This window comes from Mycobacterium sp. NGS57 (assembly GCF_059812405.1).
In genome coordinates this window covers 112,933-303,406 of record NZ_JCALCP010000009.1, presented here as the reverse complement: position 1 = coordinate 303,406, position 190,474 = coordinate 112,933, and the positions used below count along the sequence as shown (strand labels likewise).

Genomic DNA, 190,474 nt, shown 5'->3' with positions numbered 1-190,474 from the left:
TTCCCGAGTCGCGCCGTCGGTAGATGCACTCTCGCGGGACGTAGCGCCGAGGCCGCCCGCCAAAGCCCCGGCCCACAGCAGCACCGTCAGCACCTCGGCCGCCACGCTGATGGCCGCGTGCGGCGCCGGCTCCCAGCCCCGCTCCGAAAACCCGAGCAGCCCAACGGTCCTGGACAGCACGAACGCGACGAGGGAACCGCCCGTCACCGCGGCGGCGGCCCACCGCAGCCATTCCGGCCCGCCCGCGGCGATCAGCAGGGCCAGCGAGGGCGAGGCGCTGGCCTGGATCAGGAAGGCCGCGCCGATCATCGGATGTGCTGATAGCCATGGATATACAGGAAGGCGTGGCTGGCCGCAGCGGCGGCAAGCGAGGCGGCGAGGGCGAGCCGAAGCAGGAGTTTCATCCCAGCGTGGTCTCTTTCAGCGCCAGGGTAGCCCGGCCCTTGGTGTAGTTGACCTCGCGGATCCCGAGAGCGTCGCGAAGCTTGCCGGGCGGCAGCGTGACCGGCATCGACGCCGCGCCGTCACCGGGATGCGGCAGCGGGTAGGCCGTGGTCGTGCCGCTGTAGAACGTCACGTTGCCTTCGGTCTTGGAAAACAGTTGGTGCACATGGCCGTTGAGGCAGGTGACCGACGAGAAGCGGGCCAGCAGGCTCAGCGCCCGCGCGGCGTCGTCGGTGCCCCAGCCCCAGTCCGGGTACATCGCGAACAGCGGGATGTGGCTGAACACGATGATGGGCGTATCGCTGGACAACCCGGCGACATCCTTGCGGACGAAATCCAACTGGTCGACACCCAGGTGGCCGAGCTTCGTCATGTTCAGGGTGTTCACCAGGACGAGCACGTGCACGCCGGCGATGTCGAAGCTGTACCACCCGTCCCCCTGGGTTCCCGCGCCGAAGGCGCTGCGGTACTTCTGTCCCGCGTCGTCGACCGAATCGTGTTCGCCGGGCACAGTGAACACGTGCCGGGTGTTCAGCCCGCTCAGCATCTGCTTGACCTGGTCGAACTGCCCGGGGCTGGACAGGTGGGTGAGGTCGCCGGTGTGGATGACGAAATCCGGTGTGTAGCCGAGGCCGTTGATCTGGTCGATCGCGTGGCCGAAGGTGGCGGTGACGTCGGGGTTGGGACGCCCGGAGAAGCCGATGTGGCTGTCGCTGACTTGGGCGAAGCGCAACGTGGGCCGGGCGCGGGCTCGCTCGGCCGCCGCCGTGCCGGCGACGTGGGAGATGACCTCGCCGCCGACGACGGCGAACCCGACCGCCGCGCCGAACCACGCCGAATGCCGCAGCAGCTGGCGGCGGGTCATCGTCGCGGGGTCGGGCGTCACGGGGTCACCACCACGGCGCCGTGCATCATCGGGTGGATCGAGCAGACGTAGTCGAACGTTCCCGCCGTGGGAAAGGTGTGCGAGAAGGTGGCTCCCGTTCCCATCCCGGGCGAGTGGAACGACCCGTCGCTCGCGGCCACGGTGTGCGGTTCTTCGTCGCGGTTGGTCCAGGTGACGGTGGCGCCCGCGCGGACGCTCAATGTGGTTGGCGCGAAGGCGAAGCCGTCGATGTCGACCCGGGTGCCGCTCACCGGAGCCGGCGGCGCGGTGACCGACATCGATGCCGTCGGCGCGCTGGTTGCGGTCTCGGCCGCGGGGTTAGCGGCCGAGCAGCCGGCCAGCGCCACGCTGACGGCAAACGCCCCGACCGACCATCTTTTGAACTTCATGCCAAGGAATAGGGCGGCGGGTTACACGGTCTTGACCGGGGCGAACACCTCGATGACGCCGTCGGCCTCGCGAACCATCAGCGCGGGCAACGGTTTTGGCGCGATCGGCAGTTGGTGGGTCAGCACCTGCCCGCTCGGGGAGAACGACGTTGTGTGGCACGGGCAGCGCAGGGTGTCCTGCGGCGCGTCGAACCACAGCCGGCACCCCTGATGGGTGCAGACGCCGGATATGGCTTCGGGTTTTCCGTCGACGCGACGGACGAAGCCGGCGACGGTGCCGAGATCGAACGGGCGCATGACGCCGTCGGGCACGTCCGCGCTGGCTGCGACGCGCTGCCAGCGCCCGTCGTTGGGCGTGAGCCGACCGGCCGCAACGTCGGAAGCGGGGGCTTCCGGGTGCCGGCCCAGCACGGCCCGGTCGACGGAGACCGCGGCGGCCGCGACGGCCGCGGCCGCCGACGTGCCCACGATGACCCGGCGCCGCGTCGTGCCTGGGGCGCTCGACGCTGGCGCGTGGGCGCCGTCCATCTGCTCGGCCAGGCGGCGGTGCAGGTCGGCGAGGAACTGCTCGCGCGGCGCATCGCCGGCGTCGTCTCGGGCGGCCCGCAGTTCGATCGCGGTACGGATCTGCGCCGCCTCGAAGTCCTCGGGCGCAAACGGTTTGGGCCGCCGCCCCCTCAGCAGGTCGTCGACGTAGCGGCGCATGCCTCGCGTATTCATGGCCGGCCTCCATCGTTGACCTGTGCCGCCAGGCGCAGGGCGCGGTGCTGCAGCACCTTGGCATTGGCGACGCTGACCCCAAGTTCGGCGGCAGACTCCTTGATCGAGTTGCCGTGCAGGAAACGCATTTCCAGGATCCGGCGATAGCGGTCGGGCAGGCTGTCGAGCACCCGTGCGACGCGCTGGGGCGCGGTGCTGATCGCCGCCTCGCTCTCGGGCGGTTGTTCGACGTCGTCGATCGAGGTGATCTCGCGGCCCATGGTCTCGCGCCAGTGTGCGGCCAGGACCGTCCTGGCCGTGGCCCGCAGGTAGGCGCGCACCTCGCCGACGCTGGCGGTCAAGCGCAACGGCCGCAGCGCGGCCAGAAAGACCTCGGCGGTGAGGTCCTCGGCGTCGGCCCGGTTGCCGACCCGGGCGAACAGCGTGCGGTAGACCCAGGACGCGTTGTCGGAGTAGACCGCTTCCCAGTCGGGATAGCCGTCGCCGGGGACCGCGCGCAGTAATCGCGGACCGACGGGTTCGTCGTGTGCCGCCACGTGCCTCCTCCACCGATCAATATCGGCTCGGGTTACACGAGGCTTTCCGGACGCGGCGGACGGCTACTGCGTCGGGTCCGACAGGCCCGGGATGTACGGGGGAAATCCCTCCGTCGACCACCCCACCGGCTGGTTGCGCCATTCCTCTGGCACGTCCGGCAGCGTGAAGTCGTTCAAATACGCCGAGCATCCGACGGTGCGACCGATATCGAGGGCCGCGTCGCCCAGCTTGCTCAGGTCGATGCCCGCGCCCATCGGCATGATGTCGACGACGCACTGACCCACGACAGCTCTCACCTGCCCCAGGTAGTGGAGCACGAAGACGTATTCGCCGGGACGTGGGCCGGCAACTTCAAATGCGGGTATAGCCCGTTTCCCGATCGGCCCAACTGCACAGTAGGGAGTTGTCCCAAAACTGCTCGGCGGCTTCCGAGGTCGGTCTGACATTGCTCGGCAGCATGTCGCTGATCTGAAAATAGGGCTCTAACTTCGCCGCAATCAGGTCCCGGCGCGTCGTGTAGCTTCGCGGCGGCTCGGCCACTCGGTCACCACCTTCGGTCACGTTGGGCTCCGTACCCACCCAACGCCGCGAAAGTGCGCCTGGCAACGCCTCGGTCGAGTAGCGGCGTCGGTAGGTGCACTCTCGCGAGAAGTCAGGAGCACCCCGCCTTGCGACGCCCAAAGCCCGTTACTAGGATATGCAAGTAATCGCGCGCAACCGACTCCGAGGACACCATGACCACACAGATCCCGCACTTCATCGATGGGAAGCGCACCGCCGGCCAGGCCGCCCGCACCGCCGACGTCTTCAACCCCAGCACCGGCGAGGTGCAGGCAAAGGTGCATATGGCCGGCAAAGCCGACGTCGACGCGGCGGTGGCGTCGGCCGTCGAAGCCCAAAAGGGCTGGGCGGCAACCAATCCGCAGCGCCGCGCCCGGGTGTTGATGCGGTTCATCGACCTGGTCAATCAGAACGTCGACGAGCTGGCCGAGCTGCTGTCCCTCGAGCACGGCAAGACGCTGGCCGACGCGCGCGGCGACATCCAGCGTGGCATCGAGGTGATCGAGTTCTGCGTCGGGATCCCGCACCTACTCAAGGGCGAGTACAGCGAGGGCGCGGGCCCGGGCATCGACGTCTACTCGCTGCGCCAGCCCCTGGGCGTCGTCGCCGGCATCACGCCCTTCAACTTCCCGGCGATGATCCCGCTATGGAAAGCCGGACCGGCGCTGGCCTGCGGCAACGCGTTCGTGCTCAAGCCCAGCGAGCGCGACCCGTCGGTTCCGGTGCGACTGGCCGAGCTGTTCGGAGAGGCCGGTCTGCCCCCGGGCGTGTTCCAGGTCGTGCACGGCGACAAGGAGGCCGTCGACGCCATCCTGCACCACCCCGACATCATGGCCGTGGGCTTCGTCGGCAGCTCCGACATCGCGCACTACATCTACGCCACGGCCGCGGCCACCGACAAGCGGTCACAGTGCTTCGGCGGCGCCAAGAACCACATGATCGTGATGCCCGACGCCGACCTCGACCAGGCCGTCGACGCGCTGATCGGCGCCGGATACGGCAGCGCCGGCGAGCGGTGCATGGCGATCAGCGTCGCCGTCCCGGTCGGCGAGCAGACGGCGGATCGGTTGCGCGCCAGGCTGATCGAGCGAATCAACAACCTGCGCGTGGGCCACAGCCTGGACCCCAAGGCCGACTACGGCCCGCTGGTCACCGAGGCCGCCGTCGCGCGGGTGCGCGACTATATCGGCCAGGGCGTGGACGCGGGCGCCGAGTTGGTCATCGACGGCCGCGAACGGACCAGCGACGACCTCGCGTACGGCGATGCCAGTCTCGAGGGCGGGTTCTTCATCGGGCCCACCCTCTTCGACCACGTCACCCCCGAGATGTCGATCTACACCGACGAGATCTTCGGGCCCGTGCTGTGCATCGTGCGCGCGCACGATTACGAAGAGGCGCTGCGACTTCCGTCCGAGCACGAGTACGGAAACGGCGTCGCGGTGTTCACCCGCGACGGCGATACCGCCCGCGATTTCGTCTCGCGCGTGCAGGTGGGCATGGTCGGCGTCAACGTGCCGATCCCGGTCCCGGTGGCATACCACACCTTCGGCGGCTGGAAGCGTTCCGGCTTCGGCGACCTCAACCAGCACGGGCCGGCGTCGATCCAGTTCTACACCAAGGTCAAGACCGTCACGTCGCGCTGGCCGTCGGGCATCAAGGACGGCGCCGAATTCGTCATCCCCACAATGAGTTAGCAAGAAGTAGCCTCATGTTTACCCTCAACGACGAAGAACGGGTGATCACCGAGACGGCGGCCGCCTTCGCCGAGAAGCGGATGGCCCCGTACGCGCTGGACTGGGATGCCACCAAGCATTTCCCGACCGACGTGCTGCGCGAAGCGGCCGAGCTCGGCATGGCCGCCATCTACTGCCGCGAGGACGTCGGTGGCAGCGGGCTGCGCCGCCTCGACGGGGTGCGCATCTTCGAGCAGCTGGCCATCGCGGATCCGGTCACCGCCGCGTTCCTGTCCATCCACAACATGTGCGCGTGGATGATCGACAGCTTCGGCACGGCCGAACAACGCAAGGCCTGGGTTCCGCGGCTGGCCTCGATGGACATCATTGCCAGCTACTGCCTCACCGAGCCGGGCGCCGGTTCCGACGCCGGCGCGCTGAGCACCCGCGCGGTGCGGCAGGGCTCGGACTATGTGCTCGACGGCGTCAAGCAGTTCATCTCCGGGGCCGGGGCGTCGGACGTGTACGTGGTGATGGCCCGCACGGGTGGCGACGGGCCGCGCGGCATTTCCGCGTTCGTGATCGAAAAGGACACTCCCGGGCTGAGTTTCGGCGCGCTCGAGGAGAAGATGGGCTGGCACGCCCAACCCACGGCCCAGGTGATCCTGGAGGGAGTGCGGGTGCCCGCCGACGCCATGCTGGGCGGCGCCGACGGCGAGGGCGCCGGGTTCGGCATCGCGATGAACGGCCTGAACGGCGGTCGCCTCAACATCGCGGCGTGCTCACTCGGGGGCGCGCAGGCCGCCTTCGACAAGGCCGGGGCCTACGTGCGCGAGCGGCAGGCGTTCGGCTCGGCCCTGCTCGACGAGCCCACCATCCGGTTCGCCCTGGCCGACATGGCCACCGGCGTTGAGACGTCGCGAATAATGCTGTGGCGGGCCGCAAGTGCGCTGGACACCGACGATGCCGACAAGGTCGAGCTGTGCGCGATGGCCAAGCGCTACGTCACCGACACCTGCTTCGAGGTCGCGGACAAAGCACTGCAACTGCACGGCGGCTACGGATACTTGCGCGAGTATGGTCTGGAAAAGATCGTCCGCGATTTGCGTGTCCATCGCATCCTGGAAGGTACCAACGAAATCATGCGAGTGGTCATCGGCCGGGCCGAGGCCGCGCGGTTCCGGGCTTCGTAAGCAACCCCGAGAAAGAGAGCCATGACGGAGCACCTCACCATCGCCTTCTTGGGACTGGGTCACATGGGTGCGCCGATGTCGGCGAACCTGGTCGCCGCCGGGCACGCCGTGCGCGGGTATGACCCGGCGCCCGCCGCGGCCTCTGCGGCCGCGGAAAAGGGCGCCACGATATTCGACAGCGCCACCGCCGCGGTGAACGATGCCGACGTGGTCGTCACCATGCTGCCCAACGGCGCACTGGTCAAGCGCTGCTACGCCGACGTGCTGCCAGCCGCGCGACCGGGCGCGTTGTTCATCGACAGCTCGACCATCTCGGTCGACGACGCCCGCGAGGTGCACTCGCTGGCCGAGTCGCACGGCATGCCCCAACTGGACGCACCGGTCTCCGGCGGGGTGAAGGGGGCCATCGCCGGGACGCTGGCGTTCATGGTCGGCGGCGACTCAAAAAGCCTGCAGCGGGCCCGGCCGGTGCTGGAACCGATGGCGGGCAAGGTCATTCACTGCGGTGCGGCGGGCGCGGGCCAGGCGGCCAAGATATGCAACAACATGGTGCTGGCGGTGCAGCAGATCGCGATCGGTGAGGCGTTCGTGCTGGCGGAGAGGCTGGGCCTCTCGGCGCAGTCCCTGTTCGACGTCATCACCGGCGCGACGGGCAATTGCTGGGCGGTCCACACCAACTGCCCGGTGCCGGGTCCGGTGCCGACGTCGCCGGCCAACAACGACTTCCGGCCCGGCTTCGCAACCGCGCTGATGAACAAGGACCTGGGCCTGGCGATGGATGCGGTGGGCTCAACCGGTTCGGCGGCGCCGCTGGGCACGCACGCCGCGAAGATCTACGCCGAGTTCGCCGCGGAGCACGCCGACCAGGATTTCAGCGCAGTGATCGAGGCGCTGCGCGGCGGCTTCGTCTGAAAGCCCCGCGTTACTGGACTTTTCGTCCCAGGAATGCGCCCAGTTGATCGGCGGGCGCGCGTCCGGGCGGGCAGGGCTGTTCGTCGCCGAACGGCTTGCCCGGCCCGCGAAACTGCGGCCCCACAAAGTGGTCCGCAGCCCCATGAAGACCCTGACCGGGAAGCTGCCCGAACGGAAGCCTGAACGTGGTGGACAATCCGTCCGGCCTGGCGAACACCTCGCGGGCGGCGCGGTGGGCCCTGGTAGCGAGGGCGCCTCGTCGGCATGACGCAAGTGTGCCACCGCAGGCTTTGGTGATAGACCTACGGCCGCGGCGCCCGGCGGTGTGAGTGACCGCCACGCGGGCGCACAGCCACCTCGCGTTCAAAAGTCCCCTGCGCTGCGTCTCAGCGTCTCGATGGAGGACACCAGCGCTTCCGCCTCCGCGGCGTCCATACCGATCTCGGCGAACACCTGCCCGTTGAGCGTGACGGTGGCGTCCTCGACCGTGGAGCGGCCGAGATCGGTGATCTGCACCAGTGTCGTGCGCCCGTCGGTGGGGTGCGGCACCCGCTGAACCAGCCCGTCGGCCTCCAGCCGCCGGATGGCATGGGTGACGCTGGTGACGTGCACCTGCAGGCGATCGGACGCCTTGGTGATCGGCAGCGCCCCGGTCCGGCTGAACGCCAGCAGTCGCAGCAACTCGAAGCGGGAGAAGCTCAGGTCGTAGGGACGCAGCGCGGTCTCCACGCGGGCCAGCAGGATCTGGTGTGCGCGCATCACCGAGGTCACCGCGACCATGCCCTGCGAAACGTCGCTCCACCCGGCACGCTCCCAGTTGGCCCGTGCGGCGGCGATCGGATCGCGTTTGGAACTCGATGCGGCCACGCCCTTTCTTACCGCATCGGCGGCCCCAGCGTGTCCTTTCCCATCGCCGCCAGCACCGCCAGGGTCGACGCGCGGTTGCCCACGCTGATCCGCGTGCCGCCGTCCGCGTAGTGGCGGACGCGCAGCCCGCTGCCGGCGAACACCTCATGCCACGGCCGGCCCCGCCCGGCCCGCGCAGGCAGGTACATGAAGTTCGCATGCGCGTCGGTGGTGTATATCCCCAGTGCGCTCAGGCGCATGCGGAGGTAGCGACGTTCCGCGTTGATCGCCTGGATCCGTTGCTGCAACTCGCTTTCCGCGTCGTACGACGCCGCGACCGCCAGCAAACCGGTGATCGCCATGCCAAACGGCAGCTGCTGGGCCCACAGCGCCGGCGCCAGATCCTGCGACGCGACGCCGTAACCGATGCGCAGCCCCGCCAAACCGTACGCCTTCGAGAATGTCCGCACCACCACCACGTTGCGGAAGTCGCGAACCAGCGCCGGCACGTCGACCCGGTGCTCGGGCGCAGCGAACTCGATGTACGCCTCGTCGAGCAGCACGATGGTGTCATGCCGGACCCGGCGCAGAAACCGCAGCAGTTCGACCACCGGCTCCAGCGTGCCGGTGGGGTTGTGCGGACGGCACACCACCACCACGCGGGCGTCCGCGGCCGCCTCGGCCAGCGCGTCGAGGTCGTTGTGTCCCCTTTCGTCGAGCGGGACGATCAGCGAGTTCAGCCGCGCCATTTGCGCGACGATCGGATACCCGTCGAAGGTCGGCGACGCCATCGCGATCGTGTCGCCCGGAGCGGTCAGCGCCCGCAGCGCCTGCAATACCACGCCCGTCGCGCCGCCGCCAAGCATCACCCGGTCGGCGGGCACGCCGATGTGGCCGGCGATCAGGCCGCGCAGCCGCTCGGGCAAGAACTCCGGATACCGGTTGGCAGCGTAGGCGGAGCGCGTCAACGCCGACCGCACCGCCGGCAACGGTGGGAACGGATTCTCGTTGAGCGACAACGCAAGCGGATCGACCGCATCAGGAAGCGCATCACCTATCTCGCCGGCCAGCGGGCCGATTACGGATTGCATCAGTCTCGCCCGCCCCACCGGACCGCCGCCGCACCGGCGAAGTCACCGGCGTGGGCGAAGGCGGCCATCAGCACCACGTCGCCGGCCTTCACCTGACCGTCTTGGATGGCGCGATCGAGGTTGACCGGGATGCCGGCACCGAAGAGATTGCCGCACTCGTCGAAGGTGTCTCGATGACGTTCCGGCGGAAGTTCGAGCGCTTCGCGCCAGTTGCGCAGGAACACCCTGTTGGGCTGGTTGGTAACCAGCAGATCGATATCCTTAGGGGGCAAGCCGATTCGGTCACAAACCGCCAGCGCCACTTCGGGTACCTGACGGTTGCCGCGGGCCAGCACCTTGGTGATCTTGCTGTCCGTGAAGCCGATGCTGCCCTCCCCGGGGCCGGGCTGCCACCACTTGCGGGGCGGATCGACGGCCAGCGTCATGTCGCCGGCGTATTCGCCGTAGGTGCGGCAGTCGATGTCCAGGATCGGTGACCGGTCGGACAACGTGACCAGGCCCACCGCCGCGCCGTCGCCGGGTACCGCCGACTGCGCCTTGCGCCGGACTCCCGGCTGATCGAAGACCTGCCCCGCCGCGTTCTGCGCGACCGCGACCAGCGCGGAGCGGGCCTCGCCCGATGTCAGCAGCGTGCGGGCGACGTTGAGCCCCAAGATAAATGCCGCGCATCCACCGTTGTGCAGATCCAGCACCCACGACGGACGCATGCCCAGCCGGTGCGCGATGCCGCCGCCCGCACCGTAGAACGGCATGTCCGGCACCTGGGTGTGGGTGATCAGCACGTCGACGCCTTCGATGACATCGCGGCCATGCCGCTCGATCAGTCCGTGCGCGGCACGCTCGACCATGTCGATCGCGGACTCGTCAGGTCCGACATGGTGGCGGAACCGCGGCGCGCGGAACATCGCGTTGTCGCGTAGTTCGTCGGATTCGGCGTACCGCGCGTAGTAGTCGGCGCCGATCGGCTCGCCCGGCAGATAGGTGGAAACGTCGGCCAAACTGACGTGGCTCATGTCGGCCTCAGCTCATCCACGCCGGCGTGACGGGCAGGTGGTGGCGGTGGCGGTATTCGGCGATCGTCTTGAGGTTGTTGAGCTCCAGCCCGTGACCGGCGCCGAAGATGTCCCAGAAGTCGCCGACCCACCCGGTGCGCCCGGCCGGGACGGTCTCCGGATACGGGTTGTGGTCGTAGAACGGGTGACGGCAATTGGTCCACAGCACAACCGAACCGGGCTTGTTCAGCACCGCCTGCGCGTCGAGAACTCGCATCACATAGATCATCCACAGGTGCCTGCTCTGGTCCCACGCGCAGTGGTAGTCGACGGTGCGCGCCCCGGCGTTGGCCTCCGTTCGGGTGTAGATCTCGGTGTCAGGGAGCAACCGGTCGTAGGCCAGCCACAGACCTGGCTCCTCGGTGGGCGTGAAGTCCCGCAGGGTATAGGTCCACTCCTCGAGGCTTCGAGTGTCGGAAAGGTAGGCGAACAGCTCGTCAGGCGGGCAGTCGACGAAATCGCTGACCGTGCAGTACTGGCCGAACACCTCGTCATGCGGGTACACCGCCCGCATCTTCGCCATGAACATCGGCGCGGTCTCCTCGAGGGGCGCGGTCTCGATTCGCACCACCCCCGGAATTTCGTCAAGCGTTGGCAACGACATCGCTCTCGCTCCCCTCCATGGTCGGGATCTCTCGGATAACGGAATGCTGGGCCGATCCGGCACTGAGAAACGGTGCGAACGGCGGCATTTCGTCGGCCGCGCATTCGACACTCACCACCGACGGGCCGTCGGCGTCGAGGGACGCGCGCAACGCCGCGGCGAACCCGGCGACGTCGGCGACATCGACGGATCGCAGCCCGCGCAGCATCGCACCCAGGCCCGCGCCCAGCCGGCTGGGCGCGAAGCGGTTGTAGCTGTAGAGGCCGTCGTAATACACCTGCTCGCGCGTGACGCACATGGCGTGGGCGTTGTTGTTGAACAACAGGAACGTCACGGGCAGCCGGTACTGCACAGCGGTGTGAACTTCCATGCCGTGCATGAAGAAGGCGCCGTCGCCGGCGATCACCACGACCCGCCGGGCCGGTGACCGATCCCGGGCGCGGCCGAACGCCATCCCGATGCCGGCGCCGAAGCTGTACCCCATGCCGCCCATCCCGAGGGCAACCAGGAACCGGCCACCGCGGCGCACCGGCAGGTGGTGGATCGCCGCCGCGCCGACGTTGCCGGCGTCGACGACGACGTCCACACCGGCGGGCAACAGCTTGTCCAGCGCGATCATGGCATCGCGGTAGCGCACACCCCGCCCGGTGAATTCCGGTGGCCTCAACTCGGTGCGCGTCACCGCGTCGGGCACCCGGATACCGGTGAGACGCCGCCGCCCGGTCAGTGCGCCGGTCAGCATTCGCAGCGACGCGCGAAGGTCGTCGGTCTGCACGTGGGTGCACGGGAGATAGGGCGGCGCCGACCCGAGCGAGATAGTGCGCACCGCCCCCAGCGCATCCTCGAGTCCGGCGCGAGCGGTCACCGACAGTCGGGTGCCCACCACCAGACACAGGGCGCTGCCGGCCACCGCGTCGACGACACTCGGGTGCCCCATCACGCCGGTCACCCCGAGGGCCGACGACGACCCGAAACCCGGTGTGCCGGCGGCGTCCTTGGCATCGGGAACGCATGCCACCCGCGCGCGCAGCACCGCGCGCAGCGCTGCCAGTTCGCCGCGTGCGTCGTCGCGCGCCACTTGTTCGCCGGCGATGATGGTCACCGGCCCGACCGTCCGTTGCAGCGCATGCACGATCGGATGTGGATCGCCGACAACGCGCGAGCACCTGACCGCGTCCTCACCGGTGTGCCTGTTGACGGCCACCTCGGCCTGTTGAATGTCCTTGGGCAGCAGCAGCACCGCGGGCCCGCCCGCGCGCGCCGCCGCCAGCGCCGCGGGCAGCGCCGAGACGATGTCGTCGGGCTTCACCACGCGCCGGCAGAACACCGATACCTCAGAAAACAGTGCCTCGGCGTTCAGGGCGCCGTTGCGACCGCTGGTGTCCTGAAAGCTGCCGCGGCCGTCCATCGTGGTCGCCGGCTGGCCCACCAACGCCAGCACGGGGACCCGGCTGACGAACGATTCCCCCAGGCCCGGAACGAGATTCAGGGCGCCCCCGCCCGAGGTCGCCGCCACCACGCCGAGGCCGGCACCGCTGCGGCTGTAGCCGTCGGCCATCGTGGCGGCGGAAAATTCGTGCTTGGCCAACACAGCCTCGATGTCCGGCCGGAAATGTGCTGCATCGTAAAGGTCTTCGATGTTGGCGCCGTCGACACCGAAGATATGGTTTACCCCGGTTGCCGCGAGGTGCCCGACGATGTGGTCGACCACGCGCTGCTTTCTCGGCATTTCGCTCACCTGAACCTGGGGCTGACTGGTAGTGCTATCGGTGACACGGTTGGCGAGCCGCCCGGGTTCACCCTGCCCTCTACGATGCTCAGCGGGGATGCGGTGTGCACCACCCGCGTCGTGCGGAACCCGGCTTGGCCAAGCAGCTCACGGTATTCGGCCGCGGTGCGTTCGCGGCCGCCCAGGTGGAGCAGCATCTCCAGGTCCGCCCATTTGCCGGGGAAGTCGCGGTCATGTTCGGGAATGACCATTTCGATCAGGAGCACGGTGGCGTGCGGGCCTGCTGACGCGCGAACGTTGCGCAGGATCTGCGCCGCCGTCTCGTCGGGCCAGTCATGGACGATGTTCTTGAGCACGTAGGCGTCCGCACCACGAGGAACGCCGTCGAAGAACGAGCCCTCCACGACGCGTACGCGGTCGACAACGCCGCGCTCCCGCAACAGTTCTGCGGCCCCGGCCACGACGCTCGGCACGTCGTAAAGGACGCCGCACGAGGCCGGCGCCGCCGCCAGAATGGCGGCCAGCAGCGAACCCTGCCCGCCGCCGACATCGACGATGTTGGCGTAGGCGCCGAAGTCGATGCCGGCGACCACCGACGTCGTCGTCAACTCCGAGATGCTCGTCATCGTCCGGTCAAACAGTTCGGCGTGCTCGGGGTTGTCCGCGAAGTAGGCAAAGCCGTGCTTGCCGTGCAATGCGGGGACAACCGGATCCCCGCTTCGGATCGAGTGGACCAGCAGGCTCCAGCGCTCGCGCTGCTCGCGGGATCCGTAGAACCGCGCCGGCCACAACGCCGACGCGGGCGCATCCGAACGTAGCGTTGCGGCAAGGGGATTCAACTCATAGCGGCCGTCACGGCGGTGGCGGAATACGCCGCGGCCGATCAGCGCGCGCAGCAGCCGGGCCAGCGTGTCGGCGTCCGCGCCGACCCGGGCCGCCAATTCGCCGATGGGCAGCGGCCCGTCGGCGAGGGCGTCGGCCACGCCGAGTTGGGCGGCCACCGTGATCGCCTGCGACGTCCAGGCGGCGACGATCATCTCCAGCATCGCCGCCGGCGCGGGCAGCAGCCGTTGATAGAGCCGGTACAGGTGGTGGCGACTCCGTTCGAGGAGGCGGGCCAGCGCGGCGGGCGGCACGGGGGCTGTGCTGGACATCGCATCAGCTCCGCAGCATCTGTGCATCGACCAGGACGGTCCCCACGTCGCGGCGGGCCTCCGCGGACATCCGCCGGTGGCTGACCGAACGCAGGAACGTCGTGAGGATCCAGCTGTGCAGCCGGTCCGGAACGAGCGCCGCCGGCCTCAGCACGGATTCGCTGTGTGAGACCGGACGCGACGCCACCCAGGACACCGCTTCGACCCGGCGTCGCCTGAGGTTCTCGTAGCGGCGCAGCGCGGCGACCGGATCCCGGTTGTCCCACAGCGTCTTTCGTAGCACCATCGCGTCGAGCAACGCCTGATTCGTCCCCTGGGCAAGGGTGGGCGGCATCGTGTGGGCGGCATCGCCCAACAGCGTCACCGCGCCGTGACCCGGCCCGGGAATCGGATGCCGAAAATGCGGAAACGGGGAATCGGCCAGGTCCGCGTCGGCCAACGTTGCGAGCACCCGGTCGACCGAGTCCGACCAGCCGCCGAATGCGGAGCGGATCATGTCGAGCGGGCGTTCCGGCCTGACGAAGTCGCGGGACCAGGGCAGGTCGAACCACCACTGCAGGTTGCGTCCGCCGGCCGGCCACAGCCCGAGGTTTCCGCGCGGGCCGATGATCATCAGGGCGTCATCCCTGTCGCCGAGGTACGGGAGCGCCACGAGCCCCTGCCAGCTGCACCAGCCGGTCGGCTCCGCACGTTGCGCGCCGAGGGCCGCTCGCACCGTCGAGTGCAGGCCATCGGCACCGATCACCAAGTCGCCTTCGGCCGCGCTTCCGTCGCTGAACTCGACCCGGACGCCGTCGCGGGTATCGGCCACCGCGACCGCGCGCGAGCCCCATCGGATGCGGTCGGCCGGAAAACCGTCGAACAGCCGTTCCAGCAGGACCCGACGCGGAATCATCCGCACCGGTGCGCCGAGCCGCACCCCGACCGAGCCCACGTCGAAGGTGGCGATCCTGCGACCCGTGGAGGTCAGGATCCGCACGGTGGAAAGCGGCTGACCGGCCCCCTCCATGTCGACGTCCAGCTGCCGCAAAACCGTTGCGCCGTTGGGCCAGATGGTCACCGCGCCGCCGGCCGCCCGCAGCTGCGGGCGCTGTTCGAAGACGGTCACCTCATGTCCGTCTTTCAGCAGGCCCCGAGCAATGGAAACGCCGCCCACGCCCGCACCCACCACGAGGATCCGAAGCGGGCTCGGATGAGACCCGTGCCCCCTTGACATACCACCCCTCCCACGCCTCCCTCGTCCTGCCACGGTGGAGCGCGGCAAAAGGTTCAATGAACCGCACACCGTCGCGGACCGTGCCATGGGGCAGGACCGTGGATAGGAAACCGTTCTTTTGCTTGGTAATCGCCAGCCAGCGACGCGGGGGGTCGAGCGCGGCGCCCCCGAGGTTGTGGTCGTCGGGGCGGGGCCGTCCGGCCTCGCCGTCGCCCGTGAGCTCGCGCACCGCCACGGGATCACCGCTCTGGTGCTGGACAGCGCTTCGGCGCCCGCGGTTGCGTGGCGCACGCGCTATGACGATTTCCGCCTCAACACCAGCGGATTTCTGTCACACCTTCCCGGACAACGTATTCCACTGAGCACCGGCCGTTGGCCCACCAAGGAAGACATGGTTCGCTACTTCGACAGTTATGTCCGGGCGCAAGACATTCAGCTCCGGCTCGGGTGCGAAGTCAAGCGAATCGACCGTGCGCACGACGGCTGGCTCCTCGAAACGTCGTCCGGCGCAATCCGGGCTCGGGCCGTCGTACTGGCCACCGGCCGATATCGCACCCCGACCGTCCCCGCCTGGCCCGGGCTGGACGAATTCACCGGCGAGCTCGTCCACTCCGGAAACTTCAGCAACGCTTGGCCGTTCCGGTGCCGCGACGTCCTCGTCGTCGGCGCAGGCAACTCGGCCGCCGACATCGCGGTCCAGCTGGCCAACGACGGCGCGCGCACCGTCTGGCTGGCTGTGCGCACGCCCCCGCACCTGGTGCGGCGCGCGATGGGGCCGTTCCCTTCCGACATCTTCCTCGAGTTGTTCGCGCGCGTGCCCGCGCGTGTGGTCGACCCGCTCGTCGGCCGCCTGAATCGCCTACTGTGGGGCGATCTTTCGCCGTATGGCTTCCGTCGACCGCCGCTCGGATTGAAGGCGACGGTGGAACAGCGGGGCCGCATCCCCACCCTGGCCGACGAGCTCGTCGAAGCCGTGCGGGCCGGGCGTATCGAGGTGGTCACCGCGGTAAGCGCGGTCGAATCCGGACGTGTGCTCCTCGCCGACGGCATGTCCGTCGCGCCGGAGGTCATCGTTGCCGCCACTGGCTTTTCCACCGATCTCGACGGTGTAGCCGGCCATCTCGGCATCCTCGACGAAGAGGGCAACCCGCGCGGCGGGTTTGCCTCGCACCTCGGCGACGGGATGTTCGCGATCGGATACGGTATCCCGCCCAATGGCCCGCTGCGAGCGATTCGCCGCCACGCCACTCCCCTGGCCCGGCAGGTCGCCGCTCACCTCTCCACCTAGAAAGGGAGCCTGATGCTGTCACTTCCCGCAGGAAAGGCCCTCTTCCGCGGTGCCGATGGATACGACGCGGCCCGTCGCAGAACGGTGTGGAATGGCCTTGTGCCGGAGCGCTTTCCGGACGTGATCGTGCAGGCGTCCCAGGCTGCGGACGTCGTCGCAGCGCTGCGGTATGCGCGGGCCAACGGATATCGGGTCGGGGTGTGTTCGGGCGGGCGCAGCTGGACGGCCAGCCACCTCCGTGACGGAGGCCTGCTGCTCGACGTCGCCGGCCTCGATCACTGCAGCGTCGACCGGGACCGGATGATTGCGACGGTCGGTCCGGGCAAGGCCGCCAGCTCGTTCGCGCTCGAACTCGACGCGCAGGGGCTGTTCTTCCCCGCCGGCCACTGCGAGGGCATCGGCCTCGGCGGCTATCTGCTCCAGGGTGGATACGGCTGGAACGGCAAGGTCGTCGGCCCGGCATGTGAGAGCGTGCTCGGACTGGAGGTGATCACCGCCGACGGCGAACGAATCTACTGCGACGCCGAGCACCATGCCGATCTGTTCTGGGCCGCTCGCGGCTCTGGACCGGGCTTCTTCGCGGTAGTCATCTCTTTCACCGTGCGGATTCATAAGCGCCCCAACGTCTTGGGGACGTGCTTGTACATGTACCCGATCGGTGTGGCCGACGAGGTGTTCAGCTGGGGACTCTCGATCAGTCGCGAGCTCGACGACCGCGTCGAACTGCAGATGAGCACCACTCTCGGTGTGCCGGCCGCCGGGATCGACGACCCGGTCATCGCCATCGCAGCGCCGGTCTTCGCGGATACTGAACCGGAGGCGGCCAAAGCCCTTGCCGTCCTGGGTAGCTGCCCCGTGGTAGACCGTGCGATCACCGGCCTTCCTTATGCGCCTACGACTTTGGCCAACTGGTATGCCGCGGTGATGGGCAACTATCCCCGGGGCCACCGGTATAGCGCCGACAACATGTTCACTTCGGCCTCGGCCGCTGAGCTGTTGCCCGGGATCCGCGACATCGTCGAGACGATGCCGCCGCATCCGTCGCAATTCCTTGTCACCGGCTGGAAGCCGTCCCCGCACCGCGCGGACAAGGTCTACGGCTTGGAGGACGAGATCTACCTGGCGCTCTATACGGCTTGGCAAGACCCGGCCGACGACGAAAAGTATTGCGACTGGACGCAGTCCAAGATGGCGGCGATGTCACATCTGGCGACCGGAGTCTCGCTCGCCGACGAAAACCTCGGCCGGAGAGCGGAGAAGTTCATTGCCGAGCCGAACATGCAACGCCTCGACAAGGTCCGCTCGGCCTACGACCCCGACGGTCGATTTCACCGCTGGATGAGCTGCGACTGAAGCGGCCCACCGACTACAACGAACGCTGCAGCAGAACCTGACCGCCCTCGGCGGAAACCACTTGCACGGCGGCGATCTGGTCGACCGGCATCGAGATGCTGCCCGCCGGCGTCGCGGTGTGACCCGGTTCGGCCACCCAGGTCGCCAGCCGGGTTTGGCTGCCGTCGCGACCGACCACGACCATGGCCAGCGTGTCATGGTGGGCGGTCAGCGGTGCTAGGCACACACACCTGAGGTTGATCGACGTCCCCCAGTGCTGGCTGCTCAGCTGCACCGTCGAGGTCAGCAGCGTGGTACCGACCTGGGCCATCGGCTGCGAGGCGGTCGCCGCCTGATGTGCCGGTGTCGAGGTGTGGCCCTGTACGCCGACCAGCACGCCGATTCCCAGCACCACGGCCGCGGCGGCCGTCGCCACCCAGGTTGCCACTCGGGTGCGGCGCCGCCGCCAGCGCACCGTTGCCAGCAGCGACGGCAACAACTCCGGCGACATCTCCGGCGTCTTGGAAAAGGGCTCCGTCACACCACGACCCGGCTCGCTCATGGCGGTCACTTCCGCGTGGTCGAGCCGCGACAGCAGGGCGGGCACTCCGCTCAGGTCGGCGACGGCGTCCCGGCACGCCGGGCACTCGGCCAGGTGCGCCTCGAATTCGCGGCGGTCGGAGGCCGACAGCGATCCCAGCACGTATGCGGCGTCCCACCTCGCGTACCGGTGGTTGTCGCCCGTCGTCACACCAAACACCTCGTTATCACCGGGCGGGCCGATGCCTCGTAGCGGTGTCCTCATCTCGTCCATCTCCTGTCACCCGTCAAGTATTCGGAGCCGATGACCGTCCGGATGGGCACCTGTCTGTACCCCCGCGCCGTCATCGGGTGACTCCAAGTTCCTGCAGAGTGAGTCGCAACGCCCGCACGGCATAGTGTAGTCGCGACTTCACCGTTCCCTCGGCGATCTGGAGGTCGGCAGCAATCTGCACGGTCGTCCAGCCGCGGTAGTAGGACCGTTCGATCACGGCCCGGTGTTCGGCGGACAATTGCACCATGGCCTCGGCAATCAGCAGCCGGTCCAGCGCCGCGTTCACCTCGTCCGGCGTCGATCGCTCGGGTGCTCCCGGCTCATCCAGCGAACCAACCACGTTGCGATGCCGCGCGCTGCGCCGGTCGTCGATGATCATGTTGCGGGCGACGGTGAACAGCCACGCCCGCGCCGAGCGCTCGGTGTCGCCGATGACCTCCGGATGCTGCCAGGCTCGCAACAACGTCTCCTGCACGACATCTTCGGCCAGGCTGGCATCGGCCGTCAGCTTCAGCGCATAACGCCACAACACCGCCGCGTGCTCGTCGTAGAGGGCCCTCATCAGGGCGGCTTCAGCAGCCCCGGAGGCGCCCCTAGTCCCGGCAACCCGAGCCACCCGATCACCTCCCGCAAAAAGACACGAGTCGAGTAGGCGTTTAGTTCAGGCGAGCGTCAGGATGCGCGGCCCGGCGTCGGTCACCGCGACGGTGTGCTCCCAGTGTGCCGCACGGGACCCGTCGGCGGTGGTGACGGTCCATTCGTCGTCGAGCACCATCGTTTTGCTGGTGCCCAGCGTCAGCATCGGTTCGATGGCCAGCACCGAGCCCGGGGCGAGCAGCGGGCCCCGCCCGGGCGCACCCTCGTTGGGCAAGAACGGGTCCATGTGCATGTGCCTTCCGATGCCGTGGCCCCCGTAGCCCTCCACGATGCCGAACGCGCGCCCATAGCGGACCTCGGCGCCCCGGGTGCCCGTTTCGATGGCGTGCGCGACGTCGGTCAGCCGGTTACCGGCGACCATCGCCGCGATGCCGGCCTGCAGCGACTCCCTGGTCGCCTCGCACAGCGCGTCGTCGGCGGCGTCCAGCGTCCCGACCCCGAAGGTGACGGCGGCGTCGCCGTGCCAGCCGTCCAGCACCGCACCGCAGTCGATGGAGACCAGGTCCCCGGGCGCCAGGACTTCCGCGGCCGACGGGATGCCGTGCACGACCCTGTCGTTGACCGACGCGCAGATCGACGCCGGGTAGCCGTGGTAGCCCAGAAACGACGGGATCGCCCCGGCTTCGCGGATCACCGACTCGGCGATCTCGTCGAGGCTCAGTGTCGAGGCCCCCGCGACCGCGGCGGCGCGGACCGCTTGCAGGGCGGCGGCCACCACCGCGCCCGCGCCCGCCATCGCGTCGAGTTCACCGGGGCTGCGCTGCGGCACGACCTTGCGACTGCGCAGCCGCGCCAACGCGCTCATGGTTATTTGCCCAGTGCCTGCAGCGCCCGGGCGAACACCTCGTCCACCGTGCCGATCGCGTCGACGGTCTTCAACCCGTCTTTCAGCTGAGCCCCGTAGTACTCCAGCAGCGGCGCGGTCTCGTCGCGGTAGATCTTCATGCGGTTGAGGATGACGTCGTCGGTGTCGTCGGCGCGCCCGCGGCCCTTGAGCCGTTGCAGCAATTCGTCCTGGGTGACCCGGAACTCGACCACCGCGTCGAGGTCGGTGCCCCGGCGCTCGAGCATCTCGTGCAGCGCCTTGGCCTGCTGCAGCGAGCGCGGATAGCCGTCCAGGATGAAGCCGTCGGCCGCGTCCGAATCGTTGAGCCTGTCGTCGACGAGTTGGTTGGTCAGCTCGGAGGGCACCAGGTCGCCGGCGTCCAGGTACCGCTTGGCCTCCAGCCCGAGTTTGGTCCCGTTTTCGATGTTGTTCCGGAACAGTTCCCCGGTGGAGATTTGCGGGATCCCAAGCTTCTCGGCGAGCTTTTGGGCCTGCGTCCCCTTGCCCGCCCCCGGCGGGCCAAGCAAAACGACTCTCACTTGAGGAATCCTTCGTAGTTGCGCTGCATGAGCTGGCTCTCGATTTGTTTGACCGTATCCAAACCGACGCCAATCATGATCAAAACCGCGGTACCCCCGAAGGGCAAGTTCTGCACCGCTCCGCCATTGCCGATCTCCAGGAACAGGTTGGGCAGCACCGAGATCGCGCCCAGATAGATCGAGCCCGGCAGCGTGATCCGGCTCAGCACAAAACGCAGGTAGTCGGCGGTCGGCTTGCCCGGCCGAATACCGGGAATGAATCCGCCGAATTTCTTCATCTCGTCGGCGCGCTCGTCGGGATTGAACGTGATCGAGACGTAGAAGTAGGTGAAGAAGATGATGAGGCCGAAATAGATGCCGATATAGACCGGGTCGCTCGGGTCCGACAAGTAGCTGCCGACGAACTTGTCCCACCAGCTGTTGCCCACGCCGCCGCTGCCGCTGCGCACCAGCTGGGTGACCAGGTGCGGGATGTAGATCAGCGACGACGCGAAGATCACCGGGATAACGCCGGCCTGGTTTACCTTCAGCGGCAGATACGTCGAGGTGCCCCCGTACATCCGCCGGCCCACCATCCGCTTGGCGTATTGCACCGGGATGCGGCGCTGGCCCTGCTCGACGAAGACCACGCCGACGATGATGGCCAGCGCGGCGGCGCAGACGGCGGCGAAGATCATCCCGCCACGGCTGTCCAGGATGGATTTGCCCTCGGCGGGGATGCGCGCCGCGATGCCGACGAAGATCAGCAGCGACATGCCGTTGCCGATGCCGCGTTCGGTGATCAGCTCGCCCATCCACATCACCAGCGCCGCGCCGCTTGTCATCACCAGCACGATGACGACCAGGGTGAAGATGCTTTGGTCGGCGATGATGTCCAGCGAGCAACCCTGCAGCAACCCGCCGTTGGCCGCCAGCGCCACGATGCTGGTGGCCTGCAGCACCGCCAGCGCGATCGCCAGGTAGCGGGTGTACTGCGTCATTTTCGCCTGGCCGGATTGGCCCTCTTTGCGCAACTCCTCGAACCGCGGGATGACCACGGTCAGCAGCTGCACGATGATGCTGGCGGTGATGTAGGGCATCACGCCGACGGCGAACACCGTGAGCTTCAGCAGCGCGCCGCCGGAAAACAGGTTGATCAGCGAATAGATCTGCCCGGCCTCGCCGCCGCTGGCCTCCTTGATGCATTGCTGCACGTTCGGGTAGTTCACCCCCGGAGACGGCAAAGCGGCGCCGACCCGATAGAGGACGACGATGCCAAGCGTGAAGAGGATCTTCCGTCTCAGATCGACTGTCCGCAGCGATGAGATGAAAGCCGAAAGCACTCTTCCTCCTGCGTCCTGCGTCTCGCGCCTACACCCGCAGGCCAGGACGTACGGCGCCGCGCGTCAAACCGTGTACGAGACTAACAGCTGGACCGGACGCCCCCGGTCAAGGCCCATCGAGGCGTAAAGTTCTGGTGGCTCATTGCATTGGCTAAGTAAGTGGGAGCACCATGTCGCGAACCGACCAAGACAGCTGGGATCTGGCCTCGAGCGTCGGCGCCACGGCCACCATGGTCGCCGCCGCCCGGGCGCTGGCCAGCGCGGAGCACGACGCGATCATGAACGACCCGTTCGCCGCGCCCCTGGTGCGCGCGGTCGGCCTGGACTTCTTCATCCGCCTGATCGACGGCCGGGTCGTCCCGTCGGAGTCGGAAACCGGCGAACGCGACCTGCGGCTGGAGACGGATTCGATCGCCGTGCGCACCCGCTTCTTCGACGATTTCTTCCTCAACGCCGCCCGCGACGGCGTCACCCAGTCGGTGATCCTGGCCGCCGGCCTGGACGCCCGCGCCTACCGGTTGGCGTGGCCGCCGGGCAGCGTGGTCTACGAAGTAGACCAGCCCAAGGTCGTCGAGTTCAAGACCGCCGCGATGGCCAACCTGGGCGCCGCGCCGACCGCGGACCGTCGCACCGTTGCCGTCGATCTGCGCGACGATTGGCCGGAGGCGTTGCGCGGCAGCGGGTTTGACCCCACGTTGCCGACGTCGTGGAGCGCCGAGGGCCTGCTGATGTACCTGCCGCCCGACGCGCAGGACCGGCTCTTCGACAACATCACCGAGCTAAGCGCGCCCGGAAGCAAGCTGGCCACCGAATACCACGGCGAGGATCCCGACCGCACGATGGCCGACCGGGCGCGGCAGTTCAACCAGCGGTGGGAGAATCTGGGCTGCGACATCGACCTGTCTGGCCTGTTCTTCGAGGGCGAGCGCAGCAATGTCGTCGACTACCTGGCCGGGCTGGGCTGGGCGGTGACCACGCGGCCGCGGCGGGACTTCTTCGCCGACTACGGCCGCGTGTTCCCCACCGACGAGCAATCCCAGTTGCGCAACATCGTCAGCCTCACCGCCGTGCGTGGCGCACGAGTGTGAACCGCCGGCTGCGGATGTGCGGGTAGGGCGGGATTCGGCCCGACGGCTCGCCGGATCAGACGGGCTTGGCCGCCGGCGCGCGCACGACCATCGGCACCGCCGGGAAGCACCACGCCATCTCCGTGCGGGACTTGCGCAGCGCAGCGGTGCCGTAGCCCTTCTTGCGATGGTCGGGATGAATCCAGATCCGCACGTTGACCTCGCCGTGGTACAGCTCGCCGAACACCATGCCGACCTTCTGCCCCGAGTCGACGGCCACGAACCACGCGGCCTCCTCGTCGTCGAGGCGCGCCAGCGCCGCGCGGATCTCGTCGTCGAGATCGCCGGCGGGCCCGCCGGACCCGTCGCCGGCGGCGCCCACGTCCGAGGTGCGCACGCCGAAGATGTCGCGGTCGTCGTTGGCCGAGAACGGCCGCAACTCCAGCGTCTCCCCCAAGCTCGCCGGGCGCTCCCCGAGCATGAAGCTCAGCTGCTTGTTCAGGTCCTCCAGCTCGGCCTGGATTTTCTTGCGCGAATCCTTGGTGAGCTGATCGAAGGACATGCTCATCACGGCCTCGGCGGCCACGTGGGAGGTGTCGAGCAGACTGACGATCCCCTCGACCGCGGCCGCCCTGTCCTCGGACTCGACCATCAGGTCGAGCACTTCGTGCCGGCGTTCGAGGGCCTTCAGCAGCGCGTCGGCGATCTCCCGCCGGGCGGCTTTGCGGTCGTGGTCGGTCCCGCGGTCGGTCATGGCACCAGCCTAGAACGCGGCCGGGGGGAGCGCTTCGGATCTTTGGTTTCCCAGCTCCAGGAACCGCTGGTAGCGCTCGGCGGTCGCCGCCGCCCAGGCGGGATCGGGTTCGACGACCCGCTCGGTTGACGCCCACCGGGCGGCGTCGGCGATCGAGGTTTCCAGCCCGGCAGCCATGCGGCCTAAAAAGGCCGCGCCCAGCGCCGCGCCCTCGGCCACCGCGGACACCTCCACCGGACGCCCGGTGGCGTCGGCGATGGCCCGCATCCACGGGCCGACCCGGGTGCCGCCGCCGGCGGCCACGATGCGCGCCACCGGCGCCCCGCTCAGCTCGATGAGCTGGCGCACGACGAACGCCGACGCCTCGTAGGCCGCGCGCCGCAACGCCGCGGCGTCGTGGGTGAGGTCCAGTGCGTCCAGCACGGCGCGGCGGTCCGGGTCGTGAAACGGCGTGCGCTCCCCGCGGATGTACGGCGACCACACCGGCACCCGGTGTGGGTCGAGGGCCGCCGGATCACCCTGCGCCACAACGCGATCCACCCACCCGAGGAACAACCCGCCCGCGTTGCTGGCGCCCCCGATCTGGCTCTTGCCGGGCGCGGTGTGCGGGATGGTCCACAGGCCGGGTACCTGCCTGGCTTCGGGCATCGTGGTCCACACGATCAGGGTGGTGCCGCACAGCACCAGCACGTCGCCGTCGCGGTCGGCGCCGGCCACGATCTGCTCGCACAGCGCGTCGATGGCGCCGATCCCCAGCACGGCGCCCGTGCCGGGGATCTGCCCGGCGGCCGTCCCGATGGTCGCCACCCGCGGCATCTTCTCGACGGTGGCGCCGCGCTCGGCGCACGCCGCGGCGTTCCAGCCGGTCCCGTCGAAGAGGGGGAAGGCGGTGGCGGCGGTCGCCACGTCCATCACCGCCTGGCCCGCCAGGGCGTGGTTGGCCACCGCCGGCGCGGGCCAGTACCCCGCCGCGCCGGGCGCCTGCGCGGCCGTCCAGCGCAGGAATTCGGCGGCCTCGCCCAGCGCCGGAAGGGGCTGATCGTCCTGACCAGGCACGCGGCCCCGCGCGTCGCCATACAGCAGGCCCGGGGTCAGCGGCCGCCCGTCGGCGTCCACGGCCGTCAGCGACGGGACCATCGCCGCGACGGCCACCGCCTTGACGCTCGGGCCGGGGTCCAAGCTCTGCAGGGCCGACACCGGGCCGCGCCGCCACGCCTCGTCGGCGTCGTGCTCCAGCCGATCGGGGACCGGGATTCGCAGCTGGTGCGGGATGCGCACCCGTGCCGTCACGCGGCCGTCGGCGTCTGCGGCCACCGCCTTGACGGCCGTGCTGCCGACGTCGATGCCGATTGTGACGTCTTCACGTGACACGGGCGTCACCGTACGCCAGCATTAGCGTTCGTGATGTCAAGACCGCGTGCCTTGGTGACCGCGCCGCTGCGGGGGCCGGGGTTCGACAAGCTCCGGCAATTGGCCGACGTGGTGTACGACCCATGGATCGACCAGTCCCCGCTGCGGATCTACAGCGCCGAGCAGCTGGCCGCGCGGATCGCCGCGGAGGCCGCCGATGTCGTTGTGGTGGAAAGCGACTCGGTGGGGGGGCCGGTGTTGGATGCGGGCCTGCGCGTGATCGCGTCCACCCGGGGCGACCCGAACAACGTCGACATCGACGGGGCCACCGCGGCAGGCATCCCGGTGCTGAATACCCCGGCCCGCAACGCCGACGCGGTCGCCGAGATGGCGGTGGCGCTGCTGCTGGCCGCCACCCGCCACCTGCTGCCCGCCGACGCGGATGTGCGCGGCGGCAACATCTTTCGCGATGGCATCATCCCGTATCAGCGGTTCCGCGGCTGGGAGATCGCCGGGCGCACCGCCGGGCTGGTGGGGCTCGGCGCCGTCGGGCAGGCGCTGCGGTGGCGGCTGTCCGGGTTGGGCATGCGCGTGATCGCCCACGACCCCTACCACGACGAGGCCCGCCACGGCCTCGACGAGCTGCTGGCCGAGGCCGACGTGGTGTCGCTGCACGCGCCGGTCACCGACGACACCGCCGGCATGATCGGCGCGCGGCAGTTCGCGGCCATGCGCGACGGCGTGGTGTTCCTCAACACCGCACGTGCCCAGCTGCACGACACCGACGCGCTCGTCGAAGCGCTGCGCGGCGGCAAGGTGGCCGCCGCCGGATTGGACCACTTCGTGGGCGAATGGCTGCCCACCGATCATCCGCTGGCGGGCATGCCCAATGTCGTGCTGACGCCGCACATCGGCGGGGCGACGTGGAACACTGAGGCCCGGCAGGCGCAGATGGTGGCCGACGACCTGGAAGCGCTGCTGGCGGGAAAAAGACCCGCGCACATCGTCAACCCGGAGGTGCTCGCCTCATGAAATCCGTTGAGAGTGCGGAAACCGCGGTGCTGGATGCGGCCAAGGACATGCTGGGCCGGGGCCTGGTGGAGGGAACGGCCGGCAATATCTCGGCGCGGCGCCCCGACGGCAACATCGTCATCACGCCGTCGTCGGTCGACTATCGCGACATGCAGCTCGACGACCTGGTGCTGGTCGATCCCGAGGGCGCCGTGCTGCACGCGGCCGAGGGGCGGATGCCGTCGACGGAGGCCAAGCTGCACCTGGCGTGCTATCAGGCGTTCGACGACATCGGCAGCGTCATCCACTCCCACCCGGTCTGGGCGACCATGTTCGCCATTGCGCACCAGGCGATTCCGGCCTGCATCGACGAGTTCGCCGTCTACTGCGGCGGCGACGTCCGGTGCACCGACTACGCCGCGTCCGGAACACCCGAGGTCGGCGCCAATGCGGTCAGGGCGCTCGAGGGCCGCGGCGCCGCGTTGATCGCCAACCACGGGCTGGTGGCCGTGGGTCCGCGGCCCGAGAAGGTCCTGCACATCACCGCGCTGGTCGAGCGGACGGCCCAAATCGTCTGGGGCGCAAGGGCGCTGGGCGGTCCGGTCCCCATTCCCGAGGACGTGAATCGCAACTTCGCCGGCGTGTACGGTTACCTGCGCGCGAACTCATGAAGGCACGACTGGGTCGCGCCACCGTGACGCGGGTGCTGGAAACGCGCTTCGGCGTGCCGGCCCAGGCCTTCGCCCACACCCCGGCGTCGGGGTGGAGCGACAACGCCGACCTGCTGGTGCCGGACTTCTTCGACCCCGACACCGATCAGTGGCACGTCGCCATCCAGAGCTGGGTCATCGAGGTCGACGGGCTGACCGTCGTCGTGGACACCGGCGTCGGCAATGACCGTTCGCGCCCGCACCTGCCCGCCCTGGATCACCTCAGCACGGGATTCCTGGCGGCGCTGGGATCTGCGGGCATCGACCCCGCCGCGGTCGACGTGGTGGTCAACACGCACATCCACTCCGACCATGTCGGGTGGAACACCATGCGCGAGAACGGCACCTGGGTGCCGACGTTCCCCAACGCCCGATACCTGGTGGCGGCCGCCGACTTCCGCCACTTCTCACCGGACGGGCCCGGGGGCGGGCAGCCCGGTGAACGGCTGGTGTTCGAAGACAGCGTGGAGCCCGTCGATGCGGCCGGCCAGATCGTCCAGTGGTCCGACGACTGCCAGCTCAGCCCGTCGCTGCGGCTGCGACCCGCCCCCGGGCACACGCCGGGCTCCTCGGTGCTGTGGCTGCACGCGGGCCAGCCGGCGGTGTTCGTAGGCGATCTCACCCACAGCCCGCTGCAACTGCGCCGCCCCGCCGACGCCTGCGCCTTCGACGTGGACGCCGACGCCGCCGCGGTAACCCGCCGGCGGATATTCACCGAGGCCGCCGCCGCGAAGGCAGCGGTCATACCCGCGCACTACCCCGGCCGCGGCGGTGCGACGATCCGCGCGACCGGCGATCAGTTCGACGTCGACCGCTGGCTGGACATCGAATCCCTCTGACGCGTTGCGGGATTCATGGTCGCCGGCTTGCTGGCGCCACGCCACTGGCGCGGTGAGGTGCCGTGCGCCCGGCCGAACAGCCGACTGAAGTAGCCGGGGTCGGAGATCCCGACCCGCCGGGCCACCTCGGCGACGGGTAGGTCCGTCTCCGTCAGCAGTCCGCGGGCGGCCGCCATCCGGCGCTCGACGATCCACTCGCCGACGGTGCGTCCGGTGCGCCGGCGCACGACGGTGGTCAGGTGCGCCGGGGTCAGACCCACGTCGTCGGCCACATCGCGCAGCGACAACGGTCCGGCGTGCCGCCGCTCGATCACCTCGAACACCTCGGCCAGCAGCGGTTCGCCACTGCGGCGCAGCTCGGCCACGACGGGGCCGGCCAGCCGCGCCAGGTCGATCAGCAGTAGCGTCAGGTGCGCCAGGGCCGCCTGCCGATAGCCGTCGTGGCGCGCGAGCAGTTCGGTTTCGATGGAGCGGATCGCGTTGTCCCACACCGGCTGTCGGGTGCCGGGCAGGTCCAGCCGCAGGACACCGCCCGCGTGCGCGTGCAGGAACGGAAAGAGCAGCGGGTGCGCCCGCCAGGCCGGCCACGGTGATCGCGAATCCTCGCCGAGCGCGGCGGGATCGAAAAACACCGCAACCCCGCCGTCCAGGTAGTCCAGCCGCCCCGGGTCGAGAACCTCACCCGCGGCCACCACACACACCACTCCGTCCGCGGGAACGTACAGCAGCGCCGGGAAATCGTGAATGTGCCGACCCCGCTCGTCAGGGCCGTCCGCACCGTCGGGGTCGTGCCGATGCACCGAAATCGGCGGGACGTCCGGCCCGGTCCGGTACTGGTAGACGGGCACACCGTCGCGGTGGCTGATAATCCGGGCTGCCTGCGTCATGTCATATCGCTAAAAATCATTCAACTTTCGATAAGTATGACCCAATTATGCCTCCGCACAAGAGCGCACTATGGGTCCTGTGAACAAACATTATCCACATGATTACCTGCCCGCCGCAGGCCACGACGCCCTGTTGCCCGGCTACGACCTGTTCAGTCGCCTGCTGGGCATGGGGAGCATCTACGAGAATCTGATCGGGCAGGCCGAACTCGCCGACGGCCAACGCGTGCTGGAGATCGGCTGCGGCACCGGCAACGTCGCGATCCGGGCCAAGCGCTCATGCCCCGGCGCGCCGGTGATCGGGTCCGACCCCGACCCGCGGGCTCTCGCCCGGGCGGAGCGAAAGGCACGCCGGCTGAACGGCATCCGCTTCGAACGCGGCTACGCCCAACGACTCCCCTACTCCGACGGCGAGTTCGACCGGGTGCTGTCGTCGATGATGCTGCACCACCTCGACGACGACGCGAAAGCGGCGGCGGCGGCCGAGGTCTTTCGTGTCCTGCGCCCCGGCGGCAGGCTGCACCTGGTCGACATGGGCGGCGACATGACCGCCCGCGACGGGCTGTCGGCGCGGCTCGTGCGGCGCAGCCCGCACGCGGCCGGGAACCTCGGCGACGCGATCCCGCGGCTGCTGCGGGCGGCGGGATTCGACTGCAGGCAGGTTGCCACGCACCGGCAACGGGTGGTGGGGCGGGTCACCTACTATCGCGCGACCCGGCCCGCCTAGCGCACGCCAATGCCCTCCACGAGTGTGAATTTCACGACGCGACACGCGGCGACAGCGTCGTGAGATTCACGCTCGCCGCCGGCTCTAGCGCTGATCGAAGGCCACCTTGACGGCCCCACTCTCGCCCTGGTTGGCGATCGCCAAAAACGCCTCGCGCCACTGGTCGAGCCGGAACATGTGGGTCAGCATGGGGCGCAGGTCAACCCGTCCCGCCGCGGCCAGGTCGAGGTAGTGGCCGATGGCGTGCTTGCGCACGCCCTCGACCTCCTCGACCCCGAACGCATTCGAGCCCACCCAGCTGATCTCCTTGAAATACAAGGGACTCCACTCCCAGCGGCCGGGCGCGTGCACGCCGGCCTTGACCAGCGTCCCGCGCGAGCGCAGCACCCGAACCCCGACCTCGAAGGTATCCGGCTTGCCCACCGTGTCGTAGACGATGTCGACGGCCCCCGGGTAGGCCATCGGCAGGCCCAGCAGGGGCCGGCGCAGCCGGCCGCCGCCCCACGCGACGACTTCCTCGATGACCGCCAGGCGCGGTTCGTGCTCGACCACCAGCGCGGCGCCGAACCGGCGCGCCAGTTCGGCCTGCGCGGCAAACCGCGCCACCACCGCGACGGCCACTTCGGGATAGAGCGCCCGCAGGATCGCGACCGCGCACAGCCCCAGCGACCCCGCGCCGTACACCAGCACCCGCCCCGAGCGCGGCGGCGGGTGGCGGGTGATCGCGTGCAGGGACACCGAAAACGGGTCGGCGAGCACCGCCATCTCGTCGGGCATCGCGTCCGGAACGGCGAACAGCATGCTGTCGTGGGCCGGCATCAGTTCGGCGTAGCCGCCGGTCACGTCCGCCGACACCCCGGTGTGGATGCCGGGCTTGATGTCGCCGTCGGTGAAACTCCAGCACAGGCTGTAGTCGCCGGTTTCGCAAGCGGGACAGGGCGATTCGATGCCGCGCGGGCCGCACGACAGCCACGGGTTGAGCACCACGCGCTGGCCCACCCGCAGTCCCCGGGCCTCGGGCCCGAGTACCACCACGTCGGCGACCACCTCGTGCCCCATCACTTGCGGGAACGAACAGAATGCGGACATGGCGTTGTCGGCGTCGTCGGCGCCGAAGTCCATCAGGATCTGCTTGGAGTCCGACCCGCAGATGCCGGTCAGCCGCGGCCGTGTGATGACCCAATCCCGGTGCGGCAGCCTAGGTTCCGGCACCTGCCGCAGGGCCGTCGGGGTGCGGGTCAGGTTCTGCGTCAGCGCGTTGGCTTCATCGGGTACTTCGAAGGGCTCCGGCAGCACGCCGTAGACGAGTGCCTTCATCGCTGTGCCATCCCCGCCGCGCCCGCGATGAACGCGTCGAGGTCGGCATTTTTCGCATCGACGACCGTCTTCATGTCCGGGAGGTAGTGCTCGAAATTCGCACTGCCCAAGGCTTCGACGATGCCCTCGGCCACCACGTCGGGGTCCACCTTGGGGCCCTGGTAGAGGGGCTCCTCGCTGCCGGGTCGGTCCCAGATCTCGGTGTCGACGGGCCCGGGCTCGATCAGCTTCACCGAGACCCCGGTGCCGTGCAGGTCCACGGCCATCGCCTCGCTCCACCCGCACAACGCGAACTTGCTTGCGCAGTAGGCGGTTTCGTGGATGATTCCGAGGCGGCCGCCCATACTCGACACGTTGACGATTTGGCCGCTTCCGCGCGCCAGCATCCGTGGCAGCAGGGCCAGGGTCAGCCGCATCGGCGCGAAGAAGTTGACGCGCATGACGTCCTCGACCTCGTCCGGCAGCAGGGCCGTCACCGGCCGTCGTTTCGGGATCGCGGCGTTGTTGACCAGCATGTCGATGCCGCCGAGCTCGTCCCACGCCCGCAGCGCCAGCTCATCCAGCGCCGCGGTGTCCGCCAGGTCGGCCGCCCACATCGCCGATCCCGGCGACGCCCGCCGGCAGTCGGCCAGCACCTCGGCCAGGCGATCGCGCCGGCGGGCGACCAGTCCCACCACCGCGTGCCGCCCGGCCAGCTGCCGGGCCAGGGCGGCCCCGATGCCCGAGGAGGCGCCCGTGATCAGCACCCGCTTGCCCGCCGCCTCGTACGCCATCCGTCAAGGTTGCCGCGAATCGCGGGAAGCGTACAGTGGTGGCAGCTTGTTATATCGGCTAAATATTAGATGGACTAGATCCGAACAGGGGCAAACATGACTTCCACCAGGTATGACGGCGACACCTGGGACCCGGCCTCCAGCGTCGGGGTGACCGCGACCATGGTCGCCGCCGCCCGCGCCGTGGCGGGCCGGGCCGACCGGCCGCTGATCAACGACCCCTTCGCCGAGCCGCTGGTCCGGGCCGTCGGCGTGGACCTGCTCACCCGGTTGGCCAGCGGCGATCTGGACCCGGACGAGCTCAATGACGTGCACGACGGGGCCGGCTCCGCCGGGGCTATGTCGCGCATGGCCGACAACATGGCAGTGCGCACCAAGTTCTTCGACGAGTTCTTCCTGGGCGCGACGCGGGCTGGCATCAAGCAGGTGGTGATCCTGGCCTCGGGCCTGGACTCGCGCGCCTACCGGCTGGATTGGCCCGACGGGACCGTGGTCTACGAGGTCGACCAGCCACAGGTCGTCGAGTTCAAGTCGCGCACCCTGGCCGAATTGGGCGCCGCACCCACCGCCGAGCGGCGGGTGGTGGCCATCGACCTGCGCGACGACTGGCCCTCCGCGCTGCGCGCCGCCGGGTTCGACCCGGCCCGACCCGCGGCGTGGAGCGCCGAGGGGTTGCTCGGCTACCTGCCGCCGGAGGCACAGGACCGCCTGCTGGACACCATCACCGAGCTCAGCGCGCCGGGCAGCCGGCTGGCCACCGAAAGCGCGCCCAATCCCGAGCCCGGCGACGAGGAGAAGCTCAAGGAGCGCATGCAGGCGATCTCCGAGCGTTGGCGCGCACACGGTTTCGACCTCGACATGGCGGGCCTGGTGTACTTCGGGGACCGCAACGAGGCGGCCCCCTACCTGGCCGATCACGGCTGGCGGCTGACCAGCGCCACCATTCGGGAACTGTTCGCCACCAACGGACTTGACCCGATCGACAAGGACGACATGCGGATGGGCGAGATGGTCTACACCTGGGGGATCTATGAGTGAGGGACGCACCGACGGCGACACCTGGGGGCCGGCGCACAGCGTGGGCGCGACGGCCACCATGGTGGCGGCGTCCCGCGCCGTGGCCTCGCAGGGGCCCGAGCCGCTGCTCGACGATCCGCTGGCCGATCCCCTGGTCCGCGCCGTCGGACTGGAACCATTCATCCAGATCATTGACGGCGAGCTCGAGTTCGACGACGACCCGCTGTTCAACCGCAAAGCCCGGCGCGAGCAGATCGCGGTGCGCACCAGGTTTTTCGACGACTTCTTCACCGGCGCCACCGCGGACGGCGTCCGGCAGGCGGTGATCCTGGCATCCGGCCTGGACACCCGCGCCTACCGGCTGCGCTGGCCGGCAGGCACGGTGGTCTACGAGATCGACCAGCCGCAGGTCATCGCCTTCAAAACCGAGACGCTGACCGCCATCGGCGCCTCCCCGACCGCCGAACGCCGAACTATCGCCATCGACCTGCGCGACGACTGGCCCGCGGCCTTGCGCGAGGGCGGCTTCGACGTCACGCGGCCGACGGCATGGAGCGCGGAAGGCCTGCTGCCCTACCTGCCGCCCGAGGCCCAGGACCGGCTGTTCGACCACATCACCGCGCTCAGCGCGCCGGGCAGCCGCCTGGCCACCGAACACGTGCCCGACCCGAACACGTTCTCCGACGAGCGCCTGCAGCGCATCTCCGAGCGCTGGCAGCGCCTCGGCCTGGGACTCAATGCGGCCGACCTGTTCTACCGCGGCGAGCGCAACGTCGTCCTCGACTACCTGACCACCCACGGCTGGCAGGTGACGCCGCATCCCGCCAGGGAGCTGTACGCGCGCAACGGGTTTGAGTTCCCCGAGGACGAGATGACCGCCACCTTCGGCGAAATGAGCTACGTCGCCGCCACGCGCACGTAGGCGTTGGCTAGGGTTCTTGCCATGCCACGCTCGCACGACGACAACTGGGATCTGGCGTCCAGCGTGGGCGCGACCGCGACGATGGTCGCGGCCGGGCGCGCGATGGCGACCAGGGATCCCCGCGGTTTGATCAACGATCCGTTCGCCGAACCGCTGGTGCGCGCCGTCGGGGTGGACTTCTTCACCAAGGTGATGGACGGCGAACTCGACATCGACGCGATCGAGGGCGCCTCTGCGGTACGCGTTCAGGCCATGATCGATGGAATGACCGTGCGCACCAAGTACTTTGACGACTATTTCATCGACGCCACCGGCGCCGGGGTGCGCCAGGCGGTGATCCTGGCGTCCGGCCTGGACGCCCGCGCCTACCGGTTGCCGTGGCCGGACGGCACGGTGGTCTACGAGATCGACCAGCCGCAGGTCATCGAGTTCAAGACGGCCACGCTGGCCGGCCTGGGCGCAGAACCCGCCGCCGAACGCCGGACCGTCGCAATAGATCTGCGCGCGGACTGGCCGGCCGCCCTGAAGGCGGCGGGCCTGGACCCGACGGCACCGACCGCGTGGCTGGCAGAAGGCCTGCTGATCTACCTGCCACCGGAGGCCCAGGACCGGCTGTTCGACAACATCACCGGGCTCAGCGCGCCCGGCAGCACCGTCGCCACCGAATTCGTGCCCGGCATCGTCGATTTCGACGCCGATCTGATGCGGGAGAGATCCGGTTCCTTTCGGGACCACGGCGTCGACATCGACATGGCGTCGCTGGTCTATGCCGGCGAACGCAACCACGTCGTCGACTACCTGCGGTCGGCGGGCTGGGACGCCGAGGGCGTAACGCGAACGGAACTGTTCCGGAGCAACGACATCGAGGTGCCGCCAGTCGAACACGACGACCCGCTCGGCGAGATCATCTTCATCAGCGGCCGGCTCGCCGGCTGACACCCCTCAGAGGCGCGAGTTCCCCAGCCACAGCGCGCTGGCACTGCCGAAGGCCTGCTCGACATTGTGTGAAATGTCGTCGAGGATCCCCACGACCGAGCGGCCGACCAACGCGGCCAGCGCATCCGGCAGCGACGCGGCGGCCGGTCGTGACGACGCGCGGGGTCGCACCAGGTCCAGCAGCGACGAACCCGGATAGCTGACGAGGCGGACCTCGGTGTCCTCGTCCAGGCCGGCCAGGACCTTCGCCCGGCGCACCGCGGCCCGCAGCCCGCCGAGCTCGTCGACCAGGCCACGCTCGACGGCGTCGGCGCCGGTCCAAACCCGGCCGCGGGCAACGACATCCACGGCCTCGGTGCTCAGGTTGCGGCCCTCGGCGACCCGCTCCACGAAATCGGTGTAGAGCAGGTCCACCTCGGCCTCCCGATGCGCCCGCTGCTCGGGCGTGAACGGGGTGTCGACCGACCAGGCATCGGCGTTCGCGTTGGTGCGCACGGTATCCGACGCGACCCCGAGGCGACCCTTGAGGTCACGCACCACGAGCTTGCCGCTGATCACCCCGATCGATCCGGTGATCGTGCCGGGGTTGGCCACGATCGCGTCGGCGCCCGCCGCGACGTAGTAGCCGCCGGACGCGGCGACCGAACCCATCGAGGCCACCACCGGCTTGCCGCGCTTGCGGGCCCGTCTCACCTCCCGCCAGATGGTCTCCGACGCGGTGACCGCGCCCCCGGGGCTGTCCACCCGCAGCACGATCGCGGACACCGAATCGTCGGCGGCGGCCTCCCGCAGCGCCGCCGCGATGGTGTCGCCCCCGGCGGTGGGCCGGCCCAGCGGCAGGAACTGGGGGCCGCCGCGCCCGTCGACGATCGCGCCGTCGACGGTGATCACGGCGAACGTGGGCTTGGGCCGGCGGCCCGGCACCGACGGCACCGGCGGGGTCAGCCGCGACCGGGCCGCGCCCGCGTAGCGGGCCAGGTACAGCCGGGGCGGGTGGCCCTCCTCGTCGGAAGCATCGGCCGAATCGATATCAGCCCCAACGAGTTCCGCCATGCGCGCATAGGCCTCGTCGCGGAATCCGATGCGGTCGACCAAGCCCGAGGCCACCGCGTCGTCGCGCAACAGCGGGCCGCGATCGGCCAGCGCGTCGAGCGCATCCGCGTCGACCTTGCGTGACTCCCCGACCGCCTGCCACACCTGTTCCTGCAGGCTCTCCAGCATCCGCGTGACCGCCTCGCGGTGGGCCTCGGTGAAGCGCGCTTGAGTGAAAATGTTTGCCGCCGACTTGTATTCGCCCTTTGCGATGACCTGGGCCTCGATGCCCGCCTTGTCCAGCGCGTCACGCAGGAACATGGCGTTGCTCGCGAACCCGATCAGCCCGACGCTTCCCGACGGCTGCATCCAGACCTCACCGAACGCCGACGCCAGGTAGTACGACAGCGTGCCCGGGTAGGTCTCGGCCCACGCCAGTGTGGGTTTGACGGCGCTGAACGCGGCGATCGCCTCGCGCAGCTCCTGAACGGCCGCCGGGGGCGACGCCGCGAGCTGCACACGGGCGATCAGCCCGGCGACCCGGGGGTCCTTGGCGGCGCGGTGGATCGCGGCGACGGCGTCTCGCAGCGCCATCGCCCGGCCCCCGGTGATGAGCGCGAGCGGATCGAAGCCCGTCGTCTCCGGGGGCGCCGAGCGCAGGTCGAACTCGAGCACGCAGCCGTTGGGCACGCCGTGGTGGCGTGCCGTGTCGACCCGGTCGGCCAGGGCGCGGACCTCGTCGATCCCGGGAAGCGAAGGCAGGAAGGCGAACATACTCGCCCAGGGTACCGATCGGCGGCCGTACCGTGGTCGGGTGAGGCTTTCCATCGCCATCCCCCAGTTCGACTACGACCGCTTCGATGCGGCCGGCCTACGGTCCTTTCTTTCCCGCGCCGAGGAGTTGGGGTTCGAAGGGGGCTGGGTGCTCGAGCAGATCATCGGGCCCGCGCCGCTGCTGGCTCCGCTGGAGCTGCTGGCGTACTGCGCCGCCTGCACCGAGCGACTGCGCCTGGGCGTCGGTGTCCTGGTGACGTCGTTGCACGACCCGCTGCAGCTGGCCTCGGCCGCGACCGCGGTCGACCGGCTCAGCCATGGCCGCTTGGACCTCGGCGTGGGAACCGGGGGCGGGTTCCGCCGATTCGACGCATTCGGGGTCGAAAAGTCCACGTACATCTCGTATTTCACCGAGGGGCTCGAGCTGATGAAGGCCGCCTGGTCGGACGAGCCCCGGGTGACGTTTCAGGGCCGCTTCCGCAACGTCGACGACCTGCCGGTGGCGCCCAAGCCGGTGCAGCGTCCGCATCCGCCGATCTGGTTCGGTGGCCTGGCGCCCAGGGCGCTGGCCCGGGCGGTGCGCCACGGCGACGCGTTTCTGGGTGCGGGCTCGTCGACTACCGAGGCGTTCGCCGGGGCGGTCAAGGTGGTGCGCCGTGAACTCGGCGAACAACGGAAAGACGCCGCGCGCTTCACCATTGGCAAGCGGGTCTATCTGACGGTCGACGACGACGCGGCCCGCGCCCGCCGGCGGGTGCTGGCCGGGCTGCGCCGCATCTACGGCGAAATGCGGGGCATCGACGCGGTTCCGGTGTCGGGCACGCCCGACGACGTGGCCCGCGGGCTGCGCGAGGTGGCCGACGCGGGCGCCGAGATGCTCCTGCTGAACCCCGTCGGCACGGATGTCGCCGAGAACCGCGAGCAGATGGAACACCTTGCCGCGGAGGTGATTCCGCGGCTCGCTTAGCTTGCGCGAGCTGGGGGCGCCCCCGCGAAGCCGGGGGAACGCAAAAGCACCCGACACGCCGTGCGCGCGGGTGCTTTTGCGTCTGCTCGCGGGGCTAAAGTTCGGTGGCCGAGCCGCCCGCTGCGGTGATCTTCTCGCGCGCGCTGCCGCTGAACTTGTGCGCGGTGACGTCGACCTTGACGGACAGCTCGCCGTCGCCGAGCACCTTGACCAAGCAGTTCTTGCGCACCGCGCCCTTGGCGACCAGCTCCGCGACCCCGAGGGAACCGCCCTGCGGGAACAGCTTGTTGATGTCGCCGACGTTGACGATCTCGTACTCGGTACGGAATCGGTTCTTGAATCCCTTGAGCTTGGGTAGCCGCATGTGAATCGGCATCTGGCCGCCCTCGAAGGTGGCCGGGACGTTCTTGCGGGCCTTGGTGCCCTTGGTACCCCGCCCCGCGGACTTGCCCTTGGAGCCCTCGCCGCGACCGACACGGGTACGCGGCGTCTTGGACCCGGGCGCGGGCTTCAGGTCGTGCAGCTTGATGGTCATTTGGCCTCCTCGACCTCGACGAGGTGGCGCACCACCGCGATCAGGCCGCGGGTCTGTGCGTCGTCCTCACGGACCACCGAGTGGCGAATCCGGCGCAACCCCAGGGTGCGCAGGCTCTCGCGCTGCTTCCAGCGCGTCCCGATGGTGCTGCGCACCTGGGTGATCTTGAGCTGACTCATGGCTATGCCGTCCCCTCCCGGACCGCCGCACCCGCGGGCAGACCGGCCACCGCGTCGCTTTCCCGGCGCGCCTTCAGCATCCCGGCCGGGGCGACATCCTCGATCGGCAGACCGCGGCGAGCGGCCACCTCCTCCGGACGCTGCAGCAGCTTGAGCGCGGCCACGGTGGCGTGCACCACGTTGATCGCGTTGTCGCTGCCCAGCGACTTGGCCAGGATGTCATGCACCCCAGCGCATTCCAGCACGGCGCGGGCCGCACCGCCGGCGATCACGCCGGTACCCGGGCTGGCGGGACGCAGCAGCACCACGCCGGCGGCCGCCTCGCCCTGCACGGGGTGCGTGATGGTGCCGCCGATCAGCGGAACCCGGAAGAATCCCTTGCGGGCCTCCTCGACGCCCTTGGCGATCGCGGCCGGCACCTCCTTGGCCTTGCCGTAGCCGACGCCGACCATGCCGTTGCCGTCACCGACGATGACCAACGCGGTGAAGCTGAACCGCCGGCCACCCTTGACCACCTTGGAGACCCGGTTGATGGCGACGACGCGCTCGAGGTAGTTGCTCTTGTCGCCGTCGCGGTCGCGGTCACGGCCGCCGCGGCCGCCTCCGTCGCGCCGGCCACGGCCATCCCCGCGCGAGTCGCGGCCGTCGCGGCTGTCCGGGGCGCCCGGCCCGCCAGTCGACTGTTCCGCCATTATGCGGTCCTTCCAGTTGTCGTCAGGCTGATGTTGTTCATCAGAATCGCAATCCGTTCTCGCGGGCGGCGTCGGCCAGCGCCGCGATCCGCCCGCCGTAGGTGTATCCGCCACGGTCGAAGACCACGGTGTCGATGCCGGCGGCCTTGGCGCGCTCGGCGATCAGCTGACCCACCCGCACGCTGTGGGCTTTCTTGTCGCCGTCCAGGCCGCGCACATCGGACTCGATCGAGGAGGCGGCGGCCAGCGTGGTGCCGTTTTCGTCGTTGACCAATTGCACGTGGATGTGGCGCGCCGAGCGGTGCACGACCAGCCGCGGGACCTGCGGGGTACCCACGATCTTCTTGCGCAGCCGCGCGTGCCTGCGCAGCCGGGAGACCCGCCGGGTGGCGGATACGCTCTGCCCCACCGGCTTTCGCGCGGCGGTGTCAGCCTGTTTTTGCGCCATGACTACTTACCTGTCTTTCCGACCTTGCGGCGGATCTGCTCACCCTCGTAGCGCACGCCCTTGCCCTTGTACGGGTCGGGACGGCGCAGGCGGCGGATGTTCGCCGAGATCTGGCCGACCTTTTGCTTGTCGATCCCGGTGACCGTGAACTTCGTGGGCGACTGCACCGCGAACGTGATGCCCTCGGGGGCCTCGATCACCACGGGATGGCTGTAGCCCAGCGCGAACTCGAGATTGGAGCCCTTGAGCTGCACCCGGTAGCCGACCCCGAAGATCTCCATCTTGGTGGTGTATCCCTCGGTCACGCCCGTGACCAGGTTGGACACCAGGGTGCGCGACAGCCCGTGCAACGAGCGGTTGCGCCGCTCGTCGTTGGGACGGGTGACCACGATCGCCCCGTCGTCGTTGCGGGCCACCGCGATCGGCTCGGCCACCGTCAGGTTCAGGCTGCCCTTGGGCCCCTTCACCGAGACGTTCTGGCCCTCGATCGTGACGTCGACCCCGCTGGGGATCGCAATGGGTTGCTTACCGATACGCGACATAGCTTTTCTCTATCCTCCCCGGCCTTACCACACGTACGCGAGGACTTCGCCGCCCACGCCCTGTCTGGCTGCCTGACGGTCGGTGAGCAGACCCGACGACGTCGAGATGATCGCCACGCCCAGCCCGCCGAGCACGCGCGGCAGGCTGGTGGACTTCGCGTAGACCCGCAACCCCGGCTTGGACACGCGGCGCAGGCCGGCGATGCTGCGCTCCCGGCTCGGCCCGTACTTCAGCTGCACGACCAGCGACTTGCCCACCCGGGCGTCTTCGGTGCGGAAGTCGGTGATGTAGCCCTCGTTCTTGAGGATCTGGGCGATGTTGGCCTTGATCTTCGAGTGCGGCAACGTCACCTCGTCGTGGTACGCCGAGTTGGCGTTGCGCAGCCGCGTCAAGAAGTCCGCGATCGGGTCAGTCATCGTCATGGTTTAGTCCCCGTGTCCCGTCACCAGCTGCTCTTCTGCACGCCAGGCAGCTCGCCCGCGTGCGCCATCTCGCGCAGGCAAATCCTGCACAGCCCAAACTTGCGGAACACCGCGCGCGGGCGGCCGCACTTGCTGCAGCGGGTGTAGCCGCGCACCGCGAACTTCGGCTTGCGTGCGGCCTTGTTGACCAGTGCCTTCTTTGCCATGCTCAGTTCTCCTTGAACGGAAAGCCGAGGGCCCGCAACAGCGCTCGTCCTTCGTCGTCGGTCGTCGCCGAGGTGACGACGTTGATGTCCATGCCGCGGACCCGGTCGATCTTGTCCACGTCGATCTCGTGGAACACCGACTGCTCGGCCAGACCGAAGGTGTAGTTGCCGACCCCGTCGAACTGCTTGGGCGACAACCCGCGAAAGTCACGGATACGCGGCAGCGCGATCGAGGTGAGGCGGTCGAGGAACTCCCACATCCGGTCCCCGCGCAACGTCACCCGCGCGCCGATCGGCATGCCCTCGCGCAACTTGAACTGCGCGATTGACTTGCGCGCCTTACGGATCTCGGGCTTCTGGCCGGTGATCAGCGCCAGGTCGTTGACCGCACCGTTGATGAGCTTGGCGTCGCGGGCGGCATCGCCGACCCCCATGTTGACGACGACCTTGGTCACCGTCGGGATCTGCATGACGTTGCCGTAGCCGAACTGCTTGTGCAACGAATCCCGAATCTCGTTGCGGTAGCGCTCCTTCAGGCGCGGCTGGGTCTTCTCGGTGGTCGTCATGCCTGAATGTCCTTGCCGTTGCGCTTGGAGATACGGACTCTCTTGCCGGTCTCCTCGTCCTGCCGGTAACCGATCCGGGTGGGCTTGCCGTCGGAGTCGACCACCATCACGTTGGAGACGTGGATCGGCGCTTCCTGGGTGACGATGCCGCCCGAGCGGGCCCCGCGCTGGTTGGTCGAAACCGCGGTGTGCTTCTTGATCCGGTTGACGCCCTCGACGAGCACCCGGTTGCGGTCCGGGTACGCCTGCAGGACCTTGCCCTTGGCGCCTTTGTCCTTACCCGCGATGACGAGGACGGTGTCGCCCTTGTGGACCTTCATCTACAGCACCTCCGGGGCCAGCGAGATGATCTTCATGAATCGCTTCTCGCGCAGTTCGCGGCCGACGGGCCCGAAGATGCGCGTTCCGCGCGGGTCGTTGTCCGGCTTGATGATCACCGCGGCGTTCTCGTCGAACTTGATGTAGCTGCCGTCGGGGCGGCGGCGCTCCTTGACCGTGCGCACCACGACGGCCTTGACGACGTCGCCGCGCTTGACGTTGCCGCCGGGGATGGCGTCCTTCACGGTGGCGACGATGACGTCACCGATGCCGGCATAGCGTCGCGACGAACCGCCGAGCACCCGGATGCACAAGATCTCCTTGGCGCCGGTGTTGTCGGCGACCTTCAGCCGCGATTCCTGCTGAATCACTCGGATCTCCTGACCTGGTTCACGTGTGCACGGCAGGAGCTAGCCTCTGGCGTGCGCGGTCTTACAAAGCGGTTTGTCACCGAAAGGCACGCGGGGCCGATACACACCGGCCGAGGTCTGCCCAAGGCAACCCCTAGAGTCTAGGGGACGACCTGCTCAGAGCCAAATTCACCGATTCTCCGGATATCGGCGAGGTGGTGGACACCTTCGTGCATCGCCTGGCGTACGAGCCATCGCGCGGTGCGTCGCTCACCCGGCAAGCGGGTCGCGGTGCGGTCCCAGTCCCGTTCTCCCGTACGCGCGACCTCGTCGCAGAATCCGGCCACCGCGGCCGCCAGCTCACCGAGCGTGGCATCGATGTCGCACTCGTTGTAGCGGAAGCGGCGGGCCCGCAGGCCGTTGAGCATCGGCTCCAGGGCGGGCTCTAGCTCGGTGCGGACGCGGTGCAACCGGATGGTGAAGCTGACGTAGACGTCGCGAAGGTGGCAGAGGTACTCGGCCACCGACCATACGGCGGGACTGGACCGCAGCCGTCGCCGCTCGGGCGCGATCGCGCCGACCGCCTCCCGCACCGCCCCCGGCAGGGCGGCAATGACCCCGACCGCGTCGTCGATCCAAGTCTCCGCATAAGCGACCGAACAGCTGTCGCAGACGTGATCCTCGGCGGCGAGCGGCGGCAGCAACGGGGGCATGCGTGAATCCTCCCCCGGAACGGCTGCGGGGCACTCGCCAAGGATCTTTCGAGGGTCCCGCCGCATCCTGCACTGTCGGCCACCACGGGCCGATCTCGGCGCGTGGTGGGTGCGCATGGGTGCTCGAGGCGGCATAACTCGCGTGTTAGGCGTTTTCCGTCTATCGGTTCGCCAACCGCTCGGCAACCCAAAAGCTCGGTCCAGCCCCGAACGCCGAGCAGGAGCCGGCCGAGAAGCGCACGAAAGCAACGCGTCGGCACTGTGGGCATGTGCAGACGGTGCCGGGCGGCCAAGGGACATTCTCGTGCGGGCGGTGTCACGCGCAGCTGAACCGCCGCGCGGTGCCCGGCTGACTAAACGAGTTGATTATCCGTCGGTACTAGGGGCCGCCGTTGCCGCCCTTGCCGCCGGTGCCGGTGGCGCCGACACCGATGCCGTTGCCGCTGCCACCGCCCCCACCGCCACCACCATCCGCACCCGCGATTCCGCCCTGGGCGCCGGCTGCGGCCCCGCCATTCTGGGTGAACGAGCCGCCGGCGGTGCCGGCGTTACCGGCGGTGCCGCCACTGCCGCCGCCGCCGACGACGCCGCCGTTCCCGCCGGCACCCGCGATGCCGCCGGCAATACCACCGCCGCCACCGCCACCACCACCCCCGGAAGCGAATACTCCAGTGGCAGTGCCCACGGCGCTGCCGCCGACGCCGCCCAGGCCGCCGCCGGTGCCGACCCCGGCGACGCCAGATTTGGCAGTGACGGTGGTGCTACCGACGATCGCGGCGGTGCCGCCGCCCCCGCCGCCGCCCGGCCCCCCGATGGCACCGGCGGCGCCGCCGCCGGCCCCGCCGCCGCCGCCGTGCAGGTCGTCGAAGCCTCCCGTGCCGCTGCCGTTGCCGTTGGCGAAGACCCCTACCGTGCCGCCGCTACCACCGGTGCCGCCGGTGCCGCCGTGGCCGCCGCCGGTGCTGTCGCCGCCCAGGCCGCCGCCACCTCCGCCACCGCTCCCGGCGGCGGCTGAGGTGGTGGCGGTGATGTTGGCGTCGCCGCCGTTGCCGCCGGTGCCGCCGTTGCCGCCGTTGGTGCCGGCGCCTCCGGTGCCGCCGCTGCCGCCGGAGCCGGCGTGGCCGCTGATGGCGCCGCTGCCGGTGAAGGTGACGTCACCGCCCTTGCCTCCGCTACCGCCGGCGCCCCCGTCGCCGTCGGCACCGGCATGACCGCCGAAGTATCCCGACAACCCCTCGGCCTGGCCGCCGGGTCCGCCGTTGCCGCCGCCGCCGCCGTTGCCGCCCTTGGTGCCGGAGCCGCCGGTGGTGACGGAGCCGCCGGCCCCGCCGGCGCCACCCACGCCGCCGACGCCGCCGTCGCCGCCGTTGCCGAAGATCATCCCGCCATTGCCGCCGGGCCCGCCGTTGCCGGCGAGGCCGCCGACGCCGCCCGTGGTACCGGCGGCCGCGTTGCCCGCGCTGCCGGTGGCGCCGACGCCGCCGGCCCCGCCCCGGCCGCCGTTGCCGAAGAACCAGGCGTTACCGCCCCTGCCGCCGGGCTGCCCGGGCGCCCCGGACCCGCCGTCGCCGCCGTCGCCCCACAACAGGCCGCCGGGCCCGCCGTTTTGGCCGGTTCCCGGCGCACCGTTGGCGCCCTTGCCGATCAACGGGGTCCCCAACAACATGTTGGTGGGCGCGTTGATCACGGCCCGCACTTCTTCCCAGACGGTGTCCAGCGGCGAGGCGTTGGCGGCCTCGGCCAGCGAATAGGCGCCCGCCGCGCCGCTCAGGGCCTGCACGAACTTGGCCTGAAACGCGGCCGCCTCGGCGCCGAGCGCCTGAAAGGCCTGCCCGTGGCTGGAAAACAGACCCGCTATCGCGGCCGACACCTCGTCGGCGGCCGCGGCCAGCACCTGCGTCGTCGAGGTCGCCGCCGCCGCGTGGGCTGCGCCGAGGCTCGACTCGATACCGGCCAAATCCGAAGCCACCGTCGCGATCAGCTCCGGTGCCGCGCTCACAAACGACATGTTTGCCACCTACTAGCTCGTCGGGCCCTGAGGCAAGTCAGCAGACATTGCGCGATCAGCCTCCCCCACCCCGACGGGAGGCGTTAGCGTAGTCCACTACTTAATCGGGCCGCGAAGGGCGGCAAGGACTTCCGTCTGCCCACCCGGCCTAGCCGGACGCCGGATCCGCCACGCAGCGAAATCCGATGTGGGTCGTCGCGGTGTCCTGTGACTGCGGTGAGCGCGCGGCCGGGCGGTAGCGGTGGCAGTACTCCGGGGCGCACAGATGCGAACCGCCCTTCAGCGTCTGGCTGACGCTCGGATCGGCCGGGCCCGTCGGCGCGCAACACGCCTTGGGTGGCTGATCGAGCCGGTGGTGGGCGGAGAACTCGGTGGCGGTCCACTCCCAGACGTTCCCGATCATGTCGAGCAGGCCGAACCCGTTGGCCGGAAAGGCCCCCACCGGCGACGTGCCCACCCAGCCCAGCGCCCCGTCGTTGCGGTACGGGAACCTCCCCTGCCACGTGTTGGCCATCAGCCGGCCGTCGGGGGTGGGCTCGTCGCCCCAGGAGTAGGTGGCATCGGTCCCGCCGCGCGCCGCGTACTCCCATTCGGCCTCGCTCGGCAGCCGCCGGCCGGCCCAGCGCGCGTATGCCGCGGTGTCGGGGTAGGCCACCTGCAGCACCGGGTGATCGTCGCGGCCCGCGATATCGCTGCCGGACCCGAACGGATTGCGCCAGCTGGCGCCCGGTACCCAGTCCCACCACTGCCGCCAGTCACGCAGGTCGACCGGGCCGCTGGTGGGCCGGAAGACCATGGCGCCCGGGCACAGGTCCTTGGGATCCGCACCCGGATACAGCGCCGGGTCTATCGGTTGCTCCGCGACGGTCACATAGCCTGTGGCGGAGACGAATTCGGCGAACTGCGCATTGGTCACCGGGTGGCGCTCCACCGCAAAGGCCGCCACGGTCACGGTGTGGATCGGCGCCTCTTCGGGATAGAAGCTCGTCGAGCCCATGCGGAACGACCCGCCCGGCAGGTCGACCAACTCGGTGAGCACTCCTTCAGGGTAGTGACGCGACGCGTGCTACTCCGATTGCCGGTACCACGTGACCATGTACAGGACCATCGCGCCGACCAGCGCCAGCAGCACCCAGATGACAAGGGCCTGATCGATCCACGCACCCGGCGGCGGCGATCCGGGCAGGAAATTGCGTATGGGGATCACCGCGAACAGCATGGCGGCGAACCAGGTCACGAAGGGCGGCACGAACTTCCTTTTGCCCAAGGCGATTTGGATGGCCACGGTGAAAGCCAAGGCGGGCAGCGCAAAGAGGACCAGGCAGATTCCCGCGTCGAAGATCAGCGCGCCCTTGGCCCGGTGCAACGTGATGATCACGCTGTCGCCGCGCTCCGAGTCCTGGCTGGCCTCGCCGACGCGCCGCAGGCCGACCTCCCAGCCGTCCAACTGCCCCGCTACTTCCACGCGGGCCGGTATGATTGGCGGGCATCGCCCTGACCCACGAGCACTTCCGCCGAGAGGGTGTCGGTGCTGTAGGAGTCGAACGGCCAGTTGTTCGGGTTGCCATGAGCCTCGATCGTGGTGGCGACCTGCGCAGGTGACTTTCCTGCCGGATAGACCAAGTCGCCCAGGTCATTCGGGGGGTCCATGCGCACGGCGGTATCGGTGGTCAACACGTCGAGCCGCTTGTCGAACATTTTGTCCTGGGGAATGACGAGCACCTTTACCGTCAGGCGGTTGGCGACGGTATCCAGCTTCTCCAGGCGCACCAGCACCACGGTGTCGTCGTTGGCATTCAGGTCCGGTGCCTTGATGGGTCCCGCCGCATTGAACAGCAGATGGACGCCGAAGAGCGACAGACCGTAGACGACCAAGAAGGCCACCAGGATGCCGAGACCGATCAGCTTGCCCCGCCCCCCGCGTCTGACGTGCGCTTCGGGGGGCGCCGCGGGCGGTGGCTCCGGCGGCGTGACGGGGGGCGGTGGTGCGGGCGGGGCCTGATGGGTCATCGGTCAACCCTCCGTCGGGGTGCGCGGAGCGCGGCGCGCGAGCACACGAGGATTAGATCGTAGCGAACCGAAGCCGTCGGCGCGCGGTCAGCGAAATCCCCGTCCTAAAGAGGCAATTTCCCCCAGCTTGTCACCCGTCCGCTCGCCCCTCAGCGAAACAATGCTCAGGGCCTCCCAGGCTGCCTTCGTTCCCGTTGTCGCCACCAGCCGACGAGGAACAGCGCCATGGCAACGACCAGTCCGATCAGCACCCAGAGCACGACGGCCTGGTCGATCCACGAACCGTACGGCGGGCTGCCCGGCAGGATGCTGCGCAGGGGGACGATGGCGAACAGCATCGCGCCGTACCACGTCGTCATCGGCGGCAAGAACGAGGTCCTGCCCAGCGCCACGGGAATGGCCACCCACAACGCCAACACAGGCAGGGCGATGAGCACCAGGCAGATACCGAGGTCGAAGATCAGCGGGCCCCTGGCCCGGTGCAACGTGATGGTCACGTTGTCCAGGGCATCGGGGTTGGTGTCCTCGGGATCGTGGACGCGGGTGACGGTGGCGTCCCAGCCGTCCAACTTTCCGGTGGCTTCGACGCGGGCGGGCGACTTCTCACGGCTTGGCCCGGACCCGGTGAACACGTCGGCCGCGATCACCTGCGTTTTGTACGTGTCGAAGGGCCAGTTACCGGGGTCGCCCTGCGCCTGGATGGTGGTGCTGACCTGCGCGGGTGCCTTGCCCACCGGGTACTGCAAGTCACCTAGGTCGTTTTCCGGGTAGAGGCGCACGGCCGCGTCGGTGGTCAGCACGCCGAAGTTCTTGTCGTACAGCGAATCCTTCGGGTACACAAGCACATTCACCGTAAGGCGGTTGGCGACGGTGTCCAGCTTCTCCAGGCGCACCTGCACCACGCTGTCCTCGGCCTCGACCTTGCTCAAATCCACGGAGGGCAGCGGGGGCGCCGACTTGGCCAACAGGTGCACCGCGATCAGGGACAGCACGTAGATGACGATGACGGCCACGACGATGCCGAACGCGATCGCAACCCGCGGTTCCCGCGGTGGCGCCGGCGGCGGTGGTGCTTCGGTGGTCATCGGGACATCACGGGGCCAGATGTTACCGCCCGGCGGCGCTGAAACCGGGAAATTTCAGGGGATGACGACCGCAAATTGCTGCATCGCTGTGGATTTCGTCGCGTCGAAGCCCGGCGCACCCGCGGGTCCCTCCACATGGACGGCGACCAGGAACGCCTTGGTGTTGGTCCAGATGTGGGTGATGCGGTCGGCGAAATCGACCGACCCCGCCCCCGAACCGGTGCCGCTGAGCACTTGGCTGCTGTACCCGCAGAACTGCGCGGGCTCAACGGTCACCTTGGCGCCGGGATTGCCGGCGCGCAGGTCGGCGGCGTAGCGCAGAAAGGCACCGCCGGATCGAGGTCCGTCGGCGTGATGGTGACCCGCCCCGACATACCCGCGGGTCCCGTGGAGGTCAGCGCGACGTCGCCGGTGCCCGGGGCCGAATTCCAGCCGTCCGGCAGCGGGATCGTGAGCGCGGGAGCCACCGGATCCGGGACCGAGGCCTTGACCATGCTGCCGCTCGCGGGGGGCGGGGGAAGGCACACCACGGCGGCCGGTGGAATGTGGTCGGGCAGGGTGACTTCCACGCCGGGCACGGGCGCGGCCGGGTCGGACGACGTCGGTGCGACGCGGCTCGTCGACGCGGACGGTCCACCGGTACGGACGGCCGAGCCGCCGGTGGTCTTGTCGCAACCCACGACCACGGCCGCCCCCAGGCAAAGCACGCCGGCCAGCAGTTCAATCGCGCGAAAACGCAAGCGCAAGCTCCCTTTCCACGTCCTCGTACGGCCGACCCGAGAAGTCGACGGTGACCTGGGCGATGCTGCCGCCGGTGAACGCGAACGGCGCCTTGAAGCGGCTGGACACACCGGAACCCCCGTTGCGCCCGACGGTGATGCCCGCCCCCGCCAGGCCGAACGTTCCGGGATGGGTGATCACGCCCGCCAGCGTGCCGACCACCTCGTCGTCGACGAACAGCGTGAGGTCTCCCAGCGGTGTGTGACTGTTCTCCACCGTTCCCGTCCGCGTGTAGCGCACGCCGAACACGTGGCGGCCCAACGGAACCGGGCCGGACGAGGAAACCAGCTGCTGGCGCTCGCCGAGGAAGTTGTACACGTAGCACAGCCGCCCGTCCTGGATGAACAGGACATGGCCCCCGTGGCCGCCGCCCTGCTTGAACAGCACGCCCTCGGCCCCGGCGGTGTCGACCGTCACGTCGGCCAGCACGACAAACGAGCGGCCGCGGATCTCGGCGGCCGCGCCGATGCCGACGTCCGCGCAGTCGGGGTAATAGCTATAGCTGGTCCGCTCCCCCGCCAGGGAGGGCCGGAAACGGGTCAGGGTTTCCATCAGGTTCAGGTCGGCGATCGGCAGGCCGTTGTACTTGGCGGCTTCGGAAAACCACAGGGCCTTGAGCTCTTCCAGCTTTTCGGGCTGTTCGGCGGCCAGGTCGTGGCACTGGCTGCGGTCGGCCTCGATGTGGTAAAGCTCCCAGCGGTCGGCGTCGAAGTGCGACCAACCGGCCGGGGTGGCCGCGTGCACGGTGTTGGCGAACCAGCCGTCGTGCCAGACGCCGCGGGTACCCAGCATGGTGTAGAACTGCGTCCGCTTGCCGGTGTCGGCGCCCGGGTCATCAAGGGCCGCTTTGAAACTCACCCCGTCCAGCGGCTTCTGCGCGATGCCCTTGACGGTCTCCGGCGGCGCCAGGCCCAGCAGGTCGTAGATGGTCGGGGTGATATCGCAGACGTTGACGTAGTTGTCGCGGACCTCGCCGTGCGCCGCAATTCCGTTGGGCCAGGACACGATTGCCGTGTCGGCGATGCCGCCTTCGTGGGAGGCGTAGCGCTTGTAAAGCTTGTAGGGCGTGTTGAACGCCATCGCCCACCCGATCGGGTAGTGGTTGTAGGTTTCGGGGGCGCCCAGGTGGTCGAAGAGCTTCATGCTCTCTTCGACGGTGTCGATGTAGCCGTTGAAGAACTTGCCCTCGTTCACCGACCCATTGGGGCCGCCCTCGCCGCTGGCGCCGTTGTCGGAGATCACCACGATGATGGTGTCGTCGAGTTGACCGGATTCCTCGAGATAGTCCAGGAGGCGCCCGATTTGGGCGTCGGTGTAGCTGAGGAAGCCGGCGAACACCTCGGCCATGCGGCAGAACAGCTTCTTCTCTTCGTCGTTGAGCGAGTCCCAGGGCCGCACCGTGTCCTGCAGCGGCCACGGCTCCCCCTGCGGCCCCTTGACGTCCAAATACGGGTTGACCGGCGACAGTTCGGTGTCCGGCGGCACGATTCCCATCGACTTCTGCTTGTCCAGCACGATCTCGCGGTACCGCTCGTAGCCCATGTCGAACCGGCCCGCATACTTGTCGGCCCACTCCTTGAAGACGTGGTGGGGCGCGTGCCCGGCGCCGGGGCACACATAGCTGAACCACGGCTTGTCCGGCGCGATCACCTTGGCGTCGCGGATGAATTCGATGGTCTTGTCGGCGATGTCCTTGGACAGGTGATAGCCGTCCTCCGGTGTGCCCGGCGGGTTGACCGGGTGGTTGTCGTACACCAGATCGGGGTACCACTGGTCGGTTTCGCCGCCCATGAACCCGTAGAACCGCTCGAAGCCGCGCGAGGTGGGCCAGTGCCGTTTGGTCGCCGCCAGATTGGACTCTTCGAGCGGCGTCAGGTGCCACTTGCCGACGCAGTACGTGTTGTAACCCCGTTCGGCGAGCGCCTCGGAGATCAGCGCCGTGTCGGCCGGAATCCGTCCGTTGCAGTTCGGGAAGCCGTCGGTGAATTCCTCGATGGTGGCCATGCCGACCGTGGTCGCGTTGCGCCCGGTCAGCAGCGACGCCCTGGTCGGCGAGCACAGCGCGGTCGTGTGAAACTGCGACAACCGAACGCCACGCTCGGCGATCCGCGTCATGGCGGGCATCTCGACGAGGCCGCCGAAGCAGTCCCAGGTCGCGATGCCGGTGTCGTCCCAGACCAGATAGAGGATGTTCGGCGAGTTCTCCGGCGCCGCCGGCGCCGCGTAGGGCCCCCAATCCGGCTCCGAATCGCGAATATCCAGCTCGATCTTGCCCTGAAATTCAGTCGACATGCGCCGAGCGTAACGCCACGGCGAATATTCCGACCTTTTTTCGCCGTGGCGTTACGGTCGGCAAAGCAAAACGCGAGGGGCTACTTGGCCTTCTCTAAAATCTCCACGAGCCGCCAGCGCTTGGTCGCCGACAACGGACGCGTCTCCATCAGCGAGACGCGGTCGCCGATACCGGCGGTGCTGTTCTCGTCGTGGGCCTTGACCTTCTTGGTGGTCCGGATGATCTTGCCGTACAACGGGTGCCGCATGCGGTCTTCGAGCTCGACCACGATGGTCTTCTGCATCTTGTCGCTCACCACGTAGCCGATGCGCACCTTGCGCCGGCCACGCGACTTGGGATTGCTCGGAGTGTGCTTGGGGCCCTTCTCTTTCGGCGCGGCAGCCTTCGGAGCGGCCTTCTTGGGAGCGGCCTTGGCGGTCTTCTTAGCTTCTGCCATCACGAATCCTTATTTTCCGTCCGAGCCGTCGGGTCCGCTGGCCAGGCCCAGTTCGCGTTCCCGCAGCACGGTGTAAACGCGCGCGATCTCCTGGCGCACGGTGCGGAGCCGGCGGTTGTTGCTGAGCTGTCCGGTCGCCATCTGGAAGCGCAGGTTGAACAGCTCCTCCTTGGATTCGCGCAGACGCTCGGTGAGCTCCTCATCGGTGAGCTCGCGCAGTTCGCCAGGCGAAATTCCCACTGCCATCAGAACTGATCCTCTCGGGTCACGATGCGTGCCTTGATCGGCAGCTTGTGGATCGCGCGGGTGAGTGCCGCGCGGGCCACCGCCTCATTCGGGTAACTCAGCTCGAACAGCACCCGGCCCGGCTTCACGTTGACGACCCACCATTCCGGGGAGCCCTTACCCGAACCCATCCGGGTTTCGGCGGGCTTCTTGGTCAGCGGGCGGTCGGGGAAGACGTTGATCCACACCTTGCCGCCACGCTTGATGTGCCGGTTGATCGCGATACGAGCCGACTCGATCTGCCGGTTGGTGACGTAGGCGTGCTCGAGCGCCTGGATGCCGTAGTCACCGAAGTGCACCGCCGTGCCGCCGCTGGCGATGCCGCGCTGGCGGGGGTGGTGCTGCTTGCGGTGCTTGACTTTGCGGGGAATCAACATGATTCAGCTCTCCGTGCTCTGCGGTTCGGGGGCGGGTGCCCCTTCGGCGACGGGCGCGGCGGACGCGGGGGCTGCAGTGCCCTCTTCGGCGCCGGCGGCCCGGCCGGCCTCCGTGCTGGTCGCCGTGGTGCCCGACGCGCCACTGCGGCGCGGACGCGTGCCCGACGGCCGCTCGCGGCGCGGGCGGTCGGCGCCCGCCGGAGCGGCGGCGGCCAATTCGCGCTTGCCGCCGACGATGTCGCCCTTGTAGATCCACACCTTCACGCCGATCCGGCCGAAGGTGGTCTTGGCCTCGTACAGGCCGTAGTCGATGTCGGCGCGCAGGGTGTGCAACGGCACCCGGCCCTCGCGGTAGAACTCCGAGCGGCTCATCTCCGCACCGCCGAGACGGCCGGAGCACTGCACCCGGATGCCCTTGACGTTGGGCTGGCGCATCGCCGACTGGATGGCCTTGCGCATCGCACGGCGGAACGCCACGCGGTTGCTCAGCTGCTCGGCGACGCCCTGGGCCACCAATTGCGCTTGCGACTCCGGGTTTTTCACCTCGAGGATGTTGAGCTGGACCTGCTTGCCGGTCAGCTTCTCCAGGTCCGCCCGGATCCGGTCGGCCTCGGTGCCGCGACGCCCGATGACGATGCCGGGGCGCGCGGTGTGGATGTCAACGCGAACCCTGTCCCGGGTCCTTTCTATCTCCACGTCGGCGATGCCGGCGCGCTCCAGGCCGGTGGACAGCAGCCGGCGGATCGCCACGTCTTCCTTGACGTACTCGGCGTACTGCTTGTCGGCGTACCAGCGCGACTTCCAGTCCGTGGTGATGCCCAGCCGGAAGCCGTGCGGATTGATCTTCTGGCCCACTAGTCTGAGCCTCCCTTCGCCTCAGAAGTCTCAGTCTTGGCCTCAGATTGGGCCGTCTTGGCCTCGGCCTTCTTGGCGGGCGCTTTCTTGGCCGCCTTGGCACCGGGTTCAGCCTTGTTGGCCGGCGCCTTCTTGGCGGGCGCTTTCTTCGCCGGCGCCGTCGCGGCCGCCTTGCTGGCCTCGGCGCGGCGCGCCCTCGTCGACTTCGCCGACCGCTGGTCCTTGGCCGGGCGGCTTTCCACCACGACCGTGATGTGGCTGGTGCGCTTGCGGATCCGGAAGGCGCGGCCCTGGGCGCGCGGACGGATGCGCTTGGCGGTCGGGCCCTCGTCGGCATAGACCGTGGCAACCACCAGGGTCGCCGGGTCCAGGCCGTTGTTGTTCTGCGCGTTGGCCGCCGCGCTGGCGATCACCTTGGCCACCGGCTCGCTGGCGGCCTGCGGCGCCCAGCGCAGGATGTCCAGCGCGTCGGCCACCGAGCGACCGCGCACCAGGTCGATCACCCGGCGCGCCTTGCGCGGCGACACCCGCACGAACCGCGCCTGGGCCGTCGCCGACGGAAACTCAGTTGTGGTCATCGCCGCTTGGCCTTCCGATCATCCTTGATGTGCCCCTTGAAGGTGCGCGTCGGGGCGAACTCGCCTAACTTGTGACCGACCATCGACTCGGTGACGAACACCGGGACGTGCTTGCGCCCGTCGTGCACCGCAAAGGTGTGGCCGATGAAGTCAGGGATGATCGTCGAACGACGCGACCAGGTCTTGATGACCTGCTTGGTGTTCTTCTCGTTCTGGACGTCCACCTTCTTGAGCAGGTGGTCGTCGACGAACGGGCCCTTCTTCAGGCTGCGTGGCATGTTTCGCTACTCCTCAAGTTCCTAGCGCGAGTGCTTCTTGCCGGTGCGCCGGCGCCGGACGATGAGCTTGTTGCTGGCCTTGTTCGGGTGGCGGGTGCGGCCTTCCGGCTTGCCCCACGGGCTGACCGGGTGGCGACCGCCGGAGGTCTTGCCCTCACCACCGCCGTGCGGGTGATCCACCGGGTTCATGACCACACCGCGGACCGACGGGCGCTTGCCCTTCCACCGCATGCGGCCGGCCTTGCCCCAGTTGATGTTTGCCTGCTCGGCGTTGCCCACCTCGCCGACGGTGGCGCGGCAGCGCACGTCGACGCGGCGAATCTCACCGCTGGGCATCCGCAGCGACGCATAGCTGCCCTCCTTGCCGAGCAGCTGGATGCTCGACCCGGCCGACCGCGCGAGCTTGGCGCCGCCCCCGGGCCGCAGCTCCACCGCGTGGACCAGGGTACCGGCCGGGATGTTGCGCAACGGCAGGTTGTTGCCCGGCTTGATGTCGGCGTTGGGACCCGACTCCACCACGTCGCCCTGCGAGAGGCCCTGCGGCGCAATGATGTAGCGCTTCTCCCCGTCCAGGTAGTGCAGCAGCGCGATCCGCGCGGTGCGGTTGGGGTCGTACTCGATGTGCGCGACCTTGGCGTCGACGCCGTCCTTGTCGTTGCGGCGGAAGTCGATCACCCGGTAGGCGCGCTTGTGCCCACCGCCCTTGTGGCGAGTGGTGATCCGGCCGTGCGCATTGCGGCCGCCGTGACCGTGCAGCGGGCGCACCAACGACTTCTCCGGCGTCGACCGGGTGATCTCGGCGAAGTCGGACACGCTCGCGCCGCGGCGGCCCGGGGTGGTCGGCTTGTACTTACGAATTGCCATGTCTCATCAAGTCTTTCTGTCGCGCTCAGCTCGGTGCGCCGAAGAGGTCGATCGGCTTGCTGCCCGGCGCCAAGGTGACGATGGCCCGTTTGGTGCTCTTGCGCTTGCCGTATCCCGTCCGGGTCCGCTTGCGCTTGCCCTGCCGGTTCGCGGTGTTCACCGACGCGACCTTGACGGAGAAGATCTTCTCGATGGCGATCTTGATCTGCGTCTTGTTCGAATCGGGGTGCACCACGAACGTGTAGACGTTGTCATCGAGGAGCCCGTAGGACTTCTCGGAGATGACCGGCGCCAGGATGATGTCGCGGGGGTCAGCGATGGTCGCCATCAGGCCGAAACCTCCTCGGCTGTCTGGTTGTTGGCGGCGATGTAGGCGTTGAGCGCCTCGACGCTGAACACCACGTCATCCGAGCGCAGCACGTCATAGGTGTTGAGCTGGTCGGGTGACAGGACATGCACACCGGGCAGGTTGCGCACGCTTTTCACGCCGGTCTCGTCGGAGCGGCCGATGACCACCAGCAGCTGCTTGCGGTCGGTCAGCGTGCCCAGAAAAGCCTTGGCGCTCTTGGTCGAAGGAGTCTGGCCCGCGACCAACTCGGTGACGGCGTGGATGCGTCCGTTGCGGGCGCGGTCGGACAGCGCCCCGCGCAACGCCGCGGCGATCATCTTCTTGGGCGTGCGCTGGCTGTAGTCGCGCGGCTTGGGTCCGTGCACGACGCCACCGCCGGCGAACTGCGGCGCCCGCGTCGAACCCTGCCGGGCGCGACCCGTGCCCTTCTGCCGGTAGGGCTTGCGGCCACCGCCGCTGACCTCGCCGCGCGTCTTGGTCGAGTGCGTGCCCTGGCGGGCGGCCGCGCGCTGCGCGGTGACCACCTGGTGCATCAGCGCGACATTGGCCTCGACGTCGAACAACTCGGCCGGCAGCTCGACGGATCCGTCGACCTTGCCGTCGGGCGTCTTGACATCGATCTTCAGCGCGTTTTTGGCTGCCATCACTTCTCACCTCGTTTGACCGCACTGCGGACCATCACGAGCCCACCGGTGCGGCCGGGGACCGCGCCCTTGATCAGCAGCACGCCGTTCTCGGCATCCACCTTGTGTACCAACAGGTTCTGGACGGTCACCCGGTCGTTACCCATCCGGCCGGCCATCCGGGTGCCCTTGAAGACGCGCGCCGGGGTGGCGCAGCCGCCGATCGAACCCGGCCGGCGGTGCACCGCCTGCGCGCCGTGGCTGGCGCCCTGACCGCGGAAGCCGTGCCGCTTCATGGTTCCCGCGAACCCCTTGCCCTTGGAGGTGCCGGTCACGTCGACGTAGCTGCCGTCGGCGAAGATCTCGGCCGTCAACTCCTGGCCGACCTCGTACTCGCCGGCGGCGTCGGAGGTGTCCAGGCGCAACTCCGCCAGGTACCGGCGCGGGTTGACGCCCGCCGCCGCGTACTGACCGGTCACCGGCTTGTTGACCTTGCGCGGGCTGATCTCGCCGTACGCCAACTGCACCGCGCTGTAGCCGTCGCGCTCGGGTGTCCGGATCCGGGTCACCACGTTCGGCCCGGCCTTGACCACCGTCACCGGAACAACCCGGTTGTTCTCGTCGAACACCTGCGTCATGCCAAGCTTGGTGCCCAGAATGCCCTTTCTCGCCATTGCTCGCAGATCTCCTACTGGATGTTCACGTCGACGCTGGCCGGGAGGTCGATGCGCATGAGCGCGTCAACCGTCTTCGGCGTGGGATCGAGGATGTCGATCAACCGCTTGTGGGTGCGCATCTCGAAGTGCTCCCGCGAGTCCTTGTACTTATGCGGAGAGCGGATGACGCAATACACGTTCTTTTCGGTCGGCAGCGGCACCGGACCTACGACGCTGGCACCCGTGCGGACGACGGTCTCGACGATCTTGCGCGCCGATGCGTCGATGGCCTCATGGTCGTAGGCCTTAAGCCTGATGCGGATCTTCTGTCCCGCCACGCTTCTCCTACCCTCACTCCTCGAAAAAGGCCCGTGTCCGAGCCTGGGGCCGCCCAGCGCGCCAGTCGGCCGGCCCACCGGGGGCCGATCGAGCGTCGCGCCGGATACTGCGCCGCTGTTTACCTGTCGTGGTCCACCGGTCCCCGCGGTCGGGTGTGTCACCCTTACGCAGCCTCGCTCGCGGCCGAATTAGTCGCGTTCCGAGGATGGGACCGGACGCGCCCGTTGTGGGCGCTGGTCGTATGCCCGGCCAGGCGCAGAACCTGGCGAAAGGCAACCCGAACAGTATGCCTCAGATCATTGCCCGGTCAAAATTCGGTGCCGGCCGAGACGGCCTCACGCACCTGCCGATTCGATAGTCGCCGCGCTGGCCCGGTGCTGCGCACGCTGAACGTGCAGGAAGCCGTCGACGGCCGCGCGCGCACATTCGCGGTAATCGAAGTCGGGCAGGGTCGACAGGCGGCCCAGCACCAGCGGGCCGATCAGCAGCGCGATCGCGCGCGACCGGTCGACCTCACCCAGCTCGGCGGCGGCCTCCGGGCTGTCGAATATCGCGTCGAACGGCGCCGCGTACTGCTGGGCGATGCGTTCGCGCAGCGTGGTGATCGAGGCGGAATCGGCCGCCGGCCGGGATTCCGGCAACTCTTCCAGGTCGCGCCCCAGGGCCAGCCACGACATCGCCGTCAGGGCCACGGGCGCATGCGCCACGACGTCGGCCTGGGCCAGCACCAACGCGACCAGCCGGTCCCGCAGGGAGCCATCGGGCGGCGGCATCGGCGGCGGCGGTATCAGGCTGTTGAATGCCGCCGCCAGCAGATCGTTTCCGCTCGGGAAGTGGCGATACAGGGTCGCCCTGGCCACGTTGGCGCTGCGGGTGACCGCGTCGACGGTCACCGCGCTGGGGCCCCCGGAGCGCAGCAGCGCGGAGGCGGCCTCGAGCAAACGGGCCCGGGACCGCGCGGGCCGGGGATCGGTACTCCCGCCGGTGATGGTGTGCCCCCTCCCCTGCTGAGAAACGAGACTATTCGTCTCGAAACGTGGTGCGGCGTGATCAGCGTACTGATCCGACGAGCGTCGGCGGTAGTCCCCGACCCGCCCGGAATCGTCCGAAAACGCCTCGGCCGCCCAGCCGTGGGCGATACCATCCCGCTTGAGCACCGTCCGTCACGGGGAGGCGGACGATGGCCAGGCTAGCCGGGGGAGCGGAATGTCCTATGTGATCGCAACGCCCGCGTACGTGGCGGACGCGGCGATGGACCTGACCAATATCGGGTCCTCGATCAGTGACGCCACCTCCGCGGCGCTGGGTCCCGTGTCGAGCGTGGCGCCCGCGGGCGCCGACGAGGTATCGGCGGGCATCGCGAGCCTGTTCGACGCGCACGCCCAGGCGTATCAGGCGATCAGCGCCGCCGCGCAGGCCTTCCACGCCCAGTTCGTCCAGTTCATGAGTTCCGGCGCGGAGCAGTACGCGCTCGCCGAGGCCGCCAACCTGCAATCCCTAGGCCAGGGCGTGCTGGGCGGCGGCGCGAACGGAAGCGGCGTCCAGACTCAGGCCCTGAGCGCCGCCTCGACCGCGCAGCCGCTCGTCGGCGGTGCGGCCTCGGCGGGATCCGCCGCGGCGGCCGCGGTGCCCGCGGCGGCGGGGTCTGCCGGAGGCGCGGCGCCGGCGGTCACGGCGACACCGGTCACGGCGGCGGTCGCGCCGGCGGCACCGGTCGCGCTGGCCCCTACCGGCGCGCCACTCGCGGCCGCGCCCCTCGCGGCCCCGGCGGCCGCGCCGCTTGCCGCGATGCAGTCGGCGACGCCGGCCTACGCTCCGGTGGCCGCGGCGGCGGTTGCACCGGCACCGGCGACCGTGCCGGTGGCGGCCGCGCCGGTGGAAGCGCCCGCATTCGCCCCGGTGACGGCGGCGCAGGCGATGCCGATCGGCACGCCGCTGACGGCCGCGCCCGCGGCGACCCCGAACTATTCGCCGGCGACGCCGGCCTATTCCCCGGCCGCGGCACCGGCGGCCGGCCGGGAGCAACCGGTGGCGATCGCCGAGCCGGTCGAAATGCAGCCCTACTCAGCCTGATTCACGAAGGCTTCACCGGACGAACTCGGCCGCCCGGTGCGCGAGCATCACGATGGTCGCGTGGGGCCCGCGGCTGGTGATCGCGGGCAGAATGGAACCGTCGATGACCCAGAGGTTTTCGATTCCATAGACCCGGCAGTGCGGGTCCACGACGGCGCGCGGATCACCATCGGTCCCCATCGGCGTTGTCCCGCAGAGGTGTTGGGACGTCGACCACACCGGCGACCCGACAGATGTTGCCGCGCCGGCCATTTCGCGGGCCAGTTCGCTGCCCTGGCGCAGCGCCGCTACGTCGGCGGGCTCGCCGTCGTAGCGATGCTCGATGCGCAGCGGCACGGCCGGGTCCGGTGAGGCCAGCGTGATGCGCCCGCGCGCCCGCGGCCGCATCAGCGCCACCCCGAGGTGCGGCCAATCGGGGTGTCCCGCGGTGCCGTCACCGGTCATCGCCACGAACCCACCCGTATACGGCCTGATCTCGAGTCCGTCGGCGGTGCTGAGCACCACCTCGAGCACAGGCCGGCCGGGGGCCACCGCCCAATTCGTCGGCAGCACCCATTCCGGGTGGTCGGTGAACGAAGTACCCACCGGCAGGGGCGCAAGTACCGCTACGCCGGCCGCCCGCAGCATGGCTTCGTCGCCGACGCCGGACACCATCAGCAGCTGTGCGGACTGAATCGCCCCGGCGCACAAGACGATTCGGCCCGCGGAAAGCGTTATGGGGCCTTGCGGCCCGATCGCGTCGACCCCTACCGCCGTCGCTCCGGAAAAGCGCAGGCGCGCCGCCCGGGTCCGCTCGCGCAGCGTCAGGTTGGGCCGCGCGAGCGCGGGCAGCAGGTAGGCCGATCCGGGGCCGATGCGCTCCCCATCGACGATGTTCAGCGGAACCGCGCCCAGCCCCGAAACCTGTCCCGGGCCGCAGTCATTGAGGTCGTCGATCCAGGGAAACCCGGCGCGCTCCGCGGCCGCAATGAAAGCCTCGGTGGTGCCGGTCATGTCGTGGGTCCGGCGCACCCGGATCGGGCCGGCCGTGCCGTGGGCGGGACCGTCGAAGTCGAGGTCGGTCTCGATGGCGCGGTAGTGCTCGAGCACGTCGCGCCATGCCCAGCCGGGCAGCGGGACGTGGTCGAAGTCGCGCGGCAGTGCGCGGCAGAAGTAGCCGCCGTTGACCGCGCCCGATCCGCCCACCGTCGATCCGCGCACGATCGGAAGTTTGAGGGCGTGCCGGTCGGTGAGCTGGGTCAGGTAGCGCTGGGTCAGCGGGCTGCCCGCCCCGATCGGCAGCTGCAGCCCATTGGTGGTCAGAGCCAGCAACTGCGGATCGGCCAGTCCGGGACCCGCCTCCAGGACGGTCACCGCGCGGTTGGGGTCGGCGGAAAGGCGTTCGGCGACAACCGATCCGGCGCTGCCGGCACCGACGATCAGCACATCGCTGTGCGGGACGGCTTCAATCAAGGCGGCGTCTGGACCACTACGTGCGGATCTGCGGTTTGAGCGCGCGCACGTTGCGTTCGCGCGCCACACCCCACCACAGCCCCAGGCCGTAGGCCAGGTCGTCGACGCGCTTGAGCACGAGGTAGGTCAGCAGCCCGATCGGCTCGGCCTCATCGCCGGTGCCATCGCGGCGGCGCAGCCAGTCCACCACGCCGTCCATGACGGCGGCGACCAGCACCACGCGTCGGCAGTGCCGCGAGGCGATGGCCGCGAGCAACGCCAGCGGCCAGTAGTGCCGGCACAGCGCCGACGCCAGCTGCAGGGCCGCCGACCACAGACCGCGGGTCGCGATCGCGACGACGTCCAGCAACGAAGTCTCGGCGCCGCGCATCGCCTTGGCGATGCGCCCACCGGTCAACAGGGCGACGGCGATCGACGCGAGTTGGGTGAGGCTCGTCCCCAGCGCCATCAGTATCCAAGCCGTCAACGCCCACCCGGAAATCACCACCGGGGCCGTCTTGTCCGGATGGCGCACCGACAGCGGGGCGGCCGAGCCACCGTAGAAAGCCTTGCGCGCCAGCCAATCCCGCAACTCGGTGCGGTGATCGTGGGCGACCTGCGCGATCGGCTCATACCGGAGCCGGGCACCGGCCTCGATCAACCGCCAGCACAAATCGACGTCCTCGCCGGACTGCATGGTCTCGTCGAACCCCCCGACGTCGCGGATCGCCGAGCGGCGGCAGATGATGGCGGCGCTGGGAACGTAGGACACCGTGCTGTGCGGCAGCACCGGGGCTTCGCGCTCCCCGAGGTCCAAAGACGAGCGGACGGCCTCGTAGCGCGCCACCACGTTCTCCTTGTGCGACAAGCCGACGATGCGGGGCGCGACCAGGGCGACGGTGGGATCGCAGAAGTGACCGAGCAGGGCTTCCAGCCAGCCCCGGCGCGGTGTCACATCGGAGTCCAGGAACGCGACGAAGTCGGTCGTGCAGGCGGCCAGCCCCGTGTTGCGCGCCGCCGCCGGGCCCTTGTTATAGGAGTGGCGCAGCACTTCGACGTCGCAGTGCGCACCGAGGAAGTCTTCGGCGTCGACCGGCGGGAACGAACCGTCGTCGACCACGATGACGCGCAGTCCACGCAGCGCGCTGACCAAGCGCCGGGCACCGGAAACGTTGTCCCGCACCGGGATCACCACCGTCACGTCGCGATGCGACGGGCCTCCCGCGGGCCGGGGATGGGCCACCGTGGCGTCCAGCAGGGTGCGGGCCAATTGCGCGCTGAGGTCGTCGCGAACCTTCAGCCGCCCGTCGGACAGCATGCTCTGGGCGGCCGGAGCCAACTTCAGCAGGCGCGTCGGCGACCCGCCCAGCAGGGCCGAGCCGTCGCCGAGCACCCGGACGCGGCGGTCGACCTGGACGGCGAATCCGTCCGGCAGCCGGGTGGCCGTCACGTCAGCATCCCGTGGGGCCCTGGCGACCACCGGGTGATTCGACGGACACACTCGTCGACCATTTCGGCGAAGATGCGTTTTCCGTCGGCGGCGGTCGCGGTGGTCGGGTCCCCCAGCACCCCGACCCGGCTGACCGCGGCGACTCCCCCGACGCGCATCGAGGGCAGCAATTCGGGCAACGGCGCCCGGTTACCGGTGAGCCACCGGTCGGTCAGCACGTCGGTCGGCGAGATATGCAGCAACACCGATGTTTCGGTATGCCCGGCGTGGGCGTCGCCGCCGGGGGCGGCACAGGGGCACCATCCGACGTCGCGGCCTTCGGCGCGTAGCAGGCCCACCGCGTCGTTCAGCGCGCCGACGTTGCCCCCGTGGCCGTTGACGAACACCAGTCGTCCCGACCAGCAGGTGGCTGACCTGCCGTACTCCACCAACAGCATCGTCAGCGCCGCGGCGCCGATGGAGATCGTCCCGGCGAAATCCTGGTGCTCGCCGCTGGCGCCGTAGGCGATGGCCGGCGCCACCAACCATGGTTGTTCGAGGCGTGCCCGGGCCCCCCGGGCGACGGCGGCCGCAATGCGGGTGTCGGTGTCCAACGGCAGGTGCGGGCCGTGTTGTTCGGTCGACCCCAGCGGGACCATTATCGACGCCGGGGTGCTTGATAGCTGGCTCGACGTCGTCGTTCCTAATTCGCCGAGTACGGGCACTCGCCGATGGTAGGACGAATTCACCTGGCGTGCACCAATTGTTGTCCCTTGAAAATTATTTTTTTCCCGGTTTGTACACCCGGCGGTCGAATTCCCGGCTCGTTCGTCACGGTCGCCCCGCGAGCACCACAATTCTCGCTACCGCCGATTGCGGAAAGACGCTGAATAGAACCGCAGGTAAAAGGGCCAACATGGCTGGGTTTATGCCGGCGGAACCCCGAGGGCCCGGACGAAGCCGTCGGGCACCAGGATGTCGTCCGGGCTCAGGTCGTGGACGCTGGCGTGCCCCAGGCCCATCAGTGCCGAGTCGATCCCGCCCCGCAATACGTCGAGGACGTTTTCGACGCCGCCCTGGCCGGCCGCGGCGAGGCCCCACAGGTACGCCCGGCCGATCATCACCGCGCGCGCACCCAGCGCCACCGCCTTGACGACGTCACTCCCGCGCCGGATGCCTCCGTCGAGCAGCACCTCGACCTGGTCGCCGACCGCCGCGGCCACCGCGGGCAGCGCGCGGATCGATGCCGGGGTGCCGTCCAGGTTGTTGCCACCGTGATTCGACACCGAAATCGCCGAAACACCCGCGTCCACAGCTCTTTTGGCGTCGTCGACGCGCATCACGCCCTTGAGCATGAACGGTCCGCCCCACAGCTCGCGCAGCCAGGCGATGTCTTCCCAGGTGGGTGGCGGCGTGCCCATCCACTCGCCGTAGGCGGCGAAGAAGGGCGGCCCGGGCTCGCCGCGGCGAGCCTGATTCGGCACCCGCAGGTCCGGGGGCCGCAGCGTCTTGCCGAACTTCCACAGCCAGCGGGGCTTGAAGACCGCCTCCGGAGACAGTCGCAGGATGGTCCGCAGGTTCATCTGCTCGGGGATCTGCGGGCTGCCCCAGTCGCGCCCGTGCGAGAACGACCAGTCGGTGGTGACGATCAATCCGACCGCGCCGGCCTGGCGCGCCCGTTCCACCCGCTCGGCGATCGCGTCGCGCCCGCCCAGCCAGTACACCTGGAAGAACAGCTTGGGGTTGGCGGCGATCACTTCTTCGATCGGCTTACTGGCGAAGGAAGACAGCCCCATCGCAGTTCCCCGCGCCGCGGCGGCCCGCGCGACCGCGACCTCGCCGTCCGGATCGACCGCCTGGACGCCCGTCGGCGAAATCATGACGGGCATCGAAATCTCTTGCCCCATAACGGTAGTCGACAGGTCACGCTTTTCCGGCGCGCCGACGACATGGGGCGCGAATCCGAGCTCACCGAACGCGTCGACGTTGTCGGAGACGGTGATCCCCTTTTCGCTGGCCGCAACCAGCGCAGCATAAACGGATTTCGGCAGCCGCCGTTTGGCGCGTTGCTGCGCGATGGCGACCGTTTCGAACCATTCGCTGGCCATTGTTATAGCGGGCTTTCGTTGCACAGGCGCGTGGGCGGGGTCGCCGGCGGCCGCACCGACAGCGTCAGCGGTACCGGCTGGCGGACCGGCCTGCCGCGCGAGTGGTCGGCCCGGGGCCGAGGAGTGTCGCGCTCACGGGCCAGCGCCGGCTCGCCGTGCCCCTGCACGCACTCGGGGTCGGGACCGTCCAGCGGCAGGCCGGTGAAGAACTTCGCCGCCATGCACCCGCCCCGGCAGCTGTCGTAGTGCGCGCAGCTCCCACAGGCACCCGCCGACTGCGGTTCCCGCAGCTCGCGAAACAACGGCGCGTTCTTCCACACGTTGTCGAATCCCCCGTCCGACACAACGTTTCCGGCCAGGAAGCGGTCGTGGATGGCGAACGGGCAGGCGTACACGTCGCCGACCGGGTCGATCAGGCACACCACCCGGCCCGCCCCGCACATGTTCAGGCCGGCCAGCGCGCCGGGTTCACCCAGGCCGGACAGATGGAAGAAGGAGTCGCCGGTGAGCACGCGCTCCCCCTTGGCGACCAACCAGTCGTAGAGCTGAACCTGCTGGGCGGCGGTGGGGTGCAGGTCTTCCCAGACGTCGGCGCCCCGGCCCGAGGGCCGCAGCCGGGTGATCCGCAGGGTGGCGCCGTAGCGGCTGGCCAGCGCGGCGAACTCGTCGAGCTGGTCGACGTTGTGGCGGGTGACGACGACGGAGATCTTGGCGTCCTTGAAGCCGGCGTCGGCGAGGTTCTCCAACGCCCGCGTCGCCATGGCGAAGGAGCCGGCGCCGCGGACGGCATCGTTGACCTCGGCGGTGGCGCCGTCGAGCGAGATCTGGACGTCGACGTAGTCACTGGCGGCCAGCCGCGCCGCGACTTCCGGGGTGATCCGCACCCCGTTGGTGGAGAACTTCACGCCGACGTGGTGCGCGGTCGCGTAGTCGACCAGCTCCCAAAAGTCCGGGCGCACTGTGGGTTCCCCGCCCCCGATGTTGACGTAGAACACCTGCATGCGTTCCAGCTCGTCGATGATATCCATGCACTGGCGGGTAGACAGCTCCCGTGGATCGCGCTTGCCCGACGACGAGAGGCAGTGCACGCACGCCAGGTTGCACGCGTACGTCAGCTCCCACGTCAGGCAGATGGGCGCGTCCAGCCCGCGCTCGAACTGCTCGATGAGCCGCGGCACTGCGGTGGTTGCGGCGGTCATCCAACGTCCTCCTGAGGTACCAACATCTTCGAATCGGCCAGCACGCCCAGCGCGTGCAGGTAGGGGCCGTGCGCGGAATCGTCGACGCCCGCGGCGCGGCAGGCGGAGCGCACATCGCGATGGTCGCCGAGCGACCGGACCACCGTGAGGATGGTGCGGTTCTTCAGGAAGGACAGCTTGCGGGTCCCGAAGTGGTAGAGCAGCGCGCCGAACGACTCCGGCCGCACCGCCACCTGCGGGTGCAGCCGCCAGCCGCGGTCGGGGTCGAACACGCGGGTCAGTAGACCCCGCACATGCCGTCGATGGATACCTCTTCGACGAGGGTCTCGGTGACGAGCTCGGTTCCGGTCTCGGTTTCGTGGTCCATCTGGATTACCTTTCGCCATGGGACTCGACAACGGGTCACGATCGCCGCCAGAATATGGCATCGAGTGCCGAAACGGAAGGGCGGGTCGGAGATGCCGCAGTCGCGGGTGGGCCGGCGCCGCTCGACGACGCCCCACCACATCACCGACGTCGCCCTGGAGTTGTTCGCCGCCCGCGGCTTCGCCGACGTGAGCGTCGACGACGTCGCGCAGGCCGCCGGCATCTCGCGGCGCACCCTGTTCCGCTACTACGCGTCCAAAAACGCTATCCCCTGGGGGGATTTCGACACGCACCTCGCGCAGCTGCGGGAACTGCTCGACAACGTCGACGCGCGGGTGCCGCTGGGCGAGGCGCTGCGCTCGGCGCTGTTGGCGTTCAACACCTTTGACGGCTCCGAGACCGTGCGGCACCGTCAGCGCATGCGGGTGATCCTGCAAACCGCTGAGCTGCAGGCGTATTCGATGACGATGTATGCCGGGTGGCGGGAGGTGATCGCGGCCTTCGTGGCCCACCGGACGGACTGCAAGACGACCGACCTGTTGCCGCAGACCGTCGCCTGGACGATGCTCGCCGTGGCGCTGAGCGCCTACGAGCACTGGCTGGGCGACGAGTCGGTCACCCTGCCCGCCGCGCTCGGTAACGCGTTCGACGCCGTCGGCGCCGGGCTGGGCCGGTGAGCGCCGGGACCGACCACCTGGTGCACACCCTGCGATCCCAGGGCAGGTTTTGCGCCGCTTCCGGCTCCCCCATGTATGGGGAACTGTTCGACCTGGTGGCTGCCGACGTGGCGGCCGGCGGTGTCTTCGCGACCATCCTGTCCGGCCACGAGGACGCCCCGGCCCGGCACGCGGTGCCGCTGCGGCTGCTGGGCGGGCTGCACCGGCTGGTGCTCGACGGCCGGGCTGCGGAGCTGCGGCGCTGGTATCCCAGCGCCGGCGGCAACTGGGACGCGCCGGCCGCCTGGCCCGAGATCCTGCGCACCGCGGCCCGGCACGACGAGCCGCTGCGCGCGGCGCTCGGGCAGCCACCGCAGACCAACGAGGTGGGCCGATCCGCCGCCCTGATCGGCGGGCTGTTGCGGCTGAATCACGGATCCGGTTTGCCGGTAAGGCTTTTCGAGATCGGGTCGAGCGCGGGGCTGAACATGCGCGCCGACCGCTATCAGTATCGCTATGACGGCGGCCGGTGGGGACCGGCCGACTCGCCGGTGACCATCGACGACGCGTGGCGGGGCGCGCTGCCGCCCGACGGACCCGTCCGGATCGTCGAGCGCGGCGGCTACGACATCGCGCCCATCGACGTCACCGGCGCCGACGGGGAACTGACGGTGTTGAGCTACGTCTGGCCCGACCAAGGCGCGCGGCTGGAGCGCCTGCGCGGGGCCATCGCGGTCGCCCGCGACGTGCCGGCCCTACTCGAGCGCCGGACGGCGACCGAGGCCGTGGCCGGCCTGACCCTCGCCGAGGACGCGTTGACCGTGCTGTGGCATTCGATCACCTGGCAGTACCTGTCCGACGCCGAGCGCACCGCGGTTCGCGACGGGATCGAGGCGCTCGGCGCGCAAGCCGGCGCGCGCTCGCCCTTCGTCCACCTCACCCTGGAGCCGTCGCGGGACGGGCCCGGCGCGCCGATCAGGTTCTTGGTGCGCGCCCGCCGCTGGCCGGGCGGCGAGCTCGCGGTCCTCGGCGAATGCCACCCGCACGGCCCGCCCGTGAACTGGCAGTAAAAATTTTTCGCTCCACCCCGTCGGAATCCGCGCCGCCGCCGCGACGATAGGGGTGTGAGCGCCGAAACGGACGACCAGCCCGACGCTCGACGCGCGCTGCTCGCGCTCTACGACGAGGCATTGCCCGTGGTGTACGGGTATTTCGTCCGGCGCTGCGGCGATCGCGCCACGGCGGAGGACCTGACGTCGGAGACGTTTCTGGCGGCCATGGACGCCGCGCGCAGGCGCGAGCCGCCGCCGGTATCGATCCCGTGGCTGCTGGGCGTGGCCCGGCACAAGCTGGCCGACCACTATCGGCGCGGCCCGCAGCGGCTGGCGGTGCCCGTCGCCGAGCCGCCGGAGCCGGCCTTCGAAGCGAGGACGGTCACCGACGACTGGGACGCCGAGCTGGACCGCATAGTCGCCGAGGCTGTGCTGGCCCGGCTGGCCGAGCCGCACCGCACGGTCCTGGTGCTGCGGTACATGGACGATTGCTCCGTCGGCGAATGCGCCGAGCTGATCGGCCGCACCGTGCACGCCACCGAGGCGCTCTTGGTCCGCGCCCGCCGGGCCTTCAAACGACAGTATCCGGAAGGAGGCGCGTCATGAGCCCGCAAGACCCGCTCGGCGTGCTGCGCGCCGAAGACGTTCCGGTGCAACCCGATCCGGCCTTCGCCGAGCGCCTGCGCCGGCGACTGCAATCCGCGCTGTCCCTACCGGAAGGAGTTGTCATGAGCGGCACCGCCGAGGCGATCGTCGAACTCACCGACCCAATCACCGTCCACGAGGCGCCACGTCCCGCGGCGCTGCCCTACCTGAACGTCGCCGATGCGCGCGCGGCGATCGCCTGGTACGCGGACGCGCTCGGCGCCATCGTTGTCGGCGAGCCGATCGTGATGGCCGATGGGAGAATCGGGCACGCCGAGCTCGCGATCGGCGACGGCGTGCTGTACCTCGCCGATGAACATCCCGAGATCGGGCTGAAAGCCCCTGCGCCCGGCGGGGTTTCGGTGAGCCTCATGCTGCCCGTCGCCGACACCGATACCGCCTTGCGCAGGACAGCCGGACACGGCGCCACCGTCGAGCGCGAGCCCTACGAGAATTACGGCAGCCGCACTGCGACGATCGTCGATCCGTTCGGCCACCGGTGGATGCTGTCGGGGCCCGTCGCGGCGTCTGTCGACCGAATCCGGCACGGCGACATCGGATACGTATCCGTGCGTGCCCCCGACGCCGCGCGCGCGGCCGCCTTCTACGGCCACGTGCTGGGCTGGGCATACGACCCGGCTGCGCATCGGGTCACCAACACCGATCTGCCGACCGGCATCGCTGCCAGCCCCGGACCGCCCACCCTGTTCTGCTGCTACGCCGTGGACGACGTGCGGGCCGCCCGCGCGGCGATCGCGGAGGCCGGCGGCGTCCCGGACGAGACCCGCGACACCGAGTACGGCGTACTGCTCGAGGCCACCGATCCACAGGGCTCTCCGTTCGCGGTGTACGAGTCGCCGCCCGGACGAAAGCGCCCGGAGCTCAACGGATCCGGGCCCGGGGAGCTGTCGTACGTCACCTACGAGGTGGCCGATTCCGCGGCATTCCGCGATTTCTACGGCCGGGTGCTGGGCTGGGCCTTCGAGCCGGGCCGGGTGGTCGACGGGTGGCAGGTGCAGGGCACGCACCCGATGGCGGGCGCCGCCGGCGGCAGCGCGCACCCCACCACCGTGCCGATGTGGACCGTGTCGGACATCGATGCGGCCGTGGCGCGGGTCCGCGAGGCCGGCGGCACCGTGCTGGCCGAGCCGGCCCGCCAGCCCTACGGCCTGAGCGCCGAATGCGCCGACGATCAGGGCGGCCGTTTCTACCTCGGCGAGTTTTAGGCTCCCGGGTTGGCGATCCGGATGGGCGTCCCGTCCAGCCAGGCCGCCACGGCCTCGATGGTGTCTTCATAGAAGGCGCCGAGCATTTCGCGGGTGACGTACCCCAGGTGCGGCGACAGCGTCACGTTGGGCAGGGACCGCAACGGGTGGTCGGGCGGCGGCGGTTCGGTGTCGTAGACGTCCAGCCCGGCCCCGGCGATGCGCCCGGAGGTGAGCGCGTCGATCAACGCGGCCTCGTCGACGATCGGTCCGCGGGAGGTGTTGATCAGGTAGGCGCCGGGCTTCATCAGCGCCAACTCCGGTTCGCCGGCCAGGCCCCGGGTGCGCTCGGAGAGCACCAAATGCACGGAAACCACGTCGGATTCGGCGAACAGTGTCGCCTTGTCGACGCGGCGGGCGCCGACCGCGGTGGCGGTCTCCTCGGTGAGGTTCTGGCTCCACGCGAGGACGTGCATGCCGAACGCCTTCGCGTATTCGGCCATGCGTTTACCGGTCCGGCCCAGGCCAAGCAGCCCAAGGGTCTTGCCGGACAACGTCATACCGGCGGTGGCCTGCCATCCGCCCTCGCGCATCCGCCGATGCTCGTCGGCCAGGTTGCGCACCGTCGCGATCAGCAACCCCCACGCCAGTTCCGGCGTCGCGTCGCGTACGGCCCGAAACCGTGGATGGGTGAAGTCCGAGTGGGCGACCAGTATGCCGCGTTCGGTGGCCGCGGCCAGGTCCAGGTTGGGCAGGCTGCTACCGACGATGGTGATCAGCTTGAGGTTCGGCAGCCGCTCGATGAGCGTGCGCGGAAGCGCCATACGCTCGCGCATGGTGCAGAGCACGTCGAACGGCCGCAGCACCTCCACGGCCTCCGCCTCCGACAGGTGGCGCTCGAAAACCGTTATCTCCGAGCGGGTTTGCACCGGCGACCAGTCGGCGAGGTCGAGAGCCAGGCCGGCGTAGTCGTCGAGTACCGCCACCTTGGGCATACGGACGTCAGCCCAGCACCTCGGCGATGGGCACGGCGGCGGCGATCTTGGCGCGGATCTTCATCACCTTGCCGGGCATCCCGCCGCCGACCACGCCGACCAGCACCCCGTCGCGCTCGTAGTAGGCCAAAAACTTACGGCCGTCGTCCTCGACGAGGTGGACGGTGTCGGTGGCTTCGGGCTCGCCGAGGCACTGGATCTTGACGTCGTACTGGTCGCTCCAGAAATACGGCACGACCGCGGCCGACGGCACGTCCCGGCCGAGCATCGCGGGCACCACCACGCGGGCCTGGTCGGCGACATTGCTCCAATGTTCCACGCGCGCTTGGTGTCCCGTCGCGTCGCGCCAGGAGGCGACGTCGCCCAGTGCCCACACGTTGGGTGCGCTGGTGCGACCGGCCTCGTCGCACACGACACCGTTATCGACGTCGACGCCGCTGCCCTCGAGCCATTCGGTCGCCGGGCGCGACCCGATGCCGATCACCACCAGGTCGGCGGGCAACTCCGTGCCGTCGGACAGCACCACGGTGTCGACGTGGCCCTGGCCGCGCACCTCGGCCACGCCGATGCCGAGCCGGACGTCGACGCCCTCGTCGCGGTGCAGCCGCGCCACCAGCCCGCCGATCCGCTCGCCGAGCACCGCGGCCAGCGGCGTCGGCTGCGGCTCGACCAGCACCACGTCCACCCCGAGGCTGCGCAGGCTGGCGGCCACCTCGCAGCCGATGAAACCGGCGCCGATGACGACGGCGCGCTGCGCGGCCGCCGCCCGCTCGCGCAGCGCCAAGCACTCGTCGAACGAGCGCAGGACCCGGATGCCGTCGAGGTCCGGCAACGCCGGGATGCGCCGCGGCACCAGCCCGGTTGCGATGACGAGTTCGTCGTAGCCGAGCGCGGTTCCGTCGTCGAGGGTCACCGTCTGCCTGGCCGTGTCGAGAGCGGTTGCGGCCGAGCCCAGCCGCAGGGTGATGTCCTTCTCGTCGTACCACTCGCGCGGTTTGAGGGCCACGTCGTCGACCTCTTTGCGCAGCACCTCCTTCGACAGCGGCGGGCGGTCGTAGGGCAGGTGCGCCTCGTCACCGACGATCGTGATGCGGCCGGCGTATTCCGAGCGGCGCAGTTGCTCGGCGGTCCGGGCGGCGCCCAGCCCGCCGCCCACGATCACGATGTGCTTGACGCCTGCGCTACCCGTCACGTGGTGTTCATACCACGATGGCCGGTCAGTACTTCAATGCGCCCTTGTCGACGGGGACCTGGGTCCCCGACAGCGTGCCCGAGCCGTCGCCGGCCAACCAGACGACGACGTCGGAAACCTCTTCGGCCGACATGAACCCCTTGTACTGCATCGGCATTGGCGGGAAGCTGTGCACGAATCGGGGATGCTTGGCAAAGATCTCCATCATCGCTTCGGGTTCGATCATGGGGGTTTCGACCGAATACGGGTGGATGGAGTTCACGCGGATGCCGTATTCGCCGAGCTCGATGGCCAGCGTGCTGGTCAGCGCGGTCAGCCCGTGCTTGCTGGCCGAATAGTGGCCGTTGCCCGGTGTCGCCTTCAGGCCGGCCGAGGAGCTGACGACGATGATGGAACCGCCGTTGCCCGCCTCGATCATCGCCGGAATCGCGGCGCGCAGGGTGCGCCATGTGCCCGTCAGGTTGGTCCCGATGACGGCGTCCCACTGCTCGTCGGTGAGCTCCCACACCCGGCCCCAGCCCAGTACCCCGGCGTTGGCCACCAGGACGTCGAGCCGGCCGAATTGTTCGACGCCGTCTGCCACCAGTTGCCCCAGGGCGGCGTCGTCCCGGATGTCCGCCGCACGGGCCAGCACCTTGCGGCCCTCGGCCTCGACCAGGCGGACCGTCTCGGCGAGATCCTCGGGCGTGGCCGGGGTGTAGGTCACCGTGTCGGACACCGGGGCGCAGATGTCGAGCGCGATGATGTCGGCGCCCTCGCGCGCGAGGCGCACCGCGTGCGAGCGCCCCTGCGCGCGGGCGGCCCCGGTGACGAATGCCACCCGTCCCTGCAGCGATCCAACCTGTGCGGTCACGAAGACAGGCTAGCAGCGGAACTGAAACGTGTTCTAACGCGCCCGGAGACTTACCGGGCTCAGATTTCGGAGATGATCTGGGCCCGCCGGCTGTTGTACTCCTGCTCGCTGAGCGCGCCGCTGGAACGCAGGGTCTCCAGCTCCTGGAGCCGCTGCGCGATCGACGGTTGCGGTGGCGTGACCACCGGCGCCGAGCCTCCAGCGGCCGCGGGCTGGGCCGCCGGCGCCTGCTGCTCGGCCGCGCGCCGCACCACGGCCTGGATCTGCTGGCGCAGCCCCGGATTGGACCGGATGTCGACCATCCGATCGAGCGGAACGCCATTGGCCTTGAGGATCTGCAGAATCTCCATCAGCGGGCCGGCCTGCCCGCTCAGGTCGTAGGTCTTGTTGTCCTCGGCCACGGTGAACTGCGCCGGCATCAGCCCGTTGACCAACGCGCTTCGCTCCCAGTCGATTCGGTATTCCTGGGTGGTCGGGTTGACCAGGACCACGACCTTGCGGGCGTTGAAGTTGCCCTGCCGGGTGACGCTGGCGATCACCCGGTCTTCGCTGTCGAACGGCAAGAACCCCGGCCCGGCGATGTGCAGGTGCAGCTTGACGACCTGTTGGTTGTTGACCCACGTCCCGGTCTCGCTGATCCCCGTGACCTGGGCCAGGGCCAGCACGCCGCTGCGCTCGAGCTCGACGTTCTTGGCCGACGACTTGGCCCCGTAGTTGGCCAGCGCGAGCGCTATCACCACGTCCGCAACGGTGATCAACAGGCCGACGTAGAGCATCCATCCCAGCAGGTCCCCGAGCCCAAGGGTGAAGTAGACGATCAGAAAGATCGGACCGACGAGGCCGCCGCACAGCAAAACGACCAATTGTGCCTTCAGGTAGCGCGCAATCACGTGGGTGCTCCTCACTATGGCCCCCGACTGGTGATGTCAGATTAGCGCCGGGACCGTAGCTACCGATCCCAAAATCGTGCAGCTAACTGTCACTCCTCGGCAGGCTGGCCCGTCGCGGCCGCCGCCGTAGAGTAGGCCGGCGTCGCGGGCCGTATCGCCGCCGTGGAGGCGGCGGGAGCCGCCGCCGGCACCGCAGAAAGCGGCGTCATCACGGGTTCGGGTTCGGCGGCCACCGGTGCGCCGCCGAGTCCGCCGATGCTGAGCTCTTCCGCGGTTGCCGCGGCCCCGCCGGTCCCGCCGGACGCGACCAGGCTGCCGGCGTATCCGGCCCCGCCGGGACCGAACGCCGCCCCGGCCCCGCCGCCGGTGGCCGCGGCCGCCGGACCCGCGCCGACGCTGTTGACCAGTTGGCCGGACGCGCCGGCGCCGCCGGGACCCAGCGAGCCCGGCGCGGCGCCGGTGTTGCCCGCCAGCACCCCCGTTGCGCCGGCGCCGCCCGCTGCTGGCGCGGCCGCCAGGGCCTGCAGCGGCATCGTGACCCCGCTGGCCACCCCTTGCCCGGCGGTTTGCAGTAGCGGCGTGGCGTTAGCGGCCTCGGTGAGGGCGTACTGGGCGGAGCCACCGCTCATGAGCTGCACGAACTGCTGGTGGAATAACTCCGCCTGGGCGCTGAGCGCCTGGTAGGCCTGCGCGTGCGCCCCGAACAGCGCCGCGACCGTGGCCGATACCTCGTCGGCGCCGGCCGCGAGCACACCCGACGTCGGCCCCAGCGCCGCGGCGTTGGCGGAGCCGAGCGCCGAGCCGAGTTGGGCCAAGTCGGACGCCGCCGCCGCCAGATAATCCGGCGTCGCGAACACGAACGACATCCACACCTCCCGACACGATCACGGCACCACGCTTCACCCGGTTCATTAGACACGGATTCAACAAGCGGAGACCGATCGTATCGTGGCGGGCGCGCCGCGCCAACAGATGTGCCGATTCGTGATGCGTCTCAGGTGGTGCCGCTGGCTCCAGCCGTGCCGCCATACAGTCCGGCGGCGCCGCCCTTGCCGGGGGTATTGCCGTTGCCGCCCGGGCCGCCATTGCCGTACCACTGGGCGTTACCGCCGTTGCCGCCGGTGCTTTGGGGGCCCGTCGTCGCGGACCCGCCTGCGCCGCCATTGCCGATTAATCCGGCGTTGCCGCCTTTACCGCCGTGTCCGTTGACTCCGGCCGCCCCTCCGGCGCCGCCATCGCCGTTGAACGTGCCGCCGGCCCCGCCATTGCCGCCGGTCCCGCCGGGCGAGGTGGACGCGGCACCGCCGGCGCCGCCGGTGCCGAACCACCCGGCGGCACCGCCGTTCCCACCGGTGGCAGTGATTCCGGTCGCGGCCCCACCGGCGCCGCCGGCGCCGCCGAATTGCCCGCCGGCGCCGCCCTGGCCGCCGTGACTGAAGTTGCCGGTCGCCGCGCCGCCGGCGCCGCCGGCGCCGTACAGGCCGGCGCTGCCGCCGGTGCCACCAACCCCGTTGCTCGAGGCAGTGGCGGCTCCGCCCGCCCCGCCGGCGCCGTTCAGGAACCCGCCGCCGCCGCCGGTGCCGGACACACCGGCCGTGAAGCCCGACCCGCCGCCGGGGAGCGCGCCGCCGATCCCGCCGGCCCCGCCGACGCCGAGCAGCCCGGCGTTGCCGCCGTTGCCGGCGGCGCCGCCGTTGGCGACGCCGAACGCGTTGGTCGCGCCGCCGTTTCCGCCATCCCCGCCCGCGCCGTAGAACCACCCGCCGCGGCCGCCGGCCGCACCGGCGCCCCCGACGCCGCCAGTGCCATTGGGGCTTTGCCCCCCGGGGGTGCCGGTGTTACCGAAACCGCCGTCCGCGCCGGACCCGCCGAGCCCACCCGTGCCGAGCAGTGCGGCCGCACCGCCGGCGCCGCCGGCCCCGCCGTTGCCGCCGTTCGCGGCCGTGGCCCCCTGGAAGGCGTTGCCGCCCGCGCCGCCGTTCGCGCCGGCACCGGCGGTGCCGCCGAACAGACCCGCGCCCCCGCCGGCACCGCCGTTGCCGCCATTGCCGCCGCTGTCATTCGAGAGCAGGCCGTTGGCACCGGCGCCGCCGGGGGCGCCGGCGCCCCCGCTGCCGTACAGCCAGCCGCCCTGGCCGCCCGCGCCGCCGTTCGTGCCGGCGACGGCGCCGGATGCGGTGCCGGGGCTGAAGCCGGCGCCGCCGGCCCCGCCGTTGCCGACCAGCCCGGCCGAGCCGCCGTTGCCGCCGGCCACCCCGGCCGTCGTGCTGGCGCCGCCGGCGCCGCCGTTGCCGACCAGCCAGCCGCCGGCCCCGCCGGCCTGTCCCGGGCCGCCGTTGGCGCCGTCGCCGATCAGGGGTCGCCCGGTGAACGTCTGAAACGGCGCGTTGATCGCGCCCAGCGCCTCCTGCTCGAGGGTCTGCAGCGGCGAGGCGTTGGCCGCCTCGGCGAGGGCGTACTGCGTAGCACCGCCACCCATGAGCTGCACGAACTGCTGATGGAACAACGCCGCCTGGGCGCTGAGCGCCTGATAGGCCTGCGCGTGCGCCCCGAACAGCGCCGCCACGCTCGCCGAGACCTCGTCGGCGCCGGCGGCCAGCACCGCGGAGGTCGGCGCGAAGACCGCCGAATTGGCGGAGCTGATCGTCGAGCCGAGGTTCGCCAGGTCTGCCGCCGCGGCTTGGACATACTCAGGTGTAGCGAATACGAATGACATCGCGCCCTCCGGCACAGTCTGGCAGCCGACCTATGCGCGGCACCCCGAAATTCGACCCAATACTGGGCAGATCGTATCCATGACTACGACGCAGCCGGGCGGTTTCAGGGCGCGTCAAACCAGCTGAAAACGCACAAACCCGGGTCGCCGAATCGGCCACCCGGGTTGTGCGTCGTAGCGACTACTTGATGATCTTGACGACCCGGCCGGCGCCGACGGTGCGGCCACCCTCGCGGATCGCGAACCGCAGGCCGTCGTCCATGGCGACGGGCTGGATCAGCTTCACCGTGATGTTGGTGTTGTCGCCGGGCATCACCATCTCGGTGCCCTCCGGCAGCGTCACCACACCGGTCACGTCGGTGGTACGGAAGTAGAACTGCGGACGGTAGTTGTTGAAGAACGGCGTGTGCCGGCCACCCTCGTCCTTGGACAGGATGTAGACCTGGCCCTCGAACTCGGTGTGCGGCGTGGTGGTGCCGGGCTTGGTCACTACCTGCCCGCGCTCGACGTCCTCGCGCTTGATTCCACGCAGCAACAGCCCGACGTTGTCACCCGCCTGGCCCTGGTCCAGCAGCTTGCGGAACATCTCCACACCGGTGACCGTGGTCTTGGTGGTCTCCGGCCGGATGCCGACGATCTCGACTTCCTCGTTGACGTTGATGACGCCGCGCTCCACACGACCGGTGACCACGGTGCCGCGGCCGGTAATCGTGAACACGTCCTCGACGGGCATCAGGAACGGCTTGTCGGTCTCGCGGACCGGGTCCGGGATCGACTCGTCGACCGCCGCCATCAGCTCCTCGACGGACTCGACCCACTTCGCGTCGCCCTCGAGCGCCTTGAGCGCCGAGACCCGGATCACCGGGGCCTCCTCGTCGAACTCCTGGGCGGCCAGCAGTTCGCGGACCTCCATCTCGACGAGCTCGAGCAGCTCCTCGTCATCCACGGCATCGGCCTTGTTGAGCGCGACCAGGATGTAGGGCACGCCGACCTGGCGGGCCAGCAGCACGTGCTCACGCGTCTGCGGCATCGGACCGTCGGTGGCCGCGACCACCAGGATCGCACCGTCCATCTGGGCCGCGCCGGTGATCATGTTTTTGATGTAGTCCGCGTGGCCGGGCGCGTCGACGTGGGCGTAGTGCCGCTTGTCGGTCTGGTACTCGACGTGCGCGATGTTGATCGTGATACCGCGCTGACGCTCCTCGGGAGCGTTGTCGATCTGGTCGAACGCCTTCGACTCGTTCAGGTCCGGAAACTTGTCATGCAGGACCTTGGTGATAGCCGCGGTCAGTGTGGTCTTGCCGTGGTCAACGTGACCGATGGTCCCGATGTTGACGTGGGGCTTGGTCCGCTGGAACTTCGCCTTCGCCACTGTTGTGTCCTCCGACTTGTTGGTGCTTTGTTAAGCAGTGTTGTTTTTTCCAGTTGTGCCGCGGTGTTAACCGGGCCAGCTTACTCGTGCAGATGAACCTACTGGCCCGTCGCCTTCGCGATGATCTCCTTCGACACGTTCGCCGGCACTTCGGAGTACGAGTCGAACACCATGGAGTAGTTCGCCCGGCCTTGTGTCTTGGACCGCAGGTCGCCAACGTAGCCGAACATCTCCGACAGCGGCACGTGCGCCTTGACGACGCGCGCACCCGCCCGTTCTTCCATGGCCTGGATTTGGCCACGGCGGGAGTTCAGGTCGCCGATCACATCGCCCATGTAGTCCTCGGGCGTGGTGACCTCGACGGCCATGATCGGTTCCAGGATCACCGGCTGTGCTTGCGCCGCAGCCTTTTTCAGCACCTGCGAGCCGGCGATCTTGAACGCCATCTCCGACGAGTCCACCTCGTGGTACGCGCCGTCGAGCAGCGTGACCTTCAGGTTGACCAGCGGGTAGCCGGCCAGCACGCCGTACTGCATGGCGTCCTGGGCGCCGGCGTCCACCGACGGGATGTACTCACGGGGAACGCGGCCGCCGGTGACCTTGCTCTCGAACTCGTAGGTGGCGCCGTCCTCACTGACGAACGGCTCGAGCTTGATGAGCACCTTGGCGAACTGGCCCGAGCCGCCCGTCTGCTTCTTGTGGGTGTACTCGACGCTGTCCACCACCCGGCGGATGGTCTCCTTGTACGCCACCTGCGGCTTGCCGACGTTGGCCTCGACCTTGAACTCGCGGCGCATGCGGTCCACCAGGATGTCCAGGTGCAGCTCGCCCATGCCGCCGATCACGGTCTGGCCGGTCTCCTGGTCCAGGTGGACCTTGAACGTCGGGTCCTCCTCGGCCAGCTTCTGGATCGACAGGCTCAGCTTTTCCTGGTCGCTCTTGGTCTTCGGCTCGATGGCCACCTCGATCACCGGGTCGGGGAACGTCATCGACTCGAGCACGATCTGGTGGTTGGGGTCGCTCAGGGTGTCACCGGTGGTGGTGTCCTTGAGGCCGATCACGGCGTAGATGTGACCCGCCGACGCGGTCTCCACCGGGTTCTCCTTGTTGGAGTGCATCTGGAACAGCTTGCCCAGCCGCTCCTTTTTGCCCTTGGTGGCGTTGATGACCTGTGACCCGGAATCGACCTTGCCCGAGTACACACGCACATAGGTGAGCTTGCCGAAGAACGGGTGCGTGGCGACCTTGAACGCCAGCGCGGAGAACGGCTCGTCGGTCGAGGGCTTGCGGGAAACCTCCTCGTCCTCCTTGCCGGGGGCGTGGCCCACGGCAGGCGGCACGTCCAGCGGGGACGGCAGGTAGTCGATCACGGCGTCGAGCATGGGCTGCACGCCCTTGTTCTTGAACGCGCTGCCGCACAGCACCAGGTACGCCTCGGAGTTGATGGTGAGCTTGCGCAGCGCACCCTTGATCTCCTCGACCGACAGTTCCTCGCCGCCGAGGTACTTCTCCAGCAGCGCCTCGTCGGTCTCGGCGACCGCTTCGAGCAGCTTGGTGCGGTACTCGTCGGCCTGGTCTGCGAGCTCGGCCGGGATCTCGATGGTGTCGTAGGTTTCGCCCAGCTTGGTCTCGCCGCGCCACACCTTGGCGTTCATCTCGACCAGGTCGACGATGCCCTCGAAGTCGCCCTCGGAGCCGACGGGCAGCTGGATCGGGATGACGTTCGCGCCCAGCCGCTCCTCCATGGTCCGCACGGAGAAGTAGAAGTCGGCCCCGATCTTGTCCATCTTGTTGACGAAGCAGATGCGCGGGACGTCGTACTTGTCGGCCTGCCGCCAGACCTGCTCGGACTGCGGCTCGACACCCTCCTTGCCGTCGAAGACGGCGACGGCGCCATCGAGAACACGAAGCGAGCGCTCGACCTCCACGGTGAAGTCAACGTGACCCGGGGTGTCGATGATGTTGATCTGGTTGTCTTTCCAGAAGCACGTGGTTGCCGCGGAGGTGATGGTGATCCCCCGCTCCTGCTCCTGCTCCATCCAGTCCATGGTGGCGGCGCCGTCGTGGACCTCACCGATCTTGTAGCTGATACCGGTGTAGTAGAGGATGCGCTCGGTCGTCGTCGTCTTGCCGGCGTCGATGTGCGCCATGATGCCGATGTTGCGGACCTTCGTGAGGTCGGTCAGCACGTCCTTCTGTGCCACAGAAGTCTTCCCACTCTTTCGGTTGCTTGTGTCGCTGTCTTGTTCGCGCCCGGCCACTCTGCCAGTTGGCGCTGGGGGCGCCGCTACCAGCGGTAATGTGCAAAGGCGCGGTTTGCCTCGGCCATCTTGTGGGTGTCCTCGCGTCGCTTGACGGAGGCCCCGAGGCCGTTGCTGGCATCCAGGATCTCGTTTGCCAGCCGCTCGATCATGGTCTTCTCCCGGCGCTGCCGCGAGAAGCTGACCAGCCAGCGCAGCGCCAGCGTGGTGGACCGGTCCGGCCGCACCTCCACGGGCACCTGATAGGTGGCACCACCGACGCGGCGGCTGCGCACCTCCAGCGCGGGCTTGACGTTGTCGAGTGCTCGCTTGAGCGTGATCACCGGGTCGGTACCGGTCTTTTCCCGGGCGTTCTCGAGCGCCCCATAAACAATGCGCTCGGCGAGCGATTTCTTCCCTTTGAGCAGAACTTTGTTCACCAACTGGGTGACCAGCTGCGACCCGTAAACGGGGTCGTTGACCAGCGGACGCTTGGGTGCGGGCCCCTTGCGCGGCATCAGCTCTTCTCCTTCTTGGCGCCGTAACGGCTGCGAGCCTGCTTGCGGTTCTTGACACCCTGGGTGTCGAGCGAACCGCGGATGATCTTGTACCGGACACCCGGCAGGTCCTTCACCCGGCCACCGCGCACCAGCACCATCGAGTGCTCCTGCAGGTTGTGGCCCTCGCCGGGGATGTAGGCGGTGACCTCGACCTGGCTCGTCAGCTTCACGCGCGCGACCTTGCGAAGCGCCGAGTTCGGCTTCTTCGGGGTGGTGGTGTACACGCGGGTGCACACGCCACGGCGCTGCGGGCTGCCCTTCAGAGCCGCGGTCTTGACCTTCGCGATCTTGTCCCGACGGCCCTTGCGGACCAGCTGCTGGATGGTTGGCATCTACCGGCTTTCTGTTGGTTCGTGTTCTGGCTCAAGCTGTTCAAGTCTCTGTACTGCAGTTTTGCTCCACCGCAGGACGAGCTTCGTACCCCGCAGCCGGGCGTGTCGCAAGCGCTCGGCCCGGAAACTATCCGGTGCGTCGGGGACATGCGAATTAGCCCGGCATCCGCTCACTTACGTCAGGCGCCGTAAGCCGCCAGGCACGAGCTACCACAATACCCGGCGCCGGTCTGGCAGGTCAAAGCGGCGATAGGACGCCCCCGTCGGAGGCTATCGCGAGGCGGCTCCCTCGTGGGCGGTGCGCCGTTCCAGCCCCTCCAAACCGCGCGCCAGGCGCAACACCATGTCGGAGAAGAGCGCGTCGGTGTCGATGTCGTCCATCACGCCGGTCATCTCCAGCAGCACGAAGCCGTGCAGCGCGGACCAGAATTCCAGGGCGGCGTGAAAGGCCTCCTCGCCGTCGAGGCCGTAGGAGGACAGCACGGCGATGACCGGCGCGGCCGCGCCCCGGGTGGCGGCGGCGTACTCGGGATCGTCACCGCCCAGCGGCATCCGGGTGAACGCCGAGTACCGGCCGGGGTGGTGGTGGGCGTAGCTGCGGTAGGCGCCGGCCATGACGAGCACCGCGTCGTCACGGGCGCGACCCTCGCCGACCCTGTTGAGCATCGTGATGATGTCGTCGATGACGCGGATACGCACCGCGCGGCGCAGGTCCTCCAGGCTGTCGACGTGGTTGTACAGCGACGGCCCCTTGGTGCCCAGCTGCGTGGCCAGCGCGTTGATCGTCAGCGAGTCCCAGCCCTCCCGGTCGAGAAATGTCAGGGCTCCGTCGACGATGCCGTCGCGGCTGAGCTTGGCCGGGCGCGATGCCGACCTCCCGGCGCGCGGGCGCCCAGCCGCCGACGGCGATTCCAGAGCTGCCATGGCGATCGCCCTTCGATTGATACCGGGTCGGTTAACTAATGACTCTAGTTGACGGTCGTCCTCAAACCGCCGAGCCATGACGAGGTGTGGGGCGCGCGGCGAAATGCAAAATAGCCCTGCCATCCGGCGGGCAAATGCACGTAATCTCATTCCAGGCTCGTTCGAAGTGATCGACCCGTCTCTCGACCCGTGCAAAGGGGGCCCCCGCAGTGAACTGGACCGCCATCGCGGGGCCGCTGGTGACCTGCGCGATCGTCGCCGCCGCCGCCCCATCGCCGGTTGCACAGGCCAAGAACGGCGACACCCACATCAGCGGGGAGGGCGTCGAGCAGACCATCGACTGCAACGACGCCACGCTGTTCGTCAACGGGACGCGCAATGTCGTCAACGCCAAGGGCAATTGCTGGGCGGTGACGGTCATGGGGTCCAGCAACACCGTCGTGGCGGACTCGGTCACCCACGACATCACCGTGTACGGCTACGACCAGGCCGTGTTCTACCACGGCGGCGCGCCGGTCCTCTGGGATCGCGGGCGCGAGCTGGGCATGACCAACCGGCTCCAGCAGGTGCCGGGCTGAGGGAATCGAGGATCAATGGGTGACCACACCACCGACCGCTCGTCCAGGCTGGCCGCGCTCGCCCTCGTGCCGGGCGCCGCGGCGCTAGTGCTGGCGGGCTGCAGTTCGACGGCCAACCCGCCCGGCGGTTCCACCACGACGACGACGAAAAGCACGGCCACGACCACGAGCGGCGCGGCGTCGCCGACCAGCTCCAGCGGGGCGAGCACCACCGCGTCGGTGGAGATCGGGAACTCGCTGAACTACGGGTCGATGGGCACCACGACCACGCTCGACTGCGCCGACGGCAAGTCGCTTAACGTCGCCGGTTCGGACAACACGCTGACCGTCACCGGCACCTGCTCCTCGGTGAGCATCGGCGGCACCAACAACAAGATCACCATCGACAAGGTCGACACCCGCATCACCGTGCTGGGGCTCAACAACACCATCACCTACAAAGACGGTGCGCCCAAGGTCGACAATCTCGGCTCTAGCAACACGATCAACAAGGGCTGAGCCGCAGCGTCTTTCGCGCCCGCGACCGCCGGTTTAGTTTGCCGGCGTGCCGTGCCGGCCGGCACCCGCGGCGAACCGACCCGCCCCTTCGAGCGCCTCCGCGGCGACCCGGGAGATGCTGGCGAACTCGAAATCTACGGCATCGGATTCCGTTGTACCCCACTGGCTTAGCGCCGAGAGCCGATCCGATCGCAGGCACTGCTGCGGCAGCGCCGCGAGCTGGCCCGCCAGCTCTTCGGCCGCCGGCCTGGCCTGCCCCTTGGGCACGACGCGGTTGGCCAGGCCCATCGTCAGCGCCTCGTCGGCCTTGACCCCGCGGCCGGTCAGGATCATGTCCATGGCGCGGCTCTGCCCGATCAGGCGGGGCAGCCGCACGGTGCCACCGTCGATGAGCGGCACTCCCCAGCGCCGGCAGAACACCCCGAAGACGGCGTCCTCCTCGGCCACCCGCAGGTCGCACCAGATCGCCAGCTCCAGACCACCGGCGACGGCGTGGCCGCTGACCGCGGCGATCACCGGTTTGGACAGCACCATCCGCGTCGGTCCCATCGGGCCGGGACCGCTGCGGTGCACCGCGTTGGCATCCGGCGTGCCGAACGCCTTCAAATCGGCTCCGGCGCAGAAGGTTCCGTTGTCGCCCCACAGCACCGCCACCGACGCGGAGTCGTCGCGGTCGAATTCCTCGAACGCCGCATACAGCGCGGCGGCCGTCGGGCCGTTGACGGCGTTGCGTGCCTCCGGCCGGTCGAGGATCACCGTGGTCACAGGGCCGTTGCGTTCGATGCGCACCGGATCGCTCATCTCGCCTCCACTAGATCGCGCCGCTTGTCGAGTTCGGCGGCAAAGTCGTTATAGGCGGTGCGCAGGGGGTTGCCCGGCCAATCGTCGGGCAGCAGTTCGGCGGGCAGCACCGGATCGGTCAACAAGTGGCGCACGATCGCCGCGGCCGCCACGAACCGGCCGGGAATGCCTGCGGCCGTGTTTATCTCGTCGAGAAGCCGGTGGCCGGTCTGCGCCCAGCCGGGCAGGTCCCACAGCTCACCGGCGAGCTGGACGGGCGCGTCATCCTGCGCTGTCAGCATCCGCACCCGTGCCGCGACGTCCGGGTCCAGGTCCGGGTCGAGGTTGTCGGGCCGCATCCACACGCCTTCGCGAAGTTCGCCGAAGCGCTTGTCATGCATGGTCGCTCGCAGCGCCGCGCGGGTGCGGGCGTCGCCACCGACGCTGGTCACGATCAGCATGATCCAGTCCCCCCGCCACCGCCGGGTTCGGGGGCGCATGGCGTCGTCCTGCCGGCGCTGGCGGGCCAGCAATCGATCGGAGAGCCGGTATCCGTCGGCGGACCGGATCAGGTCGCCCGCGCCGACCATGCGGGTCAGCGCCACCCGCAGCGTCGCCTCCTTGATGCCGAAACCTGCTGTGAGTCCGATCAATTCGCTGGCGCTGGCGCACGCCGGGTGGGCGCCGAGCAGCACGCTGAGCACCACCGACCGGGCCGTCATGTCCGGCATGGGCTAGACCCCTGAGGTGGTGCGGCCGTGGTCGCCGAACGGCTCGTCGCGGTGGCGCACCGCCTCCCGGAAGCCGTGCTCGACCGCGTCGGCCACGAAGGCGTGCCCCTCGGGGGTGTGCCGGGCGACCCCGTCGAACACGGTGCTGACCATCCTGCTGGTGGCCACACCCTGTTGCAGCAGAGCCGAATTGAGCGCGAGCTTGACCATCACCAGCTGATTGATCGGTACCGCGGCGATCCGCGCGACGAGCCGCTCGGTGCGCTCGTCGAGATCTTCGGGGTCCGGCGCCTCGACCGCCAGCCCCCACTCGGCGGCCTGCGCGCCGGTGATGCAATCGCCGGTCAGCAGCAGCCGTTTGGCGCGTTGATCGCCGAGCCGGTGGGCCCACAGCCCCGCCGCCGGAACGCCCCACACCCGCGTCGGCGGGTAGCCGATCTTGGCGTCGGCGGCGGCGATCACCTGGTCGGCGTGCAGCGCGATGTCGGTGCCCCCGGCCACGCAGTAGCCGTGGATCTTGACCACCGTCGGCTTGTCGGCATGCATCAGGCTGGAGAACCCGCGCACGAACCGGCTCATCATCTGGTAGTCGAGCACCGGGTCCCACGGCTGGTTCGGCAGATGGTTGACCGCCTGGGTCTTGCCGTCCAGCACGGTGCCCTGGTAGGCGCCTTTAAGGCTCCCGTCGCCGGCCGAACCGGTGCGGTCGGCGTAGGCGGACAGGTCGAAGCCCGCGCAGAAGCCCGCGCCGCGCCCCGACACCAGGATGACGTGCACGTCGGGATCGAGGTCGGCGCGCTCGACGAGCGCCGAGAGCTCCAGCGGGGTATCCGCGACGATCGCGTTGCCCTTGTCCGGCCGGTTGAAGGTGATGCGGGCAACCCGGTCGGTGACCTCGTAGGTCATGGTTTTCAGGTTGTCGAAGTCGATCGGCCTGATCGCGTGGGTCATTGGCGGCTCAGCCCTTTACCAGGCAGCGCTCCAGGATGGGGGCCAGGTCCAGCCCGTCCGGCATGGTGCCGAACGCGCCGCCCCACCGGCCGTCGAGCCGGGTGGCCAGAAACGCCTCGGCGACGGCGGGATGGCCGTGGCGCACCAGCAGCGAGCCCTGCAGCGCCAGGCAGATGTCCTCGGCCACCTTGCGGGCGCGGTAGGCGATGCTGTCCAGGTCGGCCAGTTCCCGGCGCAGGCGCTCGACGTGGCCGCGCAGGCGCGGGTCCTGACCGGTGCTTTCGGCCACCTCCGCGAACAGCACCTCGACACACTGGGGCCGAGTCGCCATGGCGCGCAGCGTGTCCAGCGCGCTGACGTTGCCCGAGCCCTCCCAGATGCCCATCAGGGGTGCCTCGCGGAATATTCGCGGCATCCCGGAATCCTCGACATAGCCGTTGCCGCCCAGACATTCCAGAGCCTCGGCGGCGTGCGGGGTGGCGCGCTTGCACACCCAGTACTTGCTGGCGGCCAGGCCGATCCGGCGCAGCAGCGCTTCGGTTTCGTCGCCCCGCACCGCCTTGTCGGTGGCGCCGGCCATGCGCATCGCGACGATCGTGGCGGCCTCGGCCTCCACGGCCAGGTCGGCCAGCACGTTGCGCATCAGCGGCTGGTCGATCAGGTAGGCGCCGAACGCCTTTCGGTGCTGGGCGTGGTGGACGGCGCGGGTCAGGCCGGTGCGCATGCTGGTGGCGCTGCCCAGCGTGCAGTCCAGCCGGGTCAGGTTGACCATCTCGATGATGGTCGGGACGCCGCGGCCCTCCTCGCCCACCAGCCACGCGGTGGCGCCGTCGTACTCGACCTCGCTGGAGGCGTTGGCGTGGTTGCCGAGCTTGTCCTTGAGGCGCTGCAACAGCATTCGGTTGCGGGTGCCGTCGGGCAGCACGCGTGGCAGCAGGAAACACGACAGCCCGCCCGGGGCTTGGGCCAGCACCAGGAATATGTCGCACATCGGCGCCGAGGTGAACCACTTGTGTCCGGTCAGGCGGTAGGTGCCGTCCCCGTTGGGGGTCGCCTGGGTGGTGCCGGCGCGGACGTCGGAGCCGCCCTGCTTTTCCGTCATCGACATGCCCGCGGTGATCCCGGGCTTCGTGGTGGCCAGCTTGAGTTCGGGGTCGTACTCGCGACTGGTCAGCAGCGGCTCGTACACCGCCGCCAGGTCGGGGTTGTGGCGCAGCGCGGGCACGACGGCGTACGTCATCGAGACCGGGCAGGTGTGTCCGGGCTCGACGTTCCAGACCGACATCTTGGCCGCACGCACCACGTGCGCACCCGGCCGCCCGTCGGCCCATGGCGCGGCGTGGATGCCGTGGCCGATCGCCGCGCGCATCAGCTCGTGATAGGCGGGGTCGTACTCCACCTCGTCGACCCGCTGGCCGCACGGGTCGTGAGTGTGCAGGATGGGCCGGTTGCGGTCGGCGAGCTCGCCCCACCGGATGGCCTGGCTTGATCCCGCCAGCGCCCCGAACTCATTCAGCTCGTCCAGGCCCCACTGCCCGCCCTCGCGGATCAGGGCCTCGACGAGCACGGCGGACGTCGCGGGGTTGTGGTTCTCCAGGGGCGGGACCTGGTTGGTCACGGCATGGGTGTCTGGCATACCTCCCATGTTACAGATTTTCGACAATCGCACAAGAGATGTAATGATCAGCGGGGGTGCGCGGCGAAGAACTCCCACAGCTCCCGCGTCGCGAACTCCGGCCAGTCGTGGCCACCCTGGTCGATCGTGACGAGCACGACCCCGCGGTTGTCGGCGCATCCCGCGGTCGACGTGGCGATCGGGCCGTCGACGGTGGCGGACGGGGCGGCGCACTGATCGACGTTGCGCCAGAACGCGTTCACCTCGGGCACCGAGGGGCCGTTGATGACGCTGTAGCCTTGTCCGCCGCCGTAGGGCACCAACCGGTCCGCGGTGCCGTGAATGTGCATGACCGACATCGGATGCGGCGCGCGGCACCCGTTGAGCTGGGTGCCCGCGACCGGGCCGATCGCCACGAAGATTTCGGTGGTGCACGCCAGCGTGTAGGACATGATGCCGCCGTTGCTCATGCCGGTGGCGTAGACCCTGGCGGCGTCGATGCCGACGTTCTTGGCGATGTCGGCGACGGCGGCGCGGATGAAGCCGACGTCGTCGACGCCCTCGCGTCCCGACCGACCGCAGCAGGTTTGCCCGTCGACGTTCCACGCCTGGTTCAGGCCGTCGGGATAGGCGACGACGAACTTGGCGGTGTCGGCCAATCCGTCCCAGTGGTAATCCCTTTCGGCCTCCCTGGCGCTGCCCGAGACGCCGTGCATCATGACCACCAGCGGGGCCGAGGCCGGCACCCCGGCCGGCCTGTACAGCCGATAGCTGCGATCCAGGGCGCCGACTTTGATGTGGTGGAGGCTGGTGCCGGTGACGAATCCCGGTGGTGGGTCGGGCTGCCACGCCGCGCACCCTGCGATCAGCAGCAGGCCGACGAACGCGGCGGCCGTCGCGCGCATCGCCGGGGTACGCCTCAGCCGCTTGTCTTTTCGCGCAGGAACGCGATGTCGTCCTTGCGTCCCTCGTCGGCGGTCTCGCAGATGACGGGCGCGTCGGCGGCGGTGACCACCGCGGCGAGTAGCTCGGGGTCTATCTTGCCGGTGCCGAAGTTGGCGTGCCGGTCGGCACCCGAGCCCGCGGCGTCCCGCGAGTCGTTGCAGTGCACCAGGTCGATGCGGCCGGTCAGCGCCTTGATCCGGTCGACGGCGTCGATCAGCTCCTCACCGGCGGCCCAGGCGTGGCAGGTGTCCAGGCAGAACCCAATTCCCTTGTCGCCGATGTGATCCCACAGCCGGCCGATGGTGTCGAAGTGGCGGGCCATAGCGTGGTCGCCGCCCGCGGTGTTCTCCAGGTAGACCGACACGTCGGTTTCGAGGTAGTCCAGCGCCTTGACCCAGCGCTCGAAGCCGGCCTCCATGTCGTTGTCGTCGGCGTGGCCGCCGTGCACGATCACCGCCGTCGCGTTGATGGCCGCGGCCGCATCGCAGGTGTCCTGCAGGATCTTGCGCGACGGGATGCGGATGCGGTTGTTGGCCGAGGCCACGTTGATCAGATACGGCGCGTGCACGTACAGCGGAATGGGCGATGCCTTCAGCGCCTCGGCGTCGTCGCGGGGCTTGGGCTTCTTCCAGCTCTGCGGGTTGCCGAGGAAGAATTGCACCACGTCGGCGCCGTCGGCCTGCGCGGCGGCCAGGGGGTCGTCTTGGTGGACGTGCGAACCGATGAGCACGCTGGCCAGTGTAGTGAGGGGTCCCGTCGCGAGGCGAGTGTGCGGCTGGCCGCACACTCGACGTCGAACGTGCGGCTGGCCGCGCACTCGATGCAGAGAAAAAGCCCCGGGCAGAAGCCCGGGGCTTTTTCGCACCAATAATTCACCGGTAGTCGCTGTACCCGTAGTCGTCCAGCGGCACCGCGGCTCCGGTGGCCTGGCCGAAGTCCGGGCTGTAGTAGTGATCCTCGTAGGACGGGATCGTGTACGCCGCGGCGCGGGCCTCCTCGGTGGGCTGCACCTGGATGTTGCGGTAGCGGTTGATTCCGGTGCCGGCCGGGATCAGCTTTCCGATGATCACGTTCTCCTTCAGACCGTTGAGCTTGTCGCTGCGGCAATTGATCGCCGCATCGGTCAGCACTCGCGTGGTCTCCTGGAACGACGCCGCGGAAAGCCACGAGTCGGTGGCCAGGCTCGCCTTCGTGATGCCCATCAGCACCGGACGGCCCGCGGCAGGCTCGCCGCCCTCGGCCACCACCCGGCGGTTCTCCGCCTCGAACTCCGCGCGGTCGATCAGCGAGCCGGGCAGGAACTCCGTCGAGCCCGAGTCGATGATGGTGACCCGGCGCAGCATCTGGCGAACGATCACCTCGATGTGCTTGTCGTGAATCGACACACCCTGCGCCCGGTAGACCTCCTGGACCTCGCGGACCAGGTGGATCTGCACCTCGCGCGGGCCCTGCACGCGCAGCACCTCGTGCGGGTCGGCCGAGCCCTCCATCAACTGCTGGCCCACCTCGACGTGGTCGCCGTCGGAGAGCACGCCCTCGGAGCCGTCCTCGTGCTTGAACACCCGAAGCCGTTGGCGCTTGGAGAGCTTGTCGTACACGACCTCCTCGCCCCCGTCGTCGGGAACGATGGTGATCTTGTAGAACCGCTCGCCGTCCTCGAGACGGATCCGGCCGGTGACGTCGGCGATCGGCGCCTTGCCGCGCGGAACCCGCGCCTCGAACAGCTCCTGCACTCGGGGCAGACCGCCGGTGATGTCCTCACCGACACCACCCTGGTGGAAGGTCCGCATGGTCAGCTGCGTGCCCGGCTCACCGATGGACTGCGCGGCGACGATGCCGACGGCCTCGCCGATGTCGACCAGCTTGCCGGTGGCCATCGAGCGTCCGTAGCAGGTCGCGCAGACACCCGTGCCGGTGGCGCAGGTCAGCACCGAGCGCACCTTGACCGAGGTGATGCCCGCGGCCAGCAGCGCGTCGATCTCCGGGTCACCCAGGTCCTCGCCGCGTGCGACGACGACGTTGCCGGCCTCGTCGACCGCGTCGGTGCCCAAAGTCCGTGCGTACGCCGAGGTTTCGATGTACGGGTCACGGATCAGGGTGCCGTCGGGCTGACGCTCGGCCAACTCGACGACGATGCCGCGCTCGGTCTCGCAGTCGTGCTCGCGGACGATGACGTCCTGGCTCACGTCCACCAGACGACGGGTCAGGTACCCGGAGTCGGCGGTGCGCAACGCGGTGTCCGCCAAGCCCTTTCGCGCGCCGTGGGTGTTGATGAAGTACTCCAGCACGGTCAGGCCCTCGCGGAAGGACGACTTGACCGGACGCGGGATGAACTCACCCTTGGGGTTGGTCACCAGACCCTTCATGCCGGCCAGCGTTCGGGTCTGGGTGAAGTTACCCGTGGCACCCGAGTCGACGATGGTGATGATCGGGTTGTCGCTGGGGTAGTGCTCCCGCAGCGCCTGACCCACCTCGTCGGTGGCTTCCTTCCAGATCTCGACCAGCGCCTCGTTGCGCTCCTCGTGGTTCAAAGCGCCACGCTGGAACTGCTTTTCGACCTTGTCGGCCCGCTCCTCGTATTGGTCGAGGATCTCCTTCTTGCGCGGTGGCACCAACACGTCGGCCATCGAGACCGTCACGCCGCTGCGGGTCGCCCAGTAGAAGCCGGCGTCCTTGAGCTTGTCGACGGTCTGCGCGACGACGATCATCGGGTAGCGCTCGGCCAGGTCGTTGATGATCGCGGCCTGCACCTTCTTGTGCATCTGCTTGTTCACGAACGGGTAGCCCACCGGCAGCAGCTCGTTGAACATCACCCGGCCCAGCGTGGTCTCGGCCATCCACGCGTCGCCCGGCTGCCAGCCGTTGACGCCGAACAGCTCCGCCTCGATCTCGGCCGGCGGACGCAGCTGGGTCAGCCGCACCTTGATCTTGGCCCGCACCGACAGCAGGCCGCGGTCGGAGGCCATGATCGCCTCGGCCGGCGAGGAGTACACGCCGACCTCCGGGCTGTCCTTCGCCGCAGCGACGTATTCGCCCTTGTCGCCCTCGACCTCGGTGGTCAGGAAGTACAACCCGGTCACCATGTCGAGTCGCGGCATGGCCAGCGGGCGGCCGGACGCCGGCGACAGGATGTTGTTCGACGACAGCATCAGGATGCGGGCCTCGGCCTGCGCCTCCGCCGACAACGGCAGGTGCACGGCCATCTGGTCGCCGTCGAAGTCGGCGTTGAAGGCCTCACACACCAGTGGGTGCAGCTGAATCGCCTTGCCCTCCACCAGCATCGGTTCGAAGGCCTGGATGCCCAACCGGTGCAGGGTGGGCGCGCGGTTCAGCAGCACCGGGTGCTCGGCGATGACCTCTTCGAGCACGTCCCACACCTGGGGACGCTGGCGCTCGACCATGCGCTTGGCGCTCTTGATGTTCTGCGCGTGGTTGAGGTCGACCAGCCGCTTCATCACGAACGGCTTGAACAGCTCCAGCGCCATCAGCTTGGGCAGGCCGCACTGGTGCAGCTTGAGCTGCGGGCCGACCACGATGACGCTGCGGCCCGAGTAGTCGACGCGCTTTCCGAGCAGGTTCTGGCGGAACCGGCCCTGCTTGCCCTTGAGCAGATCGGAGAGCGACTTCAGCGGACGGTTGCCGGGCCCGGTGACGGGCCGGCCGCGACGACCGTTGTCGAACAGCGCGTCGACGGACTCCTGCAGCATCCGCTTCTCGTTGTTGACGATGATCTCGGGGGCGCCGAGGTCGATGAGCCTCTTCAGCCGGTTGTTGCGGTTGATCACCCGGCGGTACAGGTCGTTGAGGTCGGACGTGGCGAACCGGCCGCCGTCGAGCTGGACCATCGGGCGCAGCTCCGGCGGGATCACCGGCACCGCGTCGAGCACCATGCCCATCGGCGAGTTGCCCGACTGCTGGAAGGCGGCCACCACCTTGAGCCGCTTCAGCGCGCGAAGCTTCTTCTGCCCCTTGCCACTTCGGATGGTCTCACGCAACGAGTCGGCCTCGGCGTCGATGTCGAAGTTCTCGATCAGCTTCTGGATCGACTCCGCGCCCATGGCGCCGGTGAAGTACTCGCCGTAGCGGTCGACGAGCTCGCGGTAGAGGTTCTCGTCGACGATCAGCTGCTTGGGAGCCAGCTTGGTGAACGTGCTCCAGATGTCCTCCAGCCGGTCCAGCTCGCGCTGGGCCCGGTCGCGCAGTTGGCGCATCTCCCGCTCGCCGCCGTCGCGAACCTTGCGCCGCGCATCGGCTTTGGCTCCCTCGGCCTCCAGCTCGGCCAGGTCGGCCTCGAGCTTCTGGGCGCGGGCCTCCAGCTCGGCGTCGCGCTGGTCCTCGACGGCCTTGCGCTCGACCACCATCTCGGCCTCGAGCGTGGACAGCTCGTTGTGCCGCATCTCGCCGTCGACGGACGTGATCACGTACGCCGCGAAATAGATGATCTTCTCGAGGTCCTTGGGCGCCAGGTCGAGCAGGTAGCCCAGCCGTGACGGCACGCCCTTGAAGTACCAGATGTGCGTGACCGGCGCGGCCAGCTCGATGTGGCCCATCCGCTCACGGCGCACCTTGGCGCGGGTCACCTCGACGCCACAGCGCTCACAGATGATGCCCTTGAAGCGCACCCGCTTGTACTTGCCGCAGTAGCACTCCCAGTCGCGAGTCGGTCCGAAGATCTTCTCGCAGAACAGGCCGTCCTTCTCGGGCTTGAGCGTGCGGTAGTTGATGGTCTCCGGCTTCTTGACCTCGCCGTAGGACCATTGCCGGATGTCCTCAGCAGTCGCCAGGCCGATCCGGAGTTCATCGAAGAAGTTGACGTCGAGCACGTAACTCCCTTTCCCCTTGCGGGATTAGTGACTGATAACTAAGCGAGGTCTTCCACCGACGCGGATTCGTTGCGGGACAAGTTGATTCCCAGGTTGGCCGCGGCCCGCTCCAGGTCCTCGTCCTCGCCCTCGCGCAGCTCGATGGCCGCGCCGTCGGACGACAGCACCTCGACGTTGAGGCACAGCGACTGCAGCTCCTTGAGCAGCACCTTGAACGACTCGGGGATGCCCGGCTCGGGGATGTTCTCGCCCTTGACGATCGCCTCGTACACCTTGACCCGGCCGACGGTGTCGTCGGACTTGATGGTCAACAGTTCCTGCAGCGTGTACGCCGCGCCGTAGGCCTGCATGGCCCAGCACTCCATCTCACCGAACCGCTGGCCACCGAACTGCGCCTTACCGCCCAGCGGCTGCTGGGTGATCATCGAGTACGGACCGGTCGAGCGGGCGTGGATCTTGTCGTCCACCAGGTGGTGCAGCTTCATGATGTACATGAAGCCGACGGTCACCGGATACGGGAACGGCTCGCCGCTGCGGCCGTCGAACAGCACCGCCTTGCCGTCGCCGTTCACCAGCACCTCGCCGTCGCGGTTGGGCAGCGTGGCCGACAGCAGGCCCTGCAGCTCGGCCTCCTGGGCACCGTCGAACACGGGCGTCGAGACGATGGCGTTCGGCTCGGCGTGCAGCAGCGACTCGGGCAGGTTGCCCGCCCAGTCCGGAACGCCCTTGCCGGTGTCGACCTTCCAGCCGCTGTGCGCGCACCAGCCGAGGTGGGTTTCCAGGATCTGGCCGATGTTCATCCGTCGCGGCACCCCGTGGGTGTTCAGGATGATGTCCACCGGGGTGCCATCCGGCAGGAACGGCATGTCCTCGACCGGCAGGATCTTGCCGATCACGCCCTTGTTGCCGTGCCGGCCGGCCAGCTTGTCGCCGTCGGAGATCTTGCGCTTCTGGGCCACGTAGACGCGGACCAGCTCGTTGACCCCGGCAGGCAGCTCGTCGTCGTCCTCGCGGGAGAACACCCGGATGCCGATGACCTTGCCGGACTCGCCGTGCGGCACCTTCAGCGAGGTGTCGCGGACCTCGCGGGCCTTCTCGCCGAAGATCGCCCGCAGCAGCCGCTCCTCGGGCGTCAGCTCGGTCTCCCCCTTCGGGGTGACCTTGCCGACCAGGATGTCGCCGTCGCGAACCTCGGCCCCGATCCGCACGATGCCGCGCTCGTCGAGGTCGGCCAGCACCTCGTCGGAGACGTTCGGGATGTCCCGGGTGATCTCCTCGGCGCCCAGCTTGGTGTCGCGGGCGTCGATCTCGTGCTCCTCGATGTGGATCGAGGTGAGCACGTCCTCTTCGACCAGGCGGTTGGAGAGGATGATCGCGTCCTCGTAGTTGTGGCCCTCCCACGGCATGATCGCCACGAGCAGGTTCTTGCCCAGCGCCATCTCACCGTTTTGGGTGCACGGACCGTCGGCGATGACCTGGCCGGCCTCGACGCGGTCGCCCGCGTCGACGATCGGCGACTGGTTGGCGCAGGTGCCGTGGTTGGAGCGGGCGAACTTGCGCATCCGGTAGGTGTGCCGGGTGCCGTCGTCGGCCATCACGGTGATGTAGTCGGCGGAGACCTCCTCGATCACCCCGGACTTGTCGGCCACGACAACGTCGCCGGCGTCGATCGCCGCGCGCAACTCCATGCCGGTGCCCACCAGCGGCGCCTCGCTGCGCACCAGCGGAACCGCCTGGCGCTGCATGTTGGCGCCCATCAGGGCCCGGTTGGCGTCGTCGTGCTCGAGGAACGGAATCATGGCCGTGGCCACCGACACCATCTGGCGCGGCGACACGTCCATGTAGTCCACCTCGGACGACGGCACGTACTCGACCTCGCCCGCCTTACGACGAACCAGAACACGTCCCTCGACGAACCGGCCGTCCGCATCGATCGGCGAGTTGGCCTGCGCCACCACGTGGCGGTCCTCCTCGTCGGCGGTCAGGTAGACGATCTCGTCGGTGACGACCCCGTCCACGACCTTCCGATAGGGCGTCTCGATGAACCCGAACGGGTTGACCCGCGCGTACACCGACAGCGAACCGATCAGGCCGATGTTCGGGCCCTCCGGGGTCTCGATCGGGCACATGCGGCCGTAGTGACTCGGGTGCACGTCCCGGACCTCCAGCCCGGCGCGCTCCCGCGACAGACCACCGGGGCCCAGTGCCGACAGGCGGCGCTTGTGGGTCAGCCCCGACAGCGGGTTGTTCTGGTCCATGAACTGGGAGAGCTGGCTGGTGCCGAAGAACTCCTTGATCGCGGCGACCACCGGCCGGATGTTGATCAGCGTCTGCGGCGTGATGGCCTCGACGTCCTGGGTGGTCATCCGCTCGCGGACGACGCGCTCCATCCGGGACATGCCGACGCGGATCTGGTTCTGGATCAGCTCACCGACGGTGCGCAGCCGGCGGTTGCCGAAGTGGTCGATGTCGTCGGTCTCCACCGGCACCTCGACGCCGCCCGGCACCGTCATAACCGGGGGTTGGCCATCCTGAGAGACGTGATGCAGGCGCACCAGGTACTCGATTGTGGCGACGACGTCCTCTTCGGTCAGCGTGGTCGCCGTGATCGGGTGCTCGGTGTTGAGGCCGAGCTTCTTGTTGACCTTGTACCGGCCCACCCGGGCCAGGTCGTAACGCTTCTCCTTGAAGAACAGGTTCTCCAGCAGGGTCTGCGCGGACTCCTTGGTGGGCGGTTCACCCGGGCGCAGCTTGCGGTAGATGTCCAGCAGCGCCTCGTCGGTGCCGGCGGTGTTGTCCTTCTCCAGCGTCGACATCATGATCTCGGAGAAACCGAACCGCTCGGTGATGCGCTCATTGGACCAGCCGAGCGCCTTGAGCAGCACGGTGACCGGCTGGCGCCGCTTGCGGTCGATGCGGACGCCGACGGTGTCGCGCTTGTCGACGTCGAACTCCAGCCAGGCGCCGCGGCTCGGGATCACCTTGACGCTGTGCAACAGCTTCTCGGTCGACTTGTCGATCGACTCGTCGAAATACACGCCGGGCGAGCGGACCAGCTGGCTGACCACCACACGCTCGGTGCCGTTGATGATGAAGGTGCCCTTCTCGGTCATCATCGGGAAGTCACCCATGAACACCGTCTGGCTCTTGATCTCGCCGGTGTTGTTGTTGATGAACTCGGCCGTGACGAACAGCGGGGCCGCGTACGTCATGTCCTTGTCTTTGCACTCGTCGACCGGCGCCTTGACCTCGTCAAAGCGGGGGTCGGAGAACGACAGCGACATCGAGCCGGAGAAGTCCTCGATCGGCGAGAGCTCGTCGAGCACCTCTTCCAGGCCGCCCTTGGGCTCCGCGTCTCCGCGCTTGGCCGCCGACTCGCGCCAGCGCGGCGAGCCGATCAGCCACTCGAACGAGTCGGTCTGCACGTCAAGAAGCCCCGGAACCTCAAGCGGTTCGCGGAGCTTGGCGAAGGAAACTCGGTTGGGCGCTCCGGGCACGGAGTTGTAGGAGGAAGTTTGGGGGGTTTTCTTGCTCTGGCGGGAACCTGCCAAGATGCGTCCTTCCAGCACCGCGTGCGACTCACGGGAACCGGGAACACCGGCCAATTCGCCGCATCAACTTTGTCGGTTAGGCCGGCGAACGATCTGACCAGATCTCACGCGCGCAACTAAGTAGCTAAGCCGCAGAGGGGGCTCAGGCTAAGACCACGGTGTCTTTAGCGGCCAAGTGGCGAGTGTGAGGTGGGCAGGAAGTAGCCAGCGCAACGTCCAACAATAGCGCAGGACCGCGCATTCCTCAACTACCCACGACAATCAGCCAAGGGACATCGGCGCTGGCTGGCGATCTCGACTCTCCCCTGGACACATGCTGCCCAACAGACTGACCCGTTTAGCCCCTTCCGTCAAGGGTCGGGACGGCAAGTTGCGCGGAGTTAACGCAAAATTGTCGGGTCATGGATAGGGCTCCGGGGCTGGCGCGCTACTCGCCGCCGAACTCGTTCGACCGGAACTTGTGGGTGCCCTCGAGGTCGTCGAGGATCGCCGCCTGAGCGTTCTTGGGCAGCGTGTGCAGGATCTCGCGAACCCGGGCCTGGCGCCGCGCGACGGCCTTGCGCTCCGGCATGCCCGGCGTCGCCGTGATCTGCGGCGGCACCCCCTCGATCTCCTCGACACCGCCGGCGTGGTGACCCGCGTCGAGCAGCGCCTGCTCTTCGGCCATGGTCGCCTCGTCCTTCTCCTCGGACATGCCGATCGGGCCGATGCGGCGGCCGTTGAGGAATTGGCGCACCACTGGCTCGTCGCTGGTCAGCAGCACCTCGCGGGGGCCGAACATGACCAGCTTGCGCCGGAACAACATGCCCATGTTGTCGGGCACGGTGCGGGCGATGTTGATGTTGTGCGTCACGATCAGGACGGTCGCGTCGATCTGCGCGTTGATGTCGAGGATCAGCTGGCTCAGGTAGGCCGTGCGGACCGGGTCCAGACCCGAGTCCGGCTCGTCGCAGAGGATGATCTGCGGGTCCATCACCAGCGCCCGGGCCAGGCTGGCGCGCTTGCGCATACCGCCGGAGATCTCGCCGGGGAACTTCTTCTCGTCGCCGCCGAGACCGACGAGGGTCAGCTTCTCCATGACGATGTCACGGATCTCGCTTTCCTTCTTCTTGGTGTGCTCGCGCAGCGGGAACGCGGCGTTGTCGAAGAGGTTCATCGAACCGAACAGCGCGCCGTCCTGGAACATGACACCGAACAACGTGCGGATCTCGTAGAGCTCTTTGGCCGAGCACTCGAGGATGTCCGTGCCGTCGATCATGATCGAACCGCGCTCCGGGCGCAGCAGACCGATGAGGGACTTCAGGAACACCGATTTGCCGGTACCCGACGGCCCCAGCAAGACGCTGACCTCCCCGGCGGGGACATCCAACGTCACGTCTTCCCAAATCCTCGAGGGACCGAAGGACTTGGTCAGTCCCCTCACCTCGATAGCGACGCCCATGGGGAATCCTTCCGTCGACGCTCGTGCCCGCCACCTGCCCTTTTCTGTGGCATGAGTCACTGTAGCGCACGGCGCCTCCCCCGCATCAGGCTTGCCTGGGACCGCAGGCAAAAATTGGCCGTCCCGAGACCGGGCCGCACAACGCTATTTGACGTGCGTGTTAGCCGGCGGTCGGAGCCGGCGCCCAGTTCCCGTGGAAGCCCATCGGAACCCGCTGCGGCAGATGCACGGTGGCCATCGGCTCGAGGGTCTGCGCGTCCAGCAAAAGCAGCTGCCCCTCGTCGTGGCCGCGGTGGTAGCCGTAGCCCATCAGGATGCCGTCGTCCTCGGTGGCACCGCCCGGGTTCGGGACGAACGACATCTCACCGATCGAAAGGTCGCGGTCGAGCGCGGCCGCCGTCGCCGATCCGGTCGCGTAGTCATGCTTGTACAGCGCCGTAGACATCTCGGTCGCCCCGTTCGCGAGATAACCGCCGTCGGTGCCTACGGTGTAGCCGAACCGGTGCCGCCCGCCGAGCAGCGTCTCGTTGATGCGGGGAAACTCCTGCGGCCGGTCGTCGCGGCGCTCGCTCGTCACCGCGCCGGTCGCCAGATTGATGGTCCAGCGGTCGAGGGTGGGGCGGCTGTCCCCCGGGCCGCGCAGGTCGCGGTCGAACATTTTGGCGTAGCGGACCACGTCGAGCACCAGCACCTCGGCGCCGTCCCGCATCTCGGAGTAGGCGTTGAGCGGGTGGTAGACGTAGCAGGGTTCGATGTCGAACCAGCGGACGGCATCCTTGCCCGCGTTGCTCCCGCGGCCGTCGCGGGGCATCACCCCGATGCGCGCCGGGTAGTGGGCGTCCCAGCGATAGGGCATCCGATTGATCGGTGCGCGGTTGCGGTTCATCATCGCCGTCATCGGGCCGGGCATCCGCACGCGGCCGATCAGCGACTGCATCACCAGCCGGGCCGGCAGGCTCAGCCAGCGCGGCACGTTGGTCGGCATTACCTGGACGGGGTCGAACGTGACGGGCAGGTCATAGATCACCACGTATTTGTCGGTCAGCGAGAAGTCGTGCATCATCGGCGACCCGCTCACGGCGATGTCGACGGTGCGCCGGGCGCGGCCCTGGGTGTCGATCACCGAGTACTGCACGCTTCGTCCGCGGGTGAAGGAATAGGAAACGGCGTGCAGTTCGCCGGTGCGCGGATCGGTGTGCGGGTGGGCGGTGTAGCCGCCGGACAACGTTCCGTCGAAGTCGCAGGGCCCCTCGGTGTCCAGGTCGTCGGTGAGCCGGTAGTTCGCGCCGCCGCCCTCGACGAGGGCCAGCGTCTGCCCGGCGTGGCTGAGCACATTGGTGTTGGGTCCGACGGAGAGCATGCCGGCGCGCGGGTTCAGCCCGGTGGGAGCAGGCTCGCCCCGCGCGGCGCACACGTGTGCGGTGCGCACCCAGCGGTTCCGGTACCAGCGCGCCTGCCCGCCGCCCAGCGCCACGCCGTGCACCATCGCATCGCCGGTGAACCAGTGGTAGGTGGCCGGGTCGACCTCGGCCACCGGGTTGGGACCGTTGCGCAGGTACCGCCCGTCGAGGTGCTCCGGGATGTGCCCGGTGACCTTCAGGTCGGTCGCGGTGACTTCGGCGGCCACCGGCGCCAGGAAGCCCTCGAGGTACGGATTCCGGGATGGGGCGGTTTGGGTGGACGTCACGGCCAAGCTCCTATAACATTGTTATTTCAGCGTTATAGGAACGGTACGCCGGTGATGACAAGATGGCAAGGATGACTTCGCAGACGGAGAGCGGCGCCCGCGCGGTCCGCAGTGTTCGTAGGGAGATGCTGCACGCGGCGGTGGGCCTGCTCGACGAACAGGGCCCCGACGCGCTGCAGACCCGCAAGGTGGCGCGCGCCGCGGGGACCTCGACGATGGCCCTGTACACGCACTTCGGGGGGATGCGGGGGCTGATCGCCGCGGTCGCCGAGGAGGGTCTGCGCCAGTTCGACGCCGCGCTGACGGTGCCCCCGACCGACGACCCGGTCACCGACCTGTTCGCGATCGGCAGTGCCTACCGGCACTACGCCATCGAGCGCCCCCACATGTATCGGCTGATGTTCGGCAGCACCAGCGCGCACGGCATCAACGCGCCGGCGCACAACGTGCTGACGCTGACGGTCGCCGAGATCGAGGCGAGCTATCCCAGCTTCGCGCACGTGGTGCGCGGGGTGCACCGCTGCATGCTGGCCGGCCGCCTGGGGGACGGGGACGCGTCAAAGGCCGGTGTCGACGACGCCACGGTGGTGGCCACCGCGGCCCAGTTCTGGGCGTTGATCCACGGGTTCGTGATGCTCGAACTGGCCGGCTACTACGGCGACGACGGCGCGGCCGTGGAGCCGGTGCTGGCGTCGATGACCTCGAAACTGCTTGTCGCCCTGGGAGATTCACCCGATCGGGTGGGCCGGTCACTGCGCTCGGCGGTGTCCGGCTCCTGAGCGCACGAAACCCCCGGAACCCGCGTTGCGCGCCGTTCCGGGGGTTTTCGCGACGGGGCTACTTGACGGTGACGGTGGCGCCGGCGGCCTCGAGCTTGGTCTTGGCCTCGTCGGCGGCCTCCTTGGCGACCTTCTCCAGCAGCGGCTTGGGGGCGCCGTCGACCAGGTCCTTGGCCTCCTTGAGGCCCAGGCCGGAAACGATCTCGCGGACGACCTTGATCACGCCGATCTTCTTGTCGCCGGCGGCCTCGAGGATGACGTCGAACTCCGACTGCTCCTCGGCGGCTTCGGCGGGCGCGCCACCGGCGGCCGGCCCACCGGCAGCGGCGACGGCGACCGGGGCGGCCGCGGTCACCTCGAAGGTCTCCTCGAACTTCTTGACGAAGTCGGAGAGCTCCAACAGGGTCATTTCCTTGAACGCGTCGAGCAGGTCGTCGGCAGTCATCTTTGCCATTGGTGTGGGTCCTTCCTTGTTTTCCTAAGTGGCGGGTCGGTTGTTATTCGGCTTCTGCCGGGGCTTCGGCTGGTGCTTCCGCAGCGGGCTCGGCCGCCTCGGCGGCGGGGGCTTCGGCGGCCGCAGGGGCTGCGGGGGTCTCTGTGGCCTTCTTCTCCTGAAGCGCGGCCGCGAGGCGGGCCATCTGCGAGGCCGGGGCGGCGAACAGGCCGGCCGCCTTGGCGAGGTTCCCCTTCATCGCGCCGGCCAGCTTGGCCAGCAGCACCTCGCGGGACTCCAGGTCCGCGATGCGCTCGACCTCCGAGACCGTCAGCGGGTGGCCGTCCATGTAGCCGCCCTTGATGACCAGAGCCTTGTTGTCCTTGGCGAAGGTCTTGATGGCCTTGGCGGCGTCGACCGGCTCCCCCCGGACGAACGCGATCGCCGTCGGGCCGGCGAACAGCTCGTCGAGGCCCTCGATCCCGGCGTCCGCGGCCGCCCGCTTGATCAGCGTGTTCTTGGCCACGGTGTAGGTGGCCGAGCCCGCCAGCGACCGGCGCAGCTCGGCCAAATTGGCCACCGTCAAGCCGCGGTACTCGGTGATCAAGGTGGCCGTCGCGTCCTTGAACTGCTCGGCGATGTCCGCGACGGCGGTGGCCTTGTCAGCCCTGGCCATGCCTACCTCCTGGGTCGAAGTCCATCTGACTTGTCGTCTGCGACCACCGGGGAATGACGAACGCCCCGGCGCAGGAAGCGGCCGGGGCGTACACATGCCGGGCGCGCCGGCCTCAGGTGTGCTGAGCCTCGTCCTCCTGCGTGGGCCGCCGGGATGTTCCCGGACCTTCAACCGATTGCTCGGTGACCGACGGTCTTCGGTGGATCGCCACCACAATAGCCTGACCTCCGCGGTCAGCCAAAACGCGCTAGCCGAGCCGGGCCAGGCGGGCCGCGCCGACCAGGCCGGCCTCGCCTCCGAGGGCGGCGGGGACCACCCGCAGCCCGGCCAGGAACTTCAGCCCCGCGTAACCGGCCAGCGCGGCGCGCAACGGGTCGAAGAGCAGGGCCCCGGACTTGGCGACCCCGCCGCCGACGACGACGAGGTCGAGGTCGCAGCTCGCCGCGACCGAGGAGATCATCGCCGCGAGCGCGGTGGCGCCCCTGCCGAAGGCCCGCTGCGCCACCGGATCCCCCGCCGCCGCCGCGTCGGCCAGCTCCCGGGCGTCGGCGCCCGGTGGCGCGGACCAACCGTTGGCCAGGGCCCAGCGCACCAGCGACGGGCCGGAGGCGACGGTCTCGACGCAGCCGCGTCCCCCGCACGGGCACGGCCGACCGTCCTGCTCGACCACCACGTGACCGACGTGGCCGGCGTTGCCGGTGCGCCCGGTGTAGGGGACGCCGTCGAGCACCAATCCCCCACCCACGCCGGTGGAGACCACCATCCCGAGCAGGAATTGCGCGCCGCGGCCCGCCCCGATCCAGTGCTCGCCCAGCGCCATGCACACGCCGTCCCCGCCCAGCCGCACCGGCACGCCCGGAATCAGCGCAGCGACCCGGTCGCGCAGCGGGAAGCCGCGCCAGGACGGGATGTTGATCGGGTTGACGGCGCCGCCGGGCAGGTCGATCGGGCCGGCCGAGGCGATACCCGCCGCGGTGACACCGCCGCCGGCGACGCGCAGCTCGTCGGCGATGGCCCCGGCGACCGCCGCCCAGACCTCCTCGGCCGCGGCGCCGGCCGGGGTGGGCCGGATCGCGGTGTGCACCAGCGCGCCGCCGGGATCGGCCAGGCCGGCGGCGATCTTGGTGCCGCCGATGTCGAGGCAGAGCGTCAGCGCGACCATCAGTGGCGGTGGGTGTTGTCGGGCTGGCGCGGATCGCCGGGGTGTTCGTAGCCGGGCGCCAGCACGACCATCTCGGCGCGGCGCGCGTCCAGCCACACCCGGAACGCGCGGCGGCGCGCGGCGCCGCGCAGATGGTCGACGATCGCCGGGCGCACCTGCGCCAGCGGCGGCCCGGCGTGCGGCGGGGTCCGCCAGCCGCGCGCCCCAGGCTGCGGCGCGGCGAAGCGCAGCGGGTTGCGGGCGTGGTAGGCGGCGACGTCGTCGTCGCTGACGTCGATGGCTCCGGTGACGGCGGCGAACAGCGCCCGCGCCCGCGGGTCCGCCAGCACCGCGGCGGCCACGCTGCCGATCTCCAGCCGCGCCGTGGCGTCGGGCAGCACCTCGGCCTCGGGCGGCGCATCGCGGGCGGTCAGGCCGCGGGCGGCGGCCTCGGCGGCGAGCACGCGTTCGGTCACGATCAGTTGGGTGAGCCAGCGCCGCAGCTGCCGGCCCTCGCCGGTCCCGCTCGCCGGCAGCGTGGCCGCCGCCGGCCCGTGGCGCAGCCGTGCCTCGGCCGCGTCGATGTCGTCGACGCGAACCGGCTCGCCGGCGACGGTCGCCACCCGCGCGACACTCATGTCACGGTCACCGCCACCGCCGGCGAATAGAGCAGCCGGCCGGCGCAGCCCACCCGGACCAGCGCCCACCACTGGCCGGGGTCCAGCCACGCCGGCGGGGCCGCGTCGAAGCCGAGCTCGACGGTGCCGCGGGCGGGCAAGACGGCCCCGAGCGCGGCGGGACCCATCCACTCCCAGGTGCCCCAGGGGCTGATGAGGTGCGCCTCGAGCGCCAGGTCGGCGTGCGCCCGGCTGCCGACCGTCACGGTCAGCCGGGCCGCCTGTCCGACCGCGAGCTCGACGGCGGCCGGCCCGGCTACGAGGTGGATCAGCTCCTCGGAGACATCGGAGGGCGCGCCGACCTCGACGACGCAGATGTCCTCGACCACTTGCCGCCACGCCGCGGGAAGGCTGTTTCCGGCCAGGCGCAGCTGCGCGCGCACCGGGTAGCGGCCGGGTTGTACGCGCGCCGGGATCGACACCGCCACGTCGGCCTCCCGGTGATCGCCGGGGCGCAACGTGAAGGGCAGCTCGGCGGGCGCGGCCGACCAGCCGTCGGGGCTGAGCACCGTCACCGCGCCGCCCAGCGCGGCGTCGCTGCAATCGCTGGCGGCGGTGAGCCGCAGCATCACCTCGCCGCCCGGCGTGCCCGTCACCCGCTGCGGGTGCAGGTGCGCGACGGCGGGCAGTCCGCCGAGCGGCGCCGGCCCGCGGTTGTGCAGCCAATAGCGCGCGTACAGCGGCTGGGCGGCCTCGGCGTCCGGCCCCAGCGCGGTCTCGAATCCCTTTGCGGTACCAGGCATTTCGAGGCGGGCCAGGACCGTGGCCACCTGATAGCCGTGCAGCCCGACCGGCCCGGCGCGGACCCCCGGCGCGACCAGCGGCTTTTCCAGCAGGTCGGCGTGCCGGAGCCGGCGCACCTTGCCCAGCTCGGAGCCGATGGACACGTGGGCGCCCCGCCCCGTCGTCTCCACCAGCCGCAGGGCGACCTCGCGCGGGTCGACGGGGCGGCCGCTGCCCGCCGCCAGCGGGTTGCCGGCGGCCTTGAGGGCCGCCAGTTGCACCGCGCCGGCGGGCTCGAGGCGCAGCAGTGATCCGGATGGCGGCAGCTCGCCGCGCCGCCGGCCCGACGCGGCCGCGAGCAGCGGGTGGGCGAACTCCGCACTGCGCGCCGGGATCCCGGCTTGCCGCCAATCGCCGTCCCCGCTTGCCAGGGCGTAGTCGAAGTGGTGCGTCCAGTGCTGCAGCTGGAAACCGGACCCGTCGGGCGCGGTGCGGCGCGGATCATCGATCCAGATGCCCGACGGCCATCCGGTGCAGGACCGCATCAGCGCGGTGTGCAGGGTCCCGTCGGTGTCGACGGCGAAGCTGGGCACGCCGCGGTTGAGCAGCGCGACGGTGCGGTCTTCGAAAGGCCCCATGCCCGACGGCGCCCGCTGGGTGACGGGGATTTCCGCTCCGGCGAGGTCGTCGACCACCGACGCGATCGCGACGGCCAGGCCGTCCTGGCGGTCTCCGGGGTCGGCGTCGATCACCAGTACCGGCAGCGCCCGCGGCACGCGCAGGTCGGCGCCGGGCATCCAGACGGCCGCCAGCGGCGCCTCGGCCGGCACCCACACGCGCGCCCGGCCCGTTTCGGCGAGTTGGCGCTCGAGTTCGGCGGTGTATTGCGGATCACCTTGCGCCAGAACGGCTTTGGTGAACGAATTGCTTGCGGGCCCGCCCAGCGCGATCCGGACGTCGGGCAGGTTGGAGTCGACGTCGAGGCAGCCGTAGCGCGGCTTGTCGGCGCCGCTGCAGGTGGCCGTGACGCCGGCGCGGGCCAGCGCGACCATCAGCTCGCGGGCCAGCTGCCCGGACACCGCCTCGGCCGGCGTCACCACCTCGGCGACCGACAGGGCCCGCCGGTCGTCGCCGGCGCAAACCCGCGCCGCCGAGGACAGGCCGAACCAGCCGTAGGCCGGGTTGTCCAGCGTCCACAGGTGTTGGGCGGCGTCCACCGAGCGGGCGCCACCGGGCGCCTCGTGCAGCAACGCGAAACCCCGCCCGACGACGGCGTCGCCGACCTCGCTGACCGGCATGGCGCCGGGCACCGGGCACGGCCAGCGCAGGCGCAGCAGTTGGTCCTCGCCGCTGAATTCGTCGACGGTGGTGCGGCAATCCAGCCGCGCCACCCCGTCCCACAGGGTGAGCGTCTGGGTGTAGCGCAGCTGCCCGCCGATACGGCCACGCACGACCAGCCGCTGACCGAGGGGACAGCGATAGGCCTGAACCCGCGCCGGCGATGCCGACGAGCAGACCACCGGCCCCTTCGGCAGCAGGTGCCAGGGGCCCTCCCCCTGCGTCGGGTGCGAGGGATATTCCTCGTAGAGGGCGAGCTCGTTGCCCACCCGGCCGTCGGCGATCAGCTCCCGGCCGTCCTGAATCAGCGAGGCGACCGCCCCGCCGCGCGCCGGGTCGGCCTCGATTCGATAGTGCTCGTTGGCGATCACCGGACCCGGCACCGGCTCCCAGCCCGTCGCGTGCTCCCCGGGCACCAACCGGTAGGCCCGCCAGCCCAGCGACGGCACGTCGCGCGCCAGCCAGGTGACCGACCGCCCGTCGTGCTCGACGATCGCGGGCAGCTCGGCGCCATCGGCGTCGAGCACGCGCACCGCCGCGCCCAACGGCGGATCCAGCCGGGCGGTGACGACGTCGGTGCGCCGGTGCGCCAACGGATTCCACACGGTCACATCGCCTTCAGAGCCGTCAGAAGCCGTCGCCATTCCGGACAGCAGCGCCAGGGAGTTGTCGCGGACCGTACGGCCCAGCTCCCACGCGTCGCGCCAGCCGGTCAGCAGGTCGAGGTAGACCTGGTCGGATTCCGAGCCGGTGATGGCGTCGTGGTGCGCGCCGTAGGCCAGCTGCACCCACGCCTTGGCCAGGGCGGCCTGCGGGTATTCGCCGCCGGCCAGCAGCCCGGCGAACACGGCGAAGCGCTCGGCCTGCAGCACCCCGTTCTCGGCGGCCCGGTTGGCCTGTTTGGTGTCGATGTAGGACACGTCCTTGCCGGTGTAGATCGGGTTCATATCCCGGGTTTGCGGCGATGGTTCTCGAGGCGCGCCGCGCCCATGCGCGAGCTCGGCGCGCACCGCCGCGAAAAACTCCCTGGGCAGCGCGCACACGAATCGCGGCCAGGTGTAGCGGGCGGCCCAGTCGCGGTGAATCGCCGTGACCCACTTGTTCGGCGGGGTGTAGTCGGTCCCGACCGGCAGCAACACGTTGCGCGTCAGGGCGACCGTCTTGAGCTGATCGAACAGCGCATGGGTGGCGTCCTCGGCCTCGGCCAGGGTGGTCGACTCGTCCATCCACCAGCCCGCCGCGTAGTGCGCGGGCATGTAGTGGGTAAGCAGGCCGCGGCCCGACGGCGCGATCCACTCGAACTCGCTGCAGAACTGCATGCCGCCCACGCCGCCGTCGCTATGGGTCGGGCCCCATTGGTGGTGCGGCCCGCGGGCCCACGAGCTCGATGTCAGCCCGGCGTCGGCGGCCAGCCCGGGGAATTGCGGGTCGTGGCCGAACGCGTCGAGCTGCCATGCGGTGGCCGGGTGGGCGCCCAGGACGTCCCGCTGAAAACCCATGCCGTGCACCAGGTTTCGGATGGTGATTTCCGCGCCGGTGAGGTTGGTGTTGGGTTCGTTGTAGGTGCCGCCCATCACCTCGACACGGCCCTGCCCGATGAACCTGCGCAGGTCGTCGCGGTCCTCGGGGCGGGTGTCCCAGTACGGCTTGAGGTAATCCACCTCGGCCAGCACGAACTTGTATTCGGGCTCGCGGCGGGCCATTTCCAGATGGGCCTGGACCAACTCGAAGCCGTTGGTCTGCCGAGCGCGGCCAGGCGGGTCTTCGGTCCACTCGCTGGTATAGGCGCCCTGCGTGTTCCACCAGACCGGGTCGTAGTGAAAGTGGCTGACCATGAACATCGTCCAGCCGGGCTCGGCGACGGTGAAATCGAACGGCATGTCGGCGTCACCGGCGCGGGCCCGCGCGGCCCGGCGCTGGCCGACGACCGGCCGGTCCACGGCGATCGGAACCTCGACGACGCCGGACCCGACGGCTGCGATCGCCTTTCCGCTCAGGCCGTCGCCGTCGACGCAAATCGGCGTCGGCTCGGTGCAGCCGGAGACGGTGACGCGCGCCAGTTGCAGCGGCGCGTCCGGCGGGCCGGTGAAGAGTCCGGTCGAGACCGCCGAAATCACCTGCATCCCCGCACCTTACGGCCCAACCGGCCGTGAAGACGCCAACCCGACTTAAGATTTGGCCATGCCCGCCCTCGCCCCGCCCGTCGCCGACGAACGCAGCGCCCTGAGCCAATTCATGGCGTTCCACCAAAGCGCTTATTTCGCGGTCTCTTACGGCCTCACCGACGATCAGGCGCGGTCGACCCCGTCGGTCAGCGCGCTGTCGGTCGGCGGGCTGATCAAGCACGCCACCGCGATGCAGCGAACCTGGATGGCGCGCGTGGCCGCCGCGCCCGGCGCGCCACCCAAGGACCCGCGGCCGTTCGACGAGATCGCCGCCGGATTTGCCGATCAGCATGTGATGCGCCCCGACGAGACGCTGGCCGGGCTGCTCGAGGCCTTCGAGGCACAGAACGCGGAATCGCTGCGGCTGGTGGAAACCGCAGACCTCGACGCCGCGGTGCCCGTCCCGCAGGACATCCCGTGGTTCCCCAAGAACCAGCCGGCCTGGTCGGTGCGGTGGGTGATCCTGCACGTGATCAACGAGCTGGCCCGCCACGCCGGGCACGCCGACATCATTCGCGAAACCATCGACGGCGCCACCATGTACGAGTTGATCGCCGGGCTGGAGCGCTGGGAGATCGAGGGCTGGGTGACGCCTTGGGCCAAGTCCTGACCCTCCAGACCCGCAGCGGCGTCGCGCGCCGGGATACGACACACGGCACCGTCGAGCTCTACTACGAGGACCTCGGCGATCCGGCCGCCCCAGCCGTGCTGCTCATCATGGGCCTGGGCGCGCAGCTGCCCATGTGGCCCGACGGATTCTGCGCGCGACTCGTCGGCGCCGGATACCGTGTCGTCCGCTTCGATCACCGCGACATCGGGCTGTCGGGCAAGCTGCACGGGCTGCGGGCGCGGGGTTCGGTCTACCGGCGGGTCGGCCGCTATGTGCTGGGCAGGCCCAGCCGCGTGCCCTACAACCTGGTCGACATGACCGGGGACGTGGCGGCGTTGCTCGACCATCTGGGCATCGCGCGCGCCCACGTGGTGGGCGCCTCGATGGGCGGCATGATCGCGCAGATCCTGGCCGCCACCGAGTCGCACCGGGTGGCCTCGCTGGGACTCATCATGTCCAGCACCGGCAAGCCGCTGTCCGCGCTTCCGGCCTGGCGCGTCATCAAGTTGCGGTTCGACGCCCCTCGCAAGGACGCGCCCGACGAGGACAAGGTGGCCTACGAGGCGCGCAACATCGCGGTGTTCAACGGCCCCAACTTCCTGCCGCCCGACGCCGAGCTGCGCGATCGGGTCCGGCAACTGGCGGACCGCTGCAGCTACCCGGCGGGCAGGATGCGCCAGGTGGACGCCATGCTGGGCACCGGCAGCCTGCTCGGATACAGCAAGGCCGTCACCGCCCCGACCGTGGTGCTGCACGGATCGGCTGACCCGATGGTCCGGCCACGCAACGGGCGCGCGCTCGCGGCGGCCATCCCCGGCGCCCGCTTCGTCATGATCGAGGGGATGGGCCACGACCTTCCGGAACCGGTCTGGCGGCCCGTCATCGAGGCCCTCACGGAGAACTTCGCGCTCGGCTTATAACGCGCGGCGTCGGGTGTGAGCTCGCTCCGCGGCCGTCGTTGCCCGGTGAGCGCGCTCACAGGAATTGGGACTTGACACTCAGGATTTGGCAGACTGCTGAGATGACTTCTACCAAACACCGCGAGGTGGCCAAGCTCGACCGGGTGCCCCTACCCATCGAAGCGGCCCGGGTAGCAGCCACCGGTTGGCAGGTCACCCGCGCCGCCGCCCGCGTCGTCACCAAGCTGCCGGCCCGCGGGCCCTGGCAGCACAAAGTGATCAAGCAGCTCCCCGGCACCTTCGCCGACCTGGGGCCCACGTACGTGAAGTTCGGGCAGATCATCGCGTCCAGCCCCGGCGCATTCGGCGAATCGCTGTCGCGCGAATTCCGCGGGCTGCTGGACCGGGTGCCGCCGGCCGACGCGGGCGAGGTGCACAAGCTCTTCGTCGAGGACCTGGGCAAAGACCCCGCGGAGCTGTTCGCCAAGTGGGACGAAACGCCGTTCGCGTCGGCCTCGATCGCGCAGGTGCACTACGCCACCCTGCACAGCGGCGAGGAGGTCGTCGTCAAGATCCAGCGCCCGGGCATCCGGCGCCGCGTCGCGGCCGACCTGCAGATCCTGAAGCGCTTCGCCCAGGCCGTCGAGCTGGCCAAGCTGGGCCGCCGCCTGTCGGCCCAGGACGTCGTCGCCGACTTCTCCGCCAACCTGGCCGAGGAGCTGGACTTCCGCCTCGAGGCGCAGTCGATGGAGGCGTGGGTCTCCCACCTGCACGCGTCGCCGCTGGGCAAGAACATCCGGGTGCCGGACGTGCACTGGGACTTCACCACCGAGCGGGTGCTGACGATGGAGCGGGTGCACGGGGTCCGCATCGACAACGTCGCCGAGATCCGCAAGGCCGGGTTCGACGGCACGGAGCTGGTCAAAGCGCTGCTGTTCTCGGTGTTCGAGGGCGGGCTGCGGCACGGACTGTTCCACGGCGACCTGCACGCCGGCAACCTGTACGTCGACGACCAGGGCCGCATCGTGTTCTTCGACTTCGGCATCATGGGCCGCATCGATCCCCGCACCCGCTGGCTGCTGCGCGAGTTGGTGTACGCGCTGCTGGTGAAAAAGGACCACGCGGCCGCCGGCAAGATCGTCGTGCTGATGGGCGCGGTCGGCACCATGAAGCCCGAAGCCGAGGCCGCCAAGGACCTGGAGAAGTTCGCCACCCCACTGACGATGCAGACGCTGGGTGACATGTCCTATGCCGACATCGGGCGCCAGCTGTCGACGCTGGCCGAGGCCTATGACGTCAAGCTGCCGCGGGAGCTGGTACTCATCGGCAAGCAGTTCCTCTACGTCGAGCGGTACATGAAGCTGTTGGCGCCGAAGTGGCAGATGATGTCCGACCCGCAGCTGACGGGTTACTTCGCGAACTTCATGGTCGAGGTCAGCCGCGAGCACCAGTCCGACGTCGAGGTCTAACGGCGTTGATGGAAATCCGCACCGGCGAGGCGATTTCGGGCGACGTCAAGCTCTACTACGAGGACATGGGCGACGCCGACGCCCCGCCCGTCCTGCTTATCATGGGCCTGGGCGCGCAGCTGCTGCTGTGGCGCACCGCGTTCTGCGAGAAGCTGGTCGAGCAGGGCCTGCGCGTCATCCGATACGACAACCGCGACGTCGGTCTGTCCACCAAGACGCCGCCGGGGGGCGGCGCCGGCCCCCTGGTCCCGCGGCTGGTGCGGTTTTGGTTCGGGCGGCGCGGCGAGGCGGCCTACGCGCTGGAAGACCTGGCCGACGACGCCGCCGCCGTGCTGGATCATCTGGGCATCGAGCGCGCCCACATCGTCGGGGCCTCGATGGGAGGCATGATCGCGCAGGTCTTCGCGGGCCGGTTCGCCGAGCGGACCAAGAGCCTGGCCGTCATCTTCTCCAGCAACAATCGCCCGTTTCTGCCGCCGCCCGCCCCGCGCGCCCTGCTGGCGGTCCTCAAGGGCCCGGCGCCGGGTTCGCCCCGCGACGTGATCGTCGACAACGTCGTGCGCGTCACCAAGATCACCGGCAGCCCGGCCTACCGCGCACCCGAGGAAGAGGTCCGCGCCGAGGCCATCGAAGGCTACGAACGCAGCTATCACCCGTGGGGCGTCGCCCGCCACTTCAGCGCGATCATGGCCAGCGGCAGCCTGCTCGGCTACAACCGGAGGACGCTCGCACCGACCGTGGTCCTGCACGGGCGGGCCGACAAGCTGATGCGGCCGTCGGGCGGGCGCGCCGTGGCGCGCGCCATCGACGGCGCTCGACTGGTGCTGTTCGACGGCATGGGCCACGACCTGCCACGGCAACTGTGGGATCGGCTGATCAGCGAGTTGACGGCCACCTTCGCGGCCGCGAGCGACACCACGCGGCGCTAGCTACTCGCGACCGCCCAATTGGCCGCGCAGGTACTGCGCGCGACAGGCCCGGCGGGCAAGCTTTCCGCTCGTGGTCCGCGGGATCGTGCCCGCCGCCACCAGCCGCATGTCCGACAGCGGCAGCCCATGGCAGCGCGACAACGCCCTCCGGATCGCCTCGACCACCGGTTGGGGCTCGGTGCGGCCCTCGCGCGGTGCGCGCTCGGCAACGACGACCAACACCTCACCGACATGCTCGGCGGCTCCCCCCGGCATTTCATTCGCGGGCACCGAGAAGGCCGCGATGTAGCCGGCCCGCACCGCCGGCGACGCGGCGGCGACCGTGGCCTCGATGTCCTGGGGGTAGTGGTTACGTCCGTCCAGGATGATCAGGTCCTTGATCCGGCCGGTGATGTAAAGCTCGCCGTGCAGGTAGACGCCCAGGTCCCCGGTCCGCAGCCAGGTGCCCTCGGTCGGCGCCCCCTCGGCGTGGCTGCCGGTCGGCTGCCGCGACTGCAGCTTGTTGCCGAACACCAACGCGCTTTCCTCGGGGCGCGCCCAGTAGCCGCGGCCGATGTTCTCGCCGTGCAACCAGATCTCGCCGACGCCGCCGTCGGGCAGTTCCGACTCGGTTTCGGGGTCGACGATCACCGCCCATTGGCTGCGAGCCACCTGACCGCACGAAACATGCGCGACGGCGTTGGGGTGGTCCGGCTCCACGCGAACCGCGCGACCCGCGCCCAACTGTTGGCGGTCGAAGTGTACGGCGGTGGGCTCGGCGCTCGGGGCGATGCTCGAGACGAAGAGGGTCGCCTCGGCCATGCCGTAAGACGGTTTGATCCCTGCCTTCGGCAACCCGTACGGCGCGAACGCCTCGAAGAACTTGTTGATCGAGTCGATGCTGACCGGCTCGGATCCATTGATCAGCGTGACATGGCTCAAGTCGACGTCCTCGACGTCGGGCGGGATGCCACGCTGCGCGAGCAACTCGAAAGCGAAGTTCGGCGCTGCGGAGACCACGCGGCTGTCACGCGACTCGGCGGCCAGCGCCCGGATCCACCGGTGGGGCCTGCGGATGAACGCCATCGGCGACATCAGGGTGAGATGCCCGCCGTACAGGGCCGGAAAGCCGATCATCAGCAGACCCATGTCGTGGTACAGCGGCAGCCAGCTCACGCCGTGGATGTCGACGCCCGTGTCAAGGCCGATCGACACGATCATCTGCAGCAGATTGGTGCCGGCGGCGCGGTGGCTGATCTCCACCCCGGTCGGGGTTCGCGTCGAACCCGACGTGTACTGCAGGTAGGCGATGTCGTCCGAGCGCACGTGGACGGGATCGTAGGTGGCGCCCACCGAGTCCGGTACGTGGTCGACGGCGACGACTCGCGGCCTGCGGCCACGCGGAAGCGTCCGCACGTGGGCCCGCACGCTTTCGCTCGCGGCGGCGGTGGTGAGGACCACGGTGGGCCCCGAATCGACGAGCACCGCGTTGAGACGTTCGGCATGGCCGGGCAGCTCCGGTGCGAACAACGGCACGGCGATGGTCCCCGCCTTGATCGCGGCGAAGAACCCGGCCACGTAGTCGATGCCCTGGGGCGCCAGTATGGCTACCCGGTCGCCGCGGGAGGTTACCTGTTGTAGGCGCCCGGCGATGGCTTCCAGCCTGGTCCCCAATTCGCCCCAGGTCTGTTCGACGGCCTTCCCGTCGGCGTGCTGTGTGTAGTCCAGGTAGCGATAGGCGAGGGAGTCGCCGAAATTGGCGATCGTGCCGTCCAAAAGCGAGATGATGTTGATGCTCTCCGGAAGGACGATGCGACCGTGCGCATCCACGTAGTCCTCGGTTTTCAGACGGGTCGCCGGACCGTCCGTGGCACGTACATAAGCACGTCTCATAGGTTTGCAGTGTAAGAGAATCGGTCGGGCCAGTGGCGTTGACCCGCGGCGAGTTCGGCTATTGGCCGACGCCCGACCCGGGCCGTCCGCGCTGGCCGCAACGACGGCCACGTGGCGCGATCCAGGACCCCGAAGGGGCGCGCCCGGCGATAAAAGCCGCGGTCGGCGGGCCTGCGCAACGGCGCGCACCGACTTCACTACTATCGGTGCATAACACCGTGGCCCCGCTCGAGGGGCACAACGCTTTGTCGAAGTACCGTCTTGTACGGTGCTCGGGGTCGAAACGAACCAGGCTTGGGAGCTGTTGCAAATGAGCAAATTGAAACCGTTCTACGAGGAGTCGCAGTCGGCCTACGACATCTCGGACGATTTTTTTGCGTTGTTCCTGGATCCCACCATGACCTACACCTGCGCGTACTTCGAGCGCGACGACATGACCCTCGAGGAAGCGCAGCTCGCCAAATTGGATTTGGCGTTGGGCAAGCTGAACCTGGAGCCGGGCATGACGTTGCTCGACGTGGGCTGCGGGTGGGGCTCGGCGCTGGTCCGTGCGGTCGAGAAGTACGACGTCAACGTCGTCGGCATCACTCTCAGCAAAAACCACCATCAGCTCAGTGCGGCCCGGCTCGCCAAGCTGCCGACCACGCGCCGGGCCGAGGCGCGGCTGCAAGGGTGGGAAGAGTTCGACGAGAAGGTTGATCGGATCATCACCCTCGAGGCTTTCGACGCCTTCAAGAAGGAGCGCTACGCCGCGTTCTTCGAGCGGGCGTACGACATCCTCCCCGCCGACGGCCGGGTAATGCTGCACAGCCTCTTCACCTACACGCAGAAATACATGCACGCCCACGGCATCACCCTGACGATGAGAGACCTGCGGTTTATTCACTTCCTGCGGACAGAGATCTTCCCCGGCGGTGAGATGCCGGGCAAGGACGACATCGTCGACTACTCCCAGGCCGCCGGGTTCTCCATCGAGGAAACACAATTCCTCGAGCCGCATTACATCCGGACGTTGGACACCTGGGCCGCCAACCTGGAGGCCCATCGCGATGCCGCCATCGCCATGCAGTCCGAAGAGGTGTACGACCGCTACATGCACTACCTGACCGGATGCGCGGACCTCTTCCGCAAGGGCATCAGCCACGTCGGGCAATTCACCCTGGTGAAGTAGGCTGGCGCGGCGCGGCACCACGCGCCCGCACCCCAATCCGTTACCATGCACAGGGCTACAGGGAGGCAGCCCGGTGTGGGTGAAGTGCTGAAATGCCTCTGACGCCGGAAAGGCCTTATCGTCCATGTCCAACCCGTTGACGCCGCATTTCGAAGACGTCCAGTCCCACTACGACCTGTCCGACGACTTCTTCCGCCTCTTCCTCGATCCCAGCCAGACCTACAGCTGCGCGTATTTCGAGCGCGAGGACATGACGCTGGCAGAAGCGCAGGTCGCCAAAATCGACCTGGCGCTGGGCAAGCTCGGCCTGCAGCCCGGCATGACGCTGCTGGACATCGGCTGCGGGTGGGGCGCCGTGATGCGCCGGGCGATCGAGAAGTACGACGTCAACGTCGTCGGTCTGACGCTATCGAAAAACCAGGCCGCGCACGTCCAGAAGACATTCGACGAGATGGACAACCCCCGCTCGAAGCGAGTGCTGCTGAAGGGGTGGGAGCAGTTCGACGAGCCCGTCGACCGGATCGTGTCGATCGGCGCGTTCGAGCACTTCGGTCCCGAACGCTACTCACGTTTCTTCAAAATGGCCTACGGCGTGCTGCCCGAGGACGGCGTGATGCTGCTGCACAGCATCGTCCGCCCCACCTTCCAGGAGCGCAAGGAGCGCGGCCTGCTGCTGACGGCCGACGTCATCCATTTCACCCAGTTCATCCTGGCCGAGATCTTCCCCGGCGGCTGGCTGCCCGTGATCACCGGCGTCCAGGAGGACGCGGCACGGGCCGGCTTCACCACGACCAGGGTCCACCGGCTGCAGCTGCACTACGCGCGGACGCTGGACACCTGGGCGGCCACGCTGCAGTCCAAGCGGGACGAGGCCATCGCGATCCAGTCGGAAGAGGTGTACGACCGGTACATGAAGTACCTGACCGGCTGCGCGGACCTGTTCCGCGCCGGGTACACCGACGTCACGCAGTTCACGCTCGAGAAATAGCCTCGAGAAATAGCGACCGCTTCGCCGGGCCTAGTCGGACTAGGCCTCGGCGAAGTTGCGCGTAACCGAGGGGTCCACCGGGATGCCGGGGCCCGTCGTCGTCGACACGGTGATCTTCTTCAGGTAGCGACCCTTCGACGACGACGGCTTGAGCCGCAGCACCTCATCGATCGCGGCGCCGTAGTTCTCCGCCAGGTTCTTCTCGTCGAACGAGGCCTTGCCGATGACGAAGTGCAGGTTGGCCTGCTTGTCGATGCGGAAGTTGATCTTGCCGCCCTTGATGTCGGACACGGCCTTGGCGACGTCGGGGGTGACGGTGCCGGTCTTGGGGTTGGGCATCAGGCCGCGCGGGCCCAGGATGCGGGCGATGCGGCCGACCTTGGCCATCTGGTCAGGGGTGGCGATCGCGGCGTCGAAGTCCAGGAACCCGCCCTGGATCTTCTCGATCAGGTCGTCGCTGCCGACGATATCGGCGCCGGCGGCCTGCGCCTGCTCGGCCTTGTCGCCCACGGCGAACACCGCGACCCGGGCCGTCTTACCGGTGCCGTGCGGCAGGTTGACGGTGCCGCGGACCATCTGGTCGGCCTTGCGCGGGTCGACACCCAGGCGGATCGCCACCTCGACCGTCGCGTCCTGCTTGGTCGACGACGTCTCCTTGGCGAGCTTGGCCGCCTGCAGCGGGGTGTACAGGTTGGCGCGGTCGACCTTCTCGGCGGCAGCGCGGAATGCCTTGCTGTTCTTGCTCATTGATTCATCCAATCTGGTGTTGGGTCGTGGTTGACGGGCCGAAGCTGGCCCTCCCACGGTCTTGCGTCTATTCGACGGTGATGCCCATCGACCGGGCGGTGCCGGCGATGATCTTGGCGGCGGCGTCGATGTCGTTGGCGTTGAGGTCGGACTTCTTGGTCTCGGCGATCTCCTTGACCTGATCCCAGCTGACCTTGGCGACCTTGGTCTTGTGCGGCTCGGCCGAACCCTTGCCCACCCCGGCGGCCTTGAGCAGCAGCTTGGCGGCGGGCGGGGTCTTGAGGGTGAAGGTGAAGCTGCGGTCCTCGTAGACCGTGATCTCCACCGGGATAACATTGCCGCGCTGGTTTTCTGTCGCGGCGTTGTACGCCTTGCAGAACTCCATGATGTTGACGCCGTGCTGGCCGAGCGCGGGCCCGACCGGCGGCGCCGGGTTGGCCTGCCCGGCCTGGATCTGGAGCTTGATCAGCCCAACGACTTTCTTCTTCGGGGCCATGAGATGTTGCGGTTCCTTCTCTCGGGGTTAAAGGGCTAAATCTTGGAGACTTGGCTGAAGGTCAGCTCGACGGGGGTTTCGCGGCCGAAGATCGACACCAGCACCTTGAGCTTCTGCTGTTCGGCGTTGACCTCGTTGATCGTGGCGGGCAGCGTGGCGAACGGTCCGTCCATCACGGTCACCGATTCGCCGACCTCGTAGTCGACCTCGACGACCGGGCGTTCCAGGCCGCCGGCCTCGGCCACCGCCGCGGTGCTGGCCGCGCCCTTGGCCGCCTTCTTCGCCGCGCCGCGAGGCAACAGGAACTTCACCACGTCGTCCAGCGTCAGGGCCGACGGGCGCGAGGTCGCACCCACGAATCCGGTGACGCCCGGGGTGTTGCGCACGGCGGCCCACGAGTCGTCGGTCAGGTCCATGCGCACCAGAATGTAGCCGGGCAGTACCTTGCGGTTGACCTGCTTGCGCTGGCCGTTCTTGATCTCGGTGACCTCTTCGGTGGGCACCTCCACCTGGAAGATGTAGTCGCCGACGTCCAGGTTCTGCACGCGGGTTTCCAGGTTGGCTTTCACCTTGTTCTCGTATCCGGCATACGAATGGATGACGTACCAGTCGCCGGGCTTGCTGCGCAGTTCCGCCTTCAGCGCCGCGGCCGGGTCGACCTCCTCGGCCGGCTCCGCCTGCTCGGGAGTCTCCGGAGTCTGTGCGGTCTCCGGGGCCTCCGGGCTGTCCGGGCTGTCCGTGCCCTCCGGGGCCGCCGACGCCTCCGGGGCCTCCTGCACGTCGACCGCTGCTTCACCCGCGGACGTGTCACCGTCGAAGCTAGTCACGGTTCTCGGTCCTTCCTGTCACTCTCAAACCTCAGCCGAACACCAGCAGCACGAGCTTGGTCAGACCGAAATCCGCCAGGCCGACCAACGCCACCATGAAGGCCAGAAACGCCAGCACCACCGAGGTGTAGGTGAGCATCTGCTTGCGGTTCGGCCAGATCACCTTCCGCATTTCGGCAACGACCTGCTTGAGGTAGTTGTAGACGAACACGAATGGATTGGCCGAACGATCGCCGGGCTTCCGGGCCTTCTTGGGGGCCTTGGCCGCCTTGGCTTTGGCTGCCTTCTTGTCTTTTTTGGAACCCGAGTCCCGCTCGGAGGCCTCGGCCTCGTCCGTCGACTCCGCGTCGACGTCCTCGCCGACGTCGGCCGCCCGCTGCCTGGTCCGTTTGCCGGTGGGGCGCTGCGGCCGGGTCACCACCGCCGTCCGGCCGCCACTTTCGCGGCCGTCCTCGGTGTCGTCGCCGTCGCGTGCGGCGTCGTTGGCAGCACCGATGTCGGGGCCCTCGTCGCTCACCGCGTGCTCCTTCGTTTGCTGGTATCCCGCGAGCCGTCCCATCGTGATGGGGCACTATCTTCCAGTGTCCACCATGGCACGGCACCCTATAGTCCATCTTCAGCAGGGGCGACAGGACTTGAACCTGCAACCTGCGGTTTTGGAGACCGCTGCTCTGCCAGTTGAGCTACGCCCCTTCGCGGTTGGCAGGCCAACCTGTGCTTACCTACCGGGGCTTACATGACACGCGCGCTCCCCGATTGTTCGAATCCCGGAAAGCGCGCTGATGCTGGGAAAACCCCGAGGTCCGAGTGTACTCGATCCCCCTAAGGCGCAGGAAATCCGATACAGATCACGAGGTTCTCATGATCTGCCCGGACTGTTTGTCCCATTTGAGTTTGGCGGAGCCATCGCCCTGCTGGCCCATCAATGTGGTGTATGCCTCCAGCATCAGCTCACCCTCGTCGTTGTGGCAGCTGTTCTTCGTGACGACGATGTCGGCGCCGAATCGCTCGTCCACCGAATGGATCTCCATCCTGGCCCACAACTTGTCGCCGGCCTGGATCGGCTTGTAGAAGACGAACCGCTGGTCGACTTGCACGATCTGCATCGTCTCCATGCCGACGTCGACATTCCGGAAAAAGTCCGTCTGGACGAGTTTCGCAATGATCGACACGAACGTCATGGGCGCAACGAGGTTGTCATAGCCGAGTTCGGCGGCCGCGTCCTCGTCGTAGCAGGCCAGATCGTCGCACTTGATCGATCGTGCAAAGTCGCGAATTTGCTCGCGGCCCACGATGAAATAGTCCGGGTATCTCCAGATCATTCCGCGGATGTCGGTCTTGAGCGCCATGGATACGCCGCCTACGCCAGCTTCGCCGACGCGATGGCCCGCCCGAAGATCTTCTTGCCACCGTTGGTGGCGGTCAGGGCGATCGTCACCGACTTGCTTTCCGGGTCGACCGACTTGACCCGACCGCTGAAGACCAGCTCGGTGCCCTTGCCGTCGTTGGGCACCGGCACCACGGCGGTGAACCGCACGTTGTACTCGGTGACCGCACCGGGGTCGCCCACCCACGAGGTGACGTACCCGCCGCCCAGTCCCATGGTCAGCATGCCGTGGGCGATCGCGGTGCCGAGGCCCACGACCTTGGCTATCTCGTCGTCCCAGTGGATCGGGTTCAGGTCACCGGAGACGCCCGCGTAATTCACCAGGTCTTGACGGCTCAGCGGGTAGGTCCTCTCCGGAAGCTTGTCGCCCACCTTGACCGAGCTGAACTCACGCAGTGGCATCTGAAAATCCCTTTTCTCCGTCTTCGCCGGCACGGCCCGCAAGGGTCGTGTAGGTCTCCTGCACGATCTCACCGGATTGGTCGGTGATGAGGTTCTTGGTCACGACGATCTGGGCGCCGTGCGTCTCGCGCACCGAATCCACGTACACGTCGCAGTAGAGCTTGTCGCCGGCCACGATCGGCTTCTTGAATTTCAGCACCTGGTCGATCTGGACGATCTGCGCGTCTTCGACCGCGATGCTCGCGTGCTCGAAGAACGCCGACTGGGCCTGGTAGCCGAATACGGAGATGAAAGTCAGCGGGGCGAGCAGAGCCTTGTAGCCGAGTTCGGCGGCCGAGTCCTCATCGAAGAACGAACTGTCGTCGTTTTGCACGGCCACCGCGTACTCACGGATCTTCTCGCGCTCCACCTCGTAATGGTCGGGATAGCGGTAATGCATCCCGACGATGTCTGTGGTCAAGGGCACGGCTGTAGAACCTACCTAGTCGATCCCGATAAGTGCTTTTCGAAAGCTACCGTGTTTCGCGATGCGGCTGGTGCTTGCCGCAGTTGGGGCAGAACTTCTTCAGCTCCATCCGGTCGGGGTCGTTGCGGCGGTTCTTCTTGGTGATGTAGTTACGGTGCTTGCACACCTCGCATGCCAAGGTGATCTTCGGCCGCACGTCGGTACTGGAAGCCATGTCCGTTCTCTCTGCTCTGTTGCTGTGTTGAGTTGTAGCGATGGCCGGACTCGAACCGGCGACCTAACGATTATGAGTCGTTCGCTCTAACCGACTGAGCTACATCGCCTCTGGGCCACCCCAATGCCTGGGTAGGGGGCCGCCCGCCTGCTCGGCGTCCGCCGAGCCCCCTAACGGAATCGAACCGTTGACCTTTTCCTTACCATGGAAACGCTCTACCGACTGAGCTAAGGGGGCCGTTCACCCAAGCGGCAGTGCTGCCGCGGGGCCTAAAAGAGGGTACAGCCTGGCCCGCAACGTCACCAAACCACCGACGCGGCCCGAGTTGACTCCTCACCGCCCGTCGCCGCCGGAACGAGGCTGCCAGGCGTTGAGGTCGCTGAATTCGTCGTACTCGCTGTCTTGGTCGTCGTCCGCACCGGACTCGCCGATCAGGGTCCGCAGCGCGAGATGGACTGCCTCGCGCGTGTCAGCCAGGTGGAACCGACGTATCGCCTCTTGGACCAGATCGTCGTCGATTTCGATCTCGACCCTCTTCCTCATGCGCCCACAATACCCACTGAGCACAGCCCGAACCCATTGCCGACGGCCCGTTCGCGGCAAACACCGCCCGCCTGTCAAGCCCCGAGCGCCGCGTGTCGCCGAAGACCGCCGTAGCCCTAGTCTGGTCGGGTGGCAGACGACCGGTTGTACTTCCGTCAATTGCTCTCGGGTCGCGATTTCGCCCCCGGCGACATGTTCGCAACGCAGATGCGCAACTTCGCCTACCTGATCGGAGACCGTCAAACCGGGGACTGCCTCGTGGTCGATCCCGCGTACGCCGCGGGCGATCTGCTCGACGCGCTCGAGGCCGACGGCATGCACCTGTCCGGGGTCCTGGTGACCCATCACCACCCCGACCATGTGGGCGGGAAGATGATGGGCTTCGAACTGAAGGGCCTGGCCGAGCTGCTGGAGCGGGCACCCGTGCCGGTGCACGTGAACACCCATGAGGCCCTTTGGGTTTCGCGGGTCACGGGCATCGGCATGGCAGACCTCACCACCCATGAAGGCCACGACAAAGTCAGCGTCGGGGACATCGAAATCGAGCTGCTGCACACTCCCGGCCACACGCCGGGCAGCCAGTGCTTCCTGCTCGAGGACCGCCTGGTCGCCGGTGACACGCTGTTCCTCGACGGTTGCGGGCGCACCGACTTTCCCGGCGGCGACTCCGACGAGATGTACCGCAGTCTGCAGCGGCTCGCCACGCTGCCCGGGGATCCGACAGTGTTTCCCGGGCATTGGTATTCGGCGGAGCCGAGCGCATCGCTGTCGGAGGTCAAACGCTCCAATTACGTGTACCGGGCCGCTGATCTTGATCAGTGGCGAATGCTGATGGGTGGTTAAGCGGCCCGCGAATTCGGGCGATATCGAACCGGTTTGTTTGGGGGTCAACAATGCGCGTCGGGCCGCTCTAGTATCGGGCCAGCGAAACTTCCGGCCGACGACCACTGTGATATAAGCGGAAGGGTGGATCTCATGGGGTGGATCCAGAACGCCTGGCACGGGGTCACCAATATTTCGTCGGGCACCTGGTTGGCGTGGGCGGCCTGGGCGGCAATTTTGCTGAGCCTCGTCGCACTGCTGCTGGTGAACCGGCAGCTCAGACTCAACCGGCGGCTGGCCGCGGAGCAGACGCGCCCCCAAGTCGCGATGTTCATGGAACCGCATCCGGCGGATTGGCATGTGATCGAACTCGTGGTCCGAAATTTCGGGAAGACCGCCGCCTACGACATCCGGTTCTCGTTTCCGACACCACCCACGGTGGCCGAATACGAAAACGCCGCCGACGGCTATGCCGACGTCGTCGAACTGCAGCTGCCGCGCGAATTGCCGGTGCTCGCGCCGGGCCAGGAATGGCGGATGGTCTGGGATTCGGCGCTCGACCGCGCCGAGATCGGAAGCGGCATCGAGTCCCGCTTCGCCGGGTCGGTCACTTATCACGACCGCCCCGAGAAGCCGCGCGGTTGGCGGTTCTGGCAGGGCGAGCGGCCCGTGCTGCAGACCGATGTAGTCCTGGACTGGGACGCGCTGCCGCCGGTTCAGCGCATCGAGTTGATGACGACCCACGACCTGGCGAAGCGCGAAAAGCAGAAGCTGGAGCTGCTGCGCGGCCTGCTGACCTACTTCCACTACGCGAGCAAGGAAACCCGCGCCGACGTGTTCCGCAGCGAGATCGAGCGGATCAACGGCGCCGTGCAGGAGACCCAGGACAGGTGGCGCACCCGCCAGCTCGACGCGCCCACCGATGTCAGCCTGCGCTGGGGCAACGGCGAGAAGAATCTCGCCAAGCACCGCAGCCAGCACGTCTGACTGATCGAAGGAGCAACCCATGAGCGGCCCGGTCCATTACAGCCTCAAGGATTCCATCGCCGTCATCCGGATGGACGATGGCAAGGTCAACGCGCTGGGCCCCACCATGCAACAGGCTCTCAACGAGGCGATCGACCGGGCCGATGGCGACAACGCCGGGGCGCTGGTGATCACCGGCAACGAGCGGGTGTTCAGCGGCGGGTTCGACCTGAAGATCCTCACCTCCGGCCAGGCCCAACCCGCGATCGACATGTTGCGCGGCGGCTTCGAACTGGCCTATCGGCTGTTGTCCTCCCCCAAGCCGGTGGTGATGGCCTGCACCGGTCACGCCATCGCGATGGGCGCGTTCCTGTTGACGTCCGGCGACCACCGGGTCGCCGCCCACGCCTACAACATCCAGGCCAACGAGGTGGCGATCGGCATGGTCATCCCCTACGCGGCCCTGGAGATCATCAAGCTGCGGCTTACGCCCGCCGCTTACCAGCAGGCCGCCGGGCTGGCCAAGACGTTCTTCGGTGAAACCGCCCTGGCCGCGGGTTTTGTCGACGAGATCGTGTTGCCCGAGATGGTCGTCGACCGCGCCGAGGAGGCCGCGCGCGAATTCGCCGGCCTGCATCAGCACGCCCACGCCGCAACCAAGTTGCGCGTCCGCGCCGACGCGCTCAAGGCTATCCGCGCCGGGATCGACGGGATCGAGGCCGAATTCGGCCTCTGACGCCCGGGCCCGGGCCCGCCCGTGCGGGTTTCGTGCGGGGGCGCCCGGGTACTTCTCCCGGCGTGACGTCAGACCGCATCGCCGACCCCTGGGGAATCCGGACGCCGTATGCACCGGGCACCGAGTGGCCGGAACGGGTCGACACCTATCTCGCCGACGGGATCGCGGCCGAATCGGTGGACCGCTGGGTGCAGTCGGCGGCGGTGTTGCACTCCAACGGCGACGGCCTGGACATCGCCGTCAAGGACGGGCGAATCGTGGGGGTGCGCGGACGCGCCGTCGACCGGGTCAACCGCGGCCGACTCGACCCGAAGGACTTGTTCGGCTGGCAGGCCAACGCTTCCCCGGATCGGCTCACCACCCCGCTGATCCGGGTGGGCGGCGAACTGCAGCCCTGCGACTGGGACACCGCGATGGAGCGGATCGTCAAGCGCAGCAAGCAATTACTCGACGACTTCGGGCCCAGTTCGATCGGCTTCTACACGTCCGGGCAGCTGTTCCTCGAGGCGTATTACACCCAGGGGGCCATCGCGCACGGAGCAATCGGCACCAACCACGTCGACGGCAACACCCGGCTGTGCACGGCGACCGCGGCCGAGGCGCTGAAGGAATCGTTCGGCTGCGACGGACAGCCCGGTTCCTACACCGATGTCGACCACGCCGACGTCATCGCGCTGTTCGGCCACAACGTCGCCGAGACTCAGACGGTGCTGTGGGCGCGGATGCTGGACCGGCTGGCCGGCGATTCGCCGCCGGCGATCGTGTGCGTCGATCCGCGGCTCACGCCGGTGGCCAGGCGCGCGACCGTTCACCTGGCGCCGCTGCCGGGCACCAACGTGGCGCTGATGAACGGGCTGCTGCACGAGATCATCGCCAACGGCTGGATCGACCGGGACTACATCGACGCGCACACAGTCGGTTTCGACGAACTGCGCAAACGGGTCGACGAATTCCCACCCGAGCGGGCCGCCGAGATCTGCGGCGTGGCGGCAGACGACATCCGCAGCGCCGCGCGGCTGTTGGGCACCGCGCAGCGGTTGCTGTCCACCGTCCTGCAGGGCTTCTACCAGTCGCACCAGGCCACTGCGGCGGCCGTGCAGGTCAACAACATTCACCTGGTGCGTGGCATGCTGGGTAAGCCCGGCTGCGGCATCCTGCAGATGAACGGTCAGCCCACCGCGGAGAACACCCGCGAGTGCGGCGCGAACGGGGACCTGGCCGGCTTCCGCAACTGGTCCAACGACGCCCACATCCAAGACCTGGCGAAGCTGTGGAACCTTGAGCCGCTTCAGATTCCGCACTACGCACCCCCGACCCACGCGATGCAGATGTTCCGGTTCGCCGAAGAGGGGACCCTGCGGATGTTGTGGGTCAGCGCCACCAATCCCGCGGTTTCGCTGCCCGAGCTGGCGCGCGTCCGCGCCATCCTGTCCCAGGATCGACTTTTCCTCGTCGTGCAGGACATCTTCATGACCGAGACGGCCGCGCTGGCCGACGTGGTGCTGCCCGCCGCGGCGTGGGGCGAGAAGACCGGCACCTTCACCAACGCCGACCGCACCGTGCACCTGTCCGAAAAGGCCGTGGAGCCACCGGGTTCCGCGCGTTCGGACCTCGACATCTTCCTGGATTACGCGCGCCGGATGGACTTCCGCGACAAGGACGGCCACGCGTTTCCCCCCTGGACCGATCCGGAGTCGGCCTTCGAGGCCTGGAAGAAGTGCAGCGCGGGCCGGCCGTGCGACTACACGGGCCTGACGTATGAGAAGCTGCGCGGCGGCAGCGGGATCCAATGGCCTTGCAACGCCGAGCATCCCGACGGCACCGAACGGCTGTACTCCGACAGCGAGTTCTGGTCGCATCCGGACTACTGCGAGGCCTTCGGCAAGGACCTGATCACCGGCGCCCCGCTGCAACCCGACGAATACCGCTCGATGAACGCCTACGCCAAGGCGATCATCAAGGCGGCCGAGTACGTGCCTCCACACGAACGGCCCGGCCCCGACTACCCGTTCGCGTTGATCACCGGCCGCACTGTCTATCACTTCCACACCCGCACCAAAACCGCCCGGGCGCCGCAGCTTCAGGCCGCCGCGCCCGAGGTGTGGGTCGAGGTCTCGCAGGCCGACGCGCGCCGCCTGGGCATCGAGGAGGGCGACGCCGTCGAGGTGCGCACGCCTCGGGGCTGCATCAGGTGCGCGGTCCGGATCTGCGGCATTCGCGAGGGGGTACTGTTCGTGCCGTTCCATTACGGCTACTGGGACACCGACGGAGGCGGTCATCACCGGGCGGGCAACGAACTCACGCTGACGGACTGGGACCCGGTGTCCAAGCAGCCGATCTTCAAGACGGCGGCCGCCCGGCTGCAGAAATGCCGGACGAGCCGCGCGCGGCGAGCCGGCGGAAACGGTGCGGCGTCCGCGCATGCCACGGCGGTTGCCGGAGCCCTGCCGGCGGGAGGCTAGCCGTGAAGCTCAAATTGGCCATCCGCGAGCTTCATCGCTCCGAACGCAAAATCGCCCACGAACTCAACGTGGTGGCGGCCCGGCACCACAGCGACCAGGACGTCTGCCACCTGGCGCAGGACATGGCCGGCTGGTCGCGGCACCACCTCAGCGAGCTGGCCGAGCATGGTCGCCGCTATGGCCTGCGGCTGTCGGCCGAGCCGCGCACCGGCGCGATCACCGGCCTTTTGCAGTCGCGGATCGGCGGCATGCTGCGGCGCCGGCCCGAACCCGCACTGGTGCTCCTGGCCGACCTCCGGCGGATCCACCGGCTGGCCGCCGGGGTGTCGCTGGACTGGGAACTGCTGGCGCAGGGCGCGCAGGCCGCCAAGGATTCCGAGCTGCTGAGCCTGACGTCGCGCTGCCATCCCGAGACGCTGCGCCAGATGCGCTGGGCCAACGCCATGCTCAAAGAGCTCTCGCCTCAGGTCTTGATGAGCTGACAGCAGCGAACGCGGTGGCCGGGAAACACCTGGCCACCGCGTTGCTCGCCTCCTCGCGGCCCAGTCTGACACGCGCACAGGGTGCCGTCACTTCACCCGTTTGCCGGCGTGACGGTTCACCGGAACTGGCCGAGGTATTCCCGCCAATCCCACGTGGAAAGAAACGCCTGCGCCGCCGCGTAACCGTTCTCGTAGAGCCTTTCGAGGCGGCCTCTGGGGATATCGAAGTCGAGGACGCCGACATCGGTCGATTCGACTGCGATTGCGCGAGCGGCGACCCACGGCTGGCTGAGGTGGGTCTCGTCGTGACCCGCCAACATGGTGGTGAGGAGGCTTTCCAGCAACGCCGTCTGTTCGAAGAGACGCAGTGGTTTCAGCGCGGGCATCACCGCACCGATCCCCTCGGTGGGCCGCGGTAACACCGTGATCCCAAACGTGGGCCAGCGCGGCGGTTTGCGGTCAGGCCGATCGAAGGTATCGATCGGAAAGTTCGACAGGACACCGCCGTCAACGAGGGTAGATGTTGCCCCGCCGGCGCCGGTGAGCTTGACCGGGCGGTAGAAGAACGGAATCGCCATCGAAGCCCGCACGGCGTCGGCGACGGGCTGCTCGTCGGGGTCGAGACCATACAGCCGTGAGTAGTCCCATGGGAATCGCACCAGCTGTGCCGCGGTTACGTCAGCGACGGTGACCACCAGCTTGTAGTGCCGTCCCCCCGGCAGGTGCTCGTCATCGAGGACCAAATCGCCGAAGGTGGTGACACCGAGATTCTTCAACTCACTCCGAATCCACTCATGTGCGACGTCGCCCCGATACATGCTCGTTTCCCGTAGTAGCCCCCACGCGGCACCGACAAAAGGAACGGGTCCGGCGTCGCGCCACTTGCGCAGCGGCACCGAAAAAGCCAGTTCCTTGACTTCCTCGCCGGTCAGCTGGCCATCGTTCGACGCGGCCGCCAGGACAGCCGCGACCACCGAGCCCGCCGAAACACCCGACACCCGCTTGATCGAATATCCGGCATCCATCAGCGCGACGATCGCGCCCACCAGGCCGATGAATTTGACGCCGCCGCCGGAGAGCACAAGATCCACGAGTTTCGGCTGGCCTCCCTTGGCGGCCATCTACTTATCCGCCGAAACCCATTCGTAGGGAAGGAATTTCCCGTCGAAGGTCACCACGACCCGGTCGCCGGACGGGTGCGGCATCTTTTGCAGGTCGACGCTGAAATTGATCGCGCTCATGATGCCGTCCCCGAACTGCTCGTGGATCACTTCCTTGATGGCGCCCCCGTAGACCTGAAGGACTTCGTAGAAGCGGTAGATGGTCGGGTCGGTCGGCACGGCCCTGGGCAGGCCGCCGCGCATCGGCGGCGCCGCCAGCACGGGCACCGCGGATTCGTCGAGGCCGAGCATCCCGATCAGGACCTTGCCGAGCTCGGCGGGTATCGGATGCTGGCCCAGCAACGCCGATGTCGTCCACAGCACCGGCCTGCCGACCGCATCGGCCAACTCCTGCCACGTCAGCCCCCTCGCCAGCCGCGCGACGACGATCTGTTCGGTGAGTTCGTTTCTCGTCATGGGTCCCAGCATGCACGCCGGGATGAGGTTTGGCGACGGCCGACGCCTCGCAGAGACCGGACCATCACTCCGGCTTCGTCGCGGTGACCAACCGCGTGGAAAACCAGGGGCCGCCGTACCACATGCGCCATCCGAGGTTGCGGCGCTTGACATTTCGCCAGCCCAGTTCCCGCAGATGCTCGGCGTGCTGACGGGTCTCCCACAGATCGGCGATGGCCACCCGGCCACCCGGCCGCAACACCCGAACGGCTTCGTCCAGCGCCTGTCGCCGGCCGGCGCGGGTCGGAATGTTGTGGATCGCCAAACTGCTGACGACGACGTCCACGCTTTCGTCGGCCAACGGCAGGGCGGTCATGTCGGCGGTGCGGACCTCGACGCGTTCGGCGACGTCTTCCACCGAGGCGTTTGCCAGCGTTGCATCCTGCGAGTTCTCGGTCTGGTCGGCCTGCCACAGGTCGACACCGATCGCGCGGCCCCGCGGCAGCCGCTTGGCCGCGGCGAGCAGCACGGCGCCGCGCCCGCACCCGAGGTCGAGCACCGTTTCGTCGCCACGCAGCCGCAGCCCGTCGAGCACCCGGGCCCACACCACGAACTTGCCCGAGCGCGTCGCGTAGATGTACCAGGCCGCCGTCCCGATGATCTGCAGCGCCGACACCCCCGCGAGCGCCGCCGCCAGCCGCCTGCCACGCGCGGCGCAAAGGCCCGCCGCGCCGAGCAGGGCCGCGGATCCGGCTCCCACGGTTGCCAATTGGGTTCCGGCCGAGACGGTGTGGAAGGACCCGTCGTATCCGTAGTCGCCCCGGTGCTCGGGCATCGCCTCACCACCGCCCGTGATGAACGACCTCGGAAAACGGTCGGCGATTCGGCCGGCGGATCGGGGCAAGCGGCCGGTCGGCGGGATAGCCGATGCCGAGCAGGAAAGCCACCTGGTGGTCGTCGGGCACGCCGAGGATGGCGCGTGCCTTGTCCTGGTCGCCCACCGACGAATGACCCGTCCCGATACCCAGGTCGGTGGCCGCGATCATCATCGCCATCGTGGCCTGACCGATGTCGTAGGTGTCGGTGACCAGCCGGCGCTCGCTCGGCGGTACCGGGACCACCAGCGCGATCGCGGCCGGCGCGGCAGCGATGTGGCCCGCGCCTTGCCAGACCGTCGACAACTCCTGCAGCTGGTCCCGGTCGGTGACGATCACAAAGTCCCACGGCTGCCGGTTCTTCGCCGACGGCGCCCGCCAGCCCGCCTCGGCGATCCGGTCCAAGTCCTGCGCCGAGACCTGCTCCGACTTGTACTGCCGCACGTTGCGCCGCGCACGGATCGCGTCCCAAGCTTCCATGTGGTTCTCCCTCTCGTCCCCGCCCATGCTGCCACCACCGCCGAACGGCATGTCGGCACCGAACCCTCCCCGGCTGTCGGTGCGGCGTTCTATGGTGGCAGCGCAATGGGCCTCCATCTCCACCGTGCCGAACGCACCGACCTACTCGCCGATGGTCTCGGCGCCCTGCTGGCCAACCCGCTGCCCGACCCGTTCGCCGAGGAGCTCGTGCTGGTGCCGGCGCGCGGCGTCGAGCGCTGGCTGAGCCAGCGGCTTTCGCACGTCCTGGGGTGCAGGCCCGGCGCCGGCGACGGGGTGTGCGCGGGGGTGGTGTTCCGCAGCCCGGCGTCGCTGGTCGCGGAGCTCACCGGCATCGTCGAGGACGATCCCTGGTCGCCCGATGCCCTCGCGTGGCCGCTGCTCGAGGTGATCGACGCGAGCCTCGACGAGCCATGGTGCGCAACCCTGGCAAAGCACTTGGGCCACTTCGACACTGACGCCGCCGAGGCCGAGGCGCGCAGGGGCCGCCGTTACGCCGTGGCGCGGCGGCTGGCCGGGCTGTTCGCCTCCTACGCCCGGCAGCGTCCGCAGCTGCTCGTCGACTGGCTGGACGGCAACGCGGCCGGCCTCGACGAGGACCTGCGCTGGCAGCCGGACCTCTGGCGGGCGCTGGTCGAGCGCGTCGAGGCCGATCCCCCGCACGTCCGCCACCAGAACGCCGTCGCGCGCCTGCGCGAAGGCCCCACCGACCTGCCGCAGCGGCTGTCGCTGTTCGGGCACACCCGCCTGGCGTGCACCGACGTCGAGTTGCTCGACGCGCTGGCCACCCATCACGAGCTGCACCTGTGGCTGCCACACCCCAGCGACGAGCTGTGGTGGGCGCTGGCCGGCACCCACGGCGCGGTACCGCGGCGCGCCGACACCAGCCGGACCGCCGCCTCCCATCCGCTGCTCGAGACGCTGGGCCGCGATCTGCGCGAACTGCAGCGCGCACTGCCCTCCGACGCGGCGAGCGACGAATTCATCGGCGGCACACCGAGACCCGACACGCTGCTGGGCTGGCTGCAGGCCGACATCGCCGCCAACGCTCTTCGGCCCGCCAGTCGGACGCTGGCCGCGGCGGACCGCTCGGTGCAGGTGCACAGCTGCCACGGCCCCACGCGGCAGATCGACGTGCTGCGTGAGGTGTTGCTGGGCCTGTTGGCGGACGATCCGACGCTGCAGCCCCGCGACATCGTGGTGATGTGCACCGATATCGAGAAGTACGCGCCGCTCATCATCGCCGGCTTCGGACTCGGCCAGGTCACGGGCTCAGGGTTTGGGAGCCATCCCGCGCACCAACTGCGGGTGCGGCTCGCCGACCGCTCGCTGACGCAGACGAATCGACTGCTGGGTGTGGCGGCCGAACTGCTTGCCATCGCGGACAGCCGGGCCACCGCCAGCCAGCTGTTGAACCTTGCCCAGGCCGATCCGGTGCGGGCCCGGTTCGGGATCACCGACGACGACCTCGACGCCATCACCGAATGGGTCCGCTCGGCAAACATCCGTTGGGGCTTCGACCCCGACTATCGCCGGCCCTACGGCCTGGACAAGATCGTGCACAACACCTGGCGGTTCGGCCTCGACCGCATCCTGACCGGGGTGGCGATGTCCGACGACTCGCAGGCCTGGTTGGGCACGGCACTCCCCCTCGACGATGTCGGCAGCAATCGGGTGGAGCTGGCCGGGCGGCTCGCCGAGTTTATCGATCGTCTCCAACGCGCCATCGAAACCCTCAGCGGCACACAATCATTGGCCGACTGGCTGGACGCGCTGACCGTGGGCATCGACGCGCTCACCCGCTCGGACGACGCCTGGGAAAGCGCGCAGTTGCAACGCGAATTCGCCGAGGTCGCCGCGCAGGCCCGCGCCCGGGCGTCGGCGCCGCTGCGGCTGCCCGACGTGCGCGCGCTGCTGTCCACGCGGTTGGCGGGCCGGCCCACCCGGGCCAACTTCCGCACCGGCACCCTGACCGCGTGCACCATGGTCCCCATGCGCTCGGTGCCGCACCGGGTGGTTTGCCTGGTCGGACTCGACGACGGCGTCTTTCCGCGACTGGATGTCCCCGACGGCGACGACGCGCTGGCCCGCGAGCCGATGACCGGAGAGCGCGACATCCGTTCCGAGGACCGGCAATTGCTGCTCGACGCGGTGTGCGCGGCGGGCGAGACGCTGGTGATCACCTACACCGGCAACGACGAGCACACCGGTCACCCGCGCCCGCCCGCGGTTCCCCTCGCCGAGGTGCTCGACACGCTGGACCGGACGACCGAGACCCCGGTCCGCGAGCACGTCCTGATCCAACACCCCTTGCAGCCGTTCGACAGCAAGAACGTCACCGTCGGTGAACTGGTGCCCGGGCAGACCTTCACGTTCGACCCGGCGGCGTTGGCGGCGGCGCAGGCGGCTACTGGAAAGCGGCGCGCGCCGACGGCTTTCATCACCGCCGCACTGCCGGCCGCACCTCTCGACGACGTGCCACTGGCCGATCTGCTCGACTTTTACAAGGATCCGGTCAAGGGTTTCTTCCGCGCGCTGGACTGCACGCTGCCGTGGGATGTCGACGGGGTCGAGGACGAAATGCCGGTCGACATCGACCCGCTGGAATCCTGGGTCGTCGGCGACCGGATGCTGCACGACATGTTGCGGGGCATGGACCGCAAGGTGGCGATGAACGCCGAGTGGCGCCGCGGCACGCTGCCGCCCCAGCGCCTGGGTTGGCGCAAGGCCGAAGCGATCAGCCAGACGGCCGCTCGACTGGCCGACGCCGCCCGAAGCCATCAGCGGGTGCAGGCGCGGGCATACGACGTCGCCGTCGATCTGGGCGCCCGACGGCGCGTCACCGGCACCGTCAATCGGGTGTTCGAGAGCCGCATCGTCGCGGTGAGCTACTCCCGGCTGGCCGCCAAACACAAACTCCAGGCGTGGATCTCGCTGGTAGCCCTTGCCGCCGGACACCCGGGCGGTGCCTGGACCGCGATCTGCGTCGGGCGCGGCAGCAAAGACACGATCGAGGTGTGTGCACTGGACGCACCATCCGATCCCGTGACCGTATTACGGGATCTGGTCGGGATTTTCGACGCGGGACGCCGGGAGCCATTGCCGTTGCCACTCAAGACGTCCTACGCGTGGGCCGAGCGCCGCGCACGCGGACGGGATCCGGTGAAATACGCCGTCGGCAAATGGGAGTCCAACAACTTCCACGACGGCGAGGACAGCGAGCCGGCGCACGTGCGGGTGTGGGGATTCAAGGCCCCGTTCGACGTATTGCTCGGGCCGCCCGAACCGGATCTGGCGATGCCGGGCGAGGACACCCGGCTCGGGGCGCTGGCCGCGCGCCTGTGGCTGCCGCTGCTGGGGTCCGAAAGGAGGCCCGGCTGATGGATCCGTTCAATCTGCTGGGCCCGCTGCCGGCGGCGGGCTCCACCACCGTGCTGGAGGCCAGCGCGGGCACCGGCAAGACCTTCGCGTTGGCGGGGCTGGTCACCCGCTATCTCGCCGAGACCGATGCGGCGCTCGAGGAGATGCTGCTGATCACGTTCAACCGTGCCGCCAGCCGGGAGCTGCGCGAACGCGTACGCGATCAGATCTCTCAGGCCCTCGCCGCCTTGGAGGGCCGGGCGGAGGCGGCCAACGACCTCGTCGAGCACCTGACGCAGGGCAGCGACGCCGAGCGCACCCTACGACGGACACGGCTGCGCGACGCGCTGGCGAACTTCGACGCCGCCACCATCGCCACCACGCACGAGTTCTGCGCCCGGGTGCTGAAATCTCTTGGCGTGGCCGGTGATACGGCCGAGGGCGTCACGCTTGTCGAAAGCCTGGATGACCTGGTCACCGAAATCGTCGACGACCTCTACCTGGCCCGGTTCGGTGGTAGCGAAAGCGAGCCGCCACTGGCCTATCAGCAGGCGCTGACCCTGGCGCGCGACATCGTCGACGACCCGTGTGCCCAGCTGCGCCCGCTCGATCCCGAGCCGGACAGCACGGCCGCCGCGCGGGTGCGCTTCGCCAACGACGTGCTCACCGAGTTCGAACATCGCAAGCGCCGCCGGGCCGTCGCCGGCTTCAACGACCTGTTGACGGGCCTCGCGAAAGCCCTTGAGGCAGAGGACTCACCGGCCCGCAACCGGATGCGCGGACGGTGGCGGATCGTGCTGGTCGACGAATTTCAGGACACCGACCCGATCCAATGGCGGGTGCTCGAGTGCGCGTTCGCCGGCCACTCCACGCTGATCCTGATCGGCGATCCGAAGCAGGCCATCTACGGATTCCGCGGCGGCGACATCCACACGTATCTCAAAGCGGCCCGCACCGCCGGAGCCCGCTACACACTGGACGTCAACTGGCGCAGCGATCGCGCGCTGGTGGACAGCCTGCAGGCCGTGCTGCGTGGTGCGGCGCTGGGCCACCCCGACATCGTCGTGCACGAAATCCGCGCCCAGCACGGCGGACACCGGCTGGCCGGTGCGCCCCGCAACGCGCCATTCCGGCTGCGTGTCGTCAAACGGGCCGCGCTCGGCTACGACGAGACCGACAACATCCCGATCGGCGCGCTGCGCGGGCACATTCCCGCCGATCTGGCCGGCGACATCGGCGCGTTGCTGGCCTCCGGCGCCACCTACGACGGCAGGCCCGTCGCGGCCGGTGATATCGCGGTGATCGTCGAGCAGCACCGCGACGCGCGGGCCTGTCGGGACGCACTCGCCGCGGCCGGCATCCCGGCGATCTACACCGGCGACACCGACGTCTTCGAGTCGCAGGCCGCCAAGGACTGGCTGTGCCTGCTGGAGGCGTTCGACGCACCGCACCGCAGCGGGCTGGTCCGCGCCGCGGCGTGCACGATGTTCTTCGGCGAGTCCGCGGAAACCCTTGCCGCCGAGGGCGATGCGCTGACCGACCGGGTGTCCACCACGATGCGGGACTGGGCCGCCCGGGCGCGCCAGCGCGGGATCGCCGCGGTCTTCGAGGCCGCGCAGCTGCGCGGCATGGGCCGTCGCGTGCTGGGGCAATGGGGCGGCGAGCGGCACCTGACCGACCTGGCGCACATCGCGCAACTGCTGCACGAGACCGCGCATCGGGAGCGCTATGGCCTTCCGGCGCTGCGGGATTGGCTGCGTCGCCAATGCACCGACCGCACCGGCGAGTCCGAGCGCAACCGCCGGCTGGACAGCGACGCCGCCGCGGTGCAGATCATGACCGTATTCGTGGCCAAGGGTTTGCAGTTCCCCATCGTGTATCTGCCGTTCGCCTTCAACCGCAACATCCGCAAGGGCGACATCCGGCTCTATCACGACGAGGACGACGTCCGCTGTCTGCACGTCGGCGGCGCGGACAGCCCCGATCGTCCCCGCGTCGAGGAGCTCTACCGAATGGAGGAGGCGCGCAACAACATCCGGGTGACCTATGTCGCTCTGACCCGGGCCCAGTCGCAGGTGGTGGCGTGGTGGGCGCCTTCGGCGGACGAGCGCAACGGCGGGCTCTCGCGGCTGTTGCGGGGCCGTGGCGGAGGCGAGGCGGTAGTGCCGGACAGGTGCGACGCGGCAATCACCGACGAGGACGCCGCGGCGTTGTTCGCGCGGTGGCAGGGTGCCGGCGGGCCGTCGGTGGAGGAGTCCGCGGTCGTGGCGCCGGCGGCCAGGCCCGCCGCGCCGCCCGTCCCCCCATTGGAGGTGCGGCATTTCCATCGCACGATCGACACCGGGTGGCGACGTACCTCGTATTCGGCGCTGGTTCGCGGTAGTGATTCCACCACTTCGATCGGCGCGGGCAGCGAGCCCGAGGTCGGGGTGCGCGACGACGAGGCGGAGGGCGTCGTGGTCACCGCGCCCGGAGTCGGCCAGGACATCGAGTCGCCGCTGACCGGGATGCCCGCCGGTGCGGCATTCGGGTCACTGGTGCACGCGGTGCTCGAGACCGCCGACCCCGCCGCGCCCGACCTTGTTGACGAACTGGAAGCACAGGTTCGGCGGCACTTGCCCTGGTGGCCGGTCGACGCCGACCCGGTCGCACTTGCCGCCGCCCTGGTGCCGATGAACGACACAGCGTTGGGACCGTTGGCCGACAGCTTGACGTTGCGCCAGATCGGCTTGCGGGATCGCCTGCGGGAGCTGGACTTCGAAATCCCGCTGGCCGGCGGCGACGTGCGTGTCACCGCGCCCGACGTGCCGTTGTCCGATGTGGGCGGGCTGCTGCGCATCCACCTGCCCCCCGATGATCCGCTCGCGCCGTACGCCCAACGCTTGACGTCGGCCGAGCTGGGCGGTCAATCGCTGCGCGGCTACCTGGCCGGTTCGATCGACGCGGTGCTCCGGCTGCCCGAGCAGCGCTACCTGGTGGTGGATTACAAGACCAACCACCTCGGCGACACCGCCGCCGATTACAGCCCGGACCGGTTGGCCGAGGCGATGCTGCACTCGGACTATCCACTGCAGGCGCTGTTGTATACCGTTGTGCTGCATCGGTTTCTGCGCTGGCGGCAGCCCGGCTACGACGCGGCGCGGCATATCGGCGGGGTGCTGTATCTGTTCGTGCGGGGCATGTGTGGCGCCGGCACGCCGGTGGTCGACGGGCATCCGTGCGGGGTGTTCAGCTGGCGGCCGCCGGCCGGGCTGGTGGCGGCCCTGTCGGATTTGTTGGACGAGGGGAGGCGCGCCGCGTGACGGCCGATGTCGAGATCGCGGTCGGCGCCGAAGGCCTGCTGCGCGCCTTCAGCGAGGCCGGGGTGCTCGACTTTGCGGATGTGCATGTGGCGCAACGGCTCTGCGCGCTGGCCGTGGAGGACGACGAGCGGGTGGCGCTGGCCGCGGCGCTGGTGGTGCGCGCGCTGCGGGGCGGATCGGTGTGCGTCGAACTGGCGGCAATCGCGGGGACCGTGGGGTTAGACGACGCGCCGTGGCCGGATCCGGCCGAATGGCTGGCCGCGGTGCGCGCCAGCCCGCTGCTGGGCGAACCGCCGGTGCTGCATCTCTATGACGGTCGGCTGCTCTACCTCGACCGGTATTGGCGCGAAGAAAAGCAGGTGTGTGACGACCTGATCGCGCTGCTGGCGTGCACGCCGCGCGCCGAAGTGCGCGCCTCCGAACGACTCTTCCCGTCCGACTACCACGAGCAACGGGAAGCGGCGGAAATCGCGCTGTCGCAGGCGGTCACGGTGCTCACCGGTGGACCCGGCACCGGCAAGACGACCACGGTCGCGCGACTGCTCGCGGAGGTGGCCGAGCAGGCGGAGCTCACCGGCTCGGCACGGCCGCGGATCGCGCTGGCGGCCCCGACGGGCAAGGCGGCCGCCCGGCTGGCCGAGGCGGTGCAGCTGCAATTGGCCCGGCTGGATGCGCCCGACCGCGCGCGGCTGGACGGGCTGGAGGCGATGACGCTGCATCGGCTGCTGGGCCGGCGGCCGGACTCGTCGTCGCGGTTCCGCCACGATCGCGGAAACCGGTTGCCGCACGACGTGATTGTGGTCGACGAGACCTCGATGGTGTCGCTGACCCTGATGGCGCGGCTGCTGGAAGCGGTGCGCCCGGACGCCCGGCTGATTCTGGTCGGCGACCCCGACCAGCTGGCGTCGGTGGAGGCCGGCGCGGTGCTCGCCGACCTGGTGGACGGGTTGTCCGGCCGCGACGACGTGCGGGTGGCGGCGTTGCGGACGTCGCACCGGTTCGGCCAGTCCATCGGGTTTCTCGCCGACGCGATCCGGACCGGGGACGCGGACGCTGCGCTGGCGTTGCTGCGGTCGGGCGACGAGCACATCGAGTTCATCGAATTCGGCGAGGGCGACTCGTCGGAGCGCTTGCGGCCGATCCTGCTGCCGCACGCGCTTCGGTTGCGTGAGGCGGGCTTGTTGGGGGCCGCCGATGTTGCCCTGGGGACCCTGGATGAGCATCGGCTGCTGTGCGCGCACCGGCAGGGGCCGTCCGGGGTGCGGCGCTGGAATCGGCAAGTGGAGAACTGGCTTTCGGAGGAGACCGGCCTGCCGCCGTGGTCGGAGTGGTACGCCGGGCGCCCGCTCTTGGTGAGCGCGAACGACTACGCTCTGCGCATCTACAACGGCGACACCGGTGTGGCGGTGTCCGGCCCCGACGGCTTGCGGGTCGTCATCGCCGCCGCGACCGGTCCGCTGTATTTCGCGACCAGCCGCCTCAGCGACGTCGAGACCATGCACGCGATGACGATCCACAAATCGCAGGGCAGCCAGGCCGACGAGGTGACGGTGCTGCTGCCGGGCGAGGAGTCGCGGTTGCTGACGCGGGAGTTGTTCTATACCGCGGTGACCCGCGCGAAGCAAAAGGTGCGCATCGTCGGGTCAGAGGAATCCGCGCGGGCCGCGATCGGGCGGCGTGCGGTGCGGGCCAGCGGGTTGGCGGCCCGGTTGCGCGCGCTCTGAGGGTTAGTCGGAACGCCGCCGTCACTCGTCCTGTAACGAGCGCACGTCTTCCGACGTCACGACCGTCCCGACGCTTACCAGAGGCAGTCCGGTGGCCGGATCTCTGGAGATCACAGCGCTGCCACCTGTCCTGAGGCCGCGTCGGACGAGATCCGAGACGGTTTCGCTCAACGTGCGGCCGGTGTCTCGCGCAATCGCCAGCGCCTGTGCGTAGAGATCCTGAGGAAGATCGATTGTGGCGCGCATATCACAGTCTAGCGTTCATGCCGATTCGGCACGGTCGGTCGGCGTCCTCGCGTCTGGGCACGGCGAGGAATAGGGTGGTTCCTCGTGGCGGAAGCGTTTGACCTGGTACAGACCGTTGCGGCAATCCTGACCGAACACGGCCCGCTGAACTCGGACGACTTCACGCGACGATTGCGTGACAGCGGCACGGCCGGACCCGACGCCAAGATCGACGAAATCAACTGGCCAGTAGCGCAATTGGCCGATGAGCGCTGGGTATGGCTGCCGGCGGTGCTGGCCGGGCGGGTGTTCACGCACCGGATCAGCGCGGTCGAGCTGGCCCACGACATGCTGGAGGTGACCCCGGACCTGAGCCCGCTCACCCCGCTGTGTGAGCACGGGTATGCGCGGTTCGCCGACGGGTCGCCGGCGACGGTGGCGATGCCGGACTACGACGACGATCTGCTCGAGCAGCGCGGAATTTCCGACGAGCTGGCCGACCCGGTCGGGGCGCTGCTCCTGGCGCCCGGCACGCTGGCCGCGTTGGGCGTGGCGGAGGGCGACCTGGTCGGGGTGCGGATCAGCGAACGGGGGCTGGCGGTCGAACGGGTGACGGCGCTCGCGGATGGTGCTGCGGGCGAACAGCTGGCGGCGGCGGCAACTGTCGACGAGCCGACGGACGTCGCCGGCGTCGTGTGGACCGCCTGCGTCGCGGACCCCGCGTTGTTCACCGAATCGCTGCCGCCCATCGGCGAGATCATTGATGAGATCGATCTGGCGTATGACGGGATCCACCTGGCATCCCCCGGATTCGACTTCGCCAGTTGGCATTTCGATCTGGGGTGCACCGCACTGGCCGCGCGACACGAGCTCGACCGCGAGGAGGCGGTACCGCTCTACACGCTGGTCAAGCTGTACGAGCAGGTCTCGGCGATTACGGAGGCTCTCGTCGAGGCGGACGACGGATTGGAGGACGTTTCGACCGAAGGGACCAGGGACGCCCCGGAGCTCGAAGACGAGGAGTTCGCCGGCCTGGTCGCCGCGGCGGGCGCCGCGCTCGCCGACCCACTGGTGGCCGAGCTGCTGCTGGCCGAAACCATCGACATCGACCCCCGCGGGGCGGCCGCGCTGGGCCTGTTCGCCGAGATCCTCGAGCCGAAGGTGCCGCGTTCGGCGCGAGTCGCGTGTCACTGGCTGCGTTCGGTGGCGCTGGAGCGGATCGGCGACATCGAGGCGGCCGAACACGAGCTGCTGGCGGCCGAGTCGATGGATCCGGGCTGGCCGCTGACCTTGGTGGCCTTGGCGCGGTTCGCCTCCGACCGCGGTGACGCCGAGCACGGGTTGGCGTTGCTGCGCCGCGCTGAGGCCGATCCGGATAGCCCGCTCGTGGAGTTGTTGGAGCAACATCGGGCGGCGCCGCGCACCGACCTCGGCCGAAATGAGCCGTGCTGGTGCGGATCTGGCCGCAAGTACAAGAAGTGCCACCTCGGCAGCGAGCAGCTACCGTTGGCTGCGCGGGCGGGCTGGTTGTACGCGAAAGCCTGCCAGCACGCGCTGCTGAACGGGTGGGACGGGTTGGTGGAAGACGTCGCGTGGGAGCGCTGCCGTCACGCCATCGCCGACGATCCCGACGTGCTGGACGAGGCGCTGGCCGATCCGCTGGTGCTGGACGCGGTGCTGTTCGAAGGTGGCGCGTTTGCGGAGTTCCTGAAGGTCCGCGGGTCGCTGCTGCCTGACGACGAGCGCCAGCTGGCCGAGCGGTGGGCGTCCACGGATCGGTCGGTGTTCGAGGTCGAGGAAGTCGAGCGCGGGCAGGGCGTCACCGTGCGCGACGCGCGCACCGGCGACACGCACGAGGTGCGTGACCGAACCGCGAGCCAACAGGTGCAGCCAGGACAGCTGGTGTGCACGCGCGTGGCGCCCGCTGGGGACACCATGCAATTTTTCGGCGGGGTGGAACCGGTCGCCCCCCACGAGCGCGACGCGCTGGTCAACCTGCTCAACACGGAACCCGATCCGATGGAGTTGGTGGCGCTGCTGAGCCGTCGGTCCGCGTGGCCGAGCGGATGAAACGGGGACGAATCGCGGTCACCATGGCCGACACCGACGGTTCCGCACCGACGTCCCGACGACGCCACATCGCGCGGCTCGCCGTGTTCGCGGGATTCCTGTTGGCGCTGTACGTTCTGGTCGCCGTCACGCATGTGGTCGATGTCGAGGTGGTGCGGCGCATGGTGTCAGCGACCGGTCCCGCGGCGCCACTGACCTATGTCGTGGTATCGGCCGTGCTGGGAGCGCTGTTCGTACCCGGCTCGATTCTGGCCGCGGGCAGCGGGGTTCTGTTCGGTCCCGCGGTTGGCATCGTGGTGACGCTGGGCGCGGCGGTGGGTACCGCGATCGTCGCCAGTCTCGTCGGGCGCCGGGCAGGCCGGGAGAGCGCACGAGCGCTGCTGGGGGCCCAGCGCGCCGACCGCATCGACGCGCTCATCGAACGGCGCGGGCTGTGGGCCGTCGTTGGTCAGCGCTTTGTCCCTGGCATATCCGACGCGCTGGCCTCCTACACCTTCGGCGCATTCGGAGTCCCGTTGTGGCAGATGGCTGTTGGGTCGTCCATCGGTTCGGTTCCGCGCGCGTTCGCCTACACCGCGCTGGGCGCCTCGATCGCGAATCCGTCGTCGCCGCTGGCCTACGCGGCGATAGCGGTGTGGTGCGTGAGCGCCATTGTCGGCGCGTTCGCCGCGCGGCATGGATACCGAACCTGGCGGGCGCACGCTCGCGGCGGTGACGGCGCCGATTGACCGATGTGGCCGGTTGTCGCGCGTAGGTGGACAATCCGTTGACCGCTCCCGCACCGGGCCACTGTGTCGGATGTGATTGGCGCGCCTCGTGATGCGCGCGCCAGTCACATCCGCCACACCTGACTCCCGCCGGAAGGACTGCTCTTTCTGCCCGCCTCTCAGCGACAAAAATGAAACTTCTGCTACGCTCGTAGCATGTCTGCTACGATCCCTGCGCGGGACCTTCGCAACCGCACCGCCGAGGTGTTGCGCCGCGTCGCGGCCGGCGAGGAAATCGAAGTGCTCAAGGACAACCGCCCCGTCGCGAGGATCGTTCCGTTGGCCCGGCGCCGCCAATGGTTGCCCGCCGCCGAAGTGATCAACGAGCTCGTGCGGCTGGGACCCGATACCACCGGGCTCGGCGAGGAACTGCGGGACGCCCTGTCGCAGACCACGGACGACGTGACGTGGTAACGGTCCGCCGAGCCCTGGCCGACACGTCGGTCTTTATCGGGATTGAGGCGGCACGATTCGACGCCAGCCAGTTCGCCGGCTACGAGTGGGGCGTTTCTGCGATCACGCTTGGCGAGTTACGACTCGGGGTGTTGCAGGCCTCCGGCCCAGAGGCCGCTGCGCGCCGACTCTCGACTTATCAACTGGCACAACGGTTCGAACCCCTTAATATCGACGAGCGCGTTTCCGACGCGTGGGCATTGCTGGTCTCGCGGCTACGCGCTGCCAATCAGCGAGTGCCGATCAATGACAGTTGGATCGCGGCGACGGCGATCGCCCACAGCATTCCGATCGTGACCCAAGACGATGACTACTCCGCGATGCCCGGTCTCGAGGTCATAGCGATCTGACGGTTCGGACGGCACCAGCCCGGCCGCAGACCGCGGGAATTGCACCTCGGCATGGCCGTCTACGAAACAAACCAGAATTTTGCGGAGTAGCCGAAGCTCCCGATGACTGCCAGTCCCGGCGCAGGGGAATCCCCTGGCGCCTGACTTGTCGGTAGGCCCTCGCATCATTGATCCGTGACCGATGAATGGGCGAGCCGGCACGACGGCCCAACCGACGATACGACTACAGCCGACGACGATCTCCGGTTCGCCGAAATAGCCCATACCGCCGACGACTTGGCACGGCTCATCCGCGACCGACCCGCCTACTGGGAGTGGGCGGCGTTCGGCTCAGTGCTCGTTCAGCGCAAAGCCGCACTGCGCCAGGAGCTTCACCATCACCGCATCGGCCACGCGCCGCCGTCCGGGGACCGCATCACCACAGTCGACGAGTTGACCGCGCTGGTGCGCGACACCGTCACCGACATCGAGCTCCGCGTCAACGGCATTGACAGCTATTTACGGTCACCGGCTTTGAGATCGGTGTTCGGCACCGGGGGATGCGACTCCGGCGCCGACGGCATCGTCGGTGCGGCCGACACGATCATGGAGTTCTACGCCGCCCACCTGCACCTGGCCCGGCGCGTCCGGGGCGTCTCGGCTCCCGACAAGTTTCCCGCGTCATCGAGAACACCGCCCACCTTGTGGACCGATCACTGGACGGCGTCGATCGGTTCCTCACCGAGCTGATCGGCACCATCGACTTGCTACCGACCATGTCGCTCGCCTCCGGGGGCGATCCGCTTTTCCACGAAATTCCGTTCAATCTGCACATGGACAATGCCCTGTTGGCCAGCATCGTCGCGCGGCTCAACCGGCTCAACGGCCACTACATCGGTGCGTTGCGGTGTGGTGTGATTGGGCGTGTCGCCAGAAGGCCCCTCGGGCAAAGACTCGGGGCTTGGCTACTTGACTGAAGTTGCCCCGATCGCAGGATCCAGACACGCCGACAACGTTGCCTACAGGCGATGCGTCAACGTCACGGCCTCTCCTCGACTTCCGACCGCACGCTCGTCCCCGATCACGCCTAGCTTCCAGGCGCCCGCCCACCCACTCCTTGGACAAAAATTGAACAACGCGCAAAATATGTCGGCCGCCACCAGTATGGTCGCCTGCGTGGCAGTACCAGCTTCCTCGCGGGAGGTGTCATGGATACATGCGGTGTCCCTAACGGCGTCCTGAACCACTACGAGTCCTTCGTGGGGCGCTTCCTCGATCTCCAGAACGACCAGAACCTGTCGAAGATCGAAGGCGAGCCCGAGGGTGGCCGCCCGCGACCGGACCCCTGGTCCGCCCAAAACCCTGCGTTCGAACCGGGCCAAACAGTCGCGACCTGGCCGAACGGGACGTACTGCACCCCATAGGCGCACCGTGACGATACCTTCGAAGCCGCTGCCCCCGGCCATCGAGGCGGCCCATCGAATCCTTGCCGAACGCGGACCACTATCCGCGGCCGATCTGAAAGAGTCGCTGCGGTCGCAGGGTTTCGCCAAATCGATCGAGAGCCTCGCCCAACTGCCGGATCGCTTTCCGCACCGCTTCCACCTGACCGCCGACGGCCTACTGTCCATTGCGTCCGACGCCCCCGACATGACGATCGCCGAGCCGGGAGATGCACACGACGACGGCGACTGGTACCGGCCCACCAATGTTCACCGCGCCCCAGTTGATCGTGTCGCCGTCCTCGACATCGAGACCACGGGGCTCGACCCCACCACGGACTTCGTCTCCGAGCTTGGGCTGGTGCGGTTGGACGGCACACCGCTTGCGAGCATCATGGTCCAACTCCCAGACGGTGTCGCCCGACCAACTGAGAGCATCAGTGCGGAATTTCCCCTCGATGACGCACTGCGATTGCTCGAAGCCCACCTGGCGGAGACCGACCTCGTTGTCGGCCACAATCTGCTCGCCTTCGACCGGCCGTTCCTCGACAAGGCGGCCGACCGAGCCGACGTCGATCCCCCCCGTTTTCCGTTGTGCATCGACAGCCTTTATCTCGCAACCCTTTTCGACGTCGCAATGCCCAACCGCTCACTGGCGGACCTGACGCAGCGATTCGAGATCGTTCACCATGACACCCATCGCGCCCTGTCGGACGCGACCGCCACCGCGTCGGTTGTTCGCGCGCTGCTGGACGCGATCGATCCGGATGACCCCAGCTGGCAACTTGCGATCGGTGTCCTCGAGACGTTCGATCATCCGCTCGTGTCGTTGCTGCCGCCACTGGCGTCAAAGCCGGAACTGTCGACGTTGACTCGCCGGCCCGATCCCCTGCTCGTCCCGTCGAATTCCCCCGCGGCCGACGCATGGTCGGCCACCCGCGACGCCTTCGCAGTCTTGCAGTCCCGGCGCGAGCTCCGCCCCCGTGCCGCGCAGCAGGAGATGGCACGTGCCGTGGGCGAGGTGTTCGATCGTGGCGGGCGCCTCGCGGTGGAGGCCCCGACCGGGACCGGCAAATCGCTGGCCTATCTGTTGCCCGCGATTGGGCGCGCCTCGCGACCAGGACAACCGGTTGTCCTCGCGACCGCCACCAAGGCCCTGCAGAGTCAGTTGCGCGACGAGGCAACACGTCTGCAAGACGAAGGGCTACTGGCCGCCCCCTTCCGGCAGATCCAAGGTGTCGGCAACTACGTCTGTACCCGCGAGCTCGAAGATGCACTGTCCGACCGCGAATCTTCCGCGCTCGCGCTCGCGATCGCGCTGCGCGCCATCGCCGTATCTCCGACGGGCACCTGGGACGACGTCACCGACGACATCGTCCGGCGTCGGGACACCCGCTATGCGCGCACCCGGGCGCGGCTGCGGACAAACGCCGGCGGCTGCGACCGAACGAATTGTAGTTGGGCACAGGTATGTCCGCTGACCCAGCAGCTCAACGGCCTGGACAAGACACCCGGCGTGGTGTCGGCAAATCACGCGCTCATCGCCAGCTGGGTGAAGACCGATCATGCCCCGGGCGACGTCCTCGCCGAGTCCCGCGCAGATCTGGTATTCGACGAGGCGCACGGCCTCGAGGATTCTTTGACGGCCGCGTGGACCGAACGGGTCGACGCCCTCGAAGTCGACATACTCGTCAACAGCCTGTCACCCCGTTCAAAACTGATGCGAGGCATCCGCTCACGCGCCGGCGCCGGCCCGTCGTTCACCGCGGCGAGTCAGGCCATCGCAACCAGCACCGCGCAAGTGCGTTCATCGGGTGCGGAATTCGCCCAGGCAATCGAAACCTACCTGCACGAGTACGCCGGCAAGTCAGACGCCGTGGTGCTGCGCTCCGGTGTCGTCAACGGCCGACCCGAATTCCGGACGCTGCGCCAAACCGCCACCGGGGTGCGCTATTGGCTGATTCAACTCGCCAAAGCGGTTGCAGCGCTCAAGGAGTCCCTGGTCGGTGTCAATGGCACCGGATCGGCGCGACGACGGCTGCGCGGCTACTCCGAACGGCTCGACACGGCAATCGAGCTGCTCGACACCATGCGTGAGCTACCAGATAGCCATTTGTGGGTGTACCGCCTCGCCGCCGAAGAGGAGGATTCCGCGGCCTGGACGTATGAGCGCATCCCCGTCCATGTGTTCCCGGAGTTTCAGCAGGAGGTCGTCGACAAGACGCATTCGACCGTCCTCTGCTCGGCCACATTGACGGTCCAACACCGCTTCGACTACATCGCGTCGCGGCTCGGCATCGACATCCATCCCGAGCCGGACGAACGAACCTTCCGAGCGCTGCGACTCGCATCGCCATTCGACCACTCGAAGCAATCGTTGATGATTTTGACCAACCACCTTCCGGTTCCCATCCCCGTCAACGAACGCGAATTCTGCGAAGAGATGGCCGCGGACCAGACTGGGTTTCTTTCGCTTTCGGGTGGTAAGACGCTCACCCTCTTCGCGGCGCGAACCCGCATGGAGGCCGTTGCCGCCGGCGTCCGGACCCGCGCCGCCGAACTGGCGCAGCGGGGAGTGGAACTGCTCGTCCAAGGTGAACTGGGCCGCTCGCAAATTCAGCGCCGCTTCCGCAACGAACACGGAACCGTCCTGTACGGGTTGCGTTCGTACTGGGAGGGTTTCGACGCCCCCGGAGAGACCCTCTCGTATTTGTTCATCGAGAAGCCGCCTTACCCTCACCCCGACGATCCCCTGATCTCCGCGCGGCAGCGCGCCATCGCCGATCGCGGCGGTGACCCGTTCTTGGACTACGTACTGCCGATGACCGCCATGCAATTCACCCAAGGTTTCGGGCGGCTGGTGCGCAACGAGACCGACCGGGGTGCGGCACTGCTGTGTGATCGGCGGATGCACGCCCCGACGCAGGCGCGGCGAGTCATTCTCGAATCACTGCCGAGCCCCGCCATCCATGAAGCACTCGACCGTGACGACGCCTGGACCCGTGCGATCGAGTTCGTCACCGGCACGGCGCCCGACCTGTCCACCGCGATCACCTTCGGACGCGATGACGTCACGCAGCTGCTGGAAAGTTTGCGCCTGGTGGCCGGTGAAGATCCGACGACGAAACTTGTCGAAGCCGCTGAAAAGCTGTTCGGGATAACCGAACTGCACCCCAAGCAACTAGAGGTGATGCGGGCATTCATCGAAGGCAAAGATTTCCTCGCGGTGCTTCCGACCGGCTTCGGCAAATCGCTGTGCTTCCAGCTCCCCGCGTTGCTCGCGCCCGACGCACGAGCCACCGTCGTCGTCTCACCGCTGGTCGCACTCATCAAGGATCAGGTCAACGACCTGCGTGGGCGTCGCGGCATTCGCCCCGTCCAGGGGATCACCGGCACCACATCGAGGGTGGTTCAGACCGAGATCCTCCGCGACACCGCCGACGGAAAGGTACGACTGCTGTACGTCTCGCCGGAACGGCTGGCGCGCGACCCCGTGCTGCGCGGAGCGCTGGGCCGCCAAGAGCTCAACCGGGTTGTGGTCGACGAGGCGCACTGTATCTCGGTGTGGGGACATGATTTCCGGCCCGAATTCCGTCAGGTGCCGGCCTCGGTTGCCACGTTCAGCACCCGGCCGCCGCGGGCCGGCCTGACGGCGACCGCCACGCCCGAAGTCGAGACGGACATCACCGCCTCCATGGCGATGCGCGAACCCACGACGGTGCGCGAACCCAGCGACCGGCCGAATCTACGATTCCGGGTCATTCGGTGCGCCAACGACAGAGAGCGGGTCCGTGAACTCCTGCGGTTCGTGACCTGGTCGGGAAGCGATCCCGGCATCGTGTACGTGACCCGTAGGGCGCTCGCTGAAGAGATCGCCTCACTGCTGCGGCGTGCCGGTCACGCCGCACGGCCCTATCACGCCGGGATGGTCCCGGAGCAGCGCGACGCAGTCCAAGAGGACTTCGACTCGGACATCACCCGCATCATCGTCGCGACAAAGGCGTTCGGCATGGGAATCAACAAGCCGAACATCGGCTGGGTGGTGCACTACGACCTGCCCGACTCGCTCGACGGCTATGCGCAAGAAGCGGGCCGGGCCGCGCGACAGCGAGATCTCACCGGCGAGTGCCTGCTGCTGTACACCAACGGTGATCTCGCCCGGCGCCGTCGACTCGTCCATGCCCACGACGCGAAAACCGATGCAGCGTTGGCCCAACGGCTGCTCAATGAGCTGTGGAAGTGCCCCGAGCGGGGGAAGAGCAGGGTCTTCGACGTCGACGAGATGGCCGACTCCCTCGGAATCGACGACGACGAGCTCAATGTTCAACTGGCCCAGCTCGAGCGAGTGGGCGTGCTGGAGCAGGGCCTCGACTGCTCGGCACGCGCGACGGTCGACGTCGGCTTTCGAGAGCCGGAGCGCGAAGAGGAACGCCGCTTCTTCCGCGAACTTTTCTACCAACACCACCGAGCCCGCCCAAATGTCCGGATACAGCTGGACTTTCAGCAGCTCAAAGAGCAACGCGGTTACGACCCCGACGAGCTGGAGCAGCGACTCATCGAGTGGTCGCTGGACCGCCTCGTCACCTTCTCCAGCTCTCGCCGGCTTCGCCGCGTTCAGCTGTTCAAGCGGGATGCTCCCGCAGACGCGCTTGCCAATGAGTCGAAGCGCTGGAAGTCGTGGCAGCAACGTCGCCTCCAAGCCATGATCGACTACGCCACAAACGAGTCGGACTGTCGCCGAGTGATCGTCGGCCGGCATTTCGGTGACGACGTGGCCGACTGCGCGGGCCGCGCCATCGTGGCCTGCGACATCTGCAGCGGACAGCCAGCACCGTGGTCGTCATTGCCCGATCACCAAGTCGCCGATCCTGAACTGCTGATCAATGCCGAGCTCACGGTACTGCAAGCGGTGGCGTGGGCGTCGGCATTCCGCCGCGGCTCCTATGGGGAGGCGAGCCTACGCGCTGCAGTCCTTGGCAAGGAATCCCTCGGCGAGGGACGACCACTCGGCCAGGGCGTGCTCAGTTGTCCTCAATTCGGTGCGCTGCGGCATGTCCGCAATAGCGAGAAACGCTGGGACGAAGCCCTCGCCCGGCTTCTGGAGAAAGGCCTCATCGATCGACGCGCTGTCGAACGCGACGGCTCTCGTACGTCCTACCAAACACTGGTGCTGACTCCCGTCGGCGCCCAAACACTCGGAGTTTCGTTAAAACGAGATGATTGAGAAACGAATCACTCAGCCGTTCCTCGAGGTAGGTGCGCTCGTGCTTACGCCGCGCGAACGCACCGAACTGGCTTTGCCTGAACACAGCACGACGATCGACATCGAGCTCGAAGGCGAAACGTTCGGCGCCCAGTGGAGCGGGCGCAGCCGACAACTCACCGGGGACAAGCTCACCGAGCGGCTCCAGGATTATGGCCAAGTAGGCGGGCTGCTGCGCCTTCGCCAGGTCGACCAGACCTACCGGCTGCTCTTGTTGCCCCCCGGCTCCGAGATGCAAATCACCCGCCCGGTCGCACCGCCCACGACGCCGTCAAAGGTTCCCGCGGGATCAAAAGCGGCGCGCCGACGAGCAACCGTCGATCGCCAATTCCATTCCGACGACAAGTACGACTGGGGATCCGGGCCCACCCGAACCATGGGCTTTTTGACGGAAGCCCGCGAACTTCTCAGCGAGCAACTCAAGGCAGCAGGCTTCGACCCGCTGGAACTGGTCGAGTTACGGCTGCAGGGCGAAGAATTGGCGACCCTCGACGACTTCGAAGAGTTGCTCGCTGTCGACGTCGCCAACGTCGACCGCATGCCGCACCAAGCGGCCGTCGCACGTCATGCGCTGTCCCGATTGCGCGGGCGCGCCATCTTGGCCGACGAGGTCGGCCTCGGCAAGACCATCGAGGCCGGCCTCGCCGTCAAGGAGTTGACGCTGCGCGGTCTGGCGAAGCGCGTGCTCGTGATATGCCCTGCGCCACTTCGCGACCAGTGGCGGGAGGAAATGAACCAGAAGTTCGACCTCCCGTTCGCCGTGGCCTACCACGGACCGGATATCGGCAACCAAGACAAGCTCATCGTCAGCCTGGCCCTGGGCACTCGCCATGTTGAGAAGCTGACCAAACAGCCCTGGGACATCGTCATTGTGGATGAGGCGCACCGCGCGGCCGGGGCGGGCGCGCGCAAGCGACGCGAACTGATCACCGCGTTGACCACTGCCTGCCGTTACGCATTTTTCCTGACCGCCACGCCGGTTCAGAACGATCTGCTGGAGTTGTACCGGCTGGTCGAATTGCTACGGCCCGGTACCTTCACGTCGGTCAGCGCCTTCAAGCGCGAGTTCATGCGAGGCTACGACCTGCGGCAGCCAAGCGACCCCGCTGCGTTGCGCCGCCTCATCAGCAGCGCCATGATCCGCACGACACGCGCCCAGGCCGGGGTCGATCGCGTCATCCGACGAGCGGTTGACGTGCCGATCGAACTCGGCGCGCGGGAACGCGAACTCTACGCTTTGAGTACTGATCTGCTTCGCAATGTCATGGTGAGCTCCGGCGACACAATGCGAAGACGCAGCCTTGCACTGCGTCTCACGGCGAGCCCGTTCTCGATGGGAACGACGGCGCTCCGCATGGCCGAGCGGCACCCGGACGACCGCGTCCGCGCGGTGCTGGCCGAGGTCGGTCATCTTGCCATGGACATATCGGGTTCCGCCCGGGAGAACAAAGCTCTAGACATCACCCACAATTGGATACGGGAGCACGGGCGAGTACTTATCTTCACCCAGCACACCGACACCGTCACCGGGCTGCTGCGCCGCATGGATGCCGAGGGCCTCACCGCACGCGCGTTCCATGGATCGATGTCGGCGAGCGAGCGTGCGGCCACCATCGCGGCGTTCAGGTCCGGTGAAGCGCCGGTCATGATCTCGACCGACGCCGGCGCCGAGGGCCAAAACCTGCAGTTCTGCAACTGCGTCCTGAACTATGACCTGCCGTGGAACCCCATGCGCATCGAGCAACGCATCGGACGTGTCGACCGGCTGACGCAACCCCGAGACGAGGTGTTCGTCGCCAACCTCTACGCCCGCGGAACAATCGACCAAAGCGTCTACCAACTGCTCGCTGAGAAGCTACGAATGTTCGAGCTCTTGTTCGGGCAAGTCACGACGATCCTGGGCGAGCTCGACGATTCCAAATCCGCATCGTTCGAAACACGGGTCCTGGACGCGCTTTTCGCAGAAAATGACTCCAAAATGGAGCGGCTGCTCGCCCAACTGGGTACCGAACTCGTCGACGCCCGCGAACGAGCCGGAACGCTCATCGCCGCCGACACCGGCCTGAGCAACTGGATGGCGTCCGCATTCGAGCATCGCAAGGAACTCACCAAAGCGGGCAGTGCCGAACTCATGCCCGAGGTCAGCGAACGCGCGCGACGACGCCAGCGAGGAGTGCAAACCTGGGTCAGAAAGGTACTGGCCGCGCTTGGAACACAGATACTCCACGACACTGGTGACGGTGAGGGCGCCTTCCTGACCGTGCAGTTTCATGAAGAGTTCGAGGAAGAACTCGGGGGCCGGGCCCTGATGCATCTCGCCTTCGATCGATTCGGCCTGGAACACCATCCCGATGCCGAACTCTGCGCGGTGGGCTCGCCGGTATTCGATGAGCTTCTCGGGCTGCTGCGGACGCGCGGCGACATGCACGCCACCGTCCCGGTGATCCCAGCTGACCCCGGCCCGAGCCCGTTCCGGCACGCGTCGAGCACCAGGCTCATGCGGCGCCGGCTCGTTCCGGCGGGTACGTGGAATGGGCACGCCACATTTCGTGCGACGGTTGGCGAAGCGGAGACGACCGAGCACATCATCACCGCAGAGATCAGCGGAGACAACGAGGTACGGTTACCGCGTCGTCCACTCAACGACGGCGAGACCCTGCCATCAGCCTTCAACATGCCATCCGACGTCGTGGCCGCGTTCGAACAAAAGGCCGCCGGCCAGCTCGAGGTGCTCCGATGCGACCGAGCCGAACAGGTCTTGCGGGAGCAGCGCATCGAACTTGATCGGATACGTAGCGGCTACCAGGCGCAGATCGCGGAAGCGCCACGCGAAGACAAGGTCCGGTTGCGACGAGCACTGGATTCCGAGGAGCGCCGACTCAGCCGACAACCCGACGTCCGAGCACGCGCCAAACTGCTGGCAGTCATCCTCGATGAGGACGACTGGATGGTCGAAGAGACCTGGGGCGCAGAAGGAGACGTAGAGGCGACCCTGACGTACGAGTGGGGTTTCTCCGAACCGCCGGAAGTCGAGAGCGATGCTTCGCAGCAACCCATCGAGGTATTGGCGCTTTGCTCTCAGGCCCACTTCGTTGACGAGTCTGAGGTCACTCGTTGCGGCTCGTGCGACGCCGCCTTGTGCGTCGCGTGTGGCGATGACGCGGTATTCGCGGAGTGCCCTGTCTGCGCCGTTTCGAGCTGCGGTGCATGCCGTGCGGAGACCGGCGGACTGTGTCGCCGATGCGCATCACCCGAGCGAGCACCAGAACTTGACCGGGACTTCGCCATCGGGTGGCGGCTCAATCAAGGTGTAGCGCTTCTTGTCGGTCAACGTGCTGCCGAGCTGATGTGGCCGGATCAATCGGACTCCGCGTTGGTGGTACCCGATGAGGACATTGAGGACCCCAACCGCATCCGGACCCGGTCCTACGCCGTGCGTAACGGCTTGCCGGCCGACAGCGGGCTGGTCCTACACGACCACAGCGGCCGTCCACCGTACGTCGATCCGAACCGCCTGCAGCTGCGCACTTCTGAGACGGCGGAGGTTGAATTTTCAGTCGCCGAAGGCTGCGGATCTTCGATCGAGGACTCTGCGATCAGCGATCTACCCGAATATGACGAGCCGTCGGTCGTCGGCGAAAAGGTGGCGAAGCTCGCGCCGCTTTTGGAGAAGCTCCGTAGCGAGGTTCCGCCTCCGGCTCCGCCTGCCGTCCTGGTTACCCGTCGATCCAGGTTTACTGATGCTTACCTCGAAGAGAAACGCCTCGTCGAGCAGGTCTCGCTGGTCGCCGATGACGACAGCCTGGAAACAATTGGCGAGTGCTCCACACTATTGCGGTGGCAAGCGGCATCTCTCGGGGACCCGGCGCTCGCAGAGGCCGAGCTTGACGCGATACGAGTCTCTTTGGCGGGCAGGAACGAAGCTGTTCTGGTCAACGCCGATATCGATGGAGAAGCTGCCCAATGGATCGCGGTCCCGGAGGGAACCTCCGCCGCGGAACAGCTCGCCTGGTTCGGCATCCTGCAGTCGCTGAGCACGCCCGGTGGGCGAATAGGCCGGCGAGCCAACGAGGCGTCTGCCATGGCCGGTCCGTTCCCCTCTCCCAGCGAATGTGAGCTTGTCGACCGCGTTATCCGGCCAGTTGCCGAGCTTGCGGAAGTCGACGCAGAAACGCAGCTGGTACCGGCAGACCACGCCTCGCTGGCGGCCCTTGGCGTGCAGAGCGATTCGGCGCAACTACCCGCGGCGCTGCCAGTCGTCCTGAATCGCGCCATACTCGAACACGCACAGCGATCCTTTACGCGCGTTGTGCGCAACGGGTTCGAAATCCATGAGACGTGGCGCGGACACGGCACCGCAACGCACGACTACCGAGCGTTCGACGGGAAGCCGGTTGGCCCGGTCCCCGATGCGGATTTTGGCGTCTGCCGGGACGGCCACTTCTACCGGGCCGGCACGGCTGCGTTGTGTGCGTCCTGCGGCACCTGGTCATGCGTGGAATGTGATGAGGTCGATCACCGGGCGACGATCGCATGCCCGGGCTGCTCGGCATCCGTATGCCCACGCTGTCTTTCCGTGGACCACGCGGCACCAGGCGCGCTATGCGTAATGTGCAGTGACCGAGCGTGTTCGGACTGCGGCCGTGATCCCGAGGTGCAGGCTTGTCCGATCTGCGATCGGGAGATGTGTTCGTCGTGTCGAACCGGTGAATTGTGCCCAGCATGTGCTCGGCTCGCGCCCGGGGCTGAAGAGCAGGTGCGGATGCTGCCTGCGGAGCTTGCTGCCGCGGGCGCCACCATTCTCTGCGGCTACGACGAGAACGCGACAACGATTCTGATCAACCGAGGCGGCATAGTCGAGCAGGCGGTCATTCGCAATGGCTCCATCGAGAGATGGGTTGTGTTCCGTCGACGCACGATTGACGATGCTTACAAGTTACGCCTGTCCGCGAGCCAGGCGCTACAAAGACAAGTTGTTCCCGTTGCGGAACCGATCGATCACGAGCCTGGCGCCGAAGCACCCCATATTGTTCTGCAATCAGGGCGCCTCTTCTACGCCGTATGGTCTATAACTGATCTCGAGTTGTCTGGTCGAAGCACAACGCCCTTCGTCAATACCGACGGTGATCTCTCGCGATTGGTTGGTCGTGATTTTCCCGAGGTGACACAACTGCCACGCACCGCCGGCATAATGCCGCCTCAAGTCGAGCGCGCCATCGCGGCGGTGCCTCTACCACATTCGGTCAAACTCATAATGCGATGGCATCGCGTTGGCCACGATGCTCTCCTTGTAGATTCCGGGATAATCGTGCGCAAGCACGAAGGAAATGAGCTGCAGCAGAGGGTAACCCACTGGGGCGGCGGCGTCGCGACGCCGTCCTGGATCGCGGAAGCATGGGAGCCGGTGCCTACGGTTCACAAGTATGCGGCGGCAGAGGCAATAGAAGTCGCCGTCGTCGGCATGGCCTCGTTCCTTGCTCTTGGCGTCCGAGTGGATGGTCGCGCGGAGTGGTACGCCGTCTCGGGCTCGCAGCAAGCTACCGCCGCGACGGCACTGGCCCGCTGGCTTGGCATTGGTGACGCGGACGAAGTCAGTGTTTTCACCGACCCGAACAAGATCGTCTTCTCGTCGGTGTCAAATGCAACGCACGTCGCGCGCAAGGTGCGCGCAATGGGATCCATCGTACCGATCTCGCGACAAGAGTATCCACGTACAACCCAGGACGCACTGAGGGCCTGGTTGCCCGGAGCGCAGGTTGTCATGCCCGAGGTTGGCATGCTGCCTAACAACTTTGGCTCGCAGCTTAGGAAGCAGCTGAAGCTAGCGGAATCGCGAACTTCGGTCGTTATCGGTGCCCACATCGAGGAAATGGTCACCATCGACGACGGTTACATGTGGCGCCACGAGGCGGACGTCGCGCCGGGTGAGATCGACGCGCAACGATACGACAGCGCCACACGGGTTCCACTAGCCGAGGGTGTCATCGACCGGGAGGGTCATTTCGGTCCGGACAGAATGCGATGCGATTACTGCGGCGAAAGAACCTGCACAGTTTGTGTTGACGGCATGGTTCGGTGCGATTGCTGCGGAACGTCCATCTGCAGGAGATGTGTTCGTATACCGCACGCAAATCTCTGGCTGTGTGTTGCGTGCGCCACGATGCGCCGACCAACTCGACGCGAGGCTCGGCAACATGGGCGTTTCCTGTTGACGCGAGGCATGCTCATCGGGGCCGATCCCGTACACACCGTGGTTGTCGAACAAGACAAGCACCAGTGGATGCGACGAGCCGACGACGGTGAACATCACATCATCGCCGGTCCCGCGGTAGTCGGATTCCTAACTGAGCGCTTGGGTCTCGTCGCAGATTAATTCGAAATTAGTTCTCGAACGGTGGTGGCGCAGTGCGGTTTCTCAACTGGAATATCGGCCACGGCGGTGGATCGCGGATCGTTGCGATCTGCCGCCACATCGAAGCGACAGATCCCGACATGTTGGTACTCACCGAGTTCCGGAGTCGCAACGAGCCAGTTCTCAGAGCCCATCTCGAGCACCTCGGGTACTCGTTCATCACGACATCCAATCCCGAGGGCAATCAAAACGGCCTTCTCGTCGCGAGCAAATGGCAGCTCGAGCATGCCGCCGACCGATACACACCCGACATTGACCCTGAACGCTGGCTTACCGTGCGTCTCAACGAGTTCGACCTCGACGTGCTCGCCGTGCACATCCCGGGCACTCCCGACCATAAGTTCACGGACGCTCACGCCATCTCCGGGGCTAAGCGCAAGGAACTGCTTTGGAAACACACCGTCAAGTACGCCCTTGATCACAAGGACGACCGGACGATCATTATGGGTGACCTCAACACCGGGTTTCGGATTGATACTGAAGGCGAGATGTTCGTGATGTCGCGCTACATGACGAGTCTCGTCGAGCTTGGGTTTGTCGACGCTTGGCGGCGAGTTCACAACGATGCCCGAGATTACACCTGGTATTCCAAGCGGAAGGAAAAAGAGACAGGAAAGTCACGCGACCTCAACGGTTTTCGTTTGGATTACATCTTTGTCTCGCCAGCACTGCAGCATGCGATCACGGACGTCGCGATACTGCATGAGCCCAGAAGGTCCGGGACTTCGGACCACGCCAGCGTCGTCGCGGACATCGCGCTACGAAAAAACGGTGACGTTGGAATTCTCGTCCGCCACCGGGCTCCCACCAACACGGTGTCTGACGCCGGACCTGGTGACGCCCAGATAGGTGTACCCGTCGAGCTTGGTGGCCAGAAGATACGTACAACAGCTTCACTGAATGGAACACACCGTACGCACTTCGATCTCCCACTTGGGACCCTCGCCGACATGACGTGTGGCTACAACGGCCAAAACCTGGTGCAGCAGTTCCGTCCCACACACTTCACTGCCGAGTGGGCTGGAGGCATGCTCAAAGAAGTTCGCATTTGGGGACCGCGGTTGCTGCAGGACGGCTCACTGGGCAAGCGTTTACTCGACCATCAGTGGAAGCGATCCGCCACGAATGGCGGCGTCAACCTCGACAACCTTCCGCCTTCGGTTGCTGTGCGACTCCGGTCGTACATCGCTGGAAGCGGTCAACCCGTCCAGTAAAGCCCCTCTGACAGCAAAGACCAAGGCAAACAACGGAGTTGTCGCTCAGAGGCGGGCAATCAGAGCACCGCTGTCAAGCCGAGACTCGCGTGGCTGGCGTGACGAAACCGGGCCAACGCCAAGGACTCACCCCGCCGTCCCCAGCATCGACTTCCACCCCTCGTCGCCGATATTCCGGGAATTCTCAACGGAATACACCACGCCGTCGGGTCCCACCACCTTGCCGCTCTGCACGTCGTAGATCGACGTGGCGGCGCTCGGGACGTAGACGCATGGGTTGGGCTGCTGGCCGTTGCACCGCACGCTGCCGGAACCCGGCCGTTGCAGCGGGTCGCTGACCGGCGGCGGGGTGCCCGGCAGCCGGTCGGCCGGCAACGGGTTGAGGCCGTTGTTGACCGACGGCGCCGGGATCACCAGGCCCGGCTTCACCGGCTGATCACACCGCGCGCCCGGTGCCGGGCAGGTGAGGATCTGGTTGGGGTCGCCGTACCACGGGTTGGTGCCCGCCGGCACATAGGGCTCGTTGCTGCGGCACTCCCGCGGGGTGGCCGCCCGCCTTCCGGGCACGTCCACGCACGGGTAGTTGCGCGCACCGCGGACCACGGTCGTCGCGTCCAGGGGGATCTTGCAGTAGGTGCCCGCCGGCAGCGGCGCGGTGCTGGTGTCCGCCGGTGACCGCCACTCCGACGCCGGTAGGAAGCCGGTCAGGCACGGCGGTGGTTGGTTGAGGGCCGTGGCACCGATGCCGAGCGCCGCCATCCCGGGCGCTGCCGAGGTCACCGACTGCGCGATCGCACCGCCTTGCGGCAAGAACACCAACGCCTGCTCGACGCCGTTGTGGTAGCGCTTGAGCATGTCGATCACGACCTCGAGGTTGGCCAGCGTCTGCGGCAGCGACTCCCGCACGTCGGTGAACGCGGCATTGACCTGTTCGGCGGTCGGCGCCGCATTGGCCAAAATGCTGCGCAGTGCCGAATCCTGCTGCGCGAGCTGCGCGGTCAAGGTGTTCAGGTTGGCGGCCCAATGACCAATCGTGTCAGCGGAATTGACCTGGCTGTCGATGATGGGTGCGGCGCGCGTGATGATGTCGTCGATGTCGTCGAGGCTGCCCCGGAAGTCATGGGCGATCGCCTGGGTGGAGTCGACCAAACGCTGCAGGGCGGGTCCCAGTCCGCCAACGGCCTGCGACGTCTCGTAAAGCAATGACGCAACTTTGCCTTTGGGCAGCACCGCCAATCCGCGGTTGGCTGCGTCGAGCGCCGGGCCGATCTGGCTTGGGATGGTGCTCTTGGTGATCGTGTGCCCGTCACGCAGATATGGACCGTGCTTGCTCGTCGAGACCAGGTCGATGTACTGCTCGCCGACCGCCGATACCGAGTGGACGTTGGCCGAGGCATCGGTCGGGATCCGATAACCGTCGTCGATGCTCATCGTGGCCCGCGCGCCCCGCTGGGTCGGTTCGACCTTGGTGACCTTCCCGATGGTGATGCCCCGGTAGGTGACGTTGGCCGTTCGGTACAGGCCCCCGGACTGAGGCAACTCGGCATACAGCGTGTAGCGGCCGATGCCGACCAGGCTTGGTATCTGCAGGTAGTACCAGACCAGCCCCACCACCGCGGCCGCCGCCACCGCCGCCAGCAGCGCCAGCTGGGTTTTGATGAGGCGCGTCAACATCTTTCACTCGCCCCGTTCCACCAGCGGACCACCCGGGGCGTCGTTCGGGTTCGGCGTATACCGGACATCCGGGAGCATGGTGCTCGGGTCCCGCCCCCACGACTGCTCGAGCGCCCGCAGTGCCCCCGAGAACCCCGTCCCGCTCAGCATCGTGTTGTCGATGGTGGAAAGCGTCAGGTCCAGAGCCCCCGACACGTTGACGTAGTCGCCGCGGATCACCTTGGCCACGTAGTCGATGTTGAACGGCGCGGTGAGGCCCAGTTTCAGCGCGCCGACCACATACGGGGCGCCCCGGTCGAGTTCGCGCAGCGGTCGCTGCAAGGACTGCAGGCTCTGGTGCAGGCTCGGCCGGGTATCCGCCAGCGCCCGGTTGGCGGCATCGCTGAACCGCCCGAGGGACTCGGTGGCGTCGGCAAACAGGTTGCGGGTGTCGGCGAAGTGCTGAATCAGCGGCGGAATGTCGGTGAGCACCTTTTCCAGCGTGTCGTTGCGGTTCGCGAAGATGGTCAGGAGCTGGTTGCTCGAGTCGATGGCACGGGTCAGATCACCGCGCTGGCGGTTCAGTTCGGCAACGAAAGTGTCCAGCTGCCTGAGGAATTCGCGGACCTGGTCGACGTGGCCGTCGAGGATGTTGATGACCTCGGTTTGGATCAGGTCGAGGTTCGGGATGCCGCCGCCGTTGAGGATCACCGCCACGCTGGCCAACGTCCGTTCGACGCTCGGGTAGGCCGAAGAGTTCTGCAGCGGGATGGTGTCACCGCTTTTCAGCGGCCGAGGCGACGGGTTGGGCGGCGCGGCCAGCTCGACGTGCTGGGTCCCCAGCAGGCTGGTCTGGCCGATCTTGGCGGTCGCGTTGGCCGGCAACCGCACGGTCGGGTCGAGGTCCAGCGTCAGGGTCGCGGTCCAGTCGTTGAGGGTGATGGCGCGCACCGTGCCCACCCACACGTCGGCCACCCGCACCCGGCTGTTGGTGTTCAGCGCCAACGTATCTTCGATCTGCACGTAGATTCTCAGGTGGTCGGAACCCGCGCCCCGGCCGATCGGCAACGGCACGTTGGCGATGCCGCGCCAGGTGCACGACGTCAGCACCAGCGCCGTCAAGATGAACACCAGTGCGCGCCGGCCCGCCCCGGCGATCACCCGCTTCACTGGCCCGGCCCCGGTTGCGGATACCACGGCGGCGGAAGCGGATTGCGCTCGTCGTAGGCGTTCGGCGGCCCGGGGAGGTTGGTCCCCGCCGGCGGGGGCTCGATATCGGGTCCGCCCATGAGTTCGGCCAGCGATTCCGGCGTCAGCATGTTGGCCGTGAAGGGCTGCACCTGCTCACCCTGCATCCCGGGCGCGACGATCCAGCCCGGCTCGGAGTTGCGGTGCGAAAACGGGGTGTCCCGCGCGAAGATCCCCGGCACCGTGGTGTCCTTGTAGCCCGGTGGCGGGCGCAGCCGATCCTCGGAGTAGGCCACGTCCTTGGGCAGGGTGGCCGCCGAACTGAACAAGTTGATCCCGGCCGGCGGGAAGTTGAACTTGATGGCGTCCATGACCGGCGCGAGATACTGCGCGCACAGCTCGGCCGAGTCCTGATAGCCGAGCCGGCTGCCGGCCTGGATCGCACTGCAGATGAACTGCATCGGATTGGCGAAGTTGGGAAAGGCGAACAACCCCGACAGCGAACCCTGCAGTGGGTGGTAGAGGTTGTTGAAGTTGCTCGCGTACGTGGGCAGCACGTGCAACGCGGTTTCCAGACCGTCGCGCGGGTCGGGCTGCAGGATCGTGGTGGTGACGTCGGCGAGGTTGTTCACGTCGTGGGCCAGCACGGACCTGTTGTCGCCCAAGAACTTTCGTGCGGTGGCAACGACCTCGTCGACGCGCTGGACCGTGTCGGCCACGTCATGGTCGGATTTGGTGAACCAATCGGTGAACTCGGCCAGGTCGCCGTTGAGTGCGACGAACTGCCGATCGTTCTGGTACAGCGCGGTGACGAACTGGGCGAGGCTTCGCGTGATGGCGACGAAGTCCCCGCGGCCCTCGTTCAGCGCGGTCAGCGCCTGGGACAAGGTGTTCAGGGTTTCGTTGAGCCGCTTGCCCTTGCCGGCGAAGTTGTCCGCGGCCGACTCGAGGATGTCGCCGAACGGCCCCTTCGGCTGCTGCGCAGTCGGCCCGAGCTGCCGCAGGATCCCGTTGATGGAGTCGCGCAACTGATCCCACTCCACCGGCACCTGGGTGCGCTCGATCGGGATCACCGCGCCGTCCTGGAGCACCGGGCCGCCGGCATAGGGCGGCGAGAGCTGGATGGTGCGCGAGGCCACCAGGCTGGGATTCAGGATCGACGCGGTCGCGTTGGTCGGCACCTTGTATTTGTTGTTGTAGTGCAACGTGACTCGCATCTGGTCGCCGGCCGGCTCGATTTTGTCGATCGAACCGACGCGCACACCCATGATTTGAACCTTGTCGCCGGGATACAGCGCCAGCGTCTCAGAGAAATACGCGACCACGGTGGTGGTGGTCAGTTTGCGGTAGAGCTGCGCACCGACGACCCCCGCGAGGACGGCCAGGACAGCGACCAGCGCGCCCACGACGATCACCTTGCCGGACACCTTCGGCAGCCGGAGGTTGTGAATGTCGAAGATGGTGCTCACTGGCTGCTACCCCCCGTCCCGCCGGGCGTGACGAAGGGAGCCGGCAGCTGCGGGCCCGGTCCCGGCGGCGCCTGGCCCGCCGGCGGTCGCGGCGGCGCGGGGCCGCCGGTGGCCGGCCCCGTCGGTTCCGTGCGGGCGCCGGGAGGCGCGTGCGCCGGCAGCGGCGCGGGCGTGCCGGGAGCGCCGGGCGGCGCGTGACCGGGTCGGCCCGCGCTCGGCACGCCGGGCGCGGGCGGCGGCCCGCCGGGATTCGGCGGCGACGCCTGGACGTCCAGCGGCGCCGGGAACCCGCCGAGGACCGCGCCGAACGGGCCTTGGTCGGAAAGCGCGCACGGCAACGGATTTCCAGGCCGTGGTGGGCTGTCGCCGGCCGGCGTGTACGAGCACGGCGATCCGGGCGGGACGGCCGGGCCCGGGTGCTCGGGCGTGCCCTCGAGCACCGGCGGCGCCGGCGGCGGCGCGCCGTTGGGGAACCGGGTGCCGTTGGGGTCGGGCCAGCGGAATTCGGGCAGCCCGGCGCCGCGCCAGAAGTTCTCCGGATCGATGCCGCGCTTCTTGAACGCCGCGTCCACAAACGGCTGAAGGACTTGGTAGGGCACCAGATTGGCCACGATCGCCTTGAAGTACGGCCCGGAACCGACGGCCTCCGCCAGGGCGGCGGTGTACCTGCTGAGCAGCACCAGCACCTCGGAGAGTTCCTTTTTGCGCTTGACCAGCTCGTCGCTGACCGTGCTCAACTGCTGCAGCACATGGTTGAAGTTGGGGTTTTCGCGGATCAGGGCGGACACGTTGGTCGATACCGCCGACACGTTGCTCAGCAGGATGCTCAACGCCTGGCTGCGCTCCCGGAACGCGCCCAGCAGCGTCTTGGCGTTGACCAGCAGCCCGTTGAACTGTTGGCTGCGATCGCCCAGCACGCGCGAGATCTTGCCGGCGTTCGCGAGCAGTTGCTTGATCTGCTCGTCGCGTTTACCGACGGTGTCCGAGAACTTCGCGACGCCGTCGAGGGCCGCACTCAGATGCGGCGCCGTCTGATCGAAGGTCTCCGACAAGACGCTCAGCGAGCGTTTGACGACATCGATGTTCCAGTCCGTCGCCGCCTTCGTGACATCGACGAACGCGTCGTAGATTTGGTACGGCGTCGTGTTCTGCCCGGCGGGGAGAACACCGTTGGGCTGCAACGGCTCCGAACCCCGCGGTTCGATCGCCATGTTCTTGCGGCCCAGGATGGTGTCGGTCCGGATGGCCGCGCGGCTGCGTACCCCGATCGTCCGGCCGGCCAACGTGAAGCCGACCAGGACCGTGTCGCCTCGGATCTCCAGCGAGCGCACCAGGCCGACGTTCACCCCGGCGATTTCCACTTTGTCGCCCGGGCTGATGCCGCCCGTGTCGGCGAATTGCGCATAGTAGGTGGGCGTGGCGAACAGCATCGGCACGCTGGTGAAGCTTTGGCCGACTCCGACGACGAGCGCGGTGACCACCGCGCCCATCAGCCCGACGCGGCCGCGGTTGAATTCCGTCAGGCTTCTCACTGCGGCGTGCACCTCCCGGTGGGCTGCTGGAAGAGCCTGATGGTGCGTACCGGACCGCCCGGCTGTAATCCGTTGACTTTCACCGAGAGATCGCAGAGGTAGAAGTTGAAGAAGTCACCGTAGGTGCCGCCGGCGCGGCCGATGATGCGGTAGGACTCCGGCAGCTTGGCCAGCACGGCGTCCAGTCCCGGCAGCTCCTCGATGAGCGGCCGTTGGATGCCCTCGAGGTGCCCCACGGTGCCGTGCAGCAGCGGACGATCCTCGGCCAGCAGGTCGGCGAGGGTTCCCGCGGCGTTGCTCAGGTGTGCCACCGCCGCGGCCAGGGGATCGGCCCGGTTTTTCAGCCCGGTGATCAGCAATTCCAGGTTGCCGATCGTTCGGTCGAATTCCTTTTGATGCTTGACCGCGGTGGCCAGCACCGTGTTCAAGTTGGTGATGACCTCGCCGATCGCCTGGTCCCGGCCGGCCAATGTCGAAGTGAGAGAGGCGGTTTGGTCGAGGATGTCGTTGATGGTGGTGCCCTGCCCCTGGAACACGGTGATGATCGACTGGGCGATGCGGTTGACCTTGTTCGGGTCCAGCGCCTTGAAGAGCGGGCGGAAGCCGCCGAGCAGTGCGTCGAGGTCCAGCGCCGGCTGGGTGTGCTCGATCGGGATCGTGCCGCCCGCGGGCAGTCGCCGGCCGCTGTTGCCGCGCTTGAGCTCGAGGTAGCGGTCACCGATCAGGTTCAGGTAGCGGATGGACGCCGTCGTCGCCTGATCCAGTGACAGCGAGCGGTCCACGCTGAAATCCACCATCACCCGCCGGTCCCCATCGATCAGCGTCACCTTGGCGACTTTGCCGACCTCCACCCCCGCCGCCCGCACGAACTGTCCGGCCCGCAGCCCGCTCACATCGGCGAACATGGCGGAATACCCGGTGGTGCGGTCGAAACGCACCTGGCCGAAGACCACGACGATCATCACCGTGAACAGCAGCAGCACCGACCAGAAGATGCCGAGTTTGACTGCCGTGCCCGTGGTTTTCATGGGTTCCTCGTCATGGGTTGATCGTGTTCTCCCCGTATTGGCGTCCCCAGACGTACTCGGTGAACATCGGCTGGCCGAGCTCCAGGTGGTTGTATGGAGCGAGGCTGGCACCGGTGTCCATCACCAGATACGGCGCCGGCCACAGTTCACGGGTGATGGTCTGCCAGCAACCGGGCCGACCGCCCGGCCCACCGTGAGCGTTCACCCGCGGCAGATTGTCCGGATAGACATACGGGTTGGGCGATCCCGCGACGGTTCCGAATCCCGCGAGCGAATAGCCGTTGCCGCCAACGGCGTTCGCGACTTTGGGTGCGGCTTCGTGGAAGTTGCGGATCATGCAGAACAGTTCGGGGCTGTAGGTGTCGAGCAGCTCGGCGGTGGGCACCAGATCGGCGGCCCCGCGCGCCAGGAAGGGCCCGGCCCGGGTGAAGAGGTCTTCGCCGGTGCGGCCCACGCCCACCGCCGCCAACAGCGCGGCGTCCAGATCGCCCTGTTGTCTGGTCAAGGTGCGCGCGGTGGTCAGGACGTTGCGCAGGAAGTCCCACAGATCCGGCGATGCCTTGCTGTAGACATCGGCCAGGTCCGCCAATCGCCGTACGTCATACCGGATCTGGGGCATCCGCGGGTTCAGGCGCGCAAGGATCTCATTCCCGTTGACGATCGACGCCCCGAACTTGGTGCCCAGCCCGTCCAGCGCCTGCGCCACCGCGGACAACGTCGCGTTCAGCTCGACCGGATCCACCTTTTCGGACAGCGACGTGATCGTCTCGAACAGCGTGTTGAATTCGGTGGTCACCGAGCGCACGTCAATCACGTCATGCGGCGAGATCCGCTGCGGCGCCGGGTTTTCCGGTGCGGTCAGCGACACGTACTTGTTGCCGAACAGGGTGGCCGCCTCGATGTTGGCCACCACATTGGCCGGAATCAGCCCCACGTAGCGCGGGTTCACGTCCAACGTCAGCTTCGCTGCCGGCCTGCCGTCGCGCTCCATCTCCGAAATGGCGGCCACCCGGCCGATCTCCACCCCGTTGTAGGTGACCTTCGAACCCGTCTCCATCACTAGGCCCGCCCGCGAAGCCACCATCGTCAGCTCGGTCTTGGGCGTGAAGTCGCCCCGAAACTGCCGGTACACCAACACCAGCACCAGCCCGCAGACCAGCAACAGGACCACGCCCTCGACGTAGATCCACGCGCGCCGGTCCTTCCGCGTCACGGGCATGGACATCGTGGTCATGGCCGCTACACCGTGAGGTTGAAGTTCGGGTCGACACCGTAGAGCGCCAACTGGGCCAGCAGGACCACCACCACCACCGAGACCAACGAGAAACGCATCGATCGGCCGACGGCCTGGCCGACGCCGACCGGGCCGCCGCTGGCGGTGTAGCCGTAATAGCAGTGCGTGATCATCACCACCACTGCGATGATGACGACCTCCACCACCGACCAGCCCACGTCCTCGGGTCGCAAGAAGGTGCGGAAATAGTGCTCGTAGGTGCCGTTCGACTGGCCATAGAACACGGTCGTGACGACCTGGCCCGAGGTGAATGCCATGTCGAGCGCCAGCGCGTATAGCGGCACGATCACCGCCAGCCCGCCCAGGATGCGAGTGGAGACCAGAAACGAGATCGACTTGATGCCCATGACTTCCAGCGCGTCGATCTCCTCGCTGATGCGCATCGCGCCCAGCTGGGCGGTCGCACCGGCGCCGACGGTCGCGGCCAGCGTGACTCCGGCGACGATGGGGGCGGCGACGCGGGTGTTGGCCAGTGCGGCAAAGAATCCGGTGAACGCCTCGACGCCGATGTTGCCCAGCGACGCGAAGCCCTGGATGGCGATCAGCGAACCACCGGACAGCGTCACGAACCCGATGATCGCGACGGTGCCACCGACGACGGCCATCGCCCCGGTGCCCATACCGATCTCGGCGATGAGCCGCAGGGTCTCCCTGCGGTAGCGGCGCAGCGCCCACCCGATCTCCCCGATGCTGACCCGGGTGAACCTGGCGAAAAGCCCGACCTCCCATAGCCTGCGGGCCGCACCGCCGCCGTAGCGGTTGAGGCTGGCGGCCGTGCGCGGGTAGCGGGCGCGCAGTACGGGTGTCGTTGCGGCGCTGGCCACGTCAGCGCCCCGTCCCGAATCGCACGCCGATCGTAGTCAGCACCACATTGACCGCGAACAGCGCGATCACGCACAACACCAGCGTTTCGTTGACCGCGATGCCGACGCCCTTGGGCCCGCCCTTGGTGGTCAGGCCGCGATAACAGCCGACGAGGCCGGCGATCGTTCCGAACGAGGCCGACTTGACCACCGAGATGACCACTTCGGGCAGCCCGGTGACCAACGTGAGCGTGCCGACGTAGGCGCCGGCCGAAATGTGTTGGATGAAAACGCCGAACACGAACCCGCCGACCAGGCCGATGGTGATCACCGCGCCGTTGAGCAGGGTGGCGACGACGGTCGCGGCGACGACGCGGGGCACCACCAGTCGGTGGATGGGGTCGATGCCGAGCACTTCCAGCGCGTCGATCTCCTCGCGGATGGTGCGAGCGCCCAGGTCGGCGCAGATCGCGGTGGATCCGGCGCCGGCGATCACCAGCACGGTGGTCAGCGGCCCCAGCTGCGTGACCGCGCCCAATGCCGCGCCGGCGCCGGAGATGTCGGCGGCGCCGAACTCCGCGAGCAGGATGTTGAGCGTGAAGATGATGAGCACGGTCAGCGGGATCGCGACCGCGAGGGTCGGCAGCAGCGAGACGCTCGTGATGAACCAGCCCTGCTCGATCGTCTCCCGCCAGTGGAAGGGCCGCCGAAACAGCGCCTTCCCGGTCAGCACGCAGGTGCGAAAGAAGCCGCCGACCGCGTCGACTCCGGGCTGGATCTGGCCGCGCAGGTAGGTGGTGATCACCGCGGGGGCGCTCATCGCGCCTTCTTTCGCCGGTCGAGTGCGGCCAGCAGCGCCGTGTTGGCGAGTTCCAGGACGTGGTGGGCGGCTTGCCTGGCTGCGGCGAGGTCGCCGGCGCAGATCGCGGCGGCCAACTTTCGGTATCCATCCGGACGCCTGGCCTCGGCGGTCATCGCCGCGGCCAGGGCACCCAGCGCGGGCTCGTACGCGGCGCGAAAAGCGTTGTACATCAACCGGAATACGATCGATCCGGTGCCGTCAACCACGTGATCCCAGAACTCGAGCGTGTCGCGATGCCATTCGAGGTGGTCCTCGTCGGCCTCGAGGACACGCAGCGAATCCTCGAGCAATTCGGCCAACTCGGGTCCGTGGTCTTCGGCCGCCATCTCCGCGACCTTCGGCCCGATGCGCAGCCGGGTCTCGAGGATGCTGCGGAAGACGGCGGGGTCGAGCTCGCCGTCGCGAAACAGCAACCGCGGCAGCAGGTCCAGGCCGGCGCTGCGCCGGAAGTCGCGCACGGTGGTGGCGCCGCCGTGGCGCACCTCGACCAGGCTGGCCGCCGAGAGCCGCTTGATCCCCTCGCGGACCGCGGGGCGCGACGCCCCGAACACCTGCGCCAACCGACGCTCGCTGGGCAACGCCTCACCGGGCCGCATCTGCCCACTGAGGACGTCGGTGGCGATCTGCTCGAAGACCTTCTCGGGCACCGATCGACGTACCGGCTGCACCGCCATGGGGCCAGTGTGACTGCTGTGGCATGAGTCAAGTGGTCAGACCAGCGGCGTGTCGCGAAAACTTCGCCGGAACAAGTGTTCGCGGACCAGCGATATTAATTTTTGGCATGGTTCAGGCATGGTTCGCGACACCCAGCTCCGGCCGCTACGCGATGCCCTCGATGCCGGGGAACGCAGCGGCGCCCCAACTCCGTTCGACTTCGACGCCTTCCTCGACCGCAAACGGACCGAGGCCGTGCACGACCGTTGCGCCCAGTCAGAGGATTAAGTGAGTCCATTCGCCGACTGTGGGTGATATGTACGAAGAGTCAAGATCCCTACGTAGCCCCCACACTCGACGCGCATAGGACGCCGAGTGGGCCGTCCTCTGGCGCCGGTGAATTAATGACTCAGGACGCTACGTCCGCTGGGCCGCCACGAACAGGTTGCCCGGGATCTGGTCCTCGACCTCGCGCGGCGCCTGGCGGCCGTAGCCGGCCATCAGCTCGTCGGTCGGCGTCACGGTCACGTCCCAGCCGCGCCGGCGGAACCACTCGCCGACGTCTTCGCGTTCCTCGAAGTACCACAGCTCGTCGGTCCGGGGAATCTCCCGGGCAGGGTCGATCTTGGCCATCAGGGCGCGAACCCGGTCCATGCGTTCGCGGCGCCTGGCGCGCGCCTCGGGGTCATGGAATTTCGGTCCCAGCGCCTCCACCGCGACCCGGCTGCCGGCCGCGCTGAGCTCCTGCACGCGGGCGAACAGCAACTCCTGGGCCGCCGCGGGCAGATACGGCATCAGCCCCTCGGCCGACCAGGCGCTGGGCGCGTCGACGTCAAAACCCGCCTGCCGCAACGACTCCGGCCAGTCCAGGCGCAGGTCCACCGGAACGGCGACCCGGCGGCAGGCGGGCTCGGCACCGTGCTCGTCCAGCGCCGACAACTTGAATTCCAAGACCCTCGGCTGGTCGAGCTCGTAGACCGTGACGCCGTCGGGCCACGGTAGCCGCCACGAACGCGCGTCCAGGCCCGCCGCCAGGATCACCGCCTGGCGAATCCCGGCGCGGGTCGCCTCGAGGAAGAACTCATCGAAAAACGCTGTCCGCGAAGCCATGTAGCCGACCATCGACTGCATCTGCAGCGGCAAATTGGGCTCGGCCTCGACGAGCTCGGGGGGCAGCGGAGCCGCCGAATGCCAGTTCCACACGCCCTCGCCCGCGGCATCGAGGAAAACCTGCGCGTACGGATCCTCGATCAAGGGGTTCTCGCTGCGGGTCTCGGCCGCGCGGGCCGAGGCCACGCCCAACGCCGTCGCCCCCACGCTCTCGGTGATCTCCCACGTGTCGTTGTCGGTGCGCGCCATGGTCACCGCTTCTTCCCGGCCACGAAAAGCGTTGTCGGGGCAGCGTCTTCGACGCCCTCGGGAGGCCGGCGGCCGCAGCCGGCCATCAGCTCCACCGCCGGCGTCACCGTCACGTCCCAGCCGTGCCGGCGCAGCCAGTCACCGACGTCCTCGCGCTCTTCGAGGTACCAGAGGTCCTGGACGTCGGGGATGTCGCGGTCCGGCTGCAGCCTGGCCATCAGGTCGCGGATGCGGTGCATGTTCTCGCGCCGCTTCGCGACGGCGGCCTCGTCCAGGAAGTCGGGGCCGGGCGCTTCCACCGCGATGTGGCTGCCGGCGGCGCCGAGCGCGTCGACCCTGTCGAACAGCAACTCGTGGGCGACCGCCGGCAGAAACGGCAGCAGTCCCTCGACCGACCAGGCGCTGGGCGCCGAGGCGTCAAAACCCGCCTGCCGCAACGCCGCCGGCCAGTCGTGGCGCAGGTCGACCGGGACCGTCACCAGGTGGCACGTCGGCTGCGCGCCGTGCTCCCGCAGCGTCGAGGACTTGAAGTCCAACACTCTGGGCTGGTCGAGTTCGTACACCGTCGTGCGATCGGGCCAGGGCAGCCGCCATGCCCGCGAGTCCAGGCCGGCCGCCAAAATCACCGCCTGGGGCACGCCGGCGCCGGCCGCGTCTACGAAGAACCGGTCGAAGAACGACGTCCGCGCGGCCATGTAGTCGACCATTCCCCGCATCCGGGGCTGCAGATCGGGTTCGGCCTCGACGATTTCGGCGGGCAGGGCGGGACCCGCGAACCAGTTCCACATGCCATCCCCCGCGGCGTCGAGGAACACCCGCGCGAACGGGTCGCTGATCAACGGGTTCTCGCTCTCGGTTTCCGCGGCGCGCGCCGCCGCCACGCCCAGCGCCGTGGCGCCCACGCTCTCGGTGATCTCCCAGGTGTCGTTATCGGTCCTGGCCACGCCCATGTCCTCCGATTCGGCTAGCCCGACTATGTATCACTCCAGTCGACCGTACGCGCCCCGGCCCGCAGTATCCGGTTATGTTGTCGGCGGACAGGGATGCGGACGGTCAGCAAGGGATGTTCAGCCATGCGAGTCGATGGGCGCGACGTCAGCGTTTCGGGCGACTTGCTGCAGCCGTTGACCCGGCGGACCAACGACATCCTGCGGCTCGCGGCGTCCGCGGTGTTCTTCGCGATCGTGATCACCGGTTCGCTGATCACCCGCCCGCAGTGGGTCGCGCTGGAGCGATCGATATCGGAGATCGTCGGGGTGCTGACCCCCACGCAGTCCGACCTCGTGTACCTGGTGTACGGCATCGCGATCCTGGCGCTGCCGTTCGCGATCCTCATCGGGCTGATCGCCGCCCGGCAGTGGAAGATGCTCGGCGCCTACGCGGCCGCGGGCGCCCTCGCGGTCCTGTCGCTCTCGATCGGCGGCAACGGCATCTCGGCGCCGCGCTGGCATTTCGACCTGACGGACCGGCCGCAAACGGTGCTGGCCCAGATCCTCGACGACCCGCGCTGGATCGCCTTGCTCGCCGCCGTCCTGACCGTGTCGGGGCCGTGGCTGCCGGCGCGTTGGCGGCGCTGGTGGTGGGCGCTGCTGCTGGCCTTCGTCCCGATTCACCTGTTCGTCAGCGCCATCGTCCCGGCGCGCTCGTTGCTGGGCCTGGCGGTCGGATGGTCGGTCGGGTCGCTCGTGGTCCTGGTCGTCGGCACACCGGCCCTCGAGGTGCCGCTGGACGGGACGGTGCGCGCGCTGGCCAAGCGCGGATGCGTGGTCTCCGGGCTCCGCGTGGTGCGGCCCGCCGGCCGCGGGCCGCTCGTCCTCGCGGCCGCGTGCGGCGGTTCGGATCCCGACCCCGAATCGGCCCTCATCGAGTTGTACGGCCCGCACCAGCGCAGCGGCGGCGCGCTGCTTCAACTGTGGCGCAAGCTTCGGCTGCGGGCCAGGGAGACCGCGCCGCTGGTGGCGTCGATGAGCCGTGCCGTCGAGCATCGGGCGCTGATGGCGATCGCCATCGGCGACGTCGGCCTGGCCAACACGTCGACGGTCGCCGTCGCCAGCCTCGACCGCGGGTGGATGTTGTACGCGCACAGGCCCGTTCGCGGGACCGCGATCGACGAATGCGCGACGACCACTCCGGTCGACCGCGCGTGGGAATCGCTGCGGACCCTCAACGAGCACCAGATCTCTCACGGCGACCTGCGCGCGAGCGAGATCACCGTCGACTGCGGCACGGTGAAGTTCGGCGGGTTCGGCAACGCCGAGTACGGGGCCACCGAGGCTCAACTCCAATCCGACATCGCCCAACTCCTGGTCACCACGTCGGCGCTGTACGACGCGCCGTCCGCGGTGCGCGCGGCGATCGACGCATTCGGCAGAGACACCGTCCTCAGCGCTTCGCGTCGGTTGACGAAAACCGCTGTGCCGAAGCAGGTTCGGCGATCGATCGACAATGCCGGCGCCGTGATCTCCGGGGTGCGCGCGGAGGTCAAGCGGCAAACCGGTGCGGACCAGATCAAAACCGAAACGATCACCCGGTTCACCCGCAGGCAGGTCATCCAGCTGGTGCTGCTCGTCGCGCTGGTCTATGTCGCCTATCCGTTCATCAGCACCGTGCCGACGTTCTTCGCCCAGTTGCGGACCGCGAACTGGTGGTGGGCGCTGCTGGGCCTCGCGGTGTCCGCGCTGACCTATGTCGGGGCGGCGGCGGCGTTGTGGGCGTGCGCCGACCGATCGGTGAACTTCTGGAAATTGTCGATCGCCCAGGTGGCCAATACCTTTGCGGCCACCACGACGCCCGCCGGTGTCGGCGGCCTCGCGCTGAGCACCCGGTATCTGCAGAAGGCGGGCATGCCGGCACTGCGCGCCACCGCGGCCGTGGCGATCCAGCAGTCGGTGCAGGTGATCGCCCACCTCGCGTTGCTGATCCTGTTCAGCACGGTGGCGGGCGCGTCGATGGACCTCTCGCACTATGTCCCGAACGCGACGGTGCTGTACCTGATCGCGGGTGTCGCGCTGGGCGTCGTCGGCACGTTCCTGTTCGTGCCGCAACTGCGGCGCTGGCTGGCCACCGACGTGCGCCCGCGGCTCAAGGAGGTGGCCGGCGACCTCGTCGAATTGGCCCGCGAACCGAGGCGATTGGGTTTGATCGTACTAGGTTGTGCCGGAACGACTCTCGGTGCCGCGCTGGCGCTGTGGGCCAGCGTCGAGGCCTTCGGTGGCGGCGCGACGTTCGTCACCTGCACCGTGGTGACGATGGTCGGCGGCACCCTGGCCTCGGCTGCCCCGACGCCGGGGGGCATCGGCGCCGTCGAGGCGGCGCTGATCGGTGGGCTGGCGGCGTTCGGCATACCCGCGGCCACGGGCGTGCCGTCGGTGCTGCTGTATCGCGTGCTCACCTGCTGGCTGCCCGTATTCGCCGGCTGGCCGGTGATGCGGTGGCTGACCGCGAACGAGATGATCTGACGGGGTCAGGGTTATTCGGGCGCGCGCTGGACGTTGACGAAAACGATTGACTTCCTGGTGCTTCCGCCGGCCGCGGTGGTGAGGAATACCACGTAGTACCGCTCGGGCACCGGCTGCGCCACTGTGATCGCGACGTCGACGGTGGCCGATCCGTCGGCGCCGAACTGTCCGGACGCGGGTGCCGCGTTGATCCCGCGGTCGGTGGACGTGCCGGTGATGCTGTAGCCGCCGGCGCCGTCGACCATCCGCTGCGCCTGCAGTTTCACGGTGCCGGCGTGCCCCGGCGCGATGGTGACGACCGGCCGGGTGAGGTTGACGGTCAGCGCCGAACTTCCCGCGCCGAACGATGGTGGCGCGGAGGACTCGGCGGTGCCCCAGGTCTTGTCGGGGTAGGCGGCGAGCGAAAACCGGAGGTCGCCGCCGGTGCGGATGATCGATTCCGGAAGCCAGGTGTGATCGGTGCCCTGGCCGTCGACGCTGAGGCCGCTGATGTACTTCAGGTGGTGCGGTCCCGAGGCGCCGGCCGCGGAGATCCGGATGAATTTCCCTTGGGGAAGGGCGATCGCGACGCGATCGAACAGCGGCGTATTCACCGAGAGGATCGGCGTTCCCGGGATGCTCGGGTAGAGGCCCAGGGCGGCCCACACATACCAGCTGGACAGCGCGCCCAGGTCGTCGTTGCCCGGCTCGCCGTCGGGCGCCGGACCGAACAACCCGCGCACCCGGTCGACGGTGAGCTGGGTCTTCCACGGCTGACCGATGTAGTTGTACAGCCAGGGAACCCCGAAGCCCGGCTCGTTGCCGGCCCACAGATAGGGCTCGTTGGGGCCGGCGTTGAGCTTTTGGGTGAACCGGTCGAGCCGGTCGGCCACGGCGGCGCGGCCGCCGAGCGCGGTCACCAACCCGGCGACGTTGTGCGGCACCCACCACACGTACTGCTCGGCGTTGCCCTCCTCGTATCCGTCCTGGCCGAAAGTCACAGGGTTGTCGAAGAATCCGGGTCCGTCGCGGAAGAAGCCCATCGTCCCCCGGGGCGAGATGTACCGGGTGCTGGGGTTGAACAGGTTCTGCCAATACTGCGCCCGGCCCTGGAATTCGGCGGCGGTCGCCGCGTCGCCGAGCGATGCGGCGAATCGGGATATCGCGAAGTCGTCGACCGACCACTCGAGCGTGATCGACGCGTCGGCCATCCAGCCGCCGTTGCCGAATTCCAAAGTGTGCGGCGCGTAGCCCAGCGCCAGATACGTCGCGATGCCCGGCCGTTCCACGTAGCCACCGAGGCCGGCGCCGCCGTTGGTCGCCGCGTTGACCATGTAGCCCAGCGCCTTGCGGGTGTCGAAGTCCTCGGCCCCGTAGGCGTAGAGATTCGCGATGAGCGGGACCACGTTGTCCCCGCTCATTTCGCCGGTCGCCGAATTCGCCAGCGCCCAACGGGGAAACGATCCGCTCTGCTCGGCGTCGTTGACCAGCGATTGGGCCATGTCGCCGGCTTGCTGCGGGAACAGCAGCCCCTGCAGGGCCGCCACCCCGCGATAGGTGTCCCAGTCGGAGAAGTTGGTGTACTGGGTGCGGCCGGATTCCACCGTGTGGATCGAGCCGTCGAATCCGATGTAGCGCCCGTCGGCGTCGTTGAAGGTGTTGGGGTTCAGCAGTGTTCGGTACAGCGAGGTGTAGAAGGTGTCGATGTCGCCGACATTTTTGCCGGCCACCGCGATACAGGACAGCGCGGCGTTCCACTCGGACACCGCCGCGGCGCGCACGGTGTCGAAGCTGCCGCCGCCCTCGGCCGCCAGATTCGCGCGCGCCCCATCGATACCGACGTAGGAGATCGCTGTCCGCACCTCGAGCACCGAGCCGGCCGGGAATTCCACGTATCCCCCGCTGTAGGGTGACGCCGCCCCCCGCGCGCCGGGGTAGACGGCGTAGCCGTTCCAGGTGCCGTACGAGGTGAACGGCTGGCTGAACTTCATGGCGAAATACACCGTGTAGGTGTTCCGCTTTCCGCAGAAACCGCCGCTGGTCGCCCATCCGGTGATCGTGGTGTTGTCCTCGCCGATCTGTATGGTCGCGCGGGAGTTTCCCGCCAGCGACGCGCCGGAGCGCACGTAAAGCCGGGCGGGACGCCGGTCGCGCGGATACCGGAACCGGCCGACCCCGGTGCGGGTGGTGGCGGTGAGCTCCGCGGCCACGCCGGTTTGGGGGAACCGCACCCGGTAGTAGCCCGGCATGCCCTGCTCGGTGTCGTCGTGGGCGATGCGTTCCCAGGCGTTCCACGGCTGCGCACCGATTCCGGTAGTGGTCGGCAGCATCGAGATGTCGCCGAACGCGGCGCACCCCACCGAGGCATGGGTCATGCTGAACCCGGTCGAGTGCGGGTTGTCGTAGTTGTAGCCCGCGTAGTTGCCGGCGGTGTCAGGCGAGTACTGCACCATGCCGAAAGGCACGGAGGCACCGGGAAAGTTGTTGATCTCGCCCACAGTTTCCCCGCCGGTGCCGGTGCCGGTGAGCGTGTCGACGTGGTTAACGGGATCGGCGACGAACTGCGGCTCGCCGTCGTAGGCGAACCGTGGCGCCGCCGCGACGAACGCCATGACGACGGCCGACGCAGCGATCACCGCGATGAGGGCCCGCCTTGACCGCATAGCTGTCTTTACTGCATGAGTCCCCCTTCGCGGGGCATTTCGACTTGCGTTTCGGCGAGCCGCAAGTTGGCCAGGCGCTCCAGCAACCTTTTGTGCCGACTTCGACTAGTCTCATTCCACGCGGCTGGCGCTGGTACCAGCCCAATTTTCGGGAGCCATGATCGATGAAACACTTGACTGCAGCAACCATTACCGTGGCGCTGAGTCTGGCGCTTGTGGCGTGCGGCTCGGACAACAAGTCGTCGCCATCCACCTCGACATCGACATCGAAGTCGGGCTCGACGTCGAAGACGTCAGCGGCCACCAGCTCGACACCGGCCGCGCAGGTTGGCCCCACGATCGCCGACTACGTCCATGACAACCACATCTCGGAGACTCCGATCCACCATGGCGATGCCGCACCCAACGTCGATCTGCCCGTGCCGTCCGGCTGGCGGATCAACCAGGACGCCGGCACCTCTTACGGCGGCATCGTTTTGGCGCAGCCTGCGACTCCCGCCGACCCGCCCACCGTCTCGGCGCTCTACTCGAGGCTGACCGGAGACGTCGACCCGGACAAGATCATTCAGTACGCGCCTAACGAACTGTTGGGACTGCCCGGCTATCAAGGCACCGGCACCGGCGGCGCGTCCACGCTCAACGGGTTCGCGGCCTGGCAGCTCAAGGGCACCTACCGCAAGGACGGCAAGACGCGGACCGTCGCGCAGAAGACGGTCGTGATTCCCAGCCAGGGCGCCGTGTTCGTGCTCCAGCTCAACGCCGATTCGCTGCAAAGCGATGAGGGCCCGTTACTGGAGGCCACCAACATCATCGACGACCAGACGACCATCACCCCCTGACCCGCATGGCAGAGCACGCGATTGACGTCGGTCATCCGCCATCGGCCTTACTGCGCCTGGTCAACCCGGTGCTGGGATTCCTGCTGCGCACTCCGCTCGCCGGGCCCGCGCGCAAGCAGTTGATGGTGTTGAGCTTCACCGGCCGAAAGTCCGGGAAGCCGTACTCGATTCCGGTGAGCGCCCACATGATCGACGGGCAGCTGTACGCGCTGACCGGTGCGCCGTGGAAGCAGAACTTCCGCGGCGGCGCCCCGGCCCGGGTCGTCTACGACGGCAAGGCGACGGCGATGCGCGGCGAGCTCATCCGCGACCGCGCCGTGGTATCCGGCCTGTTCCACCGCTGCGCGGAGTCCTACGGGGTGCAGCGCGCACAGCGGATGATCGGGTTGAAGTTTCGCGATCCACGCGTCCCGACGCTCGAGGAGTTCGGCGAGGCGGTGGACCGGATGCGCTTGGGCGCCGTCCGGTTGAGTCCGGAGGAGTAGCCGCGGGTTGTCGCGGTCACCTTTGCCGGCGATTGCGTTCGACCACGACGCGAAAGGCTCGGTCGAGATCTTCGGGAGGCGTTTGTGCACCGGCGATGGCTTGTTCGGCGGCACGCCCGGGGTCGATGACCGCCGCCGACCCGCGTCGATAGATCTCCTTGAGCCCTCGCATGGTTGCCCTTGGCACCGCAGCGATTTGGGCGGCCAGTTCCAGAGCGCGGGGCAGCAAGTCGGCGTGGGCGACGACCTCGGTGACCAACCCGATACGTTCGGCGCGACGGGCATCGACGATCTCGCCCGTCATCGACATGCGGCGCGCGACCGCGGCGCCCACGAGTTGGGGCAGCCGAGCGGTCATGCCGCCGCCGGGCAGGATGCCCACGTGCGCGTGGGTGTCGGCGAAGATGGCCCGCTCGGACGCGACGAGAAAGTCGCAGCCGAGCGCGATTTCGAGGCCGCCGGTAAACGCCGGGCCGTTGACGGCGCCGATAACGGGTGTGCGCATCTCGCCGACGCGGGTGATGCAGTTGTGTGACTCGTAGACCGCGAAGTAGTCAGCGCCCAGGCGCGCGGCTTCCTTCAGATCGAGTCCGGCGCAGAAGGCGGGGTCGGTTCCGGTCAGCGCCACAACGGACACGCCGTCGTCATCGTCGGCGGCACACAGCGCGTCGAACAGCGACTCGACGAGGCTCCGGCTCAACGCGTTACGCGCCTCGGGCCGATTGAGGGTCAGCACCCGAATACCGTCGTGGTCGGCCGAGGCAAGGGGCTGCGTGCTCACTGCAGGGCCCCCGCGCCCGCGGCCGCGCGGGCCCGGATGATCATCGGTCGCGGATGGCCCGCATCGGGCACCGTGCGCCGCAGCGTGTCCGCGACGGCGTCCACCCGGCTGTCCGGCACCAGCGCGATCACGCAGCCGCCGAAGCCGCCGCCGGTCATCCGGGCGCCGAAGGCTCCCGCGCGCACCGCGGTATCGGCGATCAGATCGATATGTTCGGTGGTGATGTTGAAGTCGTCCCGCATGGAGACATGTGACGAGGTGAAGATGCGCCCGGCTTCGACGAAGTCCGAATCACCCAATGCCGCAACGAAATCCAGTACCCTGCCGTTCTCGGTGAGGACGTGGCGTGCGCGGCGGGCATCGATCGTGCTGCGGACGACGTCCAAGTCCGCGCGTCCGCGGTCCCAGACGTCCCGCAGCGACGAGGCCCCCAGATCGGCAGCCGCCCGCTCGCACGACGCGCGCCGGGCCGCGTAGTCGCCGCCAGCGTGGCGATGGGGCGCCCGGGAGTCGATCAGCAGCAGCGTCACCCCGCTCGCCTCGGGATCGAAGGCCACCGGTGTCACGGTGAGGTCGCGAAAGTCGATCAGCAGCGCGGTCGACGGCTCTCCGTGCAGCGAGGCCAGCTGGTCGAGCAAACCCGTTGGGGCGCCGACATAGTCGTTTTCGGCGCGCTGGGCGAGCCGCGCCCGCTCGATCAGGTCGGCGGGCGCGCCGTCGCCGGCCGCCGCGATCGCGCCCAGCACGGCACACTCCAGCGCCGCCGAGGACGACAGGCCCGACCCCATCGGCACGTCGCTGGTGATCGACATGGCGCCGGCGGGCACCGGGTGCCCGGCCCCGCGCAGCGCCCAGATCACCCCGGCCACGTAGGCCGCCCAGCCGTCTACACCGCCGGGCGCGGTGTCGAGCGGGATCCGCACCGCGCCGTCGGCGCGGTCGCTGCGCACGGTGATAGCGTTGCCGCCGTCGGGGGCGAAGGTCGCCGTGGTGCGCTGCGGTAGCGCGATCGGCAGGGCGAACCCGAGGTTGTAGTCGGTGTGCTCGCCGATCAGGTTGACCCGCCCGGGGGCGGCATACCGGATCACCGGAGCTCCCGCAGCCGCTGCGCCACGGCTTCTGGGGTGACGTCGCCGATGAACGCATCCATCGCCGATTCGGAGGCGGCCAGGTACTTGAGCTTGGTCGCGCTGCGCCGTATCGACATCAGCTCGATGTGGAAGTAGCCGTCGGCCTGCGCCTCGGTGCCGGCGAACTGATGCAGCGCCGAAATGTAGGGCAGAGGGGCCGAATACATCCGGTCGAAGCGCCCCAGCACGTCGAGGTAGATCCGCGCCAAGTCGTCGAGTTCGTCCTCGCCGAGCTCGACGAGATTGTGCACGAACCGATTCGGGTAGATGTGCACCTCGACCGGCCAGCGCGCGGCGAACGGCACGAAGGCCGTGAACAGTTCGGTACGCGCGACGATCCGGACGCCGTCCGCGACCTCACACGCCAGCAGGTCGGCAAAGAGGTTGCCGCCGTGGCGGATTCGGTGCTCGCGGGCCTGTCCCAGCATGGCGGCCGTGCGCGGCGTCAGGTAGGGGTAGCCGTAGATCTGGCCGTGCGGATGGGTCAGCGTCACCCCGATTTCCTCGCCGCGGTTTTCGAAGCAGAACACCTGCTCGATGCCCGGCGTCGCGATCAGGTCGGCGGTGCGGTGCCGCCACGCGTCGACGACCAGGCGGGCGTGCGCGGGCGACAGCCCGGCGAAGGACCCGGTGTGGTCGGCCGAAAAGCAGATCACCTCGCAGCGCCCGCGAGCCGGGGCGGACACGAAACCGGCGCCGGCGGGCACGGGCGCTACCTCACCCACCCCGGACAGGCTCGGGAACCGGTTCTCGAAGACGACGACGTCGTAGTCGGGGGCCGGCACCTCGCTGGTCAAGCCTGTCGGGCCCGGGCACAGCGGGCACTCGTCGGCCGGCGGCTTGTAGGTGCGGTCCTGGCGGCGGGCCGCGATGATCACCCACTGCCCGGTCGACCGGTCGAACCGCAGTTGCGATTCGTCGGGATCGCGGGGCGGCAGCGGCCTGCGGTCTTCGGCCGGCGCCGGACGGTGCCCGGGCAGCGCGAAGAACAGCAGGTCGCGGCCATCGGCCAGTTTCGCCCGCGTCGGCGCCGTCACGATGTCGAAGACTAGCTTGGGGGTGCTGTGCCGAGCAGGCGAGAGGGGGTCAAGAGATAACCGCCGCCTACGAACGCGCCCGCAATTGGTGGGCCGGGTCCGATCCCGGCCTGCTGCGGTTGCGTATGGCCACGCGGACGACCGCCGCGCTCGGCTGTTCGCTGCTGATCATGTACCTGCTGACGCGGGCATTCGGGCAGCCGCTCACGGTCGCGCTGCTGGGGGTCGTCATCACGATGGTCGCGTCGCGATCCGTCAACGAACCCGATCCCCGCCGCCAGCGGATCACGATGGCGCTGCTGCCCGCTCCGGCCGCGCTGTCGATCACGGCCGCCGCGCTGCTCGCGCCGCATCCGGTCGCCAGCGACGCCGTGTTCGTGGCGATCGTCTTCGCCGCGGTGTACATCCGCCGCTTCGGGCCGCGCGGCCGGGCGCTGGGCATGGTCGCGTTCATGTCCTATTTCTTCACTTTGTATCTGCGGGCGCGCATTTCGGAGTTGCCCTGGCTGATCGGGGCGGTCCTGGTGGGAACGCTGTGCACCTTTGTCATGAGCGCATACGTCCTGCCCGACCGGCCGGAGCGCGTGCTGCGCTCCACCATGCGGGCGCTGCGTGCGCGGATGGCCATCGTGGTCGACACCACCGCCGAGGCGGTGCGCACCGGCCGACTCGACGAGCGGCGCCGGCGCCGCATGCGCGCCCGCACCATCCGGCTCAACGAGACCGCCCTGATGGTGCAGGACCAGATCGAGGACAAGGCGCGCCCCGCCGAGCTGTGGCCCGGGGTGACCGGCGAGCAATTGGCGCCCTGGCTGTTCGACGCCGAACTGTCCATCGAATGGGTGGCCACCGCCGGGCGTCGCGCGGCGGTCACCGCCGACATACCCGCCGCCATCCGCGCCGAATTGGTCGGGACGCTGGCCCAGCTCGCGCGCGCGATCCGCACGCCGGCGGCCGGGGACCTCAGTCGTGCCGCGGAGCGCGCGCAGCGGATCCTCGACGACGAGCGCTGCGACGTCGCCGTGCGCCGCCTGGCCCTGGCAATCATCAACGCCGCCAACGCAACTGCCGAAGCCCGGGCCATAGTCGAAGGAACCGCCCCGCAGATAGTCGAGCGCGGCGGCGCGGACGTCGGGGAGCCCGTCGGCGCGCACTCGGAAAGCGGTCTGCGGCCGACCACCCGGCAGGCCATCCAGGTGTCCGTCGCCGCGTCGCTGGCCATCGTCACCGGCGAATTGGTGTCGCCGGCCCGCTGGTACTGGGCGGTGATCGCGGCGTTCGTGATCTTCGCCGGAACGAACTCCTGGGGCGAGACCCTGACCAAGGGCTGGCAACGGCTGCTCGGCACCATGCTCGGCGTGCCCAGCGGTGTGCTGGTGGCCACGCTGGCCTCGGGGAACACGACCGCGTCGCTCGTCGCGATCTTCGTATGCCTGTTCTGCGCCTTCTATTTCATGACGGTGACCTACAGCTTGATGACGTTCTGGATCACCACGATGCTGGCCTTGCTGTACGGCCTGCTCGGCCAGTTCTCGTTCGGCGTGCTGATGTTGCGCATCGAGGAAACGGCGATCGGCGCGGTCATCGGGGTGGCGGTGGCGATCCTGGTGCTACCCACCAACACCCGGACGACCATCCGCAACGACACCCGCACCTTCCTGACCGCGCTGTCCACGCTGATCGAGATCTCCACGGCGACGATGTTCGGCGAGGACACCGCGAGTCCGACCGAGCAGGCGCGCCAACTCGACCGGGCGCTGCAGCAGTTCCGGGTGAGTGCCAAGCCGCTGGTGGCGGGCGTGGCCGGCCTCGCCGGCCGGCGCAGCATCCGGCGTGGCTTGCGGATATTCGCCGCATGCGATCGTTACGGGCGCAGCTTGGCGCGCAGTGCCGAGCAGTACCGGGATCCCGTCGGGTCGCAAGATGCGGCAACGCAATTCATGGCGGCCGCGGCGCGAACCCGCGCCAACGTGGACGCGCTGGTCGCGGTCATCGACGGCGCCGACGGCGTGACGGTCGACTCCGCGACGGACGAACTGGATGCCGCCGAGACGGCCGCCCACCAGCAGGACGGCGAGGGCGAGCTGCGGCCCGATACGCGCCGGTTCCTCACCGCGGTGCACGCGCTTCGCCAGATCGAGCGGGCGATCGTCACCGCGGCCGCCATCCTCGGCGTTCGCGACAGCCTCAACGTGCGCGCCCCGGCGGCGCGCTGAGACTCACACGTCGTCGACGTCGCTCAAGGCCTGACGGGCTGATTCTTCGGCGCGCCCGGCGTTGTCCAGCAGCCGCTCCAGCGCCCGCGGCCACCAAAGGATTTCGACAGCGAAGAAGACGACGATCAGCCAGGAAACGGCGGCGACCCGGGCCGTCGCGTAGAAGCTGTCGATCACCGCAAGGACCAGAACCGCCGCGCCACCCAGCCACACCATCCACTGTCCACGGCCCGCTTTCGCGCCCGCTTCGCGCAAGGCGCCGGCATACTCGATGGCCGCCGGCGCCAGTCGCGCCTCGGCGACGTGCTGACCGCGGCGCACCGCGGAAATGACCGCGACGCGTTCGTCGGGACGAAGGTCGGTTCCCGCCGGCCACGCCCGGCCCATTTGTCGAGCCACGGTGACGCCGCTGAACACGCTGATCACCAGGAACGCGATCAGGGCGCCCGGCATCACCCCGGATTCGGCGAATACCAAGGCGGCCAGGACCACACCGACCGGAACGCCCGCGAATACCGCTCGGTACACGGGACCACCGCGCCAGACCCACCCCGGCATCAAGAGCATGAGGCGATTGTCCCCCACGTCGGCGGGGCTACCATCTCCCTAGCGCCCGGAAGCCAAGCTGAGGAGAAATCCCATGGCCGCCCCGAACCTCCCGCCCGGCTTCGACTTCACCGATCCCGACATCTACGCCCACGGGCTTCCGGTGCACGAGCTGGCCGAGTTGCGCGCAACGGCACCGGTCTGGTGGAACGAGCAGCCGCCCGGCCAGGGCGGGTTCGGTGACGGCGGCTACTGGGCGGTGACCAAGCACCGCGACATCCGCGACGTCTCGCTGCGCAGCGATGTCTTCTCGTCGGCGGCGAAGTCGATCGTCCCGCGCTACCGGGAAGACGTGGCGACCGGCCAGATCGAGGCCGGGCGGGCCTCGATGATCATGATGGACGATCCCGAGCACAGCCGGCTGCGCAAGATCGTCTCGCGGGCCTTCACGCCGCGCGCCGTCGAGCAGTTGCGCGCCGATCTTTCCGAGCGCGCGCGGCGCATAGTGACCGAGGCCGCGGCGTCCGGCTCGGGTGACTTCGTCCGCCAGGTGGCCTGCGAATTGCCGCTACAGGCCATCGCCGGCCTGCTCGGCGTGCCACAGGAGGACTACCTCAAGCTGTTCGACTGGACCAACAACATGATCGGCACCGACGACCCGGAGTTCGCCGGCAACGACTCGCTGACCTCGGCCGGCGAATTGATGTGGTACGCCATGCAATTGGCGGCCCGCAAGCGGGAGGACCCCGGTCCCGACATCGTCACGACGCTGGTGCAGGCCGACGCCGAGGGTCAGTGCCTGTCGGAGGCCGAGTTCGGCATGTTCGTGGTGACGCTGGCCGTCGCCGGCAACGAGACCACCCGCAACTCGATCACACAGGGCATGATGGCCTTCACCGAATACCCGGCACAGTGGGAGTTGTTCCGGTCGCGCCGGCCCAAGACCGCCGCCGACGAGATCATTCGCTGGGCCACGCCGATCACCGCTTTCCAGCGCACCGCGCTGCAGGACACAGAGCTCGGCGGCGTGCGAATCAGCAAGGGCCAGCGGGTGGTTCTGTTCTACCGGTCGGCCAACTTCGACGAAGAGGTCTTCGACGATCCGTACACCTTCGACGTCCTGCGCAGCCCGAACCCGCACCTCGGATTCGGTGGCACGGGCGCGCATTACTGCATCGGCGCCAACCTCGCGCGGATGACGGTCGACCTGATGTTCAACGCCATCGCCGATGGCCTCCCCGACCTGACGTCGGTGGGCGATCCCGAGCGGCTGCGGTCGTCGTTCATCAACGGCATCAAGCACTGGCGGGTCGACTACGGGGCGCGAACCCCGTGACGCGCTAGCGCAATGCGGATCGCGATCAGCGGTGCCGGCGTCGCCGGAGCGGCGCTGGCCCACTGGCTGCACCGCACCGGCCACACCCCGACGCTGATCGAGAAGGCGCCGAGCTTCCGCACCGGCGGCTACATGATCGACTTCTGGGGCGTCGGCTACCAGGTGGCCAAGCGCATGGGCATCGAAGACGCGGTCCGCGCCGCCGGATACGAGATCCAGCGGCTGCACTCCGTCGGCTCCCGCGGCGAGGTCAAGGCGGACGTGGACGTCAAGGTCTTTCGCCGCATACTCGGCCACGACTTCACCAGCCTGCCCCGCGGCGATCTGGCCGCCGCGATCTACGCCACGATCGAGGACAAGGTCGAAACGATCTTCGGTGACAGCATCGCCGGCATCGCTGAGCACCACGACGGTGTTCGGCTCGGCTTCGAACGCGGCACGCCACGCGATTTCGACCTGCTCGTCGGCGCCGACGGACTGCACTCCGCCGTGCGTCGCCTGGCCTTCGGGCCCGAACGCGACTACGAGCACTATCTGGGCTGCAAGGTCGCGGCCTGCGTCGTCGACGGCTACCGGCCCCGCGACGAGCTGGTCTACGTCACCTACGCCACGCCGGGCCATCAGCTGTCGCGCTGCGCGCTGCGCGACGACCGCACCATGTTTCTGTTCATCTTTCGCGGGGACCATGGCGACGTAGGCCTGTCACCAAAAGACCAGTTGCGCAGCGAGTTCCGCGACGTCGGCTGGGAAAGCCGCGAGATCCTGGCGACGCTCGACGACCTCCCTTCCGCCGACGGCCTGTACTTCGACGTCGTCAGCCAGATCCGCATGGACCGCTGGTCGCACGGCCGGGTGCTGCTGATCGGCGATGCAGCCGGCTGCATTTCGCTGCTCGGCGGCGAGGGCACCGGCCTGGCGATCACCGAGGCCTACGTGCTGGCCGGTGAACTGGCCCGGGCCGGCGACGATCACCGCCGGGCCTTCGAGGCCTACGAGCGGCGCCTGCGTCCCTTCATCCAGAGCAAGCAATCCGGTGCCGAGAAAAACATTCCGTTCTTCGCCACCAGGACCGCCCTCGGGCTGCGGTTTCGCATCCTGGCGATGCGCACCATGAACTTTGAGCCGCTGGCACGGCTTTTCGCCGGCACCGTGCTCGACGACTTCGAATTACCCGATTACGGCATATAACGGCATATAGATTGGCAGACATGACCGAACCAGGTGCGGCGCGCGTGGCCGTCTACCTCGACTTCGACAACATCGTGATCTCGCGGTACGACCAGGTGAACGGGCGCAACTCGTTTCAGCGCGACAAGTCCAACGGGCTCGAGCAGCACCCCGAGCGGCTGGCGCGGGCCACGGTCGACGTCGGCGCGATCATCGACTTCGCGTCGTCGTTCGGGACGCTGGTGCTCACCCGCGCGTACGCGGACTGGTCGGCGGACGTCAACGCCGGGTATCGCGGGCAACTGGTGGCCCGCGCGGTCGATCTGGTGCAACTGTTTCCGGCGGCGGCCTACGGCAAGAACGGCGCCGACATCCGGCTGGCGGTCGACGCGGTCGAGGACATGTTCCGGCTGCCGGACCTGACCCACGTGGTGGTCGTGGCGGGCGACTCCGACTACATCGCGCTGGCGCAGCGCTGCAAGAGGCTCGGCCGGTACGTGGTGGGCATCGGGGTGGCCGGCTCGTCGAGCCGCGCGCTGGCCGCGGCCTGCGACGACTTCGTCATTTACGACGCGCTGCCGGGGGTTCCGGTGTTCGTCCCCGAATCCGACGGCGAGACAGCCCAGCCGAACAAGCGGACCGGGCGCTCGAAGGCCAAGCGCGAGGAGCCGGAGGAGACGCCCGACCCACAGGCCACCGCCACCGCGCTGCTGACCCGCGCGCTGCAGATCGGCCTGGAGAAGGACGACATCGACTGGCTGCACAACTCCGCGGTCAAGGCGCAGATGAAGCGGATGGACCCGTCGTTCAGCGAAAAGTCCTTGGGATTCAAGTCGTTCAGCGATTTCCTGCGTTCGCGCTCCGACGTCGTCGAGCTGGACGAGAGTTCGACGACCCGGATGGTGCGGCTGCGCGCCACCGAGTGAACCAGGCCATACGTTTCCATGTCGTTGACACGCGTGCACCCTGGCCATACATTGAGCGAAAGTCGTCGCGAGCTGAGGGCTCGCGCTGCACCAGGCAGGGGTCCGTCATGACCGTCAGTGCCACTCCCACAAGCGTTTTCGATGCCGAGATACCGACGCTCGCATACGACGCCGAGGAATCTCCCGCGGAGGTCTACCCCCGCCTGCAGGCGGCCCAGCGGCAGGCTCCCGTCGCGATGGGCCCGTTCGGCCCCGAGGTGCTCTCCTACCACCTGGTGCGTTCCGTGCTGCGCGATCCCCGGTTCCAGATCCCGCCCGGGCTGAACATGCTCACCCAGGGCATCGATTCGGGGCCGCTGTGGGACAAGGTGGTCAACAGCCTCCTGTGCATGGAGGGCGAAGCCCACCATCGGGTGCGCAGCCTGGCGTCCAAGGCATTCACGCCCCGGGCCACGATGCGCCTGCACGACACCATGGCCGCCGTGATGAACGAGCTGGTGGATCGGGTGGCCGACGCGGGGCGCTGCGACGTCGTCACCGATCTCGCCCGCCCCTACCCGGTCCCGATCATCTGCGCGCTGCTCGGTGCGCCCCGCGAGGATTGGGAGCGGTTTTCCTTATGGGCCGATGACGTCTTCAAGGCGTTCAGCTTCACGGTTGACCTGCGCGAGGTCGAGCCGGTCGTCATGCGTGCCTGGCGCGAACTCGACGACTACGTCGACGACATGGTCGCCCGGCGCCGGCACAGCCTCACCGACGACCTGCTGTCGGACCTCATCCGGGCCGAGGAGGACGGCGACCGGCTCAGCGCCGCCGAGCTGCGCATGATGGCGGGCGGGCTGCTGCTGGCGGGCACGGACACCACCCGCAACCAGGTAGCCGCCTCGGTGCACGTCCTGTGCGAGCACCCGGAGCAGTGGGCATTACTCAAGGCGCGACCCGAGCTGGCGATGCGCGCGGTCGAGGAGACCATGCGCCACTCGCCGATCGCGTGCGGCACACTGCGCCTGGTCGCCGAGGACGCCGAGCTCGATGGATACTTCTTTCCCGCCGGCACCTCGGTGCTGGTGAATACCGCTGCGGCCAACCGCGATCCGGCCGTCTACGACGACCCGGACCGCGTCGACATCACCCGCGAGGGCGCGCCGCCGATCCTGACGTTCGGCGGCGGCGTGCACTACTGCCTGGGCGCCAACCTGGCCCGGCGCGAGTTGGCCGAAGCGCTGAACGTCATCGCGAGCCGGCTGCTGAACCCGCGCACCGCGGGCCCGGTTCCGTGGAAGCCGATGGTGAGCCTCAGCGGCCCGATGAGCCTGCCCATCGAGTTCGACACCTAGTCAGGTGCGCTCCTTACCACCGCGAGCAGACAGAGAATCGCACTGCCGCAGGCGGATCCGTGCGATTCTCTGTCTGCTCGCCACGGGTGGCGAGCCGCGATGATCCTCGCCGTCGACCTCGGCAAGACGTCCTGCCGGGCCGCGGCGGGCGGGCAGCGGGCGCAGGGGCCGGGCGCACCGGGGCTCGCGGCGCCGGGCGGGGTGCGCGCCGCCGAGGCGGCGATCGTGGCCGTGGCGCGCGGGCTCGGCCCGGCAGACGAGGTGATCGTGGGTGCCGCCGGGGCGCTGGCCGCACCGAAAGCCGCCCGCGCAGTGGGCGAGGCGCTGCTGGCCTCCCTGCACGCCACGCGCGTAACCGTCACCGGCGACGCCGTGCTCGCGCACGCGGGCGCATTCGATGGCGGGCCGGGCGTCGTGCTGATCGCGGGCACCGGCGTGGTGGCGCTCGCGATCGACGCCGACGGTGCGCTGCGCGCCGCCGACGGCTGGGGCCCGTGCCTGGGCGACGAGGGCGGCGGCGCGTGGATCGGGGCCGCCGGGCTGCGCGCGGCGCTGCGGGCCCACGACGGCCGCGGGCCGGCCACCGCGCTGCTCGACGCGGCCCGGGCCCGCTTCGGCCCGCCGCGAACCTGGCCCGCGCAGCTCACCAGCGCCGCGGCGCTGGCGTCCTTCGCGCCCGATGTGCTTGCCGCGCAAGGTGACACCGAGGCGTCGGCGATTGTCCGCGCCGCCGCCGAGGCGCTTGCCGCGACGGTTCGCGCGGCGGGTGGTGGGCCGGTGGCCATGGTCGGCGGCCTCGCGGGCATCGACGCGCTACGCGGTCACCTCGACCTCGTCCCGGCCGCCGGTGACGCGCTCGACGGCGCGCTGCGCCTGGGGGCGGTCCACGAACCACACCTGATCCGCGTGCGGGCCGCTGCCGCCCCGCACCGGCTCGACGCGCTCGCCACCGAAGCGTCCCGGCCGGACTTGGACGACCTCGACACCCGGCCCATCGCCGAGCTCGTTGCGCTGCTGGTCGCGGCCGAGGGCGAGGCGCACGGCGCGGTGGTGGCCGCGGTGCCCGGGATCGCGGCGGCGGCCGAGGCGATCGCCGCGCGGCTCGAGCGCGGCGGCCGCCTGATCTACGCCGGCGCCGGCACCCCCGGACGCCTGGGCGTGCTCGATGCGGCCGAGTGCGCTCCGACGTTCGGCACCGACCTGGTGCGCGGCGTGATCGCCGGCGGGCCAACGGCGCTGACCGCGGCGATCGAGGGCGCGGAGGACGGGTTCGATCCCGCCGATCTCGCCGGCCTGACCGCCGCCGACGCGCTCGTCGGGATCAGCGCGTCGGGTCGCACGCCGTACGTGCTCGGGGCGCTCGCGCACGCGCGCGCGGCCGGCGCGCTGACCGTCGCGATCGTCAACAACCGGGCCGGTGAGGCGTCGGCCGACGTCGTGATCGAGCTGCTGACCGGCCCAGAGGTGCTCGCCGGCTCCACGCGCCTGACCGCCGGGACGGCCCAGAAGGTCGCGCTCAACGCGCTGTCGACGAGTGTGATGATCGCGCTCGGCAAGGCCTTTGGACCACTCATGGTCGACGTGTGCGCGACCAATGCGAAGCTGCGCCGCCGCGCGGTGCGGATCGTCCGCGATGCGGCCGGCGTCGACGAGGAGACCGCGACGGCCGCGCTCGCGGCGGCGGGCGGGCATGCCAAGACCGCGATCGTCGCGCTGCTCGCGGGCGTCGATGCGGCCGAGGCCGCCGCCCGGCTCGAGCGGGCGCGCGGACACGTGCGGGCGGCCCTGCGCGGGACGTGAGAGCGCTCAGCGGATCGGCGGGTGGTGCGACGCCCAGGGGTGGGCCGATTCCAGTTGCGCCGCAACGCGAATCAGCACGTCCTCGCGCCCGTAGGCGGCGGCCAGCTGGACACCGATCGGAAGGCCCTCGGCATTGCGGTGCAGGGGCAGGCTGATCGCCGGCTGGCCGCTCATGTTGAACGGCGGCGTGAACACCGCGAACCGGCCGGCGCGCCGCATGGGCGCGGTCGGCTGCTCGGGATCGTTCTCGAATTCGGTCAGCGGCAGCGGCGGTTCGGCCAGCGTCGGCGTCAGCAACAGGTCCCAGCCGTCGGCCCACCACTGCTGCAGCGCCCGCCGGAAGGCCCAGCCCGCCGCCTGGGCCGTCGCGTAGTCCACCGCGGTCAACCGCTGCGCCTGCTGGACGAGGACCCAGTTCACCGGCTCGATGTCGTCGGCGGTCATGTCGCGTCCGAGGGTCTCGCCGAATCCCCGTGCCGCCATTGCCATCTGCGTCGCCCACAGCGCCATGAACTTCTGGACCAACGACGTGTCGGCGAGGCAGGCCGGCCACGCCGGTTCGACGATGTGGCCGAGGCCCTCCAGCATCGACGCCGCGGCGCGCACCGCGGCGACGCAGTCGTCGTGCAGGAATTCGCCGCGAGGGTGCACGTCGAGCAGCCCGATCCGCAACCGGCCCGGGTCGGCGCCGAGCTCGGCGGTGTAAGGCCGCTGCGGCGCCGGCGCGATGACGGAGTCGCCGACCCCGGGACCGCGAACCGCGTCGAGCAGGCCCGCGGTGTCGCGCACGGTGCGGCTGACGCACAGCTCGACGCCCAGCCCGGTCTCGGCGCGCACGGGGCCGACCGTGATCCTGCCCTGGCTGGGCTTGAGGCCCACCAGCCCGCAGCACGACGCGGGGATCCGGATGCTGCCGCCGCCGTCGGAGGCGTTTGCGAACGGCACCATCCCGGCGGCCACGGCGGCCGCGGCGCCGCCGCTGGAACCGCCGGGCGTGCGATCCAGCGCCCACGGGTTGCGCGTCGGCCCCCAGGCCAGGGGCTGCGTGGTCGGCAGGCTGCCCATCTCGGGGCTGTTGGTCCGCCCGGCGATTACCAGCCCGGCGGCCTTGAACCGGGCCACCAAAGTGGTGTCGGCGGTGTCGATCTTGGCCGCCTCTTTCAGCGCGACGTTGCCGTTCGACAGCGTTTGACCGGCGAAGCTCGTGTAGAGGTCTTTGAGCAGGAACGGCACGCCGCGAAACGGGCCGGCGGGCAGGCCGGGGTCGGCGGCCACCGATCGGGCGTGGTCGAACCATTCGATGACGATCGCGTTGAGGGCCGGGTTCGAGCGCTCGATCCGTTCGATCGCCGCCTCGAGCAGTTCGCCCGGCGTGACCTCGCCCTTGGCCACCAGCGCCGCCTGGTCCGTGGCGTCCATCCAGCGGGTCTCTTCGGCCAGACTGCTCATGGCTATCGGTCTACCACGGGTGGGTCAGATATGACGCGCCGCCTCTTGGGCGAGCTGCACCCGGGACGTCAAGCCCAGCTTGGCGTAGACGTGGCTCAAGTGGCTTTCCACCGTCCGCAGCGAGATGAAAAGCCTTGCGGCAATGGCCTTGTTGGCCAAGCCCTCACTCACCAGACCGACGACGGCGCGCTCCGTCGGGGTGAGCGACTCCCATCCGCTGGCCGGTCGCCGCCGTTCGCCGCGGCCCCGCTGCGCGAACGCGATCGCCTCCTCGGCGGACAACGCCGCACCCTCGGCCCAGGCGGCCTCGAACTCGTTGTCGCCGAGCGCTTCACGGAGCCGCGCGACAGGGTTGTCGAAATCGGCCTGATGCACTTTGAACCGGACTGAACCTATGCGTCCCCGCAGCGCGTCGGCCGCGCCCAACAGTCGGGCCGCATCGCGGTGGCGCTCGACATCAGCCGCCAGGATCGCCAAGAGCTCCATGATGCCGGGAACGCCTAGGAGCGCACTCAAACCGGTGGTCAATGCCAGCGCATCGTGGGCGTCGCGTTCCGCCCGTTCGGTGTCGCCCTGCGCGATCGCCACCCGGGCGCGGGTCGTCAAGGACAGCACCCGATGCCAGCCCAGACTCGTAGCGGCCGCCTCGTCGGCCCAGCGCCGCCCTTCGGCCACATCGCCGCTCGCCAGCGCCGCCTCGGCCCGCAGATAGATATGCATCTGCAGGTGTAATGGGTTGTCACTCAAGCATTCCCACGCGGCGGCGCTGGCCTTCGCAGCTTCAGAGAAGTCTCCTGCCGCCAGCGCGGCGACGGCGCGAACACCGTGCGCGTTCCCCAGCCAGAGGTCGCCGAGTTCGGCGAGGATCTCCATGGGCGCGTCCAAGATGTCCGGCACCGCATCGGTATCGCCCTGATAGGACACCATCATTCCGCGGAAGGTCCGACTGACGGTCCACCAAACCGCGTCATGTCCGGTCTCCGCGTCACGCTCCACGGCTCGTAGCGACGCGACGCTGCCCGCCGGATCCCCGGTGACCGCTTGTGCCCAGCCGAGCCAGTTGCCGCACTGGCGCGCGGTAAAGCGGTCGTTCACCGCGGTCGCCAACCGGCGTCCTTCCTCCCCCGCCTCGCGAGTCGCTAACGGATCACCGGTCATGAAGGCCAAATTCGTCTGCCAGCCCAAGATCTGGGTCATCGTCCACTTGTCACCCAGCGGACGGGCCAATTCCATGGCCTCGTCGAAATAGTGTGGTTGCGCATCTCCGCGGTAGGCGGTCATCACCCCGCACGCGGTGAGCGCTCGTGCCAGCAGAGCGGGATCGCCGATCTCGCGCGCCAGGGCGAGGGCCTGTTCGGCCCAGTCCGCACTGTCGGCGCCGATCCCCCAGGTGTTGAGCAGCGCCCGGTCGGCCAGCGCGCGCGCCTCGACCGCCGGCGGCGCCCGGTGGTCACTCTTGCCGAGCGCGGCGTCGAACCAACCCACGAGCGCTTCATGGATGCGACCCCGCATCAACCAGAACGGAAGCAGCAGCGAGGCCAGGCGCAGTGCGCTTTCGGTGTCGCCCCGATCGAGGCTCCAGCCGAACGCGGCCCGCAGATTGTCGATCTCGGCTTCCACCCGTTCGATCTGCTGGTCATCGCTCGCCTCGGCCGGATTCTCCAGCACACCCGCCACCGCCAGGTAGTGATCGCGGTGCCGGGCCCGCACATCGTCGCCCTCGCCCGATTCGCCGAGCTTTTCCAGCGCATACTGACGTACGGTCTCCAGCATTCTGTATCGCGTTGCGCTACTTGTGTTTTCGGCCACGATCAGTGACTTGTCCACGAGCAGCGTGATCTGATCGAGCACCTGATAGCTCTCGATGTTGCCGCCGCCTGCCACCGATCGCGCGGAGTCCAGATCGAAGCCACCGACGAACACCGCCAACCGACGAAGCAGCACCCGCTCCGGTTCGGTCAACAACGCGTGTGACCATTCCACCGACGCGTGCAACGTCTGTTGCCTTCGCACGGCGATTCGATTGCTGCCGGTAAGGAGGCGGAAGCGATCCTGCAGGCCGTCGCGGATCTCGCCGAGCGATAGCGCCCGCACGCGCGCCGCCGCGAGTTCGATAGCCAATGGCATTCCGTCGAGTCGACGGCAAATCTCGGCTACCGCATCGGGCGCGTCGGCGGCGTCGAAATCGGGCCGGGCGAGGCGGGCGCGATCGACGAACAATTCGACCGCCTCGTCGGCCAGCGACAGCGAGGGCACCCGCCACGTGACCTCGCCGGCCACCCCGATGGGCTCGCGGCTGGTCACCATCAGTCGCAAACCGCCGCAGGCGCTCAGCAGCGCCTCGGCCAGCGCCGCCGTGGCGTCCAGGAGATGTTCGCAGTTGTCCGCGACCACCAGCATCCGACGCTCGCCGATGAATCCCAACAGCGTCTCCAGGGTGGACCGTCCCGGCTGGTCGGGCAGGCCCAACGCGCGCGCGACAGCGATCGCGACGAGGTCGGGTTCGGCGATGGGTGCCAGGTCGACGAACCACACCCCACCGTCGAGCTCACCGGCCACCGCGCCCGCGACCTCTACCGCCAACCGCGTTTTCCCGACGCCGCCGGCGCCCGTCAGGGTCACCAACCGGTTCGTGGCGAGGGTCTGGCGCACCTCGGCCAGCTGTTCGACGCGGCCGATGAAGCTCGTTAGGTGAACCGGAGCATTGTGCGTGGCAACAGCTTCCGGTGTACACAGCGGCGGAAATTCGTTATTGAGATCCGCATGGCACAGCTGCACCACTCGCTCCGGGCGAGGCAGATCACGGAGCTGATATGCCCCCAGATCGGTCAGCCAGGCGCCCGGCGGCAGGCTGTCGACGACGATCGCCTCGGTGATGCCCGAGAGCACCGTCTGGCCCCCGTGGGCCAGGTCGCGCAGCCGGCCGGTCCGGTTGATCGCGGGTCCGATGTAGTTGCCCTCGTCGCGGAGCTGAACGTCGCCGGTATGCAGGCCGATGCGTAGCCGGATCGGAAGCAGCGGAGCGAGCTGCAGGTCCAGGGCGCAGGCCACCGCATCGCCGGCGCGATTGAAGGCGATCACGAAGCTGTCGCCTTCTCCTTGTTCGACCGGCCGGACGCCGTGATGGCGGGCGACGAGGTCGGTCAACGTGCGATCCAGGCGGGTGACGGCCCCGGCCATCTCCTCGGGCACGGCCTCCCAGAGTCGTGTCGAGCCTTCGATGTCGGCGAGCAGCAGCGTCACCGTGCCGGTCGGCAGCTCATTCACGCCCAGGTCACTCCAGGTCAGCGGTGTCGCGTCCACGCAGGGGTCCGTCGGGCTCATGCTAGCCAGCATGGGGCGGCCCGCAGCATCAAACATCAGTGGAAACTCGGAGAAGACGACCACAATCGCCTCGGGTCGCGCTCGCCGCGGACCCGCCTTACGCTCGTTGGTTGCACGAACTTAACGGGGGTTTCACGTGTCCACACCCAGGCTCGCCCTGATCGCGGGGGTCGCTCTCGTCGTCGCGTCCTGTTCGGAGACCGTGGGGCCGCCCCCGGCCACGCCGACAACCTCCATCGCCAAGACCACCACCGCCACCACCTCGGCGCCCCCACCTCCTCCGATGACCGGGCCGCTGCAGAAGGACTGGAAAACCTTTGGCGGAACGGCGTACTTCGGGTGCCCGGCGAAATTCGCCCAGGGCGCCTCGGCGCTCGAGGACATCCGGCCGAAGGTATTCGACACCAAAACCGGGCAATACGTGGCGCCGGGCGTTCCCATGCCGCCGGCCGGCGAGCGGACAATCGGTGCCATGTGCGCATTGGCGGGCGCGGTCGACGACATGCGCGTCGTCTACGTCCTGACCACCGAGAAAGCGACCACCGCATACGCTTTCGACCTCAAGACGAGCCAGCCGCTGGCAACCAAAGAGCTGCAACCGCCGACCCCCGACCTGAAGCCGACCGCACCGACCAGATGGCAGCTCGCCTCGACCGCGTCCGGCGTGGCGTGGATCGACGCCTTCACCGACGGACACGGCGAGGCGTCGCCGCCACGGACCGTAATCCTTTCCGGCAGCGACCTTTCGTCGACGT

Annotated in this window: 171 protein-coding genes, 3 tRNA genes and 7 pseudogenes (1 of these 181 cut by a window edge); 57 read left to right on the top strand and 124 right to left on the bottom strand. The window is 68.6% G+C overall.

What is annotated here, in order from left to right; all coding sequences use genetic code 11:
- The 6 genes and pseudogenes from AC5Y43_RS19150 to AC5Y43_RS19125 form a co-directional block, all read right to left on the bottom strand.
- Positions 1–404 (bottom strand): annotated as a pseudogene (locus AC5Y43_RS19150) (hypothetical protein); the annotation flags it as partial.
- Positions 401–1,309: a metallophosphoesterase family protein gene (locus AC5Y43_RS19145; protein WP_499975001.1), complete on the bottom strand. Its 909-nt coding sequence runs from the start codon at positions 1,307–1,309 to the stop codon at positions 401–403. The pseudogene AC5Y43_RS19150 and the gene AC5Y43_RS19145, both read right to left, overlap by 4 nt.
- Before the next feature lie 17 nt (positions 1,310–1,326).
- Positions 1,327–1,719: a cupredoxin domain-containing protein gene (locus AC5Y43_RS19140; RefSeq protein WP_499974968.1), complete on the bottom strand. Its 393-nt coding sequence runs from the start codon at positions 1,717–1,719 to the stop codon at positions 1,327–1,329.
- A 21-nt stretch (positions 1,720–1,740) separates the two neighbouring features.
- Positions 1,741–2,439, bottom strand: coding sequence for a Rieske (2Fe-2S) protein (locus AC5Y43_RS19135; protein ID WP_499974967.1), 699 nt, complete (start codon positions 2,437–2,439; stop codon positions 1,741–1,743).
- Entirely contained in the window at positions 2,436–2,975 is a 540-nt protein-coding gene (locus AC5Y43_RS19130; RefSeq protein WP_499974966.1) for an RNA polymerase sigma factor, read from the bottom strand. The genes AC5Y43_RS19135 and AC5Y43_RS19130 overlap by 4 nt, the downstream gene beginning before the upstream one ends.
- Before the next feature lie 63 nt (positions 2,976–3,038).
- Positions 3,039–3,477, bottom strand: a pseudogene (locus tag AC5Y43_RS19125) (DUF7956 family protein).
- A gap of 233 nt (positions 3,478–3,710) precedes the next feature.
- Between AC5Y43_RS19125 and AC5Y43_RS19120 the strand changes: the two are divergent.
- The 3 genes from AC5Y43_RS19120 to mmsB are packed head-to-tail and all read left to right on the top strand — an operon-like array spanning position 3,711 to position 7,315.
- The gene (locus tag AC5Y43_RS19120) at positions 3,711–5,231 is read left to right on the top strand and encodes a CoA-acylating methylmalonate-semialdehyde dehydrogenase (protein WP_499974964.1); all 1,521 of its coding nucleotides are present in this window, start codon (positions 3,711–3,713) and stop codon (positions 5,229–5,231) included.
- Between the two features lie 14 nt (positions 5,232–5,245).
- Positions 5,246–6,403, top strand: a complete 1,158-nt coding sequence (locus AC5Y43_RS19115; RefSeq protein ID WP_499974963.1) for an isobutyryl-CoA dehydrogenase — start codon at positions 5,246–5,248, stop codon at positions 6,401–6,403.
- A 21-nt stretch (positions 6,404–6,424) separates the two neighbouring features.
- The gene (gene mmsB, locus AC5Y43_RS19110; protein ID WP_499974961.1) at positions 6,425–7,315 is read left to right on the top strand and encodes a 3-hydroxyisobutyrate dehydrogenase; all 891 of its coding nucleotides are present in this window, start codon (positions 6,425–6,427) and stop codon (positions 7,313–7,315) included.
- A 10-nt stretch (positions 7,316–7,325) separates the two neighbouring features.
- On the opposite strand, the pseudogene AC5Y43_RS19105 reads toward mmsB, so the two are convergent.
- The 8 genes and pseudogenes from AC5Y43_RS19105 to AC5Y43_RS19070 form a co-directional block, all read right to left on the bottom strand.
- Positions 7,326–7,553, bottom strand: a pseudogene (locus tag AC5Y43_RS19105) (DinB family protein); the annotation flags it as partial.
- A 125-nt stretch (positions 7,554–7,678) separates the two neighbouring features.
- Positions 7,679–8,182 carry a MarR family winged helix-turn-helix transcriptional regulator gene (locus tag AC5Y43_RS19100; RefSeq protein WP_499974960.1) on the bottom strand — a complete coding sequence of 168 codons (504 nt, stop codon included), beginning with the start codon at positions 8,180–8,182 and terminating at the stop codon, positions 7,679–7,681.
- An 8-nt stretch (positions 8,183–8,190) separates the two neighbouring features.
- Positions 8,191–9,252 (bottom strand): pyridoxal phosphate-dependent aminotransferase, encoded by a 1,062-nt coding sequence (locus tag AC5Y43_RS19095; protein ID WP_499974958.1) that lies wholly within the window; start codon positions 9,250–9,252, stop codon positions 8,191–8,193.
- Positions 9,252–10,265: a 3-oxoacyl-ACP synthase III family protein gene (locus AC5Y43_RS19090; protein ID WP_499974957.1), complete on the bottom strand. Its 1,014-nt coding sequence runs from the start codon at positions 10,263–10,265 to the stop codon at positions 9,252–9,254. Before AC5Y43_RS19090 ends, AC5Y43_RS19095 begins: the two co-directional genes overlap by 1 nt.
- 7 nt (positions 10,266–10,272) lie before the next feature.
- On the bottom strand, positions 10,273–10,908 hold the full coding sequence (locus AC5Y43_RS19085; protein ID WP_499974955.1) for an SRPBCC family protein: 636 nt from the start codon (positions 10,906–10,908) through the stop codon (positions 10,273–10,275).
- Complete coding sequence (locus AC5Y43_RS19080) at positions 10,889–12,637, bottom strand: thiamine pyrophosphate-binding protein (protein ID WP_499974954.1); 1,749 nt, start codon at positions 12,635–12,637, stop codon at positions 10,889–10,891. The genes AC5Y43_RS19085 and AC5Y43_RS19080 overlap by 20 nt, the downstream gene beginning before the upstream one ends.
- A 5-nt stretch (positions 12,638–12,642) precedes the next feature.
- Positions 12,643–13,791 carry a methyltransferase gene (locus tag AC5Y43_RS19075; protein ID WP_499974953.1) on the bottom strand — a complete coding sequence of 383 codons (1,149 nt, stop codon included), beginning with the start codon at positions 13,789–13,791 and terminating at the stop codon, positions 12,643–12,645.
- A 4-nt stretch (positions 13,792–13,795) separates the two neighbouring features.
- Positions 13,796–15,007: an FAD-dependent oxidoreductase gene (locus tag AC5Y43_RS19070; RefSeq protein ID WP_499974951.1), complete on the bottom strand. Its 1,212-nt coding sequence runs from the start codon at positions 15,005–15,007 to the stop codon at positions 13,796–13,798.
- A 175-nt stretch (positions 15,008–15,182) separates the two neighbouring features.
- Between AC5Y43_RS19070 and AC5Y43_RS19065 the strand changes: the two genes are divergently transcribed.
- Together AC5Y43_RS19065 and AC5Y43_RS19060 are read left to right on the top strand one after the other, a co-directional pair.
- Entirely contained in the window at positions 15,183–16,295 is a 1,113-nt protein-coding gene (locus AC5Y43_RS19065; RefSeq protein ID WP_499974949.1) for a flavin-containing monooxygenase, read from the top strand.
- Positions 16,296–16,307: 12 nt separating this feature from the next.
- The gene (locus AC5Y43_RS19060) at positions 16,308–17,648 is read left to right on the top strand and encodes an FAD-binding oxidoreductase (RefSeq protein WP_499974947.1); all 1,341 of its coding nucleotides are present in this window, start codon (positions 16,308–16,310) and stop codon (positions 17,646–17,648) included.
- A 13-nt stretch (positions 17,649–17,661) separates the two neighbouring features.
- Here the strand turns inward: AC5Y43_RS19060 and AC5Y43_RS19055 are convergent, their stop codons facing one another.
- The 5 genes from AC5Y43_RS19055 to secY all read right to left on the bottom strand — a co-directional run bounded on the left by AC5Y43_RS19055 (position 17,662) and on the right by secY (position 21,785).
- Complete coding sequence (locus AC5Y43_RS19055; RefSeq protein WP_499974945.1) at positions 17,662–18,441, bottom strand: anti-sigma factor family protein; 780 nt, start codon at positions 18,439–18,441, stop codon at positions 17,662–17,664.
- A gap of 70 nt (positions 18,442–18,511) precedes the next feature.
- Entirely contained in the window at positions 18,512–19,057 is a 546-nt protein-coding gene (locus tag AC5Y43_RS19050) for a sigma-70 family RNA polymerase sigma factor (protein WP_499974943.1), read from the bottom strand.
- Positions 19,058–19,102: 45 nt separating this feature from the next.
- Positions 19,103–19,903 (bottom strand): type I methionyl aminopeptidase, encoded by an 801-nt coding sequence (map, locus tag AC5Y43_RS19045; protein WP_499974942.1) that lies wholly within the window; start codon positions 19,901–19,903, stop codon positions 19,103–19,105.
- A gap of 2 nt (positions 19,904–19,905) precedes the next feature.
- The gene (locus AC5Y43_RS19040) at positions 19,906–20,463 is read right to left on the bottom strand and encodes an adenylate kinase (protein ID WP_499974941.1); all 558 of its coding nucleotides are present in this window, start codon (positions 20,461–20,463) and stop codon (positions 19,906–19,908) included.
- Positions 20,460–21,785 (bottom strand): preprotein translocase subunit SecY, encoded by a 1,326-nt coding sequence (secY, locus tag AC5Y43_RS19035; RefSeq protein ID WP_499974939.1) that lies wholly within the window; start codon positions 21,783–21,785, stop codon positions 20,460–20,462. Before secY ends, AC5Y43_RS19040 begins: the two co-directional genes overlap by 4 nt.
- Positions 21,786–21,955: 170 nt before the next feature.
- Between secY and AC5Y43_RS19030 the strand changes: the two genes are divergently transcribed.
- Positions 21,956–22,873, top strand: a complete 918-nt coding sequence (locus AC5Y43_RS19030) for an SAM-dependent methyltransferase (protein ID WP_499974937.1) — start codon at positions 21,956–21,958, stop codon at positions 22,871–22,873.
- Positions 22,874–22,928: 55 nt separating this feature from the next.
- Here AC5Y43_RS19030 and AC5Y43_RS19025 read toward each other — a convergent pair whose 3' ends face one another.
- Entirely contained in the window at positions 22,929–23,606 is a 678-nt protein-coding gene (locus AC5Y43_RS19025) for a GNAT family N-acetyltransferase (protein WP_499974935.1), read from the bottom strand.
- Positions 23,607–23,615: 9 nt separating this feature from the next.
- Positions 23,616–24,977, bottom strand: a complete 1,362-nt coding sequence (locus tag AC5Y43_RS19020; RefSeq protein ID WP_499974934.1) for a xylulokinase — start codon at positions 24,975–24,977, stop codon at positions 23,616–23,618.
- 30 nt (positions 24,978–25,007) lie between these two features.
- Here AC5Y43_RS19020 and AC5Y43_RS19015 point away from each other — a divergent pair, with 30 nt between their 5' ends.
- The 3 genes from AC5Y43_RS19015 to AC5Y43_RS19005 are packed head-to-tail and all read left to right on the top strand — an operon-like array spanning position 25,008 to position 27,516.
- A complete protein-coding gene (locus AC5Y43_RS19015; RefSeq protein ID WP_499974933.1) occupies positions 25,008–25,988 on the top strand; it encodes an NAD(P)-dependent oxidoreductase in 981 nt (326 codons plus the stop codon).
- On the top strand, positions 25,985–26,638 hold the full coding sequence (locus tag AC5Y43_RS19010; RefSeq protein ID WP_499974932.1) for an L-fuculose-phosphate aldolase: 654 nt from the start codon (positions 25,985–25,987) through the stop codon (positions 26,636–26,638). Before AC5Y43_RS19015 ends, AC5Y43_RS19010 begins: the two co-directional genes overlap by 4 nt.
- A complete protein-coding gene (locus AC5Y43_RS19005) occupies positions 26,635–27,516 on the top strand; it encodes an MBL fold metallo-hydrolase (protein WP_499974931.1) in 882 nt (293 codons plus the stop codon). Before AC5Y43_RS19010 ends, AC5Y43_RS19005 begins: the two co-directional genes overlap by 4 nt.
- Here AC5Y43_RS19005 and AC5Y43_RS19000 read toward each other — a convergent pair.
- Entirely contained in the window at positions 27,474–28,403 is a 930-nt protein-coding gene (locus tag AC5Y43_RS19000; protein ID WP_499974929.1) for a helix-turn-helix transcriptional regulator, read from the bottom strand. The genes AC5Y43_RS19005 and AC5Y43_RS19000 overlap by 43 nt on opposite strands.
- Before the next feature lie 79 nt (positions 28,404–28,482).
- Here AC5Y43_RS19000 and AC5Y43_RS18995 point away from each other — a divergent pair, with 79 nt between their 5' ends.
- Positions 28,483–29,130 (top strand): class I SAM-dependent methyltransferase, encoded by a 648-nt coding sequence (locus AC5Y43_RS18995; protein ID WP_499974927.1) that lies wholly within the window; start codon positions 28,483–28,485, stop codon positions 29,128–29,130.
- 84 nt (positions 29,131–29,214) lie between these two features.
- Here the strand turns inward: AC5Y43_RS18995 and AC5Y43_RS18990 are convergent, their stop codons facing one another.
- Positions 29,215–30,447, bottom strand: coding sequence for a zinc-dependent alcohol dehydrogenase (locus tag AC5Y43_RS18990; protein ID WP_499974926.1), 1,233 nt, complete (start codon positions 30,445–30,447; stop codon positions 29,215–29,217).
- Positions 30,444–31,220 carry an SDR family NAD(P)-dependent oxidoreductase gene (locus AC5Y43_RS18985; RefSeq protein WP_499974925.1) on the bottom strand — a complete coding sequence of 259 codons (777 nt, stop codon included), beginning with the start codon at positions 31,218–31,220 and terminating at the stop codon, positions 30,444–30,446. The genes AC5Y43_RS18990 and AC5Y43_RS18985 overlap by 4 nt, the downstream gene beginning before the upstream one ends.
- Positions 31,221–31,316: 96 nt before the next feature.
- Here AC5Y43_RS18985 and AC5Y43_RS18980 point away from each other — a divergent pair, with 96 nt between their 5' ends.
- The 3 genes from AC5Y43_RS18980 to AC5Y43_RS18970 are packed head-to-tail and all read left to right on the top strand — an operon-like array spanning position 31,317 to position 34,095.
- Complete coding sequence (locus AC5Y43_RS18980) at positions 31,317–32,258, top strand: class I SAM-dependent methyltransferase (RefSeq protein WP_499974923.1); 942 nt, start codon at positions 31,317–31,319, stop codon at positions 32,256–32,258.
- The gene (locus AC5Y43_RS18975) at positions 32,251–33,159 is read left to right on the top strand and encodes a class I SAM-dependent methyltransferase (protein WP_499974922.1); all 909 of its coding nucleotides are present in this window, start codon (positions 32,251–32,253) and stop codon (positions 33,157–33,159) included. Before AC5Y43_RS18980 ends, AC5Y43_RS18975 begins: the two co-directional genes overlap by 8 nt.
- Before the next feature lie 21 nt (positions 33,160–33,180).
- Positions 33,181–34,095: a class I SAM-dependent methyltransferase gene (locus AC5Y43_RS18970; protein ID WP_499974921.1), complete on the top strand. Its 915-nt coding sequence runs from the start codon at positions 33,181–33,183 to the stop codon at positions 34,093–34,095.
- Between the two features lie 6 nt (positions 34,096–34,101).
- Here AC5Y43_RS18970 and sppA read toward each other — a convergent pair whose 3' ends face one another.
- A complete protein-coding gene (sppA, locus tag AC5Y43_RS18965; RefSeq protein ID WP_499974919.1) occupies positions 34,102–35,901 on the bottom strand; it encodes a signal peptide peptidase SppA in 1,800 nt (599 codons plus the stop codon).
- Positions 35,902–35,941: 40 nt separating this feature from the next.
- On the opposite strand from sppA, the gene AC5Y43_RS18960 reads away from it, so the two are divergent.
- Entirely contained in the window at positions 35,942–36,868 is a 927-nt protein-coding gene (locus AC5Y43_RS18960) for an LLM class flavin-dependent oxidoreductase (protein ID WP_499974918.1), read from the top strand.
- A gap of 94 nt (positions 36,869–36,962) precedes the next feature.
- Here AC5Y43_RS18960 and rplO read toward each other — a convergent pair whose 3' ends face one another.
- The 30 genes and pseudogenes from rplO to AC5Y43_RS18810 form a co-directional block, all read right to left on the bottom strand.
- Positions 36,963–37,403 carry a 50S ribosomal protein L15 gene (rplO, locus tag AC5Y43_RS18955; protein WP_499974917.1) on the bottom strand — a complete coding sequence of 147 codons (441 nt, stop codon included), beginning with the start codon at positions 37,401–37,403 and terminating at the stop codon, positions 36,963–36,965.
- A complete protein-coding gene (gene rpmD / locus AC5Y43_RS18950; protein ID WP_499974915.1) occupies positions 37,400–37,582 on the bottom strand; it encodes a 50S ribosomal protein L30 in 183 nt (60 codons plus the stop codon). The genes rplO and rpmD overlap by 4 nt, the downstream gene beginning before the upstream one ends.
- A 2-nt stretch (positions 37,583–37,584) precedes the next feature.
- Positions 37,585–38,274 carry a 30S ribosomal protein S5 gene (gene rpsE, locus AC5Y43_RS18945; protein ID WP_499974914.1) on the bottom strand — a complete coding sequence of 230 codons (690 nt, stop codon included), beginning with the start codon at positions 38,272–38,274 and terminating at the stop codon, positions 37,585–37,587.
- Positions 38,275–38,314: 40 nt separating this feature from the next.
- Positions 38,315–38,683 carry a 50S ribosomal protein L18 gene (gene rplR, locus AC5Y43_RS18940; RefSeq protein ID WP_499975000.1) on the bottom strand — a complete coding sequence of 123 codons (369 nt, stop codon included), beginning with the start codon at positions 38,681–38,683 and terminating at the stop codon, positions 38,315–38,317.
- Between the two features lie 41 nt (positions 38,684–38,724).
- Positions 38,725–39,264: a 50S ribosomal protein L6 gene (gene rplF, locus AC5Y43_RS18935; protein WP_499974912.1), complete on the bottom strand. Its 540-nt coding sequence runs from the start codon at positions 39,262–39,264 to the stop codon at positions 38,725–38,727.
- 24 nt (positions 39,265–39,288) lie between these two features.
- Positions 39,289–39,687 carry a 30S ribosomal protein S8 gene (gene rpsH / locus AC5Y43_RS18930; protein WP_499974911.1) on the bottom strand — a complete coding sequence of 133 codons (399 nt, stop codon included), beginning with the start codon at positions 39,685–39,687 and terminating at the stop codon, positions 39,289–39,291.
- A gap of 20 nt (positions 39,688–39,707) precedes the next feature.
- Positions 39,708–39,893 carry a type Z 30S ribosomal protein S14 gene (locus AC5Y43_RS18925; protein ID WP_011739072.1) on the bottom strand — a complete coding sequence of 62 codons (186 nt, stop codon included), beginning with the start codon at positions 39,891–39,893 and terminating at the stop codon, positions 39,708–39,710.
- Between the two features lie 2 nt (positions 39,894–39,895).
- Positions 39,896–40,459: a 50S ribosomal protein L5 gene (gene rplE, locus AC5Y43_RS18920; RefSeq protein ID WP_499974910.1), complete on the bottom strand. Its 564-nt coding sequence runs from the start codon at positions 40,457–40,459 to the stop codon at positions 39,896–39,898.
- Entirely contained in the window at positions 40,456–40,779 is a 324-nt protein-coding gene (gene rplX, locus AC5Y43_RS18915) for a 50S ribosomal protein L24 (RefSeq protein WP_499974908.1), read from the bottom strand. The genes rplE and rplX overlap by 4 nt, the downstream gene beginning before the upstream one ends.
- On the bottom strand, positions 40,780–41,148 hold the full coding sequence (rplN, locus tag AC5Y43_RS18910; protein ID WP_003403649.1) for a 50S ribosomal protein L14: 369 nt from the start codon (positions 41,146–41,148) through the stop codon (positions 40,780–40,782). It abuts the gene before it with no gap.
- A gap of 140 nt (positions 41,149–41,288) precedes the next feature.
- Positions 41,289–41,840 carry a DinB family protein gene (locus tag AC5Y43_RS18905; protein ID WP_499974907.1) on the bottom strand — a complete coding sequence of 184 codons (552 nt, stop codon included), beginning with the start codon at positions 41,838–41,840 and terminating at the stop codon, positions 41,289–41,291.
- A 379-nt stretch (positions 41,841–42,219) separates the two neighbouring features.
- Positions 42,220–43,848 carry a PE family protein gene (locus AC5Y43_RS18900; RefSeq protein ID WP_499974905.1) on the bottom strand — a complete coding sequence of 543 codons (1,629 nt, stop codon included), beginning with the start codon at positions 43,846–43,848 and terminating at the stop codon, positions 42,220–42,222.
- A gap of 148 nt (positions 43,849–43,996) precedes the next feature.
- Positions 43,997–44,887, bottom strand: a complete 891-nt coding sequence (locus AC5Y43_RS18895; RefSeq protein ID WP_499974904.1) for a formylglycine-generating enzyme family protein — start codon at positions 44,885–44,887, stop codon at positions 43,997–43,999.
- A gap of 27 nt (positions 44,888–44,914) precedes the next feature.
- Positions 44,915–45,858 (bottom strand): annotated as a pseudogene (locus AC5Y43_RS18890) (DUF4436 domain-containing protein).
- Positions 45,859–46,022: 164 nt separating this feature from the next.
- Entirely contained in the window at positions 46,023–46,943 is a 921-nt protein-coding gene (locus tag AC5Y43_RS18885) for a DUF4436 domain-containing protein (RefSeq protein ID WP_499974902.1), read from the bottom strand.
- 54 nt (positions 46,944–46,997) lie between these two features.
- Positions 46,998–47,219 carry a hypothetical protein gene (locus AC5Y43_RS18880; protein ID WP_499974900.1) on the bottom strand — a complete coding sequence of 74 codons (222 nt, stop codon included), beginning with the start codon at positions 47,217–47,219 and terminating at the stop codon, positions 46,998–47,000.
- Positions 47,216–47,683 (bottom strand): hypothetical protein, encoded by a 468-nt coding sequence (locus tag AC5Y43_RS18875; RefSeq protein WP_499974899.1) that lies wholly within the window; start codon positions 47,681–47,683, stop codon positions 47,216–47,218. Before AC5Y43_RS18875 ends, AC5Y43_RS18880 begins: the two co-directional genes overlap by 4 nt.
- Positions 47,664–50,015 carry an arylsulfatase gene (locus AC5Y43_RS18870; protein ID WP_499974897.1) on the bottom strand — a complete coding sequence of 784 codons (2,352 nt, stop codon included), beginning with the start codon at positions 50,013–50,015 and terminating at the stop codon, positions 47,664–47,666. The genes AC5Y43_RS18875 and AC5Y43_RS18870 overlap by 20 nt, the downstream gene beginning before the upstream one ends.
- Before the next feature lie 80 nt (positions 50,016–50,095).
- On the bottom strand, positions 50,096–50,455 hold the full coding sequence (rpsQ, locus tag AC5Y43_RS18865; protein ID WP_499974895.1) for a 30S ribosomal protein S17: 360 nt from the start codon (positions 50,453–50,455) through the stop codon (positions 50,096–50,098).
- A 6-nt stretch (positions 50,456–50,461) separates the two neighbouring features.
- The gene (gene rpmC, locus AC5Y43_RS18860) at positions 50,462–50,698 is read right to left on the bottom strand and encodes a 50S ribosomal protein L29 (RefSeq protein ID WP_499974893.1); all 237 of its coding nucleotides are present in this window, start codon (positions 50,696–50,698) and stop codon (positions 50,462–50,464) included.
- The gene (rplP, locus tag AC5Y43_RS18855) at positions 50,698–51,114 is read right to left on the bottom strand and encodes a 50S ribosomal protein L16 (protein WP_067324153.1); all 417 of its coding nucleotides are present in this window, start codon (positions 51,112–51,114) and stop codon (positions 50,698–50,700) included. The genes rpmC and rplP overlap by 1 nt, the downstream gene beginning before the upstream one ends.
- Positions 51,115–51,117: 3 nt before the next feature.
- A complete protein-coding gene (gene rpsC, locus AC5Y43_RS18850; protein WP_499974892.1) occupies positions 51,118–51,969 on the bottom strand; it encodes a 30S ribosomal protein S3 in 852 nt (283 codons plus the stop codon).
- Positions 51,969–52,547 carry a 50S ribosomal protein L22 gene (gene rplV, locus AC5Y43_RS18845; protein ID WP_499974891.1) on the bottom strand — a complete coding sequence of 193 codons (579 nt, stop codon included), beginning with the start codon at positions 52,545–52,547 and terminating at the stop codon, positions 51,969–51,971. The genes rpsC and rplV overlap by 1 nt, the downstream gene beginning before the upstream one ends.
- Complete coding sequence (gene rpsS, locus AC5Y43_RS18840; RefSeq protein WP_006245110.1) at positions 52,544–52,825, bottom strand: 30S ribosomal protein S19; 282 nt, start codon at positions 52,823–52,825, stop codon at positions 52,544–52,546. Before rpsS ends, rplV begins: the two co-directional genes overlap by 4 nt.
- A 21-nt stretch (positions 52,826–52,846) precedes the next feature.
- Entirely contained in the window at positions 52,847–53,689 is an 843-nt protein-coding gene (gene rplB, locus AC5Y43_RS18835; RefSeq protein ID WP_499974889.1) for a 50S ribosomal protein L2, read from the bottom strand.
- Between the two features lie 25 nt (positions 53,690–53,714).
- Positions 53,715–54,017: a 50S ribosomal protein L23 gene (gene rplW, locus AC5Y43_RS18830; RefSeq protein ID WP_066934863.1), complete on the bottom strand. Its 303-nt coding sequence runs from the start codon at positions 54,015–54,017 to the stop codon at positions 53,715–53,717.
- Complete coding sequence (gene rplD, locus AC5Y43_RS18825; protein WP_499974888.1) at positions 54,017–54,682, bottom strand: 50S ribosomal protein L4; 666 nt, start codon at positions 54,680–54,682, stop codon at positions 54,017–54,019. Before rplD ends, rplW begins: the two co-directional genes overlap by 1 nt.
- Positions 54,682–55,335 carry a 50S ribosomal protein L3 gene (gene rplC / locus AC5Y43_RS18820; protein WP_499974886.1) on the bottom strand — a complete coding sequence of 218 codons (654 nt, stop codon included), beginning with the start codon at positions 55,333–55,335 and terminating at the stop codon, positions 54,682–54,684. The genes rplD and rplC overlap by 1 nt, the downstream gene beginning before the upstream one ends.
- A gap of 14 nt (positions 55,336–55,349) precedes the next feature.
- Complete coding sequence (gene rpsJ / locus AC5Y43_RS18815) at positions 55,350–55,655, bottom strand: 30S ribosomal protein S10 (RefSeq protein ID WP_003873519.1); 306 nt, start codon at positions 55,653–55,655, stop codon at positions 55,350–55,352.
- 336 nt (positions 55,656–55,991) lie between these two features.
- Positions 55,992–56,597 (bottom strand): TetR/AcrR family transcriptional regulator, encoded by a 606-nt coding sequence (locus AC5Y43_RS18810; RefSeq protein WP_499974885.1) that lies wholly within the window; start codon positions 56,595–56,597, stop codon positions 55,992–55,994.
- A 265-nt stretch (positions 56,598–56,862) separates the two neighbouring features.
- Here AC5Y43_RS18810 and AC5Y43_RS18805 point away from each other — a divergent pair, with 265 nt between their 5' ends.
- On the top strand, positions 56,863–57,729 hold the full coding sequence (locus tag AC5Y43_RS18805; protein WP_499974883.1) for a PE family protein: 867 nt from the start codon (positions 56,863–56,865) through the stop codon (positions 57,727–57,729).
- A 12-nt stretch (positions 57,730–57,741) separates the two neighbouring features.
- Here the strand turns inward: AC5Y43_RS18805 and mftG are convergent, their stop codons facing one another.
- The 7 genes from mftG to mftA all read right to left on the bottom strand — a co-directional run bounded on the left by mftG (position 57,742) and on the right by mftA (position 64,263).
- Positions 57,742–59,181: a mycofactocin dehydrogenase MftG gene (gene mftG, locus AC5Y43_RS18800; protein WP_499974882.1), complete on the bottom strand. Its 1,440-nt coding sequence runs from the start codon at positions 59,179–59,181 to the stop codon at positions 57,742–57,744.
- Between the two features lie 16 nt (positions 59,182–59,197).
- Complete coding sequence (gene mftF, locus AC5Y43_RS18795; protein ID WP_499974880.1) at positions 59,198–60,610, bottom strand: mycofactocin biosynthesis glycosyltransferase MftF; 1,413 nt, start codon at positions 60,608–60,610, stop codon at positions 59,198–59,200.
- Positions 60,607–61,338 carry a mycofactocin biosynthesis peptidyl-dipeptidase MftE gene (gene mftE / locus AC5Y43_RS18790; RefSeq protein WP_499974879.1) on the bottom strand — a complete coding sequence of 244 codons (732 nt, stop codon included), beginning with the start codon at positions 61,336–61,338 and terminating at the stop codon, positions 60,607–60,609. The genes mftF and mftE overlap by 4 nt, the downstream gene beginning before the upstream one ends.
- 177 nt (positions 61,339–61,515) lie before the next feature.
- Entirely contained in the window at positions 61,516–62,697 is a 1,182-nt protein-coding gene (gene mftD, locus AC5Y43_RS18785) for a pre-mycofactocin synthase MftD (protein ID WP_499974877.1), read from the bottom strand.
- A gap of 2 nt (positions 62,698–62,699) precedes the next feature.
- Complete coding sequence (gene mftC / locus AC5Y43_RS18780) at positions 62,700–63,896, bottom strand: mycofactocin radical SAM maturase (RefSeq protein WP_499974876.1); 1,197 nt, start codon at positions 63,894–63,896, stop codon at positions 62,700–62,702.
- Positions 63,893–64,168: a mycofactocin biosynthesis chaperone MftB gene (gene mftB / locus AC5Y43_RS18775; RefSeq protein WP_499974874.1), complete on the bottom strand. Its 276-nt coding sequence runs from the start codon at positions 64,166–64,168 to the stop codon at positions 63,893–63,895. Before mftB ends, mftC begins: the two co-directional genes overlap by 4 nt.
- 5 nt (positions 64,169–64,173) lie before the next feature.
- Entirely contained in the window at positions 64,174–64,263 is a 90-nt protein-coding gene (gene mftA, locus AC5Y43_RS18770; RefSeq protein WP_499974872.1) for a mycofactocin precursor MftA, read from the bottom strand.
- A 91-nt stretch (positions 64,264–64,354) separates the two neighbouring features.
- Between mftA and mftR the strand changes: the two genes are divergently transcribed.
- The 4 genes from mftR to AC5Y43_RS18750 are packed head-to-tail and all read left to right on the top strand — an operon-like array spanning position 64,355 to position 67,841.
- Positions 64,355–64,939 (top strand): mycofactocin system transcriptional regulator MftR, encoded by a 585-nt coding sequence (gene mftR, locus AC5Y43_RS18765; protein ID WP_499974999.1) that lies wholly within the window; start codon positions 64,355–64,357, stop codon positions 64,937–64,939.
- Positions 64,936–65,988 (top strand): DUF2332 domain-containing protein, encoded by a 1,053-nt coding sequence (locus tag AC5Y43_RS18760; protein ID WP_499974870.1) that lies wholly within the window; start codon positions 64,936–64,938, stop codon positions 65,986–65,988. The genes mftR and AC5Y43_RS18760 overlap by 4 nt, the downstream gene beginning before the upstream one ends.
- A 54-nt stretch (positions 65,989–66,042) precedes the next feature.
- A complete protein-coding gene (locus AC5Y43_RS18755) occupies positions 66,043–66,576 on the top strand; it encodes an RNA polymerase sigma factor (protein ID WP_499974869.1) in 534 nt (177 codons plus the stop codon).
- Positions 66,573–67,841 (top strand): VOC family protein, encoded by a 1,269-nt coding sequence (locus AC5Y43_RS18750; RefSeq protein WP_499974867.1) that lies wholly within the window; start codon positions 66,573–66,575, stop codon positions 67,839–67,841. Before AC5Y43_RS18755 ends, AC5Y43_RS18750 begins: the two co-directional genes overlap by 4 nt.
- Here the strand turns inward: AC5Y43_RS18750 and AC5Y43_RS18745 are convergent.
- The 11 genes from AC5Y43_RS18745 to AC5Y43_RS18695 all read right to left on the bottom strand — a co-directional run bounded on the left by AC5Y43_RS18745 (position 67,838) and on the right by AC5Y43_RS18695 (position 79,894).
- Entirely contained in the window at positions 67,838–68,815 is a 978-nt protein-coding gene (locus AC5Y43_RS18745; RefSeq protein ID WP_499974865.1) for a D-2-hydroxyacid dehydrogenase family protein, read from the bottom strand. The genes AC5Y43_RS18750 and AC5Y43_RS18745 overlap by 4 nt on opposite strands.
- 7 nt (positions 68,816–68,822) lie before the next feature.
- Positions 68,823–70,007: an NAD(P)/FAD-dependent oxidoreductase gene (locus AC5Y43_RS18740; protein WP_499974863.1), complete on the bottom strand. Its 1,185-nt coding sequence runs from the start codon at positions 70,005–70,007 to the stop codon at positions 68,823–68,825.
- Positions 70,008–70,032: 25 nt separating this feature from the next.
- Positions 70,033–70,860: a mycofactocin-coupled SDR family oxidoreductase gene (locus AC5Y43_RS18735; RefSeq protein ID WP_499974860.1), complete on the bottom strand. Its 828-nt coding sequence runs from the start codon at positions 70,858–70,860 to the stop codon at positions 70,033–70,035.
- 59 nt (positions 70,861–70,919) lie between these two features.
- Entirely contained in the window at positions 70,920–71,750 is an 831-nt protein-coding gene (locus tag AC5Y43_RS18730; protein WP_499974859.1) for an SHOCT domain-containing protein, read from the bottom strand.
- A gap of 89 nt (positions 71,751–71,839) precedes the next feature.
- Positions 71,840–72,616, bottom strand: a complete 777-nt coding sequence (locus tag AC5Y43_RS18725; RefSeq protein ID WP_499974857.1) for a PE family protein — start codon at positions 72,614–72,616, stop codon at positions 71,840–71,842.
- Between the two features lie 128 nt (positions 72,617–72,744).
- Complete coding sequence (locus tag AC5Y43_RS18720) at positions 72,745–74,466, bottom strand: PE family protein (protein WP_499974856.1); 1,722 nt, start codon at positions 74,464–74,466, stop codon at positions 72,745–72,747.
- Positions 74,467–74,647: 181 nt separating this feature from the next.
- Entirely contained in the window at positions 74,648–75,838 is a 1,191-nt protein-coding gene (tuf, locus tag AC5Y43_RS18715; RefSeq protein WP_499974855.1) for an elongation factor Tu, read from the bottom strand.
- Between the two features lie 98 nt (positions 75,839–75,936).
- Positions 75,937–78,042, bottom strand: coding sequence for an elongation factor G (gene fusA, locus AC5Y43_RS18710; RefSeq protein WP_499974853.1), 2,106 nt, complete (start codon positions 78,040–78,042; stop codon positions 75,937–75,939).
- Positions 78,043–78,125: 83 nt separating this feature from the next.
- Positions 78,126–78,596: a 30S ribosomal protein S7 gene (rpsG, locus tag AC5Y43_RS18705; RefSeq protein WP_066907284.1), complete on the bottom strand. Its 471-nt coding sequence runs from the start codon at positions 78,594–78,596 to the stop codon at positions 78,126–78,128.
- Positions 78,596–78,970, bottom strand: coding sequence for a 30S ribosomal protein S12 (gene rpsL / locus AC5Y43_RS18700; RefSeq protein WP_007167812.1), 375 nt, complete (start codon positions 78,968–78,970; stop codon positions 78,596–78,598). The genes rpsG and rpsL overlap by 1 nt, the downstream gene beginning before the upstream one ends.
- A 270-nt stretch (positions 78,971–79,240) precedes the next feature.
- A complete protein-coding gene (locus tag AC5Y43_RS18695; protein ID WP_499974852.1) occupies positions 79,241–79,894 on the bottom strand; it encodes a TetR/AcrR family transcriptional regulator in 654 nt (217 codons plus the stop codon).
- 209 nt (positions 79,895–80,103) lie between these two features.
- On the opposite strand from AC5Y43_RS18695, the gene AC5Y43_RS18690 reads away from it, so the two are divergent.
- Together AC5Y43_RS18690 and AC5Y43_RS18685 are read left to right on the top strand one after the other, a co-directional pair.
- Entirely contained in the window at positions 80,104–80,472 is a 369-nt protein-coding gene (locus AC5Y43_RS18690) for a DUF3060 domain-containing protein (RefSeq protein WP_499974851.1), read from the top strand.
- Positions 80,473–80,487: 15 nt separating this feature from the next.
- Positions 80,488–80,970: a DUF3060 domain-containing protein gene (locus tag AC5Y43_RS18685; RefSeq protein ID WP_499974849.1), complete on the top strand. Its 483-nt coding sequence runs from the start codon at positions 80,488–80,490 to the stop codon at positions 80,968–80,970.
- Between the two features lie 33 nt (positions 80,971–81,003).
- Here the strand turns inward: AC5Y43_RS18685 and AC5Y43_RS18680 are convergent, their stop codons facing one another.
- The 10 genes from AC5Y43_RS18680 to AC5Y43_RS18635 all read right to left on the bottom strand — a co-directional run bounded on the left by AC5Y43_RS18680 (position 81,004) and on the right by AC5Y43_RS18635 (position 97,494).
- Positions 81,004–81,771 (bottom strand): crotonase/enoyl-CoA hydratase family protein, encoded by a 768-nt coding sequence (locus AC5Y43_RS18680; RefSeq protein WP_499974848.1) that lies wholly within the window; start codon positions 81,769–81,771, stop codon positions 81,004–81,006.
- The gene (locus tag AC5Y43_RS18675) at positions 81,768–82,481 is read right to left on the bottom strand and encodes a PaaX family transcriptional regulator C-terminal domain-containing protein (protein ID WP_499974847.1); all 714 of its coding nucleotides are present in this window, start codon (positions 82,479–82,481) and stop codon (positions 81,768–81,770) included. The genes AC5Y43_RS18680 and AC5Y43_RS18675 overlap by 4 nt, the downstream gene beginning before the upstream one ends.
- A 3-nt stretch (positions 82,482–82,484) precedes the next feature.
- A complete protein-coding gene (locus AC5Y43_RS18670) occupies positions 82,485–83,432 on the bottom strand; it encodes a crotonase/enoyl-CoA hydratase family protein (RefSeq protein ID WP_499974846.1) in 948 nt (315 codons plus the stop codon).
- Positions 83,433–83,439: 7 nt separating this feature from the next.
- The gene (locus AC5Y43_RS18665) at positions 83,440–85,068 is read right to left on the bottom strand and encodes an acyl-CoA dehydrogenase family protein (protein WP_499974844.1); all 1,629 of its coding nucleotides are present in this window, start codon (positions 85,066–85,068) and stop codon (positions 83,440–83,442) included.
- A 47-nt stretch (positions 85,069–85,115) separates the two neighbouring features.
- Positions 85,116–85,952, bottom strand: a complete 837-nt coding sequence (locus AC5Y43_RS18660; protein WP_499974843.1) for a CE1 family esterase — start codon at positions 85,950–85,952, stop codon at positions 85,116–85,118.
- Between the two features lie 14 nt (positions 85,953–85,966).
- Entirely contained in the window at positions 85,967–86,722 is a 756-nt protein-coding gene (locus AC5Y43_RS18655; protein ID WP_499974840.1) for a deoxyribonuclease IV, read from the bottom strand.
- A 142-nt stretch (positions 86,723–86,864) separates the two neighbouring features.
- Positions 86,865–90,815, bottom strand: a complete 3,951-nt coding sequence (locus AC5Y43_RS18650; protein WP_499974839.1) for a DNA-directed RNA polymerase subunit beta' — start codon at positions 90,813–90,815, stop codon at positions 86,865–86,867.
- A 38-nt stretch (positions 90,816–90,853) separates the two neighbouring features.
- A complete protein-coding gene (rpoB, locus tag AC5Y43_RS18645; RefSeq protein ID WP_499974837.1) occupies positions 90,854–94,366 on the bottom strand; it encodes a DNA-directed RNA polymerase subunit beta in 3,513 nt (1,170 codons plus the stop codon).
- 427 nt (positions 94,367–94,793) lie between these two features.
- Positions 94,794–95,807, bottom strand: a complete 1,014-nt coding sequence (locus AC5Y43_RS18640) for an ABC transporter ATP-binding protein (protein ID WP_499974835.1) — start codon at positions 95,805–95,807, stop codon at positions 94,794–94,796.
- A 160-nt stretch (positions 95,808–95,967) separates the two neighbouring features.
- Positions 95,968–97,494: a carotenoid oxygenase family protein gene (locus AC5Y43_RS18635; RefSeq protein WP_499974833.1), complete on the bottom strand. Its 1,527-nt coding sequence runs from the start codon at positions 97,492–97,494 to the stop codon at positions 95,968–95,970.
- Positions 97,495–97,565: 71 nt separating this feature from the next.
- Between AC5Y43_RS18635 and AC5Y43_RS18630 the strand changes: the two genes are divergently transcribed.
- On the top strand, positions 97,566–98,273 hold the full coding sequence (locus tag AC5Y43_RS18630) for a TetR/AcrR family transcriptional regulator (RefSeq protein ID WP_499974831.1): 708 nt from the start codon (positions 97,566–97,568) through the stop codon (positions 98,271–98,273).
- A 58-nt stretch (positions 98,274–98,331) separates the two neighbouring features.
- On the opposite strand, the gene rplL is transcribed toward AC5Y43_RS18630, so the two are convergent.
- From rplL to AC5Y43_RS18605, 5 genes are all read right to left on the bottom strand, one after another.
- A complete protein-coding gene (gene rplL / locus AC5Y43_RS18625; RefSeq protein ID WP_499974829.1) occupies positions 98,332–98,727 on the bottom strand; it encodes a 50S ribosomal protein L7/L12 in 396 nt (131 codons plus the stop codon).
- 43 nt (positions 98,728–98,770) lie between these two features.
- On the bottom strand, positions 98,771–99,382 hold the full coding sequence (gene rplJ, locus AC5Y43_RS18620) for a 50S ribosomal protein L10 (protein ID WP_499974826.1): 612 nt from the start codon (positions 99,380–99,382) through the stop codon (positions 98,771–98,773).
- 247 nt (positions 99,383–99,629) lie between these two features.
- Positions 99,630–100,544 carry an ROK family protein gene (locus AC5Y43_RS18615; protein WP_499974824.1) on the bottom strand — a complete coding sequence of 305 codons (915 nt, stop codon included), beginning with the start codon at positions 100,542–100,544 and terminating at the stop codon, positions 99,630–99,632.
- Positions 100,544–101,161, bottom strand: a complete 618-nt coding sequence (locus tag AC5Y43_RS18610) for a DUF7158 domain-containing protein (RefSeq protein ID WP_499974823.1) — start codon at positions 101,159–101,161, stop codon at positions 100,544–100,546. Before AC5Y43_RS18610 ends, AC5Y43_RS18615 begins: the two co-directional genes overlap by 1 nt.
- Positions 101,158–105,384 carry a glycoside hydrolase family 38 N-terminal domain-containing protein gene (locus AC5Y43_RS18605; protein WP_499974822.1) on the bottom strand — a complete coding sequence of 1,409 codons (4,227 nt, stop codon included), beginning with the start codon at positions 105,382–105,384 and terminating at the stop codon, positions 101,158–101,160. Before AC5Y43_RS18605 ends, AC5Y43_RS18610 begins: the two co-directional genes overlap by 4 nt.
- A gap of 58 nt (positions 105,385–105,442) precedes the next feature.
- Between AC5Y43_RS18605 and AC5Y43_RS18600 the strand changes: the two genes are divergently transcribed.
- From AC5Y43_RS18600 to AC5Y43_RS18585, 4 genes are all read left to right on the top strand, one after another.
- Positions 105,443–106,036 carry a DinB family protein gene (locus AC5Y43_RS18600; RefSeq protein WP_499974821.1) on the top strand — a complete coding sequence of 198 codons (594 nt, stop codon included), beginning with the start codon at positions 105,443–105,445 and terminating at the stop codon, positions 106,034–106,036.
- On the top strand, positions 106,021–106,956 hold the full coding sequence (locus tag AC5Y43_RS18595) for an alpha/beta fold hydrolase (protein WP_499974819.1): 936 nt from the start codon (positions 106,021–106,023) through the stop codon (positions 106,954–106,956). Before AC5Y43_RS18600 ends, AC5Y43_RS18595 begins: the two co-directional genes overlap by 16 nt.
- A 101-nt stretch (positions 106,957–107,057) precedes the next feature.
- Positions 107,058–108,404, top strand: a complete 1,347-nt coding sequence (locus AC5Y43_RS18590) for an ABC1 kinase family protein (RefSeq protein ID WP_499974818.1) — start codon at positions 107,058–107,060, stop codon at positions 108,402–108,404.
- 8 nt (positions 108,405–108,412) lie between these two features.
- Positions 108,413–109,333 (top strand): alpha/beta fold hydrolase, encoded by a 921-nt coding sequence (locus AC5Y43_RS18585; protein ID WP_499974817.1) that lies wholly within the window; start codon positions 108,413–108,415, stop codon positions 109,331–109,333.
- Here AC5Y43_RS18585 and AC5Y43_RS18580 read toward each other — a convergent pair whose 3' ends face one another.
- Positions 109,334–111,205, bottom strand: a complete 1,872-nt coding sequence (locus AC5Y43_RS18580) for a fatty acyl-AMP ligase (protein ID WP_499974815.1) — start codon at positions 111,203–111,205, stop codon at positions 109,334–109,336.
- Between the two features lie 310 nt (positions 111,206–111,515).
- Here AC5Y43_RS18580 and AC5Y43_RS18575 point away from each other — a divergent pair, with 310 nt between their 5' ends.
- Together AC5Y43_RS18575 and AC5Y43_RS18570 are read left to right on the top strand one after the other, a co-directional pair.
- Complete coding sequence (locus AC5Y43_RS18575; RefSeq protein ID WP_499974814.1) at positions 111,516–112,376, top strand: cyclopropane mycolic acid synthase family methyltransferase; 861 nt, start codon at positions 111,516–111,518, stop codon at positions 112,374–112,376.
- Positions 112,377–112,500: 124 nt separating this feature from the next.
- A complete protein-coding gene (locus tag AC5Y43_RS18570; RefSeq protein WP_499974813.1) occupies positions 112,501–113,364 on the top strand; it encodes a cyclopropane mycolic acid synthase family methyltransferase in 864 nt (287 codons plus the stop codon).
- Between the two features lie 39 nt (positions 113,365–113,403).
- Here AC5Y43_RS18570 and rplA read toward each other — a convergent pair whose 3' ends face one another.
- From rplA to AC5Y43_RS18510, 12 genes are all read right to left on the bottom strand, one after another.
- Complete coding sequence (rplA, locus tag AC5Y43_RS18565; RefSeq protein WP_499974811.1) at positions 113,404–114,111, bottom strand: 50S ribosomal protein L1; 708 nt, start codon at positions 114,109–114,111, stop codon at positions 113,404–113,406.
- Between the two features lie 67 nt (positions 114,112–114,178).
- Positions 114,179–114,607: a 50S ribosomal protein L11 gene (gene rplK / locus AC5Y43_RS18560; RefSeq protein WP_067324269.1), complete on the bottom strand. Its 429-nt coding sequence runs from the start codon at positions 114,605–114,607 to the stop codon at positions 114,179–114,181.
- Positions 114,608–114,642: 35 nt separating this feature from the next.
- On the bottom strand, positions 114,643–115,434 hold the full coding sequence (nusG, locus tag AC5Y43_RS18555; protein ID WP_499974809.1) for a transcription termination/antitermination protein NusG: 792 nt from the start codon (positions 115,432–115,434) through the stop codon (positions 114,643–114,645).
- A gap of 31 nt (positions 115,435–115,465) precedes the next feature.
- Positions 115,466–115,951: a preprotein translocase subunit SecE gene (secE, locus tag AC5Y43_RS18550; protein ID WP_499974807.1), complete on the bottom strand. Its 486-nt coding sequence runs from the start codon at positions 115,949–115,951 to the stop codon at positions 115,466–115,468.
- A 103-nt stretch (positions 115,952–116,054) separates the two neighbouring features.
- Positions 116,055–116,127: transfer RNA gene (locus tag AC5Y43_RS18545), tRNA-Trp, on the bottom strand.
- A gap of 155 nt (positions 116,128–116,282) precedes the next feature.
- On the bottom strand, positions 116,283–116,783 hold the full coding sequence (gene hadC, locus AC5Y43_RS18540) for a (3R)-hydroxyacyl-ACP dehydratase subunit HadC (protein ID WP_499974805.1): 501 nt from the start codon (positions 116,781–116,783) through the stop codon (positions 116,283–116,285).
- Between the two features lie 11 nt (positions 116,784–116,794).
- The gene (gene hadB, locus AC5Y43_RS18535) at positions 116,795–117,223 is read right to left on the bottom strand and encodes a (3R)-hydroxyacyl-ACP dehydratase subunit HadB (protein ID WP_499974803.1); all 429 of its coding nucleotides are present in this window, start codon (positions 117,221–117,223) and stop codon (positions 116,795–116,797) included.
- Positions 117,210–117,689 carry a (3R)-hydroxyacyl-ACP dehydratase subunit HadA gene (gene hadA, locus AC5Y43_RS18530; protein WP_499974801.1) on the bottom strand — a complete coding sequence of 160 codons (480 nt, stop codon included), beginning with the start codon at positions 117,687–117,689 and terminating at the stop codon, positions 117,210–117,212. Before hadA ends, hadB begins: the two co-directional genes overlap by 14 nt.
- 46 nt (positions 117,690–117,735) lie before the next feature.
- Positions 117,736–117,903 carry a 50S ribosomal protein L33 gene (gene rpmG / locus AC5Y43_RS18525; RefSeq protein WP_066907182.1) on the bottom strand — a complete coding sequence of 56 codons (168 nt, stop codon included), beginning with the start codon at positions 117,901–117,903 and terminating at the stop codon, positions 117,736–117,738.
- Positions 117,904–117,938: 35 nt separating this feature from the next.
- Positions 117,939–118,012, bottom strand: a tRNA-Met gene (locus tag AC5Y43_RS18520).
- A 55-nt stretch (positions 118,013–118,067) separates the two neighbouring features.
- A tRNA-Thr gene (locus AC5Y43_RS18515) sits at positions 118,068–118,140 on the bottom strand.
- Positions 118,141–118,236: 96 nt separating this feature from the next.
- Positions 118,237–118,446 carry a type II toxin-antitoxin system VapB family antitoxin gene (locus AC5Y43_RS18510; protein ID WP_499974800.1) on the bottom strand — a complete coding sequence of 70 codons (210 nt, stop codon included), beginning with the start codon at positions 118,444–118,446 and terminating at the stop codon, positions 118,237–118,239.
- A gap of 129 nt (positions 118,447–118,575) precedes the next feature.
- Between AC5Y43_RS18510 and AC5Y43_RS18505 the strand changes: the two genes are divergently transcribed.
- From AC5Y43_RS18505 to AC5Y43_RS18485, 5 genes are all read left to right on the top strand, one after another.
- Entirely contained in the window at positions 118,576–119,289 is a 714-nt protein-coding gene (locus AC5Y43_RS18505) for an MBL fold metallo-hydrolase (RefSeq protein ID WP_499974799.1), read from the top strand.
- Positions 119,290–119,421: 132 nt separating this feature from the next.
- The gene (locus tag AC5Y43_RS18500) at positions 119,422–120,255 is read left to right on the top strand and encodes a DUF8453 domain-containing protein (protein WP_499974798.1); all 834 of its coding nucleotides are present in this window, start codon (positions 119,422–119,424) and stop codon (positions 120,253–120,255) included.
- Positions 120,256–120,274: 19 nt separating this feature from the next.
- Complete coding sequence (locus tag AC5Y43_RS18495) at positions 120,275–120,970, top strand: crotonase/enoyl-CoA hydratase family protein (protein ID WP_499974796.1); 696 nt, start codon at positions 120,275–120,277, stop codon at positions 120,968–120,970.
- Positions 120,971–121,032: 62 nt separating this feature from the next.
- On the top strand, positions 121,033–123,432 hold the full coding sequence (locus tag AC5Y43_RS18490; RefSeq protein WP_499974795.1) for a molybdopterin oxidoreductase family protein: 2,400 nt from the start codon (positions 121,033–121,035) through the stop codon (positions 123,430–123,432).
- 2 nt (positions 123,433–123,434) lie between these two features.
- Complete coding sequence (locus AC5Y43_RS18485) at positions 123,435–123,914, top strand: hypothetical protein (protein ID WP_499974794.1); 480 nt, start codon at positions 123,435–123,437, stop codon at positions 123,912–123,914.
- A 116-nt stretch (positions 123,915–124,030) separates the two neighbouring features.
- On the opposite strand, the gene AC5Y43_RS18480 is transcribed toward AC5Y43_RS18485, so the two are convergent.
- The 4 genes from AC5Y43_RS18480 to AC5Y43_RS18465 form a co-directional block, all read right to left on the bottom strand.
- Positions 124,031–125,035 (bottom strand): patatin-like phospholipase family protein, encoded by a 1,005-nt coding sequence (locus AC5Y43_RS18480; protein ID WP_499974792.1) that lies wholly within the window; start codon positions 125,033–125,035, stop codon positions 124,031–124,033.
- Positions 125,036–125,491 (bottom strand): cyanase, encoded by a 456-nt coding sequence (cynS, locus tag AC5Y43_RS18475; protein ID WP_499974791.1) that lies wholly within the window; start codon positions 125,489–125,491, stop codon positions 125,036–125,038. It lies immediately after the preceding gene.
- Between the two features lie 64 nt (positions 125,492–125,555).
- Positions 125,556–126,305, bottom strand: a complete 750-nt coding sequence (locus tag AC5Y43_RS18470; protein WP_499974790.1) for a class I SAM-dependent methyltransferase — start codon at positions 126,303–126,305, stop codon at positions 125,556–125,558.
- Positions 126,306–126,309: 4 nt separating this feature from the next.
- Complete coding sequence (locus tag AC5Y43_RS18465; protein WP_499974997.1) at positions 126,310–126,825, bottom strand: nitroreductase family protein; 516 nt, start codon at positions 126,823–126,825, stop codon at positions 126,310–126,312.
- A gap of 105 nt (positions 126,826–126,930) precedes the next feature.
- Here AC5Y43_RS18465 and recC point away from each other — a divergent pair, with 105 nt between their 5' ends.
- From recC to recD, 3 genes are read left to right on the top strand one after another with little or no spacing between them, the layout of a single operon-like run.
- Positions 126,931–130,224 carry an exodeoxyribonuclease V subunit gamma gene (recC, locus tag AC5Y43_RS18460; protein WP_499974788.1) on the top strand — a complete coding sequence of 1,098 codons (3,294 nt, stop codon included), beginning with the start codon at positions 126,931–126,933 and terminating at the stop codon, positions 130,222–130,224.
- Positions 130,224–133,505 carry an exodeoxyribonuclease V subunit beta gene (gene recB, locus AC5Y43_RS18455; protein ID WP_499974787.1) on the top strand — a complete coding sequence of 1,094 codons (3,282 nt, stop codon included), beginning with the start codon at positions 130,224–130,226 and terminating at the stop codon, positions 133,503–133,505. The genes recC and recB overlap by 1 nt, the downstream gene beginning before the upstream one ends.
- Entirely contained in the window at positions 133,502–135,229 is a 1,728-nt protein-coding gene (recD, locus tag AC5Y43_RS18450; protein ID WP_499974785.1) for an exodeoxyribonuclease V subunit alpha, read from the top strand. The genes recB and recD overlap by 4 nt, the downstream gene beginning before the upstream one ends.
- Before the next feature lie 21 nt (positions 135,230–135,250).
- Here recD and AC5Y43_RS18445 read toward each other — a convergent pair whose 3' ends face one another.
- Entirely contained in the window at positions 135,251–135,475 is a 225-nt protein-coding gene (locus AC5Y43_RS18445; RefSeq protein WP_499974784.1) for an antitoxin, read from the bottom strand.
- Between the two features lie 84 nt (positions 135,476–135,559).
- Here AC5Y43_RS18445 and AC5Y43_RS18440 point away from each other — a divergent pair.
- The 9 genes and pseudogenes from AC5Y43_RS18440 to AC5Y43_RS18400 all read left to right on the top strand — a co-directional run.
- Positions 135,560–137,518: pseudogene (locus AC5Y43_RS18440) on the top strand (SEC-C metal-binding domain-containing protein); the annotation flags it as partial.
- A gap of 29 nt (positions 137,519–137,547) precedes the next feature.
- Positions 137,548–138,252 carry a TVP38/TMEM64 family protein gene (locus AC5Y43_RS18435; RefSeq protein ID WP_499974996.1) on the top strand — a complete coding sequence of 235 codons (705 nt, stop codon included), beginning with the start codon at positions 137,548–137,550 and terminating at the stop codon, positions 138,250–138,252.
- Between the two features lie 195 nt (positions 138,253–138,447).
- On the top strand, positions 138,448–138,705 hold the full coding sequence (locus AC5Y43_RS18430) for a type II toxin-antitoxin system Phd/YefM family antitoxin (RefSeq protein ID WP_499974783.1): 258 nt from the start codon (positions 138,448–138,450) through the stop codon (positions 138,703–138,705).
- Complete coding sequence (locus AC5Y43_RS18425; RefSeq protein WP_499974781.1) at positions 138,699–139,094, top strand: type II toxin-antitoxin system VapC family toxin; 396 nt, start codon at positions 138,699–138,701, stop codon at positions 139,092–139,094. Before AC5Y43_RS18430 ends, AC5Y43_RS18425 begins: the two co-directional genes overlap by 7 nt.
- A gap of 174 nt (positions 139,095–139,268) precedes the next feature.
- Positions 139,269–139,823 carry a hypothetical protein gene (locus AC5Y43_RS18420; protein ID WP_499974780.1) on the top strand — a complete coding sequence of 185 codons (555 nt, stop codon included), beginning with the start codon at positions 139,269–139,271 and terminating at the stop codon, positions 139,821–139,823.
- On the top strand, positions 139,778–140,050 hold the full coding sequence (locus AC5Y43_RS18415) for a hypothetical protein (protein ID WP_499974779.1): 273 nt from the start codon (positions 139,778–139,780) through the stop codon (positions 140,048–140,050). Before AC5Y43_RS18420 ends, AC5Y43_RS18415 begins: the two co-directional genes overlap by 46 nt.
- A 454-nt stretch (positions 140,051–140,504) precedes the next feature.
- Positions 140,505–145,739, top strand: coding sequence for a RecQ family ATP-dependent DNA helicase (locus tag AC5Y43_RS18410; RefSeq protein ID WP_499974777.1), 5,235 nt, complete (start codon positions 140,505–140,507; stop codon positions 145,737–145,739).
- Positions 145,732–152,151 (top strand): DEAD/DEAH box helicase, encoded by a 6,420-nt coding sequence (locus tag AC5Y43_RS18405; RefSeq protein ID WP_499974776.1) that lies wholly within the window; start codon positions 145,732–145,734, stop codon positions 152,149–152,151. Before AC5Y43_RS18410 ends, AC5Y43_RS18405 begins: the two co-directional genes overlap by 8 nt.
- A gap of 32 nt (positions 152,152–152,183) precedes the next feature.
- Positions 152,184–153,404 carry an endonuclease/exonuclease/phosphatase family protein gene (locus tag AC5Y43_RS18400; protein WP_499974774.1) on the top strand — a complete coding sequence of 407 codons (1,221 nt, stop codon included), beginning with the start codon at positions 152,184–152,186 and terminating at the stop codon, positions 153,402–153,404.
- 126 nt (positions 153,405–153,530) lie between these two features.
- Here the strand turns inward: AC5Y43_RS18400 and AC5Y43_RS18395 are convergent, their stop codons facing one another.
- Genes AC5Y43_RS18395 through AC5Y43_RS18355 form a run of 9 tightly spaced genes read right to left on the bottom strand, consistent with a single transcriptional unit; the run spans position 153,531 to position 163,907 of the window.
- A complete protein-coding gene (locus AC5Y43_RS18395) occupies positions 153,531–155,078 on the bottom strand; it encodes an MCE family protein (RefSeq protein ID WP_499974772.1) in 1,548 nt (515 codons plus the stop codon).
- Positions 155,079–155,081: 3 nt separating this feature from the next.
- Positions 155,082–156,227, bottom strand: coding sequence for a virulence factor Mce family protein (locus AC5Y43_RS18390; protein WP_499974770.1), 1,146 nt, complete (start codon positions 156,225–156,227; stop codon positions 155,082–155,084).
- A complete protein-coding gene (locus AC5Y43_RS18385) occupies positions 156,224–157,714 on the bottom strand; it encodes a virulence factor Mce family protein (protein ID WP_499974767.1) in 1,491 nt (496 codons plus the stop codon). Before AC5Y43_RS18385 ends, AC5Y43_RS18390 begins: the two co-directional genes overlap by 4 nt.
- On the bottom strand, positions 157,711–159,246 hold the full coding sequence (locus AC5Y43_RS18380) for a virulence factor Mce family protein (RefSeq protein ID WP_499974765.1): 1,536 nt from the start codon (positions 159,244–159,246) through the stop codon (positions 157,711–157,713). Before AC5Y43_RS18380 ends, AC5Y43_RS18385 begins: the two co-directional genes overlap by 4 nt.
- Positions 159,243–160,274 carry a virulence factor Mce family protein gene (locus AC5Y43_RS18375; RefSeq protein WP_499974763.1) on the bottom strand — a complete coding sequence of 344 codons (1,032 nt, stop codon included), beginning with the start codon at positions 160,272–160,274 and terminating at the stop codon, positions 159,243–159,245. The genes AC5Y43_RS18380 and AC5Y43_RS18375 overlap by 4 nt, the downstream gene beginning before the upstream one ends.
- Positions 160,275–160,284: 10 nt before the next feature.
- Positions 160,285–161,499, bottom strand: coding sequence for an MCE family protein (locus AC5Y43_RS18370; protein WP_499974994.1), 1,215 nt, complete (start codon positions 161,497–161,499; stop codon positions 160,285–160,287).
- Between the two features lie 14 nt (positions 161,500–161,513).
- Positions 161,514–162,392, bottom strand: a complete 879-nt coding sequence (locus AC5Y43_RS18365; protein WP_499974761.1) for an ABC transporter permease — start codon at positions 162,390–162,392, stop codon at positions 161,514–161,516.
- A 1-nt stretch (position 162,393) separates the two neighbouring features.
- The gene (locus AC5Y43_RS18360) at positions 162,394–163,191 is read right to left on the bottom strand and encodes an MlaE family ABC transporter permease (protein WP_499974760.1); all 798 of its coding nucleotides are present in this window, start codon (positions 163,189–163,191) and stop codon (positions 162,394–162,396) included.
- The gene (locus tag AC5Y43_RS18355) at positions 163,188–163,907 is read right to left on the bottom strand and encodes a FadR/GntR family transcriptional regulator (RefSeq protein WP_499974758.1); all 720 of its coding nucleotides are present in this window, start codon (positions 163,905–163,907) and stop codon (positions 163,188–163,190) included. The genes AC5Y43_RS18360 and AC5Y43_RS18355 overlap by 4 nt, the downstream gene beginning before the upstream one ends.
- 124 nt (positions 163,908–164,031) lie before the next feature.
- On the opposite strand from AC5Y43_RS18355, the pseudogene AC5Y43_RS18350 reads away from it, so the two are divergent.
- Positions 164,032–164,175 (top strand): annotated as a pseudogene (locus tag AC5Y43_RS18350) (type II toxin-antitoxin system ParD family antitoxin); the annotation flags it as partial.
- A gap of 129 nt (positions 164,176–164,304) precedes the next feature.
- Here the strand turns inward: AC5Y43_RS18350 and AC5Y43_RS18345 are convergent.
- Positions 164,305–165,246, bottom strand: a complete 942-nt coding sequence (locus AC5Y43_RS18345) for a class I SAM-dependent methyltransferase (RefSeq protein WP_499974757.1) — start codon at positions 165,244–165,246, stop codon at positions 164,305–164,307.
- 2 nt (positions 165,247–165,248) lie between these two features.
- Positions 165,249–166,190, bottom strand: coding sequence for a class I SAM-dependent methyltransferase (locus AC5Y43_RS18340; RefSeq protein ID WP_499974755.1), 942 nt, complete (start codon positions 166,188–166,190; stop codon positions 165,249–165,251).
- Between the two features lie 129 nt (positions 166,191–166,319).
- On the opposite strand from AC5Y43_RS18340, the gene AC5Y43_RS18335 reads away from it, so the two are divergent.
- Positions 166,320–168,704 carry a lysylphosphatidylglycerol synthase transmembrane domain-containing protein gene (locus AC5Y43_RS18335; RefSeq protein ID WP_499974754.1) on the top strand — a complete coding sequence of 795 codons (2,385 nt, stop codon included), beginning with the start codon at positions 166,320–166,322 and terminating at the stop codon, positions 168,702–168,704.
- Positions 168,705–168,715: 11 nt separating this feature from the next.
- Here the strand turns inward: AC5Y43_RS18335 and AC5Y43_RS18330 are convergent, their stop codons facing one another.
- Positions 168,716–171,346 (bottom strand): GH92 family glycosyl hydrolase, encoded by a 2,631-nt coding sequence (locus AC5Y43_RS18330; protein ID WP_499974753.1) that lies wholly within the window; start codon positions 171,344–171,346, stop codon positions 168,716–168,718.
- Positions 171,347–171,510: 164 nt separating this feature from the next.
- Here AC5Y43_RS18330 and lpqN point away from each other — a divergent pair, with 164 nt between their 5' ends.
- Positions 171,511–172,185, top strand: coding sequence for an envelope biogenesis lipoprotein LpqN (lpqN, locus tag AC5Y43_RS18325; protein WP_499974751.1), 675 nt, complete (start codon positions 171,511–171,513; stop codon positions 172,183–172,185).
- A gap of 5 nt (positions 172,186–172,190) precedes the next feature.
- Positions 172,191–172,670, top strand: coding sequence for a hypothetical protein (locus AC5Y43_RS18320; protein WP_499974749.1), 480 nt, complete (start codon positions 172,191–172,193; stop codon positions 172,668–172,670).
- Between the two features lie 16 nt (positions 172,671–172,686).
- On the opposite strand, the gene AC5Y43_RS18315 is transcribed toward AC5Y43_RS18320, so the two are convergent.
- The 3 genes from AC5Y43_RS18315 to galT are packed head-to-tail and all read right to left on the bottom strand — an operon-like array spanning position 172,687 to position 175,618.
- Positions 172,687–173,451: an enoyl-CoA hydratase gene (locus AC5Y43_RS18315; RefSeq protein WP_499974748.1), complete on the bottom strand. Its 765-nt coding sequence runs from the start codon at positions 173,449–173,451 to the stop codon at positions 172,687–172,689.
- Complete coding sequence (locus AC5Y43_RS18310) at positions 173,448–174,539, bottom strand: galactokinase (RefSeq protein ID WP_499974745.1); 1,092 nt, start codon at positions 174,537–174,539, stop codon at positions 173,448–173,450. Before AC5Y43_RS18310 ends, AC5Y43_RS18315 begins: the two co-directional genes overlap by 4 nt.
- Positions 174,536–175,618, bottom strand: a complete 1,083-nt coding sequence (gene galT, locus AC5Y43_RS18305; RefSeq protein WP_499974744.1) for a galactose-1-phosphate uridylyltransferase — start codon at positions 175,616–175,618, stop codon at positions 174,536–174,538. Before galT ends, AC5Y43_RS18310 begins: the two co-directional genes overlap by 4 nt.
- A 125-nt stretch (positions 175,619–175,743) precedes the next feature.
- Between galT and AC5Y43_RS18300 the strand changes: the two genes are divergently transcribed.
- Complete coding sequence (locus tag AC5Y43_RS18300; RefSeq protein ID WP_499974742.1) at positions 175,744–177,834, top strand: FUSC family protein; 2,091 nt, start codon at positions 175,744–175,746, stop codon at positions 177,832–177,834.
- Between the two features lie 3 nt (positions 177,835–177,837).
- On the opposite strand, the gene AC5Y43_RS18295 is transcribed toward AC5Y43_RS18300, so the two are convergent.
- Positions 177,838–178,401 (bottom strand): hypothetical protein, encoded by a 564-nt coding sequence (locus AC5Y43_RS18295; RefSeq protein WP_499974740.1) that lies wholly within the window; start codon positions 178,399–178,401, stop codon positions 177,838–177,840.
- A 73-nt stretch (positions 178,402–178,474) separates the two neighbouring features.
- On the opposite strand from AC5Y43_RS18295, the gene AC5Y43_RS18290 reads away from it, so the two are divergent.
- The 6 genes and pseudogenes from AC5Y43_RS18290 (at position 178,475) to AC5Y43_RS18265 (ending at position 184,946) form a co-directional block, all read left to right on the top strand.
- Positions 178,475–179,716, top strand: a complete 1,242-nt coding sequence (locus AC5Y43_RS18290) for a cytochrome P450 (RefSeq protein ID WP_499974738.1) — start codon at positions 178,475–178,477, stop codon at positions 179,714–179,716.
- Between the two features lie 12 nt (positions 179,717–179,728).
- Positions 179,729–180,904: an FAD-binding domain gene (locus AC5Y43_RS18285; RefSeq protein WP_499974737.1), complete on the top strand. Its 1,176-nt coding sequence runs from the start codon at positions 179,729–179,731 to the stop codon at positions 180,902–180,904.
- A 20-nt stretch (positions 180,905–180,924) separates the two neighbouring features.
- The gene (locus AC5Y43_RS18280) at positions 180,925–181,809 is read left to right on the top strand and encodes an NYN domain-containing protein (RefSeq protein ID WP_499974736.1); all 885 of its coding nucleotides are present in this window, start codon (positions 180,925–180,927) and stop codon (positions 181,807–181,809) included.
- 107 nt (positions 181,810–181,916) lie between these two features.
- The gene (locus AC5Y43_RS18275; RefSeq protein WP_499974734.1) at positions 181,917–183,146 is read left to right on the top strand and encodes a cytochrome P450; all 1,230 of its coding nucleotides are present in this window, start codon (positions 181,917–181,919) and stop codon (positions 183,144–183,146) included.
- Between the two features lie 99 nt (positions 183,147–183,245).
- Positions 183,246–183,962, top strand: a pseudogene (locus AC5Y43_RS18270) (BadF/BadG/BcrA/BcrD ATPase family protein); the annotation flags it as partial.
- Positions 183,963–184,052: 90 nt separating this feature from the next.
- Entirely contained in the window at positions 184,053–184,946 is an 894-nt protein-coding gene (locus AC5Y43_RS18265) for an N-acetylmuramic acid 6-phosphate etherase (RefSeq protein ID WP_499974993.1), read from the top strand.
- A gap of 6 nt (positions 184,947–184,952) precedes the next feature.
- Here AC5Y43_RS18265 and AC5Y43_RS18260 read toward each other — a convergent pair whose 3' ends face one another.
- Together AC5Y43_RS18260 and AC5Y43_RS18255 are read right to left on the bottom strand one after the other, a co-directional pair.
- Entirely contained in the window at positions 184,953–186,395 is a 1,443-nt protein-coding gene (locus AC5Y43_RS18260; protein WP_499974733.1) for an amidase, read from the bottom strand.
- A gap of 24 nt (positions 186,396–186,419) precedes the next feature.
- The gene (locus tag AC5Y43_RS18255; protein ID WP_499974990.1) at positions 186,420–189,731 is read right to left on the bottom strand and encodes a LuxR C-terminal-related transcriptional regulator; all 3,312 of its coding nucleotides are present in this window, start codon (positions 189,729–189,731) and stop codon (positions 186,420–186,422) included.
- A gap of 190 nt (positions 189,732–189,921) precedes the next feature.
- Between AC5Y43_RS18255 and AC5Y43_RS18250 the strand changes: the two genes are divergently transcribed.
- A protein-coding gene (locus tag AC5Y43_RS18250) for a hypothetical protein (protein ID WP_499974988.1) crosses the window boundary here: on the top strand, positions 189,922–190,474 show its start. Its footprint extends 650 nt past the window's final position; the window shows 553 of its 1,203 coding nt (coding positions 1–553); its start codon is at positions 189,922–189,924; its stop codon lies beyond the right edge, outside the window.

What these genes read in the sequence shown, in the direction of transcription:
- AC5Y43_RS19145 (WP_499975001.1), bottom strand. Translation starts at nt 1,309, where the DNA reads ATGACCCGCCGCCAGCTGCTGCGGCATTCGGCGTGGTTCGGCGCGGCG.
- AC5Y43_RS19140 (WP_499974968.1), bottom strand. Translation starts at nt 1,719, where the DNA reads ATGAAGTTCAAAAGATGGTCGGTCGGGGCGTTTGCCGTCAGCGTGGCG.
- AC5Y43_RS19135 (WP_499974967.1), bottom strand. Translation starts at nt 2,439, where the DNA reads ATGAATACGCGAGGCATGCGCCGCTACGTCGACGACCTGCTGAGGGGG.
- AC5Y43_RS19120 (WP_499974964.1), top strand. Translation starts at nt 3,711, where the DNA reads ATGACCACACAGATCCCGCACTTCATCGATGGGAAGCGCACCGCCGGC.
- AC5Y43_RS19115 (WP_499974963.1), top strand. Translation starts at nt 5,246, where the DNA reads ATGTTTACCCTCAACGACGAAGAACGGGTGATCACCGAGACGGCGGCC.
- mmsB (WP_499974961.1), top strand. Translation starts at nt 6,425, where the DNA reads ATGACGGAGCACCTCACCATCGCCTTCTTGGGACTGGGTCACATGGGT.
- AC5Y43_RS19095 (WP_499974958.1), bottom strand. Translation starts at nt 9,252, where the DNA reads ATGCAATCCGTAATCGGCCCGCTGGCCGGCGAGATAGGTGATGCGCTT.
- AC5Y43_RS19090 (WP_499974957.1), bottom strand. Translation starts at nt 10,265, where the DNA reads ATGAGCCACGTCAGTTTGGCCGACGTTTCCACCTATCTGCCGGGCGAG.
- AC5Y43_RS19085 (WP_499974955.1), bottom strand. Translation starts at nt 10,908, where the DNA reads ATGTCGTTGCCAACGCTTGACGAAATTCCGGGGGTGGTGCGAATCGAG.
- AC5Y43_RS19080 (WP_499974954.1), bottom strand. Translation starts at nt 12,637, where the DNA reads ATGCCGAGAAAGCAGCGCGTGGTCGACCACATCGTCGGGCACCTCGCG.
- AC5Y43_RS19075 (WP_499974953.1), bottom strand. Translation starts at nt 13,791, where the DNA reads ATGTCCAGCACAGCCCCCGTGCCGCCCGCCGCGCTGGCCCGCCTCCTC.
- AC5Y43_RS19070 (WP_499974951.1), bottom strand. Translation starts at nt 15,007, where the DNA reads ATGTCAAGGGGGCACGGGTCTCATCCGAGCCCGCTTCGGATCCTCGTG.
- AC5Y43_RS19060 (WP_499974947.1), top strand. Translation starts at nt 16,308, where the DNA reads ATGCTGTCACTTCCCGCAGGAAAGGCCCTCTTCCGCGGTGCCGATGGA.
- AC5Y43_RS19055 (WP_499974945.1), bottom strand. Translation starts at nt 18,441, where the DNA reads ATGGACGAGATGAGGACACCGCTACGAGGCATCGGCCCGCCCGGTGAT.
- map (WP_499974942.1), bottom strand. Translation starts at nt 19,903, where the DNA reads ATGAGCGCGTTGGCGCGGCTGCGCAGTCGCAAGGTCGTGCCGCAGCGC.
- AC5Y43_RS19030 (WP_499974937.1), top strand. Translation starts at nt 21,956, where the DNA reads ATGTCGCGAACCGACCAAGACAGCTGGGATCTGGCCTCGAGCGTCGGC.
- AC5Y43_RS19025 (WP_499974935.1), bottom strand. Translation starts at nt 23,606, where the DNA reads ATGACCGACCGCGGGACCGACCACGACCGCAAAGCCGCCCGGCGGGAG.
- AC5Y43_RS19010 (WP_499974932.1), top strand. Translation starts at nt 25,985, where the DNA reads ATGAAATCCGTTGAGAGTGCGGAAACCGCGGTGCTGGATGCGGCCAAG.
- AC5Y43_RS19005 (WP_499974931.1), top strand. Translation starts at nt 26,635, where the DNA reads ATGAAGGCACGACTGGGTCGCGCCACCGTGACGCGGGTGCTGGAAACG.
- AC5Y43_RS19000 (WP_499974929.1), bottom strand. Translation starts at nt 28,403, where the DNA reads ATGACGCAGGCAGCCCGGATTATCAGCCACCGCGACGGTGTGCCCGTC.
- AC5Y43_RS18990 (WP_499974926.1), bottom strand. Translation starts at nt 30,447, where the DNA reads ATGAAGGCACTCGTCTACGGCGTGCTGCCGGAGCCCTTCGAAGTACCC.
- AC5Y43_RS18985 (WP_499974925.1), bottom strand. Translation starts at nt 31,220, where the DNA reads ATGGCGTACGAGGCGGCGGGCAAGCGGGTGCTGATCACGGGCGCCTCC.
- AC5Y43_RS18980 (WP_499974923.1), top strand. Translation starts at nt 31,317, where the DNA reads ATGACTTCCACCAGGTATGACGGCGACACCTGGGACCCGGCCTCCAGC.
- AC5Y43_RS18975 (WP_499974922.1), top strand. Translation starts at nt 32,251, where the DNA reads ATGAGTGAGGGACGCACCGACGGCGACACCTGGGGGCCGGCGCACAGC.
- AC5Y43_RS18970 (WP_499974921.1), top strand. Translation starts at nt 33,181, where the DNA reads ATGCCACGCTCGCACGACGACAACTGGGATCTGGCGTCCAGCGTGGGC.
- sppA (WP_499974919.1), bottom strand. Translation starts at nt 35,901, where the DNA reads ATGTTCGCCTTCCTGCCTTCGCTTCCCGGGATCGACGAGGTCCGCGCC.
- rplO (WP_499974917.1), bottom strand. Translation starts at nt 37,403, where the DNA reads ATGACCATCAAGCTGCACGACCTGAAGCCCGCGCCCGGGTCCAAGACG.
- rpmD (WP_499974915.1), bottom strand. Translation starts at nt 37,582, where the DNA reads ATGAGTCAGCTCAAGATCACCCAGGTGCGCAGCACCATCGGGACGCGC.
- rpsE (WP_499974914.1), bottom strand. Translation starts at nt 38,274, where the DNA reads ATGGCGGAACAGTCGACTGGCGGGCCGGGCGCCCCGGACAGCCGCGAC.
- rplF (WP_499974912.1), bottom strand. Translation starts at nt 39,264, where the DNA reads ATGTCGCGTATCGGTAAGCAACCCATTGCGATCCCCAGCGGGGTCGAC.
- rpsH (WP_499974911.1), bottom strand. Translation starts at nt 39,687, where the DNA reads ATGACGATGACTGACCCGATCGCGGACTTCTTGACGCGGCTGCGCAAC.
- AC5Y43_RS18925 (WP_011739072.1), bottom strand. Translation starts at nt 39,893, where the DNA reads ATGGCAAAGAAGGCACTGGTCAACAAGGCCGCACGCAAGCCGAAGTTC.
- rplE (WP_499974910.1), bottom strand. Translation starts at nt 40,459, where the DNA reads ATGACGACCACCGAGAAGACCCAGCCGCGCCTGAAGGAGCGCTACCGC.
- rplX (WP_499974908.1), bottom strand. Translation starts at nt 40,779, where the DNA reads ATGAAGGTCCACAAGGGCGACACCGTCCTCGTCATCGCGGGTAAGGAC.
- AC5Y43_RS18905 (WP_499974907.1), bottom strand. Translation starts at nt 41,840, where the DNA reads ATGCCCCCGTTGCTGCCGCCGCTCGCCGCCGAGGATCACGTCTGCGAC.
- AC5Y43_RS18900 (WP_499974905.1), bottom strand. Translation starts at nt 43,848, where the DNA reads ATGTCGTTTGTGAGCGCGGCACCGGAGCTGATCGCGACGGTGGCTTCG.
- AC5Y43_RS18885 (WP_499974902.1), bottom strand. Translation starts at nt 46,943, where the DNA reads ATGACCACCGAAGCACCACCGCCGCCGGCGCCACCGCGGGAACCGCGG.
- AC5Y43_RS18870 (WP_499974897.1), bottom strand. Translation starts at nt 50,015, where the DNA reads ATGTCGACTGAATTTCAGGGCAAGATCGAGCTGGATATTCGCGATTCG.
- rpmC (WP_499974893.1), bottom strand. Translation starts at nt 50,698, where the DNA reads ATGGCAGTGGGAATTTCGCCTGGCGAACTGCGCGAGCTCACCGATGAG.
- rplP (WP_067324153.1), bottom strand. Translation starts at nt 51,114, where the DNA reads ATGTTGATTCCCCGCAAAGTCAAGCACCGCAAGCAGCACCACCCCCGC.
- rplV (WP_499974891.1), bottom strand. Translation starts at nt 52,547, where the DNA reads ATGACCACAACTGAGTTTCCGTCGGCGACGGCCCAGGCGCGGTTCGTG.
- rpsS (WP_006245110.1), bottom strand. Translation starts at nt 52,825, where the DNA reads ATGCCACGCAGCCTGAAGAAGGGCCCGTTCGTCGACGACCACCTGCTC.
- rplB (WP_499974889.1), bottom strand. Translation starts at nt 53,689, where the DNA reads ATGGCAATTCGTAAGTACAAGCCGACCACCCCGGGCCGCCGCGGCGCG.
- rplW (WP_066934863.1), bottom strand. Translation starts at nt 54,017, where the DNA reads ATGGCGACCATCGCTGACCCCCGCGACATCATCCTGGCGCCGGTCATC.
- rplD (WP_499974888.1), bottom strand. Translation starts at nt 54,682, where the DNA reads ATGGCAGCCAAAAACGCGCTGAAGATCGATGTCAAGACGCCCGACGGC.
- rplC (WP_499974886.1), bottom strand. Translation starts at nt 55,335, where the DNA reads ATGGCGAGAAAGGGCATTCTGGGCACCAAGCTTGGCATGACGCAGGTG.
- AC5Y43_RS18805 (WP_499974883.1), top strand. Translation starts at nt 56,863, where the DNA reads ATGTCCTATGTGATCGCAACGCCCGCGTACGTGGCGGACGCGGCGATG.
- mftD (WP_499974877.1), bottom strand. Translation starts at nt 62,697, where the DNA reads ATGGCCAGCGAATGGTTCGAAACGGTCGCCATCGCGCAGCAACGCGCC.
- mftC (WP_499974876.1), bottom strand. Translation starts at nt 63,896, where the DNA reads ATGACCGCCGCAACCACCGCAGTGCCGCGGCTCATCGAGCAGTTCGAG.
- mftA (WP_499974872.1), bottom strand. Translation starts at nt 64,263, where the DNA reads ATGGACCACGAAACCGAGACCGGAACCGAGCTCGTCACCGAGACCCTC.
- mftR (WP_499974999.1), top strand. Translation starts at nt 64,355, where the DNA reads ATGCCGCAGTCGCGGGTGGGCCGGCGCCGCTCGACGACGCCCCACCAC.
- AC5Y43_RS18750 (WP_499974867.1), top strand. Translation starts at nt 66,573, where the DNA reads ATGAGCCCGCAAGACCCGCTCGGCGTGCTGCGCGCCGAAGACGTTCCG.
- AC5Y43_RS18745 (WP_499974865.1), bottom strand. Translation starts at nt 68,815, where the DNA reads ATGCCCAAGGTGGCGGTACTCGACGACTACGCCGGCCTGGCTCTCGAC.
- AC5Y43_RS18725 (WP_499974857.1), bottom strand. Translation starts at nt 72,616, where the DNA reads ATGTCGTTCGTGTTCGCGACGCCGGATTATCTGGCGGCGGCGGCGTCC.
- AC5Y43_RS18720 (WP_499974856.1), bottom strand. Translation starts at nt 74,466, where the DNA reads ATGTCATTCGTATTCGCTACACCTGAGTATGTCCAAGCCGCGGCGGCA.
- rpsG (WP_066907284.1), bottom strand. Translation starts at nt 78,596, where the DNA reads ATGCCGCGCAAGGGGCCCGCACCCAAGCGTCCGCTGGTCAACGACCCC.
- rpsL (WP_007167812.1), bottom strand. Translation starts at nt 78,970, where the DNA reads ATGCCAACCATCCAGCAGCTGGTCCGCAAGGGCCGTCGGGACAAGATC.
- AC5Y43_RS18695 (WP_499974852.1), bottom strand. Translation starts at nt 79,894, where the DNA reads ATGGCAGCTCTGGAATCGCCGTCGGCGGCTGGGCGCCCGCGCGCCGGG.
- AC5Y43_RS18685 (WP_499974849.1), top strand. Translation starts at nt 80,488, where the DNA reads ATGGGTGACCACACCACCGACCGCTCGTCCAGGCTGGCCGCGCTCGCC.
- AC5Y43_RS18680 (WP_499974848.1), bottom strand. Translation starts at nt 81,771, where the DNA reads ATGAGCGATCCGGTGCGCATCGAACGCAACGGCCCTGTGACCACGGTG.
- AC5Y43_RS18675 (WP_499974847.1), bottom strand. Translation starts at nt 82,481, where the DNA reads ATGCCGGACATGACGGCCCGGTCGGTGGTGCTCAGCGTGCTGCTCGGC.
- AC5Y43_RS18670 (WP_499974846.1), bottom strand. Translation starts at nt 83,432, where the DNA reads ATGACCCACGCGATCAGGCCGATCGACTTCGACAACCTGAAAACCATG.
- AC5Y43_RS18665 (WP_499974844.1), bottom strand. Translation starts at nt 85,068, where the DNA reads ATGCCAGACACCCATGCCGTGACCAACCAGGTCCCGCCCCTGGAGAAC.
- AC5Y43_RS18660 (WP_499974843.1), bottom strand. Translation starts at nt 85,952, where the DNA reads ATGCGCGCGACGGCCGCCGCGTTCGTCGGCCTGCTGCTGATCGCAGGG.
- AC5Y43_RS18640 (WP_499974835.1), bottom strand. Translation starts at nt 95,807, where the DNA reads ATGGGCGTCGCTATCGAGGTGAGGGGACTGACCAAGTCCTTCGGTCCC.
- AC5Y43_RS18630 (WP_499974831.1), top strand. Translation starts at nt 97,566, where the DNA reads ATGACTTCGCAGACGGAGAGCGGCGCCCGCGCGGTCCGCAGTGTTCGT.
- rplL (WP_499974829.1), bottom strand. Translation starts at nt 98,727, where the DNA reads ATGGCAAAGATGACTGCCGACGACCTGCTCGACGCGTTCAAGGAAATG.
- rplJ (WP_499974826.1), bottom strand. Translation starts at nt 99,382, where the DNA reads ATGGCCAGGGCTGACAAGGCCACCGCCGTCGCGGACATCGCCGAGCAG.
- AC5Y43_RS18615 (WP_499974824.1), bottom strand. Translation starts at nt 100,544, where the DNA reads ATGGTCGCGCTGACGCTCTGCCTCGACATCGGCGGCACCAAGATCGCC.
- AC5Y43_RS18610 (WP_499974823.1), bottom strand. Translation starts at nt 101,161, where the DNA reads ATGAGTGTCGCGCGGGTGGCGACCGTCGCCGGCGAGCCGGTTCGCGTC.
- AC5Y43_RS18605 (WP_499974822.1), bottom strand. Translation starts at nt 105,384, where the DNA reads ATGCAGGTGATTTCGGCGGTCTCGACCGGACTCTTCACCGGCCCGCCG.
- AC5Y43_RS18600 (WP_499974821.1), top strand. Translation starts at nt 105,443, where the DNA reads ATGCCCGCCCTCGCCCCGCCCGTCGCCGACGAACGCAGCGCCCTGAGC.
- AC5Y43_RS18590 (WP_499974818.1), top strand. Translation starts at nt 107,058, where the DNA reads ATGACTTCTACCAAACACCGCGAGGTGGCCAAGCTCGACCGGGTGCCC.
- AC5Y43_RS18585 (WP_499974817.1), top strand. Translation starts at nt 108,413, where the DNA reads ATGGAAATCCGCACCGGCGAGGCGATTTCGGGCGACGTCAAGCTCTAC.
- AC5Y43_RS18580 (WP_499974815.1), bottom strand. Translation starts at nt 111,205, where the DNA reads ATGAGACGTGCTTATGTACGTGCCACGGACGGTCCGGCGACCCGTCTG.
- AC5Y43_RS18575 (WP_499974814.1), top strand. Translation starts at nt 111,516, where the DNA reads ATGAGCAAATTGAAACCGTTCTACGAGGAGTCGCAGTCGGCCTACGAC.
- AC5Y43_RS18570 (WP_499974813.1), top strand. Translation starts at nt 112,501, where the DNA reads ATGTCCAACCCGTTGACGCCGCATTTCGAAGACGTCCAGTCCCACTAC.
- rplA (WP_499974811.1), bottom strand. Translation starts at nt 114,111, where the DNA reads ATGAGCAAGAACAGCAAGGCATTCCGCGCTGCCGCCGAGAAGGTCGAC.
- rplK (WP_067324269.1), bottom strand. Translation starts at nt 114,607, where the DNA reads ATGGCCCCGAAGAAGAAAGTCGTTGGGCTGATCAAGCTCCAGATCCAG.
- hadC (WP_499974805.1), bottom strand. Translation starts at nt 116,783, where the DNA reads ATGGCGCTCAAGACCGACATCCGCGGAATGATCTGGAGATACCCGGAC.
- hadB (WP_499974803.1), bottom strand. Translation starts at nt 117,223, where the DNA reads ATGCCACTGCGTGAGTTCAGCTCGGTCAAGGTGGGCGACAAGCTTCCG.
- rpmG (WP_066907182.1), bottom strand. Translation starts at nt 117,903, where the DNA reads ATGGCTTCCAGTACCGACGTGCGGCCGAAGATCACCTTGGCATGCGAG.
- AC5Y43_RS18510 (WP_499974800.1), bottom strand. Translation starts at nt 118,446, where the DNA reads ATGAGGAAGAGGGTCGAGATCGAAATCGACGACGATCTGGTCCAAGAG.
- AC5Y43_RS18500 (WP_499974798.1), top strand. Translation starts at nt 119,422, where the DNA reads ATGGGGTGGATCCAGAACGCCTGGCACGGGGTCACCAATATTTCGTCG.
- AC5Y43_RS18495 (WP_499974796.1), top strand. Translation starts at nt 120,275, where the DNA reads ATGAGCGGCCCGGTCCATTACAGCCTCAAGGATTCCATCGCCGTCATC.
- AC5Y43_RS18480 (WP_499974792.1), bottom strand. Translation starts at nt 125,035, where the DNA reads ATGGCCGCCAAGGGAGGCCAGCCGAAACTCGTGGATCTTGTGCTCTCC.
- cynS (WP_499974791.1), bottom strand. Translation starts at nt 125,491, where the DNA reads ATGACGAGAAACGAACTCACCGAACAGATCGTCGTCGCGCGGCTGGCG.
- AC5Y43_RS18470 (WP_499974790.1), bottom strand. Translation starts at nt 126,305, where the DNA reads ATGCCCGAGCACCGGGGCGACTACGGATACGACGGGTCCTTCCACACC.
- AC5Y43_RS18465 (WP_499974997.1), bottom strand. Translation starts at nt 126,825, where the DNA reads ATGGAAGCTTGGGACGCGATCCGTGCGCGGCGCAACGTGCGGCAGTAC.
- recC (WP_499974788.1), top strand. Translation starts at nt 126,931, where the DNA reads ATGGGCCTCCATCTCCACCGTGCCGAACGCACCGACCTACTCGCCGAT.
- recB (WP_499974787.1), top strand. Translation starts at nt 130,224, where the DNA reads ATGGATCCGTTCAATCTGCTGGGCCCGCTGCCGGCGGCGGGCTCCACC.
- AC5Y43_RS18445 (WP_499974784.1), bottom strand. Translation starts at nt 135,475, where the DNA reads ATGCGCGCCACAATCGATCTTCCTCAGGATCTCTACGCACAGGCGCTG.
- AC5Y43_RS18435 (WP_499974996.1), top strand. Translation starts at nt 137,548, where the DNA reads ATGGCCGACACCGACGGTTCCGCACCGACGTCCCGACGACGCCACATC.
- AC5Y43_RS18430 (WP_499974783.1), top strand. Translation starts at nt 138,448, where the DNA reads ATGTCTGCTACGATCCCTGCGCGGGACCTTCGCAACCGCACCGCCGAG.
- AC5Y43_RS18405 (WP_499974776.1), top strand. Translation starts at nt 145,732, where the DNA reads ATGATTGAGAAACGAATCACTCAGCCGTTCCTCGAGGTAGGTGCGCTC.
- AC5Y43_RS18395 (WP_499974772.1), bottom strand. Translation starts at nt 155,078, where the DNA reads ATGTTGACGCGCCTCATCAAAACCCAGCTGGCGCTGCTGGCGGCGGTG.
- AC5Y43_RS18375 (WP_499974763.1), bottom strand. Translation starts at nt 160,274, where the DNA reads ATGAAAACCACGGGCACGGCAGTCAAACTCGGCATCTTCTGGTCGGTG.
- AC5Y43_RS18370 (WP_499974994.1), bottom strand. Translation starts at nt 161,499, where the DNA reads ATGTCCATGCCCGTGACGCGGAAGGACCGGCGCGCGTGGATCTACGTC.
- AC5Y43_RS18360 (WP_499974760.1), bottom strand. Translation starts at nt 163,191, where the DNA reads ATGAGCGCCCCCGCGGTGATCACCACCTACCTGCGCGGCCAGATCCAG.
- AC5Y43_RS18355 (WP_499974758.1), bottom strand. Translation starts at nt 163,907, where the DNA reads ATGGCGGTGCAGCCGGTACGTCGATCGGTGCCCGAGAAGGTCTTCGAG.
- AC5Y43_RS18345 (WP_499974757.1), bottom strand. Translation starts at nt 165,246, where the DNA reads ATGGCGCGCACCGACAACGACACGTGGGAGATCACCGAGAGCGTGGGG.
- AC5Y43_RS18335 (WP_499974754.1), top strand. Translation starts at nt 166,320, where the DNA reads ATGCGAGTCGATGGGCGCGACGTCAGCGTTTCGGGCGACTTGCTGCAG.
- AC5Y43_RS18330 (WP_499974753.1), bottom strand. Translation starts at nt 171,346, where the DNA reads ATGCGGTCAAGGCGGGCCCTCATCGCGGTGATCGCTGCGTCGGCCGTC.
- lpqN (WP_499974751.1), top strand. Translation starts at nt 171,511, where the DNA reads ATGAAACACTTGACTGCAGCAACCATTACCGTGGCGCTGAGTCTGGCG.
- AC5Y43_RS18320 (WP_499974749.1), top strand. Translation starts at nt 172,191, where the DNA reads ATGGCAGAGCACGCGATTGACGTCGGTCATCCGCCATCGGCCTTACTG.
- AC5Y43_RS18300 (WP_499974742.1), top strand. Translation starts at nt 175,744, where the DNA reads ATGGCCACGCGGACGACCGCCGCGCTCGGCTGTTCGCTGCTGATCATG.
- AC5Y43_RS18295 (WP_499974740.1), bottom strand. Translation starts at nt 178,401, where the DNA reads ATGCTCTTGATGCCGGGGTGGGTCTGGCGCGGTGGTCCCGTGTACCGA.
- AC5Y43_RS18290 (WP_499974738.1), top strand. Translation starts at nt 178,475, where the DNA reads ATGGCCGCCCCGAACCTCCCGCCCGGCTTCGACTTCACCGATCCCGAC.
- AC5Y43_RS18285 (WP_499974737.1), top strand. Translation starts at nt 179,729, where the DNA reads ATGCGGATCGCGATCAGCGGTGCCGGCGTCGCCGGAGCGGCGCTGGCC.
- AC5Y43_RS18280 (WP_499974736.1), top strand. Translation starts at nt 180,925, where the DNA reads ATGACCGAACCAGGTGCGGCGCGCGTGGCCGTCTACCTCGACTTCGAC.
- AC5Y43_RS18275 (WP_499974734.1), top strand. Translation starts at nt 181,917, where the DNA reads ATGACCGTCAGTGCCACTCCCACAAGCGTTTTCGATGCCGAGATACCG.
- AC5Y43_RS18260 (WP_499974733.1), bottom strand. Translation starts at nt 186,395, where the DNA reads ATGAGCAGTCTGGCCGAAGAGACCCGCTGGATGGACGCCACGGACCAG.
- AC5Y43_RS18255 (WP_499974990.1), bottom strand. Translation starts at nt 189,731, where the DNA reads ATGCTGGCTAGCATGAGCCCGACGGACCCCTGCGTGGACGCGACACCG.